At 44.2% G+C, this 230,686-nt stretch carries 233 protein-coding genes, 3 tRNA genes and 1 other annotated feature (2 of these 237 cut by a window edge); of the genes, 42 read left to right on the top strand and 194 right to left on the bottom strand.

Going from position 1 to position 230,686, the window contains the following annotated elements:
• On the top strand, positions 1-740 hold the 3' portion of the coding sequence (locus BVG16_RS12410) for a helix-turn-helix domain-containing protein (protein ID WP_144027360.1). Its footprint begins 115 nt before the window's first position; the window shows 740 of its 855 coding nt (coding positions 116-855); its start codon lies beyond the left edge, outside the window; it ends in the stop codon at positions 738-740.
• Between the two features lie 51 nt (positions 741-791).
• Complete coding sequence (locus tag BVG16_RS12405; protein WP_078498986.1) at positions 792-1,160, top strand: VOC family protein; 369 nt, start codon at positions 792-794, stop codon at positions 1,158-1,160.
• A 174-nt stretch (positions 1,161-1,334) separates the two neighbouring features.
• On the opposite strand, the gene BVG16_RS12400 is transcribed toward BVG16_RS12405, so the two are convergent.
• The 7 genes from BVG16_RS12400 to BVG16_RS12370 all read right to left on the bottom strand — a co-directional run bounded on the left by BVG16_RS12400 (position 1,335) and on the right by BVG16_RS12370 (position 7,434).
• Positions 1,335-2,711, bottom strand: a complete 1,377-nt coding sequence (locus BVG16_RS12400; protein ID WP_233147011.1) for a UDP-N-acetylmuramoyl-tripeptide--D-alanyl-D-alanine ligase — start codon at positions 2,709-2,711, stop codon at positions 1,335-1,337.
• 286 nt (positions 2,712-2,997) lie between these two features.
• Positions 2,998-3,498 carry a P-loop NTPase family protein gene (locus BVG16_RS12395; protein ID WP_078498984.1) on the bottom strand — a complete coding sequence of 167 codons (501 nt, stop codon included), beginning with the start codon at positions 3,496-3,498 and terminating at the stop codon, positions 2,998-3,000.
• A gap of 103 nt (positions 3,499-3,601) precedes the next feature.
• Positions 3,602-4,576: a phosphotransferase family protein gene (locus BVG16_RS12390; RefSeq protein ID WP_078498983.1), complete on the bottom strand. Its 975-nt coding sequence runs from the start codon at positions 4,574-4,576 to the stop codon at positions 3,602-3,604.
• Between the two features lie 24 nt (positions 4,577-4,600).
• Positions 4,601-4,819, bottom strand: a complete 219-nt coding sequence (locus BVG16_RS12385) for a multicopper oxidase domain-containing protein (protein WP_269845591.1) — start codon at positions 4,817-4,819, stop codon at positions 4,601-4,603.
• The gene (locus BVG16_RS12380; RefSeq protein WP_078498981.1) at positions 4,820-5,281 is read right to left on the bottom strand and encodes a GyrI-like domain-containing protein; all 462 of its coding nucleotides are present in this window, start codon (positions 5,279-5,281) and stop codon (positions 4,820-4,822) included.
• Between the two features lie 165 nt (positions 5,282-5,446).
• Positions 5,447-6,496, bottom strand: coding sequence for a glycosyl hydrolase family 18 protein (locus tag BVG16_RS12375; protein ID WP_078498980.1), 1,050 nt, complete (start codon positions 6,494-6,496; stop codon positions 5,447-5,449).
• A 119-nt stretch (positions 6,497-6,615) separates the two neighbouring features.
• Positions 6,616-7,434 carry an SDR family oxidoreductase gene (locus BVG16_RS12370; protein WP_078498979.1) on the bottom strand — a complete coding sequence of 273 codons (819 nt, stop codon included), beginning with the start codon at positions 7,432-7,434 and terminating at the stop codon, positions 6,616-6,618.
• Positions 7,435-7,700: 266 nt separating this feature from the next.
• On the opposite strand from BVG16_RS12370, the gene BVG16_RS12365 reads away from it, so the two are divergent.
• Positions 7,701-8,771, top strand: coding sequence for an SDR family oxidoreductase (locus BVG16_RS12365; protein WP_078498978.1), 1,071 nt, complete (start codon positions 7,701-7,703; stop codon positions 8,769-8,771).
• A gap of 48 nt (positions 8,772-8,819) precedes the next feature.
• Here the strand turns inward: BVG16_RS12365 and BVG16_RS12360 are convergent, their stop codons facing one another.
• The 23 genes from BVG16_RS12360 to BVG16_RS12250 form a co-directional block, all read right to left on the bottom strand.
• Positions 8,820-9,200 carry a winged helix-turn-helix transcriptional regulator gene (locus tag BVG16_RS12360; protein ID WP_078498977.1) on the bottom strand — a complete coding sequence of 127 codons (381 nt, stop codon included), beginning with the start codon at positions 9,198-9,200 and terminating at the stop codon, positions 8,820-8,822.
• A gap of 174 nt (positions 9,201-9,374) precedes the next feature.
• A complete protein-coding gene (locus BVG16_RS12355; protein ID WP_078498976.1) occupies positions 9,375-10,061 on the bottom strand; it encodes a response regulator transcription factor in 687 nt (228 codons plus the stop codon).
• Positions 10,058-11,539 carry a sensor histidine kinase gene (locus tag BVG16_RS12350; protein ID WP_078498975.1) on the bottom strand — a complete coding sequence of 494 codons (1,482 nt, stop codon included), beginning with the start codon at positions 11,537-11,539 and terminating at the stop codon, positions 10,058-10,060. Before BVG16_RS12350 ends, BVG16_RS12355 begins: the two co-directional genes overlap by 4 nt.
• Positions 11,540-11,554: 15 nt before the next feature.
• Entirely contained in the window at positions 11,555-12,301 is a 747-nt protein-coding gene (locus BVG16_RS12345; protein ID WP_078498974.1) for an ABC transporter permease subunit, read from the bottom strand.
• On the bottom strand, positions 12,294-13,031 hold the full coding sequence (locus tag BVG16_RS12340; protein ID WP_078498973.1) for an ABC transporter ATP-binding protein: 738 nt from the start codon (positions 13,029-13,031) through the stop codon (positions 12,294-12,296). Before BVG16_RS12340 ends, BVG16_RS12345 begins: the two co-directional genes overlap by 8 nt.
• 85 nt (positions 13,032-13,116) lie before the next feature.
• A complete protein-coding gene (locus BVG16_RS12335; RefSeq protein WP_078498972.1) occupies positions 13,117-14,040 on the bottom strand; it encodes a hypothetical protein in 924 nt (307 codons plus the stop codon).
• 179 nt (positions 14,041-14,219) lie between these two features.
• Positions 14,220-14,333, bottom strand: coding sequence for a 50S ribosomal protein L36 (rpmJ, locus tag BVG16_RS12330; protein ID WP_078498971.1), 114 nt, complete (start codon positions 14,331-14,333; stop codon positions 14,220-14,222).
• Between the two features lie 245 nt (positions 14,334-14,578).
• Positions 14,579-15,103, bottom strand: a complete 525-nt coding sequence (locus BVG16_RS12325; protein WP_078498970.1) for a hypothetical protein — start codon at positions 15,101-15,103, stop codon at positions 14,579-14,581.
• A gap of 279 nt (positions 15,104-15,382) precedes the next feature.
• Entirely contained in the window at positions 15,383-15,772 is a 390-nt protein-coding gene (locus BVG16_RS12320) for an ankyrin repeat domain-containing protein (protein WP_078498969.1), read from the bottom strand.
• 22 nt (positions 15,773-15,794) lie between these two features.
• A complete protein-coding gene (locus BVG16_RS12315) occupies positions 15,795-16,649 on the bottom strand; it encodes an ankyrin repeat domain-containing protein (RefSeq protein ID WP_158081676.1) in 855 nt (284 codons plus the stop codon).
• A 212-nt stretch (positions 16,650-16,861) separates the two neighbouring features.
• The gene (locus BVG16_RS12310; protein ID WP_078498967.1) at positions 16,862-17,347 is read right to left on the bottom strand and encodes an HXXEE domain-containing protein; all 486 of its coding nucleotides are present in this window, start codon (positions 17,345-17,347) and stop codon (positions 16,862-16,864) included.
• 83 nt (positions 17,348-17,430) lie between these two features.
• The gene (locus BVG16_RS12305; RefSeq protein ID WP_078498966.1) at positions 17,431-18,006 is read right to left on the bottom strand and encodes a GNAT family N-acetyltransferase; all 576 of its coding nucleotides are present in this window, start codon (positions 18,004-18,006) and stop codon (positions 17,431-17,433) included.
• 256 nt (positions 18,007-18,262) lie between these two features.
• On the bottom strand, positions 18,263-19,276 hold the full coding sequence (locus tag BVG16_RS12300) for an aminoglycoside phosphotransferase family protein (protein ID WP_078498965.1): 1,014 nt from the start codon (positions 19,274-19,276) through the stop codon (positions 18,263-18,265).
• A 46-nt stretch (positions 19,277-19,322) separates the two neighbouring features.
• Complete coding sequence (locus tag BVG16_RS12295; protein WP_078498964.1) at positions 19,323-19,856, bottom strand: HAD-IIIA family hydrolase; 534 nt, start codon at positions 19,854-19,856, stop codon at positions 19,323-19,325.
• Between the two features lie 653 nt (positions 19,857-20,509).
• Positions 20,510-21,220: a DUF421 domain-containing protein gene (locus BVG16_RS12290; protein ID WP_078498963.1), complete on the bottom strand. Its 711-nt coding sequence runs from the start codon at positions 21,218-21,220 to the stop codon at positions 20,510-20,512.
• A gap of 218 nt (positions 21,221-21,438) precedes the next feature.
• Positions 21,439-21,729, bottom strand: a complete 291-nt coding sequence (locus BVG16_RS12285; protein WP_078498962.1) for a BTB/POZ domain-containing protein — start codon at positions 21,727-21,729, stop codon at positions 21,439-21,441.
• 15 nt (positions 21,730-21,744) lie between these two features.
• Positions 21,745-23,352 (bottom strand): oleate hydratase, encoded by a 1,608-nt coding sequence (locus BVG16_RS12280; protein WP_144027381.1) that lies wholly within the window; start codon positions 23,350-23,352, stop codon positions 21,745-21,747.
• A 137-nt stretch (positions 23,353-23,489) separates the two neighbouring features.
• The gene (locus BVG16_RS12275) at positions 23,490-24,050 is read right to left on the bottom strand and encodes a TetR/AcrR family transcriptional regulator (protein WP_078498960.1); all 561 of its coding nucleotides are present in this window, start codon (positions 24,048-24,050) and stop codon (positions 23,490-23,492) included.
• Positions 24,051-24,180: 130 nt separating this feature from the next.
• Positions 24,181-25,011, bottom strand: a complete 831-nt coding sequence (locus tag BVG16_RS12270; RefSeq protein ID WP_078498959.1) for a methyltransferase domain-containing protein — start codon at positions 25,009-25,011, stop codon at positions 24,181-24,183.
• Positions 25,012-25,246: 235 nt separating this feature from the next.
• On the bottom strand, positions 25,247-26,455 hold the full coding sequence (locus BVG16_RS12265; RefSeq protein ID WP_269845590.1) for an MFS transporter: 1,209 nt from the start codon (positions 26,453-26,455) through the stop codon (positions 25,247-25,249).
• A gap of 48 nt (positions 26,456-26,503) precedes the next feature.
• Positions 26,504-26,815 (bottom strand): ArsR/SmtB family transcription factor, encoded by a 312-nt coding sequence (locus BVG16_RS12260; RefSeq protein ID WP_078499113.1) that lies wholly within the window; start codon positions 26,813-26,815, stop codon positions 26,504-26,506.
• Between the two features lie 154 nt (positions 26,816-26,969).
• Positions 26,970-27,704 (bottom strand): class I SAM-dependent methyltransferase, encoded by a 735-nt coding sequence (locus tag BVG16_RS12255; RefSeq protein WP_078498957.1) that lies wholly within the window; start codon positions 27,702-27,704, stop codon positions 26,970-26,972.
• Between the two features lie 27 nt (positions 27,705-27,731).
• Positions 27,732-28,166, bottom strand: coding sequence for an Lrp/AsnC family transcriptional regulator (locus tag BVG16_RS12250; RefSeq protein WP_078498956.1), 435 nt, complete (start codon positions 28,164-28,166; stop codon positions 27,732-27,734).
• A 157-nt stretch (positions 28,167-28,323) separates the two neighbouring features.
• Between BVG16_RS12250 and BVG16_RS12245 the strand changes: the two genes are divergently transcribed.
• Positions 28,324-28,779: a VOC family protein gene (locus tag BVG16_RS12245; protein WP_078498955.1), complete on the top strand. Its 456-nt coding sequence runs from the start codon at positions 28,324-28,326 to the stop codon at positions 28,777-28,779.
• Positions 28,780-29,206: 427 nt separating this feature from the next.
• On the opposite strand, the gene BVG16_RS12240 is transcribed toward BVG16_RS12245, so the two are convergent.
• The 24 genes from BVG16_RS12240 to BVG16_RS12125 all read right to left on the bottom strand — a co-directional run bounded on the left by BVG16_RS12240 (position 29,207) and on the right by BVG16_RS12125 (position 50,224).
• Positions 29,207-29,740 (bottom strand): hypothetical protein, encoded by a 534-nt coding sequence (locus BVG16_RS12240; protein WP_078498954.1) that lies wholly within the window; start codon positions 29,738-29,740, stop codon positions 29,207-29,209.
• Positions 29,741-29,776: 36 nt separating this feature from the next.
• Positions 29,777-30,223: a hypothetical protein gene (locus BVG16_RS12235; RefSeq protein WP_233147010.1), complete on the bottom strand. Its 447-nt coding sequence runs from the start codon at positions 30,221-30,223 to the stop codon at positions 29,777-29,779.
• Positions 30,224-30,492: 269 nt separating this feature from the next.
• Positions 30,493-30,888, bottom strand: coding sequence for a hypothetical protein (locus BVG16_RS12230; RefSeq protein ID WP_078498953.1), 396 nt, complete (start codon positions 30,886-30,888; stop codon positions 30,493-30,495).
• A 16-nt stretch (positions 30,889-30,904) separates the two neighbouring features.
• Complete coding sequence (locus BVG16_RS12225; RefSeq protein WP_078498952.1) at positions 30,905-31,522, bottom strand: NUDIX hydrolase; 618 nt, start codon at positions 31,520-31,522, stop codon at positions 30,905-30,907.
• A gap of 29 nt (positions 31,523-31,551) precedes the next feature.
• Positions 31,552-32,814 (bottom strand): hypothetical protein, encoded by a 1,263-nt coding sequence (locus BVG16_RS12220; RefSeq protein ID WP_078498951.1) that lies wholly within the window; start codon positions 32,812-32,814, stop codon positions 31,552-31,554.
• 14 nt (positions 32,815-32,828) lie between these two features.
• Entirely contained in the window at positions 32,829-36,200 is a 3,372-nt protein-coding gene (locus tag BVG16_RS12215) for an AAA family ATPase (protein WP_078498950.1), read from the bottom strand.
• 22 nt (positions 36,201-36,222) lie between these two features.
• On the bottom strand, positions 36,223-37,923 hold the full coding sequence (locus tag BVG16_RS12210) for a hypothetical protein (protein WP_078498949.1): 1,701 nt from the start codon (positions 37,921-37,923) through the stop codon (positions 36,223-36,225).
• 76 nt (positions 37,924-37,999) lie between these two features.
• Positions 38,000-38,284 carry a hypothetical protein gene (locus BVG16_RS12205; protein WP_078498948.1) on the bottom strand — a complete coding sequence of 95 codons (285 nt, stop codon included), beginning with the start codon at positions 38,282-38,284 and terminating at the stop codon, positions 38,000-38,002.
• A gap of 136 nt (positions 38,285-38,420) precedes the next feature.
• Complete coding sequence (locus tag BVG16_RS12200) at positions 38,421-39,119, bottom strand: class I SAM-dependent methyltransferase (protein WP_198957452.1); 699 nt, start codon at positions 39,117-39,119, stop codon at positions 38,421-38,423.
• 39 nt (positions 39,120-39,158) lie between these two features.
• Positions 39,159-39,608 carry a GNAT family N-acetyltransferase gene (locus tag BVG16_RS12195; protein WP_158081675.1) on the bottom strand — a complete coding sequence of 150 codons (450 nt, stop codon included), beginning with the start codon at positions 39,606-39,608 and terminating at the stop codon, positions 39,159-39,161.
• On the bottom strand, positions 39,608-40,192 hold the full coding sequence (locus BVG16_RS12190) for a histidine phosphatase family protein (protein WP_078498945.1): 585 nt from the start codon (positions 40,190-40,192) through the stop codon (positions 39,608-39,610). The genes BVG16_RS12195 and BVG16_RS12190 overlap by 1 nt, the downstream gene beginning before the upstream one ends.
• Positions 40,193-40,217: 25 nt before the next feature.
• On the bottom strand, positions 40,218-40,634 hold the full coding sequence (locus BVG16_RS12185; RefSeq protein WP_078498944.1) for a hypothetical protein: 417 nt from the start codon (positions 40,632-40,634) through the stop codon (positions 40,218-40,220).
• Between the two features lie 102 nt (positions 40,635-40,736).
• On the bottom strand, positions 40,737-41,237 hold the full coding sequence (locus BVG16_RS12180) for an NUDIX hydrolase (protein WP_078498943.1): 501 nt from the start codon (positions 41,235-41,237) through the stop codon (positions 40,737-40,739).
• A gap of 36 nt (positions 41,238-41,273) precedes the next feature.
• Complete coding sequence (locus BVG16_RS12175; protein WP_078498942.1) at positions 41,274-41,681, bottom strand: hypothetical protein; 408 nt, start codon at positions 41,679-41,681, stop codon at positions 41,274-41,276.
• A 13-nt stretch (positions 41,682-41,694) separates the two neighbouring features.
• The gene (locus BVG16_RS12170; RefSeq protein ID WP_078498941.1) at positions 41,695-42,741 is read right to left on the bottom strand and encodes a Gfo/Idh/MocA family protein; all 1,047 of its coding nucleotides are present in this window, start codon (positions 42,739-42,741) and stop codon (positions 41,695-41,697) included.
• 44 nt (positions 42,742-42,785) lie between these two features.
• Positions 42,786-44,228, bottom strand: coding sequence for a sensor histidine kinase (locus tag BVG16_RS12165; protein ID WP_078498940.1), 1,443 nt, complete (start codon positions 44,226-44,228; stop codon positions 42,786-42,788).
• Between the two features lie 97 nt (positions 44,229-44,325).
• Positions 44,326-44,922 (bottom strand): YdcF family protein, encoded by a 597-nt coding sequence (locus BVG16_RS12160; RefSeq protein WP_233147009.1) that lies wholly within the window; start codon positions 44,920-44,922, stop codon positions 44,326-44,328.
• A 176-nt stretch (positions 44,923-45,098) separates the two neighbouring features.
• The gene (locus tag BVG16_RS12155; RefSeq protein WP_078498938.1) at positions 45,099-45,290 is read right to left on the bottom strand and encodes a hypothetical protein; all 192 of its coding nucleotides are present in this window, start codon (positions 45,288-45,290) and stop codon (positions 45,099-45,101) included.
• Positions 45,287-45,802 carry a P-loop NTPase family protein gene (locus tag BVG16_RS12150; protein ID WP_078499111.1) on the bottom strand — a complete coding sequence of 172 codons (516 nt, stop codon included), beginning with the start codon at positions 45,800-45,802 and terminating at the stop codon, positions 45,287-45,289. The genes BVG16_RS12155 and BVG16_RS12150 overlap by 4 nt, the downstream gene beginning before the upstream one ends.
• An 88-nt stretch (positions 45,803-45,890) precedes the next feature.
• On the bottom strand, positions 45,891-46,640 hold the full coding sequence (locus BVG16_RS12145; protein WP_078498937.1) for a class I SAM-dependent methyltransferase: 750 nt from the start codon (positions 46,638-46,640) through the stop codon (positions 45,891-45,893).
• Positions 46,641-46,939: 299 nt separating this feature from the next.
• Positions 46,940-47,695 (bottom strand): hypothetical protein, encoded by a 756-nt coding sequence (locus tag BVG16_RS12140; protein WP_078498936.1) that lies wholly within the window; start codon positions 47,693-47,695, stop codon positions 46,940-46,942.
• A gap of 320 nt (positions 47,696-48,015) precedes the next feature.
• Positions 48,016-48,345, bottom strand: coding sequence for an antibiotic biosynthesis monooxygenase family protein (locus BVG16_RS12135; protein WP_078498935.1), 330 nt, complete (start codon positions 48,343-48,345; stop codon positions 48,016-48,018).
• Between the two features lie 119 nt (positions 48,346-48,464).
• Positions 48,465-48,941 (bottom strand): hypothetical protein, encoded by a 477-nt coding sequence (locus BVG16_RS12130; protein ID WP_078498934.1) that lies wholly within the window; start codon positions 48,939-48,941, stop codon positions 48,465-48,467.
• The gene (locus BVG16_RS12125) at positions 48,938-50,224 is read right to left on the bottom strand and encodes a DNA polymerase IV (RefSeq protein ID WP_408635329.1); all 1,287 of its coding nucleotides are present in this window, start codon (positions 50,222-50,224) and stop codon (positions 48,938-48,940) included. The genes BVG16_RS12130 and BVG16_RS12125 overlap by 4 nt, the downstream gene beginning before the upstream one ends.
• A gap of 194 nt (positions 50,225-50,418) precedes the next feature.
• On the opposite strand from BVG16_RS12125, the gene BVG16_RS12120 reads away from it, so the two are divergent.
• Entirely contained in the window at positions 50,419-51,915 is a 1,497-nt protein-coding gene (locus tag BVG16_RS12120) for a stalk domain-containing protein (RefSeq protein WP_078498932.1), read from the top strand.
• Positions 51,916-51,971: 56 nt separating this feature from the next.
• On the opposite strand, the gene BVG16_RS12115 is transcribed toward BVG16_RS12120, so the two are convergent.
• The 8 genes from BVG16_RS12115 to BVG16_RS12080 form a co-directional block, all read right to left on the bottom strand.
• Positions 51,972-53,273, bottom strand: coding sequence for an MFS transporter (locus BVG16_RS12115; protein ID WP_408635331.1), 1,302 nt, complete (start codon positions 53,271-53,273; stop codon positions 51,972-51,974).
• A gap of 310 nt (positions 53,274-53,583) precedes the next feature.
• On the bottom strand, positions 53,584-53,997 hold the full coding sequence (locus tag BVG16_RS12110) for a YhgE/Pip family protein (protein WP_269845589.1): 414 nt from the start codon (positions 53,995-53,997) through the stop codon (positions 53,584-53,586).
• Positions 53,984-54,973 carry an NADPH:quinone oxidoreductase family protein gene (locus tag BVG16_RS12105; protein WP_078498930.1) on the bottom strand — a complete coding sequence of 330 codons (990 nt, stop codon included), beginning with the start codon at positions 54,971-54,973 and terminating at the stop codon, positions 53,984-53,986. Before BVG16_RS12105 ends, BVG16_RS12110 begins: the two co-directional genes overlap by 14 nt.
• Before the next feature lie 137 nt (positions 54,974-55,110).
• Positions 55,111-55,398 (bottom strand): stage VI sporulation protein F, encoded by a 288-nt coding sequence (locus BVG16_RS12100; protein ID WP_078498929.1) that lies wholly within the window; start codon positions 55,396-55,398, stop codon positions 55,111-55,113.
• A gap of 72 nt (positions 55,399-55,470) precedes the next feature.
• Entirely contained in the window at positions 55,471-57,531 is a 2,061-nt protein-coding gene (gene recG / locus BVG16_RS12095; protein ID WP_078498928.1) for an ATP-dependent DNA helicase RecG, read from the bottom strand.
• A gap of 14 nt (positions 57,532-57,545) precedes the next feature.
• A complete protein-coding gene (locus tag BVG16_RS12090; protein WP_078498927.1) occupies positions 57,546-58,412 on the bottom strand; it encodes a DegV family protein in 867 nt (288 codons plus the stop codon).
• Between the two features lie 51 nt (positions 58,413-58,463).
• Positions 58,464-60,221, bottom strand: coding sequence for a DAK2 domain-containing protein (locus BVG16_RS12085; RefSeq protein WP_198957451.1), 1,758 nt, complete (start codon positions 60,219-60,221; stop codon positions 58,464-58,466).
• Positions 60,222-60,236: 15 nt separating this feature from the next.
• The gene (locus BVG16_RS12080; protein ID WP_078498926.1) at positions 60,237-60,596 is read right to left on the bottom strand and encodes an Asp23/Gls24 family envelope stress response protein; all 360 of its coding nucleotides are present in this window, start codon (positions 60,594-60,596) and stop codon (positions 60,237-60,239) included.
• Positions 60,597-60,765: 169 nt separating this feature from the next.
• Here BVG16_RS12080 and rpmB point away from each other — a divergent pair, with 169 nt between their 5' ends.
• Entirely contained in the window at positions 60,766-60,954 is a 189-nt protein-coding gene (gene rpmB, locus BVG16_RS12075; RefSeq protein ID WP_018756532.1) for a 50S ribosomal protein L28, read from the top strand.
• A 71-nt stretch (positions 60,955-61,025) separates the two neighbouring features.
• On the opposite strand, the gene spoVM is transcribed toward rpmB, so the two are convergent.
• The 7 genes from spoVM to rlmN all read right to left on the bottom strand — a co-directional run bounded on the left by spoVM (position 61,026) and on the right by rlmN (position 67,177).
• Complete coding sequence (spoVM, locus tag BVG16_RS12070) at positions 61,026-61,106, bottom strand: stage V sporulation protein SpoVM (RefSeq protein ID WP_034273235.1); 81 nt, start codon at positions 61,104-61,106, stop codon at positions 61,026-61,028.
• A 121-nt stretch (positions 61,107-61,227) separates the two neighbouring features.
• Positions 61,228-61,479, bottom strand: coding sequence for a hypothetical protein (locus tag BVG16_RS12065; protein WP_078498925.1), 252 nt, complete (start codon positions 61,477-61,479; stop codon positions 61,228-61,230).
• A 13-nt stretch (positions 61,480-61,492) separates the two neighbouring features.
• Positions 61,493-62,155, bottom strand: coding sequence for a ribulose-phosphate 3-epimerase (rpe, locus tag BVG16_RS12060; protein WP_078498924.1), 663 nt, complete (start codon positions 62,153-62,155; stop codon positions 61,493-61,495).
• Positions 62,156-62,157: 2 nt separating this feature from the next.
• Entirely contained in the window at positions 62,158-63,090 is a 933-nt protein-coding gene (gene rsgA, locus BVG16_RS12055; protein WP_078498923.1) for a ribosome small subunit-dependent GTPase A, read from the bottom strand.
• Positions 63,091-63,147: 57 nt separating this feature from the next.
• The gene (gene pknB, locus BVG16_RS12050) at positions 63,148-65,352 is read right to left on the bottom strand and encodes a Stk1 family PASTA domain-containing Ser/Thr kinase (RefSeq protein WP_078498922.1); all 2,205 of its coding nucleotides are present in this window, start codon (positions 65,350-65,352) and stop codon (positions 63,148-63,150) included.
• On the bottom strand, positions 65,349-66,122 hold the full coding sequence (locus BVG16_RS12045) for a Stp1/IreP family PP2C-type Ser/Thr phosphatase (RefSeq protein ID WP_078499108.1): 774 nt from the start codon (positions 66,120-66,122) through the stop codon (positions 65,349-65,351). Before BVG16_RS12045 ends, pknB begins: the two co-directional genes overlap by 4 nt.
• Positions 66,123-66,127: 5 nt before the next feature.
• On the bottom strand, positions 66,128-67,177 hold the full coding sequence (rlmN, locus tag BVG16_RS12040; protein WP_078498921.1) for a 23S rRNA (adenine(2503)-C(2))-methyltransferase RlmN: 1,050 nt from the start codon (positions 67,175-67,177) through the stop codon (positions 66,128-66,130).
• Between the two features lie 188 nt (positions 67,178-67,365).
• Between rlmN and BVG16_RS12035 the strand changes: the two genes are divergently transcribed.
• From BVG16_RS12035 to pepT, 3 genes are all read left to right on the top strand, one after another.
• Positions 67,366-67,797, top strand: a complete 432-nt coding sequence (locus BVG16_RS12035; protein ID WP_078498920.1) for a cell wall hydrolase — start codon at positions 67,366-67,368, stop codon at positions 67,795-67,797.
• Positions 67,798-67,877: 80 nt separating this feature from the next.
• On the top strand, positions 67,878-68,393 hold the full coding sequence (gerQ, locus tag BVG16_RS12030) for a spore coat protein GerQ (RefSeq protein WP_078498919.1): 516 nt from the start codon (positions 67,878-67,880) through the stop codon (positions 68,391-68,393).
• 178 nt (positions 68,394-68,571) lie between these two features.
• The gene (gene pepT / locus BVG16_RS12025; protein ID WP_078498918.1) at positions 68,572-69,804 is read left to right on the top strand and encodes a peptidase T; all 1,233 of its coding nucleotides are present in this window, start codon (positions 68,572-68,574) and stop codon (positions 69,802-69,804) included.
• Positions 69,805-69,971: 167 nt separating this feature from the next.
• Here pepT and rsmB read toward each other — a convergent pair whose 3' ends face one another.
• The 12 genes from rsmB to BVG16_RS11965 form a co-directional block, all read right to left on the bottom strand.
• On the bottom strand, positions 69,972-71,318 hold the full coding sequence (rsmB, locus tag BVG16_RS12020; protein ID WP_144027378.1) for a 16S rRNA (cytosine(967)-C(5))-methyltransferase RsmB: 1,347 nt from the start codon (positions 71,316-71,318) through the stop codon (positions 69,972-69,974).
• Between the two features lie 38 nt (positions 71,319-71,356).
• Positions 71,357-72,301 (bottom strand): methionyl-tRNA formyltransferase, encoded by a 945-nt coding sequence (fmt, locus tag BVG16_RS12015; protein WP_078498916.1) that lies wholly within the window; start codon positions 72,299-72,301, stop codon positions 71,357-71,359.
• Between the two features lie 3 nt (positions 72,302-72,304).
• Positions 72,305-72,784, bottom strand: a complete 480-nt coding sequence (gene def, locus BVG16_RS12010) for a peptide deformylase (RefSeq protein WP_078498915.1) — start codon at positions 72,782-72,784, stop codon at positions 72,305-72,307.
• A 45-nt stretch (positions 72,785-72,829) separates the two neighbouring features.
• Positions 72,830-75,343 (bottom strand): primosomal protein N', encoded by a 2,514-nt coding sequence (priA, locus tag BVG16_RS12005; protein ID WP_078498914.1) that lies wholly within the window; start codon positions 75,341-75,343, stop codon positions 72,830-72,832.
• Positions 75,340-76,575, bottom strand: a complete 1,236-nt coding sequence (coaBC, locus tag BVG16_RS12000; protein ID WP_078498913.1) for a bifunctional phosphopantothenoylcysteine decarboxylase/phosphopantothenate--cysteine ligase CoaBC — start codon at positions 76,573-76,575, stop codon at positions 75,340-75,342. The genes priA and coaBC overlap by 4 nt, the downstream gene beginning before the upstream one ends.
• A 178-nt stretch (positions 76,576-76,753) precedes the next feature.
• A complete protein-coding gene (gene rpoZ, locus BVG16_RS11995; protein ID WP_078498912.1) occupies positions 76,754-76,966 on the bottom strand; it encodes a DNA-directed RNA polymerase subunit omega in 213 nt (70 codons plus the stop codon).
• Positions 76,967-77,017: 51 nt separating this feature from the next.
• Entirely contained in the window at positions 77,018-77,599 is a 582-nt protein-coding gene (gene gmk, locus BVG16_RS11990; RefSeq protein WP_078499107.1) for a guanylate kinase, read from the bottom strand.
• A gap of 13 nt (positions 77,600-77,612) precedes the next feature.
• Positions 77,613-77,873, bottom strand: a complete 261-nt coding sequence (gene remA / locus BVG16_RS11985; RefSeq protein ID WP_005548256.1) for an extracellular matrix/biofilm regulator RemA — start codon at positions 77,871-77,873, stop codon at positions 77,613-77,615.
• Positions 77,874-77,900: 27 nt separating this feature from the next.
• A complete protein-coding gene (locus BVG16_RS11980; RefSeq protein WP_078498911.1) occupies positions 77,901-78,785 on the bottom strand; it encodes a YicC/YloC family endoribonuclease in 885 nt (294 codons plus the stop codon).
• 44 nt (positions 78,786-78,829) lie between these two features.
• The gene (locus BVG16_RS11975) at positions 78,830-80,710 is read right to left on the bottom strand and encodes a bifunctional homocysteine S-methyltransferase/methylenetetrahydrofolate reductase (protein ID WP_078498910.1); all 1,881 of its coding nucleotides are present in this window, start codon (positions 80,708-80,710) and stop codon (positions 78,830-78,832) included.
• Positions 80,711-80,890: 180 nt separating this feature from the next.
• Complete coding sequence (gene dapF, locus BVG16_RS11970) at positions 80,891-81,727, bottom strand: diaminopimelate epimerase (protein WP_078498909.1); 837 nt, start codon at positions 81,725-81,727, stop codon at positions 80,891-80,893.
• A gap of 73 nt (positions 81,728-81,800) precedes the next feature.
• Positions 81,801-84,593: a calcium-transporting P-type ATPase, PMR1-type gene (locus BVG16_RS11965; RefSeq protein ID WP_078498908.1), complete on the bottom strand. Its 2,793-nt coding sequence runs from the start codon at positions 84,591-84,593 to the stop codon at positions 81,801-81,803.
• Between the two features lie 210 nt (positions 84,594-84,803).
• On the opposite strand from BVG16_RS11965, the gene BVG16_RS11960 reads away from it, so the two are divergent.
• On the top strand, positions 84,804-86,585 hold the full coding sequence (locus BVG16_RS11960) for an Rqc2 family fibronectin-binding protein (RefSeq protein WP_078498907.1): 1,782 nt from the start codon (positions 84,804-84,806) through the stop codon (positions 86,583-86,585).
• A gap of 80 nt (positions 86,586-86,665) precedes the next feature.
• On the opposite strand, the gene BVG16_RS11955 is transcribed toward BVG16_RS11960, so the two are convergent.
• The 9 genes from BVG16_RS11955 to BVG16_RS11915 form a co-directional block, all read right to left on the bottom strand.
• A complete protein-coding gene (locus tag BVG16_RS11955; protein ID WP_233147008.1) occupies positions 86,666-87,061 on the bottom strand; it encodes a DUF2500 domain-containing protein in 396 nt (131 codons plus the stop codon).
• Between the two features lie 110 nt (positions 87,062-87,171).
• The gene (locus BVG16_RS11950; protein ID WP_078498905.1) at positions 87,172-88,026 is read right to left on the bottom strand and encodes a PHP domain-containing protein; all 855 of its coding nucleotides are present in this window, start codon (positions 88,024-88,026) and stop codon (positions 87,172-87,174) included.
• Positions 88,027-88,074: 48 nt separating this feature from the next.
• Positions 88,075-88,977: a selenium metabolism-associated LysR family transcriptional regulator gene (locus BVG16_RS11945; protein WP_078498904.1), complete on the bottom strand. Its 903-nt coding sequence runs from the start codon at positions 88,975-88,977 to the stop codon at positions 88,075-88,077.
• A gap of 134 nt (positions 88,978-89,111) precedes the next feature.
• The gene (locus BVG16_RS11940; RefSeq protein ID WP_078498903.1) at positions 89,112-89,549 is read right to left on the bottom strand and encodes a hypothetical protein; all 438 of its coding nucleotides are present in this window, start codon (positions 89,547-89,549) and stop codon (positions 89,112-89,114) included.
• A 119-nt stretch (positions 89,550-89,668) separates the two neighbouring features.
• Positions 89,669-89,932, bottom strand: a complete 264-nt coding sequence (locus tag BVG16_RS11935) for a YlbG family protein (protein WP_078498902.1) — start codon at positions 89,930-89,932, stop codon at positions 89,669-89,671.
• Between the two features lie 23 nt (positions 89,933-89,955).
• A complete protein-coding gene (locus BVG16_RS11930; RefSeq protein WP_078498901.1) occupies positions 89,956-90,396 on the bottom strand; it encodes a YlbF family regulator in 441 nt (146 codons plus the stop codon).
• A gap of 84 nt (positions 90,397-90,480) precedes the next feature.
• Entirely contained in the window at positions 90,481-92,409 is a 1,929-nt protein-coding gene (locus tag BVG16_RS11925) for a helicase-associated domain-containing protein (protein WP_233147025.1), read from the bottom strand.
• 2 nt (positions 92,410-92,411) lie between these two features.
• A complete protein-coding gene (locus BVG16_RS11920; protein WP_078498899.1) occupies positions 92,412-94,112 on the bottom strand; it encodes a DNA repair helicase XPB in 1,701 nt (566 codons plus the stop codon).
• Positions 94,113-94,270: 158 nt separating this feature from the next.
• Positions 94,271-95,473, bottom strand: a complete 1,203-nt coding sequence (locus BVG16_RS11915) for a M20 family metallopeptidase (RefSeq protein ID WP_198957450.1) — start codon at positions 95,471-95,473, stop codon at positions 94,271-94,273.
• A 212-nt stretch (positions 95,474-95,685) separates the two neighbouring features.
• Between BVG16_RS11915 and BVG16_RS11910 the strand changes: the two genes are divergently transcribed.
• Together BVG16_RS11910 and ftsW are read left to right on the top strand one after the other, a co-directional pair.
• Positions 95,686-96,033 carry a YugN family protein gene (locus tag BVG16_RS11910; protein WP_078498898.1) on the top strand — a complete coding sequence of 116 codons (348 nt, stop codon included), beginning with the start codon at positions 95,686-95,688 and terminating at the stop codon, positions 96,031-96,033.
• Between the two features lie 12 nt (positions 96,034-96,045).
• Positions 96,046-97,239 carry a putative lipid II flippase FtsW gene (ftsW, locus tag BVG16_RS11905; protein ID WP_078498897.1) on the top strand — a complete coding sequence of 398 codons (1,194 nt, stop codon included), beginning with the start codon at positions 96,046-96,048 and terminating at the stop codon, positions 97,237-97,239.
• A 44-nt stretch (positions 97,240-97,283) separates the two neighbouring features.
• On the opposite strand, the gene BVG16_RS11900 is transcribed toward ftsW, so the two are convergent.
• Positions 97,284-97,676, bottom strand: a complete 393-nt coding sequence (locus tag BVG16_RS11900; protein ID WP_078498896.1) for an Asp23/Gls24 family envelope stress response protein — start codon at positions 97,674-97,676, stop codon at positions 97,284-97,286.
• Between the two features lie 139 nt (positions 97,677-97,815).
• Here BVG16_RS11900 and cax point away from each other — a divergent pair, with 139 nt between their 5' ends.
• On the top strand, positions 97,816-98,877 hold the full coding sequence (gene cax / locus BVG16_RS11895) for a calcium/proton exchanger (RefSeq protein ID WP_078499105.1): 1,062 nt from the start codon (positions 97,816-97,818) through the stop codon (positions 98,875-98,877).
• A 37-nt stretch (positions 98,878-98,914) separates the two neighbouring features.
• Here cax and BVG16_RS11890 read toward each other — a convergent pair whose 3' ends face one another.
• The 5 genes from BVG16_RS11890 to BVG16_RS11870 form a co-directional block, all read right to left on the bottom strand.
• The gene (locus BVG16_RS11890) at positions 98,915-99,202 is read right to left on the bottom strand and encodes a YlaN family protein (RefSeq protein ID WP_078498895.1); all 288 of its coding nucleotides are present in this window, start codon (positions 99,200-99,202) and stop codon (positions 98,915-98,917) included.
• 268 nt (positions 99,203-99,470) lie between these two features.
• Complete coding sequence (locus BVG16_RS11885) at positions 99,471-99,707, bottom strand: HPr family phosphocarrier protein (protein ID WP_078498894.1); 237 nt, start codon at positions 99,705-99,707, stop codon at positions 99,471-99,473.
• A gap of 197 nt (positions 99,708-99,904) precedes the next feature.
• Complete coding sequence (locus BVG16_RS11880) at positions 99,905-101,023, bottom strand: aminopeptidase (RefSeq protein ID WP_078498893.1); 1,119 nt, start codon at positions 101,021-101,023, stop codon at positions 99,905-99,907.
• 94 nt (positions 101,024-101,117) lie between these two features.
• Positions 101,118-101,879 carry a hypothetical protein gene (locus BVG16_RS11875; RefSeq protein WP_078498892.1) on the bottom strand — a complete coding sequence of 254 codons (762 nt, stop codon included), beginning with the start codon at positions 101,877-101,879 and terminating at the stop codon, positions 101,118-101,120.
• Positions 101,880-102,008: 129 nt separating this feature from the next.
• Positions 102,009-103,973, bottom strand: coding sequence for a sensor domain-containing diguanylate cyclase (locus BVG16_RS11870; RefSeq protein ID WP_078498891.1), 1,965 nt, complete (start codon positions 103,971-103,973; stop codon positions 102,009-102,011).
• 368 nt (positions 103,974-104,341) lie between these two features.
• On the opposite strand from BVG16_RS11870, the gene rpsD reads away from it, so the two are divergent.
• Together rpsD and BVG16_RS11860 are read left to right on the top strand one after the other, a co-directional pair.
• On the top strand, positions 104,342-104,944 hold the full coding sequence (gene rpsD / locus BVG16_RS11865; RefSeq protein WP_078498890.1) for a 30S ribosomal protein S4: 603 nt from the start codon (positions 104,342-104,344) through the stop codon (positions 104,942-104,944).
• Positions 104,945-105,086: 142 nt separating this feature from the next.
• Positions 105,087-108,197: a transglycosylase domain-containing protein gene (locus tag BVG16_RS11860; RefSeq protein ID WP_078498889.1), complete on the top strand. Its 3,111-nt coding sequence runs from the start codon at positions 105,087-105,089 to the stop codon at positions 108,195-108,197.
• A gap of 45 nt (positions 108,198-108,242) precedes the next feature.
• Here the strand turns inward: BVG16_RS11860 and BVG16_RS11855 are convergent, their stop codons facing one another.
• On the bottom strand, positions 108,243-109,028 hold the full coding sequence (locus BVG16_RS11855; RefSeq protein ID WP_078498888.1) for a DUF1836 domain-containing protein: 786 nt from the start codon (positions 109,026-109,028) through the stop codon (positions 108,243-108,245).
• A 260-nt stretch (positions 109,029-109,288) separates the two neighbouring features.
• On the opposite strand from BVG16_RS11855, the gene BVG16_RS11850 reads away from it, so the two are divergent.
• Positions 109,289-110,575, top strand: a complete 1,287-nt coding sequence (locus BVG16_RS11850; RefSeq protein ID WP_078498887.1) for a hemolysin family protein — start codon at positions 109,289-109,291, stop codon at positions 110,573-110,575.
• Between the two features lie 95 nt (positions 110,576-110,670).
• On the opposite strand, the gene BVG16_RS11845 is transcribed toward BVG16_RS11850, so the two are convergent.
• From BVG16_RS11845 to acsA, 4 genes are all read right to left on the bottom strand, one after another.
• A complete protein-coding gene (locus BVG16_RS11845; protein WP_078498886.1) occupies positions 110,671-111,519 on the bottom strand; it encodes a carbohydrate ABC transporter permease in 849 nt (282 codons plus the stop codon).
• A gap of 10 nt (positions 111,520-111,529) precedes the next feature.
• Positions 111,530-112,423, bottom strand: coding sequence for a carbohydrate ABC transporter permease (locus BVG16_RS11840; protein ID WP_198957459.1), 894 nt, complete (start codon positions 112,421-112,423; stop codon positions 111,530-111,532).
• A 132-nt stretch (positions 112,424-112,555) separates the two neighbouring features.
• Entirely contained in the window at positions 112,556-113,983 is a 1,428-nt protein-coding gene (locus tag BVG16_RS11835; RefSeq protein ID WP_078498884.1) for an ABC transporter substrate-binding protein, read from the bottom strand.
• A 229-nt stretch (positions 113,984-114,212) separates the two neighbouring features.
• Positions 114,213-115,937, bottom strand: a complete 1,725-nt coding sequence (gene acsA, locus BVG16_RS11830; RefSeq protein ID WP_078498883.1) for an acetate--CoA ligase — start codon at positions 115,935-115,937, stop codon at positions 114,213-114,215.
• 290 nt (positions 115,938-116,227) lie between these two features.
• On the opposite strand from acsA, the gene BVG16_RS11825 reads away from it, so the two are divergent.
• Positions 116,228-116,860, top strand: coding sequence for a GNAT family N-acetyltransferase (locus tag BVG16_RS11825; protein WP_078499104.1), 633 nt, complete (start codon positions 116,228-116,230; stop codon positions 116,858-116,860).
• Positions 116,861-116,896: 36 nt separating this feature from the next.
• The gene (locus tag BVG16_RS11820; RefSeq protein ID WP_078498882.1) at positions 116,897-118,075 is read left to right on the top strand and encodes an acetoin utilization protein AcuC; all 1,179 of its coding nucleotides are present in this window, start codon (positions 116,897-116,899) and stop codon (positions 118,073-118,075) included.
• A 15-nt stretch (positions 118,076-118,090) separates the two neighbouring features.
• Here the strand turns inward: BVG16_RS11820 and BVG16_RS11815 are convergent, their stop codons facing one another.
• From BVG16_RS11815 to BVG16_RS11805, 3 genes are all read right to left on the bottom strand, one after another.
• On the bottom strand, positions 118,091-118,792 hold the full coding sequence (locus BVG16_RS11815) for a 5'-methylthioadenosine/adenosylhomocysteine nucleosidase (protein WP_078498881.1): 702 nt from the start codon (positions 118,790-118,792) through the stop codon (positions 118,091-118,093).
• A 29-nt stretch (positions 118,793-118,821) separates the two neighbouring features.
• Positions 118,822-119,832 carry a catabolite control protein A gene (ccpA, locus tag BVG16_RS11810; protein WP_078498880.1) on the bottom strand — a complete coding sequence of 337 codons (1,011 nt, stop codon included), beginning with the start codon at positions 119,830-119,832 and terminating at the stop codon, positions 118,822-118,824.
• A gap of 100 nt (positions 119,833-119,932) precedes the next feature.
• On the bottom strand, positions 119,933-120,340 hold the full coding sequence (locus BVG16_RS11805) for a hypothetical protein (RefSeq protein ID WP_144027358.1): 408 nt from the start codon (positions 120,338-120,340) through the stop codon (positions 119,933-119,935).
• Positions 120,341-120,625: 285 nt separating this feature from the next.
• On the opposite strand from BVG16_RS11805, the gene BVG16_RS11800 reads away from it, so the two are divergent.
• A complete protein-coding gene (locus tag BVG16_RS11800; RefSeq protein ID WP_078498878.1) occupies positions 120,626-121,147 on the top strand; it encodes a type 1 glutamine amidotransferase domain-containing protein in 522 nt (173 codons plus the stop codon).
• Positions 121,148-121,198: 51 nt separating this feature from the next.
• Here BVG16_RS11800 and BVG16_RS11795 read toward each other — a convergent pair whose 3' ends face one another.
• The 5 genes from BVG16_RS11795 to aroA are packed head-to-tail and all read right to left on the bottom strand — an operon-like array spanning position 121,199 to position 128,328.
• Positions 121,199-122,893: a glycoside hydrolase family 13 protein gene (locus BVG16_RS11795; RefSeq protein WP_078498877.1), complete on the bottom strand. Its 1,695-nt coding sequence runs from the start codon at positions 122,891-122,893 to the stop codon at positions 121,199-121,201.
• A 35-nt stretch (positions 122,894-122,928) separates the two neighbouring features.
• Positions 122,929-124,650: a phosphoenolpyruvate--protein phosphotransferase gene (gene ptsP / locus BVG16_RS11790; protein ID WP_078498876.1), complete on the bottom strand. Its 1,722-nt coding sequence runs from the start codon at positions 124,648-124,650 to the stop codon at positions 122,929-122,931.
• Positions 124,647-126,533 (bottom strand): glucose PTS transporter subunit IIA, encoded by a 1,887-nt coding sequence (locus BVG16_RS11785; protein ID WP_078498875.1) that lies wholly within the window; start codon positions 126,531-126,533, stop codon positions 124,647-124,649. The genes ptsP and BVG16_RS11785 overlap by 4 nt, the downstream gene beginning before the upstream one ends.
• A 42-nt stretch (positions 126,534-126,575) precedes the next feature.
• The gene (locus tag BVG16_RS11780; RefSeq protein ID WP_078498874.1) at positions 126,576-127,007 is read right to left on the bottom strand and encodes a CoA-binding protein; all 432 of its coding nucleotides are present in this window, start codon (positions 127,005-127,007) and stop codon (positions 126,576-126,578) included.
• Between the two features lie 31 nt (positions 127,008-127,038).
• Positions 127,039-128,328, bottom strand: coding sequence for a 3-phosphoshikimate 1-carboxyvinyltransferase (gene aroA, locus BVG16_RS11775; protein ID WP_078498873.1), 1,290 nt, complete (start codon positions 128,326-128,328; stop codon positions 127,039-127,041).
• 69 nt (positions 128,329-128,397) lie between these two features.
• On the opposite strand from aroA, the gene BVG16_RS11770 reads away from it, so the two are divergent.
• Positions 128,398-128,697 carry a rhodanese-like domain-containing protein gene (locus BVG16_RS11770; protein WP_078498872.1) on the top strand — a complete coding sequence of 100 codons (300 nt, stop codon included), beginning with the start codon at positions 128,398-128,400 and terminating at the stop codon, positions 128,695-128,697.
• Between the two features lie 7 nt (positions 128,698-128,704).
• Here BVG16_RS11770 and BVG16_RS11765 read toward each other — a convergent pair whose 3' ends face one another.
• The gene (locus tag BVG16_RS11765; protein ID WP_233147007.1) at positions 128,705-129,223 is read right to left on the bottom strand and encodes a shikimate kinase; all 519 of its coding nucleotides are present in this window, start codon (positions 129,221-129,223) and stop codon (positions 128,705-128,707) included.
• 175 nt (positions 129,224-129,398) lie between these two features.
• Between BVG16_RS11765 and BVG16_RS11760 the strand changes: the two genes are divergently transcribed.
• Positions 129,399-129,701, top strand: coding sequence for a hypothetical protein (locus BVG16_RS11760; RefSeq protein WP_078498870.1), 303 nt, complete (start codon positions 129,399-129,401; stop codon positions 129,699-129,701).
• Positions 129,702-129,711: 10 nt separating this feature from the next.
• On the opposite strand, the gene gndA is transcribed toward BVG16_RS11760, so the two are convergent.
• The 5 genes from gndA to BVG16_RS11735 all read right to left on the bottom strand — a co-directional run bounded on the left by gndA (position 129,712) and on the right by BVG16_RS11735 (position 135,316).
• On the bottom strand, positions 129,712-131,121 hold the full coding sequence (gndA, locus tag BVG16_RS11755) for an NADP-dependent phosphogluconate dehydrogenase (protein ID WP_078498869.1): 1,410 nt from the start codon (positions 131,119-131,121) through the stop codon (positions 129,712-129,714).
• Positions 131,122-131,268: 147 nt separating this feature from the next.
• Positions 131,269-131,865, bottom strand: coding sequence for a hypothetical protein (locus tag BVG16_RS11750; protein ID WP_078498868.1), 597 nt, complete (start codon positions 131,863-131,865; stop codon positions 131,269-131,271).
• A 197-nt stretch (positions 131,866-132,062) separates the two neighbouring features.
• Entirely contained in the window at positions 132,063-133,211 is a 1,149-nt protein-coding gene (locus BVG16_RS11745) for an ABC transporter permease (RefSeq protein WP_078498867.1), read from the bottom strand.
• Positions 133,204-134,367 carry an ABC transporter permease gene (locus BVG16_RS11740; protein ID WP_078498866.1) on the bottom strand — a complete coding sequence of 388 codons (1,164 nt, stop codon included), beginning with the start codon at positions 134,365-134,367 and terminating at the stop codon, positions 133,204-133,206. Before BVG16_RS11740 ends, BVG16_RS11745 begins: the two co-directional genes overlap by 8 nt.
• Positions 134,368-134,380: 13 nt before the next feature.
• Positions 134,381-135,316 carry an ABC transporter ATP-binding protein gene (locus BVG16_RS11735; RefSeq protein WP_078498865.1) on the bottom strand — a complete coding sequence of 312 codons (936 nt, stop codon included), beginning with the start codon at positions 135,314-135,316 and terminating at the stop codon, positions 134,381-134,383.
• 174 nt (positions 135,317-135,490) lie between these two features.
• On the opposite strand from BVG16_RS11735, the gene BVG16_RS11730 reads away from it, so the two are divergent.
• The 3 genes from BVG16_RS11730 (at position 135,491) to BVG16_RS11720 (ending at position 138,024) form a co-directional block, all read left to right on the top strand.
• Positions 135,491-136,645, top strand: coding sequence for a sensor histidine kinase (locus BVG16_RS11730; protein ID WP_158081674.1), 1,155 nt, complete (start codon positions 135,491-135,493; stop codon positions 136,643-136,645).
• Between the two features lie 69 nt (positions 136,646-136,714).
• On the top strand, positions 136,715-137,362 hold the full coding sequence (locus BVG16_RS11725) for a response regulator transcription factor (RefSeq protein WP_078498863.1): 648 nt from the start codon (positions 136,715-136,717) through the stop codon (positions 137,360-137,362).
• A 20-nt stretch (positions 137,363-137,382) separates the two neighbouring features.
• A complete protein-coding gene (locus tag BVG16_RS11720; protein ID WP_078498862.1) occupies positions 137,383-138,024 on the top strand; it encodes a YktB family protein in 642 nt (213 codons plus the stop codon).
• A gap of 104 nt (positions 138,025-138,128) precedes the next feature.
• On the opposite strand, the gene BVG16_RS11715 is transcribed toward BVG16_RS11720, so the two are convergent.
• A complete protein-coding gene (locus BVG16_RS11715) occupies positions 138,129-139,385 on the bottom strand; it encodes an MFS transporter (RefSeq protein WP_233147006.1) in 1,257 nt (418 codons plus the stop codon).
• Positions 139,386-139,606: 221 nt separating this feature from the next.
• Here BVG16_RS11715 and BVG16_RS11710 point away from each other — a divergent pair, with 221 nt between their 5' ends.
• Positions 139,607-141,082, top strand: a complete 1,476-nt coding sequence (locus BVG16_RS11710; protein ID WP_078499103.1) for an aminotransferase class I/II-fold pyridoxal phosphate-dependent enzyme — start codon at positions 139,607-139,609, stop codon at positions 141,080-141,082.
• A 48-nt stretch (positions 141,083-141,130) separates the two neighbouring features.
• Here BVG16_RS11710 and thpR read toward each other — a convergent pair whose 3' ends face one another.
• Positions 141,131-141,715, bottom strand: coding sequence for an RNA 2',3'-cyclic phosphodiesterase (thpR, locus tag BVG16_RS11705; protein WP_233147005.1), 585 nt, complete (start codon positions 141,713-141,715; stop codon positions 141,131-141,133).
• Positions 141,716-141,808: 93 nt separating this feature from the next.
• Positions 141,809-142,099 carry a DUF3055 domain-containing protein gene (locus BVG16_RS11700; RefSeq protein WP_078498860.1) on the bottom strand — a complete coding sequence of 97 codons (291 nt, stop codon included), beginning with the start codon at positions 142,097-142,099 and terminating at the stop codon, positions 141,809-141,811.
• A gap of 221 nt (positions 142,100-142,320) precedes the next feature.
• Between BVG16_RS11700 and BVG16_RS11695 the strand changes: the two genes are divergently transcribed.
• Positions 142,321-142,740, top strand: coding sequence for a DUF1885 family protein (locus tag BVG16_RS11695; protein WP_078498859.1), 420 nt, complete (start codon positions 142,321-142,323; stop codon positions 142,738-142,740).
• A gap of 61 nt (positions 142,741-142,801) precedes the next feature.
• Here the strand turns inward: BVG16_RS11695 and BVG16_RS11690 are convergent, their stop codons facing one another.
• From BVG16_RS11690 to BVG16_RS11670, 4 genes are all read right to left on the bottom strand, one after another.
• Positions 142,802-143,119, bottom strand: a complete 318-nt coding sequence (locus BVG16_RS11690) for a DUF1292 domain-containing protein (RefSeq protein ID WP_078498858.1) — start codon at positions 143,117-143,119, stop codon at positions 142,802-142,804.
• A 104-nt stretch (positions 143,120-143,223) separates the two neighbouring features.
• The gene (locus BVG16_RS11685; RefSeq protein ID WP_078498857.1) at positions 143,224-143,784 is read right to left on the bottom strand and encodes a stalk domain-containing protein; all 561 of its coding nucleotides are present in this window, start codon (positions 143,782-143,784) and stop codon (positions 143,224-143,226) included.
• Positions 143,785-144,339: 555 nt separating this feature from the next.
• On the bottom strand, positions 144,340-144,576 hold the full coding sequence (locus BVG16_RS11675; protein ID WP_078498855.1) for a DUF3892 domain-containing protein: 237 nt from the start codon (positions 144,574-144,576) through the stop codon (positions 144,340-144,342).
• 52 nt (positions 144,577-144,628) lie between these two features.
• The gene (locus BVG16_RS11670) at positions 144,629-145,072 is read right to left on the bottom strand and encodes a GNAT family N-acetyltransferase (protein WP_078498854.1); all 444 of its coding nucleotides are present in this window, start codon (positions 145,070-145,072) and stop codon (positions 144,629-144,631) included.
• Positions 145,073-145,529: 457 nt separating this feature from the next.
• Between BVG16_RS11670 and BVG16_RS11665 the strand changes: the two genes are divergently transcribed.
• From BVG16_RS11665 to BVG16_RS33105, 4 genes are all read left to right on the top strand, one after another.
• Positions 145,530-146,267: a uracil-DNA glycosylase gene (locus tag BVG16_RS11665; RefSeq protein WP_078498853.1), complete on the top strand. Its 738-nt coding sequence runs from the start codon at positions 145,530-145,532 to the stop codon at positions 146,265-146,267.
• Positions 146,264-146,701 (top strand): hypothetical protein, encoded by a 438-nt coding sequence (locus BVG16_RS11660; protein WP_078498852.1) that lies wholly within the window; start codon positions 146,264-146,266, stop codon positions 146,699-146,701. The genes BVG16_RS11665 and BVG16_RS11660 overlap by 4 nt, the downstream gene beginning before the upstream one ends.
• Positions 146,702-146,893: 192 nt before the next feature.
• On the top strand, positions 146,894-147,232 hold the full coding sequence (locus tag BVG16_RS11655; protein WP_078498851.1) for a L,D-transpeptidase: 339 nt from the start codon (positions 146,894-146,896) through the stop codon (positions 147,230-147,232).
• A 94-nt stretch (positions 147,233-147,326) separates the two neighbouring features.
• Positions 147,327-147,740, top strand: coding sequence for a hypothetical protein (locus BVG16_RS33105; protein WP_078498850.1), 414 nt, complete (start codon positions 147,327-147,329; stop codon positions 147,738-147,740).
• Between the two features lie 21 nt (positions 147,741-147,761).
• On the opposite strand, the gene BVG16_RS11645 is transcribed toward BVG16_RS33105, so the two are convergent.
• Positions 147,762-149,249 carry a copper amine oxidase N-terminal domain-containing protein gene (locus tag BVG16_RS11645; RefSeq protein WP_078498849.1) on the bottom strand — a complete coding sequence of 496 codons (1,488 nt, stop codon included), beginning with the start codon at positions 149,247-149,249 and terminating at the stop codon, positions 147,762-147,764.
• A 15-nt stretch (positions 149,250-149,264) separates the two neighbouring features.
• Entirely contained in the window at positions 149,265-150,653 is a 1,389-nt protein-coding gene (locus tag BVG16_RS11640; RefSeq protein ID WP_078498848.1) for an MBOAT family O-acyltransferase, read from the bottom strand.
• 143 nt (positions 150,654-150,796) lie between these two features.
• Here BVG16_RS11640 and BVG16_RS11635 point away from each other — a divergent pair, with 143 nt between their 5' ends.
• A complete protein-coding gene (locus BVG16_RS11635) occupies positions 150,797-150,973 on the top strand; it encodes a YjfB family protein (RefSeq protein ID WP_078498847.1) in 177 nt (58 codons plus the stop codon).
• An 82-nt stretch (positions 150,974-151,055) separates the two neighbouring features.
• Here BVG16_RS11635 and BVG16_RS11630 read toward each other — a convergent pair whose 3' ends face one another.
• Positions 151,056-151,433 (bottom strand): hypothetical protein, encoded by a 378-nt coding sequence (locus BVG16_RS11630; RefSeq protein ID WP_078498846.1) that lies wholly within the window; start codon positions 151,431-151,433, stop codon positions 151,056-151,058.
• A gap of 134 nt (positions 151,434-151,567) precedes the next feature.
• Here BVG16_RS11630 and BVG16_RS32780 point away from each other — a divergent pair, with 134 nt between their 5' ends.
• The gene (locus BVG16_RS32780) at positions 151,568-151,741 is read left to right on the top strand and encodes a hypothetical protein (protein ID WP_158081673.1); all 174 of its coding nucleotides are present in this window, start codon (positions 151,568-151,570) and stop codon (positions 151,739-151,741) included.
• Here BVG16_RS32780 and BVG16_RS11625 read toward each other — a convergent pair.
• Genes BVG16_RS11625 through BVG16_RS11615 form a run of 3 tightly spaced genes read right to left on the bottom strand, consistent with a single transcriptional unit; the run spans position 151,738 to position 153,345 of the window.
• The gene (locus BVG16_RS11625; protein ID WP_078499101.1) at positions 151,738-152,559 is read right to left on the bottom strand and encodes a GNAT family N-acetyltransferase; all 822 of its coding nucleotides are present in this window, start codon (positions 152,557-152,559) and stop codon (positions 151,738-151,740) included. The two genes, BVG16_RS32780 and BVG16_RS11625, sit on opposite strands and share 4 nt — an antisense overlap.
• A 2-nt stretch (positions 152,560-152,561) precedes the next feature.
• Positions 152,562-152,816 (bottom strand): hypothetical protein, encoded by a 255-nt coding sequence (locus tag BVG16_RS11620; protein ID WP_078498845.1) that lies wholly within the window; start codon positions 152,814-152,816, stop codon positions 152,562-152,564.
• Positions 152,817-152,835: 19 nt separating this feature from the next.
• Entirely contained in the window at positions 152,836-153,345 is a 510-nt protein-coding gene (locus BVG16_RS11615) for a phosphoesterase (protein ID WP_078498844.1), read from the bottom strand.
• A gap of 219 nt (positions 153,346-153,564) precedes the next feature.
• Between BVG16_RS11615 and BVG16_RS11610 the strand changes: the two genes are divergently transcribed.
• On the top strand, positions 153,565-153,786 hold the full coding sequence (locus tag BVG16_RS11610; protein WP_078498843.1) for a hypothetical protein: 222 nt from the start codon (positions 153,565-153,567) through the stop codon (positions 153,784-153,786).
• A gap of 295 nt (positions 153,787-154,081) precedes the next feature.
• Positions 154,082-154,705, top strand: coding sequence for a copper amine oxidase N-terminal domain-containing protein (locus BVG16_RS11605; RefSeq protein ID WP_078498842.1), 624 nt, complete (start codon positions 154,082-154,084; stop codon positions 154,703-154,705).
• Between the two features lie 60 nt (positions 154,706-154,765).
• Here the strand turns inward: BVG16_RS11605 and BVG16_RS11600 are convergent, their stop codons facing one another.
• Positions 154,766-155,200: an N-acetyltransferase gene (locus BVG16_RS11600; RefSeq protein WP_078498841.1), complete on the bottom strand. Its 435-nt coding sequence runs from the start codon at positions 155,198-155,200 to the stop codon at positions 154,766-154,768.
• Between the two features lie 78 nt (positions 155,201-155,278).
• On the opposite strand from BVG16_RS11600, the gene BVG16_RS11595 reads away from it, so the two are divergent.
• Positions 155,279-155,605, top strand: a complete 327-nt coding sequence (locus BVG16_RS11595) for a hypothetical protein (RefSeq protein WP_078498840.1) — start codon at positions 155,279-155,281, stop codon at positions 155,603-155,605.
• Positions 155,606-155,617: 12 nt separating this feature from the next.
• Here the strand turns inward: BVG16_RS11595 and BVG16_RS11590 are convergent, their stop codons facing one another.
• Entirely contained in the window at positions 155,618-156,502 is an 885-nt protein-coding gene (locus BVG16_RS11590; RefSeq protein WP_158081672.1) for an alpha/beta fold hydrolase, read from the bottom strand.
• Between the two features lie 263 nt (positions 156,503-156,765).
• Between BVG16_RS11590 and BVG16_RS11585 the strand changes: the two genes are divergently transcribed.
• Positions 156,766-157,626: a cyclase family protein gene (locus BVG16_RS11585; RefSeq protein WP_078498838.1), complete on the top strand. Its 861-nt coding sequence runs from the start codon at positions 156,766-156,768 to the stop codon at positions 157,624-157,626.
• A gap of 102 nt (positions 157,627-157,728) precedes the next feature.
• A complete protein-coding gene (catA, locus tag BVG16_RS11580; RefSeq protein WP_078498837.1) occupies positions 157,729-158,379 on the top strand; it encodes a type A chloramphenicol O-acetyltransferase in 651 nt (216 codons plus the stop codon).
• Positions 158,380-158,522: 143 nt separating this feature from the next.
• Here the strand turns inward: catA and BVG16_RS11575 are convergent, their stop codons facing one another.
• The 3 genes from BVG16_RS11575 to BVG16_RS11565 form a co-directional block, all read right to left on the bottom strand.
• The gene (locus BVG16_RS11575; protein ID WP_078498836.1) at positions 158,523-158,864 is read right to left on the bottom strand and encodes a hypothetical protein; all 342 of its coding nucleotides are present in this window, start codon (positions 158,862-158,864) and stop codon (positions 158,523-158,525) included.
• Between the two features lie 79 nt (positions 158,865-158,943).
• Positions 158,944-159,888, bottom strand: coding sequence for a class I SAM-dependent methyltransferase (locus tag BVG16_RS11570; RefSeq protein ID WP_078498835.1), 945 nt, complete (start codon positions 159,886-159,888; stop codon positions 158,944-158,946).
• Entirely contained in the window at positions 159,842-160,090 is a 249-nt protein-coding gene (locus BVG16_RS11565) for a hypothetical protein (protein ID WP_078498834.1), read from the bottom strand. The genes BVG16_RS11570 and BVG16_RS11565 overlap by 47 nt, the downstream gene beginning before the upstream one ends.
• A gap of 429 nt (positions 160,091-160,519) precedes the next feature.
• Between BVG16_RS11565 and BVG16_RS11560 the strand changes: the two genes are divergently transcribed.
• Positions 160,520-160,627 carry a sporulation protein YjcZ gene (locus BVG16_RS11560; protein ID WP_078498822.1) on the top strand — a complete coding sequence of 36 codons (108 nt, stop codon included), beginning with the start codon at positions 160,520-160,522 and terminating at the stop codon, positions 160,625-160,627.
• Between the two features lie 546 nt (positions 160,628-161,173).
• Here the strand turns inward: BVG16_RS11560 and BVG16_RS11555 are convergent.
• Positions 161,174-161,249: transfer RNA gene (locus tag BVG16_RS11555), tRNA-Val, on the bottom strand.
• 138 nt (positions 161,250-161,387) lie between these two features.
• Between BVG16_RS11555 and BVG16_RS11550 the strand changes: the two genes are divergently transcribed.
• Positions 161,388-161,549, top strand: coding sequence for an asparagine synthase (locus tag BVG16_RS11550; RefSeq protein WP_078498820.1), 162 nt, complete (start codon positions 161,388-161,390; stop codon positions 161,547-161,549).
• A gap of 103 nt (positions 161,550-161,652) precedes the next feature.
• Here BVG16_RS11550 and BVG16_RS11545 read toward each other — a convergent pair.
• From BVG16_RS11545 to lspA, 18 genes are all read right to left on the bottom strand, one after another.
• Positions 161,653-161,729, bottom strand: a tRNA-Ile gene (locus BVG16_RS11545).
• Positions 161,730-161,765: 36 nt separating this feature from the next.
• Positions 161,766-161,842: transfer RNA gene (locus BVG16_RS11540), tRNA-Met, on the bottom strand.
• Positions 161,843-161,931: 89 nt separating this feature from the next.
• On the bottom strand, positions 161,932-162,102 hold the full coding sequence (locus BVG16_RS32775) for a hypothetical protein (RefSeq protein WP_158081671.1): 171 nt from the start codon (positions 162,100-162,102) through the stop codon (positions 161,932-161,934).
• A gap of 108 nt (positions 162,103-162,210) precedes the next feature.
• Positions 162,211-163,710 carry an ABC transporter substrate-binding protein gene (locus tag BVG16_RS11535; RefSeq protein WP_078498818.1) on the bottom strand — a complete coding sequence of 500 codons (1,500 nt, stop codon included), beginning with the start codon at positions 163,708-163,710 and terminating at the stop codon, positions 162,211-162,213.
• On the bottom strand, positions 163,707-164,600 hold the full coding sequence (locus tag BVG16_RS11530) for an ABC transporter ATP-binding protein (protein WP_078498811.1): 894 nt from the start codon (positions 164,598-164,600) through the stop codon (positions 163,707-163,709). The genes BVG16_RS11535 and BVG16_RS11530 overlap by 4 nt, the downstream gene beginning before the upstream one ends.
• A gap of 3 nt (positions 164,601-164,603) precedes the next feature.
• Positions 164,604-167,462 carry an ABC transporter permease gene (locus tag BVG16_RS11525; protein ID WP_078498809.1) on the bottom strand — a complete coding sequence of 953 codons (2,859 nt, stop codon included), beginning with the start codon at positions 167,460-167,462 and terminating at the stop codon, positions 164,604-164,606.
• Entirely contained in the window at positions 167,462-168,550 is a 1,089-nt protein-coding gene (locus BVG16_RS11520) for an efflux RND transporter periplasmic adaptor subunit (RefSeq protein ID WP_078498807.1), read from the bottom strand. The genes BVG16_RS11525 and BVG16_RS11520 overlap by 1 nt, the downstream gene beginning before the upstream one ends.
• Positions 168,516-169,358 carry an ABC transporter ATP-binding protein gene (locus BVG16_RS11515; protein ID WP_078498805.1) on the bottom strand — a complete coding sequence of 281 codons (843 nt, stop codon included), beginning with the start codon at positions 169,356-169,358 and terminating at the stop codon, positions 168,516-168,518. The genes BVG16_RS11520 and BVG16_RS11515 overlap by 35 nt, the downstream gene beginning before the upstream one ends.
• A gap of 235 nt (positions 169,359-169,593) precedes the next feature.
• The gene (gene pyrE / locus BVG16_RS11510) at positions 169,594-170,235 is read right to left on the bottom strand and encodes an orotate phosphoribosyltransferase (RefSeq protein ID WP_078498804.1); all 642 of its coding nucleotides are present in this window, start codon (positions 170,233-170,235) and stop codon (positions 169,594-169,596) included.
• Between the two features lie 2 nt (positions 170,236-170,237).
• On the bottom strand, positions 170,238-170,966 hold the full coding sequence (pyrF, locus tag BVG16_RS11505; protein ID WP_078498803.1) for an orotidine-5'-phosphate decarboxylase: 729 nt from the start codon (positions 170,964-170,966) through the stop codon (positions 170,238-170,240).
• A 47-nt stretch (positions 170,967-171,013) separates the two neighbouring features.
• Positions 171,014-174,235: a carbamoyl-phosphate synthase large subunit gene (gene carB, locus BVG16_RS11500; RefSeq protein WP_078498802.1), complete on the bottom strand. Its 3,222-nt coding sequence runs from the start codon at positions 174,233-174,235 to the stop codon at positions 171,014-171,016.
• A 1-nt stretch (position 174,236) separates the two neighbouring features.
• Positions 174,237-175,370, bottom strand: coding sequence for a carbamoyl phosphate synthase small subunit (locus tag BVG16_RS11495; protein WP_078498801.1), 1,134 nt, complete (start codon positions 175,368-175,370; stop codon positions 174,237-174,239).
• Between the two features lie 99 nt (positions 175,371-175,469).
• Positions 175,470-176,750, bottom strand: coding sequence for a dihydroorotase (locus BVG16_RS11490; RefSeq protein WP_078498800.1), 1,281 nt, complete (start codon positions 176,748-176,750; stop codon positions 175,470-175,472).
• A gap of 23 nt (positions 176,751-176,773) precedes the next feature.
• The gene (locus BVG16_RS11485) at positions 176,774-177,685 is read right to left on the bottom strand and encodes an aspartate carbamoyltransferase catalytic subunit (protein ID WP_078498799.1); all 912 of its coding nucleotides are present in this window, start codon (positions 177,683-177,685) and stop codon (positions 176,774-176,776) included.
• Positions 177,682-178,260 (bottom strand): bifunctional pyr operon transcriptional regulator/uracil phosphoribosyltransferase PyrR, encoded by a 579-nt coding sequence (pyrR, locus tag BVG16_RS11480; RefSeq protein ID WP_078498798.1) that lies wholly within the window; start codon positions 178,258-178,260, stop codon positions 177,682-177,684. The genes BVG16_RS11485 and pyrR overlap by 4 nt, the downstream gene beginning before the upstream one ends.
• 253 nt (positions 178,261-178,513) lie before the next feature.
• The gene (locus tag BVG16_RS11475; RefSeq protein WP_078498797.1) at positions 178,514-179,767 is read right to left on the bottom strand and encodes an LL-diaminopimelate aminotransferase; all 1,254 of its coding nucleotides are present in this window, start codon (positions 179,765-179,767) and stop codon (positions 178,514-178,516) included.
• Positions 179,768-179,889: 122 nt separating this feature from the next.
• Positions 179,890-180,837, bottom strand: a complete 948-nt coding sequence (locus tag BVG16_RS11470) for an RluA family pseudouridine synthase (protein ID WP_078498796.1) — start codon at positions 180,835-180,837, stop codon at positions 179,890-179,892.
• The gene (gene lspA / locus BVG16_RS11465) at positions 180,834-181,322 is read right to left on the bottom strand and encodes a signal peptidase II (protein ID WP_078498794.1); all 489 of its coding nucleotides are present in this window, start codon (positions 181,320-181,322) and stop codon (positions 180,834-180,836) included. Before lspA ends, BVG16_RS11470 begins: the two co-directional genes overlap by 4 nt.
• A gap of 209 nt (positions 181,323-181,531) precedes the next feature.
• Here lspA and BVG16_RS11460 point away from each other — a divergent pair, with 209 nt between their 5' ends.
• Positions 181,532-182,278: a TraR/DksA C4-type zinc finger protein gene (locus BVG16_RS11460; RefSeq protein ID WP_078498792.1), complete on the top strand. Its 747-nt coding sequence runs from the start codon at positions 181,532-181,534 to the stop codon at positions 182,276-182,278.
• Here BVG16_RS11460 and BVG16_RS11455 read toward each other — a convergent pair.
• From BVG16_RS11455 to BVG16_RS11265, 39 genes are all read right to left on the bottom strand, one after another.
• Positions 182,272-182,607, bottom strand: a complete 336-nt coding sequence (locus BVG16_RS11455) for a DUF5665 domain-containing protein (RefSeq protein WP_078498791.1) — start codon at positions 182,605-182,607, stop codon at positions 182,272-182,274. The two genes, BVG16_RS11460 and BVG16_RS11455, sit on opposite strands and share 7 nt — an antisense overlap.
• Before the next feature lie 152 nt (positions 182,608-182,759).
• Positions 182,760-185,855, bottom strand: a complete 3,096-nt coding sequence (gene ileS, locus BVG16_RS11450; protein ID WP_078498789.1) for an isoleucine--tRNA ligase — start codon at positions 185,853-185,855, stop codon at positions 182,760-182,762.
• Between the two features lie 85 nt (positions 185,856-185,940).
• Positions 185,941-186,247 (bottom strand) — a binding site (T-box leader).
• 46 nt (positions 186,248-186,293) lie between these two features.
• On the bottom strand, positions 186,294-186,815 hold the full coding sequence (locus BVG16_RS11445; protein ID WP_078498787.1) for a DivIVA domain-containing protein: 522 nt from the start codon (positions 186,813-186,815) through the stop codon (positions 186,294-186,296).
• A gap of 85 nt (positions 186,816-186,900) precedes the next feature.
• Positions 186,901-187,680: a YlmH family RNA-binding protein gene (locus BVG16_RS11440; protein WP_078498785.1), complete on the bottom strand. Its 780-nt coding sequence runs from the start codon at positions 187,678-187,680 to the stop codon at positions 186,901-186,903.
• A 7-nt stretch (positions 187,681-187,687) separates the two neighbouring features.
• Positions 187,688-187,933 carry a YggT family protein gene (locus tag BVG16_RS11435; RefSeq protein WP_078499100.1) on the bottom strand — a complete coding sequence of 82 codons (246 nt, stop codon included), beginning with the start codon at positions 187,931-187,933 and terminating at the stop codon, positions 187,688-187,690.
• Between the two features lie 47 nt (positions 187,934-187,980).
• Entirely contained in the window at positions 187,981-188,418 is a 438-nt protein-coding gene (locus tag BVG16_RS11430) for a cell division protein SepF (RefSeq protein WP_078498784.1), read from the bottom strand.
• Positions 188,418-189,110 (bottom strand): YggS family pyridoxal phosphate-dependent enzyme, encoded by a 693-nt coding sequence (locus BVG16_RS11425; protein WP_078498782.1) that lies wholly within the window; start codon positions 189,108-189,110, stop codon positions 188,418-188,420. Before BVG16_RS11425 ends, BVG16_RS11430 begins: the two co-directional genes overlap by 1 nt.
• A 7-nt stretch (positions 189,111-189,117) precedes the next feature.
• A complete protein-coding gene (pgeF, locus tag BVG16_RS11420) occupies positions 189,118-189,966 on the bottom strand; it encodes a peptidoglycan editing factor PgeF (RefSeq protein WP_078498781.1) in 849 nt (282 codons plus the stop codon).
• A gap of 43 nt (positions 189,967-190,009) precedes the next feature.
• Positions 190,010-190,357: a YlmC/YmxH family sporulation protein gene (locus BVG16_RS11415; RefSeq protein WP_078498780.1), complete on the bottom strand. Its 348-nt coding sequence runs from the start codon at positions 190,355-190,357 to the stop codon at positions 190,010-190,012.
• A 225-nt stretch (positions 190,358-190,582) separates the two neighbouring features.
• A complete protein-coding gene (sigG, locus tag BVG16_RS11410) occupies positions 190,583-191,365 on the bottom strand; it encodes an RNA polymerase sporulation sigma factor SigG (protein ID WP_078498778.1) in 783 nt (260 codons plus the stop codon).
• 130 nt (positions 191,366-191,495) lie between these two features.
• Entirely contained in the window at positions 191,496-192,218 is a 723-nt protein-coding gene (gene sigE / locus BVG16_RS11405) for an RNA polymerase sporulation sigma factor SigE (RefSeq protein WP_078498776.1), read from the bottom strand.
• A gap of 18 nt (positions 192,219-192,236) precedes the next feature.
• On the bottom strand, positions 192,237-193,166 hold the full coding sequence (gene spoIIGA, locus BVG16_RS11400; RefSeq protein ID WP_233147003.1) for a sigma-E processing peptidase SpoIIGA: 930 nt from the start codon (positions 193,164-193,166) through the stop codon (positions 192,237-192,239).
• A 1,065-nt stretch (positions 193,167-194,231) separates the two neighbouring features.
• Positions 194,232-195,350, bottom strand: coding sequence for a cell division protein FtsZ (gene ftsZ, locus BVG16_RS11395; RefSeq protein ID WP_078498774.1), 1,119 nt, complete (start codon positions 195,348-195,350; stop codon positions 194,232-194,234).
• Between the two features lie 58 nt (positions 195,351-195,408).
• Positions 195,409-196,653 (bottom strand): cell division protein FtsA, encoded by a 1,245-nt coding sequence (ftsA, locus tag BVG16_RS11390; RefSeq protein WP_078498772.1) that lies wholly within the window; start codon positions 196,651-196,653, stop codon positions 195,409-195,411.
• A 181-nt stretch (positions 196,654-196,834) separates the two neighbouring features.
• Positions 196,835-197,599 (bottom strand): cell division protein FtsQ/DivIB, encoded by a 765-nt coding sequence (locus BVG16_RS11385; protein ID WP_078498770.1) that lies wholly within the window; start codon positions 197,597-197,599, stop codon positions 196,835-196,837.
• Between the two features lie 54 nt (positions 197,600-197,653).
• On the bottom strand, positions 197,654-198,937 hold the full coding sequence (gene murA, locus BVG16_RS11380) for a UDP-N-acetylglucosamine 1-carboxyvinyltransferase (protein ID WP_078498768.1): 1,284 nt from the start codon (positions 198,935-198,937) through the stop codon (positions 197,654-197,656).
• A 16-nt stretch (positions 198,938-198,953) separates the two neighbouring features.
• Positions 198,954-199,859, bottom strand: coding sequence for a UDP-N-acetylmuramate dehydrogenase (murB, locus tag BVG16_RS11375; protein WP_078499098.1), 906 nt, complete (start codon positions 199,857-199,859; stop codon positions 198,954-198,956).
• Between the two features lie 195 nt (positions 199,860-200,054).
• Positions 200,055-201,167 carry an undecaprenyldiphospho-muramoylpentapeptide beta-N-acetylglucosaminyltransferase gene (gene murG, locus BVG16_RS11370; RefSeq protein WP_078498767.1) on the bottom strand — a complete coding sequence of 371 codons (1,113 nt, stop codon included), beginning with the start codon at positions 201,165-201,167 and terminating at the stop codon, positions 200,055-200,057.
• A 5-nt stretch (positions 201,168-201,172) separates the two neighbouring features.
• Entirely contained in the window at positions 201,173-202,270 is a 1,098-nt protein-coding gene (spoVE, locus tag BVG16_RS11365) for a stage V sporulation protein E (RefSeq protein WP_078498766.1), read from the bottom strand.
• A gap of 50 nt (positions 202,271-202,320) precedes the next feature.
• Positions 202,321-203,754 carry a UDP-N-acetylmuramoyl-L-alanine--D-glutamate ligase gene (gene murD, locus BVG16_RS11360; protein WP_078498764.1) on the bottom strand — a complete coding sequence of 478 codons (1,434 nt, stop codon included), beginning with the start codon at positions 203,752-203,754 and terminating at the stop codon, positions 202,321-202,323.
• Between the two features lie 3 nt (positions 203,755-203,757).
• Positions 203,758-204,720 (bottom strand): phospho-N-acetylmuramoyl-pentapeptide-transferase, encoded by a 963-nt coding sequence (gene mraY / locus BVG16_RS11355; RefSeq protein WP_078498762.1) that lies wholly within the window; start codon positions 204,718-204,720, stop codon positions 203,758-203,760.
• 87 nt (positions 204,721-204,807) lie between these two features.
• Positions 204,808-206,208 (bottom strand): UDP-N-acetylmuramoyl-tripeptide--D-alanyl-D-alanine ligase, encoded by a 1,401-nt coding sequence (locus BVG16_RS11350; protein ID WP_078498761.1) that lies wholly within the window; start codon positions 206,206-206,208, stop codon positions 204,808-204,810.
• Positions 206,201-207,691 carry a UDP-N-acetylmuramoyl-L-alanyl-D-glutamate--2,6-diaminopimelate ligase gene (locus tag BVG16_RS11345; protein ID WP_078498759.1) on the bottom strand — a complete coding sequence of 497 codons (1,491 nt, stop codon included), beginning with the start codon at positions 207,689-207,691 and terminating at the stop codon, positions 206,201-206,203. The genes BVG16_RS11350 and BVG16_RS11345 overlap by 8 nt, the downstream gene beginning before the upstream one ends.
• A gap of 33 nt (positions 207,692-207,724) precedes the next feature.
• Positions 207,725-209,659, bottom strand: coding sequence for a stage V sporulation protein D (locus tag BVG16_RS11340; RefSeq protein WP_078498757.1), 1,935 nt, complete (start codon positions 209,657-209,659; stop codon positions 207,725-207,727).
• A gap of 74 nt (positions 209,660-209,733) precedes the next feature.
• On the bottom strand, positions 209,734-211,947 hold the full coding sequence (locus BVG16_RS11335; RefSeq protein WP_233147002.1) for a penicillin-binding transpeptidase domain-containing protein: 2,214 nt from the start codon (positions 211,945-211,947) through the stop codon (positions 209,734-209,736).
• Positions 211,948-211,957: 10 nt separating this feature from the next.
• Positions 211,958-212,368 carry a cell division protein FtsL gene (locus tag BVG16_RS11330; RefSeq protein WP_078498753.1) on the bottom strand — a complete coding sequence of 137 codons (411 nt, stop codon included), beginning with the start codon at positions 212,366-212,368 and terminating at the stop codon, positions 211,958-211,960.
• Positions 212,369-212,385: 17 nt separating this feature from the next.
• On the bottom strand, positions 212,386-213,342 hold the full coding sequence (gene rsmH, locus BVG16_RS11325; RefSeq protein ID WP_078498752.1) for a 16S rRNA (cytosine(1402)-N(4))-methyltransferase RsmH: 957 nt from the start codon (positions 213,340-213,342) through the stop codon (positions 212,386-212,388).
• Positions 213,343-213,373: 31 nt separating this feature from the next.
• Complete coding sequence (gene mraZ, locus BVG16_RS11320) at positions 213,374-213,805, bottom strand: division/cell wall cluster transcriptional repressor MraZ (RefSeq protein WP_078498751.1); 432 nt, start codon at positions 213,803-213,805, stop codon at positions 213,374-213,376.
• 144 nt (positions 213,806-213,949) lie between these two features.
• On the bottom strand, positions 213,950-214,927 hold the full coding sequence (locus BVG16_RS11315; protein WP_078498749.1) for a DUF4349 domain-containing protein: 978 nt from the start codon (positions 214,925-214,927) through the stop codon (positions 213,950-213,952).
• Between the two features lie 125 nt (positions 214,928-215,052).
• Positions 215,053-216,315, bottom strand: coding sequence for an adenosylhomocysteinase (locus BVG16_RS11310; protein WP_078498747.1), 1,263 nt, complete (start codon positions 216,313-216,315; stop codon positions 215,053-215,055).
• Positions 216,316-216,403: 88 nt separating this feature from the next.
• Positions 216,404-218,041, bottom strand: coding sequence for a bacillithiol biosynthesis cysteine-adding enzyme BshC (gene bshC, locus BVG16_RS11305; RefSeq protein WP_078498745.1), 1,638 nt, complete (start codon positions 218,039-218,041; stop codon positions 216,404-216,406).
• A gap of 179 nt (positions 218,042-218,220) precedes the next feature.
• Positions 218,221-219,183 carry an ABC transporter ATP-binding protein gene (locus BVG16_RS11300; RefSeq protein ID WP_078498744.1) on the bottom strand — a complete coding sequence of 321 codons (963 nt, stop codon included), beginning with the start codon at positions 219,181-219,183 and terminating at the stop codon, positions 218,221-218,223.
• Positions 219,180-220,172: an ABC transporter ATP-binding protein gene (locus BVG16_RS11295; RefSeq protein ID WP_078498742.1), complete on the bottom strand. Its 993-nt coding sequence runs from the start codon at positions 220,170-220,172 to the stop codon at positions 219,180-219,182. The genes BVG16_RS11300 and BVG16_RS11295 overlap by 4 nt, the downstream gene beginning before the upstream one ends.
• A gap of 11 nt (positions 220,173-220,183) precedes the next feature.
• A complete protein-coding gene (locus BVG16_RS11290) occupies positions 220,184-221,131 on the bottom strand; it encodes an ABC transporter permease (RefSeq protein WP_198957449.1) in 948 nt (315 codons plus the stop codon).
• A gap of 2 nt (positions 221,132-221,133) precedes the next feature.
• Positions 221,134-222,066: an ABC transporter permease gene (locus tag BVG16_RS11285; protein ID WP_078498740.1), complete on the bottom strand. Its 933-nt coding sequence runs from the start codon at positions 222,064-222,066 to the stop codon at positions 221,134-221,136.
• Between the two features lie 213 nt (positions 222,067-222,279).
• Positions 222,280-223,965 carry a peptide ABC transporter substrate-binding protein gene (locus tag BVG16_RS11280; protein ID WP_078498738.1) on the bottom strand — a complete coding sequence of 562 codons (1,686 nt, stop codon included), beginning with the start codon at positions 223,963-223,965 and terminating at the stop codon, positions 222,280-222,282.
• 90 nt (positions 223,966-224,055) lie between these two features.
• A complete protein-coding gene (locus tag BVG16_RS11275; RefSeq protein ID WP_233147001.1) occupies positions 224,056-224,445 on the bottom strand; it encodes a DUF3397 domain-containing protein in 390 nt (129 codons plus the stop codon).
• A 26-nt stretch (positions 224,446-224,471) separates the two neighbouring features.
• On the bottom strand, positions 224,472-225,419 hold the full coding sequence (locus BVG16_RS11270) for a ketopantoate reductase family protein (protein ID WP_158081670.1): 948 nt from the start codon (positions 225,417-225,419) through the stop codon (positions 224,472-224,474).
• A gap of 128 nt (positions 225,420-225,547) precedes the next feature.
• Entirely contained in the window at positions 225,548-226,204 is a 657-nt protein-coding gene (locus BVG16_RS11265; RefSeq protein WP_078498734.1) for an RsfA family transcriptional regulator, read from the bottom strand.
• A gap of 326 nt (positions 226,205-226,530) precedes the next feature.
• Between BVG16_RS11265 and BVG16_RS11260 the strand changes: the two genes are divergently transcribed.
• A complete protein-coding gene (locus BVG16_RS11260) occupies positions 226,531-226,767 on the top strand; it encodes a DUF2626 domain-containing protein (protein WP_078498733.1) in 237 nt (78 codons plus the stop codon).
• 65 nt (positions 226,768-226,832) lie between these two features.
• Here BVG16_RS11260 and BVG16_RS11255 read toward each other — a convergent pair whose 3' ends face one another.
• Entirely contained in the window at positions 226,833-227,993 is a 1,161-nt protein-coding gene (locus BVG16_RS11255; protein ID WP_078498731.1) for a class I SAM-dependent methyltransferase, read from the bottom strand.
• 100 nt (positions 227,994-228,093) lie between these two features.
• Between BVG16_RS11255 and BVG16_RS11250 the strand changes: the two genes are divergently transcribed.
• Entirely contained in the window at positions 228,094-229,182 is a 1,089-nt protein-coding gene (locus tag BVG16_RS11250) for a coiled-coil domain-containing protein (protein ID WP_078498729.1), read from the top strand.
• On the opposite strand, the gene BVG16_RS11245 is transcribed toward BVG16_RS11250, so the two are convergent.
• Together BVG16_RS11245 and BVG16_RS11240 are read right to left on the bottom strand one after the other, a co-directional pair.
• The gene (locus BVG16_RS11245) at positions 229,183-230,517 is read right to left on the bottom strand and encodes an extracellular solute-binding protein (protein ID WP_158081669.1); all 1,335 of its coding nucleotides are present in this window, start codon (positions 230,515-230,517) and stop codon (positions 229,183-229,185) included.
• Positions 230,518-230,637: 120 nt separating this feature from the next.
• Positions 230,638-230,686 carry the end of a PhoH family protein gene (locus tag BVG16_RS11240; protein WP_078498725.1) on the bottom strand. The gene runs 1,283 nt beyond the window's last position, so only the last 49 of its 1,332 coding nucleotides appear in the window; its start codon lies off the right edge, out of view; the stop codon is at positions 230,638-230,640.

Genomic DNA, 230,686 nt, shown 5'->3' with positions numbered 1-230,686 from the left:
ACCGAGGGCATTTCGCCGTTGAGGAAAACCGATATTTATTACTAAATCCCGGCTTTTACGACTTGCTTATTGATCAAGAGAAAGACGTAGAGTCTTTTTGCTTATTCTTCCGGGAGGAATTGGCCGGCGAAGTGCTTCGTACGCTGATTACATCGACCAACGATCTCCTAACCGATCCATACCGAGAGCGCGATACTGTGAACTTTTTCGAGAAGACCTATTGTATCAGCCCTATTCTTAGCGAGCAGCTTGAATCATTTAAAAATCAAATACCCGTCCTTAAACACGACGAGCTCTGGATGGAAGAAAAATATATCTCAATAATGCAAACCCTTTTAATAGAACATTTAAATACGTACAAAGAAATTGAAAATCTCCATGCACTCCGTAAGTCGACTAGAGAAGAATTATATAGACGGATTTCCTTTGCTCATGACTACGTAAGAGCTTACTATAATAAACCAATCACACTCAACGAAATAGCACGGAGCGCATGCCTCTCTCCCAACCACTTACTAAGAAATTACGCAAGCCTCTACCGGAAAACACCTTTCCAGCATATTACGGAACTGCGAATCGAAAAGGCCCTACAGCTTCTAAGTCGTCCGGAATGGAACATAACTGAGATTGCGCTCGAAATTGGCTACGAGAATCCCGTTTCGTTGACCAAAATGTTTCGAAAACATGTGGGGGTATCTCCTTCGCAGTATCGAAAAAAAGTGATATTGGCAAAGACATAATTTTTTCTTCACGGTAGGATTGAGTTATAACTTACATGGGGAGTGAAAATCATGACCATAAATCAAATACAGCAAATAGGGTTGCCAGTAAAACACCTAGAAACAGCTATTCTTTTTTACCAAGACACCCTCGGAATGAAGTTTTTATTTCAAACTGAGACAATGGCTTTTTTCGATTGCAATGGTATTCGACTGATGCTTTCTATCCCGGAAAAAAAGGAATTCGCTCAAGTCGGTTCGGTTATATATTTTCAAACCGAGCAAATTGAAGAGACTTACGATAAGTTAATAGAAAAAGGTGTATTGTTTTTAGATTCCCCTCATCTTGTTGCAAAAAGTGGACAGATTGAGACATGGATGGTGTTCTTCAAAGACAGCGAAGGAAATACACTTGCACTGATTAACGAAAGATTAGCCTGAAGTCCCAAGAAGACTCTTACACAAAAAGGGTTAGCCATTAAGCTGTCTCCTTTTTCTGTCAGCCTGAGAGCAAATTATATATCTCTCTCCATTATCCTGCCCGTTAGTTGATCAAAGGGCTACCACTCGGCAGCCCTTTCAGTATTGAACTATCGTTTCTCGTTAGCGTAATAGTTACTGCATTAATATCGGCAGGATTGAGTCGAGTTGTATTCCTCTTGATGCTTTTAGCAAGATCACATCATTTTTCTTAACCTTATTCTTTAATGCTTTAGCCAACTCCATTTTATCCAAAAATGTTTGTACAGTGCCCATTGGAAATCGCTTTTCGGCTTCTAATGCAATAAGGTTACTTAGAGCACCAACTGTATATAAATAATGAATTTTATCTGAATCAAGGTCTCTGCCAATTTCTAGATGAAACACCTTTTCTTGATCACCAAGTTCGAGCATGTCACCTATTACTAAATGTTTTCTGCTATAACCAGTTAGTTCTTGAAAAGTTTTTATTGCTGCGATCACAGAAACTGGGCTAGCATTCCATGCATCATTGATTATTGTAAATCCAAAAGGAGAATCAATCTTCTCCATTCTCATATCCGGCATTTTTAAAGAACGAAAACCTTCATTAATTTCTGTTGAATTTAAGCTCAGTTTTGAAGCAATTGCAATTGTGGCAAGTGCATTTGTAATATTGTGTGCACCGAGAAGTAGTATGGAAAATTTACTATCACCGACAGAAAAATAGGAACCGTCGGAGTTAGTTACTGCATTTTCAAATTTAATGTCATTTAATTTCCCTTCACCGAAACTAATGGTTAATATTGAGGTGTTTTTTTGTATATTTTCGAGTCCCTTTGCTAACAAGGGTTCATCACCGTTGTAGACAAGACACCCCCCATTCTGTAAACCATTCACAATTTCTAATTTTGCTGCGGCTATTTCTTCTCTAGAACCGAGGCTCGATAGGTGGGAAACACCAATAATTGTAATAACAGCTAAATCTGGCTGGGTAATTCGAGTTAATTGATCAATTTGACCTCTTTCACTCATCCCCATCTCAATTACCGCAACTTCGGCATCCCTATCTATACCCAAAATCGTTAATGGAACACCCACCTGACTGTTTAAATTTCCTGCGGTCTTATGAACTCGATATTTTGTTTGTAAGACTGAATTGAGCATCTCTTTTGTGGTTGTCTTTCCATTGCTACCTGTAACACCAATTACTTTGACTAATAGTTCTTTTCGATAATTAGTTGCTAAGTTTTGCAAAGATTGCAAGCAATCATCTACAAAGATTAGCGGCAAATAAACAGGCGGGTTTGGATGATCCTTTTGCCAAAAAGATGCCATTGCTCCTTTGGATATTGCTTCTTTAACATAATCATGACCGTCTAAATTTCTTATAATTGGAATAAATAGATTACCTGGCTTTACTGTTCTGGAATCGATAGACACTCCTTGAATCAAAAGTTCCTCAAACTCTTGAGATAATCCATCACCTTCAGCCATTTGTTCAATTATTTTTAGTTTATGAGAAATCATCATTGCACCACCAATTGACAATAATTATTCATTTGCTTGGATCGCGGCCGAACGTTCACGAACGAACCAGAAATCATGGAATCTTCTTAATCGCCTCATATTGATAATGACATGGGAGAGGAGAGAAAAAAAGAACCATCATGCAGGATTCTTCATCCTTGGGTGGTTCTTACACTTAAGGTTCACGATGGTTAATCTTGACCTACCCTCCCGTCAGTTCATGAAAAAACGGCAGCCAATTATCTATCCAGCTGCCGTCGTGTGTATTGAGCTATAGTTTCCCGTTAGTTTAGTTTACAAATAATTCAATAATGTCCAAATTACTACTTACAGTAATTATTTTTTCTTTATTTTCATAATTTTCAACAAAATGGGAAAGTTTTTTAAGATTATATTCTTTATTCCACTCTAAAAGGTTCCGAACACCTTCGAGAGTCTCCCGCTTTTTACTTGTGACAACTCCTGAAATACGTTCTTCATACCTCGCCCATATTCTTTCTTCTTGAACAGACAAAGGGGTCATGAGAACAATAATCTTGTCCGCAACTGAAAAACTTGGATCTACCCATGATCTGTATACACCCTCTATGATCCATGAATCTTGACTGACAATTCCTCTAAGTTTTTGATCCCGCTGTTCCTCTGGAGCCTTTACTCCATAAACTTCTGCTTGATTGTCCCAAAAAATATCGTCTAAATCGTGATGTGGGATATTAAGCTTTTGACTTAATAATGCTGATATGTATGATTTACCACTTCCCGCACCGCCAATAATATGTATTTTTATCATATTCCCCTCCCATTCTACTGAATTATATCACCATAATTACATACACAAACTGCGTTGTAAGTATACTGCCCATTAGTTCAACACCGAAGGGGGATCACCATCACTAGCATCTTACGGTTCTTGCAATCAAACGCTGAAGATCACGCACCCGATTGGGGGTATCTATCGTGGAATGGTTCAGCATATCGCACAAGGCAACAAGATCTTCCAGTTTGGAAAGGAGTCGCCAGTTATCCTCAAGAACCACTCCTTGCTCCTGATAAGCTTGAATAAAATGCTTTTCAAATATTGAACCATCATCTTCATACCGAAGCATGTTGGCGATATCGGCATGCCGCCTCCAAGAAAATGCGAACTCCCAATCGAGAACAGCCGATACCGAACAGCCTGTTGGACCATGCTGCATCAGTATATTTAAACCGTTGAAATCTGAATGAACGAGTACAGGCGTTTCTTTGTTTTCCGACAATAATGAGCTATTTGTTTGGCAGAAAGACCATAGCGCATTTGTTAGTTCCTCTCCCAGCCATTTGCCGCATTCGTTATAGAAGAGACTTTGTTCGATGAATGAGAGAAAATGCTCACCGTACATACTGTAAGGATGGGAGATCTCCAGATCCTTCCCGAAAAAACCGGACTCAGGAAACGTGTAGCCGTGTATATTCGCAAGAATGCTGCCGACGGAGTCTGCGGCTGAGGCGATATCCTTCGCAGTGCCGTTTTTAAACACATCGCGCAAAAGGAATCCCTCTTTCCACTCCAACACGGCCCAAGGTTTATCAAACGTACTAAGACTCGTATCGACATATATGAAGTCGGCGACAGGCACAGTTTGCCGCACAAGTTGTGTGATGGCAAGCTCTTTGTCTGCAACCTCCCCTTTCCCCCTGAATACACGAACGACGTAGGGTTTGGCGCTTCCTTCCAGATGGATTTTGTAGTTAGAATTGCTGAATCCGGTTCCTAATCGTTCAGCGGCAATGACTCGTTTACCCGGAAAAGCGGGTTTGATTATTTCATTAATCTGCCTATGGTCAAGAGAAGTGGGCAGTTCCGTTCGTTCCCAGCCTTCCTTCATAATCTCGCCTCCTTAAATAGATAATTATCGAAATCGAGAAGGATAAAAAGAGGTAACGTAACCGGCAGGAGCACGAATCGTATCTTTAAATCCTCTTTCGTTAGGTTCAGGAGGGGCCGCATGTCCTGTAAACTTTAGTTTCCCTGTAGCTTGGAAATGAGCAACGTCAAAAGGCTGACGCTCAAGAATTTGCATGTCAACGATATGTAAATGAATGGGGTGGTCATCAACTGTCCGGTTAATTTAAAATTCCTCTTCTCGAAGTATCGGCACAAAAATATCCGCGTTATTAAAGTGTTGTTCTTCCCCAAATCTGAATACTTCAAGTGCAAGCGATCTTGGATTATTATCCAAACTTTTTTCTGCTAAGAAAGATTTAATTAACGCATACGGGTCTTCATTTATTGATCTTACCTTGGCATAACGTTGACTTGGCACACTGAATCCGATCATGCCTTTCGGAACATCCTCAATTCTTGTTACTTCCATACAGTAGATATATGTGAAAAGTACATCGTTCGCAAAATGAGGACATACATATTCGTGCTGATTCAAAACCCCTTTAATCTCGCTCTTTCTAGCAAGAAATACTTGATTTGCTTCTTTAATGCTTTCCGGATCAAACCTTTGAAAAACATTAGTCACGGGAACTCCGACAAAATGCCTCTCCTCAAGAGTAACGATCTCGATTTGATTATTCTGCATGAACCTCACTCCTCGCAATATGAGTTGGAAAAAATATTCTACTTTGATTATTCGCGGAATCAATCAAGTATCCTGCCCGTTGTGGACTCTATACAATAAACCTAAGCCTTAAAGGGAAATTATCCAAGGCTTAGGCTTATTTCTTTGCTATATATAGGTATTTTTTTAATATGAACTAAATACTTGCCAAACTTCCGGTGGCTCATGGCCTATAAACCAAGCTGCTGTACCCTTTAATTTATATTTGTTAACAAGGTCTAACCGTTGTTTTAGAGATTTATCATCTTCAACCCAAATTTGATGTTTCTCATCATTTTCAGTGTACTCTATATAATTTTGTTTTGTGTTTGGATCCCATTTCTTTTGTAACCCCTTCTCAGCAATGATTTCCTCAACCTCAATCAAAGTTAAATCGTTGCTGGAAGTCTTCTTCGTCTTGAGATCGGTAACCCAGTCTCTTGTATAGAAGGGAATACCAAGAATGGTTTTGCGAGCAGGAACTTCTTGTAATAACAATTGGATCCCTTTCTCTACCCAGGGTAACGAAGAGACTGAACCGATGTTCCCGCCACCTCCTAAATCCTCATCATATCCCATCATAATGATGTAGTCCGCCACTTTGCCCAGACCACGTCGGTCAAAACTGCCAGACCAAAAGGGATCCGGGTTCGCTCGACTTACATCGACGGAAACTAGGATACCATGGGGGTGAAGCGTTTCTTGAAGTTGGCGAATAAAGGCAACATAATCTTGCTTATTAATGATGTCAATATTTTCAAAATCAACATTAATGCCGTCAATATCATTTTTAACTAAAATATCGCGGAGGAGATGGATCAATTTTTCGCTTTTCTTTTTGTTACTAAGAATAAAATTGGTTAATTCTGAATCAAATCGATTACCAAACAATGGCCATACTTGTTTACCCGAATCATGTGCCCAACTTATATAGCGCGTATCAACCTCTGACTGAAGTAATTGTTCTGCATTCAATCTGAACCAGCTAGGTGAAACCACGTTCAGGCTGGGGGAAACACTATTCTGCTCGATATATTTCTCCGTGGTACCAAAGGCATTCCACCCCATAACAATTCGATTAGCGTTTTTTGAGACCTTTTTCTGTTCGCAAGTTTCTGCTGGTGGAGGTGGTTTTGAAGTGCTGCACGAACTAAGCAGAACGACAATGAAGATCAGGAGCAGCTTAGAATACCGCAATTTTCAACGATCCTTTCTGTGAATGTTTTTCATCTGCAGTGACAACAGCTGGTTTCACAAATAAATATCGAAGTATAGGGAGCAAAGCGCTGCTTCCGGTAATTCTAACCTCTCTTGTACTATAGCAACGATTCCACGCCGTCAATAAATATTTCAGTACCTGAAATATGACTGGAATCTTGCGATGCAAGAAATAAGACCAAATCCGCTACCTGCTCGGGCTGCCCTGGTCCATGCTCAAGCGGCTGGCTGCCTTCGGGATAGTTAACCGGTATCTTAATTTTCTCAACTTGGGGTGTCTTTTTCGTGTTTTCTCCAATGTTGGTCTGAATGGCACCCGGACAGATGACGTTAACACGAATTTTATATCGAGCCAATTCTAAAGCGGCCATTTTGGCAAATGCCATTTGACCTGCTTTGGAAGTACTGTAAGCGGACATACCGAACCCAGAAAAAGTGCGGTTGCCATTGATAGAGCTGGTAATAATAATGCTTCCTCCGTTATGTTTCATATGCGGGATCGTATATTTCACGGTTAGAAACGTACCCTTTAAATTCGTGGTCAGCGTATGGTCCCACGCTTCTGCTGTCAAATCTTCAATAGGAGAGAGGATACCGTTGATCCCCGCATTCGCAAATACAATGTCCACTTGTCCAAAGCGATCAACGGCAGATTGAATCGCGTGCTGTACCCGCTCTGGGTCCGATACATCCGTATCTACGAACAACGACTCGCCGCCTAATTGATTAATTTCCTGCTCCAAAGACTCACTGCGGTTGTTATTTAAATCGATGAGGCATACTTTGGCCCCGTTCCGAGCCAAAAGTAATGCGGCAGCTCGCCCAATACCCGATCCGGCCCCCGTAATGATTGCGACTTTATCTTTTACTTGACGCTTGCTAGAAAAGTCCTGCAGTTTATTTTCGTGAATATTCATCCTATGTAATCCTCCAGGTACTTAATTTCCCGAATTAGTGTTCCATGGAAAAGTTGATTTAATCCGCGGTCACCTTTAGATAAATATTCAAATAATCGTACAGCTAGGGCCTGGTGAGTTATTCATGTTAGGAGTAATTTCTCGTCTGAATATACCTTAATTACTTTAAAGTGCTTATGTCACTTTAAAGTGCGTACTTCCCAAGTATGGTTAGTTCATACAAAATAATATTGTACAAAAAATAGTACAGAAGGAGACGAAACACTATGAATATTGAATCTACAACAACACGCAAAGTCGCCTTGGTCGTAGGCGCAAATGGTGTTATCGGTCGCAACCTCATCGATCACCTCATCACGCTCCCAGATTGGGACGTGATCGGCGTATCGCGTCGCGGCGGAGAATCTAGCAACCATGTTCGATATGTGGCTGCGGATCTACTCAATATAGACGAGCTTCACGAGAAGTTAAGCGATTTAACTGAGGTAACACACATTTTTTATGCTGCTTACCAAGATCGTCCAACTTGGGCCGAACTTGTTCCACCCAATCTCGCCATGTTAGTGAACATCGTAGAAGTGATCGAACCAATCGCGTCGGGCTTGAAACATGTCAGTCTGATGCAGGGATACAAGGTATACGGCGCACATCTCGGTCCGTTCAAAACTCCTGCTCGTGAGACAGACGCTAACCACATGCCTCCCGAGTTCAATATTGATCAGCAAGACTTCTTAGAGCAACGGCAAAAAGGTAAGGCTTGGACTTGGTCAGCACTCCGTCCTTCTGTAGTCTGCGGCTTCTCGCTTGGAAATCCGATGAACCTCGCAATGGTCATCGCGATTTACGCCTCAATTTCGAAGGAACTTGGAATACCTTTGCGTTTTCCAGGTAAGCCGGGAGCTTACAACAGCCTCTTGGAGATGACAGACGCGGGGCTCCTCGCAAAGGCAACAGTATGGGCGGCGACCGACGAGCGCTGTGCGAATCAGGCATTCAACATTACGAACGGCGATCTGTTCCGCTGGAATGAGTTATGGCCGAAGATCGCTCAATACTTTGGCATGGAAACAGCGCCTCCGCTGCAGATGTCACTGGACGTTGTCATGGCGGACAAGGAGCAGCTTTGGAACAAAATGGTTGAGAAACATGGGCTTGCTCGGAATTCCTATAAAGATGTATCCTCTTGGCCATTCGGCGATTTCGTGTTTGCATGGGATTACGACTTTTTTGCCGACGGAACGAAGGCTCGTCGCTTAGGCTTTCACGAATTCATCGATACCGAAGCCATGTTTATGAACATCTTCGACGACTTCCGCAAGCGTAAAGTCATCCCGTAAACTACCGTAAGAAATAAGAAAGCCGACCTTGTATATTGGGTCGGTTTCTTAACTGTTATTTACGTCTGTAAGCATTGGATTAACCAGAACGGCAGCTTTTCCCTCGTATTTTCTCTCTATATGCGAATCCCCCCAACGGCACATCAGATGTAGGATTTCCTTTAGACTCCAGCCGTAGTCTGTCAACTCATACTCAACTTTCGGTGGTACCTGATTGTAAGAAATACGTAAGATGACGCCTTCTTCTTCAAGCTCCCGAAGGTGCTGTGTTAACATCTTTTGAGTAATTGCGGGAATCAAGCTTCTAAATTCACTATTACGTTTCTTACCAAATGTTAGATGAAAGAGAATAACGGGTTTCCATTTCCCTCCAATCACCTCCAAAGTTGCTTCTACTGCAGTGTTGTATATCTTTTCGGTCTTTTTCACACAACTTGCCCCCCTGATGAATTAGAGCCATTTAATGGCCGTATTAATCATTATAACTACAACCAAAATATTACGCTATCCTGCCCTTTCGTATTATGAGATCAGCCTTTATGGATAGAATATAAAACAAAAACAGATCTTCGCTTGGATTCCCTCCAAGAAGATCTGTTCTCCTTACAATCGAAATCGATATCCTGCGCCCCATAACGTCTCAATGTATTGGGCTTTGGATGCATCGATCTCAATTTTCTCTCTTAGTTTCCGGATATGGACAGTTACTGTCTGTGAATCACCTAACGCATCCATTCCCCATACTTTCTCGAACAATTGATCCTTGCTGAATACACGGTTGGGATTCAATGCTAGAAAATATAATAAATCGAACTCCTTCGCCGTAAGTATCACCTCTTGATCATGTACAAAAACTCTTCGTGCTCCATAATCGATCAAGAGGCCGTGAATGCGGATCTCTTCTTTGTTTTCCTTGCTGCCAATCAGTCGCTCATACCTAGCTAAATGGGCTTTCACCCTTGCAACCAATTCACCCGGTTTGAATGGCTTGGTAATATAGTCATCTGCTCCCAGACCTAAACCCCGAATCACGTCGATATCTTCTTTCTTTGCAGTAACCATTAGAATGGGTACATTATGCTTCTCACGAATTTGTCTACAGACATCAAAACCATTAATTCGGGGAAGCATCAAATCCAAAATAATTAAATCGTACTCCCCGCTCATCCCTAGCTTTAACCCCGACTCGCCATCTGTCGCGATATCTACTTTAAAACCATGAACCTCTAAATAATCTCTTTCCAGCTCCGCAATGATTTTCTCGTCTTCTACAATTAGAATTTGCTTCATTGTTGGTCACCAACTTTATGATTTCTCCGTGGTAAGGTCATTGTAATACATGTACTCTCACCAACCGTACTATCTGCTTGGATCGTGCCTTCATGACCATCCATAATTTGTTTGGTAATCGCGAGGCCGAGCCCGCTTCCCCCCGTGTGACTGTTTCGAGATAGATCTGCGCGATAAAACCGTTCGAATACATACGGCAGTGCGTCTGGTTCTATTCCCTGGCCATTATCTGTCATCTGAATAACAACGTCATCTGTTGTCATAAAAGCCCGTAGATGAATCGTCTTCTCTGTTTTGTCCATATATTTTAATCCATTATCCATAATATTCGCGAATACCCGCTTAAGTTTGTCTCGATCGATCAACACATAAGTCTCCGGTTCTAATGTAATATTCGATGAATAATGGACACCTTGTTTGCCGAGATCAAATGCAAGTTCTTCCGATAAATCCAATAAAAATGCGTGAAAATCAACGATTTCAAATTGAAATGGCAGTCGGTTCAAATCCAGTTTGGAATATAAGAATAGCTCATCGATCAAGTGGTCCATCTCTTCTGCTTTGGAAGAAATGATATCGATATATTTCTGTCTTTTCTCCGGCGTGTCTGCAATGCCGTCTCCCAGACCATCAACATACCCTCTGATCGCAGTTAATGGAGTTCTAAGATCATGAGAAATGTTCGAGATGAGTTCTTTCCGATTCTCTTCATATTGAATTTGAGTATGAATCGAATGCTGAAGCTGATTTCGCATTTGTTCAAAAGCGACACTGAGCTCCCCAATTTCATCCCTACTCGTCGGTACAACTTGAAATTCTAAATCGCCTGCTTCAATACGTTTCATAGCATTTTTCAGCCTCTGAAGGGGTCGAATGATACTTCTAGATACGAAATACGTCAAAATGGTGTTCGTCAGAATCAAAATAATAATACTAGTGATAAAAAGAATCGGAAAAAATTTCTGTGCGAAATTCACCAAGGGATTCACGGTTGTCACAACAATGACACTACCGGGTGTTTGGTCAGCGAATCTAAAGTCAAAGTGTCCGAACGAAATGAGCTGCTTCCCAATGTGTACTGCCTCATCTCTCTCCACATGTCCTGAATCTTCGAATGCTGGTAAATGATCCAGAATTTCAGTCTGTTGTATGGAAGGTGATGTAAATATGATGCGATGATCTTTACGTACAATCAAATTGGACTTATTCCTTAACAGCTCTTGATCCAGATCTGACAAGTAACTTGAATCGGACAGAATGGAAGGATTCTTCTCAACGGATCGTTTCATCTCCTTCAATATGCCTTCGACATGTTGATCTTCGAACATGCGATGGGCACCAACGCCATATTGTTCACGGATGGTCTGAAGATCACCACGAAATACGACAATCAAGAGTAGTGCAGTGAAGAACGTGATCACCAGCGGAATAACTAACATAGCAGCATAGGAGAGCAGTAACTTAATACGAATCGACATCGGTAAATTCCCCGTTTACACTTCTTTTCGATCAAATATATAGTAACCTAGTGTAAAAAACAACACACAGCTGGATAACAAGTAAAGTGAAGTGGACCATAATTTACCTACCGCAACGGTATGGCTAATCCATAGCATATGCCAGTCGGTATAGGAAGCTGGTGAGAACGTAGACATGGCACTCAGTAGAAATGGTGAAATTTTCAATGCCACATAAAGTACAATGGCAGATACCATAAACCCACTCACACTTTTGAAAAATTGAGATACAAAAACAAAGACAGCAGATAGCGCGACCATCGCCACGAAAGCAGCAACATAGGCCTTGAATACACCCATTCCCTCTGCGAAACTAAGGGCTGTACCTGCAAATACATTACAAATCAACGTAACCACGCCTAATAATACAAGTAACGCACCTATCCCCACAGCGAGTGCTGCAACCTTCGCACAGAACACTTGAAATCTCGTATTGGGCCGTAAAAAAGCAAGCTTCAAGGTTCGTGTAGCCACTTCACTCGGGAAAAGATCTGCCGTCATGGTTAAGATGAAGAGGGGAATCCATACCACCGTATAAATACTTAACATCTGAATCGGAAAGGATTGGCTAACCGCTACAAGTCCCAATATCGGCTGTAATGCGTGAAGTGATACGGCTAGCAGAATCGGAAGAATGACCGAGAAGGTGAAGAATGCTATCATTTTCTTGCGATATAAGAGCAACCATAGCTCATTGATAAACCCAGCTCTCCATTTATGCACTTTCCTTCCCCCCTTTCCTGCATTCTAATTCGTGAATATAGAATTGTTCCAGCGATTGCCCACTCGCAAGCAAATCAGATACATACCCCTCTTGAATCAATTGCCCATCGACAATAATCCCCACGCGATTACATAGTTGCTCCAGTTCGTGGATCATATGACTAGAGATGAGGAATGTGGTTCCATGCTCCTCAGACAACTGTTTAATAAGCCGACGAAACATGACCGTACCTTCAATGTCCAGACCGTTCGTAGGTTCATCCAAAATAACAAACTTCGGATTCGGCAAAATAGCCGCAGCAAGCGCTAATTTCTGCTTCATGCCGGTCGAATAATTCTTGATTTTATCTTTGCGAACTTGGATCAAGCCTACAACCTCTAATACCTCCGTAATTCGTTGATCCGTAATATTCGGATAGAATCGACCCACTAACTTCAAATATTGCCATGCCGTTATAAAATCATGAAAATCTGCTGATTCAATCATACAGCCGACATGCTGCATGCCCTCTTCAAATTGATCGATTAGGTCTCCAGTAAAGAGTGTAATCTTCCCTTGATCCGCACGGATCAAACCTGTAATGAGCTTCAAAAATGTTGTCTTGCCTGCCCCATTCGGCCCAAGTAATCCATACACATCACCGGCATGCAGCTGCAGACTGATTTCTCGAATCCCTCTGTTATTACGGTATACTTTCGTAAGTTGATGCGTTTCTAGTATCGGATCCATTTGGATGATTCCTCCTTCATATGGTGTTGCAGCAGATAGACGCTGAGTAGAGCCTATCTGCTGCTGTTCCATCATCGTTACTTAATTATTCATTGTCACCATGAAATTTACCATGTTGATGATTATCCATTTGCTGAACTTTTTTACCAGAAAGATCTATCGTATCCGGTGTTGTTGTGTTATAACCCGAAAGATTCGCCTGCAGGTGTACAGTCACTTGATGCGCTGTGCCGCTAGCATCTTTACCGGAAATCGTGATGTCAGCTTCTTGATGCTCAATATAATTAGCAGCGTTAATATTAGCTTTGAAGGAAACCTTCTCAATCTTAATATCTTGCGTCAATTGAGGTGTCGAAGCTTGAAGTACATCGTGATTAAATGGAAGTTCATTCGCATTGTTATCTTTCTTCTCCCCATCTTGCTCATGATTGGAAGCATGTTTAATCACAATCGGTGCGATTGCGTTCACGACAGTTGGAAGTTGTGAATTATCGAGTTGAGCTGAAACCTCCTTGGAACCATCTGTCTTCGCATCTACAGCGACATAATCCTTCAAGTTCCCTACTAGCGCATCAATAACCGTCTCAACTTGTTGTGAGATTTGCGGATCTAGCGTTTCTTTTGCATCGTTCTTGTTCTTTTCTTTGTCACGTTCTTGTTCGACATAATACGTATCATTTGTACTAGATTTAAGTACGGTTTGATCTTTCAGCTTATAGAAGTTAACAGATTGTGTTGCACCATTCGCTTTCACATCCGCACTACCGCTCGCGGTCTGTGTGTTTAGACTGACCTTGAAGTTACCTGCCGCGCTAGCAAGAACATTGCCATTATCCTGCAAAGAAGCGGATGCTTGCACAGCTACATTCTGAATCGTTCTTGTGTTCTTCAGTGCAGATTTATACGCGTCATACCCGGATGTACTCGCAAATGCACTTACTCCTGTTGTAATCATCATCACGCTACTAATACCTAGTGCGCCGCCTAGCATTAACCATTTCTTCTTCATGTTCTACCTCCTGAAAGTAAGATATTTGACTTACAAGATCAATCATAGGCAATAAAACTGAAAACCTTGTGAAGCATTTATTAAATTCTTATTAAATCAACAAAAGTCATAATTGATTTTTGACTATAAAAAAAGGAACACTGTAAATTAATGCTACAGTGTTCCTTGGATTTAGAGGATTAACCTTGTCTTTGCTTGTGTTTGGTATTCTCGCAGATGACCATGACGGTTCTATTTCTTCTAATGGTTTTACATTTTTCACAAATAGGTTTTACAGATGGTCTAACTTTCATTAGAAACTCCTCCTTGCCAGATTACTTTTAATCTGCAATCTGCCCTTTGTCAGTATAGAAATGAGTATATGTATATAGTATATTAATCTATATTGACAAATCAATTGATAATCACTGGAAATGAAGATTATTATCCTTATTCAACTAAGCTGCCGTTAGCATACTTATTACACTTGACCTTCCCGATAGGAACCCCATCAAATCGACCACCATGCGGTTCGAGCGCTTTATCCATTTGAGGATCCTTACTTCACAGCTACTTCAAAGGTCTCAATTGTTGTGAAAATCCGTGTATAAACATCCTCAATATTACGTTCATTTGCTTTATCGTTGTATAACCCATAACCCCAATGTCGATATTCCTTCCCCGATTGAAAGTAACCTGTAGCATAATTATCCGATGTAAGATCAGGAACATCTTCGTAAGACATTTCTTCGTTTATAAAAGGGAGATATGATTTCTTAGACTCTATAAAGAAAAAAGGGATACCTGCATTTTTATATATTTTAGCGTATTGTTGTCTTGCAGCTTCAGATAGATGTTCTTTCATAATGAAAATGGCGTCAAAGTCAGCAGAAAGATTTGGAACCTCTAATTGGTTAAAAGTAATTTTTTTGAAGTTCACAGTTTTTTCTCTTATATTCGGAGCATCTCCTATAACGCCAATAATTAAGCTTTTACCTTCGTATCTAGGTGTATTGATTGTATCAGCGTTACAACCCGCTAAAATAAAACAAATAAAAAGAAGGATCATTGAGATTTTATTCATTATTGGAGACTCCTTATGCAAATTATCTTCTCAGCAACAAGTAAAGCTTGCGTTCAAGGAGACACACAGCGGATTGCCTCTCATTGGAAGCTTCATCCTTTAGGTTTCAGAGCATAACGTTAACTATTTCCCATATATTTACACATCTGCATTAAACCAACCTGCACGTTACTTCACCAAAAGAAAAAGGAGCTGCCTCATCGCAAACTCCTACATTATCGTCTCTCATTAGCGTATCAAATTCAGGATTAGAACAAATTGATCCAGCTTCGCAAATACTTATTGTCTTAAGAACTCAAGAACTTGGACAGAATCATCTCCACCTGCTTCAGCATGATTTATCAGTGGGATACCGTGAGGGCCAAGTGAATGTTTCAGATTAGGATTATCATTCAGTATAGCTCTGACAATGTCGATCTTCCCTAACATAGCAGCTGCAAAAAGATCAAGGCGAGCCCCTTTACTTAAAAGAAAACTCGCTATATCTTTTCTACCCATATGAGCGGCAGCACCTAAAGCAGTCTCCCAATCACCATTTCCCCAATCCCACGATGCATTTACAAGACCTGGTTCTTGATCGAGTAGTTGCATAATTCGGTCTAAGTCACCATGGGCATTGCCTACGAACTCTTGAACAAGTTCGGGACGAATAGATTGTTTGTTTTCCATTAATAATCTCCTCTAATTTAATTTATTTTAAGAGTTCGGCTGACTCATGATGCCCTTTTAATATGGCTACTGTATATGCTGTTTCCCCATCATCGTTTAAAGAGGTTTTATCAGCATCATTTTCTAATAGAAGCTTAATGATCGATTCTCTACCAAAATACCCAGCAACATGAAGTGGAGTATACCCTGAACGCCACTTCCCTTCACATTTAGCATTAATATCTGCTCCATTAGCAATTAAAGTTCTTACAACATGCTCGTGATTCCCCGCGATCGCCGCGTGTATCGCCATGTTGTTTAAGTTCTCATCTTTGCTTCTTGCGTTTACATCTGCACCATGATCCAGTAAAAATTTTACGGTTTCCTCGTTACCAAAATGAGACGCTAACCCTAGAGGTGTAAAGCCATCATTACTATAGTTATGTAAAAATTCTGGTGATTTTTTTAGCAACTTCTTCAGTTGGGTTATGTTTCCGATGGCTGATGCTTCAAAAACATTTAGTTCAGCACCGTTACTAACAAGCAACTCTTTAATCTCATTTGTTCGATAATAGGCGGACATAAGAACCGCTGTTTCTCCCTTGTCATTACTTGCGTTTACAAGCATCGAATCTTTATTTATAAGTTCAGCAACTTTTTCAAGATTGTTTATTTTTACAGCCTCAATCATTTCACTTTTTAGTTGATGAACATTATCTGCAAGACGCTGGGCCTTAACTAGCAGATCTTCTGATGATTTAATACCAGCATTAATAAAATGGGAAACTGCACGAGAGCGATTTGTTTCTAATCCCGATTCAATTAACAAATCAACAGCACGTAACGATAATTCATCTAAGCGGATGGATATTACTACACTCTGCTTTTTATTTTGCATAAAGGACTCCATTTGTATTTTTAATTACAAAATTACAATATCATAATTCCATTTTTTGTTCAACTAGCCTGTCCTCAATACAACTAGATTCACATTTCTTCAATAAACTCCCACATCATCGTTACCCACTAGTTTCAGCGGGGTTCACTACCTGCGACTTTACATCCATAGGACAACTTTGCCAGTTGTAACCACTCATTTAATCCATACCATTACGAATAGTTGTTCACTAGCGATTTTCCGATTTTAAATAAAATAGGAATTATCCCTAATAACACTCCGCCTAAGATTAGAGTTGATAATAATAACCCTATCCATGTGATTTCATCGCGTTGAAAAAATTGATAAAGAACTAGACTATTAATAGGTATGTTTAATAAAATCCCCGTTACAAGGCCTGGTGCATATCTTTTTAAAATGATCGTTGCAAGCAAATGCGGGAAGATCGCATTCATAATCATAGAGCCTAGAAAACCAACAAGAATATATTTAGTTATCATGGAATTGGGAAAAAACAGATAAAAAGAAGCGGATAAGTACGCCAAAGATGTAATAATAATAACTGCAAAATGAAATTCGCTCTTTCCTACAGGCTTATGGTATTTTGATGCGTACTTCGACCACGCTGGCAACCATAATGCCTCTTCTACATTATGGAGTGTAATCGCGAATAAAAATAAAATAACCCATTCTTCCATCAATAAAACTCCTCTCTATCTCTTTCTTCTACTTAAAACTAAGGGCTGCCCTATGGCAGCCCCTTAACTTTTCCGATGTTCAACTAGTTCTTTCTGAGTTTGTAATAATTAAATATCTTGTTTTCGATCTCTATCCTATTTTGGAATTCGAAGTTGCATTTTTGTATGACCCTATTCGATGGAACGTTACGTACCTGTGCAATCGCGATAAGTTCCTCAACATTGGTGTTCTCAAACAAATACGTAATTAAACCCTTTGCAGCTTGAGTCATATAACCCTTCCTGCTATGTTCTTTGGAGATCCCGTAAAAAATCTCTCGATTAGGTGGTGGCAATTTATCTAAGATTCCGGTACAACACCAGCCGATGAACTTACCTGTCTCTTTAGATATCATTCCCAATCGTAAATAATGGTGTCCAATATCCCCGTTTTCGGATACAGCCTTTAAAAACTGTTTGTTTTCTGGTATTTCATAATTTATTAAAAAGTCTTCTCGTTGCTCCTTGGATACGTTCCAATCTAACAAAAACTCATAAATTTCAGGTTCCCAAGTAATACGGTGTATATCGTCCAAATCCTCAACCATATATTCACGTAAAATGATGTCTTCACACTCGATTGTAAAGATGTTTTTACCTGTATTTTGTAAATTACTCATAAATTTCCTCCTAATATATAGAAGGGATACAAAGCAGTGAAAATAGACGCAAAAATAATGCAGCAATCCACAAGGATTCGCCGCATCTCGTGAGATTTCACACTATGCTTCGCATCCTTGTAATAGTTTGAATTTTTAATGAACCATTACAAAGTTACTGGCATAGCGTTAATCCTCCTCCCAAATATATCCTGTCCCTAACAGTATCAAAATCTTGGGTTATTTACAATGAAATCCAACACACTGGCAAAAGTACTTATACCTCATGATCCAGCCATTTTTCTAATTCAGGAATCATTTCAGCATAACGTTCAATGGCGCATATCGTTGCTGTTACTTGAGCAGTCCCCAACTTCTGTTCTTCTGCGTCTGTACATTCAAGCCATAAAGACCGTTTTAAATTATATTCCAGCCAGCCTAATTTGCCTAAAAAGCCATGTACGAGGACCGTACTCCAATTGGATTTTAATATTCCGTATCTTTTTTTATACCCACCTATAAAAGATAAAAATCTTTGTTTCTCCAGGTTTCCCCCATCATCTTCAGACCAGTAAACAGCAGTTTCGGTCAATTCTTGCATCGGATTTATATATCCCGCAGCTTCCCAATCAATAATAATTGGGTTGTCTTGGTTCCACATCACATTTTTAGGATCTAAATCCCTATGACTAATAACCCTATCTGAAGTAAGCAATTTTGCCGATTTATTGGCCTGAGCGTTCCACTCATAAAGGTTATCTAGTATTGCAAGCAGTTGGTTAACCCACTCTCGGTTACTTTCTTCTCCTTTATGTAAATAATGATTCCAATCGATGATCTGTGCAGGGCCTGAGCCCTCATTGATCATGCATGTTTCTGAAAAATCCGTCCGATGTAGATCTGCGAGAATAGCCCCTATTTTTTCACAGTGAATGTTATAGATTTCATTAGGTTTGAGGCTATTACCTTCTACCCAATCGAATACAAGATAGAATTGATGATCTATTTTTTGTATGAAAGCATCATTACATTTCTGAGCTGGAAGAGCAGGGATATGTTTGGCTGCAATATTGGAGATTTGTTCTGATTTGATATAGTTCTCCATTGCGGTTGGTCTACGCATGATTTGAGGGTTTAATGCTTTGATAGCATATTTCCCCTTCGTGGTTTGAATGGCATACATTCGATGTAAAAGCCCACCAGACATCACTTCCGGCGTACCTACGATTTCACCAAGCCGCATCACATGACATAATTTTTCGAATTGTACATTGTACTGTAAATTATTCATTTTGGGCATTCCCCTTTAGGTGAATATGGGTAACTTTAGTCGTTGGTTATATTCCGAATCGCCCTTTAATCCAATGAACTGCGTCTAACAAATTATTTGCTACATAATCCGGCTCCGTGTGAGCCCATGAAGCTCTAAATTGACCTAAGGATCCTTCACCCCAACCCGTTTTGACAAGGATTTTCGTGGCCCCGACAGCTGCAGCAGCTAACATATCCGTAGAACCTACATCTCCAATTACGATGCATTTCGTTAAATCTAAATCATGCTCTCTTGCTGCTTGTAGCAACATACCTGGTGCTGGTTTATGACATTTACACAGATGTTCAGGTTCGTGGGGACATATATAGGCTCCATCCAATCCATATCCGCTAAACTCCTGCATAAAATCATCTGCCTTAGCCTCATCACGGGATATTCTATGTTGGTTCGTGAATCCAAACACCTTCATCCCCATGGCTTTCAATTCATGAATCGCTTCAACCGAAAAAGGATACGGCGTAAAATCGCGTGGATGAATAAAGTGGCCATTCCCCCCAATTGTACCGTCCCGATCTATAAAGACTGCTTGAAATTTCATAAACCACACCGCCTCTTCATATTACTCAGCATACAAATTTTCTACCATGAAATGATTTCTCTACACTTCAGGTAATATCCTTTATTTGTATAGGGGGAGTTCAGTCGTAATTTCAATGACTAATTCAACATCGCGGCCTGACGTACTGATTCCCCCAATCCGGGCATAACGCCTCGAACTTCCTTTCGAGGTTGCTACATTGAAACCAAAGGATATCTTACGTTGGTTGATTACGATCGGATCATAACAAAAGAAGTGGTAACCCGACTTAAAGGTTACCACTTCTTCTTGTTTCATTTAACGAATACGTTCAAAAGTAATAGAATTCCGACTAGTAGCAACAATTATGAATCCGTTCGACAAAAGACAACGTTCAGCAAATATCACGCGTCTACCGATGACTATGAATCGTCTACATGGTCTTGCGCTGCCGATAATAGTGAAGGATGTAATAATTCTGGTTCCAGTAGATGTGCGTCTAAATACAATCGTCACTCGATCAATTCTTCTTCTTCTTCTGCGAGTCATATCTAACACCTCGCTTTCCTATAAGATACTATAGAGAATGCGAGATCAACGAGAATAGCAACTGTGAAATCACCAGTATTCGATATAATTCCACTAATGACTTTAGGTAAACGAATAGATTAAATCTATTCTTTATCGACTGTATGGCGGATCTGATCTTTATATAAATCAAAATATAAATGTCCGTTTGCACTTTTCACAGCATAATCAATGTTATTGATTGAGAATCCTCTCATTTTTACTTGGGACAAAAGCCATTCTTTTTCGATACCATTTTGCTTAAGATTATCATCAATGATTTCACCGTCCATAATTAATTCGACCGGAAAAGATTGTCTCATACCCGCCTGTAAATTCAAATCTTTTCGCAACACAGGTAGGTACTCCTCCTTACGCAGCACCGTAATTTTTCCGTTCAATTCCAACACAGCATATTCAACTTCTTCAATATTAAAAATATTTTTTTCCCTTAGCTCCTGATTTAACATATCTAAAGTCATTTTCAGTTTACGCATGTTGCTCTCTAAAATCTTTCCATTTTGCATTATAACTGTCGGTTGACCTGAGATCCATTTTCGCAGCATGCGGCTTTTCATGGCAAGGACCATTAATAGATATGCAATACCGCCGAAGGTGAGCAACGCAACAAGTATTTGCCAGGTACTCATCGTTACATTAAAAGCAAAATTGGCGGTCAATGCACCTAGTGTTATCGCTGCAACAAAATCGTGGTAGGTCATTTGCGAAATCGTTGCTTTTCCAAGAATTCGAGCAATGACCATCATGATACCAAATCCAGCTACTGATCTTATTAAGATCTCAAAAAATTGTCCCATAGAACCATCCTATTTCCTATTATCTTATATTCTACTCTAATTGTTTAATATACCCTTAATTAAAGTTCGATAAACACGTAAATAAACATTGGAACTACTTCAATTTTCAATGGAGCCTGCTGGACAAAGCCAAAACGAAGAAAGGGCAATCGCTATACTCCGCGAGTGCCCTTTCTTTATGGAACTATGATTAAATTTTATTTATTTTAATGTACTTATTAGGCCCGATTCCCTTTGATCTTAAGGTTGCCGTATTTCGTATCGGCTACAGCCGTCAGAAGATCTCCGTCAATCATGCCTTTTGCTGTAAAAGGAATTTTGGTAATTAACTTCTTGATCTCCCCTGAGAATTCGAACGCATTCCCCTCGACTTTCCCGTCCGAAAAAACGTTACTACTTCTTAAGATGTTCATTGAACCGCTAAGCACGTCTCCAGTCTGTGAGAAGGTAATTGTTCCTTTTTCCATGCCTACTGGGGTTTGCATCGTAATGTTATATGTTCCGTTCATCGATGGCTTCCTCCTTTATCTGTATGAAGTATTCAAAGCTTTCAACAAGGTTCGAACATCATACATATGTGGTGTGACCGGACAGACCTTCTTATTCAATCCTAGCAAGGTATAGACAGCAATTCTGGCCGCACGAATCGAGTATTCTTCCGTAAATACCATGTCCTCTGGAATTTCAACGAACTGACTAATCATGGCCAAGTTCGTGGAGCCGTCTGGCACCACTTTTGGACGATCGCTCATCGCACGCGGCTGGAACTGGGCATCAATGTAAGGCATCATACATGGAATAACATTCACGACGCTATCCATGATTTCATCCATATCCTCTTCCATATGCAGATGGTGAATTAGCTCTACGAGCATCTCTTTACCTGTACAATCTCGCATTGGCTTCTTGACATAATCGCCTTCTTTATCCGTGTACAAGCCGTATCCCCAGAATATTGTCGTATCTGCCGGTTGATTTTTAAAGTGAGGTTGCGCCGCAACAACGATGGACATCAGCCAATTCGAATCTTTGAATGTCATGAGCGCACCGCTGCCCGGTTTGTTGCGAGAGTATTTCTCGATCATCTTCAACAACTTATCACCCTTGCAAGTAACGGTGAAGGACTCCCAGTTTGTTTCCTCTGCATTACCGAAGAATGGTGTTGGGTTACCAAGTCCCTCTTTTTTAGCTGCGATCTTCGCCCACAGGTTTCCTGACATCGGATCCTCAGGCAGCATCTTCGCAGGCGTGTTCAGATCACCTAAAGTTGCATTATCGGTCATACAGCCATTGGTCACGATGCACAAATCACCATTACGGAGTTGAATCATACCCGATTTGCCATCCTGCTCATAATGGATCGCTGTTACCGTTATCCCGTCGCCTTCTTCAAAATCGAGATCCGTTACCGTATATTTTAAGCTGAAATCAACGCCGTATCCATCAAGATACGTTTTGATTGGCAAAATAATCGAATCATATTGGTTGTAAGGCGTACGTGTAACCCCTTCAAGCGTTTGAATACGTGAAAATTCAAACATCATACGATTCATATAGCGTCTAAATTCAAACAAGCTGGACCATTTTTGGAAAGCAAATGTCGTCTGCCACATATACCAGAAGTTCGTTTCGAAGAAATGAGGTGTTTCCGCAAACCAATCGCAGATTCGCAAATTGTCCAGTTTCTCCTCTGGTGTAATCATTAATCTTCCAAGTGCTAATCGATCAGCTGTATTAAAGCCCATCGACATAACATCCAGAACCTCGCCGTCTTTATTAATCAAGCGAGCATTCGCATGTGTCGGATGTTCATGGTCAAAAGCTAGAATCTCATCGCATACGGACACCCCTTCTTGCTCAATGGAAGGAATGGAAGCTAGCAGCTCCCATGTATTCTCGTAGGTTTCTTCGTTTAACATCCGACCGCCGCGGCATACGAAACCTTGCATTTTATCGCCCGCACCGTCATTACTTCCTCCGAGAATGTGCATGCCTTCTAAAATATGAATATTTTCTCCTGGAAAATCACAATCTCGTATAAGATAGGATGCACCTGCGAGCGATGCTAGACCGCCTCCAACAAAGTAAACTTGTCTGTTTCCGTATTCTTTTTTCATCGATGTAACCTCCATATGTTCATTTATTGTTGTCCGTGAACCCAATATACTGCACATACGGATGGATTACCTTAGACACCAAAAGGGCTGTGTATAAAATTTATACACAACCCTCACATTGTCTAATAGATAGAGTACATGGAGCCGCCAGTTTAGCAGCTCTTTACGTACTTATTAATTGCTTTTTCCATATCACCTTCAATAAGGACACTCAATCGATCTATAATAATCCCTGGATCTCCACTCATGTCGTTACGGATCCACTCCAACATAATCCCGATAAACGCATACGTGTAAAAATTCGCGATAAAATTCTTATCTTCCAGCCTTACCTGCATATTTGCGTTGACCTCTTCGATGACGCCCATGAGCAGTTCGAATACCGCTTGGTGGAGAAACAGTTCCAAATGTTCTCGCCCCATGGACCGATAGGTGCACATGCAGAATTTCTTGTTATCCAGTACATAATGAAATATCTTAAGAAAACCCTGCTGCCACGTGTCGTATGTACGATAATTTATGATACTATCCAGTGCTTCCGTCTTGTAGATCCAACTGAGCAGATCATATATATCTTGAAAATGATAATAAAACGTCTGGCGATTCACTCCACAGTCGGCAACAAGATCTTTCACTGTGATTTTATCTAGCGACGATCGTTCCATCATTGCTTTTAAAGAGGAGGACAAAGCTTTTTTGGTCATCACGGACATGTCGCACAGCTCCTTCCAATCTATCAAGAGTTATTAATAACTCACATCTATTATACCTGCGCCGTGCCAGCGTGAGCAAAAATCGATTTTAGAATAAAGTGTGTTCATCATCAAATCCACGTTTTATCATTTACTCCGCTTCGGGTTTTGTTCCACATGCCATCAGAAACACCATCATCGCTAGAGGATCAGAGGATTGAATAAAATTCTCATAAGACTGCTGTAACTTCTCGTATTCCGATTGACTAATTACCCCTCTTTTATAAAATCCTACGAAGCGGTTGCTATCTAACTGCTGCTTGAATCCATCCATACCGTGCAAGTCACTATGCTGGATAACGGCATCCATATCCACATCCTGATACCCTGCCAGGGATAAGAGTCGCGGCAAGCTTCTACCAACATGCCGATTCCCTCCATTGGAGGCTTGAGATTGCGAGATTTTCTGCAAAATAAGTGGCAGTACCTCCACATCAGGCTCGATCACCCCGAATATACCATCATCAATATCAATAATAACAAGCTTCCCGCCTGGCTTTAAGACACGCATGATTTCTTGCGCTGCTTGTAATGGGTCATGCAAATGCAGAAATAGTAGTCTTGCAATCGCAAAATCGTATTCATTGTCAGGAAGCCCTGTATCATATACGGAAGCTTGCACGAATTGAACCTTGGATTCTGAAACATCCCCCAGCAAAGTTTTTGCTTTATCCAGCAGGCCTTGATCGATATCTAATGCAGTAATCGGGCTGTTCGGTAAGCTTGCAGCAAGTCTTTCCGTAACGAATCCTGGGCCGCAGGCTACTTCTAGCACCTTCATACCATCTTGAAGTCCATACCATTGCAATGTCCTAAATTCTTTTTCCCAGCCCATCAGGGCTTGCGCCTGTAATCGTTTGAGCTCAGCTTCTACGCCTATACTGGCATGCTTAACGTCATATGTTGAGTTCCGTTCTTCCATCGATTGTCACTCTCCTCGGCTTTAGCTGCATTCAAGCAGCACTTAACAATGCTAGAGTATCCATTCGATACGACACTCTTATTCTCCTTTTCGAAACATGGGAATGTCCAATGAAAACGTTTAACACCCCTTCCTGTATTCATGCGGTTACCACATCTAGGTGGTCCTCCATGTATACATTAAGGGGCGCTTTATTTTCGGCTATTTTAAAAGTAAACCCATGGTCCTCGTACGTTTAATGTACGTTTACTTTCTCTGCGTTCGACTTGGTCATCTTTGATTTTAACAGGATCACGAGGAAAGCAAGCACGATAAACATCATCCCGCTCCAGATGAGTTGATGTATTCCCAAACGAGATATAAACCAACCACCGATCGATGTCCCTAACGTAATTCCAAGATTGGAAAAAGAGACAAACAAACTGTTGCCGAATTCGGGAGCTTCTTGGGCCTCTGTCGTTAACCAGGCTTGACTGACAATAAGTCCGCCGGAATGCACTGCCCCCCATAGAAATACGATAATTAACATCGGTATGAAATAGGAACCCGCATAATAAGCAAGCAGGTAAACGGCCGCATATAGCAGTAGAAAAATAATGACGGTCTTTGTAATGCTTTTATGCAGCAAGCTCCCGAATATAAAATTCCCGAAGATCATGACAATACCGAAGACCATCAACATGATACTAATCCATGAGCCGTTCATGTCGGTTACTTGTCCAAGATATTCTGCAAAGTAGCTGTACACCGAAAACATCGCTGCAAAGATAAAAATGACCGTCAATATATTTAGCCACAATTGAGGTTTGCGTAATATGCCAAGTTGCTTGCCGTAAGACATTTTCTCCTTAACAGGCATGGATGGCAGCCAAGCAAGTATCCCTACAAAAGCAATGATGCTTACAACAGCCCCAAACAGAAAAGCGGCTTCCAGTGAAATCTTCTCTGCAAGGAATGAAGTCAATGGCACGCCAAAAGCAAACCCGACCGTGATGCCCGCGAAAACCTTCGTAACAGCTTTACCGCTTTTGTCCGGAGGGACAAGTTGGGCTGCCGTCACAAGCGCGACCGAAAAAAAGACAGGATGAACGATAGCGGGGATAATACGAAAAATTAACATGACATCGAACCTGGTTGTATAGGCATAGACAATATTGGATATTGCAAACGCAAGTACGGCGGTTAATAGAATGGCCTTACGATTGATACCGGAAACGAGCAATACCAAGAATGGACCTGAAATGGCTACGACGAGAGCAAATATACTTACAAGCCATCCGGCCTGTGAAGTCGAAATATGAAATCTTTGAGTTACCTGAGGTAAAACACCTATGATCCCCATTTCCGTTGTAATAATACCGAATACGCCTAACGCTAGAATCAAGATAAGCAACGGGTTCGTCTTTTTCATTGAATAGGTAAGCCTCCACTTATAATTATATATATAGAATTGTAGATATGATAAAACAAAAAAAATTAACCTCCTTTCTGTCTATAGACTCTTTTGGATGTACTCGGAAAATTCCCTTATTGTCTCTTCGTTCCGACGGTAGTACGTCCACTTTCCAATGCGCTCAGATTCCAACAAACCGGCTTTCTGCATCGTCAACAAATAACTTGAGATTACAGACTGTGCAAGCCCCGATTTAGCCTGAATGTCTCCCACGCATACACCAATCCGAAAATTAAGACCTTGCTGCAGATAAAGCTTTTCATCAAAGAATTCCTCTGGATTCTTTAACCACAGCATAATTTGACTACGAGTCTCGTTCGACAAAGCTTTATAAATCAATAAAGGTTCCATACAGATCATTATATCTATTTTTGTAGATTTGTAAATACATATTGCATTCGCGAACCGCAACCATTCAATTTCCTTTTCTATCAAGCGCTCCACACAAAAAAGACAATCGAAGCGGCTATTTCAGCCATTCAATTGTCTTTTAGTACTGCCAAGTCTATTCCTTGACCGCTGCGATGATCAGAAACATCGGACGACGGAGTTCGTCGCGCATTTCGGAACTCATTGCAAGTATTTCTTGCGCTGGTTGAGGTTCAGAAATCTCCTTCATTCTGAATCCTGCATTGATTAGCGTATTCATATAGTTTGCGATCGTGCGATGATATTTGACGACATCATGATCAAGAAATTGGGTTTGCCGGAATCCTTCATCCTGGTAGTTATCGACAGGCCAATGCAATCGCTCCCCTTGAGCTCCATAATGCCAATCTTGAGCAGCGTGTGCGGTAAAAATGGGATGCTCCACAGATAATACAAATGTTCCTCCCGTCACGAGATACTGATGAACTTTACGGCATACAACGTCAAATTGATCTACATAATGGAGCGCAAGCGAGCTGAGAACCACGTCGAATTCCCCTGCTTGAAACTCGATATCTTCAATCGCAAGCCTACGGTATTCGATAGCAGAATCGTTGGTATAATCTCTCGCTTGCGTCAGCATCTTCTCTGAGAGATCCACACCTACGACCGATCTGGCCTGCTGTTCACGAGCATATCTGCAATGCCAACCGAAGCCGCAGCCAAGATCAAGAACCCTTTTATCGCGCAGCTCAGGAAGCATGGCACGGAGTGCCGACCATTCCCCAGCAGCATTTAGGCCGCCGACGGAACGTGGCATCTGACTATATTTTTCGAAGAAACCGAGATCATCATATTTGTTCTGTTTCATAATTTTCGAATCCCCTCCTGTGTTATTTTAAAGTAAAATTCTATTTTCAATGATGTTTCTCATGGAGATATGGGACTTGGAGGGACCCAGCTTCACAAGTGAATCTTGAAATTCCGCAAGCTCCTCGATTGATGCCGTCTGTACCTTGATGAGGTAATTATATTCCCCACTTATACGAAACAAATCGGTTACCTCTTTCGATGCTCTACAGACATCTACTAACGCTTGACAATGTTCTGTCTTGATCAGAATAAACGTGGTTGTTCCTCGATTCAATTCCGGTAAATTGAAAATAGTACCGTACCCGGCAATAATGTTTTTCTCTTCTAGCTTCAGAATTCTCTCTTTGACCGAAGGTTGCGACATGGAGATTTCTTTACTGATTTGAGCAATAGGCATTCGTGCATGATGCTGAAGCAATAACATAATTTTCTTATCAATTTCATCGATGACATGTTCCAACTCAGGTACCCCCAGTTTGAAATACAATTCATAAGCAATATACGCTAAAATAACTTAATTTATTAAGTATTTTAACACATAAGACTTTTATTTCGCATGTATGTACAGATCACAATTCACTATAATAAAGCCATCTTATATACGAGGAGAGATACACATGAACGTGAAAGGCCTAGCACATATCGCGATACAAGCCAAAGACTTTCATAAAACCGTTGCATTTTATACTGACGTCTTGGGATTTAAAGTAGGTCATCATTGGAGTCTGCCTGCTTTTCAACTCAAAGAAGCTGCTATGCTGATTTCCCCTGACCAAAGAACATGTATTGAAGTCTTCGATCAAGAAGCGGTCATTCCCGCACAAGGTAAAAAAGCTCTGCGTGATGAAGATATCGCCCACGGGGCGCTCTTACATTTCGCATTCTATGTAGAGAATGTAGACGAAATCTATCGCAAATCCCTCGCGCACGGGGCAAAGGCATATATAGAACCTAGCCAGCTTTCACTTGGTGAACCGCCACTTCTGGTAACCAATGCGCTCATCTATAGCCCAAATGGTGAAGTGATCGAATTTATAGAGGATATTGATTTTGATATATCCGTCAAAAAGTAGAACATGAGTAAAACCGTCAGGGAATCACCCGACGGTCCTTTATTGTGTGAACTTATATATCGGTGGTTAGGAGATGCATAACGGACATGAGAGACCTTATTGTCTGCTATGCTCTAGATTAGCCGTTGTTGCGGACCTAGATGCCCTTATTCCATTCGATTCATGAGTTTATAGCTTATGTTTAGCATGATAAGAGCCGCTGTGTCCGTTCACCCTGCATTTTGAGTGCTTTTGGCATAATTAAGGTCTCCTGTGTCCGTTCATTTCTCGCTCCATTCCCTGCACCCTAATTTGATTTCGGCAATCTCTCGAAAAATTTCTCCCACTCACCTTTTCAATAGTTTATTTTTAACATAATATCAATAATTGGATTAAAAAAAAAGATTGAACGAGCCACCTATATATGGCGGCTCTTTGCTATTGATGTTTACTTTACCTCAATTACAAAGGTGGCGGATGTACTCCCCTTTTTCTCCCAGCTCGCTGAAATATGATAATAATACACACCTTTGTCTTTAGGCGTAATCCAATCGCTATCCTGGATCGGGATATCCTGATTCGTACTGTCTTGAATTTGGTTCAAATGTAGTTCCGCAGGTCCAGGTTGGTAATCAAATGTAAATTTCATAGAGGCCTCAGGAGTTACAATGGTTGGACTTCTCCCTTCAAAGCTTTCTATTCCTCCGGCATAATCTGCACACCCTAATTCCCCCCAGCAGTAACTACTTTGTTTAACCGGAACTTCCGTATTCCCTACAACCACTCTAGGAAGTGGGGGAGCTTTCTTCTCCAGTTCAACGCCAAGAACCCTTGCATAGGGTTCATACCTTGTAGATGATAGGGTTTCTGCTAGTACGATTCTCATCTCTTTCCCTATCGGCGTTACATACATCAAAGTTGTTACCAATACCATCCCCAAGCCAATCATGACGAGCACTTTAATCAATTTTGAACGTTTCATCGGAACCCTCCTGCATCTCTTATCCAGATTACCTGGCTAGCTGCGACTGCTTCTCCCCTTGTTGATCACAATGAAGATGACAATGATGAGTAGCATGCCTCCGAATATATAGGGTAAAATGTTAGACCAACTCTCCGGTTTACCCTTATATTCCCCCTTATAATTGGCTTGAATGAAGGATCCATCAGATGCCTTTATCGCAATCGCTTTATGGATATCAACATCCTTAATCAAGAAATATTCGGTACCCTTCGGAAAATAATTAGATACATTGCCGGCATACGTCCCCTCCTGATCGGAGTAAAAAGTAACCCTACCAATTTTAGAACCCGTTTGCTCCGGTTGGACATGTTGATCTGTAACCATATATGTCTTACCTTCATTCACGACAAATCGATATGTCCAATCCGCCCAAGCGGAGTTGATCATCATGAGATTACTTACCAACCAGAACGCGATCAGTATGATAAAGGATTTCCTCAATCGGGTCACCTCCAGAGGTCTTCTTCAAATCAGACGAAAATAACACTATAATGTTGCACAATTGGAGAATGCTGTAAAACAATTAAGACGTCGTTCAATGACATAATCCATCGGGCTTTTGCCTGTGATTTGCTAGAATACCTGTGAAATGTTGTATTCGGTCATGACGCATGAAAAATCCCTTCAAGCAACAAGTTAACCCCCATCTCGCCCGATGGTTCTTGTTTCCTGAAGGGAATCACTGATCTTCTACTTCACATCACTATTCCTCAAAAATACCTCTTAAAAGATCTGACCAAGATGACGATCATCGTCAAGTGAGGTAGTGCATTTAGACTGCTTGGCATGGGATCGACAATGCTCCCGATAAATAACCATAATAGAAACGCGATGAGCTGAAGGAAAAAAATAATGATTAGCAACGCTAGAATCACAGCATCAAGATGATGAAATTTTCCTTTTACATACCGAATCGCAATGGTCATAAGTAGGATAAGCATCCCTATGGCAATCGAAATCTTTCCCCATAACTGAACAATGCCGCGTACAATGCCTTGCACCGGTCCCAGAAATTGAAAAGAAAAAACCAATCCATAGATATAACTCAATCCAAAAACGATGGACAATATTGAAATAACAACCACATGATAGTGCTTCATATTCACAACAGTTGTTCTCCTCTTAATCAAATACCGTATCTTGCTCCGGATCTCTCATCATGGCGAACAAAGCTCTAATTTGTCCCTCTGTATTTCTCTCCGTGGATAGCTCAGGCAAGTGGTCTTCTTCAAAAAAACCGACTTGCGTGGTCTCCATACCTGCCGCTGCCTCCCCACCGACTTCCTCACATAAAATAAATACTTTATAAACGTGAGAAGCAGAAGGCGGATGATCATGAAATTTCTTATCCAGGAATGCCAAAATCTTGGTTGGTCTGACATCTAGACCGGACTCTTCTTTTACTTCCTTTACAGCTACTTCTTTGGCGGATAGACCTATGTCTGCCCAACCTCCCGGAATGGCCCATGCTCCATCTGTCTTTTCTTGGACCAGAAGAATCTTATGATCCCGAAATACAACGCCGCGGATATCCACTTTAGGCGTCGCATAGCCTGTTTCACTCGCAAAAAGATTCCGGATTGTATGAACTTCAACCTCTGTGTATTCATGCATGATTTCAACGCTTAACGCTCTAAGCTGTTCGAATCGTTCCAGATCATACATATCTTTCGAATAAGCTAGCCCTGCCTGACTAATCGCTTGGATTTGCTTCGCCCACTCCAGCCATTTGAGTTGCATGCGTATCCTTCCTCCCTAAACCCTTCTTGTCAAATCCTCGTAACTTGTACGTATTTATTCCAGTTCAACACTCGCTTGTCCAATGACGATACTAGTTTCTCAAAATGAACTTCAGATGTCATGAGGTGAAGCATGGGTTGATTCCATTCACTGGCAATCCTTTCAGCTTTCAGCTTATCAGCCACACAATGGTCAACCATCCTCCAATTATCAATATGTCCTGCTCCTGACATAAATCGATCCCATATCTGCAGTTCATCACACAATACGGCCAAATAAAGCAATGGATCCTGTTCCAGCGAATAGGTTACATTCGGCAAATTATGATAAGCCGCAGCCTTACAGGCAGGAAGAACATGTTTATGAAAAATATGCGGGTAGTAATGGAATTTTGCATTTAATTCCGCGTGTAATTGAGGATGAAATGTTTCTGAATGTTTATGTAACCAGTACCAAATCGAAGTATACTTTAAGAGCATCAATCCACTTGCAATCCCATGATCCACAACCGGTGTGCCATCGTACCCATGACTAGCCATATCATAAGCAAAACGCTGTAAACCAGGACCTATTTCTTCTCCTAGTTCCATAGCCAACAACCCCGTCTGATACCCCGGAATGAGATCGGCAAGCCACGGAATTTGATCTAGTGACGCTATTAACTCCTTTGCATTCTGGTTAGAAGCATGCTCCTTCATACCATATGTTTTGATAAGCGTACCCCATGCTTGTTCTAATTCTGATTTACCTTGATCGGATAATTCATCCGTATATTGATTAAAATATTCAAACGAAAGCATTCTATCATATATGTTCCAAGAACTAGCGTTAGCCCCACGATCAAAATCATAAAATAAGTAGCCAACATCGTGGAGCAGAGAGGCAAATGTCCATTGAAAAAGAAATAACTTCATTGGTTTTGAACTATGAATACGTGCATCTAAAGCATCCCTGATCTCTGTGATATTATCGTAGACCCATACGCCGAGTATATACAAATACAATGTATGCGCGGTATGGTCTGTCTGTTTTTTGTATGCAATCATGCGCTTAATCTCCAGCGTTGCCACCTCAGAGCGCAAAGGAATCATATCGCCAAAGTCAGTTAATGATAAAATGCACTCACTTAAGTGTTCAGCTTTTTGAATTCGTTCGATGTCCGAACGGCTTGCGAAGAAATCTGATAGAATAGCTGCGAATCCTGGGATTCTTCCTCTTAAGTATCCAGCTGCATTACCACCGTTCTCAAAATGTCGCAATAGAAGGCTATTTATGTTTGAACATGTATTCATATAATAGTTCTCCTCTAACTCTTTTTTACCTGCTTGGCAGCAGGGGTATCCATATTCGGAGAGTAGTGAATGGGCTTGATTCGGACAGGGTCACCAGATGAACGCATAAATTCAAAGTGTGTGAACCGCTCGTGATAGAAGCTGAATTTTCTTCGGAAAAGATTGGCTACATCTGGGTTGGCGGTTGTAAAAAATATCTGTCGTCCAGATAACGACAAGTCACGGAGTAGATCGAGTAAATTCATAAGGTGGAGATCATCCATATTAGCCACAGGCTCGTCCATCATTAGAACTCTTGGCGCTTTCGGTGCTGCTAAATGAATCGCAAACATTACGGAGAGGGCCAATGAAGCCCGTTGTCCTGATGACATCTGGTACGCTTTTACAGGTTTTTCGTCCCATTTTCTACGAAGCCATAATCCGTCTTGGCCTAATTCCAATTGATCAAACTCTCTCGGCGTATGCAGTAAATTAAAGAACCGTTCGATTTGAGAAATATTACTTTCAATAAAACCTTTGGTGTATTCCCGTAAGAACTTAAGCTTACCTAGAGCAGAAGCAGCTTTTGAACACCTTTGGATATCGTTCTCAATTCCCATGGATGTATTTCTTCGATCTTCTACTTCCATTTTTAATCGAGCCTGTTCCTTCAAGCGCTCCTGGCTTTTTACAAACAGCCCCAAATAAATCTGCATTTTTTGAACTTGACTGGACCATACAAACAAATTGTCTTCACTGCCAATGTCAAAATCATCAAGCAGCAGCTTCACGCTCTCAAGAATCTTTGAAATAGGCTTCAATTTTTGTTCGAAATCTAAAATAGTAGCATCTACAGAATTAGGAGACTGCTGCTTCATTCGTTCTGTCAGACTGGTGCGCTGCTCACCAAGTGCTTCTATAGCCTCTTTAATCTCTGATAGCTTGGTTAATAGAGAGACTTCTTTTTCCATAAGGAATTCTTCAAATGAAGTGCGGTGACCATTGGCTTCGAAATCCTTATATAGAACATTTTCTCTGTGAAAATATTCTGCCTGAAGTATGGATTGGCGACTCATCCCCGTCTCATCAAATAAACGAATTTGTGCCTGTACTTGAGAAAGTTCCCTCATAAGCTCGCTTCTTGATGCAATAATCTTTCTGAATTCATTCCACTTTTCACTTAACGGGATGTCGAAATTACTTCTCGTATAAAATGGACTTGCTGACAGTTCCGCGTATGCTCTTTCTACGAGTTCGATGTGTCTTGCGTTTTTGTCGTGGAGTGAAAGCTCTTCGCTCACTTCTCTGATTTCATTTTCCAATCGTCTAATTTGCTCATGTAATTCTGCTAGCTGTTCGCTATTGTTGTATGTAATGGTTTTTGCTTGTTCAAAAGCCTCAACAAGAGCTTGATGGCTGCCATAGTCCTGTGTGCACAGCGGGCATAATGTAGAGTTCAAATGATTTGTTAAGTATTCTTCACCCGCTGCATGGATACGAGACAAAGCAACCTCGATCACCCCTGTAAATTGTTCAGTTGTGGCAAGTTGTTGCTTCAGAATAGAAAAAGCAGCGTCCTTCTCTTTATGCTTTACGAATAGAGCATGGTGATTTTCGGTTGATAATATCCATAAATCATCGTCTGTTATCTGATCCAACAGATGGTGTTTGGCATGTAACTGATTGATCCATTCCACGCGCTTTATGATTTCTTCTTCTCGGATATCTAAGCCTTTTCTTATAGTCATTTGGTCTGGTTGTTCAATCGTTTTTTTGATTTTCTTCCATTGTTCGAGCGTCCCTACAATATGGTTATACTCTTGGTTAGAGGTAATGAGAATAGCTTCATTTTGATATATTTGTTCATCTAGTGCTGTTTTCTCAGCATTCAAGTTGCTAAGGGCCGTCTCGATATCTTGCTTCTTATTTATAAATTCATTTACGCTATTCTGTAGCTGCTTGTGGTACGTATCTAAATCGCTTAATGACAACATATCAGCATTTAATCCAGATTCTACAATTCCCTTCCGCTCAGCTTCTACAGCCTGAAAAATAAGCGATAAGCGATCAAGATAGTCACTCATGGATTCGTTGCTGGCACGCTGACTTCTAGATAATTTTAATTGCGATGCCTTGAGGTGTCGATCAAGCTCATTCGATTGGATATTGTCATCCTTGATTTCTGAGAGTTTTTGTTCTAAAGCGTTCAATTCATGGATGACTTTTTGATGCTGCTTCGTCAAGTTTTCCGATCTTGCTTCGAATTCTTGAAGATACCTTGTCCAATTTTTTTGTGCTTCAATCACCTCATCGCCAAAAACCAATCTGCTTAGATTATCGGAATAATCAAATTTGTTCTTCTCTCCTTGACCACTTTCATTTAATGCAAACCTATAAGCTGCTTCGGAATCAAAAAAATTATAACGATGATAAAAACTGTTTAGTTCAGAGGATTGTCTACCGGCTGGAACACCATACCAGTTCTGTGCTAACTTTTTATAAAAGGAGGAGCTCTCGCCAGGTTGGAAATGGATTGTTTTTCTTGATGCAGTTGTGCAGCTCACTTTAAGCGACTCCATTGAATCCACGAGGTTGTCACCAAATTCTGAACATCGATTAATTTCATTTGTGAAGGCCAGCTCGATGGCTTCCATCACCGAAGTTTTGCCTGCTCCGTTTGATCCATGCAACAAATTGACCCGTGTTAGGTTTAAATGTTCAGCATCATCAAAACAATGCGTTCGAAAACCATTCAGCTCCACTGATGTTATATTTTCGATGACTTCCGTTAATTTATCATCTTGTATAGTTCTTCGTTGAGACGCTGTACTTTCTGAAGTAAGAAAAGCTTGTCCCTCTAGAAAGCTCTCTACATGTCCCTGAGCAAATGGTTCTGTTAAACAACCCGTCAATCCAGCATCCACTAATCCGGTATGCCATTCTTGCATGGGGTCAATATACACCTTATCTTCATGAGAAACCTGCTTTAACCACTCTTTATCCAACCATTGGAGCGCATCCTTGGCAGTCATTACAAACTTACGCGCGTAATCCGCATCATTTTCAATGAATTGTAGAACCCCTGTATCCGTTAATTGATCGTAGGATTCGACAATCAGAATTAAATAAAGATTCCAGCGCAGATCACTTTTATGACTAAAAAATGTCTCAGACAATAGTTTGGTTTGAAAGTCTCGAAAATACGTTGTATCCGTATCTGCCACCATTTTCCCAAGGATCGGATCGGAGACCTCAACGAAAATGTATTCGGAGATAACATCTCCATTCGGAATTTCTTCTTTTCGCATCCCTTTGTATACTTTAAATAAATCCATTTGAAATGTGAAAAGCTCACCCTCTATATCATTTCCAAAGCCCAACTGTTTCACTAGATCCCCTAATCGCATAAAACTCCTCCAAGTCAAAACATTATTCTTTTATCGAACTCAGAGCCTTAATATTCGTCGCCTTATCAATCCTTGTTTGGCTTAAATCAAAGAAAATATATTCATCTGAATCATCTGGTCGATAATAGACAACGAGTTTATGACGAAAAGCAGCATGTAGCTGTTGCCTAATTTCATTCACTTGCCTCTCGACATCATTATGATTGGTATAGGCTGAAATGATACAAAGTACGGATTGAAATGGATTCAACTCCTCCAGCGGAGTATCTTTGGGGTATACGTTACCATACTTCTTCGTCGTCTCTGCGGTATCCGAGTCAATATATAGCCTATGGTTATTTGCTAGCTCTTTAAATTCTTCTGGGAACCGCTGTCGTTGTAGCAAGGTGACTAATCGTTTATACTGGCCTGCTTTGCTTCGTCTCTTCGTATCTGCCTCCGAATCAGATCCAAACATCATGCGAGTGACGAGTTCATCGTCTTCCGCTGTCAATTCGCCTTCCAAAAAGTGCCCAAAACAAAGCCCAAAGAAAGCATCACTATCATGGGGGTCTGCATATAACGGGAAATCGTATTCTTCACCAAAACTCTCGACCAAATCTTGAATAGAGTAAGACGGATCACATGGGGCAGACATCCACCGTTGTGCGGATTCATCAAAGCCATAGCAGGAATGTGTCACCGGTTCGTGGTGCGCTGTAAGCACATGGGAGGCACCAAGTTCAAAGCCTTTATTCATATCAAATCCCTTGCAATGCTCCCCCCGATGGCTGTACCAAATTTCCGTATGCTTATGTAGAGCGTAAAATGTACCTTTATCCAGGTTCCTTGCCCTTAGATCTTTTTTGGCCACTGTACCGTCAGTTGACTTCTTATAAAAAGCTGACCATGGCTTATTAAATTGTATATTACCAATTACTGTGCCATCTGCCCAATTTAACGTGATAAGCCGAATGTCTCTACCCGCATTGCGATTGAAAAGCCCATCTCTAAACATCCGAAAGCCCTGATGCCTTGGATTAGGATTCAATTGCGCGTGGAAAATGGTCAGATGTTTCCCTTCCGTCTTCTCTAGAAATTCTTGCGGACGAACGCTTAGCGCATCAGAACATATCAAGGAAAGAAAACGGTTTTGATCTGCTTTGACTCCGGATAGATCAAAGATATAGATAACTTCGCCTTTACATAAACCTGGTACTTCATAGTCATTCCATACCTCTGACATCGGAACGGTTTTGAACTGAGGAAGAATGCACAAGGTCTTGTCATCCATTAAAAACAGATAAACAAGTGCATCGACAAAATTTCTTTCCAATAGACGAGCGTATGCATTGCGTATAACTACGGTATGGCCGGTGCTTTCCCATTCATCCATTTTTTCACCAAATTCATGTAAAGAGTACGCTTCCATTCCTAAACACCACAAAGCACCTTTTGCAGGCCAGAGATTAGGGTCATGAACGATCTGATTCAGCATTTCATCAGGAAACGAGTATTCCGGTGTAAGAACTAGATCAGCACGAGTTTCTTTTGCTAAGTGAATAAAAGACTCGGCCTTCTTTAAATGAGCTGAGGATTCGGAATAGACACCAAGTTGTACATCTGCGATAGGTTCACCTTTACATTGCCATTGAAGTACTTGCACCGGATTTGTGTCAGAAAGACAAACTTGAAGTCCAGCATGTTTGGGTAAGAGCTCAGAAACATGAATAAACTCGGCCATTTTACACCTCTTGCAAAAAAATATATTCTTAACAACATTTTACATGTCAAGAAGGTATCTGTAAAATATAATCGTTCTAGCTCGAAGCTTTTTGTCGATAAATAGAAAGCAATTCTTCTTCTAAAGCGTCCAGCAATTCAATTCTCTCTAAATAGCCATAAATCTCCTGAAGATATACGAAAATTACATGGTGTTGAAGGCGCACATAATGTAGAAACTCAGCTTCTGTGTGCCCTTGATAATAGTGCACCCATTTCCTTTGTGTCTCCATTTCGATTCCATTCATTAAGGCAGTACCTAATTGCCATAAGTCGTTCCGATCCATTTCAATTATGATGGATTTGTTTTTAATATTTAACATCGCAAGAGAACCTCCCACATATAAAATTCTCTTACCATGTATACTTTGGGCTCGGATGAATTTAGAATCACCATATTAAATTTATAATCGTTAATCCCAAAAAACCTCTAAAGCACAACATGCCATAGGGGACTGACTACTTCCGTCTGAGTCGTATCATGATAATTGGAGGGATCTCTCGATCGTTCAAGACTGGTTCATGCAACCCATCCAACACGAAACCCGCTTCAAAACATGCTTGAAACAAATCGCTTAACGATCGGTGATAATATAAATGCTTGACGGGCTGCTTCGTAATGGCAATGTCCTCGTACACGCTAGATGTCATATACTTACCGTCTGGCTTTACGAAACAAGGATGCACGGTGGAGAATACAAAGATCCCATCCTGTGTGAGCATCTGATATACCGCATGCAGCAACGGTCCGATATGTGAGATGTCCATCACCGCCATATTTGCAACGGCTTTATCAAAGGGACGATCTTGTCGCAAAGCTAGCAATTGCTCCTTGTCGGTCGCATCTGCAACATGAAAAGAGATATGATCCAACTGGGCGGCACAACGAGTTCGGGCATGCTTTATCATTTGCTCACTATAATCAAAAGCAACAACAGATGCTCCGTGCTCCACTAACCGTTTGGAGAAATTTCCGTTTCCACAAGCAATATCTAGGACTAGATCATTACACTTCACATCCAACAGCCGTTCTGTATCAGGCCTTACGATATGGCGGTGGAAATCGTTCGAATGCTCTCCCATATACTCATCCCAGAAATCCGCATTCGTTTCCCATCGCTGTTTGCTCTCTTCGGTCGTCTCCTGAAAGTCGCTCACTAGACTCTCCTCCATTCTTTATTCATCGCCTCAAAGGTGCTAGCATGTGTACAATCGGATGATTTCACCATGAATCTGCTCACCCGTTAGCTTAAATCCTACGGATTCATACAAGTATCCAGCTCGTTCATTATCAGGTTGATGCCCGATGATAATTTCACGAAGATCCTCCGTATCCTTCATATATTCCACCACGCGCTGCAATCCAGCTTTGCCATAGCCTTTGCCTTGAACCTCTGCATCGATCATGAAAACATAAATCCAGTACCGTCCATCATCCGGATCTTTGCAATACATGCTAAATCCGATCACTTCTTGATCGAGTAAAATAGCCAAAGGCCTTAGGTGTGTCTCGACCTTCGACTCTGCGATGGAATAGACAATCGGCACGATAAATCGTTTCCCATTCTCTTCGCTAATTCTGAGTTGTGTACACGCAAACCAGTTTTCTTTATCTACGGGCTTAACTGTCATGTTCTGCAACTGCATCAAACCCCCTTCTTCACATCCCATATTCTCTCGATGCTCTCTAATTGATTGTTATAAAAGGTCATCTTATAAATATCGGGCATCGACGTGCTGCTCCAGAATTCAAACCCAAGGGTATGATCGTAATACTGCATGAGAATCGTCATGATATTCCCATGCGTCCCTACGGCAATCTGCTTACCGCGGTATTCTTGAAGTAGTTGCTCAAAGATCGGTATCGCTCTTTGTTGAGCCTGCCTGCTTGATTCCCCGCCCTCCAAGGCATAGTCCAAATCCACGAAGGATTTCTCGATGGCCTTCACCAACTCTTCCCATGGCGCCTTGTCATCCAATCCCTTAATGGCTCTTTCTCTTAACTCTTCAAATTGTAGAATCGGAAGGCCTTTTCGATCGGCTAATTCTTGAACGGTCTGGATGGCTCTTGTATACGTACTGGAAACAATACCGTCTAGCGCAACGCCCTCAAGTAAATCCGCTACTTTTCGAGCCTCAACAAAACCTTCCTCCGACAAACCTCTCGTTTGTTCTTCTCCGTGCACAAAAGGGGACTCTGCATGCCTAACCATGTATACCGTCGTGTTCATCTCTGAACCTCCTTTACCTGAAGTACTAAAAAAACATTTCTAACGTATACAGCTTTCGTTCATCTGGATTCAATACCGCTATAATATAGCTGCCATCTTCTTTTCTTTGCGTAAAATACAATGAATCTTTCGTAAAGGTCACGGGATGATCTTTAAATAATTGTTGATAGTGTTCGGCATCTTCATCATAGAGATCTTGGATTTGCCGCTCATAACTTGCGATCGAAGTAGACAGAAATGCAGCAGTACCTTCGACCTTTGTCCAGATCGTTAGCTGACGGAGCGCTTGAATTCCCTTTTCACTGTATTCTGAAATGAGATACAGATCCGGATCTCGACCGGCATTGTAAAAAATAGTTGCGACCTTCTCTGCTTTGGGTGCGTCAAACCCCCAATTATGTCTCCAGGCTTTCCCTTGACTTTCTTCGACGATCTTTTGCATGCCGCAATAAGCTGCAAGGATACACACAATAACTACAAATAATACGGCTAATATGACTTTCGTTTTCTTTGTAATTATCGTCGTCCTCCTTTTAGCGTTTCGTCAATTACTATCGAATTTCCTTCCAAATCTATGCGTTAAATAATAGATAAGCCCAGCTCGATCTACAGGACTAAATTGTTTAGGATCCTCTAGCATGAGATCATAAATTTCATCAACTGATCTCCAACCTACATTTAGCGTATCATCACCGGTTGTCTGCACATTCCCCTCAGCTCTGCATATAAAATACATGCCAACGGAATCGATCGGCCCCCGTATAGTTTGATAGACACAATAGGGTTCTAAACACTCCACTTCGAAATCCGAAGTAATCCCGCATGTATCTATTCGTGTCTGACTTCCTTCGACTTCAATGACCGTTAATCCTGTTTCTTCGAATACTTCGCGTTGTAGTCCTGCTAAAATCGGTTCAAATAACTCTAATCTCCCTCCCGGTAACTCCCACGCTCTTTCATTGGGTTTGTTTCGCGTTTGAAGAATGATTTCAGTCTTGCCATCCCTATGCGTTTCAATGAACGCCCTAGCATTAACATAGAACATGAAGTGACTTCCTCTCATTTTTGGAATAGAATCTATTTAATACCTCTCTATGAATGTTGTACGCTTATTCTTGGGCATTAGACATGAAATGTCATATCCCATATCATGCATGACTTCCAGCCCATCATGAAATACCATGGAATTTTGCCCCGTCCATCCGTGCTCATTTCCGTATATTATAAATTCCTTAATCCGGCTCGGATGATTTAGACTGAAATGCTCAACAGCCTTGGTTACCCTATGATTCAGATCAATGCCTACATACAGAGGACTTCCCGAGATAGCATCCTCCCACGTACAAAATTTGAACGATAAAGTGATGTTCTTTTGGCCCTCCAGAGAAATTTTCAAAGTGATTATACTCTCTTCTGGCTGGTAAGATTGATTCAAAACATAGACATAAGTTTGTCCGACTACCACCATTTTTCTTGTTTTTTTCTTCAATGTCCTGCACCTGCTATCGTAAAGGGATCTGTTCATCGCTATCTATGGATAGAAACGGATCGATGACTAATTGATTGGCATAAGCATCATAAATCGTTGGGATATCCTTATCGGTCTTGCTATGCACCATATATTCATAGGCTTTCTCCAGGAATGGAAAAAACGCTTGATAATAAGCATGCGCCTCTAGAGATAATCTATGATCTTCGTCATGAAGAGAGGGTACTTTTATTTCAGTTAACGATTCATTGGCTTTCCCTAGGCACAGCTTTTCGTCATTATGCAGCGTAAGGGTTCCTTGATTACCGAAGATCTTTAACGACGAACCAAATCCATGATGGATGCCTGATATGAATTGCATCGAAAATGTCGCAAGACGTTTCATCCTTCCATGAATAAAAAACGCATCATCAGCATCTCGCTGCTCTTCCGCGCCCTCTGGGACATGTGTATGTACAAAACCCGAAATATCCGCCATTTCATCTTCGCTCAGCCATCTTAAGCAATCGATCATATGCGTACCTATAGCCCCCAGCATGCCACCAAAATGATGCTTCTCCCCCATCCAACCTCGCTTGTTTGACTGTAGATGTTGATATTGAGGCGTAGATATATGGTACTCAAGATGTATCAATTCACCGAGCTCATGACTTCGAATCAGGTCCTTGACTTTTTGCCGGATGGGGAGATATCTCCACTCAAAGTCAATCAATACTTTGGCATGATATTGTTCAGAGAGATGTAATAGTTCCTTCGCTTGAAGCTTATTTATCGTAAAAGGTTTCTCGCAAATCACATGGATGCCCTGCTCTATCGCATGTTTAACCATTTCATAATGAAACGTCGGCAGTGAACTCACAAAGACGAGATCTAAGCTTTCTTTGTCTAACATTTCTATCCAATCTGTATAGTGTCTGATCGACACATCATTCGATATTTCGTCAGGGATTTGATGACGATGCATCGTACTTACTGCAACTAAGTTCATCTGAGCATAACTTTGGATAATAGGTGCTTGGACCCGAAGCCCAAAACCTCCCCCAATAATTGCCACCTTCACGAAACTCCCCCTATTCTTCTTGAAGTTGATATATACATACGATCTCAATCCGCCATCGGCAGACGAATAATAAACGTCGTCCCCTCATGTTCGCAGCTCTTGATCTCTACCGTACCTCGGTGCTCATCCAAGATCCATTTGGCAATGGATAACCCGAGCCCCGTACCCGGCGTGTTGCCTCTTGACGTATCCGCACGGTAGAAGCGTTCAAAGACGTGGGAAATTTCCTCTGGGCTCATGCCTATCCCGCTGTCTCGAATCATAAATTGAATGTCATGTTCTCCCTTGGAAGCTACAAACTCCACAGTACCTTCTGAAGTAAATTTGAATGCATTATCTAGAAAAATGAAGAATAGCTGCTGAAGATAATCCTTATCTCCAATCACATACAGATTCTCTAACACCTCAAGGCCATTAGCTTGAAAATCTGCCGTCTTCGGGAGGAGCTGCGCTTTTCTCACTACAGCTTCAATAACGGGTCTAATTTCAACCCTATCTTGCTTCATTTGTTGTCCCGCATCGGCTCTTGCCAAGGTCAGTAAATCATGAACTAATCTCCGCATGCGGTGGCCCTCATCCACAATATCATGGAGCGCTTCGACAGAAATCTCAATTTCATGTTTGTCAGCTAAACAGTATGGGGGTTGATTGTAAGGTGTCCAGATTTTGTGAAGGAGCTCTGCATTGCCGTTGATCGTGGTGAGCGGCGTCCTCAACTCGTGCGATGCATCCGCTATAAAACGGCGCTGCGTGGCATAAGCTCGGTCTAACTCCGCATACATCGTCTGGATTCGATCCAACATGCCATTGATCGTCTTGCTCAATAGACTAACCTCATCTGCTGTATGCTCTATTTGGACTCTTTTGCCGAGGTCTTCGCTGCTCTGAATTTGTTGAGTCGCCTGAATTAAGGCGTAGATTGGCCGTAAAGATCTTTTCGCGGATAGCCAACCTATACATACAGCCAGCAGGATCACAATACTTGACAAGAAGAATAACAAATATTGGAGAATCGTTAGAAATTTGGTGACGACGCCGATCGGATATGCCGCTTGTAAGACACCCACCACTTTATCGTTCAATAGCAATGGCGCGTTATAGATCAGAAAAGGAGTGTGGCGAATGGTTGCAGTCGTATAATACCCCTGCTTTTCTTCTGAATCCTTAGGGGCATAAGGCAATTGGGCATTGCCTAAATTATTGGACCGTTCCTTTTGACCCGTTATCAAATTAATTATTTGCACGTACATCCCGGTCTGGACCGTATCGAAATCTTCAATTTGAATCAAAAAGTTCCAACCCACAGGGTCTACAGCTAGGCTATATTTTACTTTGTCTCGAAAAAGATGGGTCTGTTCTTGGAGTGAGGATTTCAAATCGTTGTACAGGTAGTACTGTAAGAAGCTGTACAAAGCTATGCCAAACAGCAGTAATGCGGAAGCTAATATACCCGAATATATGAAAGTCAATCTTAAACGAATCGTCATGGAATCCTCCAGTTTTTTCCTTTATTATCCATACAGATCCTTAAAGGAAACTTAACTGAAGATAAATTTTACGAGTAAAAACGGTGTTACATTATTCTTACGTAATTCCGTTTTTACTCTGCAATGTAATGATGGTTTTGACCATTGCGAAATACTCCCGAATCATATTGATAGGCTTGAGATGCGCCGGTGACGGACTGGATATCCCATACGTCTCATATCCTAACTTACGTGCGATAAGCTCCGCGCGAAACATATGGTAATCACTTGTAACAATGAGAATCTTAGGATGCTGAATCCCCTTGTTACGTAGAATCTTTCTCGTAAACAGCAGATTTTCTTGCGTGCTCGTCGATTTGCTCTCTAACAAGATTCGATCTACGGCAAATCCTTTACTTACCAGGTAATCCTTCATCGCGACGGCTTCCGGCAGATGTTCTCCGGGACCTTGCCCACCTGACACAATGATCGGGATTTCCTTATGCATACTCGCATATTCCGCACTAGCATCCAGTCTTTGCCGCAACGTGGTGGATACCTCCGAACCTTTGAGTCCTGCGCCCAATACCACCACATAATCCACATCAGATACATCACTGTCATTGACGCTGAAGCCTGATATCACAAATGATTCTATAATGAGGAAGGACACAAGGCCAAGCCCCAGACATACGAGGAGAATTCTCCTGAACATGATATGCTTACGCCAATCAATTCTTCTTAAAATCATAAAACTTATACAACCAACACAAAAAAGCACAACGCCAAACCCTGTACCAACAAAGATAAGCAGGCATAGACATAGGAGGGTAAGCAAAATATCGATATATCGGGACTTTATCTGTATCGTTCGTACTCGCATACTAATCGTCAATCCTCTCTAGAGATCCATCGCATTCCCGGGGCATCGCTGGGACGTTCTTCGAAACCAAACTTTTTATAGTAGGTATATTTATCCTTGGTGGCAAAAAGTTGAACCATCATCAAATCATGCTCTTTGTATTCTATTAATCTCATAACATCACTGCCGCTTGGCACTGTGTTCTCATAGGTAATGGTCACGAGATCACCTCTTTCTGATTCTGCACAAAGCGCATAATCTCTTGATTGCTCTTCACAACGATCCGCTTATCTGCATAGCAAGCCGTCATTTCCATAATATCCTTCATGCTATCCTTATCATATCCTTTATTCCATACAAAAAGCATCTGGTACAGATTCTTCCACGATTGCTTATAATTCCATTCCTCTAGACCGAGTCTCGTTCGTACAAATCTACGAAAAACTCTATAGTCTCTAACATATGTATTGGACTGAATAACGAAGATCCAATCTACCTTGGCGAAGCTCTCTTGACCCCATTTGTAATGCACGCCTTCTACAATCCACGACTCCGTATGTATGATATCGTGCAACATCGTATCTCTAGCGTCGACCGGAAATTTACGATTCTCTACACTCCTGTCCCACACACAATTATCTAGCTCGTAGTAGGGAACACCGTATTCCCTCGATAGTTCTTTGGCAATGTAAGATTTGCCGCTTCTGCAGGCGCCGATAAGACGTATTCTCATATCAGTCGTTCCTTCATCTCCTTCAATACACCCCACACATGCTTGAGAAAAAAGAGTGCCAGGGTCTCCCCCGGCACCTTGCTATCCCTTATTTTCTCGCAATGATCATGAATCGCTTGGAATTCGTTCGAATCCCTTTACTTGTCTGATGTTCTTCGATGAATTGATGAAGTATCGTAAAATCCTCGGCTGTCTGACCAAAATTCGGGATGATCGGCGTGTGCTTTAACAAGAACACGAGATCCTCGTAAGTTTCATAATAGTCTATGGCATCATACTCGAAGGATTGGATATCTCGAAATCCCACTTCCTCTAATTGCGTCATGTATAGGTTCATCAACGTACCGTCCGGAACCTCGAAAGCCTGCCCTCTCCCAAAAGCAAGTTTTAAGTTCATTTTATCGGCTTCGCCCACCTGCTGCGTGAGAAAACATCCGCCTTCCGCTAACACTCTTGCTACTTCCCTCGGATCAAAACCGCTATGCCGATTGGATATAACTTGAAAGAACCCCTCAGGGAATTGAATGTGCGCAGCATCCATATACAGCATACGGACATTGGAAGCTTTAGACGCAGAGACATTTGCCTGTGCGGTCTGAATCATGCCCATCGAATGATCGATGCCGATGAGTAACAAAGCAGCATCAACGATCGATAACAGCGCTTCTCCCCCGCCGGTGCCGATATCTAATAGCATGTCGGATTTCTTGGAGTTCTGCGTAACAACATCATAAAAATCCCATGCTGCCCCTTCGGATTGACATTTCACACGGCTGAAATCCCATCCGTTCATTTTTCCAACGCGATCATAAAAATTTCGATATTCTAATTCATTCATTTTGTTTGTTCTCCACCTTTAATTTGAGATGTTCAAAGCAACTTGGCATTGGATCAAAAGGGCAGAGTCCCCCCTTGATAGCTGGTACGCGTTTTTTCCAGCCCGATAACTAGTTACTTCGAACGATACGGAATGACATCCTCTTCACCTCATAGGTAGATTTCTTTATATTATAAATTTTGGAAAGCATGATCTGCAAGCTATAGATTTTACAAGAGATGTTTCAGTTCATTCATTTCTCATTCAGACAACTTCCAAAGCATTGATTATCAAAAGGAACTTACGCAAACAAGTATCCCTTATACGTAAGGAGGTTGCTCCCCCTTCTCTTCTTCAAAATTCATTCCACCACGGATGACCGCATACGTCCATCGATGTTCACCCACCTCTTGTCCTTTTCGCCAACGCTCTATAAAATGAACAAGGTATTTCTCCTTTACCTCGGTTGTTTCGATCACGGTTTCCCGCTCCACCTCATAACCTTCAATTTGCAAGTGTATCTTACCCTCTTGTTTTGGAAAGGCATCGATGATCGTCCCTTGGCCTGACGTAGCGAAGGTCACCGCATCATTCGCGGTAAACGGCGGTCTGGGCGGGGAAGACCAGGACAACGTTCCTGCAATGACAATGAATACGACAATCGGCATGATGAGTAAGAACGACCAAATTCTCCGCCTATAACGAGGTGTAATGTACATGATGATCCTATCGAAACTAAAGAACAGCATCGCTGCCGTTCCGCCTATAATGCTAAACAAGGAAGACTGCAGTAAGATACCGAATGCAAGCCCAAAAATAACATGGAGAAAGCCCGATACGAGCCATTCCCCAGGACCGGTAAATTTCAGCTTCAAGGTTGCCCCCTCGACAAGTGCGGATACAATAATCCCGTAAAGGAAGATCACTGGGACGGCGTACATCGCAACAACTAAAAACCACCCCATATAACGTTCTGCAGCATTCCATGCTTCCCCTCCACCTAAAGAGAAGAACCCAAGACAGAACAACATGATCCACGTCGTAACATACGCAACCATCATTTTTCGAAGAAGCATGTTCACTCTCCCTTCGTATCACGAATTTACTGCTCAGGATTGGATAGCGGTCAACTGCGAGCTAGATATTCCGATCTTAATAGTGACATCACAATAAGAGATTCATATAGATCTCCCTTTCGGAGCGTTTCCCTGAGTGTTCCTTCAACAACAAAGCCCACGGACTCGTAGATATGACGGGCGCGTCCTTTTACATGTTCCGCATCGATTCCCTACTCGAAAAGACTGTTCTGCTTATGAAAAAAGCCACCGATCCTAAACGTCCGGCAGCTCTCTTGATGTGTATTAACCTAATGATTGCAGTTCATTCAGCATAGCAATTACATTTCAAAATACTTGTCTCTTTCGACTTTACATACCCGTAATGCGAAACTTTGGTACCAATCTCTTTTCCCGCGGTCCTGCGCAACTTGGTGAGCCGAATTCTCTTTCCATGACTTTATAGCATCAAGAGATTCCCAGTATGAGACCGTGATCCCCAAGCCATCGTCCCCCCGTGCGCTTTCTACCCCTAAAAATCCTTCCTGCTTAGTGGCCAACTCTTCCATTTTGTCAGCCATTTTTCCGTATCCATTGTCGCCTTCCGTTCGTTCCGAGACGAAAATGACCGCATAATACGGAGGTTGAGGCGTTTTTGCAATACCACTCATTTCATGTTCCCCCTTCGATATAGCTTCTCTATCTCCAGCTTAGCATATAACCTAAATATTATAGAGCGGAAGCCATTTTATTTCAAAATAAATATAAAATGTTCCCATCATGAAATGTTCTATCTCAGCTTCGCCATCAATTGATCGGTATATCTCCGTAGCCGCACACTGATCTCCGCGCGCATCGCTTCTTTCGTGATCGTAAAGCCATCTTCATAACCGCGGCAGACATAACGGCAATGGATCATACTGTCATCCTTTTCCTCGTCAGACATACGGATCTCTTTCTCCATCATTTCTTGTTTGATTTTAGATAAATCCATATAAATGCTCTGGGCGAGAATTTGTGCAACCTTGGCATACAGCAATTTTAACGTCTCGGAGGACGCTTCCATCTCGCGCATCTTTTTGCTCACCAAAGTATGCATGACCGGAAGCAGGATATAGTCACGCATCAGTTCGATTTCCTCCCTCTTCGGGCGGCTTGGCGCAACATGGGGCACATCACGGTGCCTATTTAATAAAGCTTCCCGGTGCTGCGGCAGCATCATACGACTGGACTCCCAAAGCCCATTCTTCTCCAGCTTTTTGCTCATTTATAATGCCCCCCAATTTTCATGGATCTCTCTAGCGCTTGGCCCGCACGGGTGAGGGAAGACGCTCTAACAATCGCCGCACTGCCGTATCGTTCTTTAATCGTATCCGTCACCTTATCCAACGCTCGAGTTCTTTCTTGATTCTCGAAAAGCGTCAGTTGATAATGCTGGTCATCCACCAACGTGCTTAACATAACTCCCGCACGGCGTACAGGCATCTGATCCCAATATTGATAAAAGATTCTCTTCACCATCTCAAATACTTTGTTCGTATTATTCGTCGGGTCTGGCATTTTCATCTGACGTGAAAATCCTGTAGGGGCTTCATACGGACTGCACATGCAGCTGACAGTTACAACCGAGCCCATATATCCTTTCAGCCGACAATCTCGGCAGACTTCCTCGGTCAATTCGAGCAGAATCGTATCGACCTCCGCGGAATCTGCATAATCTCGTGGCAAGGTCATCATATGACCAACAGATTTCGGCGGCGTATGAAATGTACCCGGCGTGACAGGACTATCGTCCAACCCGTTCGCTGTCCGCCACATAACCTCGGCATGAATATCCGACTGCTTGCCGAAGCGAGCCCGAAATTTATCCTTCAGCTCCGGCAGCGGCGTTCTTGCGATATCTCCGATCGTCACCATCCCCAGTTTAGCAAAATGCTTGGTCATCCGGGAACCGACACCGAACATTTTATGAACCGGTTCTGGCCACAGCTTGGTGGACACGTCGGATGGAAGCAAGGTGAAAATACCGTTTTTATTTTTCTTCGCCCAGATATCCGTCGCGATTTTAGCCAATATTTTATTTGTGCTAATCCCTACCCGAATCCGCACTCCTGTCTGGCTCATCACCCGCTGTTGCATCGCCTTGGCAATAGTGATTGGGTCCCCGAAAATCGATTGGCTCGCTGACACATCCAGGAATTGCTCATCAATACTGAATATTTCAACCAAATCCGTAAACTCCTCATAAATCTGGGTAATCATCAAAGAAACATCGATATAGTGCTGCATGCGGGGACGCATAATGACAAGATCCGGACATTTCTTAAGTGCCTCACCTAGTCGTTCGGCTGTCGTCACGCCAAAGCTCTTAGCGATCGGACATGCGGCCAGAATGATACCTGACCTTCGCGCAGGGTCACCAGCTACTGCAACCGGCCTGTTGTCGTACTCTGGATGATCTGCTTTCTCTACGCTGGCATAAAAACTCTGACAATCCGCTAAAAATATGACCCTTTCGCTTTTGGTATTCAACCGCAACACCCTCCACATGTTCTTGCTAACCACACATTGAATCGAACGTATATTCGTATTTATTATACACCAAACATTTGTTCGATATGCAAGTATTTTTTGGTATTTTTTTAGCAATGGATACAAAATGGGCGATTGTACCGTAACCTTTTGCCCATTCATCCAGTCTAACTAGGTAAAGATCGAGATCGAAGACATGAAAGGTGAGTGCTATGAAAGCCAGCCGGTTTCTAATAACGACATTCATCACGTTGCTCCTTGCTTCATGCGTACCCGTTACTCCAGCTCCCCAAACCGCTCAAGCCATGGGCACGAATACGGTGACCTACCGAACGGAAGACATCAAAAGGGTTAATATGAGCCATGCGGATTTGCAATATCTCCCCTTATTCGCCTCTCGGGAAGAAGATCAAGCCTTGATCAGTACCGTTGCTCAGGCATTGACGAAGCTCATAGGTAAGGCCAAGCCTTATACGAATACGATGGATGCGGAACAGCATTTTTTTGCTACCGATTTTACGATCACGTTCAATGACGATACTTCCCTGTCACTAACGTTCGCAAGTCAGGATACTGTCGTCATCCAAGACGGGGAGCAAGAATACTACGCTCAAAACGCTGATGTAGTTAAGGAACTGAATAAGCTGCTCAAAATGCCTGAACAGACACGGATCAGCACGCTCCAGCCTCGAATCGGGGAAACGATACGCTTAACTGGCAGCGATGCTCATAGCGAACAAGGCCCTATTCAACTCTATGTTATTCCAGACGGCATCTTATCCGGTTACACGTCCGTCAAGGGCGAATCGTTCCCGAGCAAACGCGCTCTTCGTATATATGTCGGAACTATTTCTCAAGCACGATATGATGTTTCATTTCCTTTGCCCGCTTACGGGGAAGCCGTCGACGGTTCCCTGCAGCCTATTACCCCAGGTAAATGGGAACTGACCTACGTGACGAACGGTCTCACGAGCTCGCGCCAAATCGAGATTCAAGCCCCTCTCAAGCCGCTTTTATCCATCAACGGCGTGCCGGTTACAGATCCAGCGATACAGCCTGTCCTCCGAGACGGACGCATGCTGCTTCCACTCCGATCCTTAGCGTCTGCTTTGGGATGGCATGTGAGCTACCTCGGACATAGCAAACAAGTGTCCATTTCGACGTCTTCCAATGGATCAGCAGCCATGACCGCCCCTCAGCAGAAGAAAGTGAGCCTATGGATAGATGGCGAACCTCTCTTCACTCCTGAAGCAGAACCGATCGTGCTGAATGGCGTAACCTATTTGCCTCTGCGGGCAATAGCCGATGCCTTCCATTTTGACATCACATGGTCCAAGGAAATAGGCAGCGTGCACTTGCAATACCAACCAAGCCTGTTGCCGCTTGACGGGTATGCGAAAGATTCGACCGAATACGCGATCGCTGCAATCGTGAATGAGTATGCCGTTGCGCTGAACAAGCGAGATGGTCAGAAGCTTAAGACACTTTTCAAACAGAAGGATTACTTCTTCCCGGCTTTCGAGGATATCGGGTATCGGCAAATTACCGCAGTTCGGGATATCCGCTTCCAATCTCGTTATGAAGGAAAAGCTTACGTGGCTTACGTTACTTTCAACTATTTATTTAACCGCAATGGAGACAATTCAAGTTCCCCGGGCATTGCGCTAATACTCGAAAATAACAAATGGCTCATAGCGGATATCGACTAGACGCCTTCAACCAACAAAAAAAGCCGATCATTAGACCGGCTCTCTTTTTTGTTTCATCATTTTCTTTTAAAATTCCAAGCAAAAGCTAACCCGCTAATGACAGTGAATATCACTAAAATCAGTAAGACATTACTGTATAGAGATGCTTTCGCCGATTGCAACGATAACAACCATGGAAAAGCGACGACATGTTCCGTTAATAGGCTGCCAACCACGGCGATGCCAATGCCCTCAGCCAGAAAACAGACCAAATTAAGCAATCCCATTCCCGCACCCGCCTGCTCTGCATCCAAAGACGCCGAAACCACCGTTGAAATGACCGTTTTGACAAAAGAAAGTCCCCCGAAAATAAAGATCAGCACAACAGGCATAAACCATGGCGTTCGATCTAAAAATAACGTAATCGTCACGAAACTCGCAGCGATGGCCATGAAACCCAAGTACCATACAACGGTAACCCCTCGCTTATCGACGAGCACGCCGCCTATCACGCCAAACAGAATGACACTGATGGTCCCGGGAAATAGGATTCTCCCACCGATCATACCTGTCGTTAATGCATGGACGTCCCGCATCATATAAGGCACCATGGATATAAAACCCGCCACGATGCCGAGCATCAAGGCGCCCGTCAACACGCCAAAAATGAACCGACGGTTCCGGAGCAATGAGGGAGAAAGGAACGGCTGCTCTGCACGGCGAATATGCATCAGGAACAAGATACTGAACAGCAAGCCAATCAACAAATACATCCATTGATGCTGCGTCATATACAAGGTCATCGTCACGATGCCGACAGACAAGAGTATCGCCCCGATGAAATCTGTTTTGCCCTCTTGCTTCGTCTCGTTAGGCAACACTTTAACCCAAAATGGGATGGTGAATAACGTCATCACCGGGAGCAGGAACAGAAAGGACCAATGGATATAATCCGCAACAATCCCACCGATGGCAGGACCTATCCCTTCACTAAGTGCTACGACGGAACCTACCAATCCAAAAGCCTTGCCCCTATTCTGCTTGTCGACATACCGCGTAATGATGACCATAATAAGTCCTGGAACCGCAGATGCACCAGCCCCTTGAATCATTCGTGCGGCAGCCACAGCAGGAAAGTATGACTGTGCTATCATCCCCATCAGCGATCCTCCGCTGTAGATGAGCAACCCGATGATCAGCAATTTTTTGACACTGTAAATATCCGCTATTCTACTAAAAATCAACGATCCGACACCAAAAGAAAGAATAAAGCTTGTGTTTACCCAATTCGCCACCGAGGGCGCAATACCAAATTGCTTCGCAATATCAGGTAGCGACACATTAAACACGGTTTCATTCAGCGTACTGAAGAACACCAAGAAGCAAAGCCAGCCAAAGGTACTTCTAACTTGACGTGCATATAGAGCATGATCCGATTCATATCCATCTTGTTTCACCAAAACATTTTACCCCTTCCAAATTAAAGGGGATAACGCAGTTTATAGGGCGAGTGATACGTATTCCCCTTGAATTTGAGCCCTAAATAGGTTTGTGCACTTCATATTAAAACGCCTCCTAAGTATTATTGCCTTCATTATATCACGATCACGATCCAGTCAAGCGAATCTCCACGCATCAGTAAATAAAAAAAACAGGCAGAGCCCATGGGCCCTACCTGCTTATTGTTCATTAAACCGTAACCTCTTGCTGATCGACTACACGTTCGCTCTTAACGAGCTTGCGGAACCGAAGTCGGAAATAGAAGAAACTTCCCACAAGACAAGAGATCATAAAGATGGAAAGCACGCCTATATTTGTCCAGACATATCCCAAATCCCCGCTCGATACGACGCCGCGGAATGCGCGAATGGCATACGTCATCGGCAAATACGGGTGAATCGTCTGGAAGAAGCTCGGTGCCAACTCGATCGGGAAAGTCCCTGCGGAAGCCGATAGCTGCAGCACAAGCAATATAACGACGATAAACCGTCCGACATTACCGAACGAAGTAGTAAAGAACTGCACGATTGCAAAGAAAGTTAAGCTCGATATCATACAGACGACAACCCATTCCATATACCCATTCGTGTTATAACGCCACAATCATACGACCTCTTAATTTCCCTTGCAAAATAAGATCGATAATACTAGACAGATGCGCCAAAGTCGTCACGCGACCGATTTGATCCAGCAAGAGATCCGGCTTCAAATCCATCCCCAGCCGTTTCCATAATGCGATGCGTTCCTCCATCGGGCAATACACCGAATCAATGCCAATGAGCTGTACGCCTCGTAAAATAAACGGATACACATTCCCTGGAAAAGCTGCTCCACCCGTCATGCCGCTCACGGCTACGGCCCCGCCGTACTGCATTGTGCTTAGCGCATGAGCTAGCGTATTCCCACCAACAGGATCAACAACTCCAGCCCAACGCGTCTTGTTCATCGGCCTTATTTTCTCAGGAGATACATCCTCACGAGTCAAAATTTCTTTGGCCCCGAGCTGCCGCAAGAAATCATGCTCTTCTGTCTTGCCGGTACTTGCGACAACATGGTATCCGCGCTTTGACAGCATCGCAACGGCTAAGCTGCCTACGCCTCCAGAAGCCCCTGTAACCAGAACTTCTCCCTTATCCGGCGTCAATCCATGCTGTTCCAGCTTCTGTATGGATAATGCCGCTGTAAAGCCAGCCGTACCAATAGCCATCGATTCCTTCAACGTCAGACCTGCCGGGAGATGGACGATCCAATCCCCAGGTACACGCACATATTCACTAAACCCACCGAACTGAGAGACACCTAATCCATAGCCCGTAACGAGTACAAAATCTCCTTCTTCAAACCGCTCATCCTTCGACTCCACGACCGTACCTGCTACATCAATTCCTGGAATGAAAGGATATTGCTTGACAATACCGCCTTGAGGCACCGTAGCAAGACCGTCCTTAAAATTCACACTAGAGTATGCCGCACGTATCGTGACATCACCTTCTGGCAAGTCCTCCATTGACAGCATTTTGACCTGTGTTCGAGTCTCGTCGCCTTCTTGTTCTACTACGAAAGCTTGAAATCTTGTCATCACAAATTCCTCCCGTATGTATATTGCACTAGTAGTCCATTGTTTATCATTGTAGCATATGTTGGGCAAATACAAAAAAGCCCGCCTTTTCAAAAAGACGGACTTACGTGCACAACGATATCCGCTTGCACATCAATTCACCGGAACATTCCCCACAATTTGATAAGATGGAACGTATTCTGAGGATCAATTTTCTGCGCCAGAACAAAAGCAACAATCTGATCCTCTTGCGTACTCGTCAACTTTTCGTTAAGAATCGTTCCGGCTGATTTGACTAAACGACGTACTTTCGCCCGATCTTGCAAATCAGATTTATTTACTCCATCAAGCAGCTGTTTCAATTTGTCTTTGGTGGCCGGGGTCTTCAGCTTCCGCTTTACCCGTTCCACAAATTCTTTACTAATTCCGTATTTAACATAACTCACGCATCGCACCTCCTGCAGAACAACATCACGACGTTATCCCCCAGTATATGCAGGTACCGCTTGTCCACTGAACTAGTCCAATAAATCTCCTTGGAAAATTTGTTCCTGTTGCAAATAGCGCCGCAGACCGACATAACTGGCAGAAGTCCAGAAGTCGGCATCGTTCACCAGCTTAGCCGCATCATCCCGAGCCTGCTCAAGTACAGCAAAATCGGTCACCATATCCGCCAGCCGGAACTCCGGCAGCCCGCTCTGCTTCGTCCCGAAGAAATCCCCCGGCCCGCGCAGCTCGAGATCCCGTCGAGATACTTCGAAGCCATCATCCGTTTCCGTCATAACTTGCATCCGCTGTTGACCCACTTCCGACTTCGGATCCGCGGTAAGAATACAATAGGACTGGTGCTCGCCCCGCCCTACGCGTCCGCGGAGCTGATGAAGCTGAGAGAGTCCGAACCGATCGGCATCCATCACGATCATCAGCGTCGAGTTCGGTACGTCAACCCCTACCTCGATAACCGTCGTAGATATGAGAACTTGCAGTTCATTACGGCTGAACTGCTGCATGACCTCTTCTTTTTCCTGCGCGCTCATCCGTCCGTGTAATAGGCCCACGCCGTAATGCTGTGGCAACGCTTGCTGCATTTGCACGAATAGATCGATCGCATTCTGCACATCCAACTTCTCGGATTCCTCGATCAACGGACAAATCATATAGGCTTGCCGCCCTTGATCCACTTCTTTGCGAATGAAGCCTAGAACCCGATCCAACATACTATGTTTGACCCAGAACGTCTGAATCGGCTTGCGGCCTTTCGGTCGCTCCGAAATGGTGGAGACATCCATGTCCCCAAAGGCAGAAATCGCGAGCGTTCGCGGAATCGGCGTTGCCGTCATCGTTAACACATCCGGATTCAGTCCTTTGCGACGCAAGACACTGCGTTGATTCACGCCAAATCGATGCTGTTCATCGGTGACGACTAAACCTAACTGTCGGAAGAATACATCATCCTGAATCAACGCATGGGTACCCACGATGATATCAATGAGTCCCATTTGCAGAGAGGCTAATAGATCCTTGCGTTTACGGCCTGTCACACTTCCCGTCAAGAGCCCTACTTGAATGCCATGCGGTTCGAATAATTTCTGTAATGAACGCAAATGCTGTTCGGCTAGAATCTCTGTCGGCACCATCAAGGCGCCTTGATATCCGGCTCGTACCGAAGCGAACAACGCAATGGCGGCTACGACCGTCTTCCCGGAGCCTACGTCCCCTTGCAGAAGTCGGTTCATGCAGCTTGAAGATCGCAAATCGGCGAGGATCTCCGTGACAACCTGCTTCTGCGCATCCGTCAACTCAAAGGGAAGACTTCGCACAAATTCCCGAATGGTTCGATTCGGAACCTCATGAGCAATGCCATCCATCCGTTCGCGTGTCAGTGTTCGAAATGCTTGCAGCTTCAGCTGGAACAAGAACAGCTCTTCATATACCATACGCTTCCGAGCCTGTTGTCCCACTTCCGTGTTCTGTGGATGATGGATTTCAGCTACCGCTTGCTTGCGAGGCATCAGATGATACTGTTGAACCAACGGATAAGGCAAAACCTCTTCAATTAATGCGCCGTACTGTGTCAAAGCTTGCAGCATCGTCTTGCGAATCCAGGTCTGCGTGATTTTTCCGCCAACGGTATACACCGGTTGTAAAGTTCCTTTACGACCTGCCCCGCGATCTGGAAATTCCGAATCGGATACCGTAATCTGCATCCGCTGCTGTTCCCATTTGCCCGTGACTACAATTTCTCGCCCTGCGACGATTTGATCCTGCAGGAAATGGCGATTAAACCATGTTGCTGTCACAAGGAAAGAACCGATCATCACTTTACAGGTCATCCGCGATTTATTCTTGCCAAAGCGCGAGACCACAGGGTTGCTAGCAATCTTCCCTTCGACCGTAACCTTCTCGCCATCCTTCACTTCCGTCAAATCACGCAGTCGATAATCCTCGTAACGGTATGGATAATATTCCAATAAGTCTGCCACGCTAGAAATGCCAAGGGCGTGAAGCTCTAGTTCCTTGGGAGCACTCACGCCGCTAATTTTTCGTAAAGATAATTGCTTGAGATCTAATTGTTCCATATGAATAACCTCTTTTAAATCGGAGTCACGAAGATAGCGACCACACCTGGACCGACATGCGTCCCGATCACCGAACCAATCGTTGTATATTCTACGGATGCGACATCGAATTGCTCTCGCATCTGGGCAATGACATCCTCCATGACGCTTCGTTCGGTGGCATAACCCGCAGCAATATGGATTCGCTTGCCTTCGAAATCCTTCTTAAATAACTCGACGACACGGGAGACCGCCTTCTTCTGCCCCCGCACCTTATCGACCGCATAGACTTCGCCTTCCGCATCGATCGACAAAATCGGTTTGACATTTAGAAGCGTGCCTAGAACGGCTGAAGCCTTCCCGATCCGTCCGCCTTTTTGCAAAAATTTCAATGTATCCACGAGAAAATACAATTTACGCTCCTGTTGGAAACGTGTAATCGCCTCTAAGATACCATCCTTCGATGTTCCTTGCTCCGCAAGCCGTGCAGCCATAACAACCATCTGCCCGAAGCCGTAAGAAGCTGACTTCGAATCTACAATGGTAAGACGGTCTTCATAGCTTGCATCTAAATCTTCAATCATCGATTTAGCTAGCATAGCCGATTGATAGGTTCCGCTCATTGCCGCAGAGAGATGAATGGAAATAATCTCGGTGTCCGGGTCTGCTAGCAGTTCCTTATACAATTCACTGAAGTCCAAAGGAGAAGGCTGCGACGTTGTCGGCAGCTTCTCCGATGTGACAAGAAGCTCATAGAACTGTGCAGGCTCGATCGTAATTGAATCCATGTACATTTGATCACCAAAATGCACTTTCAGTGGAACCATTCGGATATCATACTGTTCGCGTAGCTCACGAGGGATGTCCCCCGTACTGTCTGTGACAATACGAATTTTACCCATGCCAATGCCCCCTAATTTTCAATTACGATGAAGTCTGAATGGTAGACGACCTTACTCTACAGAGAAAATATAATGATAAATAGGCTGTCCACCGGTATGAATTTCTACTTCAGCATCTGGATACTGCTCTGCCATCCATGCTGTCAATTCCTCTGTTGTTGCTTGCTCCGCGTCATCACCGACAAGTACCGTCACAATCTCATCTCCGTTGTCGATCATTTGACCGAGCAAGCCTTGACATGTTTCGACGAGCGATTCCTTCGTTGCAACAATTTTAGAATTGTGAATACCGATATAATGGCCTGCCTTAATATCTAATCCGTCCAGATTCGTATCTCGAATAGAATACGTCACTTGACCCGATTGCACATGGGCGATTGCTTGTTCCATGGCTTCCGCATTGACTTGTACAGATTCATCCTCTTGGAATGCAAATGCAGCTGCAAGTCCTTGTGGAATCGTCTTCGCAGGTAATACCGTCACGTCACGATCCGGTACCAGTTCTTTCGACTGCTGCGCGGCCAGAATGATATTCGAGTTATTCGGCAGAATGAAAATATGCTGTGCCGAAATGGATTCGATCGCCTTCACGAAATCTTCCGTACTCGGATTCATCGTCTGTCCGCCCGAAAGAACAATATCCACCCCAAGACTCGTGAAAATATCGGAAATACCTTGTCCCATGGATACCGAAATGATGCCATATGACGCGATTTCGTCCGCAGGAGGCTCTACAACCGTCTCAATGAAATCAGATACCTCATGATCAATCGCAGGGAACAGCTCAGGCATCGGCGTAACATCGCCCCCATCTGCCAATAAGTCACGATGTTGTTCACGCATATTTAAAATATTTATTTTTGTTATTTCACCGTACAGTAACGCTTCATTTAGGACGTCGCCTGGTGTTTTGGAGTGTACGTGAACTTTAACGATTTCATCATCCGCAATGACAATAATGGAATCCCCATTTCTTGCAAGCGTTTTCCGAAATAACTGCTCATCGAACTTCTTACGGGCATTTCCTAAATTTAGTTGAATAAAGAACTCCATATCGTACAAGAATTCAATATCTTCCGTAGACAGCTGCGATTGTGCAGCATGTGTATGAGGAATAGCCGAAGTAACCGCCGATGGTCTCTTGCCTTGGTCTTCAACAGCAGGACGCGCTGCGTCTGGAATCGCTGTGTCTCCTAGTTGCAAAGCACTTAAAAAACCTTCGTAGATATAAACAAGCCCTTGACCCCCGGAATCCACGACGCCAACTTGTTTAAGCACCGGCAATTGATTCGGCGTGTTCGCTAACGCTTCTTTGGCTTTTTCCAACACTTCTTGCATCAATTCAATGACATCCGTCGTACGGCGGGCTATGTACACCGCGTGTTTTGCAGCTTCCTTTGCCACGGTCAGAATCGTACCTTCGACAGGCTTCACAACCGCTTTGTATGCTGTGTCCACCCCGTTTTGCAATGCAGCGGCAAATTGGACAGATTGAATCGAATCCAGCCCTGTCACGGACTTGCTAAATCCACGGAACAATTGAGACAGGATAACGCCTGAGTTACCGCGCGCACCCATCAACAACCCTTTGGACAAGACTTCTGCACTTTTGCCAATCGAGGCGGAACTTTTCTCCCGTAATTCGTTCACACCAGCAGCCATTGTTAAATTCATGTTCGTCCCCGTATCTCCATCTGGAACCGGAAACACGTTTAAAGAATTAACATGCTCTGAATGAAGATGCAATTGATTCGCACCTTGTAAGACCATGCTTGTAAAATCTGCCCCATCTAATGAAAGCTTCCTCAATGGTGATTCCCCTTCCTAACTTATTACACGTACGCCCTGCACGAATACATTTACCACATCAACGTGTAGTCCCACGATTTCATTCAATACATACTTCACTTTAACTTGAATGTTATGAGCCACTTCCGATATTTTCGTTCCATAGCTGACAATAATATAAAGGTCAATTTGAACCGAATCATCCATCTTGCGTACTTCGACACCGCGCGTTAAATTCTCGCGTCCGAGCAGCTCCGTAATGCCATCTTTCAATTGTTTGCGCGAAGCCATTCCAATCAGCCCATAACAATCTAGAGCAGCAGAACCTGCAATAATCGCTACGACATCATCTGAAATGAATACTTTTCCGTTATCCGTACTTAGTTGAATGGTCATTTTCTTATCTCCACTCCCTTTTTTGAGTATTATGGACTAATCAACATTGTACTATAATAGATAAGATAAATAAATAAAGTTTTTCAATCAGTTGACGAAGCTTTTTAGGCTGTGCTATTATATTTAAGTATTGTTTTATGCAGGTGTCTCGTACAAGGAGGTGTACTCAATGTCTCGCAAATGTTTCGTAACTGGCAAATCGCCAAAAACTGGGAACCACGTTTCCCACGCAAACAACAAAAACAAACGTACTTGGGGCGTTAACGTTCAAAAAGTTCGTATCTTGGTCGACGGAAAACCAAAACGTGTTTATGTTAGCACACGCGCATTGAAATCCGGTAAAGTAGCTCGCGTATAATAACGAATAAACTCATAAGCAAAAAGCACCTGATCCTCAGGTGCTTTTTTAATTGCGCCTAGAAGCGCACATTAGCTTTTATGGAACGTATTAAGGATCGCTTTAACAAAGCCTCCTAGAAACTTCGGTAATTTAAACGTATAAAATTTCATGGTTTCACCCTCCTACAAGTTTTCTGAAGAAACCCCACTCCCGCACATATATGTAACCATCATATGCGGGAATGGCATGACCTATTCCTACAGACAACCCTAGGTAAAATGAAGATGTCCCTTAAGCCGGGATCGGATTTGCTTTGATGAATTGAATCATCGTAAGAATCACAATAAAAAGCAAGTAAAAAACAATCGATAAGACGACGTACCAAATACGCGAACTAAGACGTTCGAACTTTCGGAAGAAATAGATGGACAAAATGAGGGCCCCGAGCGAAAAAATAAGATTCGCCGGTGACGGTATGAGGGAGTACATCCCAATTAACACACCGCATAATAAACTCGATAATATAAGCCAAAGTGCTTTCACGTAGTCACTCCTCTTATGAAGTAATGCTGTTTCGAATACGATCCATCGCCGCTTTGCGATCCGGTTGTCCGAATACCGCACTACCCGCTACGAGCACGTCAGCCCCCGCTGCAGCGACCTTAGGCGCTGTCAACTCTTGCACACCGCCGTCCACCTCAATATGTACATGCTGCAAGCCACGTTCGTCTAGCATAGCACGTAGGCGCGTAATTTTGGCTAGCGTACTCTCGATAAAGCTCTGACCGCCAAACCCAGGGTTCACCGTCATGATGAGTACAAGATCCAGGTCCTCCAAAATTTCTTCAATCGCAGATAACGGCGTTGCAGGGTTTAGCGCCACCCCAACTTTGACACCTTGCTCTTTGATCAAGTGAACGACACGATGCAAATGCGTGCATGCCTCTGCGTGTATCGTAATCAGATCTGCGCCCGCCTTCGCGAAGGTAGCAACATAAAGCTCAGGACTTTCAATCATTAAGTGAACGTCTAGTGGTAATTTGGTAATCGGACGAATCGCTTCGACGACTAACGGTCCAATCGTGATATTCGGAACAAATTTGCCATCCATGACATCAACATGAATCCAATCGGCTCCTCCTAATTCTACTTCTTTAATTTCGGCTCCCAATTTTGCAAAATCCGCTGATAAAATAGACGGAGCAATTTTTGTTTTCATGTTTAGTACCTCCGTTTTTTCTCTTTCATCTCTGTAAAAAACAAGACATAGTGATCATAGCGGCTAGGCGCAATATCTCCTGACGCTTTGGCTGCGAGAACGCGGCATCCCGGCTCATGTATATGCGTACAACCACGGAACTTGCATTCCGCCGCATAATCGTGGAATTCACGGAAACAATCGCCTAAAGCTTCGACCCCCAACTCCAAGAAATCAAGCTGGCTGAACCCAGGGGTATCCGCAACAAAACCGCCTTCAGGCAATGTGATCAGTTCCACGTGCCTTGTGGTATGTTTACCTCTTCCAAGCCGCATGCTGATCTGATTGGTCTCAAGCGATAGTCCGGGTAATAATGCATTTAACATCGATGACTTACCCACGCCGGATTGACCCGCGAATACGCTAATTTTACCGTTCAAATGGGTCATAAGCTCGTCTTTTCCCATACCCGTTACCGAGCTTGTACGAATGACTGTATAACCAATTTGTTTGTATAAGACTTCCGCATCTTCAATCTTCGTGATTTCTTTTCCATGTGACGATGATGCAGGTAGATCACCATCACCTTCATCCGACGGCTCATCAAGCAAATCTTCTTTCGTGAAGCAGATGACGACATCTAAGCCGGCATGTTCAATATGTACAAGAAATTTATCCAACAGCTGTAAATTCAGCTCCGGCTCCTGTACAGAGAAGACAAGAATCGCTTGCTCAACATTCGAAATCGGTGGACGGATGAGTTCCGAAGAACGGGGCATGATTTTATCTACCATGCCCTCGCCGTTCTCCGTGACTGTAAATTCAACGTAATCTCCGACCAGCGGAGAGATACCCTTTTTCTTGAATATTCCGCGCGCTCGGCATTGGATTACATCACCGGACGCTTCAACATAATAATAACCACTTAATGCCTTTACAATTAACCCTTGGGGCATAAAATCGTTAGGCCTCCTGTTCTTCGAATGCACGCATTCATTGCGGCTTCGACTTCCTCAATCATCTTGGTTATCTTTGTTTTTTTTATCTTTTCCTTTACCATTCCCATTCCCATTCCCATTCCCATTACCATTACCATTACCATTATTGGCACTCTGGGTCGACACTTCCCCTCCGATCGGGTTGCCATTTTCATCCGTCTGGAACGTAGTAGGATCTGTAGGCGGCTGTTCGATTTGCGGGATTTGCACGGTACCTTGCTTCGCATCGATATACTTTACAGGATACGAATCTAGATACTGACCATCCCTAGTAACGGTGACGACACCATCCTTGTTCGGCGCAAGAACGAGATCAATCGCAAAGGTCTGCACATGAGAAATTTTCTGTGATGGTCCCCAATCGATATTCTCTCCGCGTGCATCCGTATATTTGATACTTATCTTGCTTTGTTTACCTTCTTCAGCCGGCGCAATCGGCAAATTAAAGGTATATTCAATAGCCTCTGGCGGATAACCCGTGCTGACATAGATGATAACTTCAGAGCCTGGATCCACCTTTTCATTCGGCTCATGCGGCCACTGCTTGAATACTTCGCCTTTCGCGAAGTAGCTTGGTTCCCTTTTCACGCCGCCGGATTCTTTCGCAAGTTTTAAGTTATTACTTTGAATTATGGCCTTCGCCTCACTCTCCGTTTTGCCGATTAAATTCGGCATTGCGAATGAGGCGCTGCCTTTACTTACAGTTAATTCGATTTGGAGCTGTGCGAGATCACTCTCCGTATTGGCGCTAGGGGATTGACGAATCAACTTCCCTGGCTCAATATCATCGCTATTCTCTTCCTTTTTCGTAATCTGAGCTTCCGGTACCTTCATGTCAATGAGCATCTGGCGCGCTTCGGTATAGGTTTTACCAGTTAAATCAGGCATCGTAAAGGACGGAACACCTTCACTTACCGAAATCGAAATCGTCGAACCTTTCTTCACCTTCGCGCCTTCCGGCTTGCTCTGATCGAATACGACGCCTTTAGCGAAGCCTTCCTTCACTTCCCGCACGATCGGTTCCTCGATTACAATGCCAAGGTCCGTTAACTGCTTGATGGCTGCTTCCTCGGTCTGATTCACGACACTCGGTAAAGTAACTTCAGGCACAAACACTAAATTTTGTACGTAAATGACGACCGCGATCATTAACCCGATGATAACAAGAGGTATCCCGATCCACAACGTCGGCTTGAGCCACTTCTTTTGTGTCCGCGGTTCCTCCTCCCACTCTTCTTCATTTTCCTCTTGTGGAAGGTTACGTGTAGATGGTGGAGCCGCTGCTGCGGCTACCGACTTCTTGGAAGTATATTGATCCGGCTTAATCGCTGGAATAATTCGTGTCTTCTGCGCATCGATATACGCGTCATCTTCGAAGTCGATCTTCTTCTCAAATCGACGTGTTGGAGATAAAGCCGTCTCTAAATCAGCCATCATTTCCTTGGCATTCTGATAACGGTCCTGCGGATTTTTCCGCATCGACTTCAGAATTATATTCTCTACGCTCTGCGGGATCAGTGGATTAACGACCCGTGGCTCCTCGAATTCATCCTGCAAGTGTTTCAGTGCCACGCTGATCGGGCTCTCTCCAAGGAACGGCAATCGTGCCGTCAACATTTGATATAACACGATTCCTAAGGAATACAAGTCAGATTTAGCACCTGTCGTAATTCCTTTGGCATGTTCCGGTGAGAAGTAGTGAACGGATCCAAGCACGGAACCTGTCTGGGTAATCGTCGAAGACGTTACCGCCCTTGCAATCCCGAAGTCCGTCACTTTAATGCGCCCATTTTTTCCTATCAGAATATTATGCGGTTTAATATCTCGATGAATAATTTCGTTCTGATGCGCATGGTCTAAAGCATCACAAATTTGTGCTGCAATATGTATCGCTTCATCAACCTGTAACGGTGCTTTTTCTTTGATATATTCGTTTAAATTCTGGCCCTCGACATATTCCATGACGATATAATGAATATCTTGCTCTTGACCTACGTCATAAATACTGACGACATTCGGATGCGATAAAGATGCTGCCGATTGTGCTTCGCGGCGAAACCGACGAATAAATTCTTCGTCATGGACGAACTGTTGTCGCAAAATCTTGATCGCTACATTCCGACCCAATAACAGATCTTGTGCCTTGTAGACTAACGCCATACCGCCGCCACCAACTCGAGTAAGAATCTCATAGCGTCCGCCTAGTTCGTGTCCAATCATTCCGTCTCCCCCCCTGTTGTTCGTTCGGCAGATTCCTCCGTTTGTTCTAAGAGAACTACGGTGATATTATCTTCTCCACCCGCTTGTAGTGCCATTTGCAGCAATAAATCGGCTTTGTCTTCGAGAGAGTAGTCCGATGAAAATACGGTTGCCGTCATTTGTTCCTCGCTAACGCGGTTACTTAAACCGTCGCTGCAGAGGACAAGCATCTCACCGGGTTCAAAAGAGATCGTGCTGATCTCTACCGAAACATCCGGATCCGTTCCCAGCGCCCGTGTCAGGACATTCTTGCGCGGATGATGTTCTGCCTCTTCATCCGTAATCTGACCCGATTTCAGAAGTTCATTCACAAGCGAATGATCCTCTGTCAATTGCTCGATCGAATGGTTATTTACTTTGTAAATGCGGCTATCTCCAATATGACCAATAACCCCTGCTGCGCCATCTAGCAGCACGGCAACGATCGTTGTTCCCATATTGTGATATTTCATATCTTGAGATGCCAGCTCATAAATAACCCGATTCGCACGCAAAATAGCATTCGTTAAAGCCTCACTCAATTGTTCTGTTGTAAGATCTGCTTCTAAGGATTGCAATTGCTCCGTAACCGTAGCAACTGCCAGACGACTTGCGGTGTCTCCGGCTTGATGGCCCCCCATCCCATCGGCGACAATCGCAAGCGTATGTCCATTATCTAGTGTCTGCACCCAAGATAAATCCTCATTAATTGTTCGCACGCGTCCTACATCTGAACGCTGTACCATGTTCATGGTTTTCACCTCGCATTGGACTCCATGTGCTTCGCCCGCAATTGTCCGCAAGCAGCAGCAATATCGTGACCTTGTTCACGACGAATCGTCGCATTGATTCCCTTGCCTTCTAATATCCGTTGGAATTCAAAAATGTCATTACGCGGTGTACGTACATAGTTACGCTCAGGCACATGGTTAACTGGAATAAGATTGACGTGACAGAGCATGTCCTTAATTACCTCTGCAAGCTCCTCAGCATGTTCAGGGCGGTCATTCACCCCACCGATCAGCGCATACTCAAATGTGATCCGTCGCCCTGTCTTCGCTAGATAGTAGCGCAGCGCATCCATCACATCAGCAAACGGGAATCTCCGGTTGACTGGCATGAGCTTCGAACGAAGCGCATCATTTGGTGCATGAATGGAAATGGCTAGATTAATTTGTGTATTCTCGTCAGCAAATTTATAAATGTTCGGCACGATTCCGCTTGTAGATACCGTAATATGACGTTGGCCGATATTTAATCCCTTCTCATGGATCATGAGACGTAGAAATTTCATCGTCGCTTCATAGTTCTCAAACGGTTCGCCCGTACCCATAATTACGATGCTACTAACGCGTTCGTTGCGTTCATCCAGAATTTTCTGTGCTTGCACAACTTGGGCTACAATTTCTCCAGCCGTAAGGTCCCGCTTCAGACCGCCTAGCGTCGACGCACAGAAGGTACAACCTACGCGGCAGCCAACCTGTGTCGTCACACAAACACTATTACCATAGTTGTGTTTCATAATAACAGTTTCTATCGCATGATCATCTTGGAGACCGAATAGGAATTTCACCGTTCCGTCCTTTGATTCATATTTTGCAATTTCGTTCAATGTGACGAATTGAAATTGATCTTCCAGCTTTTGCCGAAGCTCTTTGGACAAATTGCTCATTTGCTCGAAGCTATCCACCCGCTTCACATATAACCAGTCAAAAATTTGCCCACCGCGAAATGCAGGCTCGTCATTCTCTTTTGCCCAAGTTTGCAGCTCTTCTAGCGTGTAATCATAAATAAACGGTTTATCCAATTTTTCTCACAACCTATTCAGTCCATTTTCTTTTAGTTTATCTCATTCGATCTATTTTACCATAAATAAAACGAGGGCTAAAGGGGTGTGAACTTTTCGCAAGAAAGTTAGCACCCCTGACCCCCCTTTTCAATACTATAGGTATGGGTGAATGACTAAGTCTACAGACGGAAGGGGTGAACAACGACATGGCTGTAGTGAAAGTAAATTCGGGGGATGTAAAGCTGCTAGGACGACTAATGCGGGCAGAAGCGGAAGGCGAAGGCGAGCAAGGAATGCTCATGGTTGGGAACGTTGGCGTCAATCGTGTCTTAGTGGATTGCCTTGATTTCAAAGATATTCGCAATATCAGAGATATGGTATTTCAAAGCCCAGGAGGATTTGAAGCCACACAAAAAGGATATTTCTACCAAAGGGCGCGCGATAGAGATACGCGGCTTGCTAGGCGAGCCATAAACGGAGAACAGGCGTGGCCGGCAACTTATGCATTGTGGTACTTCCGCCCTGCTGGACCTTGCCCGGACCAATGGTACAACCAACCTAAAAGCGGACAGTTTAAGAACCACTGCTTCTATGCCCCGACAGGTGACAACTGCCCTTCCGTATATCGGAATTATTAGCGTTAGGCTCGTGTTTCACCTGTGCAGCTATTGTAACTACAGAGAGAACATGAATGATAATCGAGGAGGAAAAGAACAACATGAATTATTATTACAGATCATCGACAGGTAACTACGGATATGGAGCACCTACGCAAATGCCTATGGGTAGTGGGCAACCCTATCCAGCACCCATGAATGTCGGGATGCCAGCACCTATGAATGTTGGAATGCCGACACCAGCACCTATGAATGTCGGAATGCCGGCACCAGCACCTACCCCGCAAGGTCCTCTAGCAGCTAGCGGAGGCGTCATTACACCTTCAGGAAGTGTATTTGCCTCAATTACTGAGCAATCATTCGTAGAGAATATCCTCCGCATGAATCTTGGCAAAGTCGGCACGTTCTATATGACCTACGAGAACAACTGCGACTGGAATGCCAAAATCTTCAAAGGCGTTGTCGAAGCCGCAGGCCGTGATCATATCATCATCAGTGATACTACAACAGGTCAACGTATAATACTCCTGATGGTGAACCTCGATTTCGTTACTTTCGATGAGCCGCTTAACTACACCTATCCCGGGGTCATTGGAAATCCCCCTCAACCTCGTTAATCTATAGCAGCACGCAGGCCCATGTCATGACATGGGCCTCTTATATTATCGTAAATTACCAATATACATACGGTTATGCGGTTCAATTTCTTGTTTCGCTTTCTTGCGACGTTCTTTGGCGAAATTCACGTTGAAAATGGTACAATATGAAATATAAAACAATAAGGAGCTGGATCCTGTGAAACAAGAATTAATACACCGATTTACAACTTACGTTCGTGTAAATACACAATCGAATGATGAAAGCGACACTTGCCCCTCTACTCCGGGTCAGCTCGTTCTCGCGAAGATGCTCGTAGAAGAATTAAAAGGCCTAGGCATGGAAGAGGTTACTATAGACGAAAATGGTTATGTCATGGCAACGCTTCCTGCCAATACAGACAAATCGGTTCCGACGATCGGGTTCTTAGCCCACTTGGACACAGCGTTAGATTTCACGGGCGAGCATGTAAACCCGCAGGTCATTGAGCGTTATGATGGCGAGGATATTGTGTTGCATGAAGGATTACAAGTGATCCTATCCACAAAGGATTTTCCGGAGTTGCCGGCTTACAAAGGGCATACGATCATCACGACAGATGGAACAACCCTGCTTGGTGCGGATGATAAAGCTGGCATCGCGGAGATTATGACGGCAATGGCTTATCTGATTCAACACCCAGACATCAAGCACGGCAAAATCCGCGTTGCCTTTACACCCGACGAAGAAATTGGACGAGGTCCTCATAAGTTCGATATTGAAGCCTTTGGTGCTGCTTATGCTTACACCATGGATGGCGGTCCACTTGGCGAACTCCAATACGAGAGCTTTAATGCCGCAGCTGCGAAAATTATCGTCCGTGGATCGAGCGTTCATCCTGGGACAGCGAAGGATAAAATGATTAACTCCATGAAAATAGCTATGGCTATTCATGACCGTCTGCCAGCACTTGAGGCTCCTGAATTCACCGACGGATATGTTGGTTTCTACCACTTGACTTCATTGAACGGAACGGTAGAAGAGACAAAAATGAGTTATATTATTCGCGATTTTGATAAAGATACGTTTGAGTCGAAGAAACAACACCTTACTCAAATCGTAAAAGAGTTCCAACAAATTTATGGCGAAAAAAATATTAATCTAGATATACACGACCAATATTACAATATGCGCGACAAAATTGAGCCTGTGATGAGCATCGTGAATATCGCTCGGGAGGCCATGGAATCCCTAGAGATTACTCCCATCATTGAACCGATTCGCGGGGGAACAGATGGGTCACAGTTATCCTATATGGGAATGCCGACACCGAATATTTTCACAGGTGGTGAAAATTACCATGGGAAGTTCGAGTATGTGTCCGTTGATAATATGGTAAAAGCTACGAAGGTCATCGTTGAGATCGTTCAACGATTTGAACAGCAAGCCTAAACTGCATAGCCATACAGCAAACGCCCGAGTTCGATAATGAACCCGGGCGTTTGCTGTATATTGGTAGTATAGTGCCTATGTTACCACTCGTTCGATCTCCTGATCAAATCGATGAATTTCCGTGATATCAGCAACCTAATGGATAAGACGATGTGTTCCAACGTAAGTTATTGCGTCTTCACCAGTCTTGCGATAAAGAAGCCGTCCGAATGATAATCCTGAGGTAAAATCTGAATATGGCTCATGTCGTTACCGCCTGACTCTCCACGAATTCCACTGTATAACGCTCGCCAAGCTTGACTTGCCGTATTTTCAGCGGCCCAAGTAAAGTTGGGATGGTTGCGCAGAAACTGTTCCACCATTCGGATATTCTCTTCCGGTTCCACCGTACATGTACTATATACAAGGATGCCGCCTGGTCTCAACAACGAATGGACTTCGTCAAGGAGCTTCGTTTGCAATGCGACAATCTCATCCACTTCTCCCGGCTGCTTGGCCCACTTTAAATCCGGCTTCCGGCGAATAACACCAAGTCCTGAGCAAGGAGCATCCAGAAGAATGCGGTCAAATGATTCCGGTTCAAATTGATTCGAGAGCGTTAACGCATCACTGACCATCGTACGTATCGATTTCAATCCGAGACGCGCGGCTTGGTCCGTAATCAGCTTCTGTTTATGGGGATGTACATCGTTCGCAATAACGGCTCCCTGATCCCCCATAAGCTCGGCAATATGAGCGGTTTTGCCTCCAGGCGCTGCACAACAATCCAATACACGCATACCCGCTTCTGGATGGAGTGCTTCCGCCACGAGCATAGAGCTTTCATCTTGTATCGAAATCCGCCCTGACCGGAACCATTCCGTTAACGCCATATTCCCGCCGCTATCTACAACAATCCCTGCCGGCGATAATGCCGATGCATGTGCTTCTAGACCCGAAGCTTCCAAATCTTGCAGCATAGATGCGCGGTCTGTCTTCACGGCATTCACACGGACACTTACATGCGGAGCTTCATTGTTCGATGCACACATGGCCATCGTCGCTTCTTCACCGTATTGTTGAACCCACCGCTCTACCATCCATTCGGGATGGGAATAGGTTAGAGCGATGCGCCCCACAGTATTTAGATTCTCAGGAATCTGTAATCCCTCTTTGTTACGAAGAACATTACGCAAGACACCGTTCACCATACCCGATATCCCTTGATGTCCTTTTCTCTTCGCTAAATTTACCGCTTCGTTCACCGCTGCGTGCGGTGGAATGCGATCGAGATAATAGATTTGATAGAAGCTCAAGCGCAGTAAATTCCGCACCCAGGGCTGAAGCTTAACCAAACCTTTTGCTACAAATGAACTTAGATAGTAATCAATCGTATTGAGACGTTGAATCGTTCCATACACCAATTCGGTGGCAAAACCCGCCTCGGCACGTTCCAGTTGATGTTTCTGCAGCGACTGATTCAAGAGCAAATTACTGTACGCGCCCTCTTGCTCCACTCGTGTCAGCACATCCATCGCAACTTCACGTGCCGTTAGTTTTCTTTTGGTTGAATTCACGTCAATATCGTTCCCTTCGTCATTTTCCCGCCGCGGACGAATTCAGATACGTCCATTGCTTTCTTTCCAGCCGGCTGGACTTGTGTGAGCACGATAGATCCGTCTCCGGTACGAACTTCAATGCCACCTTCATCACATGCCAAGACAGTGCCTGGAGCAGCCGAAGAGTTCACGGCAGATGCGCTTGGTTCAGGCTTGCGGCAAGCCCATACTTTAAATACTTCTTCGTTCCAAAGTGTAAAGCCGCCAGACCAAGGGACAAGTCCGCGAACTTGATTGAAAATCTCACGAGAACTGCGATTCCAGTCAATTCGCTCATCTTCACGGGTTAAGTTCGAGGCATAGGAAGCCAAGGAATCATCTTGCTTCACGGCTTGAATACGACCTGCGATCAGCTCTGGCAAGGTCTCGCGCAGGAGCTTCGCGCCAGCGATGCTCAACTTCTCGAACATCGTACCTGACGTATCGTCATCGGTAATTGGAACTTCGACCCGCGAGATCATATCTCCGGTATCCAATCCCTCAGCCATATACATAATGGTCACACCCGTTACGGACTCCCCGTTCATAATCGAACGTTGAATAGGTGCGCCGCCTCGATAACCTGGCAGCAAGGAGCCATGTACATTAATGCATCCATAGCGAGGAAGATCCAAGATCGCTTTCGGCAGGATTTGCCCATAGGCAGCTGTTACGATTAAATCTGGTGCAAGCTTGACAATCTCTTCAACCGATTCCGGACTGCGCAGCTTTGTTGGCTGTAAGACAGGCAACGATTTCGCTACGGCTAATTCTTTCACTGGCGGCGGGGTCAACACGCGTTTTCTTCCTTTGGGACGGTCTGGCTGGGATACGACAGCGATCACGTTATACCCTTCATCCAACAACATTTGCAATGACGGCACCGCAAATTCCGGTGTCCCCATAAATAGAATATTCATTCCTTATTCCTGGCCTTTCCGCTCGGTCACATCATATAGAGTTTCAGCTAATTCGGTAAATAAAATGCCGTTGAGATGGTCGATCTCATGCTGAAATGCTCGTGCTAACAAATCTGTGCCTGTAATTGTAATTTCCTCACCCTTACGGTTGAGGCCTTTCACCGTCACTTTCTGTGCACGGCGAACGTCTCCATTCAATCTGGGAATACTTAAGCAGCCTTCGGGTCCGAACTGTTCTCCCTCTTTGGAGACAAATTCCGGATTAATCATTTCGATGAATCCTATTTCATCCCCGCAATCAATCACGATGATGCGTTTTAGAATCCCTACCTGAGGGGCAGCCAGCCCTACTCCATCTGCATCGTACATCGTATCTGCCATATCATCTAATAATTTAATAATTTTAGGTGTAATTCCCGTAACTTCTTTGGCCCGTTTATGTAGGACCGGATCCGGCTCCTGTACAATCTCCCGAACTGACATGTAAGCACCTTCCTTGATTCAATATTCAACGACGCTTTATCGCCGTTACATTAACATTTGTGGATCCACATCCACACTAATGGTCAGCTGATCTGACCGAACATGCTCATCGAACTCCGCTGACACCGCACGAACAAGCTCGACGGCATCCACGTTTCCCCGATATTTTAACATACATTGAAATCTGTATCTATTCTTGATTCTAGGAATGGGCGAAGCCACAGGACCCAGCAGCTCGATCGCATCATCCGCAGCTTGATGCAGCATATGAATCCATCCGCGAGTTTGCGCCTCCTCCTTTAATCGCGTAGCGAAATTCTCACTCATGCGAACAAGCATAGGCAGCTGTTCATGGGAGAATGTAATCAATATGAGTTTGCAATACGGCGGATATCCGCGCTTTCTGCGATGTTCCAACTCCTCTTCCGCAAACGGCTTATACCGATGCTCTGAGGCATGTCCAATGGAATAATGCTCAGGCGTGTAGGTTTGTATATATACTTCACCCGGCAAATGATGCCGTCCTGCCCGTCCTGCTACTTGTGTTAATAATTGAAACGTTCGCTCCGCAGCACGAAAATCTGGAATATTCAAGGCCGAATCTGCTGTAATCACGCCTACAAGGGTCACATACGGAAAATCCAACCCTTTTGCCACCATTTGTGTGCCTAGAAGCACATCGGCTTGACGATCTCGGAACTGTCCCAACAATTTCTCATGAGATCCCTTCTCTGTCGTGGTATCGACATCCATCCGAATCACTCGAATGCCAGGGAACAGCTTCGCTAATTCTTCCTCCACCCGCTGCGTTCCCGTACCGAAATACCGAATATGCTCACTCTGGCAAGAAGGGCATGTCTTGGGCGCTTTCTCCGCATGACCGCAATAATGACAGCGAAGATGATCCGACTTCTGATGATACGTAAGCGCAATATCGCATTCTGGACACTGTGCTACATAACCGCATGTGCGACACATGACGAACGTCGAATAGCCGCGCCGATTCAGGAGCAGCACCATTTGTTCCTTTTTTGCAAGTCGGTCTTCAATCGCCTGATAGAGGTCGCGGCTGAACATGGAACGGTTGCCATTCTTCAATTCTTCCCGCAAATCCACGACATGTACTTTCGGCAGACTGCGTCCCCCTACACGGGTTGGCATCGACAACAGCTTCAATGCTGCGCCGTCTTCAGATCCTGCTAGAGGTTGATTCGTGACAGCCGCCAAATAACTCTCCAGCGCTGGTGTAGCAGAACCTAGAACAACAACAGCTCCTTGCTGCGCGGCTCGTTTCACCGCAACATCCCGTGCATGATACTTGGGACTTTCTTCTTGCTTATATGACGTCTCATGTTCCTCATCAATAATGACCAGCCCAATGTCTTCAAATGGGGCAAAAATCGCCGAACGCGCACCAATCGCGACTTTTACCTTGCGCTCTCGAATCTTCCGCCATTCATCATATCGCTCCCCATTCGACAATCGGCTGTGTAATACAGCCACCATCGAACCAAACCGGCTCTTAAATCGTTCGACCATTTGAGGGGTTAACGAAATTTCCGGAACGAGAACGATCGCTTCACGCCCTTGCGATATACAATGTTGAATGGATTGCAAATAAACTTCTGTTTTGCCGCTCCCCGTTACTCCATGCAGCAGGAAGACATTATGTTCACGCGTATTCAATGCCCCTTCTAAGGCGTCATATACATGTTGCTGTTCCTCTGTAAGCTCCATCGCAACAGACTTCTTAAACCGTCGGTCTGCATAAGGATCACGGAACACTTCCATCTCGCGGATTTCAACATAACCCTTATCTTCCAGTCCTTTGATCGTCGAACTCGTCGTATGCAGCTCTGCCAACAATTCCGTCATCAGCATCGGCTGCCATGTCTGCATTAAGAACTCCAGCGCTTCCTTTTGCCGACGCGCTTTGGCTGGGAACGAAGTGAGCACTTCATCCGCCTGATCCTCCTGGATGGTGATGAAGACCACTTTGACTTTCTTCTTCGCTACGCGGTCTTTAATGGATTGCGTTTCAATCAAGAAACCCTGCTTCAACAACCGCTTAATAATCTTCTCGTGCTCCGGGAACATCGTGGTGACCTGCTCCAGCTTCATTGGTCCTTGCCTGTCCACCGTATCTAACACCCGCTGCTCTTCCGGCAGCCACAACAGCTCTTCGTCGCCATACGTCTCGGAAACATGAAGCACACGTTCGACCTTGCCCTTGAGTGCGGTGGGAATCATCGATTGAAGCGCAGCAATATCATGACATACATATTTCCGGCTCATCCATGCCCCTAGCTCTACCAAGTCGGGTGACAGCGGCGGGACCAAATCCAATAATTCTTTAATACTCTTCATCCGCGTCAGATTGACTTCCGATTCCGAAGTGAATCCGACGACAAAGCCTTGAACCGTCCGTGGGCCAAAGGGAACCCCTACACGACTTCCCACTTCAATCCATGGATCCATTTCTGCAGGAATCATATAATCGAACGGGCGGTTCGTTTGTTTACTCGGCACATCTACAATCACTTTAGCAAAACGCGTCAAATAGACCCACCCGCTAACCGATCAGCGATGAGCGAAAGTAACCGATGAGCGACCTGTTCTTTTGTCATTTGCGGTAATTGTTCGACAAGACCTTGATGATCATAAATCTTAACAATATTCGTATCGACACCAAAGCCTGCGCCTTCCGCCGTCACATCATTCGCTACGATGAAATCGCAGTTTTTGCGTTTTAATTTATCTTGTGCGTAATAGTCGACATCATGGGTCTCGGCGGCAAAGCCTACGACAAATTGATGTTTTTTCAACTCACCGATTTTTTGCAAAATATCTTCCGTACGCTCTAGCTCCAAGCTGAGCCTTTCGCTGCTCTTCTTCATTTTATGCGGGGCTTGCTTCACGGGACGGTAATCCGCTACAGCTGCCGCCTTGATAATAATATCCGCGTCATCCATACGCTCCAGCACAGCATCATACATGTCCTGCGCGGACATCGCCTGAATAACTTCAATTCCTTCAGGCGGAGCTTCATTCGTATTCGCTGCGATCAATTGAACGGTCGCACCCAACTCTTTCGCCACGCGAGCGATTGCAAACCCCATTTTGCCTGAGGAATCATTGGTGATATACCGAACAGGGTCAATCCGTTCTATAGTCCCCCCTGCTGTGACCATCAATTTCTTACCTGCTAACGGCTTCGAAATTTCTTGATTTGTATTTGTATTTGACTGTTCTGCAAAATAACGTTCAATCCAATGAAAAATATCTTCCGGCTCAGCCAAGCGGCCTTTGCCTACATATCCGCAAGCCAACTGACCTGTTCCAGGCTCAACAAAAAGAACACCGCGCTCCTCCAATACCTTCATGTTGTGAACTGTCGCGGGATGCGCGTACATATGTACATTCATCGCCGGAGCAACCACAATCGGGGCTGTTGTCGCAAGCAGTGTCGTAGATAACATATCGTCAGCAAGACCATACGTCATTTTTGCCAAAATGTTGGCTGTTGCCGGAGCAATAACCACCATGTCCGCCGCATCTGCTAAATGGATATGAGATACAACAGATGGCTCACGCTCATCGAACGTATCGGTGTAGACTGGATTTCTGGAAAGGGTCTGTACCGTCAGTTCTGTTACAAAATGTTTCGCCGATTCACTCATGATGACATGCACGTTGGCCCCGTGCTGTACAAGCCTGCTACATAGCGTAATCGCTTTGTAGGCGGCAATGCCTCCCGTGATTCCGAGTACAATCGTCTTCCCGTTTAACATGTAATCACCGCTTTCAAGAGAACTTGTTCCATTTCATTCTGAACGCCAAATAGAATTTTACGTTTCGATACGTCGAAACTTTTATCCATTCTATTGTGGTAAAAAAATAACAACCTTGCGGTTGTATGAGAAAGTTTCTATCGAAAAAAATCTGTCTGTCTGTGTTTATCTCTATATTCTAGTTGTCTTGTGGTTCTCTGGTACGATCGATTTGAACAAAATCGCCGTAGATTTCTTCTAATGCCAAACCTACGAATTTGTGAGATTTAGGATTACGAAGCTCCGATTTCTCACCATCTCTTAATTGTCTAGCTCTGCGGGAAGCAGCAACAACTAAAGAGTATTTGCTGTCCACTTTGTACATCATTTCATCAATCGAAGGGTATAACATTGACAAGCACCTCGTTTTCTTATTTAACCGTCTCAATAGGTCCAAGTGACCTTATTTTTTCGGGATTTTGCAATGTTCTGCCATGACAATCGCCTCAATACGCTTGCACGCACGGTCGATCTCATCATTTACAACGGCGTAGTCATAATTCTCAAGCATATTGATCTCTTCTTCCGCTACAGACATCCGATGGTCAATAACCGTATCATTCTCTGTACCGCGGTTTTTAATCCGATCCTTCAATTCATCTAAGGATGGAGGCAATAAGAAGATAAAGACGCCTTGAGGGAAGGTCTTCTTCACCTGCAAAGCTCCTTGCACTTCAATTTCAAGAATAATATCTTTCCCTTGATTGATCGTCTGTTCTACGAATTCACGCGGTGTTCCGTAGCAGTTGCCCACATATTCGGCATGCTCCAACAGCTGATCATTTTCTATCATATCAAGAAATTGCTCACGGGACTTATAAAAATAGTTCACGCCTTCTTCTTCACCGAGACGTGGCTGGCGTGTCGTCGCCGACACGGAATAGACTAGATTATCAATTCGCTCGCGATTGCGAAGCGCAGTACATACTGTACCTTTCCCAACACCAGAAGGACCAGATAAAACAATTAATAAACCTTTACTCATATTATTCTCCATATTATTCGTCGTTGTCATCATCCTTCGTTGAGAGGCGATGCGCTACAGTCTCAGGTTGTACTGCAGATAAAATGACATGGTCACTGTCCGTAATAATAACAGCCCGCGTCCGGCGTCCATAGGTTGCGTCAATCAGCATATGCCTATCTCGCGCTTCTTGAATGATTCTTTTAATCGGTGCGGACTCCGGGCTTACGATCGAGATGATTCGATTCGCAGACACGATATTCCCGAAACCGATGTTAATCAGTTTGATAGCCATTTCTGGTTTCCCCCTATAATCAATACATTATTCCATATTCGCGACCTGTTCGCGAATTTTCTCCAGCTCGGCTTTCATGTCAACCACACGATTTACAAGCGCAAGGTGATTCGCTTTCGAACCAATCGTATTCACTTCGCGATTCATTTCTTGAATGAGAAAATCCAGCTTACGTCCCACAGGCTCCTGCTCTTGCAATAATTTGCGGCATTGGGCTAGATGACTCTTCAGCCTTGTAAGCTCTTCATCAATGTTGGATCGTTCCGCGAAAAGGGCCACTTCCATTCCGAATTTCTGCTCATCGAACTTAAATGTCGAATCAAGCATATCCTCGAGTCGTTGGTTCAATCGCGCACGATATTCTTCCACAACCGTTGGAGCAAGCTCAACAAGCTCCCGATGAGTCTTCTCTAAAGTAGTTACTCTAGAGGCTGTATCTTCTGCTAAATGCTGCCCCTCTCTGGCTCGCATCTCGCACAATCCGTTCAGCGCTTCCTCAACACCTGCTACCAAATGTGCTTCCACCTCTTCATCCAGCAAAGAGGTTTCATCCCGCACAACAAGTACGTCCGGGAGTTGCATCAGCTGATATAATGTTAACGTGTCCGTGAACCCGAACCGTTCGCGTAACGCGGAGGCTGCTTGCACATAATTCTCTGCAGCAGGCCAGTTCACATGCGTACTCGGACCAACGTCTTCCTCTTTTTCTTTGTTGATAAAAATATCAATCCGTCCACGTCGAAGTCGTTGTTGGACGGTACGTTTCAGAACATCCTCGTAACATGTCCATTCCCGCGGAAGACGTATTACAGTCTCGCAATAGCGATGATTGACAGACTTCATTTCGATCTGTACTTTATAGCCGCCGAAATGCTTCGCGGAATGACCGAATCCTGTCATACTGAAAACCATGGGAACCACATCCATTACACTATAATAATTGATTCTAATATTCCTTACAAGTGGGAATGACTAACGGCTGCTTTTTCCCATACATATTGCGCGAGGTTTACGCTCATTTCGTAGAACATAAACGGTGTCATGAAATAAATTCCATTAAATCGCGGCATCGCCGCATCCAGCAACTCTCTGGCAATTTCTGTGCCGATGATACGTCCCGCTTCCCCTTCTAAACCTGCCATCCGTTTGCGAACCTCGTCCGATAGTTGAATACCCGGCACTTCATTATGAAGGTATTCGGCATTTCTTCCACTCGCAAGCGGCATGATACCGATAAAGATAGGAATGTTAAGATGCTTGGTGGATTCATAGATTCGTTCGATCAGCAGCGGATCATAGACAGGTTGTGTCATAATGTAATCCGCACCCGCTTCAATCTTCTTCTCCAACCGTTGCACCGCTTTGTCCAAATATTTTACATTCGGATTAAAGGCTGCGCCTATGATAAAATTCGCTTTTTGCTTCAAAGGTTTCCCCGAGAAAGCGATTCCTTCATTTAACTGTTTGATCATACGAATGATTTCAAAAGATGTTAAATCATACACAGAGCTGGAGCCTGGCAAGTCGCCGAACCGGGCCGGATCACCTGTTACCGCTAAGATATGATCCATGCCAAGTGCATCAAACCCCATCAAATGGGACTGTGTTCCAATCAAGTTGCGATCACGACATGCGATATGTGTGAGCGGACGTAATCCTGTCTCTACTTTAACTTTATAGCCGAGAGCCATGTTACTCATACGTGTTACGGCAAGAGAATTATCTGCCAGGGTCAGCGCATCGACCTTCGCTTCTTTCAAAGCAGCTGCACCCTTCATGAATTTCGTGATGTCCAGATCTCTCGGAGGGTCCAATTCAACAATAACCGTATGACGTTGTTTCGCTAGCTCTACGATGCTTGGTTGCGTATCACGTCGCGTAAACGCTGCAGATACATGATTGTCCAACAAGGATGGCTCTGTAACTCTTACAGAAGTTGTATCTCTTGATACCCCACCGTTTACGTTAGGAACATAACCATTTAATGCGGTTGCCATCGCATGAATATGCTCTGGTGTTGTACCGCAGCATCCGCCAATAAGTCGTACGCCTAGATTGGCAAATTCAACGGCACATGCTCCAAAATACTCTGGAGACGTCATATACATATATTTTCCATCTACATAATCCGGAATACCCGCATTCGGGAAGACAGATAACGGCAAGTTATGATGCCCTTGAATAGATTCGACCGAATGCATGATGCCCTTCGGACCTGTGTGACAGTTGAATCCAATGACATCTGCGCCTGCTGCTTCAATCACCTTGAAAGCATCTTGCAGCGAATACCCATCCATCGTTCTTCCGCCGCCTTCAACCGCGAATTGGCAAATGACAGGCACATCGCTTAATTCCCGTAACTTGGCTAGAGCAATTTGGGTTTCTTCTACTTCGTAGAAGGTCTCTAGTAAAATTCCATCTACCCCTTCAGCTAACAAGGCTTTAAATTGTTCTTCAAAACAATCTTGTAAGAACGTAACTGAAATATTTTTACGGCGGCCTGCACGAATAGGACCTACCGCTCCCACAACATATGCGGAATCTCCTGCGGCTTGGCGCGCGATTCGTACACCTGCACGATTAATTTCTTCAACTTTGCCTTCCAGACCGTATTTCGATAGTTTATCTGCATTCGCAGAGAACGTATTCGTCTCTATTAATTGAGCGCCCGCTTGAACGTATTGGCGATGAACATCTTCGATAACGTCTGGATGAAGCAAATTCAATTCTTCATATGATATACCTATTGGAAATCCCATATTATACAGATAGGTCCCCATGGCGCCATCCCCGACGAGAATGTGCTGTTGCAATGCTTGACGCAAATCTATTTGCATGAAGTCCACCCCACAATTCATAAGTATACTAACTGTATCATAATTCACATGAAAAAATAATGCCAAATAGAATTTTTTAGATTCGATATGTCGAAACTTTTATATCATATTATTGTGATAAGAAAAAAAATGCCCCATCGGAGCATTTTCTCAATGAAACTTTTATAAATTCTATTGTGGTTACAGAACACCCTCATACACAAATGCGGCTGGCCCTGTCATGTAAACATGGTTATCCGCTTCATTCCATTCGATCTGAAGATCCCCGCCCTTTAAGGATACCGTTGCCGTACGATCCGTATACCCATTCAGAACGGAGGAAACGATCGTTGCGCATGCGCCTGTTCCACAGGCTAAGGTAGGGCCTGCTCCACGTTCCCATACGCGCATATCTGTATAGTCCCGAGATCTCACCGTAACGAACTCGACGTTTATTTTACGAGGGAACAACGGATGTACCTCTAGCTTCGGCCCCCAGGCTGCCAAATCGAAGTTTACTGCATCATCTACATAAATCACGCAATGCGGATTCCCCATGGATACCGCCGTAAAATAGAAGGTCTCTCCGTCCACCTCGATCGGCTGATTCACGACACGCTCTGCGTCAATCGTTGTCGGCACTTTCGTACCCTCTAAGATAGGCTCCCCCATATCCACTCGAACACGTTCTACGGAATGGGTTGCCGCATCCACCTCAAGCTGAAGCGGTTGAACACCTGCACCAAGGGTCTCAATCGTTATGTTTTTCTTATCCGTTAATTGACGGTCATATACATATTTGGCAACGCAGCGAATCGCATTTCCGCATTGTTCTGCTTCCGAACCATCAGAATTCATAATCTGCATTTTAAAGTCCGCATGTTCAGAAGGCAGAATATATACGAGGCCATCCGCTCCGATCCCAAAAAATCGATTACACAGTTGTATAGCAAGCTCTGATGCGTTACTCGGAAGCTCTTGCTCCCCAGCTACGACGATAAAATCATTACCTAATCCATGCATTTTCACGAACTCCATATTCTACACTCCTCTACGCCCTTGAACAATATTACTGAGCATACTCCAGGAGTGTAAATGAAGTCGATTCACTTTATGCACGAATATTTGTACTTTTTACTAAGACATTCCGATTTGTGTTGGTTTTGCGAGGTTTACGGCCTGACCAGACACTTCCGATGCCCATCACGAACGTTGGAATTCCGGCAGCTACAAGTGTTATGGCCCAGTCTCTCAGGTCTAATGGAACGGTCTTAAATACCGGCTGAAGCGGCTCAATGTAGAGCACGGCGAGCAGCAGGATAATCGATGATAAGACGGCAAAAACAAGATAGCGGTTCTGGAACATATTCCGATGGAAGATCGAACGGGAACTCCGGCAATCAAATACATGAATAAGCTGCGCCATGACCAATGTTGCAAAAGCAACCGATTGGGCTTTTAGAAGCTGCTCCGCACTATTCCAATCCACACGCAGCGTGAGCCAGAAGGCCATCAAAGTGAATACACCGATCAGAATACCGCGGCTAATAATTTTCCATCCCAATCGTCTCGCAAAAATATTTTCTTTGGCTCCCCGCGGCCTCTGCTCCATCAAATCCTTCTCGGCTTGATCCACCCCAAGCGCCATAGCTGGCAACCCGTCGGTGACCAAGTTAACCCATAAAATTTGAATGGGAACGAGTGGTAATGGAAATCCCAACATCATCGCGATAAACATCGTTAGAATCTCGCCCACGTTCGACGCGAGCAAATAACGAATGAACTTACGGATATTCTCATAAATACCCCGTCCTTCTTCAATCGCGGCTACAATGGTAGAAAAATTATCATCACTCAGAATGAGCGCTGAAGCTTCCTTCGATACATCCGTCCCCGTAATCCCCATGGCAATACCGATATCCGCCGCTTTAATGGCAGGCGCATCGTTGACGCCATCCCCTGTCATTGCAACCACATGGCCTTTGCGCTGTAAGGATTTCACAATCCGAAGTTTATGTTCTGGGGATACGCGAGCATAGACAAACACTTCATCCACTTTGTTATCCAATTCATCGTCTGACATTTGCGCGAGCTGCTGTCCGGTATAGAGCAATCCACCGCGCTGCATAATGCCTAATTGATTCGCAATGGCCTCCGCTGTTGTCTGGTGATCCCCCGTAATCATAACCGTCTTGATTCCCGCACGACGGCAAGTAACGATCGCATCACGAACTTCTTTGCGCGGTGGATCGATCATTCCCGTTAAGCCCACGAAGATGAGGTTGCATTCCGCATCTGCTTCGGTTGGAGCATGTTCGTAGGATTTTAAATCTCGATACGCCATGCCAAGGACACGCAATGCGGATTTGGCCATCGCTTCATTCGCTGCCAATACTTTCTGACGCAGTGTGCCCGTGAACGGGACGACTTTGCCATCCCACAGAACATAGGAACATTGATCAAGCAGCATGTCTGGCGCGCCCTTCGAATAGATCAGTTGACCACCTTGATGCTTCAGCTGAACCGACATCCGTTTGCGATCGGAATCGAACGGATACTCATTGACACGATCATAAAGGCTACTTAAGGATTGTTGCGTAACACCCGCTTTGGAAGCAAGAACTACAAGCGCCCCTTCAGTAGGATCGCCTTTAATCTCCCAGGTGGACTGTTGCTCATCCTTCACTTTTTTCTTATTAGATTCCGACTGGAAGGTCTCTGCGAGTGAGGCATTATTACACAATGCCGCAATTTGCAATAAGCGTCTTAGTGCTTGGTCATTTTTCAAATCTACAGCTTTGTCAGACTCTACAATTTGACCGATTGGCTCGTAGCCCTCGCCTGTCACTTGAAGTACACGACCGCCAAGCCACATATGCGTTACGGTCATTTTGTTCTGGGTGAGCGTTCCTGTCTTATCTGAACAGATCACCGAGGCGCAACCGAGCGTCTCTACCGATGGAAGCTTACGGACAATCGCCTTGCGTTTAATCATGCGCTGTACCCCTAAGGCAAGTGCAATGGTCACGATCGCTGGCAACCCTTCTGGAATGGCCGCTACGGCTAAGCTAACTCCTGCTAAGAACATGCCGTATGCAGGTTGACCATGCATGATTCCTGCAACAACAACCATAACGGTTAAGACAAGCGCGAGAATAATCAGAATTTTACCTAATTGCTCCAGCCGGTGCTGTAATGGTGTCTCCATGCTTTCCGTCTGCTGAATCAAATCTGCGATTTTTCCCATTTCCGTATGCATCCCGGTACGTACGACAACACCTTTGCCGGTGCCGCGCGTCACCATCGTACCCATAAACCCGAAGTTCTTCTGATCCCCGAGTGGAATGCTGGCATCATAAATCGCTTGATTATGTTTGTTCACAGGCACGGATTCACCTGTTAAGGCAGATTCCTCCACATAACAGACGTTCGTCTCTAACCAACGAATATCCGCGGGAATCCGGTCTCCGCTTTCGAGTAGGACGATATCTCCTGGAACAAGATGATCTGCCTGAATCTGAACAACCTCACCGTTACGTATGACATGAGCTGTCGGCGCCGATAATTTCTTCAGCGCACGCAGCGAACGCTCGGCTCGATACTCCTGCACAAAACCAAGAATCCCATTAATCACAATAATGGCTACAATCGTAATGGCATCCAGATACTCGCCGAGCAAGCCAGAAATCAGCGTAGCCCCCATTAATACAAGCACCATGAAGTCCTTGAATTGGTTCAAGAACAGCGCAATAGGTGAAATCTTCTCCCCTTCCGACAGTTCATTAGCTCCATGAGCTTCGAGGCGTTTGCCCGCTTCTTCCGAGGACAATCCACTACTTCCATTCACGTCTAACGCTTGTTGCAGCTCATCTGCATTCATTTGGTGCCACAATTTCTGTTCCATGTCCTGTATTCCCCTCCCGCGTTTTAAGCAAGGTTTCCCATGATTAATGAAAGACAGCTTTTCCAACCTCTTTAGGGTAAATGTATTCTGACAAGCTAGGAATTATCACCCTTGCTCTTAAGTTTTTCCGTAAAGTATGGCATCATAGAGAGGTATCCTTGATTTAACACGACTCAGGTCGAACCGACTTGATAGAACGGAGAATGAACCATGGCACTAGACGGCATTGTCACGCACGCCATTGCAGCAGAACTATCACGCTGCGTCGGCGGACGCATTAATAAAATTTATCAACCCACAGCACATGATCTTGTCTTACAAATTCGCGCACAAGGGGAAAACTTCAAGCTGCTCTTATCCGCTAACCCTACATATCCCCGCGTTCATTTCACAGAACAGACATTCCTTAACCCGCAGGAAGCACCGATGTTCTGTATGCTGATGCGCAAACATTGCGAGAGCGGAATTATTGAGTCCGTGGAACAAATTGCGTTCGAGCGTATGATCCAGATCAAGATCCGCCAACGCAATGAACTTGGAGACGAATCTACGAAGTTCATTCGAATCGAATTGATGGGACGGCATAGTAATATCATTCTGCTTGAACCGGCTACGAACACGATTTTGGACGGCATTCACCATGTCACACCTGCAATCAGCAGCTATCGCATTGTGATGCCTGGCTTCGGTTACACCGAGCCTCCGCAACAGCATAAACTTCATCCGCTTGAGGTTACAGAAGAGACCTTCAGATCCGCATTAGCGGCCACTTCCTCCGACAATGAGACGGAAGACGAGGTAACACCTATGTCCTTTGCTGCACAGCTGGTCGAGCATTTTAGCGGTATCAGTCCATTAATTGCCCGTGAGATCGAATTCCGCGCAGAGCGGCTGTTCGATGCCAACGAAGTTGCAGATCTCGAACGCGCGCGTTGGCAAGCATTTTCAACATTAATGATCCAGGTTCGCGAGTTGCTTTTCCAACCTTGTATTACAGAGAATGCCAAGGGGAAAATGTTCTTCTCAGCAGTCCCGCTTACGTCCATTGCGCCTACGCGAACAACCTACGACAGTATCAGTACATGCATGGAGGCTTTCTACGGGGACAAAGCAGAACGGGATACGGTCAAGCAACGCGTCAGTGATTTGATCCGGTTCCTTCAGAACGAACGGAACAAGAACATCAAGAAGATTGATAAACTTCATGATTCCAGAGAAGAAGCCAATGATGCGGACCAGTACCGCGTTCAAGGAGAGCTCTTATTTGCCTCGCTTCATGCCTTACAGAAAGGGATGAAGGAGATTGAGGTCGTCAATTATTATGACGAAAATCAGGAATCGATCCGCATTACGCTCGACCCGCTTATTACGCCATCAGAAAATGCCCAGCGCTATTTAAAGAAATATAATAAATTCAAAAACAGCCTGACCGTGATTGAAGAACAACTTCGGATCACAGATGACGAAATCCGGTATATGGAATCCTTATTACAACAACTTGAACATGCTTCACTGCATGACATCGACGAAATTCGTGAGGAATTAACGGAACAAGGCTATCTTCGCGATCGTTCGAAGAAGAATAAGAAAAAGAAAAAAAATGACAAGCCAACCGTTCAATGCTATACCTCTTCGGAGGGCATAGCGATCTATGTCGGCAAGAACAACATTCAGAATGAATATGTAACGAACCGTCTTGCACACCCGAATGACACCTGGCTGCATACCAAAGATATTCCAGGATCCCATGTGGTCATTCGCAGCAGCGAATTCGGTAACGCCACACTTGAAGAAGCCGCGATGCTAGCTGCGAATTACAGCCAAGCGAAGTCTTCCAGTATGGTCCCTGTGGATTACACGTTAATTCGGCATGTACGCAAGCCAAGCGGATCCAAACCAGGGTTCGTCATCTATGATCATCAGAAGACCCTATACATTACGCCGGATGAAGAAAAACTCAAGCATCTGCCTTATGTGCTGAAAAACAACTAATTACAGATACACAAAAGCTCCTTAAACCCCGTACGGGGATTCAAGGAGCTTTTTCAATTCCGTGCTAATTTGTAAGCCTACTACATTTCACGATGATATTTCTCTTGTGAGCTCTGCGGCGCTGCGCCGCGATGGAGGCGTTCATATCCATAATAACGTGTACCTTGGAACTTCAGCATCCCTTGATCTCCCTCAGCCAACTGCCCAAACTCGCGGCCGTCCACCTTAAATTCCATCCGATCACCACTCTCCACTTCAAAAGTGATGTAATAGGTCGTACTCGATGTATTATGGAACTCTCCGTTATTGTTATTGTGATGATGGCTAACATGGGTACGTTTACTAACCACGCGAGAGGACACTGTAAGTACAGGCTGCTTATTGTTATAGCTCCATTGCGAAACCCCTTTAACAAGCGAAATGATGATAATGACTGCAACCGCGCCGAAAATCAGGTAGAAGAACATGGAGAACATTCCGAAACCTCCCATCAACGAGTTAAAACCATCAAAACCCATACAGACCCCACCCTTCATCCCATCGGAATAACCAGCAACTTCCTTCTGTGCGTTTCCCTGATGCAGGACTAACTTCGAGCTTGAACTAATGCATCCAACACATCGATCGTCGTTCGTCTGCCGCCAAGCTCCCCATGAAATACCACACCTTGCCTTGCTCCATGGAAATCAGATCCTGCCGTGATGATTAAATGATATTTCTCCGCCAGCTTGCGATAGCGAAATTCTTCAGGCTCAAGATGATCCGAGTGGTAGACTTCAATCCCCGCGATCCGCGTTTCCTGAAGGATCCGCTCTACGAGTACATCATCTCCATATAGACCGGGATGAGCTAATACAGGTGTACCACCTGCCTCGCGAATCCACTTCACAGCCGTTAAAGGCTCAATACGAGGCGGATTGACATATGCTTTTCCCTCGGCGCCTAGATACACATCAAATGCATTCCGCATATCCGTGGCATACCCCTTCTTCACCAGAACATCAGCGATATGCGGTCTTCCCACTGTTTCATCCGGAGCCAATTCCCGGCCTAAACCTGCGATAACTTCATCCATTGTTATATCGATGCCCAATTCTTGCAGCTTTGCAATCAGCATATCATTTCGTCGATCGCGTGTTGCTCGCAAATCCGCAAGCCGTTCTAAGAAAATGGGATCCTGATCATCAATGAAATACCCCAGAACATGAATGTCCTTTCCCTCTAACACGGTACTAATCTCTACGCCAGGTACGACTGTAACCCCAAGCTTCTCTCCTTCTTGCATAGCTTCGCGAATGCCAGCTACCGTATCGTGATCCGTGATCGCGATTCCAGCCAAGCCAGCAGCTTTCGCGATGCGAACATTCTCAGCAGGAGATTGCATCCCGTCGGAAGCGGTCGTATGCGTATGTAAGTCGACATATCCAGGTTGTTGCATCATTCCTTCTCCCTTCCCATACATCATGATTCAACATGTAGGACCAAATAACTATTTATCCAGCTGTTGTTCGCGTAAGAATGTTAAAAATGTTACGGCAGATATCGGAAGCAGGGCTGACTTCAAGTAGATGGAGTAGAATTGACGATGAAAGGACAGTTCTTCAATATCTAGGATCTTGACTAATCCAAGTGCAACCTCATGCTTCACAGAAGAAGGTGATAACAGCGTAATGCCTAATCCAGCTTCAACGGCAGACTTAATAGCTCCCGTGCTGCCAAGCTCCATCACCGTGCGAATATCATGCTTCATATCTATATTCTTACGCGCGAATTGCTCTTCCATGACTTGCCTTGTTCCAGAACCCGGTTCTCGGAGAATAAACGGATATTTGAGCACTTCATCTACCGAGACGACTTCAGCTTCTGCAAGTGCGTGTTTTGCCGGTACAATCAGCTTTAATTCATCCCGCATCACAGCTTCGATATGCATATCCGGGTGATGGACAGGCGCTTCAATTAATCCGAAATTCAATTGATGATTAATGATCTCTTCTAAAATTTGCGCTGTATTCATGACTTTCATACTGATCGTGATATTCGGATATTGTTGACCGAAAGGTCCAAGCATTCTCGGCAGCATATACTCGCCAATCGTTAAGCTCGCTCCAAGCTGGAGTCTCCCTTGAACCATATGCGTAAATTTAGACATCGCTAAATCCGTCTCCCGAATTAATTCAATACTCTTGCGTGCAAAAGGCAGCAGTGCTCGCCCTGCTTCCGATAATTCAATACGCTTCGTTGAACGATTGAATAATCGGGCTCCGAAATACTCCTCTAAGGATTGCACTTGCATGGTCACCGCAGGTTGCGTCATATGTAATGCATGCGCAGCAGCTGAGAAGCTGCCTTTTTCGGATACGGTAAAAAAGATATGCAGCTGATGAAAGTTCATGGAATCCTCCTCTCCGTACTTTAGCGCATCACGGACGCCTTTCCCTCATTATAGCAGAAACGATCTTCTGACATCCTTAGTTTTACACAAAAAAAAGCATACCGAACCATCTCGGTATGCTTGCATATCAATCATTATTTTCGCTTGCGACTATTCTTAATCAGCGTCATCCGGCGTGAATGACGTAACCAAGAATAATACGTTTTTAAGTCACGGAGTTCCATGGTCTCCGACATACGTCCTAGAAATGTAACCACAATCATCTTGTGGAGCGGGTTTCCCGCAATATCTATTTCGTTCTCAAGTACCGGAAATTCTGCAACGACAACCAAATCGTCATCGATGAGATAAACATCCTCTTCATTCCGGTAATACGGAAGAATTCGATTTTGCTTCAGACATTCCCACATAAACATTGCTATATCATCATAGCCAGTCTTCTCATGTTCAACCCGCTCAGCCCAGCGAGATTTGGCATGATTCGTTATGACTACATCTGCGACCTTCTTATCCCCTAGGGTGACATAGAAAGGCTCGTATGTGCTGTATCGTTCCATCACCTTGTCTCTCATTGGGCATCACTCTCCAGGTTAGATAGGTCTTTCTATCTAAGCAATTATACCTATACCCATTATATTACATGAATGCACTATTTTTCTCAAGCGTTAATTTGCAAGATTGTTCATATCTGCTAGAGGGTATATGCCCTCGTCTTATCCGGACCATTGCTGCTATATTCTGTCTTAATTTCATTCCGGTATGATCGTTCAATCTTCTTCACAAAAGCGAGCCTACGTATATTCTTGATCGTCTCTTCTGCACGTTCTGCGTTAACGTACATGACAACATAATGCATTCGACGCGAAATATAATGAACTGTTCCATACTTATCTAAATTTCTAGCTGCTTTTACATCACTTACCCAAATAATATAACCGGTACGTTCCGCAAACATGTTGTACTATCCCTCTTTCCTGCTCATCCGCAGCTGCAACTTCCGCCGCCGCCACATCCGCCGCCTTTTGGATTTGGATCGTTGCTTGGCACTTTAATGGTCTCTGAGACGGAGTGAGCAATCATCTTAGAGATATCGTAGAGCATATTATCTAATCTCTGCTCCTGCTCCTTAAATCGTCTCACTTCTTCAAATTCCTCCAACCGCGCTTCCATAGACTTTACTGCATCTTTGGCTTCGTGGTAGTTGGGATGAAAGTGGCCAAAACGCTCAGTCTCTTCAAAAAGCTCTTTTTTCTTATCCAATTCCCGGACAAGTTGTTGCACTTCTGCGTTCTGCTCGACCTTTTGTTTCCAATATATATATTCAGCCACGTCGGCAGAACTATTAATCATGTCGCCTAATTCATAGGCGTTACCGAGCAATGAAGCCATATCAATTGTGTTTATTTCCGACACGCTCATGAATTTCAACTACTTTCCTATTAAATTTAGTTTAATATCTCTATCATAACACGAAATGCCCCATTATGAACCTTAAATTTAGCTTTAGGTAAGCGCTGGCAATCGTAATTGAATCTGGCTCCAATGTTCCCCCGAGATTTCCTGCAATTCGCTGGAACCGTCGCCTTCAACATAACCTTTCAAAAGCCAATGATCACCCTGCATACGAACTTGAATCGGCATCACCATGATCTCGCGATCCTTGTTACTAAGCATGATATTCGTCTGCCACTCTATCGCTCGCTCGATGATTTCCTTACTCGTTGATGTATGGTAAGTTCTTCGTTCTTGTATCCACATCTTAGGCGTTTGCAACAAGCCAGGGAACAACTCTTCATCTGAAGGAAAAGTCATATCCAAATCATAGTACTGAACATTCTGCTGGGTGTATACGAGACCTTGGGCGTGATTTACGTTCTCTGCATGTGACGATGGCACTCTCCCTGTAAACTGGGGATAACCCGTTCCTTGTGTCCCACACACCAATTGCTCAAGGTGCTTTCTCGGTGTCACCCCCGCCTTATCCAATTTCGATCGCAATTCTTCAACCTTATCTTTAGGTACGATATAATCCCGCTCGCCAATGGGTTGCAGTTCCGGCAACAACGTCATATAAGCACGGATTTGCTGAGACATTTGATCATCCACGCAGCGCAATAAAATGACCTCAGAGAAATATACACGGCCATACTGCATATTCCACTGCTGCATCGTTATTTTCACTGGATCAGGCAATCCTGTTCGGGACTTTTGTACTAATAGTTCTAGGACATCATCCAAATGTCTTCCATGATCAACCGCACGCATATAACTTTCCTTGGTCAATCGATATATCGCTATTTGATCCGTTCTTACGTGCTCTGCGCAGCATTCCAGCTCCCAACGGACGAAGAACGAAACATCTGGCGGGACAATGATTTCAAAATCAGGTTGGACGTAAAATAGTCCTTCCTCCTCCATCTCGATCGCGACGGCTTCCATCTGAATTTTCCAGCGAAAATACGTATGTCCGTCAGGCCCCGCGCCCATTTCCATCCAGCCGAAGGCACACAACATCGTGAACCATGCCATCATAACCTCATGCAAGGAATCTGTGGCTATTTGATTAGAGATCGATACGAATTCGTGCTTAATCACCCAATCCGACAGGTCACGAATATCATGCCATGACTCATCCTGAATCATTCCTAAGGCATGCATGAGATGCTGCAGCCAGATTTCTGTTCCATTCACATTCGACAGCCATAACGCCCAGAGACGTATCTGCATCGACGATCTCCCCTGTGCTAACCAGGAAAACAATGCGTCGTCCTGAAGGACGTAGGCATCTGGAGTTTTGCGAATAAGATCAAGTTTGAGTGCAAGATCCAGCACAAAAGCTACGGATGACGGCAATACGTCTGGATTTGGATATTGCAGCTTTAGTGGGGCGAGATCTTTCACAGTAATGGCCACGGATGAGAGCATTTTTTGCACGTTTTTTTTATGAATGGTTCCTTTGGAAGTTAAGGGAGAACCGTATTTCGCGATGGAAGCTAATAGGTAGAATAGATCCAATTCAAGCCCTCTGCCCGCTTCATGCCTCACCGTTATGCTTAATGAATCCGTAACAACTGGAAGCATTTGCAGCGGCATCAAGTATTGTTGCAACCGTGGGAATAGATCCGTAGGAATAAAGAACAATCGGTCCCCCCATGTTTTTCGAACAGCATAGATCACACCTTTGTTCCGCAGCAAATTAAGTGCAACGCGTAAGTTAGCTCCCGACATCGAATAATTAGTTACCTTTAATAAGGTGTGGTATTCAAAAGATTGCAATCCAAAATGCCGTAATATGAGAATTAGCGTTTTCCTTTCCATTATAGAGAGCTTGTCCATGATCGAAGCGAACGCTGCTGAATTTTGCATAGCCTGTAGCATTTCACGAGTTCGGCTTTGCTCGGCAGTGTCCATTTTTGCTAGGATATCCTGCATTTTCAAGTTGCGGCCACCTCCTTCGTTGGTGGGTCGATAGTACGAACCGTATAAGCATATCCCTGTTCAATCAGGAATAATTGGCGTTTCAACGCGAACTCCTGCTCCTTCGAATTGGAGGATACAACGGTATAGAAGTAGGCCGTGTTCTCACCCGCTTTAGGACGGAGTATACGTCCTAAGCGTTGCGCCTCTTCTTGTCGAGATCCGTAACTGCCAGATACTTGTATTGCCACTGCCGCATCGGGCAAATCCACGGCAAAATTCGCTATTTTGGAGACGACTAACAAGCGAATATCCCCTCGTTTGAATTGCTCATACAGTTCTTGCCGTTTGGCTTGCGGTGTCGTCCCTGTCATTAACGGTGCCTCTAATTCTTCGGCGATCACTGCAAGTTGATCCAGATACTGTCCGATGATCAGGGTCGGAAGCCCTTGATGTTCCCGAAGCACATCGCGAATGACATGAATTTTCTCAGGATTCTCGCCGGCTATTCTGAACTTGCTCTTCGCATCAGCATGCCAGTACTGTTCTAACTGGGGGGTTATTAAGGGAACCCGAATTTCACAGCAGTTCACCGTAGCGATCCACCCTTGCTCTTCGAGTTCCTTCCAGGGCAATTCATATCGCTTCGGTCCGATCAACGAGAAGACATCCTTCTCACATCCGTCCTCACGCACCAGCGTAGCTGTTAAACCCAATCGCCGCGTAGCCTGAATATCCGCAGTAGCCCGAAACACGGGTGCCGGAAGCAGATGTACCTCATCATAGATAATGAGTCCCCAATCCCGTTCATTAAACAATTGCATATGTACAAAGTCATCCGACTTCTGTTTGCGATGGGTTAAAATTTGATACGTTGCAATGGTTACGGGTTTTACCGCTTTCGCAGCCCCTGTATATTCCCCGATATCCTCTTCACGAAGCGTCGTCTTACTTAGCAGCTCCGCCTTCCACTGTCGCACGGAGGTAACGTTTGTCGTTAAAATTAACGTCTCACATTGAAATTCCTTCATCACTGCCATGCCGACCACGGTCTTTCCTGCTCCACAAGGCAACACGACGACACCGCTCCCGCCGTAGCCATCGCCCCCCTCTCCTTCAAAGGCTGTGACCGCTTGTCGCTGATAGCTTCGTAATGTAAAAGATGTATTCGAAGCATCTGGTGCCACAAAATCAAGGTGAAGCTCCTTCCCTTCATGATACCCAATGGTATCTAAGACAGGATAGCCAAGCCTTGTTAGCTCTTGCTTCATGAGACCGCGTGCATGTTTCTTTATACGGAGTGTCACATCATCCAATTTTTCTTCGATAAAAGATTGGATACTCTTGTCTTCCATGAACTCATCGAGCATGCCTGTCTGCATCGCGGATAGCATTAATTCATCATCGATATACTCCAATTTTAGACTCCCGTAACGTTCCATCCATTGCTTTATTTGTTGAGTCACTTTAACGGGAACATCCCACTTGGCATACTGCTGCAGCTGCTCGATCACATCGCTTGCTTGCATTCCTCCAGCTGCTGCATTCCACAATGATAATGGCGTAATGCGATACGTATGGATATTCGCAGGGCTTTTCAACAACTCTGCAATCCGAAATAATAGTTCTCTTGCCTGTTTCGAAGTCGTGTGCTCTGTCTCAAGAAGCACCGTAAAATCAGATTGAACAATACACGGGCCATTCGCCTGATAAGACATTCATCCGACCTCCTTCTGTCTCACTTGTTCTGTCATTTCGTAAAAAAACGGCTTGCAGCGCAAGCCGTATCTTCTAAGATCTCATGGATGTAACGCCTCATAAAATGTCTACCTATACATCGCTGTAATACTGTTATATTTTCCATATTTTCATGGAATCATTCACTGTCTGGGCTATATTCCACAGTCGATAGATAATCTAGCGCCAGATGAATGAGTAGCTTCGCGGCCTGTAACATGGATGCTTCATCGATATCAAAACGCGGATGATGATGCGGATGGACAACACCCTGTTCTGAATTCCCCGCACCTACCAATATAAAACATCCAGGAACGCGCTGCAAATAGTAAGCAAAGTCTTCTGCCGGCATCATCTTCTGTGCTATTTCTGTCCGTTCCTCACCAAACAGCAAAGTTGCCACACGACGGTAACGTTCTGTCTCCTCCCGATCATTCACGACGGGGGGATATCCTACCTGATAATCCAATTTGACTTGTGCGCCATACATCCCGCAGGTTTGTACCACGATCTTCTCTAATCGGTCACGAACGCGCTGACGAACATCTTCTTGGAATGTTCGAACCGTTCCACTAATATGACAGCGTTCTGCAATGATATTTTGTACCGTACCCGCTTGCATCGAGCCAACCGTCACAACTGCAGGCTCCATCGGATCCACCGAGCGACTCACAATCGTCTGTATATTCATGATCATGGCCGCGCCGACAAGCACACTATCTACGGTCTCTTGCGGTACACCGCCATGCCCGCCTCTGCCCTCGATCTCGATAAAAAATTCATCCGCGGCTGCCCACATGGGTCCTTCTATGCTAGCCGTCGTACCTACAGGGAGAGGAGACCATAGATGAACGCCATAAATCGCATCTACACCCTCGAGGACACCGTCTTCGATCATCTGAATGGCACCGCCGGGACAGGTTTCCTCCGCAGGTTGGAAGATAAACCGCAAGTTTCCATGCAACGTATCACGCTGCTGACTGAAGTAATAGGCAATACCCAGCAAGGTCGAGGTGTGCCCATCATGTCCGCAGGCATGCATCACCCCGGGCACTTGCGAAGCATATGCGCAGGTTTTCTCATCTTGAATCGGCAAGGCATCCATATCTGCCCGCAAGGCTACTGTAGGCCCCGCTGATCTTCCACGTAGATTGCCGACTACCCCATAACCGCCTACGCCAGTCTGAACTTCGATGCCCCAGTCTCTTAGTTTTGCAGCAATAAATTCCGATGTCTTCGATTCTTGATAGGACAGCTCAGGGTTCATATGTAAGTATCTGCGCCATTCCACCATCGTTGGATACATGTTCGTTAATATTTCTTCACGAAAGATCATTCCCATTCTGGTCCCTCTCCCCCATAGCATTCCTTTTTTTTCAAGTTTATTTCTATCATTTTCCTCAATTCCAACCCCATTGTCTACCTATATTTCACAAAACGTTCATACCCAATTTCAACCAACTATCGTTCCCGAAGGCTTGCGCATCCCTAGGAAACATACTATCATGAATAGTGAATATCGAGGGCAGGTCAATTTAAGGAGGAAATCGAAATATGATTATTGAAAACTCAGGCTTAATCGGTCTTAAAAGCGACTTGGCCTATTTAGATGAATCAGCTGAAAAACTTGGATTTGTCCGTTGGCAGTGGGAATATACACGTGCTACATACGATTTTAAAATGGAAGATCAACAAAATAAACAAGATTATTACTTACGCATCAACACACGTGCAATTGAAGGCAAGTTAGAAAATCCCGATGCGGTACTTGCGATTGAAGCAGTTTACATGGGTAGAACGACTTTCCCTCACGGCTTTGATTATGAGACACCTATTCCATCGTCGTTTGTCAGTACGGCAGAACAAAAAATCAGTCAATTAAAAGCACTTCTTGAAGCATAGACGGGTTTGAACATGAGAGAAAATCAATCTCAACCAAAACGACGTGGTGCACCGGATTTCCAGTTATTAATTCTCACGGTATTGTTGGTAGGCTTCGGACTCGTTATGGTCTTTAGCGCCAGCTCCAGCATTGCAGTCATCAGCAAGAAGTTCAACTATGATTCCTTGTATTTTGTCAAAAAGCAGTTAATGTGGGCAGGACTTGGTTTTATCGTCATGATGATCGCTATGAATATTCGCTACGAGAAATATAAGAAACTGTTTATTCCGTTCTTCATACTGACTATCATATTACTCGCACTTGTACCCTTCGTTGGTGTGAGCCTCAATGGCGCACGCAGTTGGTTTGGGGTCGGTTCCGTAGGGATTCAGCCTACAGAGCTAGCTAAAATTACAACTATTCTATATCTCGCGGCGTTGATCTCCAAGAAGGGCGAGACGTTCCGCGACTTTAAAAAGGGATTTTTGCCCGTCATCATGATCGTCGGGTTCATCGCCTTTCTGATCATGCTTCAACCCGATTTCGGATCATGCATGATCCTCGTAGGTTGTTGCGGTATCGTGATTATCGCTGGCGGCGCGAACTTGAAGCATATTTTCGCCTGCGTTGTCGTGCTAGGCATCGGCGCGGGTATCGGGATGGTTGTGAATATGCTTTTCAATTCCAGTGCGGGCAGCGGGTACAAAGCCGGACGGATTTCGTCCTTCCTTAATCCATGGAGCGATCCGCAAGGGACAGGCTTTCACTTGCTGAATTCCTTGAAGGCCTTGGGTCATGGCGGATTAACAGGTGCAGGATTTGGACAAAGCATCCAGAAATTGCATTACCTGCCTTACCCGTACAATGACTTTATTTTCGCCGTCATTGGCGAAGAGCTAGGCTTCATTGGAAGCGCACTGTTCTTAATCTTTTACCTCTACTTCATCTGGCGGGGGCTGATCGTTGCGCTGCGCTGTCCAGATCGTTACGGCACACTCGTTGGCGTCGGAATTATGGGGTTAATTGCAATACAGACGTTCATTAACATTGGCGGCGTCTCGCAGACCATACCGATCACCGGGGTCACGCTGCCATTTATCAGTTATGGAGGATCTTCCTTGTTAATCATGCTTGGCAGTATCGGTATATTACTCAGTATTTCCCGTGAAGCCAATCGACCCGAAGATCAGTCGAAGAACGCCAAAAATAGGCGCTTTAGCGCCTAAACAAAAAAGACTCCAAGAGTTCAATCTCTTCGGAGTCTTTTTTCTTATTTCAGCCGAACTGGCTCTTCCTGCTTCAATTGTTGTTCTTCCTCTTTGAACGTAACGCCTTCCACTTTCACATTCACTTCGACGACATGCAGACCTGTCATATTTTCAACGGTTTCCTTCACATTCTGTTGAAGGTCACGGCATACTTGATGAATCATCGATCCGTAAAGTACTATGACACGCAAATCAATAGCAGCTTCTAGCTGACCTACTTCCACAATTACGCCTTTTTGTGCGTTCTTCCCAGTTAATCGCTTCGCCCAGCCTTCCGAAATACCGCCAGACATTGCGCTAATCCCAGGTGTCTCGAGCGCCGCTAACCCAGCGATTGTCGATACAACATCATCCGAGATTCGAATTACACCAGTTTGCACAAGTTCTTCTGTCATAACCTTGTCCTCCCCTTTTCATATCCATATACAATAGTTTAATGCCTTTGCCATTTGAAAGCAAATTACAGATCCGTAAGGTCATTTACTTACGGAAATTTTTGGTTTATAGTAAGAGAAAAAATTCGAGGTGTGGAAGTTGAAACAGAAATTTTTTTACGGTGCACTTATCGTCTCCTTTCTTTTGAGCGGAGTAGCACATTATACAGACATGAGCTCGACCGTCCAGTTTATCATCTCGGCCATTGCCATCGTCTTTGTTGCAGGATTCCTTGGCAAAGCGACGGAAAGTGTCGCACATTACGCCGGTCAACGTCTTGGCGGATTTCTGAATGCTACCTTCGGGAATGCTGCAGAATTAATTATATCTATTTTCTTAATTAAAGAGGGGCTCTTCGATATGGTAAAGGCAAGCTTGACAGGGGCCATTATCGGGAACCTTTTGCTCGTCTTGGGACTGAGTCTTTTTGCTGGGGGACTTAAATATAAAGAGCAGAAATTCAACATCTCTTTAGCAGGGCATAATGGTACACTTATGCTTATGGCGGTTGTTGCCCTAATTATACCTGCCATGTTCGCCGGTACGAAGGTCATTACGCCAAAAGAAACAGATACGCTCAGCTTAATCGTAGCTGGCATCCTCATTGTTGCTTATATCTTCTGGCTGTACTTCTCTATGGTCACGCATAAGAATTATCTCTCCGATCAAGAAGAGATGGAACCGGATCACCACGAAGAACCTGCTTGGTCCAAATCCAAGTCAGTATTGTTCTTAGTTGTCGCTACGGTCATGGTTGCGCTTGTGAGTGAATGGCTTGTCGGTACGCTGCATGATTTTACAACCCAATTTGGCTTTACAGAGTTGTTCTTAGGGGCATTCATTATCGCGATTGTCGGGAATGCTGCGGAACATAGTGCCGCAGTCATGATGGCGCTTAAAAACAAAATAGGGACATCCGTAGAAATTGCCATTGGCAGCAGTCTTCAAATTGCGTTATTCGTAGCCCCTGTCCTTGTATTTGTCAGCTTCTTGTTCGGGGAAACGATGGATTTCGTATTTACGACGATTGAGCTGGTTGCCATCGGGGTGGCCGTCATTATCGCTAAATCGATCACCCAAGACGGCAAGACGAACTGGTACGAGGGACTCCTGCTCATGTTAGTCTACGTTATTCTTGGCGTTGCATTTTTCCTCGTGTAGGACCAATACAAAAAAAAGAGTAGTCTCCAGGTCGGAGCTACTCTTTTACATTTAATGCTTCATATAATACCGCTAAGTTCCGCTCAAGCTTACTAAGTATCTCTTTCCCGATGGCTTCATGAACCAGACCCGCACGTACCGCAAAATCAACCTCGCGCGAAAAGCCATACATTTGTGTATCAAGCACTTCCTCATATAGAGGACACTTACGGGTCGCCAGATTCTCCATCTGAACTTCAATAAGTTTTTCGATTTTATCTGCATCTCCCTGAAGCAGAGACAAAGCTTTCTGATTTAATTGTTCCATGAACTCTGATGAAGACATGTAACTCCCCCCTATGCCCGAAAAATCAGTATACTGCTAATCCTAATATTAAGCGATTATGAGCTATTACACAAGAAAATATGAGAAAAACCTCTATCGAGGTTCATTCGAAGATGAGCGACCACGTTTAAAGGTAGTTTTTATCGCCAAATAGAATTCTTGCGTTTCGATATGTCGAAACCTTTATAAATTCTATTGTGGAGAGAAAAGTAAAAAAAAGCATTCCTTGTGGTGCAAGGAATGCTTTTTTTCAACGTTATGTCATCGATTAGACAACCGTTACTTGTAAACCATGTTTTTCAAAAATAGCTGTCATTGCTTTTTTAGCTTCTTCTTCGTCTGGCCCATGAACATGTAGTTCATATTGATGGCTGTTCACAAGCGTTGTGAATAGACCTAAGATACTTTTAACGTCAATATACTTGTGGTCAGCTTGAAGAACGATGGAAGAACGAAATTGACCTGCAGTTTGTGAGATTTCTACGATAGCTGTGTTATTAGACATGGGAACTACCTCCGTCTAGTACGAATTTTTATACACTTTTATGATACATTGATTACGCATACAAACGCAATACGTTTTTACCACAATAGAATTTATAAATGTTTCAACGTATCGAAACTAGAAAATTCTATTTGGCGATAAAACCTATATCTAATCGCGGTCGCTCTTCTTCGAAAGGACTACGATAGAGGTTTTTCTTACTTCAAGTTCTCGGGGTTAAGTGCTTCTAATTCCGGAATCACGAAGATCCCATCTTTACGGATGAGAACATCATCAAAGTAAATCTCTCCGCCACCGTATTCAGGACGTTGGATCAACACGAGATCCCAATGAATGGAGGAACGGTTCTTATTATCTGTCTCTTCATAAGCTTGACCTGGTGTAAAGTGCAAGCTTCCCGCAATCTTCTCATCGAACAAGATATCTTTCATTGGTGTAAGGATGTGCGGGTTAAAGCCGATCGCAAATTCACCAATGTAACGTGCGCCTTCGTCTGAATCCAGAATGGCATTTAGTTTATCTGTGTTTCCACCGGCTTTGGCTTCTACAATTTTCCCATTCTCAAACCGGAAGAAGATATTCTCGAAGGATGTGCCGTTATATACCGTTGGCGTATTGTACTGCAACGTTCCGTTAACAGAATCACGCACTGGCGCACTGTACACTTCTCCATCCGGAATGTTCTTCTGGCCCGAACATTTCTCTGCACCGATGTTCTTAATCGAGAACGTCAGATCTGTGCCTGGAGAAACAATACGCACTTTATCGGTTTTCTTCATCAACGCTTGCAGAGGATCTTGCGCACGGTCCATCTTTGCATAATCCAAGTTACATACATCAAAGTAGAAATCCTCGAATGCTTCCGTGCTTGTATTCGCCAATTGTGCCATCGCTGCGTTTGGATAACGCAATACAACCCATTTCGTACGTTTCACACGCTCTTCGGAATGAATGGGATGACTATAAATCGAGTTATACAATTTCAAATTCTTCTCGGGAACATCCGAAAGGTCATTTACATTCTCGCCTGCACGAATTCCGATGTAACAATCCATCTTCTGCATACGTGCTAAGTCAAATTCCATCCAAGTTTTCAATTGCTCTTCACTTGTGTGCATCAACATGCTGCGAAGCACCGTGCGGTCCGTTAATTCAACAAATGAATGTCCGCCGCGTTTGGCAACTTCTTCAATGATGCATTTTAGCAAATCACGCTCTGTACCAATCATCTCGATTAGTACATTCTCCCCTGGTTGTACATCTACCGAATAGCCCACCAAATTCTGAGCTAATTTCTCCATTCTTGCATCTCTCATCTTCTGAAGCCTCCTCAAAATTTAGTTACCAAATCGAATTATGTAAGTAACTGAACCACATTTAATTGTACCATGGTCAAAACCATACGTAAATTCATTGATACCCATCAAATTTTGCGTCTGTGGTTACCGCTTCTGTTCTCGCCTTCCCCTTATCGACAAATCGCGTTTGGGTCTTCGAATACACACGAGTCGGGATCAGCGAGGAACGATCAACCCACAGAACATAAGAAGCATTCGATTCCATATTCTGGGTTAAACTTTGTAGTTTGGTTACTCCATTTTTGTATATGCTGTCTAATTCCTTCTGGAGTTCTTTTTGTTTTTTCACATCCAGCTTCGCTGCGTTTTGGACCAAATATCGACCTTCTTGTAACCCATTCATTTCACTCTTCAAATTTTGAATCAGCAGCTTCGTGCCTTCTCCCGGATTTAACTTAATCTCCAACACGATTTGTTGATCGTTCGATTTTTGTTCATTAATCTGAATGGATTTACCTAAATTGCGTAACAATTCTAATTGATGTAATGGATTCCAACGTTCTGAGTAGGTCAAGGCTGTACCGCTCTCCGAAGCGATCTTGAAGGTTTGCTGCTTATGTCCAATGACATTCCCCTCATAATTTATGGGTTCAAGAATACGCTTCCCATTCGTACCATAGACCTCAGCTCGTCCTCGAAATTTAAAATTATCCACGCCAGAAAGCCCGGACAATGCCATTTGATAGATTTCAGTCGGGCTTTTCTTGGATTCGATGGCGTAACAGCCGTTCAGACTCAGTACAATCATAACAAAACTTAACCCAAACGCTAACGTTCTACATGACTTGATACTCACGCTAAAGTAGCGAATCATCCTGTATTGCCTCCTCTTTTCCTGAGACCCTTAGTTCGCACCTTATCGTTTCCTGAACCTCTAAACTTATACCCATGCTGGTACGCAAGGAACAAAAAAAGTACCCATCCCACGGATGGATACTTCTTCCTAACCAACTTGAATTTGATTGCGCCCGGCATTCTTTGCCTGATAAAGCGCCATATCGGCCTTGTAAAATAAAGATTCTACGCTAATCTTGTCATCATCCCAATTCCATTCCGATATCCCGCAGGACACGGTGACCCCTGGATTGGTCTCTATTTCGACACGAGAACGAATTCGTTCTGCAACACGCAGTGTCTGCGATTTGGTCAACTGTGGGAAATAGATGGCAAGTTCTTCTCCGCCCCATCTTGCAGCAATATCTGTTTCACGAATGGAGGTTCGGATCACTTCACAGACTTGCCGTAAAATTTGATCACCAATTTGATGACCGTACGTATCGTTAATTTGTTTGAAGTGGTCAATATCCACCACGATCAATGAACCGCAAAAATCAATTTTTTGCTTCTGATTTACACGATCATCCAAATAATGTCTTGCGTACAGGCCTGTTAAATTATCGTGATTCGCCATCCGTTGAACTTTCGCATGCAGTGATGCATTTGCGATGGCTAAGCCAATATGGGTCGACAACACCTGTAGAAGCTTAAAGTTATCATAAGAGAAATAATTGGGATCGCGATGGGATAACATAATGGCCCCATTGACTTCGGAATTGACCACAAGAGGTACCACCATCAACGAACGGGATTGTGTCTCATCCATAAAGACCGACTTTACTTTGCTGAATGCCGAATAATCAACCAGAATCAACGGCTCCTTCGTCGCATAAACAAGCCCGGTAAACCCGTAATCCGTAGAATACAATTCCTTTGACATCGCATCCACATTACTAGACATGACTTTAAATAAATTTTTATCCGCGTCTAATTGTAAAGTTGAACAAAAATCCGCTTTAAATATATGCAATAGCTCTTTCAAAGCAAAATTAAATATTTCACTCAACCGCAAGCTCTGATTCAACTGCTTCGTCAACTCATTAATGAGACGCAGTTCACTAATCAACATATTCGATTGCTCGTAGAGCTTCGCATTCTCGAATGCCGTTCCGGCGGTATCCGCCAAGATCGTAATCAGCTGAAAATCCAAATCCTCCAGCCACTGTCCATCTAAACTGAGATATAAAACACCGTATACCCCTTGTTTTCCGCTCAATGGAACGGCAATATGGACTAGTTCGTTCCCACCAGGCAAAGTTACTGTCTCTTGGATCATTCTGCCTTCCATAAAAGCACGCACACTAATATTGTCTGTTAAATTATGAAGAACTAACGGTTTGACATGCTGATTGGTACTTCGATGATCTGAAGAAATATGCAGCTCTAACGCAGCAGACGGATATAAATCCGAAATGCTCTCAATCACTTCACTTAAAACCGAATCCACATCGAATTTGCCATGTATGCGCTGAACCACATCGAAAAGGATCGTCTTCTTCCGCGCCTCTCGGTCGGCATGATTCTGCAACTGCATCAAATCTTTGATGAAGATAAATTCGAACATGCGGTAAAAACAATTCAAGAACGTCTTAGCAGACATCGATAGCATGTCCAGCATGCCAGGCTCGTAAGATTCCAACGGAATGCGATAAGCCAGTATAGCGAATACTTCTTGCTCGCTTCTGCTACATAACGGCACAACTAATGTTGCTTCCGTATTCACATCTGCATGCGGTCGCTTACTTGATATTACGGCTGATACTACACGAGCATCCCATACGGAAGAATCATTTCCTATTAATGACGGATCCGCGCTAGAGATCAATCTGGCTTCCCAATTGAATACCGCTAAGATCCCTCGTTGCAAACTTGGGAATTCAGCAATCTGAAGAAGCCATTCTTGAAAGCATGCTGTAAGTAACGGTTCAATATAAGGGTAATCACTGCTCGTTATATCTTGTTGTTGCAGCCATGACTCATTATCAAAGTAATTAACTAAGGGTGAAGTAGGCCATTGGTCTATATGATGTTGTTGGAATTCCACCAGCGCTTTTCGTAGATTTTGAGCCATACGATTCCCCACCACCCAAGTTCAATCATCTTCATTCAATCCAACACCTATATTTAATAATAACTTGCTTTTTCCCTTTTTGCACTAGTAATCTATCAATTATTTGCAATATTTTAGGTATTTCGAACTATTAAAAATTCCTTAATGAATAGATCGCTTGACAATTGTGTTGAATTTCTTATAATATTTAATGATGAGTACAACGGGCGTAACGATTGTGTCACCCTCACGAACTTTGTTGCTGACAGGACAGCGGCTGAACTATTCATGTCAGAGTTGGTGGAGCACATGCTCACATCGAACATAAAAACAAAATTCGGCGCAAAAGGACCCCATATAAAATTGAACATTAAAGGAGTCTTTTATACATGTCACGTTACACAGGTCCTAAATTTAAATTAAGCCGCCGTCTTGGAATTTCCTTGAGCGGTACTGGTAAAGAATTGAAACGTCCTTTCCCTCCAGGACAGCATGGTCCAAGTGGACAACGCAAAAAAATCAGTAACTATGGTATGCAACTTCAAGAGAAACAAAAACTTCGTCACATGTACGGTTTGAACGAAAAACAATTCCGTAACTTGTTCGACAAAGCTTCCAAAATGCAAGGTATTTCTGGTGAAAACTTCATGACTTTGCTTGAGAGCCGTTTGGACAACCTTGTATATCGTCTTGGTTTTGCAAACTCCCGTGCAGGCGCGCGTCAATTGGTTTCCCATGGTCACATCACAGTTAACGGTAAAAAAGTGGATATCGCTTCTTACCTTGTTAGCACTGGCGATGTAATCAGCCTTCGCGAAAGAAGCCGTGGTCTTTCTTCGATCAAAGAAGCTCTTGAAAACCGTAACCACCTTGCTGGCTACCTTGAGTACAACGACAACGCTATGGAAGGTAAATATATCCGTTTGCCAGAGCGTGCTGAGTTGCCTCAAGAAATCGATGAAAAACAAATCGTCGAGTTCTACAGCCGTTAATATTTACAATCCATCAGAAACCTTGGTCTTCGGATCAAGGTTTTTTTCATTTTCATCGATGAACGCCAGTTCTTCATACAACTCTTTTTCAAAAGCGAAATGGTTTATGATATAATATACCTGTTAAAAAGGAGGGCAATGCATGGATGAAGAGAATTTGCAGACACCATCGGACAAACCGAAACGTCGAAAAAAATCAACTGGTCGGATCATTTGGGGGATTACGAAGTGGATTATGATCGTCGGATTTACATTAGGCTTGTTCGGAGGCGGAATCGCCATGGGTTACGTATCTTCCATTGTGAAGGACGATCCTGTACGATCTGCTGCATTAATTGATGAAAAAATACACGAGAATTCTGAGACAGGATTCGTATATTTTAATGACGGCACGTTAGTAGGACAGTTACGAACGGATGAAGACCGTCGGTTAATCGCATTGAAGGATATTCCGCAACAAGTAATAGACGCGGTTATTGCTATTGAAGACAACAATTTTTATAACCATATCGGAATTGATTTGAACGGTGTATTTCGTGCTGTGAAGCAGAAAGTCTTGAACGAAAACATTCAAACGGGCGGTAGTACGCTAACGCAACAGTTGGCAAGACGTGTGTTTCTGAACCTGGATCGCACAACCAACCGCAAAATCAAAGAAATTTTCCTATCGATTCGTCTCGAACGTTATTTAACCAAGGATGAGATTCTAACGGCTTATCTGAACAAGGTTCCATTCGGGAACGGTAATACAGGCTATAATTTATTCGGTGTTAAAGCAGCAGCTAAAGGTATTTTCAATCTAGATCTTAACAAAATAAATCTTGCACAAGCCGCATATATCGCTGGCCTCCCTCAACTGCCAAGTGCGTACTCCGCATTTAACGGTAAAGGAAGCTTCAACGAGAAAGGCTTCAATCGTGCAATTGAACGGCAGAAGCTGGTTCTTCGTCGGATGTATGAGGAAGCAAAAATTACGAAGCAGCAGTATGACGAGGCCTTAAGCTTCAACATCAAATCTTCACTAGCGGAGCCTAAAAAGAAAGCTTACGATACATATCCGTACTTGATGATGGAAGCAGAACGTTCTGCAACGGAAGCACTTGTTCTGCAACAAAACCCATCATTAACCGTGGCGGATTTACGTAAGAAGGAAAATGCCGAGCTCATGAACGACGCTAGAGAACAAATGCTGCGGAGCGGCTACAAAATTTATCTAACGATCGACAAGAAAATTTATGATGCGATGCGCAGCATTGCTAGTGATCCTAAGAATTTCTCACCTGATAGCAAAACAAAAGGCATCGAGCAAACAGCCGCTGTGATGCTCGATCATAAGACAGGTGCGATACTTGGCATGATCGAAGGCCGCGACTTCTATGTCGAGCAGATGAACTATGCTACGCAAATGTTACGTCAGCCTGGATCAGCGATGAAAACAATAGGTGCTTACCTCCCTGCAATCGATTCAGGAAAAATACAGCCAGCCAGCATTCTCGACGATGCTCCTATCGTATTGAAGGATGGTACAAAGGGCTTCCATATTCCGAAGAACGCCAATAACCGCTATCAAGGTCTTGTAACGGCTCGTACAGCCTTAAACCAATCCTTGAACTTACCTGCCTTGAAGATCTTCTTGGAGAAAGTCGGTATTGAAAAAGCTTGGGAATTCGTCAAAACACTCGGAATCACCTCCATTCAACCGGAAGATTACTATGCACAAACCGGAGTCATCGGCGGTTTGAAATATGGTGTATCCGTAGAAGAACTAACCAATGCCTATGGAGCGATCCCGAACAATGGCGTATTTAATGACGCGTACATCGTTCAGAAAATCGTGGATACCAAAGGTACCATCGTGTATCAGCATACGAATAACCCGCAGCAGGTATTCTCGGAACAAACCGCTTACCTCATGCAAGATATGCTGCGTACGGTTATTGCGGGTCCATCAGGAACTGCAGGACGTCTGAGAGGTGAATTCAATAAATACGGTAAAATTCCGATTGCTGGTAAGACAGGCTCAACACAAAACTACGCAGACGTCTGGTTTATGGGCTTCACGCCCGATGTAACGTTAGGTGTTTGGGCTGGTTACGAGCAGCAGATTAATACCCTCACCGGCGATGGTAAAGCGCGCGCACGTAAATTATGGGCGACCATCATGAACAAAGTTACAGATATCGAACCCGAGTTATTCCAGACCTCATCCTTTAAGAAGCCTGATGGCATTGTATCGATGACGGTATCTGGATTTAGCGGAAAACTGCCAACAGACCTAACCAGACAGGCAAATCGTCTTGTTACGGATATTTTCAATAAGAAATTCATACCTACACAGCAAGATGACGGGATCGTCAATATGAAGGTGATTTCTTATAATGGTGTCAATTATATTGCACAAGATAGTACGCCAGCCGATATGGTTCAGACCAAGGTTGTCGTCAAACGTGAGAAGCCGATCCAAGATCTGGTCGACGAAATCACCAAAGCTCTATCGAAGATGTCCGCGAGCAGTCGTAAATCCATTCAATCCTACTTGCCTAGCGATGCGAATCTAGATGCACCGTCACAGGTGGATCCACGGGTGGATGACGGAAATGCGCCTAGTGCACCTCAAAATCTGCAGACACAAATAGTCAATGGCAAATTGGTTATCACGTTTACGCCAAGCGGTCAAGCAGATGTCGTAGGATATCGTCTATATCGTTCGATGAACGGCGGCAGCTATCAAATTGCCTCTGATCCCGTCTTAACGGGTCAGACTAGCCGCTTCTCGAATTTTATCAGCGGCAATAATGGGTACAGCTTTTACATTACAGCTGTAGATGTTGGCGGTCATGAATCGGCTCCAAGCATGGTGGTAACACCGAATGGCGGCAGCTCAGAGATCCCAGGTACTCCGAACACGCCGGACCCGAATGTACCTAATCCAGGTTCTTCTGGTGAGACCAATCCAGGTTCGAGTGAAAATACGGGATCCAACACAGCATCCAATGCACCCGAGAAACCAACGAAGCTAAATGCCAAATCATCTAATTTAGGGTTGGAACTCACATGGCAATCCAAACAACCTGCCAAGGAGTATAAGATCTATCTGAGTGACAAGAAGGATGGCAAATATTCTTATCTTGCGACCTCTTCCATTGCTCATTTCGAATATATCGGAACCGGATTAACTGGATGGTACCAAGTTACTGCGGTCAATGATGTTGGGGAATCAGCTCCATCCTCCCCTGTATACTTCAAAGAATAACAAAAAACGCCTAGTATGCACGTCATCGTGCACTGGGCGTTTTTTTTAACTCATATTTTGCAAAAATAAGGTTGCGTTGAAAAACCGTTTGGCCATCGATTGAAAATATGAAGTCTGAACAGACAGCATCGCAATGAAGATGAGATTGCTGATCGCTTCTCGCTCTCGATCTGAGACCTGTTCTAACCCTGCTGCATACTCGTCAGCTTTCTGTTTAATAAGGTTCTCGAGGATATGGTCTTGATTGCGTTTGCCGCTCTCATGTCCCGATAAATCCAATACCTGATCATTATTCTGATCCAGCTCTTCAAAGATCGACGTATAAGCCGTATAAATTTGCAAGGGGCGTATCCCGTTCAAATTCGCCTCTTCCTCCGCTTGCGGGTTCAAGAATACGATAGCTAACAATTTGCGAATAGATTCAAAATCCAACGTCGCTTTGAGATCATCAATCATAAAGATTAAGGCCGCTTGATCCAATGAGTATTTTTTGCCATGTGCCGGGGACTGAATTAGATCTTTAAAATCACGCTTCACCCAGTTTTGCACGGACGTAATCGAATAATGTGAATATTCGATTTGATTCCCCAGGGCGATGATCTCATTTAACGAAAAACCAGGATCACGATGAGACATTTTGATCATTTTCTCAAATATCGGCGGTAATGAAGTACTGATGACGGCGCCGAGCATGTTCCCTTTCATTTTCTCCGCCGGATGCGTCTTGGCCCAAGCACACTGAAGAATCGTTAACGGTGATTTTAAATGGGGTTCCGCGACACCGTTTAATAGCTCAGACATTTGATTGCGTGTTAAATAAAAAAGCTCCATAGGAATCCCCTCTTTATCATAAGTTCATATGAACTTATCTTAAGACTTTGGCGTTATTTTGTCAAAGCGTGAAATAATAAACGAATCAACCTACTTACACCCCCATGTTGATCAGATTACGCCTGATTCAGGTCAAAAATCACCGAATTTAGACTTTGTATAACGGTGAAGAAGCTAATATAATTAGTTCATGTAATAAGTTCATAAGAACTTGTCATAAAACTTTAAAAAGAACCACAAAGGAGACTATAGAGAATCAGATGCCTATTCTCAACCTATTTCTTGTCGCAATTCTTATTATCGCAACCGCCTTTTTCGTTGCAACTGAATTTGCGATCATTAAACTTCGCCCGAGCCGTGTCGATCAGATGGTGTTAGAGGGTCGTAAGAATGCCTTAGCCGTAAAGCAAGTTACAACGCACCTTGACGGATATTTGTCCGCCTGTCAGCTTGGCATAACAATTACAGCCCTAGGACTTGGTTGGTTAGGTGAGCCCACGATCGAGATCATGTTACATCCATTATTCGTTCAACTAGCTATTCCAGATCAGGCCGCTTCCATTATATCGTTCATCGTTGCCTTTCTTCTCGTAACGTATTTACACGTCGTATTAGGAGAACTCGCACCTAAAACCTTTGCCATCCATAAAGCAGAGATGATCAGTCTATTTACGGCCAAACCTATTATTTACTTCTACAAGGCCATGTACCCTTTAATTTGGCTGTTTAACGGTTCTGCCAACGGGATTGTTCGTCTATTCGGTCTAAAGCCTGCTACAGAGCATGAAGAAGCCCACTCCGAGCAAGAACTACAAATCATCCTGTCGGAGAGCTATGAGAGCGGTAAAATTAATACGACGGAATATGGTTATGTTAGCCGTATCTTTGCTTTTGACAATCTGCTTGCCCGTGAAATCATGGTGCCTCGTACCGATATGATATGTCTAGATGCAGACAAAACGATGCAAGAGCATCTTAAGGTCATTCAAGAAGAGCAATATACTCGCTTCCCCGTCATCTCAGGAAGCAAAGATAATGTGGTCGGGATGATTCACACCAAACAGTTCATTATCCATAAGGATCTATGTGAAGATGAGATGCGTATCACGAACATGCTCCATCCTGTCTTGACCGTCTCTGAAGCCATGCCGATCAAAACCTTGTTGAAACGGATGCAGCAGGAAAGCACACATATCGCCATCCTCGTCGATGAATATGGCGGTACATCCGGTATGATTACGATCGAAGACATTCTAGAAGAAATCGTCGGAGAAATCCGAGATGAATTCGATGCCGAAGAGCAACCTGACATTGAGAAAATTCAAGATAACCACTATATTCTGGACGGAACCGTTCCGCTATCCCAAATGAATGATCTATTGCATGCAGATATCGAAAGCGACCATATTGATTCCATTGGCGGTTGGCTGTATGAGCAGCAACCAGAGTTAGCAAAGGGTGGCGAATGGACCTATCAGGACCTCCACTTTATCATTCGGAAAACAAGTAAACACCGGATTCGGAAAGTAGAAGTCAAAAAAATGTAATCCTTTCCAAGCAAACCTAAAAGAGCCCGTCATCCCATGACAGGCTCTTTGCTTTGTAGGATATAACTCCTGTTTTCGCTTAACACAGCTCTACATTACTTCACGGCCCCAGCAATCATACCGCTCGTAATCTGGCGTTGGAAGATGAAATAGATGATCAATACCGGGATAATGGATAAGAGCAAGCCGGCAAATAATGGCCCCCACTCGGTGCGATACTGCATCTCCGCTTGCATGACAGCAATCCCAATGGGAAGGGTATACTTCGATGGATCATTCACGAGGACGGTACCCATTACATACTCATTCCAAATGCTCAGTACATTCATAATCCCAACTGAAATCAAACCAGGTCTAGCAAGTGGAAGCATAATCCGGAAGAACACCCCGTAATCTGATGCTCCATCTATGGATGCTGACTCATCTAATTCCTTCGGTAAGGTCCTAAAGAACCCGGTAAGTACAAAGACACCGAATGAAATATTCATCGCCGTGTACACCAGAATTAATCCTAACAAGGTATTACTTAATTGCATGTCCGATAGCAAGAAGAATAATGGAATCAACCCGAGTATCATTGGAATCATCATCGAAGCAAGATACAGGTTATACAAAACTTGGTTCCCGATAAATCGGAATCGAGCAATTGTATAGGCCGTCGTCGATGCTAATAATAGAGCCAACAGGGTACTAAGCGTTGTAACAAGCAGCGAGTTCATAAAGTATGTACCCACTTGATAATTAACCCAAACGTTAGAGAAATTTTCCCATAACAACGGGAATTCTGGCAAACTCCATGGCATTTTCAACAAGAACTGTTGATTGTCTTTGAGGGAACCAAACACGGACCATACTAAAGGATACAGTACGCAGAGCGCCCAAAGGATTAATATGACATAGAAGATTGCACTAAGTACGACAGAACCAGCCGATTTTTTATGCATTGGCACCCTCCTAACTCATCTCATACGTATCACGTCGCATGATTCGTTGTAATGCAAGTGTCGTAATCAAGGATAATATCAAGATTAACGCCCCAATAGCTGAAGCATAACCCATGTGATACTGCCTGAAGCCCATTTGATAGAGATAAGACCCCATGACTTGCGTTGCGTTATCCGGTCCGCCCTCGGTCATAATCCACACAATGACGAAAGATCCGTTCAATGTCGTCATAACAACCCACAAAATGGAGACTTTAATCTGTTCCCACGTCAATGGCATCGTAATCCTTACGAACTGCTGCCACTGCGTAGCACCGTCCAAGTTTCCTGCTTCATACAATTCTGTTGGAATGCTAAGGATCGATGCAATCAGAAGGATCATAACAAATCCGACACCAGCCCATATCGCCGGCGGCAAGAGTGACCACATCGCGTAAGCCTCATCACCCAAGTAGGAGATTTCTACTTTCTTCTCGGTAAATAACGATAAGAATGAATTTAGAAATCCGATACTCGGATTATAAATATAGTTCCACAAGACACCGATGACGACAACCGATAAGATGTTCGGTATAAAGAATACTTGTCGGAAAAAGCCTGAACCTTTCATACGGAATCTCGTGAGAGCTACCGCAAAAAAGACACCTAGGCCGACGATGCCAATGACTTTCCAGAATACAAGAAAATAGTCATTGTATATGGCATGGCCTAAAATCGGGTCGTTCAACATCTCCTTGTAATTGTCAAACCCAATAAACGATTTGGTCTCAGATCCTCCAGACCAATCAAACAAGCTAATATACAGGCCTTGAATAATGGGATAAATCATAAATAAGCAGAAAAACAACAAGGTTGGTACCGTAAATACAAAAATGAAAAGCTTTCGCTTTGTTTTCCAGTTCATTCCTTTACCCGCTTTGGGTTTACCCACTGCGTGGTCTATCGATGGAGCATTGTTCACGGTTATCACCCCATAGGTCTACTCTTTGTTAATAAACGTCATGAGGGCTTTAGCCCTCATGACGTTCTGTGCTTATTACTTTTTGCCGCGGGATTTCTCAGCCGCTGCTTCCATCCGGTTCATCCACTCTTCTGGCGTGATTTTGCCGTTCGCGAGTGCTTGGGTAGAATCTTGCTTCACTTTATCTACGTCTGCATTTAATTCGATGTAAGGAGCTACAACCGTATCTGGAGAGTTATAGTAGCCGCTCGCTTGTTTGGACAAGCTGCTAACTTTATCCGAAGCGCTCAAATCTGCTTTGATATTATCCAATGCGCCCGTTAACTCTGCCCAACGTACTGCATATTTCTCAGTCAAAATAAACTGCATAAACGCTTTTGCTGCTTCAGGGTTTTTCGCTTTTTTCGCAACACCTACGGTAGAAGTGTATGGAATAGCTACGAATTTACCGCCAGCTGGTTGTGTGACGGATGGGATGAAACCAAAATCAAAGCCTTTAGGAACGTCCTTCTTCATCTCGTTCTCTACCCATAGACCGTTCGGGATGAACGCATCTTTATGCTGCAAGAACAAGGATTGAGAATCCGTATGGTTGATTGCAGCAGAAGCTGGATCGATAAACCCTGCGTCAACCAATTGTTTTACTTGGTCAAGCGCTTTTTTCACGGGCTCTGATTTAAAAATACCTGGCTCAAGCGCTTGCATTTTGTCTAGAATGGAACCGTCATAATTGTTGTTCACCACGACTGCTGTATCCACTAAACCGCCGTTGATATAGTACGGATATTTACCGGTATGAATGAACGGATACATTTTGCCGGAATCTTTAATTTGCTTCGAAACAGCTAGGAATTCATCCCAGTTCTTAGGTTCTGCCCAGCTATTTTTCGCGAATTCTGCTTTATCGTAGAAGATACCCCATGTACCGAATACGAACGGAATTGGAGCAATCTTGCCGTCATATTTCACCGGTTGCATGATCAGCAAGTCTTTAATTAACTTGCCATCTTCGTTCTTCGCTGTTTCTAACCAGTCCGTAAGGTCAAGTAACTGATCATCTTTCACCATTTGCGTTGCATTCGCGCCTGCACCATCAATGTATACAAAGTCAGGTGGGCTGCCTTGGATCCAACGCGGTTTCATTTGATCATTGATTTTCGGACCCGCAGATTCTTTAATTTTCAATTTTGGATACTTTTTACTGAAATCGGCAATCGCCTCTTTCCAGAATCCGTCTCCGTAACCGCCTACAAAATATTGAACCTCGAAATCGCCTTCTAATTCAGGACCTGCAGCTTCCGCCGGCGTCGTTGTTGTATCCGTCTTGGTGTCTGTCTTCGTATCTGTCTTCGTATCTGTCTTCGTATCTGTCTTTGGCGTTTCGGTGGTCGTTGCCGGTGTATCCGTTTTGGTCTCCGACTTCGATCCGCAGCCTGCGGCTAACATGAGCAAAAGTGCCGTGATGAGGAGAAGCGTGAGTGATTTGCCCCATTTCAATTTCATCTTAAAACCCCTCTCTTTTGCTAATTATTACAAAATATAACAGACTAAGTCATACAAAAAGGGCATACGTATAGAAGCATTGTTCAAACTCAACTTTGCTTCATAACGAATGCCCTAAACGGTAACATGTTATGACCTGCGGTTATTTTGTTAACAAAATCATACTGCTTATTTCATAAATTTGTCAATACATTATTTGCAAGTTTAGTGATTTAATACCTTGTGAAATTTAGTCTTCTATGGTAGACAGGTCGCCTGTAGGTAAGTTCAACTCCCACGCTTTAAGAACACGACGCATAATTTTACCGGAACGCGTCTTCGGCAATTTGTCTTTAAATTCGATTTCACGAGGTGCCGCATGGGCAGATAAACCTTCTTTTACAAACTTCGCAATGTCAGCTTTAAGCTCTTCTGACGGTGTAAAACCCTCACGAAGCGAAATAAATGCTTTGATCACTTCTCCGCGCATCGGATCAGGCTTGCCGATAACACCCGCTTCTGCAACGGCAGGATGCTCAACGAGTTTACTCTCCACTTCAAATGGGCCTACACGCTCCCCGGAGGTATTAATTACATCATCTACACGCCCTTGGAACCAGAAATAACCGTCCTCATCCATGTAAGCTGAGTCTCCGGACACATACCAACCTTCTAGCCGGAAGTACTCCGCATACTTCGCAGGGTTATTCCAAATCTTACGCATCATGGACGGCCATGGTGTTTTGATCGCCAGGTTCCCCATCCGATAGGGAGGAAGTACATTCCCGTTATCATCCAAGATTGCGGCCTCAACACCTGGGATCGGACGTCCCATCGAACCTGGTTTTACAGGCATGCTTGGGTAATTACAGATTAATTGTCCCCCTGTCTCCGTCATCCACCATGTGTCATGAATACGCTGGTTGTACACTTTCATCCCCCAACGAACAACTTCAGGGTTTAAGGGTTCCCCGACCGAAAGCACATGACGCAAGCTGGATAAGTCGAATTGAGCGATGACGTCGTCCCCTGCACCCATCAGCATACGGAAAGCTGTCGGCGCGCTGTACCAGACCGTAATTTTATATTTTTGAATCGTATTATACCAATCTTGTGGACTGAATCGGCCTCCGCGAACCACATTGGTGGCTCCATTCAACCATGGTGCAAAAATGCCATAGGATGTCCCCGTAACCCAACCTGGGTCTGCCGTACACCAATATATATCATCTTCTTGAAGATCTAATACAATTTTACCTGTGAAGTAATGTTGCATCATGGCATTATGCGCATGGAACACGCCTTTCGGCTTGCCTGTTGAGCCCGAGGTATAGTGAATAATAAGACCATCTTCACGATCCAGCCATTCTACTTCAGCGTCCTCAGATGCCTCTGACATCTCGGCATGGAAATCAATGATGCCATCCCCTGCTTCAATATCCTGACCTACCAGAATCACATGCTTCAAGTCAGGCAGTTGCTCGCGCGGTACGCGAGATAGAAGCGCAGGCGTTGTCACCACGGCTATCGCCGCACTATCTTCCAACCGGTCTTTTACAGCTGTCTCCATAAATGCTTCGAACAAAGGTCCAACTACGGCACCTACTTTAAGAGACCCAATCAAGCTAAAATAGAGCTCAGGTGTACGGGGCATGAAGATGAACACTCGCTCGCCTTTTTCAACCCCATACTTGCGTAATACATTCGCGAACTGATTGGACTTCGCTTTCATGTCCGAGAAGCTGTACGACTCATCGCGTGTCGCATCGCTGTAGTGCAGAGCAATTTTAGCACCCAGCCCATTCTCCACATGACGATCGATCGCTTCATGTGCCATGTTCACTTTTCCCGTTGTAAACCAGGAGAAGTTCTTCTCGACCTCTTCCCATTTGAACTGTTCATAAGTTTCCTCATAACTGTTCATATTCGATTTCGTAGCCACAACCTCGATAATTTCGCCTTGCACGTTTCCCATTGTTTCATCCTCCCATTATATTTCTCTCAAAATAAATATAGTTTCCCTTGGGTGACAGCGTTAGCGCTTACAAACCTATGAAATAGGAGCGCTTAAACTTTGAAAATCCTTACTGTCACTGCAAGGGATGAACGATGTTACAACGTATGTAGTTCGTGATGTCAAGAAGAAAAATTTGTATATTTTATGGCAAAATTTATTATATCATACCAAAGTTCATTCGCCTATTCCTTTTCAAAGATTCGTTTCCATGTTATAAGTGAGAGGAGATGATGAAAGGAGTTGTGTCCGTGGAACATCGGAAGATTTATCATGCTCATATCCTCCAACATCAGGACCAAGTACTGGTTATTGAAGGTCCCGTACGTCCTGACGTGCTAAGGACACTTGAGATGCATCCCGACCTGCACGCATTTCGAAGGCCAAAGGAACAGCATGAAGCCTTAATAGAAATCGCTGAATTACCCGAAGGACGAATTATTATCGCCCGCGCAGAGAACACGATCGTTGGCTACGTCACCTTCCACTACGCGGATGAGATGGAACGCTGGTCACAGGGGCAAATGCAGGATTTAATCGAGTTAGGCGCCGTAGAGGTCGCCAAATCCTACCGTTCTTACGGGCTGGGCAAAAAAATGATCCAAACGGCGTTTGAAGAAGATCAATTGGAAAATTATATCGTATTCACGACAGAGTACTATTGGCATTGGGATCTCGATGGTAATAAACTTAGTGTATGGGATTATCGAAAAATGATGGAGAAATTAATGGAATCTGTGGGTATGATTTGGTATGCAACAGATGATCCTGAGATCTGCTCTCATCCCGCCAATTGCCTCATGGTTCGCATTGGAAAAGATGTGCCGCTTGCATCCGAGCAGCAGTTCGATCGCGTACGCTTTCAACAGCGCTTCATGTATTAAATTGTAAGGGCAAATAGTAGGGGGTACCACAATCGCATGTCTATTAATGCAATGTTCATTCATCATGATGATGAATTAAAGTACCGATTCAATGAAGATCATCCTTTTAACCAGAAACGATTGGAACTCACCTACGACTTGCTTACGGAAATCGAGGCCCTTCTTCCGGCCCAAATGTTACAAGCGCGGCGCGCCACAGAGGACGAGCTCCTCACCATTCATCAACCCTCTTATATTCATACCGTAAAAGGGTTAAGTGTAGACCACCCGAAGCAGCAATGGCTGGATAAAGCCGAAATCTACGGGTTTACCAGTGAAGACACACCTTACTTTAAAGAAATGCATGCGGTTACCTCCACGATTGTAGGAGGGTCTATTACGGCCGTTGATACTGTTATGTCTGGACAAAGTCTACATGCGCTGCATCTTGGCGGCGGATTGCACCACGCCTTATCCAATCGAGGCTCAGGTTTCTGTGTCTATAATGATGCATCGGTGGCCATTGCTTATCTCCGGCAGCATTATCATGCACGTGTGCTGTATATCGATACGGATGTCCATCATGGCGACGGAGTCCAATGGTCATTCTACACAGACCCGCAAGTCTGCACCTACTCCATTCATGAGACAGGTAAATTTCTATTCCCAGGAACAGGGTTTGTTCATGAACGCGGTGAATCTGACGGGTTCGGCACTTGTTATAATATCCCGATGGAACCCTTCACAGAGGATGACTCCTGGCTGGATTGCTTCCAAGAAACGATTCAACGTGTAACAGCCATGTTCAAACCGGACATCATCGTAAGTCAGCACGGTTGCGATGCACATGCGTATGATCCGCTCTCTCATCAACAATGCAGTATGCGGATTTATAAAGCGATGCCCGCAATCATTCATCAGCTCGCCCATCAATACTGCGAAGGGCGTTGGGTCGCGCTGGGCGGCGGAGGTTATGATATTTGGCGTGTCGTTCCGCGGGCATGGAGCCTGCTCTGGCTTGAAATGACGGATCACCCCTTGCTGAAGCAATTGGATCACGACCCCCTCTTACCGCTTCCTGAAGCTTGGATGGAACGATGGCAGCAAAAAGCCCCGGTCACGATTCCTGCAACCTGGCTAGATAATCTAACCGATTGGGAACCGATGCCGAGGCGTTCGGAAATTTCAAGTAATAACCGCAAAATGGTCGATGTTGCTCTTCAGTATATCCCTTAATGAACTGGTGATGCGTTAGATATGACTGAGCACATCATCAATAATCTGATATGAATGCTTCGCAGCTTGAACCGTAAACTCACCAAAATTCACATGTGCGGAACCATCGGCCCGATCAGACATCGAACGAATAACAACAAACGGGGTTCCGTTCATGTTACACACTTGTGCAACGGCCGCGCCTTCCATCTCTGTACATATCCCATTCATGGACTCGTGAAGCTCACGAACAAGTTCACGGCTTGCCACGAATTGATCCCCGGATAACACTTTACCTAATCGATAACGTCCGTCGAACAGTCGTTGGCATGCCGCTTCCGCTTTCTCCACCAAATCGGGTGCCGCAAGAAATTCTGATTGCTCTTGATACGGAATGACGCCGCGTGCAAAACCTAACGCTGATACGTCCATATCATGCTGCATGCAGGATGTAGACACGACGATATCCCCAATATTCAACTCGGGATGAAGAGCCCCTGCAACGCCCGTAAACAAGATACAATCTACACCATACGCATCAATTAAAATTTGAGTTGTCACCGCTGCGTTCACTTTCCCCACGCCAGATCTACAGAGAACAACCTCTTTCCCATGAAAGTTCCCTTCATAGAAGGTAATACCAGCTCGATCTGAGCGCTGATTATGCTGCATATCTGCAAGCAATAACTCGATCTCTTCGTTCATCGCGCCGATGAGCCCAATTTTCTGATACGACATCTATTCTTTCCCCGTCCTTATTCCAAATCTTATGAATTTACGTGACTTACAGATAATCTTAGGATCGTCTCATGCGGCAAAATAACATGCGCATTATCAACGTTCTCTTTCTTCATGAGCTTCGTTAGCAACCGCATCGCAACCGCACCGATATCATACATCGGTTGAGCAACCGTTGTAAGCAATGGACGAACCATGGAAGCCATACGGATATTATCCACACTGATCACGGAGAAGTCATCCGGTACCTTTAAGCCTGCATCTTGGATGCTGTGAATGGCACCAATCGCCATCTCATCTGTAGCGGCAAAAATGGCTGTCGGTTTATGACGTAGTCCTAAGAAATATTTCATCGCTTCCACACCGGACTCATAACGGTAGTTACCGATACGAACTAGATCCTCTTGGTACGTGATGCCAGCACTCTCTAATGCGCGCTTGTATCCTTGGAAACGAGCGTAGCCGTTCGCAGGATCCTGTAATGTACCGCTGATCATTGCAATCTCACGGTGTCCATGACGAATCAATGTACTTACTGCATCAAAAGCAGCACCCTCGTGATCAATATCAACCGAAGGGATGACGCCATGCTCATCTTTGGTCGCACATAGGACAATCGGTACCGCTGCCGTCTGGAATGCTTGAATATGCTCATCCGTTACAGCGCCACCCATAAATAACAAGCCGTCAACTTGCTTCTCAAGCAACGTATTAATTACGCGAATTTCTTTATCTTTCTTCTTATCCGCATTACAAAGGATGATGTTATAGTGGTACATATTTGCAATATCTTCGATTCCTCGTGCAATTTCTGCAAAGATGGAATTCGATATATCGGGAATGACAACGCCAACCGTTGTCGTTTTCTTGCTCGCTAACCCTCTTGCTACAGCATTCGGACGGTAACCTAAACGTTCAATTGCTTCATATACTTTCTTACGGGTTTGCGGTTTCACATTCGGATTATTATTGACAACCCGAGAAACCGTTGCCATAGATACTCCTGCTTCTCTTGCTACATCATAAATAGTTACAGTCACGATCCTTCTCTCCAAACGTTAAAGTTTTTCGTTCATATCCAACATATTAATGTAATGATACGACATAATCATACTTTACGCAACGTGACCTCGTTGAAAATTAATTCATATTTAAACGATAAGCACCAACGGAAAAACCTGTCAATAGCTTCAAACGCTTCTGGACATCCTCCATCCATTCCACATCATTCATCGTCTTTGCTAATAAAAATACATCTAATAACTGATTAATCCGTTCTTGCAGCATCTTTTCTAATTCAGCAATGTGTGCATACTTGCTCCCTTTAGAGAACAATTCAAATAGAACATTCACGAGGTCATTCGACTCTTGAAAAAGAAAGGATTGCTTTTCTGTCGAATTTTTGCCGTACTTGGCGATCAGATCTGTCAAATCCTTCTTTACATAGTTTAACACTTCACTCCGAGAACAATTCGGACAGGTAAAAACGGGAACATTGCGAATCTCTGTTTGTTTTGCAAAAATGACCGTTCTAAGCAACAAATTCATGACATGTCCACACACACAATTCATGTGCACACTGACCACCCCGCCTATAAGTAAGTTAAAAAAATCATTGCAAAAATTGTGATCGGTTTCAAAAGCTATTATTCGACTATATTCGCAGAACTCCTTCTATTTGACTAGTTGTAATTAATGTCTTTTACGGAAATTTGATGGTTAAAATGGTAATTAGCTATGATATTTGTCATAGTTTTTGAAATAGTTTAAGATGATTATATGCACACATAAACGTTTCAAGACTTGTACGGTCATGTATTTAGGAGGGATTTTATGCGTTTAGCAGGCAAAAAAGTCATTGCACTCGTCGATGAGGAATTTGAGGATTTGGAACTGTGGTATCCGATCTATCGCGTGCGTGAAGAAGGCGCAATTGTCCACTTGGTTGGACCTGAAAAAGGAAAAAAATACATTGGAAAATACGGCGTGCCAGCTATCGCGGAATTAGCTTTCAGCGAGGTAAATAGTGCTGATTATGACGGGATCCTCGTTCCCGGCGGTTGGGCACCAGACAAGCTTCGCCGTTACGATAAGGTACTTCAGCTCGTGAAAGAAATGGACGCCGCAGGCAAACCGATCGGTCAGATTTGTCACGCAGGCTGGGTGTTAATTTCTGCAAAGATTCTGAATGGGCGCACGGTTACTTCTACGCCGGGCATTCGGGACGATATGGAAAATGCAGGAGCCACTTGGATCGATGAAGATGTCGTTATAGACGGCAACATTGTATCTGCACGACGCCCGCCGGATCTTCCACCTTATGGTAAAGCATTCTGCGATGCATTAGCTAAATAGTACAAATCAAAGAGGCTGCCGAATCTCTCGGCAACCTCTTTTTTTTACGGATTACAGCGGGTAATAATATACCACGGCATCGTACGGATGTAACGATAGACGTTCGCATGAGACTTGATTATGGATCGCATGAGAATCACCATTCGTAAGCAATATCTTTACGTCTGACGCATTTCTCAGGGCTTCTGGCAGCCAAATATCGGTATACACATCAAAAAAGTTACATACCACAAATAACTGGTTTTCCTCGAATGTGCGTGTATAGGCATACACATGCGGATGTGCTTCATCGTAGATTTGGCATGAACCGTATACGATGATTGAGTGCTGTTTGCGAAGCTGAATAAGCCGTTGATAGAAATAGAAGACCGAGTCACGGTCACGCAATGCTTCTTCCGCATGGATAACATCATAATTCGGATTGGTCTTTAGCCACGGGATTCCTGAAGTAAAACCGCCATGCGTCTTGCTGCTCCACTGCATCGGCGTACGGGCATTATCTCGTCCTTTGGCATGAATACTCGCCATAACCTTCCCTGCATCTACTCCATCGACCATCACTCGTTGATGGTACATATTTAAGGTTTCAATATCGCGATAGTCATCAATCGAAGGGAATTTCACGTTGGTCATGCCTAATTCCTCGCCTTGATAAATAAAGGGTGTGCCCTGCAGCATATGAAGCGCTGTCGCAAGCATCTTCGCGGATTTTTTGCGATAGACCGTATCATTTCCAAACCTCGAGACCATTCTTGGCTGATCATGATTGTTCAAATACAAGCTGTTCCATGCTCTGCCATCGAGTCCCGTCTGCCAATGACTTAGGGAGGACTTCAGCTTCGCCAGTGAGAAGGGTTGTACGTCCCATTTCCCTCCAGGACCCGCATCCAAATCCATATGATCGAATTGAAACACCATTTGCAGCGCTGTCCCTGCCTCATTCGCAAATACAGCAGCTTCATCCACGGTAACGCCAGGCATCTCCCCTACGGTCATCATATCGTAGCGTGAGAGCACTTCTCGATTCATTTCCTCCAAAAACTCATGGATACGTGGCCCATTCGCAAAATATTCTCCGCCCCAAGCATAGCCGCCATCATACGAGGGGATACCAGGCAGCGAGTCATCTTTGGAAATATAGTTGATGACATCCATCCGAAATCCATCTACGCCTTTATCCAGCCACCACACCATCATCTCGTATATTTCTTGACGTACTTTAGGATGATTCCAATTCAGATCCGGCTGCTTCTGGCTGAAAAGATGAAGAAAATATTCGTCTGTCCATTTGTCATGCTGCCAGGCGGAGCCTCCGAACACGGAGACCCAATTATTCGGTTCTCTTCCGCCTTGACCAGACCGCCAGAAATAATACGCCCGATAAGGATTATCTTTGCTCAATCGCGATTGTTGAAACCACGCATGCTCATCCGAAGTGTGATTCACGACCAAATCCATCATGAGCTTCATTCCCCGCTGATGCAAACCGCTTAACAAAGCTTCCCAATCATCCATCGTCCCAAATTCGGGCTGAATCGCGCGGTAATCGCTAATATCATATCCGTTATCATCGTTCGGCGATGCATATACGGGTGATAGCCATACCACATCGACTCCAAGCTCATGCAGATAGTCTAACTTTTGAATAATGCCCTGTAAATCGCCGATTCCATCGCCATTGCTGTCCATGAAACTTCGAGGATAAATCTGATACACAACACTTTCTTTCCACCATGTTTTTCTCAGCGTTTGTCCCTCGCCTTCGTAATAGACCTATACTATTATTTATGCAAGGCGAATTCATGAAGTAACTGTTCAATCTCACGATGTGTACGGCATTGATATAATTTGTCTTTCAGTTCCAGACAATCGGTTTTCCGCATTTCCAGAACACGGCTCTTCAGATGTAAAATAGAGTGCGCGGACATACTAAGGTCATGGACCCCTAATGCGACCCAAAGGGCTAAGGCCCGCTCATCACCAGCCAACTCGCCGCACACGCTGATCGGTATTCCCTTCGTTTTCGCAGCTTCCACCGTCATACGGAGCAGTCTTAGAATAGCAGGATGGAACGGATTATACATATGCGAAATTTGCTCGTTCATTCGATCCACGGCAAGCACGTATTGCACCAAATCATTCGTGCCAATACTGAAGAAATCCACTTCATCAGCCAGCAAATCCGCAATGGTTACGGCAGCAGGGACTTCCACCATGATGCCGACGGGAATCTGTGCATTATAAGGAAGCCCTTTCTGATCAAGCTCCCTCTTTGCTTCGGCCAAAACCTCGTTCGCTTCACGAACTTCATCCAAGGATGAGATCATCGGATACATAATCTTCACATTGCCGTAATGGCTCGCACGCAGAATCGCACGCAGCTGCGTCTTGAATAGTTCTTTACGGTCTAGACAGATCCGTATCGCCCGGTAACCTAAAAAGGGATTATCTTCTTCAGGCAGCGCAAAATAATCCAAATGCTTATCGCCGCCAATATCCAGTGTACGAATCACAACATGATTCGCGCCCACCTTCTCGGCGACTTCTCGATAGACGTCGAATTGCTCTTCTTCTTCCGGAAAATGTTGACGGTCCATATACAGAAATTCCGTTCGAAACAATCCCACACCGCAAGCACCATGCGACAAAGCCACATTCAACTCTTTTAACGAGCTGATATTCGCTTGAAGACGCATTTCCGTGCCATCTACCGTGACAGCCGGAACATTCGCCAGCTGACGCAGCTTACTCTTCTTCTCCGTCTGCTCATCGCGCAGCTGCGTGTATTCGAGCAATACTTCTTCTGCAGGGTTGACAAAGACTGTACCATCACCGCCGTCAATCACAAGCATATCGCCCGTCTGGATCGGATCATCCAGCTTGCCTTCAAGCCCAAGGACGAATGGAATGCCCAGCGCACGCGCCATAATGGCAGAATGCGATGTTCTCCCGCCTTGAAGGGTGGCAATCCCTAAGACATAGTTCTGGTTCAGATTCGCGAGTTGGGAAGGCGATAATTCCTTGGCCACCAGCAAATACGGATTCGTGTCGGAAGGCAGCGTAATTTCCGGCGCCCCAAGTAAATGTTTAAGTAAACGATTGCCCACATCTTTAATATCTAGCGCACGTTCTTTCATGTATTCATCATCCAGCAGGTCGAACATTTTGACAAAATGATCAATCGCTTCTTTGACAGCGACCTCAGCGGCCGTGTATTGACGTTCAATAATCCCTTGAATTTCACTCATGAACACCGGATCTTCCAAAATCGCCAAATGCGCATCAAAAATGGATGATTGATCAGGTCCCACGACTTCCCGGAACTCCTGCTTCAAAAACTCTATCTCATTTTTGGAGGTACGAACCCCTTCATACAGTCTCTCAAATTCTTTCGCTAAATCGATGGAATCTATCCGCTGATCAGGCAAATCCCATTCCCACGTCGGGAGTACAAAGGCTTTTCCAATTGCGATCCCTGATGAAGCGCCGATACCCTGTATCATTCTGCATTCCCTCCAACATTCCTATCATTTAATACTACGGACATGACGGAAGCCTGTCCTTTTTTCACCGGTTTGTACGGCGCGAAGCTCCATGATCTAACAATTTCGGAGTTGGTAATCACCATCGGCGTGACGATCGACGCTGCATGCTTCTTCACATACTCCAGATCGAATTTCATTAACAGTTGACCCGCTTCCACGTGGTCTCCTTCTTTTACCAGTACCGTAATGCCATACCCATTTAGTGAGGATGTATCAATTCCCAGATGGATTAATACATTCAATCCTTCTGCAGTTACGATGCCAATCGCATGCTGCGTCGGGTAAATGGTCATAATCTCGCCTGCAAGCGGTGCAACCATCTCCCCCTTATCGGGAATGAATGCCACGCCGTTGCCTACCAATCTCTTCGCGAATATATGATCCGGCACTTCATCCAGCGGAATCATTTTGCCTTGCATTGGCGCATGGAATAGCACCTGATCCACATCTTTATTCAATACCTTCATAATTTCCGCACGAATCATATCGGAGTAAGTCCCGAAGACAACTTGAACAGCCCCGCCGCCGAGACGAATCATCCCTGCTGAACCTAGCAATCGCAGTGCTCTCCGATCAATTAACCGATCATTCTTGACAGACAATCGCAAGCGCGTTACGCAGGCTTCCATTTGGACGATATTCTCTTTGCCGCCAAGCGCTTGCAGAATGAGTGGTGCACGATAAGGTATACTTCCTGCCCAATCATCGAGCACGGAACCCTCTTCGCGTCCTGGCGTGGGTATCCTGTATTTATTAATTGCGAACCTGAACAAATTATAATAGATTAATCCAAGTGCTAATCCCATCGGGATGAGAAGCCATTGGTTCCGCCCTAAGTGACTGCTCAGCACGAAATCAATCGCGCCGCCGGAGAAGGAAACGCCTAAGTGAATATCCAAATAACTGCATAACCACATGGTAAATCCTGAAATGAGTGCATGCACGACAAATAGATAAGGTGCAACGAATAGGAAAGCGAATTCAATCGGTTCTGTAATCCCGGTCAAAAAGCTGACAAACGCGGACATCAGAAACATCTTTTTCACTTTCGGCTTCAGATCTTCACGTGCTTCCTGAATAATGGCAAATGCAATGGCAGGGATAGCAAACATCGTCAGTGGATACAACCCGGTCATGAATTGACCCGCCGTTGGATCTCCCGCAAAGAAACGCGGTAAATCCCCATGCACAATCTGCCCTGCCGTTGTCTCAAATGAACCCACCTGGAAGAAGAATACGTTGTTCAGAATATGATGGAGCCCAACAACGACCAGCACACGTTGCATGACGCCAAATAGAAAGACACCAATGCCTCCAAGCGACAATAGAAACTTTCCTAATGCCACGACGCCCTGCTCTAAGGGTTCAGCAATCATTGTCATTAACGCAGCGAAGATTAGGGTACTGAAGCACATAACCAGCAGCACGAACCGGGGTCCGCCGAAGAATTGGATATATTCCGGAAGCTGTATATGCTTGTACCTATTCGTTATGTATCCCGCAAGAATACCAATTAAAATACCGACGAGAATACTAGGCTCCATCGGTGTCGAACTAAAATAAGATGTAACCTGGTCCACGATAAAAATCCCGATCAAAGCAGCGATTGCTGCCGTCCCGTCATTATTACCGAGGCCCAAGGCTACCCCTACCGCAAAAATATAAGGCAAAAACGTAAAAATTGTACTTCCAGCCACCGTCAAGATGTGTCCGACCGACTCCAGGCCGATCGGATCCCAAGGAAAGCTTCCGAGAAACAACATCAAGGATGCAACAGGAAGAACAACGGTTGGCAGCATTATTGCACGCCCAAACTGTTGTAATGTTCCTAGCGCACTCATGCTTAAACCTCCCCTCAAGCTCCGGGTTGATCCCATTCGCTGTTATTTGCCATTCGGCAATAAGATTGAATCCTCTACTTTAATGCAACGGTCCATGATCACTTGCAATCCGCCGCGAGACGCGATGTTTGCCGCAGTAACATTGAGAATTCCTAATTGCAACCAAAGTACTTTGGCTCCGATAGTTACAGCTTCCTCGGCTACGGGCTCACAGAACTCGCTGCGACGAAACACGTTCACAATGTCCACTTTCTCTCTGATATCTTGGAGTGATGCATAAACCTTTTCTCCCAAGATCGTCGAATCTGAAACAGCAGGGTTTACGGGAATAATCCGATACCCCTTTTTCTGCATGGCTTCAGACACCATATAGGATGTCCGGTCCGGCTTATCCGAGAGACCTACGACAGCAATGACTTGGGACTGACGAAGAATTTCACGAATTTCTTCCCGTGAAGGATTTTCAAATGACATACTTCAAGCACCTCCAGAATAGTTGACTTTCTTAGACCCATTCGATTTGCGCACCAATGGATTTCATATGATCAAAAAAGATCGGATACGATTTCGCCACATGGTGGGCATCTTTAATACGAAGCGGCGCTTTCGCCCGCAAACCGACAACAGATAAAGCCATGATGACGCGGTGATCGTAATGGGCATTGATCTCGACTCCGCCTTCCACACCTTCTGGACGGCCATGCACGATGATCTCCGCTTGACGCTCTTCCACATTTGCACCTGCTTTGCGAAGCTCGTTCAAATAATCTGTAATACGATCACATTCTTTGTAGCGCAAGTTCTCTACATTATAGAATCGAGAGGTCCCTTCTGCGAACACTGCCGCAGCTACCATCGCAAGAACCGCATCTGTTGCAGCATCGCCATCAAATTCGAGCGCCTTTAAGCGTTGGTTCCCTTGCACATGTACAATATCATGCTCATGCGTAAGCGGTACTTCCATCATGCGTAGTACATCGACGATGGCCCGTTCGCCCTGTTTACTATTCTCTGCTAAACGATGAATTTTTACATCGGAATTCGTCACAGCTGCAGCAGCAAGAACGGCCGCTGATCCAGGGTAATCCCCTTGAACAATATATTCTTTGGCTTGGTAGTGCTGGCGTCCAGGCACTTTGTAGTGCATAAGATCTTCACTAGCATGGATAATAATACCAGCTTGTTCTAAAACTTCGAGCGTTTGACCTACAACGACTTTGGATTTCAAGTCATGCAGTACTTCAATCTCACTATCTTCTTCAAGCATCGGTGTAAGGAATAGCAGTGCACTAAGGAACTGCGAGCTTACATTTCCAGATACCGTAATTTTACCACCTTTCGGTTGTCCCCCACGAATCGTAATCGGCAGTTTTCCTTCCTGATGTTCAATAACTACGCCTAATTGTTGTAAGGAGTCAATCAAATCGTCATGCGGGCGTTTGCCAAGTGAATCGGGGTACGTGTTCACGAAAGTTACATCGGGACATAGCGAAGCGATAGCCATCAGAAAGCGCAATACCGCACCCGCGTTCCCTACATTCAATTCACGGATATCTTTGGGATGATTGCCAAAGCCCGTAATTACGATTTTCTTGTCATCTTCTTCGATGATCGCACCGAGATCACGGATACAACGGCGCATCGCATCACTATCTTCACTATGCGCAGGATAATGGATCGTACTTGTCCCATTCGCAAGCGCGGCAACAAGCAAGTAGCGCGTCGTATAATTTTTTGATGATAAAGCTTGAATATCTCCCTCAAGACGGGGGGTTGGCGTCACAATTACATCCATTAGATTCTCTCCTTCAATAATATATGTTAAAATAAGGCTTAGTTTGTTTATGAATTGGGGGTTTACGGTATGGAAATTGAACAAATACAACCTGAAGAAATAAAAGCAAGACTGGAACGCGGTGAATCATTAAACATGATAGATGTACGCGAACCCGAAGAAGTTGCCCTAGGCATGATTCCCGGTGCAATCCATATTCCTCTTGGTCAAATCCCGGAGCGCTTGGAGGAAATCGAACAAACCGGCGAAATCATTATGATCTGCCGCAGCGGTTACCGCAGCGAACGGGCTTGCGAATATATGACGCAGTTAGGTATCCAAGGTCTTAAGAATATGGAAGGCGGCATGCTCGCCTGGAGTCAGTTATAATCCAATTTCACTTCTTCATATGATGTTCATGGATGGTCCGAACAATGTTCTCAACAGGAACCCCTGTTGTATCGATTGTCACATCCGCAAATTGATATGCATCTTTGCGCTGAGCCATTAAGGTGTGTACTCGTTCTTCTACATTTCCTTGCAATAACGGTCGATTCGGATCTTGCGACACACGTTGAATAATATGATCTGTATCGGCCGTTAACGCAATAACTTGCCCATTCGCCAGCATCACAGCGCAATTATCTTCCCGAAGCACCGAACCTCCGCCCGTTGACACAACTAATCGTTCATTTTGTAGTATTTCCTTGATCACTTCATGCTCTAATTGACGAAAATGTGCTTCCCCCTGCGATGCAAAAATCTCGGAAATCGCACATCCTGCCTTCTTTTCTACTAACGCATCGGTATCTACAAATTGATAATTTAAGGTTTCAGCAATCGCTTGACCTACTGTAGATTTTCCAGTTCCCATAAATCCAATAAGAATAATATTGCGGTTTTTCGGACTTTCCAACGAATGAGCACCTCTTTTGCCATATCTTCTGTGAACTAAAACCTCCCATATCATATCACATTTTATAGAAAGATTACATTTGCAACATGTAAAAGGATGTATAAAATAGGGGTGTTTTTCGTAAAGATGATAGTATACTATTTTCAAATATTTGAACTAGGAGTGAAACTCACTTATGTCCGAGGCTATTTCCAACACACAAGCCGTCAATCAACGGTTAGACCGCATTTTTGATCCGAACCATTCCCTTTGCAGAGAAGATATTATTTATGTATTGGAGCTGATTAAAAAAAGAGTGGCTGATGAAGACCCGAATTTATTGGATCTGTCACAGCCACGTCTTTTACTCAATTTCCAATATTTCGCCGAGGTTGCCATGCTCTTAATTCATCGACGTACGGTGTACGATCAAGAAATCAATCAGCTCCGTCAACAATTGATGGAAGCTGTGCACGGTATTTACTCGAAGCAGCGTTAATCGGAAAATATTAATCCATCCAGTTAAAGTGGAATGTTCCTTCTTTATCCACACGTTTGAACGTATGTGCGCCGAAGTAATCACGTTGTGCTTGAAGCAAGTTCGCTGGCAATCTTTCGGTACGGTAGCTGTCATAATAAGCTAAAGCACTGGACATGCCTGGAACCGGAACCCCATTCGCCACAGCGGCAGCAACCACTTGTCTCCACGCATCTTGGTAGTTGTCAACGATATCTTTGAAGTATGGATCAAGTAGCAAGTTCTTAAGACCTGCATCGCGATCATACGCATCTTTAATGTTTTGCAAGAAACGGGAACGAATGATACAACCCCCGCGGAAGATCATGGCAATGTTGCCATATTTCAAATCCCAGCCATATTCATCGGAAGCAGCGCGCATTTGTGCGAAGCCTTGAGCATAGGATACGATTTTACTTGTGAACAATGCTTTACGTACATTCTCGATAAATGCAGCGCGATCGCCGTCAAATTTCGAAGTTTTGGGTCCGTTCAGCAATTTGCTTGCATGAACACGTTCTTCTTTCATTGCAGAAAGGAAACGGGAGAATACAGACTCCGTAATCATCGACAAAGGAACGCCGAGATCAAGCGCACTTTGGCTTGTCCATTTTCCTGTACCTTTTTGGCCTGCGGAGTCAAGAATCACATCAACCATGGGTTTGTTCGTATCTGGATCATATTTAGAGAAGATATCTGCAGTAATCTCGATAAGGTAGCTGTCTAACTCGCCTTTATTCCAATCCGAGAAGATCTCATGTAATTCTTCTGCGTTAACGTTCAGAACATTTTTCAACAGATCATAAGCTTCACAGATCAATTGCATATCGCCATATTCGATACCGTTATGAACCATCTTCACGTAGTGACCTGCACCATCCGGTCCGATGTATGTACAACAAGGATCGCCGTCTACTTTTGCAGAGATTGCAGTCAAAATAGGCTCAACCAATTGGTAAGCACTCTCTTGTCCGCCTGGCATAATTGCTGGACCTTTCAAAGCGCCCTCTTCACCGCCGGATACGCCCGTACCGATGAACCGGAACCCTTTGGCTTCCAAATCTTTGCTGCGACGTTGGGTATCAGGGAAGTATGCGTTACCGCCATCAATAATGATGTCACCTTTGTCTAGGTGTGGAACAAGTTGTTCAATTGTCGCGTCAGTCGCGTTACCTGCTTGTACCATAATTAAAATCTTACGAGGTGTTTCAAGGGATTGCACGAATTCTTCAATGGAATAAGTACCAACTAAGTTCTTGCCTTGAGCTTCTTGAATCAGATCGTCAGTTTTCTCTCTGGAACGATTAAAGACGGATACAGTAAAGCCTCTGCTTTCAATGTTTAGCGCGAGGTTTTTCCCCATAACCGCCAAACCGATAACACCGATTTGTTGTTTAGACATTTGGTTTTCCACCCTTTACCTTTATATATGTAGATTTTCTCAATATACCTATTTTACTCTTTTTATATACAGAAGTGAACCCCTAACCTATTCCGCATCAAAAACACCCCAACAACCGTGAGGTGTCCATGATACCCACTGCCGGTTTTAGCACTCTAATTGCAGCATTTCACTGCGCAGAACGAGCAGCTTTTCCTTGCATTGATCAATCCCTTTCTCATCCTTGCGTTCCAATGCTTCATATAGATTCGCTAACTCATAATCAAGCTCCATTCGAAGCACGCCAATGCGTTCCTCCGCACGTTTGGATTGAAAGGCTCGTATCATCTCTTCGGTGGTCACAAGCGGTCGCTTCTGGAAAATAATACGGTGATCCACGCCGGAAACCTCCACCAGTAATATAAGTTCCCCAAATAGGATGCTTTCAATGAGGATTTGACGGTCTTTAAATCGTTTGACAACAGCATGACCGCGCGTATCGCCAATGAGTCGTTCCATAAATTCAGCCAGTTTCTCATCCTTGATCGTGTAATTTCCTACAATTTTGTACCGGTTATGAATCCGTTGAAATTTGAGCTTCACTAACTTGCGCCCCGTTCGAACCGAGATAATAAATAACGACTCATTCTCACTCCAATACAAGGAGTAGCCTTCATGAATCAAATCGCGAATCAGATTTTGGATATATCTTCGATCAAATCGTAACTCCAAATTGCAATATTCCACTTCATAGCTCTTGTTCATGGCAATTCCTCCCTTCCTGATACGTGAATGACGAGGCAGATCATTGTTCGCAAATTTGCTGACAAATCAATGATTTACCATATCTTATACGTTATTTTATGTTTCGGTAACTTGGTTTATTGACTATTTTTACGCCTGATTCTGATCTAATCATGAATAAAAGCCCCTTGAAGGGGGCTTTTAGATCAAGTTATGGGTTATGCTGCCTTTTGGGAGGGGCGAAGAATGACGGCCCCAATGGATAACAGCAGCACGGCAAACATAAGCAGGATGACCATGTGCAAGCCGATGGTTCGCAAGCTATGCCCATCTGCTAACTTCAGAATCGCATCGATGGCCCACTTTTGCGGAACAAAGTTCGCGAGCTTCTGCATGAAATCAGGCATGATCGACACGGGCCAGAAGCAGCCTCCAAGCATACAGGTTGGCGTTACGATCAGAGTATTGATATTGCTAAGACTTTTCACATCTCGGACCAAACCTGCAACGGCGCTAGATATACCGAGTGCTGCGAACAAGAATAATTCTAAAATAATGAACAATACCCAGAGCGGAATATGATTATAATCAAATCCAAGGATATAACGCGTAAACAGGAGAATCACGCTAATCTGGATCGTACCTATGGCTACACTCCCGAGAAAGTTCCCTAACGTAATCTCCCAAGCCCGAACCGGCGCCGTAAACATTCGTTGCATCGTACGATTCGTCCGGTCCTCCATGATCGTATAAATCCCACCGTTGCTCGAGAACATCAGGAACATCAGCATGATTCCAACAATGGAATTAAAGAAGGGATTCATGTTCAGGGTTCCTTCATGTTCTACCAACTTGATGGCAGGCTTCTCCTGTTGAACCAACAATTGCTCAAGGAGCTGGGCCGAATCACCCGCTTGTGTGGCTTGGGAAATCTGAAGCACGCTTTGTTCCAAACGTTGAATTTGAGCATCGATGTTCATGGTGAGCATGACTATCTCTTTAGATTGATTTAAACCATACACTTCAATGCTAGCGTCCTGACGCGCAGATACCGATGAAGAGAATGAATTAGGAATTCTGATGGCTCCATTGACTTGATGTCCAACGACTTGTTGTTTCAAGGATTCCATATCCGTTACAGGGATCAATTCCACATGTTCCTTCGCCAAGCCCGTCAGAACATGCTGACCGAATGTTCCTTGGTCTTCATTCAGATAGGCGATCTTCGCATCACCTGACGTCATCGTAGCCGTCAACCCAATAATGGCAGATATCACGATGACAGGAATCACAAGACGGCTAAGGATAGATTTGGGAGAGCCTAACATTCTTCGGATAAATAACCCTGCGATATAGATGCTATTCATGTAATGTTACCACCCTTCTAGAGATCAGCATGGCCCCGGCCATCAGTGCAACTGCGATACCAATTAAGACATATAGATTATTCCAGGCTGTGCTCGTATCCACGTTCAACATAAAGCGAAGAATGGCTCCCGCTGCCCAGTAATTTAATGTAAATTGTCCCACCGTCTGCATTTGATCTCCAACGAATACTATCATCCCGCCGCTTAAGAACGTCATAATGGTCACGAGACTGGAATACACCGATTCAACAGCCTTACTACTTTTGAATAGAACAGCCAGAATGGCCGCAAGACTGATCGCCGCTACGATCGTGCACAGGCAGATGATCGCAATGGCACCAAGGTGCTCACCCCAGTTCACGCCATAAACAACCCATGTAAAGATAATAATGACGCTGCATTGAATCATGGACAACACGGCGACACCCAGCAATTTTCCAAGGAGCGCCTGCGCGACAGTGACAGGTGCAACCATGATACGCTGTAACGTCTTGTTCTCCCGTTCCTTCTGCAGACCAATAGCTGCTGACATGCCGCTAAATAATAGGAACATGATTAACATGGAACCGGCGTAATATTCCATTGCGCTTGCATTGTAAAGGTTATCCTGCAGCGTCCCTTGCACAACCTGACTCGTTCTGTCTACGGGAGCCGAGACAGCTGCTGCTTGGGGTCCAAGAACCATAACTGCGGCCTGGGTTTGGGTAGCCTGATCCGTGAACTTTTGCAGCAATATTTTGATCGTGTCATTCGCGCTGGTGTTCGATCCTCCATAATAGGTCCATTCCGAAGATGCTCCGCTCATAATATGCTTCGAAAAAGAGGCTGGAATGACAAGCCCGCCGTCGACTTCATTCAATTCGATTCTTTCATTCATTTCTTCCTCAGACTGAACCTCTGTCACTTGAAGAATTTCACGAACTTGATCGTTCGCGAAAAATTGCTGAAGCGGCGCCTTCATTTGCCCCGAATCTTCATTGAAAACCGCGAGTTTAGCTGGAGCTGGCACATAATCTTCGGCTTTAAACTGACTGGACAAGGCCGAACCAAGGACAAAAATTAATAGCAGCGGCATAATAAAGAGAATCAATAGGACGGATCTCATTCGTGTAATTTGAAGCAATTCATTTCTCATCACGTGCCATATGTTTTTCATTCGTCCGACCTCCCTAGTCTCGCAAGCTTCGCCCTGTTAATGATAAGAATAGTGTCTCTAAATTCGGCTCGACACGTTGGAACGATGTAATCTTGACCTCATGGCTCGATAAGATAAATAGAATGTCTTGCAATACCGTATCAGACGGTCGTAGGAGTAATTCCAATTGGTTTTCTCTGAACTGAACACTCCGTATATGTGCATGCTGTTGAAGCTCTTCCAATGCCCGTTCCTTCATATCCTGCGTTGCCATAAACAATGTTTCGTCACGGCCAATTTGATCGAGCAGCTCTTCTTTTGTTCCGCATGCAATAAGTTGGCCGTGATCCATGATACCAACACGCGTACTGATCGCTTCCACTTCTTCCATGTAATGACTCGTATAAATAACCGTCGAACCCATCTCGTTCAGCTTCTTGATTGACTCCAAGATATGGTTGCGGGATTGAGGGTCAATCCCAACCGTAGGTTCATCCATAATGATAAGCTCCGGGTGGTGCATAATCGCACAGGCAATATTTAATCTTCGCTTCATTCCGCCCGAGTAGGAAGCTGGCTTATCCCCTGCACGATCTCTTAACCCCACAAAATCCAAAGCTTCATCCACCCGTTCACGAAGAAGCTTCCCGCTTAACCCATAAAGTCTGCCAAAGAATGTTACATTCTCACGGGCGGTTAAGGTCTCATAAATGGCCAGCTCTTGCGGAACCAACCCAATTTGGCGCTTAATATCAAGCGTACTCTTTTTAACGGACAATCCCCCGATTCGTATATCTCCTTGATCATAAGGAAGCAATCCGGTCAGCATGTGAATCGTTGTGCTCTTCCCTGCTCCGTTCGGTCCAAGCAATCCGAATACTTCACCTTTTTCGATGGTAAGACTTAAATGGTTCACCGTAATCTTCGTATCATAACGTTTCAATACATGATCCAATTCAATAAAACTCATTTCAAGCGCCCCTCTCCGGCTTCGTTACGTTGTTATGAATTCATTGTAAGAAAAATTTGGCTGTGCCACACGTACGAATCGTCATAAATGGGAGGTGACAAAAGTCATTTCTATGACCTTGGAAGATTCCCTGTGATATACTAAAGCCATGAAATTGGATAAAGGATGTGTATCATGTCCGCCATATTATCTTGGGCACGCCACCTGCTCCTCGTGGTTCCTGCCATCGGAACGCTATGGTGGCAAGATGTAGGGTCTCCTGCGATATTTATGATCTGTATTCTAGCAATGCACATCCTTGCTAGATTGAGGTTTGTAAGAATTGGAGGGTTGATCTGGGGATTATTCATCATCGAATCAGGTTTTGTTGGCTATATAAGCTATCATTACGAAGGTATGATGTTTCTCGCATTGTTATCTACTCTTATCTCCTTATTCGATACCTCTGCTCCTCAGCCTCTGCTGAAACAGCAAATCGCTGGTATTGCTCTTTTGATGATTGTATATAACATCTCCATAATGCATCAGCCCGCAACGACGCAACTGACGGCAAATATCATGTTTGTCCTTACGGGGCTGCTGCTGATATGTCTTCGTATTGCATCGACCCAGAAATACCAAGCGGAGACCTTATATGACCAATTAAGTCTTAGTCACCTTGAACTTGAAGATGCTAGAAGAAGGCTCGTCCAATATGCGCAGCAAGTCGAACAATTTGCTCAGCTTGAAGAGCGAAATCGTATTTCGAAGGATATCCATGACGACTTAGGCCATCGCTTGATTCGACAGAAGATGATGACAGAGGCTGCACTGCAAATTTTCCCGTCCCAGCCAGAACAAGCTCTGTCCTTATTGGAGCAAGTACGGGACCAAATGAGCGACTCCATGGAGACCTTGCGCAGAACGGTTCGCAAAATCGCGCCTGCCGCGAAGGAAGTGCAGCAATACTCACTGGAACAACTCATGCATACGACAAGTGAAACCTTAGGAATCCAGGTTACCTATCAAGTGGAAGGCTTGCCTTATGCGCTTTATCCCAGCATTGAATATGTTCTCTACCGGAATGCCCAAGAAGCCATTACGAATGCGATTCGCCATGGACAAGCCACGAAAGTAACCATTACGCTTCAATATGAGCCTGAACAAGTCAGCATGCGAATATGCAATAATGGCAGCCAACCCAGCGGTTCGATCCGCCAAGGACTTGGCATGCGCGGCATGGAAGAGCGAGTTCATATTATTGGCGGGTCAATCGATTGGTCGAGTACAGAACAATTTTGTATGATTACAAGGCTTCCGCATTATCCCACGCAGCGTGTATACTCATGAGAAAACCTCTATCGAGGCCTTTCAAAGTTGAGGCGACTGCGAATAGATGTCTCTTAAAGGAGAAATGGTATGATCCAGGTACTCATTGTGGATGATGATGCCTTCATTCGTGAAAGCTTAAAAATGATCTTAAACTTACAACCTGACTTGGAAGTTGTTGGAACCTGCGGCAATGGCTTAGAGGCCCTTGCGTTTGTGAAGCAGCATCCGACCATCGAGCTTGTTCTGATGGATATCCGCATGCCCGAATGTGACGGCGTACAAGGAACGCGGCTTCTGAAAGAGTATGCTCCGCATATCGCTGTGTTCATTCTCACCACGTTTGACGATGATGATTATATCGTGGAAGCCATTCGATACGGTGCTGGCGGGTATTCGCTGAAGAACATTTCACCGGAACGAATTATTGAAGGGATACGCACGGTGCATCGCGGGGACCTGTTGATACATCCTGACGTGGCGAGAAAACTGGCTACGCTAGTTCAAGGCCCTCGTACAGACCACTCGCCGGGTTCTCGCAAAGTAAAGTTGGAAGCATATCAGCTCACGCCCGCAGAACAGCAGATCGTAGAACTGATTGCCGATGGCAAATCCAATAAAGAAATTGCACAAACCCTATTTTTAAGCGAAGGCACGATTAAAAACTATATTACAGAAATTCTAAGCAAATTATCGCTGCGCGATCGAACGCAAATTGCAATATTCTACTTAACGTAACTTAGGAGGTTTACACATCCATGACAGCAAATACACAAATCCAATTCACAGGTTTTCTTCCCCAGGATTTTGATGTCTTTACGATTCCTGGACTTGAAGCAAGAATGAGCGAACTCATCGAACGTGTACGACCGAAACTGACGGAACTCGGCACGCAGCTCGCACCCCATTTATCTGTTCTATGTGGTGAAGAAATGTTCCCTCACGTTGCCAAACACGCCCGTCGTACGATTAATCCGCCGAATGACACCTGGGTAGCTTGGGCGAACAATAAACGCGGATACAAAGCGCATCCGCATTTTCAAGTAGGTATGTTCGAATCTCATTTATTCATTATTTTCGCCGTCATCTATGAAAGTGATAATAAGAAAATTTTCGCGAAGCATCTCGATGAACATCTGAAGGAAGTTCGCAAAACGATTCCAGCGCATTTCTTCTGGTCGCTCGATCATATGAAGCCAGAAGGCACGCTGCATAGCGAAATGGATCAGGAAGCTTTCCGTACGATCATTCAAAAGCTGGAGAAGGTTCAGAAATCCGAAGTGCTCTGTGGATTACGCATCGAGCGTGATGACCCTATTTTAGCTAACGGTGATCAGCTTCTCGCAACCATTGAACAGACCTTTGAGCAATTATTACCGCTCTATAAATTGGCATTTTAATAGACAGGATTATCGAACAAATGATGAGAGGCCCATGCAATCGCTGCATGAGCCTCTTTCTTTTCGTTATAGGATTCACGTACTGCTCTCCATCATAGCACTCGTTACGAAGCGGCTGTAACGCGCGGTCGCGACGATATGTACCAATGAATACAAAATAATGCTAATAACCCTAATGCACTGCCATAGAACGGCGCATGCGATCCGATCATATCCCATAGACGACCAGACACAATCGGCCCTACAACCATACCTGATCCCTCTAATGTTAAGAAGAATCCCCAAATCGCCCCCCGCTCCGACTTCGGAATGACCGAAGCAATAAAGGCGTTCCATGCAGGAATGATCAAAGCGTAACCAACCCCCAGCATGCAGACAAGAATGTATATGAAAAGCATCGAACGAGTTGTCGCAAATACAAACAAGGTAGCCGCCGTTAGACCAAATCCAATATGTAAGAACCATTTCGTACCCATCTTGTCCACCCATCGTCCCATCGGAATCAACGCAACCACGGTGATCCCTCCGCCGATAATTAAAAGAATACTGTACTGTGTCGGGTTTAATCCGATGACGGTTCGAGCATAGAGCGTGATCACAGGCGTAAGGAGGCCGATCGAGAAATTCTGCAGGAAGAGTGCAACATAAAACCACCAGCTAACGTGTAAATTCTTACGTACCTCGTGCAGCGTTGCTTTGATCTTCTGGGACAAGTTCCCCATGGACAGCTTGGTTTCTGCGGAATCCTCTTTCTCACTGCGATGAAGTTCCTCCGTCTGCTTGCGACCTGGGAGAAATAACGCGACAATCGTCACTAAGGCCATACACAGCAGCAAGAATCGAAATGCCGGCGCATAAGAATGTTTGACAAAAAAGTTAATGACAACGGGCCCTACTCCTGTTCCACTCAACCATGCCACATATACGACACTAAGAACGGTACCCTGCTTTTCCTGCCCCGCTACTTGGGTCGCCCCCGTCACAACGCAGGGCCACAATGGTGAAGTTCCGATACCAAGCAATAGACATGCCAATATAATAAAATATAACTGGGATGTGATCGCAATGATCCCGACTGCCACAAAAGTGACAATGAGCCCCATAAGCATGCAAATGCGATAACCTACACGCTCAATAATCCAACCGAGCGGACTTCGAAATAAGTTGTCCCCGATATATTGAAGCGAAAATGCCCAGCCGATCGCAAAGGCAGAGAGCCCTAGAACAGTCCCCATATATATCGGTAGAATCGTAACCAATAACGCACCTTTCACAAATTCTACAAGAAATAGAATGACAAGTAGTTCCATAACAAACGGAGAAAACAATTGGTGCAGACTAATGGCTTTTGGCTTTTCCAAATGAGTCAACTCCTTCATCAAGATGATCCTGCTCGTTCATGCCGACACGATGTCCATCTTCCTATTGTGACCCATTTCAAGGATTTTTTTCACACCTTCATAAAATTGTTCTAATTTCATACCAACAATCTTCTTGCATTCCCGCCTGTATTTGTTATACTCATCCTTGTTTGTTTAATATTTATGGTGTTTATTATTTGCAGAAAGTTGGGATGAAAGAAATGGATCATTCACGCACACCTTTGTTTACAGCTTTGAAGCAGCATGCGGCGAGCAATCCCGTTCAGTTTCATATCCCCGGCCATAAAAAAGGAGCCGGCTCTGATCAAGAATTCCGTGAATTTATAGGTGATAACGCCTTTTCCATAGACTTGATTAATATTGCACCCCTGGATGACTTGCACCAACCTACGGGAGTCATTGAAGAGGCACAACAGCTAGCGGCAGATGCCTTTGGCGCGAACTACACCTTATTCTCAGTCCAAGGGACAAGTGGTGCGATTATGACGATGATCATGTCTATCTGTTCGCCGGGTGACAAAATTATTGTTCCGCGTAACGTGCATAAATCCATCATGTCGGGGATTATTTTCTCTGGGGCGCGCCCTGTGTTCATCTCCCCTGCTCGTGACGAGAATTTAGGGATTGATCATGGGATCACTACCCGCTCTGTACGGAGAGCCTTAACGAAACATCCGGATGCCAAAGCTGTGCTCGTCATTAATCCGACGTATTATGGATATTGTGCGAACCTGAAGGAAATCGTAGATCTTGCCCATTCCTTCAACGTCCCTGTTCTCGTGGATGAAGCACACGGCGTGCTTATTCATTTCCATGAAGAGCTTCCGATGTCCGCGATGGAAGCTGGCGCGGATATGGCCGCGACAAGCGTTCATAAGCTTGGCGGTTCGATGACTCAAAGCTCTATCTTAAATGTCAACACCAAAAACGGCTATGTAAATCAACAGCGTGTGCAGACCATTATCAGTATGTTGACGACAACATCAACATCCTATATTCTTCTGGCATCCTTAGATACATCACGTCGCAACCTCGCTTTGAATGGGCATGCTATTGCCGAAGAAGCGATTCGGTTAGCCCAATATGCCCGGACTGTTATTAACTCCATTCCAGGATTATATTGCCCAGGCGAAGAAATTCTTGGCAGCGAAGCGACGTATAATTACGATCCGACAAAAGTGACTATAAACGTTCGTCATCTCGGGATCACGGGCTATGAGACAGAGAACTGGATGCGTGAGCACTTCAATCTCGAAGTTGAGCTTAGCGATATGTATAATATCTTGTGCCTTGTTACGCCGGGTGACAACCAAGAATCCATTGAGACCTTATTGACGGCACTTCGTCAGTTGTCTCAAGAATTCTATAACATCAATGAAGTACAAGACGTCGTCGTCAAAATTCCTGAGATTCCCCACTTATCGATCACACCGCGCGAAGCTTTTTATGGGGATACCGAAGTCATTCCATTCAAAGAGTCCGCTGGACGAATCATTGCGGAATTCATTTATGTGTATCCACCTGGAATTCCGATTCTATTACCTGGTGAAGTTATCTCGCAGGAGAATATCAACTACATCATGGAACATGTTGAAGTCGGCCTTCCGGTAAAAGGTCCTGAGGATCGCAGTGTGCAGAATGTAAAAGTCATTGTTGAGACAGAAGCAATCTTCTAATCAACGATATGCAAAAGGTCATGACCCCGGGTCATGACCTTTTTGGTTCTATCTGGTGAATGGAAAAGTCTCGATCCCCTCATACATCGGTTGCTCCGCCATATGGGTCTGGTAGAGAATGATTCGATCTGCCAGCCATGTTATTGGTTCTAAGGGATTGCTATCCAATAGGTCTATGGCGAACGGCGTATCTCCTCCGTACTTCTTCGCTAGCGTAATATGCGGTCGGTACGGACGGTCTTCGGATATAAACCCTAATGGTTTCGTACGTTCCTGTACTTGCTTCAATAACGCTTCAAGTCCACCAGTATCGCCGCCAACACCGGCCCATAAAATGCGAGGAGCTATATCCCTGCCAAACGTACCTATTCCTTTGAGAGAAAGCTCCAAGGGAGAAACCGTTGATACCGCAGCTCTTAGACCTTCAATCAGCGAACCTAACTGATCCGGTTTCGTATCGCCCAAGAACTGCAATGTGATATGATAATCTAACGGATGCACCCAACGCTGGAACGGAATTTCCGCCTTCGCATGGCCTGTCCACTGTTCTAATGCTTCCCTTGCCTGCTTACTTAATGGCACCGCCACAAACAAACGTACGGAGGGTTCACCCATCTCCTGTTTCCTATTCATGCTGCTCCTCCTTTACCATTACCAGTCTGTACAATAAAAGCCAGGATCACTCCTAAGTTTCCTTAAAGAGTGTCCTGGCTTCCGTGAATTCGCTTAATATTGATCGGTCATCCCAACGCCTGAGATCCGCAACTTCAATAATGCGGCTAAATCTTCACCGATTTTCGAATCGGTAATATGAAACATGTTCTGAATATAATCCACATTGTCGAGATCTTCTACGCCGACGACACCCGATCTCCCCGTTTGCATACACACCACGAGGGGTTTGCCAAAAAAATGTTTGGAATAAATGATTGAGAAATCATACCTTGCACGTTCTGAAATACATCCGATAAAATTGACGTTGGCTTGTTCTGCTTCATCGTATAGATGTTCAAACATTACAGATTCCTCCTCTCGATACTTTCGAAGGCTGCCAGAATTTTCAGAATATTTTAATGATTGTATCACAAGATTGGTTATATTGACAATACCTGGAACAACAGAAAATAGAAATGATTGTCAAACAGGGCACAGGATGCTATGATGTTGATGTATTATTGGGATAAGATGGAATCAGAAAACCTTACTGCATGAAATTATAGATATGAGGTGGGGGAACGATGAGTCAGAGCGCATTCATAACATTTGTCGAAGGATCAGCCGTACCCGCGATGTCGCTTGAAGAAGTGAAGCAGTCGCTTATGCATTACAAGGAGCAAACGACGTTAACAGGTCAGCAGCTCGATTGGGATTATTCCGAAGCTGCATTTCCTTACACGGTTGAGACTCGAGTAGGTGAGGAACAACAGTGGTTTTATCTCAAAGGAACACTTCCGCGCTATAAATACATCGTTTTTGGTGTCGGATCCAACGTTGAAGAAGATAAAGAACGTCACTATATTCAAGTCGTCCTTCCAGAAGATGCAACACATGGGGATAAATCTAAAGGTAATGAACTATGTAAGTTCATCGCACGTAAGAATAAAGCGGAATTGAAGATGTTCAACGGACGCACGCTTTACTTCAATCCTCGTAAATAATCATGAACCACAACAATACCCGCCCGGTATCCACCGAACGGGTATTTTGCTTCCATACGTATTAAGCTTCTTCGTGAGCAGCGACAAGTTCGTTGTACGCTTCTTGAACGCGATCCCACTCTGCTTCGTCTTCGATATTGTAAAGGACCATTTCCTCGTCTTCTTCTTCAATACGAAGAATCACGCCATCCGCTTCAGGATTGCTGCGCTCTAATAATAGAGCATATACACGATCGTCACAGTTAAAAGTTTCAACGAGTACCATTTCCACTTCTTTACCGTTCTCATCGGTTAATGTTAGTACGAATTCTTCATGCTCGTGGTCATGGCTATGATCGTGACCGCATCCGCAGTTGTCGTCGTGATTATGATCGCTCATCTGTAAACCCTCATTTCAATTAATTATGTACACACATCCGTATCGTAACATGGAAATAAATCTGGGTCAAACATCGATTCGGCGGTGTGATTCATGAAATTCCATTAAATTGCTGTGATTTCTTTCTCGGCTACTTGGGTATAAACGCCGCTTCCGGATGCTTTCACAAAAAACGCAATCGTGTATTTACCAGCAGCTTTAAAGTCATAGGTTAGTTCTTGGGTCTGGAACATGAAATATTCTTTGCGTTCCTTCAAATCCAACTCTTGAATGTCTTTAACCTTCCCTGCGGGATCAATGATTGATACTTTCACTGAATCCGCAGCGACTTTTAAATTGTCTACAGAACAGATCACATTGAACTTGAATTCTCCTCGTTTGACCACGCCAAAGATATCTTTCCCCGAAAAGGTTAGCATATGTACATTAGGTTTATTCACTGTTACCTTCTTCGCTTCGTCATCCCACTCAACGAGTGCTTGCAAAGAACTCCCTGCTTGACTTATGGATAAGTATGTCTTGCCATCTATCATTACAGCACCGTCCGCTACTTCTTGCCCGTTAAATACCATTTTTATTTTTTGTGTTATGGAATCCGCAAAAATAACGGAGCCCCCCATTAATGAGAGTGCGAGTGCTACAACTAAAACTCTTTTTGCCTTCATAAACCTAGCCCCCTATTATTGTTTCAGTTACTGTTTATACTCCAAAAAGACGACATAGTTGCGGTCTCTTGTCCAATAAATAATAGGATAACATTACCTGTGGAATGAAGGCTGTAGATGTTGTCGAAAAAACAAATAATGCCAATTACCGTGATAAATCTTGTTACTTCATGCGGTTGCCTGGGAAATGAATGAATACTTCTCATTCATTTCCCAACTTTTTACTTGGATTTTAATGTGCGTGTCAAAATACATGGAACACCTTTTCCCATAGCACCATCAAGTCGCATATGCTCCATGTACCGGATCCCTCTCGCACATTGCTGCTTGCATGCTTCACAACGGTCCGAGGTCACGATTTTCATGTTATATTGTGCACGCTCAGACGTACTTTTTTTCTTTTTCACTACCTTACCTTTAGCCAATGCGATCAACTCTTTTCATACGTTGGGATGGATTCCCTTCATCATATGAAATGTCCAGCCCACTGGTTCTCCGGGAAAAAAGAAAACGACCTGTCAGAGATAATACCTCCAACAGATCGCTTAGCCTAAGTTAAAACGTCGGTAAGTTGTCCAAATTATTCGATGGGTCTCCATCCGCATCTCCGCGAATATAAGTCTCTCCATCTCTTCCTTTAAACGCGTTCACGCCTGCGATTTCGCCGTTCTGTACGGCCTGCAAGGCTTCCGAATAATTCATAACACGTCCGGATGATGTTTTGAATTGCTGAATATCTCCATCGCCATTTTTTTGAACAGCCACAATGGTGTCTCGTACATTCCCTTCCACTTCAACACGCTCCTCTGGAGTCAAATGATGGTTCTAAGGGAATAGTGTGACCTTATAAAGGCTTTTTCATACGGACATGCAAAATGCCTGCATCGTAGAACGGCTCTTCTGAGATTACTTCATAGCCGAGCTTTCCATAGAACTGTTCCGCCTGACATTGTGCATCTAAGATTGAATCGCTAAGTCCTAAATCTGTTGCAATTTGTTCTAGGGCTACCAGAAGTACGCTTCCGTATCCAAGACCGCGATGTGATTTCGCTACGGCAATCCGCTGCATTTTAGCCATATGCTCATGATAAATGATGAGGCGACCCGTGGCTACAGCCTGTCCTTCGTCTTCCAAAAGAACGTGATAAGCTTTCCCGTCCACCGTATCGTATTCATCATACTCCAGATCTTCTGGAACGAGTTGCTCGACCACGAATACTTCTTTCCGAATGGCGAGGCATCTTTTCAAATCTTCATCTGTCTTTACTTGTATAATCTTTGCTGTCATCATTTCACCTCTACCAAGAATCAATTAATTATCAATATTTTGTAACAACCCTGATTATACAAAATATTAATTTTGATGTATAGTTGGTGGCATAACACATCTGGTTGTAGCGAAAGGGGGTTGCCATTTTGTTCTTCGCCATTACAGGCTCGATTGTTATTATTGCTCTGATTACTTGGGTCACCTTATGGGTAACACGGAAGGCTTATTCACGCAAATGGGAAGATGATTGACCGTTGATCATCCTCGACCCCGTTTCACGAAAATCGCAAGCAACCAGATTATGATACACACGAGGATTAGAAAACCGATTAACCAACCGATAAACAGCCCAGCATCCATAATAGACATCCTCCTCCATGGCTCAAAAATTACATCTTACAGTCACTTTATGAGCCCTCGTTGAGAAATAGTCCGATGTTTGATCGCGTTTATCATGCTTGAAAGGAGTATCATCATGCCCTTGACATTACCTCAAGATTGGAATACTCAACTTGCTGGTGAGCTGGAGCAGCCCTATATGCAGAAGCTATTGGAGTGGTTAGAAGGGGAGTATGCGAATGAAACCATCTACCCTCCGCGATCTCATATATTTGAAGCATTTGCTCGCACATCTTACACCAACACTCGAGTCGTTATACTCGGGCAAGATCCCTATCACGGAGCGAATCAAGCACATGGACTGAGTTTTTCCGTACAGCCCGGTGTTCGAATCCCCCCATCTCTTCGAAATATCTATAAAGAATTGAATTCGGACCTGAACTATGATATTCCTGAACATGGAACGCTGACCTCTTGGGCTGATCAAGGGGTATTGCTGTTGAACACCGTACTGACGGTGCGATCCGGGGTGGCATTTTCACATCAACGCCAAGGCTGGGAAGCGTTTACGGATGCCGTCATCCATGCGTTAAATCAACGTGAGCAACCGCTCGTTTTTATGCTTTGGGGAAATCATGCCCAACAAAAAGCAGCTTCGCTCGATCCCGACCGGCATTGTATTATATCTTCCGCCCATCCAAGTCCCCTGTCGGCAAGAAAAGGCTTCTTTGGAAGTCGCCCTTTTTCTCGTACGAATGAATTTTTACGCCAAAAAGGAATGGAAACCATCGATTGGAATCTTGCCAAATATGAAAATTTTGCTACTATTAATGGTGATTGCAATGATTCGGTACTAAGGGAGCATCAAGGATGAACGATTTATTAGGAAAAAAGGTTAAAATCTATTATGGCCAGGATATGCAGCATGTAGCGGTCGGTCTTGTCCAAACATGGGATGAGGCGAACGAAATAATCACCCTTGCACCCGATGGTACGATGATTCCGTTTGACACCATTGCCAAGGTAGATGTACTTGATCCGATCGATAAACCTGTGGATCTTGCATCAGACCCTTCCTACAAATCTGGAAACGTACGTTTTGTCATGCATGCTGCAGTGCAATTCGATAACGCGATATATTTTCAGTCTCCGGTTTCCGTATGGCAAGAAGATCACATATTATGCTTTGAGAATCGAATGATCCATCATACCGCAGATGATGTTACCATGAAGGATGGTCAGACTTTTCGCAAAGCAGATTGCCAATTTATCGTCAAATCCATGTTAGGGATTCATTTTGAATCCTAAATTTCCACCCCATTCAACTTTCAAAAGGTAGCCCAAGGGGCTACCTTTTGTTTATAGGAGAGATTCCCGGCTGCATGAAGACGATGGCAGATTTACCCCGAAGGTTTGGGCAAGTACATAGATACAATCATTTTCTGTGGGTTCAACCAAATGTTTCAGGATGAATAGGATGTAGAAAAGGAGGAGACCGTGATGCCGGAATATCGCATTATTGTAGACTTATCCGAGCGTATGTTATATCTACTCGATGGAAATAAAGTGGTGCGTGGCTACCCTGTTGGAATTGGCAAGATGCTCACCCAGACACCGCAAGGAGAATATGAAATCATCAATAAAGTTCCGAACCCAGGAGGGCCTTTTGGCGCCTTTTGGATGGGGTTATCCAAGCCGCATTACGGGATTCACGGAACAAATGATCCTTCCTCCATCGGAAGAGAAGTATCTCATGGATGTATTCGAATGCATAACGAAAATGTACTAGAACTCGCTTCGATCGTCCCCCTGCATACACGTGTAACGATTCGACCTTAAATCCGTAGGTGCCCATTTTGAACTAGGCAAGTGTCCTGTATGATACGTGCTGCATAGGCTATGGTATCACGTAACCTCGGGAGGCTGAATCACAATGACATATATGCCTACTAGCTACCAAAATCCTTATGATCCATATTATCCATATGATCAGTATGCAGATCAATATCCTTACCAACCTTATCCCAATTATCCTTATCCAGATGGATATCCTGCTCCTTACCCTGTTCCTTACCCCTATCCTTCGTACTTCCCTTTTGCTTTTCCTTTTTTCATTGATGGTTTTCATGGGGACTTCAATCATGAGCATTTCCATGGCGGTCATGATGGTCATGGCATGCAAGGTGGGCATGGCGGTGAGCATGGCGGTGAGCATGGCGGTGAGCATGGCGGTGAGCATGGCGGTCATGGCATGCATGGTGAGCATGGCGGCGGCCACGGTGGCGGACCAGGTCATCGTCAGAACCCATCGGTACACATTCGGAATAAGAAAAAAACAAAAAAATAACGTCAAACGAATCAATCCCCTTCATCGAAGGGGATTGATGTTGATATAGATTTCGTGCCCCTCGATTCGGGGATTTGCTGTGAATCCTAATATCGAAGAGACAGCAACCAACGGAATATATACTTTCCCTTGGATAAATACGGGGGCCGTCTCCAGCGTAATTGCTCCACTAGAAGTTTTCGCTTGCGTGGAGTCAACCGTCATTTCTAATCGATTCATTTCCTTCTTCAATGTAATTGTGTGGGTGGCTTGTTTCCAGTCTAAGTTCAATCCGAGCGCCTTCGCCGCTTCCTTCGCAGGGACAAGCAGTTCCTTATCCCCGATAAGCTTTGGTTTCGTGAAAGTTACGGATTCATTATACATCTGAACCTTTAATCGAAGCGCTTCGTGTTGATTATTCAACAACGTTAATTCGGCATCCTGTTCCAACTGATTATTCAAAGTATCGATATTTTGTTCCGTCACTCGATATTTGCCATCATCGCGGCCAATCGCCTGTACAATCCAAGAATTCACATCCTGATGATGATGCGACAAGTCCGCATACAACCCTAATTGATAGGTCCATTCCGATTCCGATTGGAAATCATATAGCTTCACATTCGATACAGTGGAGAATTGTGCAAACATCCATTTTCGCATATCGAGTTGATTCGTAAATCGTTCATGGTTCGTGTTATACCAAACCACTTGTCGGAGGACACTGTACGGCGGATAGTAGAAATAAAATTCCACATCAGGATACGCTTTCACCAAAGAGAAAATGTAATCGTTGAAGTTCTTCTGTACGACCTCAAGACCCTCTTCATTCAGACCAAAATAGTATTCCTCTTGATATGCCTTGTCGTAGGCTTCAGCTACCTTCTCTTTGGAGAATGTCGCACTATTATTCCAGTTATTTAATAGGTCAAGATTGGTATTATTGGCCCCTTTTATCATTTGCCACAGGCTTTTCATCAGTAAAGCATATGTAGAATAATTGAACCAGTACTGATAGTCATTCCAAATTTGATCGTCATACAGATATTTCGGGAATTGTTCTACAGCTTCCTCCGTATTGGTCTTCAAGGAGAAATAATCTAACCCCCATAAGACCTTTTTGACTTTTCCGGTAGATAACGCCAACTTCGCAATCTGATAATGTTCGTCTGCCGTAGACCCTTCCATTGACAATTTCATCGTTGTCCCATTGAGAATCTGCCCTACCTCAGAAGGCCGAAAATTCTGAGTCATAGAAGTCCCGATAATGATCGTATCGTAGTCATAATTCTTCGCAAGACCTGGGTTCTGGTACCGTTCCTCCCTCGAGAAAATCGGTTTGTACCAGCTTGCTTTATGATAGACTTGTAAAGGATCGATAACCACATTGATCACAATAAGCAGGGAAGAGAACACCAAGGATAAGATGACGAATAGGAGCAAAGCCTTCTTGGATCGTGTTTGATAGGATGGCCTTGACTTCGGGCTCGGGCGATTTAGGGTTTGAGTTTTGGATAAGATAGGATCCATCGCAGTCCCGCCTTTCTAGAAGTTAAAATAAAGAAACTCGGTTATTCGATTCAAATACAGCAAAGACACGACGAACATAACAGCCATCACCGCGGGTATTCGCCAATTGGGTTCATAGCGTTCCGATCGTTCGGATGAATTGGATGCGAACAGCACAATCGGCAAGAAGACGATGATGAGCAAGGCTGGGAGTACGAGTGGGGAGATTCCCGCATCCGTGAGTCCCTGTACGCCGAACATCCCTTTTAAAATACGAGTTGCTTGACCCCAATTCTCTGCCCGGAAGAATACCCACGTTACATTGATAAATCCAAATGTGATGACCCAAGCAAGCCATTTCGGCAGAGGTTTACCTACTTTCATCCATAACTTATGAACAGCCTGTCCGACCCCGTGCATGAGTCCCCAAAGAATAAAAGTCCATCCTGCGCCGTGCCATAGCCCTCCGAGCAAGAACGTAATGATAATATTCCGAATCGCAACGGCCGTACCTTTACGATTTCCGCCTAGCGGAATATAAATATAGTCTCGTAAAAACCGACTTAAGGTCATATGCCATCGCCGCCAGAAGTCTTGGATATTCAGGGCTTTATACGGCGAATTAAAATTCTGAGGTAAAATAATATTGAAGAATAAAGCGATGCCGATCGCCATATCCGTATATCCGCTGAAATCGAAATATAATTGGAACGTATACGAAAGTGAGGCAACCCACGAATCAATGAATGAACTCGCATGCGTGAATCCTGTATTCGCATATTCCGCGAAGGTATCCGCAATCACAACCTTCTTAAATAGCCCGATACAGAAGATATACGCCCCTCTCGAGGCATTTCCCCAATTCCAGAGCTTATTGCGCAACCGATCGAACTGCGGCATCATCTCGCTATGATGGAGAATGGGACCTGCTATTAAGTGCGGATAGAACGTCACGAACAGCACGTAAGCCACGAAATTATATTCTTTGACCTTCCCTTTATAGGCATCAACGAGATAAGCAATCTGCGTAAAAGTAAAGAAGCTAATTCCTAGCGGAAGCACGAACTTGATAACCGTGAGGTGACCGCCTAAAAGCGTATTCAAATTTTCCAAGAAGAACCCTGCGTATTTGTAATAGCCTAGTAAAAGTAGATTCATGGATATGGCTATAATCAACGTAAGCTTACGCTGCCTTGGCTTATCCGCATAGACGGCGCTCAGTAACCAACCAGCCGTATAATTAAACACAATCGAACCTAGGATGAGCGGTACATATTTTACATTCCAATATCCATAGAAAAACAAGGAAGCCAGCGCAAGCCATACTTTGGATGCCAAAATCCATTTCATGCGATTCAAGACAAAATACACCATGACGGAAACAGGAAAAAACACAAAAATAAATGCATATGAATTAAAAAGCATCTTGTCCCTCTTTCTGTTAAATGCTGGGTAGAATTTCCTAAAATATACCTTTGACGGTGTCAGATTGTCAACCCAATTCATTCATCTAAACCGATACTTTTGCCGATATACTCTATGAACCTATATAAAGGAGGCAGTCAGTCATGAATATTTCAACACTTTCTACAGTTATGAAACAGAATAGTCTTTCACAAGCTGTAGGCATTCAACTTCTCAAAATGTCCAATGATCAAGCAACACAGCAAGGGCAAGACCTTGCGAAAATGATGGCACAAAGCGTGCAACCTCATGTTGGAGGAAATTTGGATATCAAAATCTAATAAAAAACCAAAAAGCCCTGACCCTTTTCACATTGGAAAAGAAAATCAGGGCTTTCTATTTTACATTTGACGGTTCGTACCTTTATTTACCTAGAAGCTTCTGCTCGGTCTGCTTACGTTTTTCCAAGCTCAATTGCACAAATACCGTCGAGAGCTCGTGATTCGGATTGTCGACACGAATATCCCGATTATTGAAGTGAATATGATCAATACCCAGACTATGCAGCATAAATTTCTTCTCGGAATCGAGCATCTCAAACGATAGGTCTGCCAGGTAACGAAAGACACCTTGGTTATCTAACGTTAAAATATCGATACTCTTGGTATTCACATGGACATTGAGCAATAATGTGTCGGACAGTTCGATGAGAAACGTTCCTTTTCGTATGCTCGCCTCCAGACGATGCCATTTGCCAGAAATCGCCTCGGTTAATGTACCTTCATTCGTCGGATCACTCATGATATGCTTATCCCGCCTTTGATTAATTTGAAAGTTATCGTTAGCCTACGCTCCATTGATGTTCTCTTACACATATTTGCCGCATGCATCGGACAATACTAGTGATAACCTATTCTGGAAAGAAGGCGAACGCCATGAAACATGATGATTTAGATCAAGTGACCGATCCCAAAATTCTGAACGATCTCGGATTTACAGATAAGACCCTGATCAAAACCGAAAACATCATTAACAATATCGACCATTCCTTCGATAATAAGCCCTACAGCGTTATCATTGATTCAAGTACGGATGATCTAACACCTTAGGGTGTATTTATCTCCAAAAGGTGGCGATTTTCGAACACTTTGAACTGCCCCACAGGCTGAAAACCTGCTTTGGCATAAATGTGCAGGCCGTCTGATGATGCTTGAAGCACTCCCAGTTTACATTCACGCTGCTGTGCTTCTTGGAGAAGGTAATGAAACATCGCCGTTCCGAATCCTTTTCCCCGATATTCTTCTTTGGTTGCTATGTCATAAAAGCCTACGCTATCCTCGGCGAACACCAGAGAGCCAACTGTGACCACATCCCCTTGGTATTCAGCAATATATAGGTTTGACAGCAAATCTTCCTCGAACGGAAGCGCTGCCACCTTACTATAAAAGGACCGGACATGGTCAGCCTCCTCTGAAGTACCAAATAACGATGACAATACCTCACCGAACTGCTTGATCTCGTCTGAAGTTACAGCCTCTTTTATTTGAAGACCTTCAGGTAATCGCAACAATGGACTGGATGACTCTAGATTCGCCACCATCGCAATGTTAATTTCCGCCTCTTGAAGCCCCGCTTCTTGCAGCTCCTGATCCAACTCATGATTCAAATGGTCCCAACACCATACCGCCATAGGGAACTTCTTCTCAAGGAACGCTTCAATCTCCGTCGTTATTTCTTGAGATAACGTCGATTCTTCCCCACGAAAGACAATGATATTAAACGTGTCTGCCGGCAGACCACAATCAATCCTCACGTAATCAAGGGTTTCTATGACTTCCGTTCCCTCTAACCGAAGAGGCAAGTAAGTCACTTTGTGAATCAAATTATTGACGATCGTCTGTTGTAATTGATTTAATGGTCTCATCATGATCACCCACAGCTATCGTCCTCAGTTATTATACTGCTTCGCTCAATGACGATGTAGTCCGCATGTCTAACGAACCAGTGTTCTGTTTCCATATGTTCAGCTGCCTCTACGCCGAATTCCCCGTCTTCTGGTTCAAAATCATACCAATTCGTCACGATTAACACTTGTCCGATTTCAAATGGATGATCATTTGTATTTCCCGTAATTTGAATACGATTACCTACTAGCGCGTTCTCTTGATGTATCGCTTCACTCACTTGGATATCCCCCTAAGCTTTACTGTTCTTCATCGGCCACAACCGAATCCCGAATCTGTTCAAATGTAATCGGTGTATACTCCCAATGCTCCACGCTCACATTAAAGTAATTCTTCCCCTCGTACTTCTGACCATGAATATGTCCATGAACATTCACGTAAGGCATGTGCTTATTCATATACATGGGTTCATGCGTTAGAAAAAAGAAATCTTTATAAATGATCGGATGCTCACTTACTTCATCAAACCCAACGTCCAACCACCAGCTTCTCGCACGTCCCCGATCATGATTCCCAAGAATCAGGTGTTTATAACCATGTAATTGATTCACAATGTTAGCCGTCTTCTCCTTGTTCAAAAAAGAGAAGTCTCCTAGATGAAATACCTTATCCTCAGGAAGGACGACGGCATTCCAACGGTCCATCATCACTTGGTTCATCTCATCGACGGTCTTAAAGGGTCTGGATTCGAAGTCAATGATACCTCCATGACCAAAATGATGGTCGGATATAAAGAATACCTTAGACATGAAGTCCCATCCTCTCAGCCCTATGGGCATCGTTCTTTACACACTTATCTTTCTATTTGATTAAAGCAAAAAAGCATTTGCACTGCAAGAACTCTACGGTCATGGCTTGGGTATCCAGCCTTTTCGCCACAAAATAGAAATAGAGGGGTCATATAGCCGACACCTGCTCGTCAAACTTCTAATACAATGTCTTAGTTCCATATAAGGAGGACGAAATCAATGGAAGCATACTACCATTGTCTGAGATGCAAGGATCGCAGAGTTCGCATTCTAACTGTTCATGGCGAGACGCATGAAGGTGTCATTACCGATGTCGATCGCAATCATGTATTTTTACGAAGAGACAGCAGCAATTGTGCAAGAACCTCAGGATTCTTTGGCTTCAACGATGATATAATAACCCTCAGCTTATTCACATTACTAGCCATTGCTCTTATATAAAAGATACCCCCTCATTGTAGGGGGATTTTTTTTGGGATTCTTCATCGGAAAGCTCACAGCGAAACCATATTCGGAATGAATGTAAATCGAAAACAACAGAAGTACGATAATGAGGATGAACTCCATAGACTCTTCCAATACATGTAACGAGGAAAGAGGGAAAAAGGTTGCATGGAAGCAGTAGATCGGTGCACAATGCCGTACAGAATTCAATGATCTGTTATAAACCTAGCCTCTGTTACATAAATACGTGCTATAATAACTAGGGAAATATTACTAAAGGAGCAGCAGCAAAATGAACAAAAAAATCTTAGTTGGTTCTCTAGCACTATTCTTAATCATAGGTAATTCAAGTGCAGCATTGGCTCATCCTGGGCGAACAGATTCAAAAGGCGGGCATACTTGTAGAACGAATTGCGAAAAATGGGGGCTTGAGTACGGGGAGTACCACTATCATAATGGCGGGGGAGCATCCTCTTCCAACCGATCCACATCCAGCAGCAAAATAACACCAAAGTCTTCAACTACAAAAAAGGCTGCGCCGAAACCATCGACACCAACTTATCAGCAATCTACTCTATCCGTTTATGTGAACGATAATCAGATCAACTTCAGCAGTAAACCCGTCATTTATCAAAATACAAATCTGGTTCCTCTTCGCGAAATTGCCGAAGGCATGGGCGCAACGATTGATTGGGACAAGGATCATGGAACGATCACCATTACCAAAGATCTGCGGAAAGTCACTTTGACGCTTGGAAGCAAAAAAGTATTTTATGATGGGATATCTGAAACAATGAATGCAGCACCGAAAATCATTAAAGATGTTACTTATGTGCCTGTGCAGGTTCTAGCAAAAGGACTTGGAGCTAGTATTGTATTTGATCAAAATATGAACTCATTACACATTACATATTAACGTTGACCTAAGAGAGTCAAACCTCGACTCTCTTACTCTTTCAAATCTTTTATCCATTCGCTAGTCCATAATCCGCCAAGTCATAACATATTCTTTCGCAGCCGTATGTTCATCTACAAGCTCTTCAGTAATTGTAAATCCCTGCGCTTGATAGAAGCGGACCGCTTTTTCGTTCTCTTGATACACTTTTAATTCCAATATGTCCCGCCGCTCTTTCACGTGGTCCAGAAGCTTCTTCCCATATCCTTTCCCTTGCACCTTAGGGTCTACGAACAACGCTGCCAAATAATGATCTACAACAGCGACAAAGCCTGCAATGCTTCCTGCCTCTTCAATGACATAGGCTTCCGACATGGGAAGATAAACATTTTTCATTTCTTGTTGGTTGGACTCCCAATACGCTTTATCAATGAAATCATGAGCCTGAAGGGAGCCCTCTAGCCAAATATCTACCATACGATCCAAGTCATTTTCTTGATAGGTTCTCAATATCATTTGCACATCACCTTTATGATTGTTTTACTCATTGTATCATGTACAATAAGAATAAATCCAAATCCTAGGAGGTCTGTTATGGCAAAGCTACTTCATTATATAGGTGGAGCTGCAATCGTATTTGGAATTATACTCGGTATCATCTATGGGTTCTTAGACCAAGGGTTTCGTTTCTTTGTCATGTTAGCTTGGTGGGGAAGCGGCGTGATTTCTGGCATCGTATTTATCGCATTGGGGATGATTCTTGAGACCGTTGAGTGCAATCAAATGTACTTACATGAGCTTCTTCGGAGAACGCCCAGTGACTCTTCCCCGCCTGTATCGCTCGGTAACTCTAAAGCCAGTCTGAGTTCACTGCGTGGATACAAAATAGGGAACACCTCAGAAGAGGAAAAAGGCCAGTAATGAATGCCCCACTTACTGCGTCAGGAAGCGAACGATTTCTGAATTGATCAACGCAGGTTGTTCATGATTTATGGAATGTCCTGCGCCCGGTATGACCATATAATTTAACTTCAATTCTTCAAATGCTTCTATCGATTCCGGGTAATAAGAAAGTCTGTCCTGATCACCCAGCATAAATAGTCCTTCTTCTCTAGATATTTTGAAGTCGGATTTACTTATGGAAGATGTTTTATGTACCATCATAGAAGCGTTACGAAATGACTTCAATAAAATATGCCAATGTGCTACAAGAGCAGGTTTACGAATGAATGAAACCCCATCATCACCTGATAATTTTTTTAAAAGTTTTACTACATTTTTGGGGGTCGGGAATAACGCTTCTGGCAAAAATATCAGCATTTTTCTCAAATTATTTGTTTTGTATCCTTCAACAGATGGGCCCCCAGCAAGTCCAACAATTTTCTCAAATCGGTTAGGCAATTTACATTTGAATAGCTGCACTAAATAACATCCGTAAGAAACACCAATCGCGTACACTTTATCTATGTTGAGCGTATCAAGCAACTCTTCCATCCAGATCACTTGATCAAAGCCTTTTGAGTAATTTTCATTTGGCTGACTTTTACCCGCTCCGCCGATCGCATCGACTGCGATCACATAGAACTCTTTTGATAGATCCTTTATATTATATATCCACATCATAGCTGAATTGTCGCCCACGCCGTGAAACAAAAGTACAGGTATATGGTCTGGATTACCGGTTTTGATCAGATGTGTTTTTCCATAAGTGCCTTCTATAACTAGTTCTTCATAAGCTACATCCCACTCAGCTAGGATATGATCATAGGATTCATATACTGCCTTTTGCTTTGCCTCACTTTTAAAGACTTTAGGCATCGGATAGCCCCCCTTTATGTTGTTTGACATCATTTCAATAATAACATCATCTTCCAATAAGTGTTAAATAACAATAGACTTAAAGTAGAAATCTTCAAAATACAGATTCTAAAAGTTCGATTTATACGCTTTTCCTTTATACAGAAACAGGATGAAAAATGAATATATCTATATTTTCCCTAGCTTTCATATCATCTAGAAATTATGATGAAATTTACGCGGGGAATTCATTCTGGTCAAACTCAGAAAGCTGGTGATAGGACATGACAAATGATCTACAATCTACAGCAAAACCTTATGGAAAGCTGCCCGAGCCGCAATTTACGCCCGAATTGCTCTCCATGATCCGTAGTGGCAAAGTGTATAGTCTTCAACATGTGCTGGAACCTGGGATACCGGTTTTTGCAGGGCACGCGCCCTTTAAAAGCATGCCGTATATCCGTCACTTTGACTCTGAAGGCATGTTGGAAGGTTCGGCAGGGTTTGCCTCCGAGTTTACGATGATGGGGCAGCATACCGGAACGCACATTGATGCTTTGTGCCACTTTAGTAAGCGAGTTGGTGACGAAAGATATTTCTACGGTGGGGAGACCGTTTCAGATGCCGAAAATCATGAAGGGATAGCCACGTGGAGCATCGAGCAAATGCCTCCGATTATCGCGAAGGGTATTCTTTTGGATGTGCCTCGGGCCCTTGGGGTAGATATTTTAGAGGATAGTTATGCCATTACGATCGAAGATCTTAAGCTTTGTGAAGAGAAACAAGGAGTAAACATAACAACTGGAACTTGCGTCTTTACACGTACAGGCTTCTCACAATATTGGAAAAAAGAAAACGAACGCTTTCTAACCAGGCATGCCGGCGTCAATCTGCAGGCTGCACAATATCTGGTTGAACAAGGAGCCATCGTTGTCGGAAGTGACACTTCTGCGTTTGAGGTCCTTCCATCACCGAAGCATGACGTCCATATTTATTTGTTGGTGGATCAAGGGGTGCCTATTATGGAATGCCTGAACTTTGAACAGCTGGCACAGGATGAGGTTTATGAATTTGTTATCATCGTGACGCCGCTTAAATTAAAAGGGGCAACAGCGTCGATTGTACATCCGATCGCGATTTGTTGATATATTCTGTGGCCGTCAAATCGTACTAAAGAGGTGAGTAATTTGGTGAAAACAATCGATGAACCTCCTAGAGTGTAGATTTCATTTTAGGAGGATAATTACATGATATTTCATCGTATTGATAAAGAAAATTGGGCTCGAAAACCCTATTTTGAACATTATTTCAATCTAAAGTGCACTTTTAGTGTGACAGCAAATATAGATATCACGGCGTTAATAGAACAAATTCAACATAAAGGGATGAAGTTTTATCCTACTTTTATTTACATGGTCAGCAAAACTATAAATGCGCATCCAGCGTTCAGAACTTGCTTTAACGATGAAGGGGTTTTAGGTTACTGGGAGCAAATGATTCCAAGTTACACAATCTTCCATCCGGATGACAAGTCATTTTCAAGTATATGGACGGAGTTCTCGGAAGAATTTCATATCTTTTATCGATACGTTCGAGAAGATATGAAGCATTATGCTGATATGAAAGGTCTTTTCACGAAAGAAAAAGTACCCCCGAACTCTTTTCCTATATCGTGTCTTCCTTGGGTTAGCTTTAATGGCTTTAACCTCAATATCCATAACGGTGGCGATTACCTATTACCCATAGTTACAGGCGGGAGATATGTTAAGGAAGAGAATAAAACCTTGTTACCTATATCGATCCAAGTGCATCACGCAGTTTGTGACGGGTATCACGCTAGTTTATTTATACAAGAGATGCAGCAGCTTGCTGATGATTGTCATAAGTGGCTGTCATAAGCATAACTTGATGAACATTCTATAGTGGAATTTAGACCACAACAAACAAGCATCCATCATTCATTGATTTGGATGCTTGCTTTTTCTACGACATACATGATTTTCATCAAACCCAAAACCCCGTACAATAACAGGTCCTAGACTTATTCTTGTTTCAAAACATCTAAGGGCACTAAATATACTTCCATGCTCGTATCTTCAACGAGAGCCAAATTTTCATGCTCATATTCATGAAGTAATGTAAGTTCGCTATCCGAGGATAGCCCGTCAATTGATTTTTTAATCGTAACTATTTTCTCATTTTTATCATCTGGATAATGATTTGAAATCTGAAGTAGTTCAGCGTATATCTCATCTAATTGAAAAGTCATTTCAGCATACACATTTTTCAGCACTTCATCGGATGCTTTCGTACTTAGTTCATTATACTTATCTGCCAATGCGGTAATTTTCTTTGAAACTTCAAATGTATTGTTAATATTCATGTTGTTAGCTCCTTATTCTAGTCCGTGTTTTTCAGATAAAAAAATGATATTCCTCTTGGTAAATAGGACGTTATAACAATTATTGTTTGACTCGCCTGAAAATATAAACAGCATTATCCTCTGATGGTGGTAATAAGAGTGAAGACAATCGGTCGTTGATTTCCATTGTAAACTTGTCAACGCTATTGTAAGTATCAAAATCTCCCGTAATTGCGGGGTTCTTTGTACCGATCACGATATATAAATCAACAGAGTTTGTTTTAAAAACATGTTTTTCATATGAATTTTTGGGGACAGGCCAAGAACACAGGACGACTTCAGGGTTATACTTATGAAGAGCGTTTTTTGCATCCGCTTTTTCCACAAAGCCGGGATACTTGATATAATGCTCCCAACTATAATCATCTGTAGCAAGACAGTTCATCTGTTCCCCCTTCAAAAATCTAGTCAACGTACCATCTCCAGCTGCTATTTCGAGGCACTTTTTATCCCCGATCAAACTTGAGAGCTCCTTAATTAAAGCTTTTGAGTAAAAACAGTATATCCCCTTTTTATTGACAAGCGGCATTAATATTTGTTTATTTACAATAAATCTCCAAAAGAACTTGAACAGCCCTAGGGACACCGGCTTCCTTTCGAAACCTTGCTTAAATAATAGTTTTTGCAATATTGTACCATCCCAAAGATTAAATCGCACATTTTTTGTGGGTTCTTTTGAGGAAACAGCAACATTTAACTGCTCCAACAGATAGATAGCAAAGCGGGCCTTGATTATTTCAGGTAGAAATGTACTTACTGTTTTTTCGTTTAAACCGCTCTTAGAAATTTTGTTACCCGCGTTTTTGGCGCTCGCCGTATATTTATTAATTATAGCATCAATTAAATTCGACTCATGTGTGTTCTTTAATGCGCGAAGTTCTTTTAATACCTCGTCTTTATACTCCGGGTACAGTTGCAATAATGCCTCCACACTAATTTCATTCGCTAATATTTTTTTTGCAGTGTCTTTCGTAAAATTTCTCATTTTCGCTCCTATGTATAGGGATTATTAAAGTTCCTATAATAACCTCAAAACCATACATCATATTTGTCTGAGTTCCTTGAATAAATATAGCAATTAGAATCAAAGCAATTCCTAACAGCATTACTTTAACACTCTTCATCCAGTTCCCCCTAGTTATAAACTCATAGTTAACAAATAAATGATATATTTCTTTATCATACATTAATTTCACTCCTTAGGTGAGTGATCTAGAGCGCAAAATATCTTGTGTAAAAGTATAATTGACATTAGAAGGGAATTGACGCTCACCATACAAAACGACAAGAAAAATGTATGCTACTGCAGGCCCCAGAAAGTTTACAGGTTTATCAGAGAAGATTAGAATTACTGGATAATTTAGCTAAATTCTTGTGTCATTTCATCAATCGATTACATATGTTAAATAACTCCCATCATCCCCCTTAAAATGCATGGAATTTCTACTTTAGTAGCCATGCATTTTTTGTACATAAAATCGCTTTTGAGATAGCCAGCGCTTTATTATTTAATTTATCTTGATTCCAATATAGTGAAATAACCAGTAACAATCGTCCAAACAAAGTGAGATCAGCCTTCATAACATAACGAGTACTCAAAATTAGGAGGTGTTGAAATGGGCGATTTACGTGGAGGTTTATTTACAAGCACAGGTACAATCCTTGTATTGTTCATCTTGTTAGTGATTATTGCTTGCAGTTGTGGCTTCGGTTTCGGTATCTAATCATGCCGATATAGTACAGTTAGTTCCTTCACACTAAACACATTCTTTGCATTAACTCTAGCTCATACAGTTACCCCTTTAAAGCACGGTTGCCAACTTTAGTGGCACTGTGCTTTTTTATTTGTACAACAGAATAAAGAGCCTCGGAGTGTGAACTGTAACCCGTTTTGTAGACACTTTAATAAAAAGTACTAAGAAGCAAGAAGATGGTCCCTGAACTGATCGGGGGTCAAAGACATACTTGCTACGATCATTAATGTAGTGATAACTTTTTAATTTTCATTTTGCATGTCACCCTCCAAATTTTTTTTCATGAAATATAAAACTTTATATTAACGGAGTTCGAGGCTTGGACATTCAAAATATCAAACAACGGCAGACATTTATGCACACATTTCTAAAAAACGTTAGTAAAGATACAGCAGATAAATTTAATTACTACAAAGTTCGTCCACAATATCATTATAAATATCCTTGCTCATTTTGAGATATCATATCAAAAACAAAAAAAAGCCCCTATTCCTAAGGACTTTTGCGTTCATTATATGGTGATCTGTAGTGGGCTCGAACCACTGACCCCTACCCTGTCAAGATAGTGCTCTCCCAGCTGAGCTAACAGATCATGTAGTGAAGACAATTAATATATTACTAATTTTTCTCTATGTTGTCAACATTTTTTTTGAAAATGAATATTCGCGTTTGTTCCGGCAACAATATACACGTCTTCTCTATTCTAAACCAACTCAAAGGAGTGGCTTGCATGCGTGAGGGATTGATTCCAACGATTCTGGGTTCAGCCGTTTCTGCTACTGGCGCAACACTTTTGAAAAATCGGCGATACAAGGTAGCTGCTGCAGGCGTTCTAGGCTTCGGCTTAGCGCATGTCGTTCTCGGTGTCATCGACTTGTTAGAACATCGCTGAGAAGATCAAAGGGTGTGGCACATGTGCCCGCCTTTTGTTATACCATCTAATCTACTTTACTCTATGAAAATAAAAAAAACCTTGATAGACAAGGATTTTTACGTGGTGGGCCCTGAGGGACTCGAACCCCCGACCAATCGGTTATGAGCCGACCGCTCTAACCAACTGAGCTAAGGGCCCCTAATCAACATTTCATATGCATGAGTGATAAGGTTTTGGTTGCGGGGGCAGGATTTGAACCTGCGGCCTTCGGGTTATGAGCCCGACGAGCTACCGGGCTGCTCCACCCCGCGACATCAAATATAACAGCAACAAAAATAAATATACACTATACCCATACCCAAAGTCAAGGAAATATAAACATTTTTCTCTGGAATTTGGCTTAATTCGTAAATCGAATTCCATATCGGCCCGTTCTCGAACGGAAAATTTCGATTTCCGATGGATCTTGGTATCCGTAGACCCACGCATCATGCTCAATTCGCTTCAATATACAACTGGCTTGAAACTTCGTATTATACAACTTCCCCCAATAGACCCATTTCATCTCCATGCCCTTCCACTCCTTCTCTAACGAGTTCCTTTCCTTATATGCTTAGAATACCCAATTCATCAAAAAAAAGCCTTAAACTCCAAAATAGAAGTTCAAGGCTCTGTATTATTAGCCAGCTGGTACAGCTTCGGTCGTCGTACCATTGACGGTACCATCAGTCACCGGCTTTTTCTGATTTTTTTTCATTTGCAGCAATAGCTCGTTACCCTTTTGTTCCCATTCCTTCAGACCCTCAGCAGATGTCTTCTTACCTTCTAATACAGTCTGGAAGATCTCTCTGCCTTTATCTTGCACTTGCCAGAAATTGTTCATTCTATACATGGAATCCATATCAGCATTGTTTGGCGGTACGGGCTTCAATGTATAGAATGCTGCGATATTGAAGTTCAAACCATCTTTGGGTTGAATGTACTTCTTACGCGATACGATTTCATAACTGCTGCGGGATTTTAATTTCGCCCATTCTTCACTATTCAAGAACTTTATGAAGTCCCATGCATCTTTATCGTTTTGTGCTTTCGCATTGATACCCATAATGTTATTCAAGTAGATGTTGCCGCCGATTCCAGGCTCTTCTGGGAAAGTCGGAAGCGTAACAACATCCCAATCCACTTTTTCGAAATTCTTAATCTTAGATGCATTCTTGTTGGCATCAATAAGATCGTTAATATAATTGTAATCCGAAATCGTCATAGCTACATTGCCGCTCAAGAACTTATCGCCTTGCAACGGATCATACTTGCCCCCATCCATCATGTTGCCATTAAATCCATCTTTGGCACTTGGAATGACCTTGTCGTTCACAAGCTTCGCGAACGTACTCCAAGCCTTCTCCCATGCAGGCGTATTCACGGTCATCTTCTCGCCTTTATCGTCCAACGTACGCAATTGAAGAGCAGGTAAATACGTTCCTGTCATATCGTAGAATGGGTCATTCGAATATCGGTTTAACTGCAAGCCGAATTTTTTGCCGTCATCGCTTTTCAATCGACGTGCAAGGGCGAAAAGATCATCCCACGTCATTCCGTCTTTTGGCGGCTCGATGTTATTCTGCGTAAAGAATTTTTTATTATAGAATAAGGCCGATGAACCGAACGTCGGTGTTAAACCGAACAGGTTGTTATCGCCAAGCTGCTTAATCCCATCTATCACCGTTGGCACGATATCTGAAGTATCAAATTTATCTTGCTGAATTAATGGATCCAATTGCTTCAGCATGTTGTCGCGAACGAGCTTCTTGTACACGCCAGTATCCATAATCATAACATCCGGAGGATTTGTACCCGTTAACAGTTTTTTCGTCTCTTCAAAAGGATCCGGTTGGTTCTCATCCGGCTTAGGCTCATCATAACGTCTGGAACTGCCGTCAATCGCAGATACGAACTCGATTTTGATATTCGGATGCGCATATTCATAGATGTCCGTATATTGTTGACGCAAATAAGAATCGTCTTGACCGTACCCATAAATTGTACCGATCCGGAGAACTCGTTCTTGACCGGCTTCCTCACCTCCGCTCTTACTGCACGCAGCAAGTACCGGAACGAATAACGATAAACTTACACTTACCATTAATAACTTACGTACGAACTTGGATTTTCCTTTCATCCTAAGTTACCCTCCCATGTTTTCGGTGCACGAATAATAATTTTGTCTCCATCTAATTCCATGGATGCTTTATCTTTAATTTGCAGAGCCTGGAGATATTCCTTCGGGACTTGAAGCCTTCCAACGCGGTCAATCACCACGTAGGCTTCGTGGACTTCTTGAAGCCCTCCCGCTCCCATCAGGAACTCTCCTCCCTCATGATTTAAATTCGGATTTCGTTTAATAAACTCCGTACTCGTTAATCCGTCCCGGATGGCTACCACACGATCCACTTTCTCCGCGAGCGACAAATCATGCGTAACGATCACGATCGTCACGCCTAATTCTTGATTCAATCGACGGAAAATCTGCATGATGTTATCCGAGGTCTGCGTATCTACCGAACCCGTCGGTTCATCGGCTAACAAGAGACGCGGTCGATTGGAGAGTGAAATTGCAATCGCAACCCGTTGCTGCTCACCGCCTGAGAGTTGATGAAGTTTATTGTACATCCGGTCCTTCAGACCAACCCATTCAAGCAGCTGCTTCGCATAGGCATGATCCGTTTTTCCGTTCAGCATCATCGGCATTTCAACGTTTTCAATGGCCGTTAAATACGGTAATAAGTTACGGGCATTGTTCTGCCAGATGAACCCGACCGTTTTCCGTTTGTATTCTACCAATTGATCATCGGTAATCTTCAGCAGATCCCATTCGCCTACGCGAACTTGACCAGCCGAAGGACGATCAAGTCCGCCGAGAATGTTCAGCATCGTCGATTTCCCGCTCCCGGAATTCCCGATGATAGCCATCATCTCGCCTTCTTTGACGGAGATATTCAAGCCTTGGAGCGCGACAACCTCAAGATCATCCGTTTTGAAAATTTTGACGAGTCCTTCGCATTCAATCATCGATTAACGCTCCTCTCCCATTTTGACCGCTTGATGTACGCGTAGACGACGGATGTGCATGAACAAGAGCGCAGCTCCCGTCAACATCATCACCCCAACCACGATATACAGCTGGGTCGTATCCTTCGCATCGAATACAATGCGGAACGGCGGAACTTGCATATTGACATTTTCCGTCGTCTGTAGGAATGGCAAGAAGAGAATACTGGACAACTTACCAATCAACACCCCGAGCACGATGGACAATCCAGCTGTGAATATTTGTTCAAGCAGCAGCATCCCCGTCAGCTGTTTTCGAGATAACCCCATCGCACGCAATACCCCGAATTGCACAACGCGTCCGGATAGGTTAAAGAACCAGAACAGCAAGTAACCGATTAATGAAATGATAATCGATACGAGGAATCCTAAGCTGAGAATCCCGAATACGCCGCCGCGTTGCGGATGCTTATTCTGTTTTACGAGTTCCGTACGCACATCATCTACGCTGGCTAACTCAACGTTATTTTTGGCAAGCTCATCAATAAGCGGAGCGACCAACGCTTTTGGCTCCATTTTTAACCAAACTTTATAGGGTATCAATGGTACTTGATCGTAGATATAATCCAGATTTGCGACAAAGAACGGCGATTGCTTCGGATATTGCGTTGGCCAATATGGCAATATACCCACAACCACAAATTCCACCGGTTGATTCTCAAGGGATATCGAGATCAAATCGCCAGGTTTAATCTGATATTTCGTTGCAACATTGGTAGGAATGATCACGGCATTCTCGTAAGTACCTAGTAGATTCAAATAATTGAACGGATGCACCGGAAATAGATCATTACGGAACCAAGCTACCTTGGAAAAATCAAGGTTGTCGATACCTACCACATTCCCTTGACCAATCGACGTGCCAGACACGCTCACACTGCCTTTTGTCTCCAAGACCCGCGTTGCAGCTTCGACACCCTTCAGATGCTTAAAGATCTCAAACGGAGGCTCGTTATTATAAATCATTTTGGTTGGTTTCTGACCTTGACCGCCAGCTCCCCCGCCTCCAGGTGGACCGCCATTATTGCCTCCGCCGTTATTCTGATTCTCGCTCACGTCGGCATTACCTTCCCACACGGCCTTCATGATGACATCCGCGCCGTATTTGTACAGCGTGCGCTCTGTCGAGTTCGTATCTATCGTACGCGCAGCAGAGGCATTATACACACCTAATCCGAGGGTTAAGATCAATAGAATCATTAACGGATAATAGGAGGTCGCCGAACGGGACAACTGCGTAAGCGTGAGATACAGTGGGACCGGCAGCATTTTCTTCGCGATCCAACTAACAAAACGCAGAATCCATGGGAACAATCTCAAAAAGAATAAACCAAGCGCAAAGATCGATAGCGCTGGGACGAAAAATAAGAACGGATTGACTTGAAGCTGGTCCGTCGTCATCCCCGTCTGGAACGTTAACAATTGTCTTTCATTGAACATGTAATATCCATAACCGGATAGCCCAAGCAATACAATATCCAAATACCACTTTTGCCAGAACGGCTTCTGATCCGATCGTGCGAGCTTTTGCTTGTAACTTACGATAGATGCACGAGCAAATACCACTGCAGGAATAATACTAGCAATAATCGCAATAACAACTGCGATGGAACCATATAGAATGGCTTGTGAGTTAAAGCTCACCGGAATCGATTGACGATCTACAAAGGTGAGGAATCCATTCGCGGATCCGATACTTTTGGCCATGAACCATCCGACCACAGGACCGATCAATAACGCGATCGCACCTAGGAAGATCCCTTCGATCAAATACATCATTGTGATCTGCCTCGTGCCAGCGCCGCGGCTTCGAAGGACGGCAATATCGCTTCGCTGCTTGTCTAGCGCCTGTCTCGCATTCATGGCAATGAAATAGAATACCATCGCGATCATCGGTGCCGCTAATGTAAATAGAAGCGTCTGCAATTGCACGCTCTGTACTTTGAATTCATCGAGTACGTCTGCAAATGACATTTCTATCTTTGTATCTTTGAGATGCTGGTACAGCTCGATTTTCAACCGATCCAGTGTCCGGCCAAGCGGTGTCAATTGACTCGTCTTAATCTCTCGTAGATCAAACGCATAATACCAGCTTGCTTGATTTAAAGGCACTTTGGATTCTTTGAGAATATAATCATTGAACACTTTTTCACTAATATAGAACGTGTTCATCATGCTATCTTGACCTTGATACCAATAGGGATCGGTATCATTTTTGGCTTTGACCGTTCCGACGATCTTTACTTTCAGGACGAGGTCTAGACCACTGTACACCGGATATTCGAACACGTCTCCAATATGAAGATCATTGCGGTACAAAGCTTCATCGAGCAGGACCGCTTCGATGACACCCCCGTCATGGGAATCCGAATACATCTTCCCAAGCCCGATCTCCGTTTTATCGGCTAAACCCGATAATGCGCCGAGAGACATGGTCCGCACCCGACTGGTATCCACATTTGTGGAAGCTGTAGGTGTAATTTCCGCAGCGCGTATCCCTTTGTTGCTGACATAGACATCATGCGGAAATCCAATCTCTTGTGGAACTTGCTCACGAATAAATTGATCCACAGATTGCAGTGAAGCTACATCCGTCTTCGTTCCGCCCGGAGCCTGGTATCGAAGTAATAAAGAGCCTGCCGGCATGCCGTCGCTCTTCTCTTGCAGCGACTTCGCCACAACCCGCTTGAGTGAACCGTCTGAATACATTGGAATACTCACGGTAAAAGAAACCGCAACGATTAATCCCAACAGCGTACTTAATGTCATCCAACGGGTGTTCCACATCTTGCGGAACAAGAATCGTAACAAAGGAATACCCATTAGCGACCCACTACTTTCTGTCCTGGTTCTAGGCCTTTCACAATTTCAATTTCGGTAGGTGTTTGCTGGCCCACCTCAACGTCCACTTCCCGCTTGCCTTTCTCATCAACAACCTGCACATAACTGCGCGAACCAATGGAACGCAATGCCGACTGAGGAATAAGCACCACGTTATCTCGGCGAAGCGTAATTACTTCGACGCTTAGCGGCGTACCCCGATTCAGGCCTTTCGGCATGTTATCCAGTTGAACCAGCATGTAATCTTCCAGCTTCTCTGGTTTCTGAGCACCGCCATTACCGCCATTCCCATTGCCATTCTCATCCGTACTATAAGGAAGCTGCTTCACTTTCCCTTTTAACGTTTTACCAACGGTATTGATGTCCACATTCACTTCCATACCGACGGCTATCTTCTTCAGATCATCCTTCGTTACGGATGCTGTAATCGCCAAGCGAGCTGTATCCGCAACGATCATCAGCGGCTCGTAAGCTTTGGCAACCGAGCCCTTCTCCGCATTTAACATCACAATCGTCCCGTTGAACGGAGCAACCATCGTACCTTTTGCGATATCATTCTCTAAATCCGTTATCCCTTGTCGACTCTCTTCAAAGACAATGGAAGCTTCTTCGAACTCGACGGGATCCATCTGATCCTTCTGACGCAGCGTTTCTTTCATCGAAATTTCGTCTTTACGAAAGGCCAGTTTCTTCTTCCGCAAATCCTTCTGCATATCTTCCATATCGAGAACCGCAAGAACTTGCCCTTTCGTTACTTTATCGCCATTCTTCACAAGAACGTTCTTAATCCGTTTTCCATCTGCAGTGAAGAATAATGTCTCTTCTTGCTGTGACATTAATTTACCGCTAGCGACAATCTTCGACTCGATCGGCCCCCGTGTTACTTCATACTCCGGCTTTTGAGAAACTTTAGGCGGTGTGATTGTTGGAAGCACTTCCTCCGTATCTTCTTTAGGAAGTAAAGAACACCCCGATGTAAAAATTAAAGCTCCGCATAATGACACCGCTAAAACTTGACGCAGCCTCCTTCCGGATTTAGACGAATTTTCCGTCAACCATTTCATAGACATGGTCCGCAACCTCCAAAATTGTAGGATCGTGTGTCGTCATACAGATCGACACTTGCTCTGTTCGAATAATATTTTTAAATACGGCCATGACTTGCGCTCCCATTTGGGAGTCTAGCTCCGCCGTCGGCTCATCCGCTAGCAGCAACCGCGGCCGATGTGCAATCGCTTTGGCAATCGCAACCCGCTGCTGCTCCCCTCCGGACAGCTCAAATGGACGGTGATGCATCCGTTTCGCTAACCCCACCAACTCTAAACAATGTTCAACTCGGCTTTTCCACTGCGCTTTCGGTACATTTGCCATCCGCAAGGACAACTCTACGTTCTCCCAAGCAGACAATAACGGCATTAACGCAAAAGCCTGAAAAATAAAACCAATATCCATGCGACGCGCGAGCGTCCGCTTATCATCATCCCACGTATGGAATGGATTCCCGCGAAAATATACTTCGCCGGATGACGGCTGATCTAGACCGCCAAGAATGTTCAACAACGTTGTTTTCCCTGAACCTGACCTTCCTCGCAACATGACGAGCTGACCCGGTTGTACTTCCATTTGGATACCTTTAAGCACATGCAATTGCTCGTTCCCTACTGGAAAAAACCGTTCTACTTGGTTAACGACTAGAATCGGACCTGCATCTAGCTCTCTAGCAGGCACTTCTTCTTCAAGCCGTTCTTCTTGTTCGGGTTCTGGTTCTGGTTCTGGTTCTGCTACTAGTTCTTGTTCTGCTACTTGTTCTATGTAATCCGGTTCTTCGTCTGTTGATGGATCCTGTGGTAGATCAGAACGCTTTCGGAACCAAGCCATGTTATTCTTCGCTCTCCCTCCGAATATGTTTTTCCAAGGCTGGAATATTTCAGTATGACTTCTAGAATTATAAACGATATGAGATTTCAAAAAGTTACAAGCCTTTAACGAATTTTAGCAAATAAATACAATAATTTAATAGTTTGTCCATATTTTTACTCTGCAAAAAAAGCCAAACAACTATGAAACATAGTCATCTGGCTTCAATTCCTTATGTCTATTCATTTGTACAGTCTTATTTGCCGAATGTTGTCGGGTCTTCACGCCATGCTTTCAACGTCGCAAGGTCTTCTGGTTGAACATAACCAAGTTCTACGGCTACTTCCATCAACGCCGTATAGTTCGATAATGTTTGCAGCGGGATACCCGCTTCCGCGAATGCCGTTGTCGCTTTGTCCAATTGATAGCTGAAGATTGCAAGAACCGCTAAAGGTGTTGCTCCTGCTTCTTTCACAGCGACAGCTGCTTTTAACGAGCTGCCCCCTGTAGAGATCAAATCTTCGATCACGACTACTTTTTGTCCTGGCTTGATAATCCCTTCGATCAAGTTTTCTTTCCCATGACCTTTGGCTTTGTCGCGAATATATGCCATCGGCAAGTTTAACTTTTGTGCTACCCAAGCTGCATGGGGAATACCCGCCGTCGCTGTTCCAGCAATCACTTCTGCATCAGGATACTGCGCACGAATAATCGTTGCGAATCCTTCTGCAATCAGATCGCGGATTTCGGGAAAAGACATCGTTAAGCGGTTATCGCAATAGATCGGCGATTTAATGCCTGAAGTCCAAGTGAATGGCTGATTTGGCCGCAATGCCACCGCCTCAATGGTCAGTAGTTGCTTCGCAATTTGTGCAGGAATTTGTTCTAAAGTAATCACGTTCAAATCAGCTCCTCAATAATGTTCTCGATTGCTTCTCTTGGATTCGCAGCCGTCGTAATCGGTCGACCAATGACGATGAAATCTGTCCCCTCTGTCAATGCTTGCTTCGGTGTCATGACGCGCGTCTGGTCACCCTTCGCGCTGCCCGCTGGGCGAATTCCCGGCGTAATCGTCTTGAATTCATTTCCGCACGCGGCTTTGATCATTTCGACCTCAAGTGGCGATGCTACGACACCGTCAAGACCGGCTTGCTTCGTTAGCTTCGCATAATGCACAACTGCGTCTGCTACAGCACCCGGAATACCGATTTCTTCATTCAGCATCTGCTGGCTCGTGCTAGTAAGCTGCGTAACAGCGATGACGATAGGCTTGTCCAATGCGGGGTTTTCTTGCAGAGCTTCCTCTACACCCTTCATCGCTGCTGCCATCATCTCTACGCCGCCTGCTGCGTGAACATTAATCATGTCCACGCCAAGCTTCGTAATGCTGTTCGCTCCGCTTTTCACGGTATTCGGAATATCATGCAATTTCAAATCTAAGAATACTTTATATCCAAGCTCTTTCAACTCACGTACAAAGGCTGGGCCTTCAGCATAATAAAGCTGCATGCCCACTTTCATATAACAAGGAATCCCCTGTAATTGTTGTAATAGCTCACGCGCTTGGTCCACATTCGGATAATCGAGCGCGACCATAATGCGACCTGCTACTTCATCTCGGTGACTCATCGTTTACGGTTGCCTCCTTGTTTTTAGATAATTCGATAAATGATGGCTTATTGCTGATGGAAAGCCGGCATACTGCGTGTAGAGAAGTTAATAGCTTCAAGCATCCCTAGCAGTGCACTTACCGTATCCAAAGATGTCATACATACAACACCGTTCTCTACCGCTTCACGGCGAATTCTAAATCCGTCACGTTCAGGGGTTTTGCCTTTTGTTAACGTATTGACTACAAAGTGCGCCTGCCCATTGCGGATCATATCTAGAATGTTCGGCGTTCCTTCACTCAATTTGTTCACAGTCATTACAATCATGCCGGCATCCGTAAGAGCTTGTGCCGTACCGCCTGTCGCAATGATTTTGTAACCCATGTTATAGAAGCCGCGAAGAATTTCAACTGCTTCATCTTTATCTTTGTCTGCTACCGTTGCAATAATCGCGCCCGTTGGCGGAATACGCATGCCCGATCCGACAAGACCTTTATACAAGGCTTTGGCATAGCTTAAATCGCGGCCCATGACTTCGCCTGTTGATTTCATTTCAGGTCCTAATGTCGGTTCTACGCGACGCAATTTCGCAAAGGAGAATACCGGCACTTTTACCGATACATACTCATCTTCTGGCCATAGTCCGTCTTGGTAGCCAAGATCCGCAAGCTTTGTACCTAAGATCGCTTTGGTAGCCAAGTTCGCCATTGGAATACTCGTTACTTTACTTAAGAACGGTACTGTACGGGATGAGCGAGGGTTGACCTCGATTACATACACTTGATCCTTAAAGATAACGAACTGGATGTTCACCAACCCGATCGTTTTCAATTCTTTGGCGATACGGATCGTAATATCTACAACTTGTTGTTTCAAATGCTCAGCCAAGTGTTGTGGAGGATATACCGCGATCGAGTCGCCGGAGTGAACCCCTGCGCGTTCGATATGTTCCATGATCCCTGGGATCAATACAGTCTCACCATCACAGATCGCATCCACTTCTACTTCTTTACCAAGCATATAACGGTCAATCAATACCGGATGATCTGGGTTAATCTTCACGGCTTGTTCCATGTAATTTAGCAATTCTTCATCCGAATACACGATTTCCATCGCGCGTCCGCCGAGGACATACGAAGGACGAACAAGTACAGGATACCCCAGACCTTGTGCTGTGCCAACCGCTTCATCTACGGAAGTTACCGTGCTGCCTTTAGGTTGTGCGATGTCTAATCGGGATAGAAGCGCTTCGAATTTCTTCCGATTTTCCGCTTCATCGATGCTCTCTAAGCTCGTTCCGAGAATGCGTACACCTGCTTTGGAGAGCGGCGCCGCTAAGTTAATCGCCGTTTGTCCACCGAATTGAACGATTACGCCTACAGGTTTCTCTTGCTCGATCACGTTCATAACATCTTCAAAGAACAATGGCTCGAAGTACAATCTATCGGAAGTATTGAAATCCGTCGATACCGTTTCAGGGTTATTATTGATGATAACCGCTTCATAACCAGCTTTCTGAATTGCCCATACCGCATGTACTGTAGAATAGTCGAATTCAATCCCTTGACCGATCCGGATTGGACCCGATCCCAGCACGACGATCTTCTCTTTTGGCGATTCAATCACTTCGTTCTCAGTCTCGTACGTAGAGTAGTAGTAAGGTGTTACGGCTTCGAACTCTGCCGCACAGGTATCAACCATTTTATATACCGGCTTCAATCCGTGCTCTAAGCGGAAGTCACGTACGTCAGCTTCCTGCGTGAATGCTGCATCGGGATTCGCTGCATGGCGAATTTCGGCGATGGAGCGGTCTGTAAATCCTTTACGTTTCGCTTCGTAGAGTGTTTCATAACTTAGGTTCGTCTCTTGTTGAAGCTCTTGCTCGAATTTCACGAGACCTTCGATTTTATCGAGGAACCACCAGTCAATTTTCGTAAGATCTTGAATTTTCTGCAAAGAATATCCTCTACGGAAAGCTTCTGCCACTAAGAACATACGCTCATCATCTGGTTTCTCCAACCGTAGATTCAACGTTGCTTCATCAAGCGTCTCAGCATCCTTCAGATAAATTCGGTTCACACCGATTTCCAAAGAACGAACCGCTTTATGAATCGACTCTTCGAATGTCCGGCCAATCGCCATAACTTCGCCTGTCGCCTTCATTTGTGTGCCAAGCTTACGGTTGGCAGAGATAAATTTATCGAACGGCCAACGTGGAATTTTCGTAACGATATAATCCAGGGTTGGCTCGAAGCATGCATACGTCTGTCCTGTTACAGGGTTCACGATTTCATCCAGCGTATAGCCTACTGCGATTTTGGCTGCCATCTTCGCAATCGGATAACCCGTTGCTTTGGAAGCAAGCGCCGAAGAGCGGCTAACGCGCGGGTTTACTTCAATGACATAGTATTGGAAGCTATGTGGATCAAGCGCGAACTGCACGTTACATCCGCCTTCAATGTTCAGGGCGCGAATGATTTTGAGCGAAGCAGAACGAAGCATTTGATATTCGCGGTCTGACAACGTTTGGCTTGGCGCTACGACAATACTGTCGCCTGTATGTACGCCTACCGGGTCAAAGTTCTCCATGTTACACACGACGATACAGTTATCGTTCGCATCGCGCATAACCTCGTACTCAACTTCTTTCATTCCTGCGATGCTCTTCTCAATCAGACATTGGCTGATTGGGCTGTAACGAATACCGGATGCTACCGTTTCTAGCAACTCTTCTTCGTTCGCACAAATCCCGCCGCCTGTACCACCTAGCGTATAAGCAGGGCGAACGATGATTGGATAACCGATTTCTTTTGCGAAATCTACAGCTTCTTGAACGGTTGTTACGATGGTACTATCAGGAACCGGCTGCTCCAATTCACGCATCAAGTCGCGGAACAAATCACGATCTTCCGCTTTTTCGATCGCCATAAGCTGTGTACCTAGCAATTTCACGTTCTCACGTTCTAGTACACCCGCTTTTGCAAGTTCAACCGCCATGTTTAGACCTGTCTGGCCTCCAAGTGTTGGAAGCAATCCATCTGGACGCTCTTGACGGATAATTTGTGTCACGAATTCCAATGTAATCGGCTCGATATATACTTTATCAGCCATGTTCGTATCTGTCATGATGGTTGCAGGGTTGCTGTTAATCAACACAACCTCCAACCCTTCTTCTTTCAATGCTTGACAAGCTTGCGTTCCCGCATAGTCGAACTCTGCGGCTTGCCCGATCACGATCGGACCGGAACCGATGACGAGAATCTTCTTAAGTTCAGTATTTTTAGGCATATTATAGATCTCCTTTCATGGCTGCGGCTACGATCTCAGCTTGACGAGGCGCTTTGGGATGTGCCAGCTTATGTTCACGAATCATATCTAAGAACTGATCGAAAAGATAGCTATTATCATAAGGTCCTGGTGCTGCTTCTGGGTGATATTGCACGGTGAACACAGGATATTTCTTATGTTTCAAACCTTCGATCGATTTATCATTGTTATTGATGTGCGTTACTTCTAAATCTGTTCCTTTGATGGAATCCTCAAGTACCGTATATCCATGGTTCTGGGAAGTAATGAAGCAACGGTTTGTTGCAAGTTCTTTTACCGGATGGTTACCGCCGCGATGTCCGAACTTCAAGCGCGTTGTATCTGCCCCACTAGCTAGAGCGAACAATTGATGTCCTAGACAGATTCCGAAGATAGGATACTCACCAATCAATTCTTTCAACGTAGCAACGGCATGCGGTACATCTTTCGGGTCCCCAGGGCCGTTGGACAATTGAATGCCGTCTGGTTTCAAGCGGCGAATCTCTTCTGCCGTTGTATCATGAGGGACAACGACGACGTCGCATCCGCGTTTGGTCAATTCACGCACAATCCCGCTCTTTGCACCGTAGTCGATCAATACGATCCGCTCACCGTCTCCAGGGCTGCTGTAGGAAGTTGGCGTTGACGTACGTGCCACTTGATCACGCATTAATTCCGACATCCCGAGCATTTCTTTCAATTCTTCAACCGGCATGGAGCCTGTCGTAAGAATCCCTTTCATCGTTCCGTGGTTACGAAGGATACGAGTGAGCATCCGTGTATCAATTTCGCTGATACCGACAATGCCGTACTCTTTCAACAAGGAATCTAATGTATATTCAGCGCGCCAGTTACTAGGTACAGGTTCATGGCGGCGCACGACAAATCCATGAATATATGGGCGAATCGCTTCAAAGTCATCGCGCGTAATTCCGTAGTTACCGATTAACGGATGCGTCATCGTTACGATTTGACCGCAGTAGGATGGATCCGAAATAACCTCTTGGTACCCTGTAATCCCTGTATTAAATACGACTTCACCAGTCGACTGACCTTCAGCACCAAATGCCTTGCCTGTAAATAATGTGCCGTCTTCTAACAATAATCTTGCTTGCATTCGATTCACATCCCTCGAGTAAAATAAAACCTAACATGATAATTATACCTTATACTGCATACTTATGCATAGCTACATCCGAGCTTAATTTTTAATTAATTATTTTGCGGACCATACGAGCTGCCCGTTCACGATCGTTGCTGTTGGCCAACCTTTTAAATTCCAATCTGTAAATGGCGTATTGCGCCCCTTCGAAAGGAAGGTTTCTGGATTTACAGCTTGTTCTGTCTCAAGATCTACGATCGTGAGATCCGCAAGCGCACCCACTTCCAATTTCCCTTGCTCAAGGCCGAACACACGAGCTGGATCCGATGTCATACGTTTCACTAAGAAATCTAATGTCCATTTGCCTGTTGCAACGAATTTCGTATAAAGCAGCGGGAATGCTGTCTCGAATCCTACGATGCCGAATGGAGCAAGCTGCATGCCGCGCGCTTTTTCTTCCGCACTATGCGGTGCATGGTCTGTTACCACGATATCAATCGTTCCGTCTTCCAGCGCTTCGATACAAGCTTGTACATCACGCGGAGAACGAAGCGGAGGGTTCATTTTCCAATTCGCATCCAATCCAGGAATATCTTCTTCCGAGAGTAAAAGGTGATGTGGGCATACCTCTGCCGTCACTTTCACGCCGAATTGCTTCGCTTGACGAATTAATCGGATGGATTGCTCTGTGCTGACGTGGCAGACATGATAATGAACGCCCGTTGCTTCCGCTAAAAGCACATCGCGTCCAACATGGATCGCTTCGGATTCATTCGGAATCCCTTTCAGTCCGTGTTTCGTTGCGAATGTTCCTTCGTTCACAGCCGCGCCTACGACAAGGGACTCATCTTCACAGTGCGCGATCACCGGCATATCCATGGAAGCCGCTAATGTCATCGCATCTTTCATCATTTGCGCATTCTGAACGCCTACCCCGTCGTCGGTAAACCCGATCGCACCCGCTTCTTTTAATGAAGCAAAGTCCGTTAATTCACGGCCCAATTCATTTTTCGTAATGGCTGCATAAGGAAGCACTCGGACAATTCCTTCTGACTCCGCTTTATCTAACACGAGCTTCACCGTATCCGCCGTATCGATGACAGGGCGTGTGTTCGGCATACATGCGATCGTTGTAAAGCCGCCTTTCGCAGCGGATTGTGTGCCTGTTGCAATTGTTTCTTTATGTTCGAAGCCTGGTTCTCTTAAATGAACATGCATATCAATGAATCCTGGAGCGACTAATTTGCCCTCAGCATCAATCACTTCAGCGTTGCTCTCTACAGTACTTTTTGCATCTATAATACCGGTAATCCGGTTATCTTCGATCGTAATTGTTTTTAATTCAAGTTCTCCAGCTGCGTTCAATACGCTCGCATTCTTAATGATTAATCCCATTTGTCATTCCATCCCTTCAGGTTCTATTTTAACGCTCTTTCCAAAACCGCCATCCGAACCGGTACACCGTTGGACATTTGCGGGAAGATACGGGAAGATTCGCATTCCACAAGTTCATCATCAATTTCAACATTTCTATTTACAGGTGCTGGGTGCATAATAATGGCGTGTTTCTTCATCTGCCCTGCACGTTCCACCGTTAATCCGTATTGTTCACGATAGTCATCTGCGAATTTCATTAACCGATTTGTATGACGCTCAAGCTGTACGCGAAGCATCATCACGACATCGGCTTGTAAAGCTTCTTCCATGGAAATATAGGAGGCATGTGCTGCAAGCTCAGGTGCTTGCATTGTTTCTGGTGCGCAGAAGCTTACTTTTGCACCGAATTTTTGAAGAGCCCATAGATTCGAGCGAGCTACGCGGCTGTGTTGTATGTCGCCGATGATCGCAACATGCAAGCCTTGGAGGCTGCCGAATTGTTTGCGCATCGTGTAGAGGTCAAGCAATGCTTGTGTAGGATGTTCGTTGTTACCGTCCCCTGCATTAATGAGAGGAATATTCAGTTTCGCGGCTAATTGCGGCAGTACGCCGATGGGCTTCAAGCGAATAACGCCTGCGTCGATTCCCATGGACTCCAAGGTCCGAACCGTATCATAAATGGATTCACCCTTCTCCATGCTGGATGCTGCTGCTGCGAAATTCAGCACTTGTGCGCCTAAGCGTTTCTCAGCCATCTCGAAGGAAAATCTTGTGCGTGTGCTATTTTCAAAAAACATGTTGGCTATAAAGCTTTCTTTCAACACAGGGGTGAGTTTGGTAGGCTGAGCTTCCCAGTAGGCCGCCCGATCTAGAATCGATTCGATCTCGTTCTTGCTCAAATCGTACAATCCCAACAAACTACGTTCTTTAATGCTCGCTAATGTCAATGTCATTCGAATGACCCCCTATGTTGTAAAATCGATACTTGATCCAAGCCATCGTATTCTTGTAACGACACGCTGATTTCCTCGACGCGTGACGTTGGTACATTTTTCCCTACATAATCTGCTCGTATCGGCAATTCGCGATGTCCGCGATCTGCAAGTACGGCAAGCTGTATCGATTGCGGTCTGCCTTTATCCATGATGGCATCCATTGCCGCGCGAATCGTTCGACCCGTATACAGTACATCATCGAACAAAATGATTTTTTTGTTATGAATCGGGAACACTTGCGGTGGCTCTTGGAACTTCGACTCACTTGGCTTTTTATTCGACTCTCCATGTTCGTTCAAGAGGTCATCGCGATAAGAAGTAACATCCAATTCTCCAATCGAAATGGTCGTCCCTTCGATCTCACTGATGCGTTCCGCAATCCGTCTTGCCAAGAACACGCCGCGAGTTCGTATTCCCACCAGTACGCAGTTTTCAATCCCTTTGTTCTTCTCCAGAATTTCGTGGGCGATCCGAGTTAATGCTCTTCGAACAGCGGTTTCGTCCATAATGACCAAGTGCTCTACATACGTCATTCTGCTGCCTCCTTCATTACTAGCACCCAAACAAAAAACTCCTTGCCCGAAAGCAAGGAGTTGTCGTTAGTCGTTCACATATAGAAGGGTCCGTTATTGGCATCTGGTTGTTCGCGCAGAACAACACAGATAATCCACGGGATCATCCTTCTCAAACGTTTACCTTGCCAGCCTCACGGGACTGAATTAAAGGTGCTATTCATTTAAAAGGATTATCCCACTTTATGTTCCAGCTGTCAACCCAAAGATCGAATTAGAATTCAAATTCGACATCTGTTAACCGGCTTTTAATTTCTTCAATGACACGTTTCTCCTCTTCCACACCGTTCGCAATGAATGTCACTGAGAAACGAACGAAGTGGCCTGCGTCATCCCAAGGTACTGTAGAGATTAATTTTTCACGAATCAAATACTGCGAGAAATCTTCTGCCGTCTCGAACCGTTGTCCCCCTTTAATCCCTTTCGGCATTTCAACGTACAAGAAGAAGGAACCTTTCGGTTTGGAAGCTGTAAATCCGATTTCATTCAATGCCCCAACGAGCATATCGTGGCGACGTGAATATTTAGCTGCGATCTCTTCGGTTATTTGCGGGTTATCAAGGCCGTAGGCCGCTGCTTTTTGAATCGCAATGAATTGTCCGGAATCGTTGTTGTCTTTCACATCACTGAATGCTTTGACAATCAATGGGTTCCCGGCAACAAAACCTATACGCCATCCTGTCATGTTGTAGGACTTCGATAAGGAATGCAATTCCACACCTACATCCTTCGCACCTGGCACGGATAGGAAGCTCAGCGGCTTCAATCCGTCATACGTTAATGCAGCATATGGAGCATCATGCACGACAATGACGTCATTCTGCTTCGCCCATGCTACAACTTCCGTGAAAAATTCTACCGTTGCACTTGCGCCTGTTGGATTGTTCGGATAGTTCAAGTAGAGCAGCTTTGCCCGGCGACGAATGTTCTCTGGGATTTCATCGAGCTTCGGCAAGAAGTTATTTTCTTTCAGTAACGGTACTGAATATACTTCACCGCCAAGGTATTTCGTATGCGTACCGAGAATGGGGTAACCAGGTACGGTCATAATGGTGATATCCCCAGGATTAATGAAGCAAGAAGGAAGCATGGCAAGCGCCGGCTTCGATCCAATGGAGTGAACGATCTCTGTTTCTGGGTGGATGCCGTCCACTTGAAATACATTTTTTAAGTAACGTGCTGCAGCTTCTTTAAATTCCGTAATACCGTTATCCGCGTAACCCCGATTCTCAGGTTTGGCCGCTTCTTCAGCTAGCTTGGATAAAATTCCTGCATGCGCCATTTCGTCTGGCTCGCCAACACCCATATCGATCAGCTCTACATCGGGAAAGGCTTTTTTCGCTGCTGCTTTGGCACGTTTTATTTTTTCGAATTTATAAATGGCTGTGTCTTTCCCATAATTTTCGCCCCCGATACGATTCGCGAAGCTCTTCTGAATATACGTTTCTTGATATTGTTCAATAGTCAATGATTACCTCTCCTTTAATAGCACGAGTTCATAAATACATACTATAATCTACTACTGACTAATATGAAGAAAATCCATTCCGATTGGAATGGATTTTTCATCTGAACATTTGTATTTTCATGTTACCTTGTTCTTAAGCGCTCAAGAAGGTGCTCTATGTCGTCTGGCAGCGGAGCGCTGAATTCCAAGTAAGATTCATTCATTGGATGCACGAATCCAAGAATGGCTGCATGCAGCGCTTGTCCATTCATTTGCATTCCTTTACTGCGACCATACATCGGATCTCCTACCAAGGGATGTCCAATAAACTTCATATGAACACGGATCTGATGCGTCCGGCCCGTCTCTAATTTCAATTCCACCATCGTATAATCCCCGAACCGCTCTAAAACAAGAAAATGTGTTACCGCATGTTTACTATTCTTCTCTGTCACAGTATACATTTTACGATCATTGGAATCGCGTCCGATCGGTGCATCGATTGTACCATGGTCATGCGCAATATTACCGTGTACGATCGCAATATATTTACGGGTTACCGAATGATCCTTCAGCTGTGCTGCAAGTGAGGCATGTGCTTTGTCATGCTTCGCTGCCATCAGAAGCCCTGACGTGTCTTTATCAATGCGATGAACAATGCCTGGACGTAATTCCCCATTGATCCCGGATAAGTCCTTACAATGGTACATCAACGCATTGACTACGGTTCCAGACGTATGACCTGGCGCCGGATGAACCACCATGCCCCGCGGTTTGTTAATGACGATCACATCACTGTCTTCGTATGCAATATCTAGCGGAATATCCTCGGGCACGATATCTACATTCGAAGGCTCCGGTATGGTCAGCGCAATGCGATCCCCTTCTGCCAATTTATAATTTGCTTTGACAAGTCGATTATTGACCAATACATGTCCATCTTGGATCCACAATTGGATCTGTGACCGAGATATTTGATCTTCCATCGACTCGGTTATGTATTTATCAATACGCTCTTTATGAAATTCAGCGGCAACGACCCATTCCAATGTCTCCTGGTCTGTTTCCGTTCTTTCTTGTTGATCACTCATTGCTGTTCCTCACTTTGTACGTGATGTTCACTTTCTTTTTTCGTCATGAATAAGGAATCCAGAAGGACAAGTACAACCCCTACACAGATGGCCGAATCGGCTACATTAAAAATCGGGAAGGTATAGCTTCCAAAGTTAAACATAAGAAAATCGACCACTTCGCCATGTAATGCACGATCCCAGAAGTTCCCGATGGCTCCCCCTAAAATAAGTCCTAGTCCTGTAAGGATGACCCAACTTGCGCTTTTGCGAATATGCAGCATGTACCAAATAATCGCACTAACAACAACAATCGTAATCACAACAAAAAACCAACGTTGCTCTTGCAGTATTCCAAAGGCTGCTCCGCGATTTCGGTGCGATGTAATGAGGAAGAAGTTGCCGATCACGCTAATTTCTTCACCGATCATTAATTTTGTGGCAATCATCCATTTCGTTACTTGATCCAAAATAATCACAATGAGTCCAATAAGAAAATAAATCACTTGTTCGTGTCACCCCGATCTAATCTGTCAGCAACGACTGCAGAAGCCCATTGCCCTAAGTTATTGTAGCATAGCATAAAAGTAAACGTCCATTCTCTCCCCATCTCCTCAGAATTTACCGCGTTAAAAACCTCCTCCCTCGTGCAACCTAAAGTCAGATTAGATCGCAGATATAGGGACGAACGCATGCAAAGGAGCTGGTCTTTACAATGTCACAGGAATCCCATTTATCTTCGAAGCAGTTGAAGTCGCTTCAGCAATCACTTATCGCTATGCAAAAGGATTTAGAACAACGTATTGAACAAAGCAATCACATGGGCTTGTCTAATTCCATGCGGGATGAAACAGGAGAGCTGTCCACGAATGACAACCACCCCGCCGATTTAGGAACCGAAATGTTCGAGCGTGGCAAGGATATCGCGCTGTTAGAGAATGAAGAACGATTACTCACTCGTGTGAACGAAGCCTTGGATCAAATGGATCATGGAGATTATGGCATTTGTCATGAGTGCAGCAAACCCATTCCTTACGCTCGTCTGCAAGCCATTCCATACACCCTTTATTGTGTCCAACATTCAAAAGAACAAGAAGTGTCCAACCATCGGCCGATTGAAGAACAATTTTTAAATCCTCCCTTTGGACGAACCAGTATGGATGACCAAGAGGATCAGAATGGTTTTGATGGTGAGGATGCTTGGCAAATTGTTGAAAGCTGGGGTTCCTCCAATACACCAGCCATGGCCGAAGACAACAATGTGGAGGATTATGAAGACATGGCCATCGAAGCTTCGGAAGAACTTGACGGGTTCGTTGAATCTTATGAGAGCTTTGTCGCAACGGATATTTTCGGCAAGAATGTATCTGTTATTCGGAACAAGCAATACCATAAGTACCTCGCTGAACAAGAAGGAGATCCATTATTGGAGCCTGATCTCGTGGTCGATGAAGATCAATAAGGTTTTCCTTCCAATTGCCGTTGTACGACACGCACCAGATCGGCAATATAATCGCCAATAATCGGTAAATTCAATAGGTTTAGCCACTGTAAGATGGACAGAAAAATGGCAGCAAAAACCGAGAATCCGATCGCTAACCCGACGCCTTTCGCAGTACCTGCCAACATATTGATCCAAATCAATCTCCATGGCTTCGTCATAAATTCCGTATATTCTGCAATACGCGCTTTTTCCAAGCTGTGAGCAAGGGTATCGATTTGTTGATGTAATTGGTCGACAACTTTGTTCATTTGGGTTAATTCATTCTTATCATCTTGGATCTGTGACATTTTCCACACTCCCTAAAAAAACACCAAACGAGCTCAAGCGTTAGCAGAAAAATATCTTCTTATCGCTTCTTGAGCTCGTTTGGTTGCTTCATGCTTGCAGTTCAATTATGCCCGAAACGTAAGTTTCACATGCAATGAAAGACTGCTGCTATTCACTTTTCGATATGGATCGCAATTTGCTTTTCACCAAGCTCAATTTGTTCCATGTTATTCATTGTACCAAAGTGAACTTCGTTGACTAATACATTCTCGCGTAGAACATGATCGAATGCCGTAATTGCTGCTTTCAATTCATCATCCACCTGCAATGTAAGGTTAACACGTTTCTCAATCGGTAGATCAAGCTTCTTCCGTGTATCCTGGATCGCACGAACGACTTCACGCACCCAACCCTCTTGCTCTAATTCCGGCGTAATATCCGTATTCAAAGCCACGGTAATCTGGTAACCCGAAGCCGAAGCAAATCCTGCTTTGGCTTGTTTTTCGATGAGTAGTTCTTCCAATGTGATGTCAAGTGACTCATCTTCGGCTGTAACATAAGACAGCTGGCCTTGTTCCACGATTTGACGCGTCTCTTGAGGATTTAATCCTTTCAGATGTCCTTGGATCGTTCCGACATTCTTGCCATATTTCTTACCCGCTACCTTCAAGTTCAATTTCAACGTGAAATCTACAAATTCATTATCGCTGGTTTCGATGCGGATGTCTTTGACATTAATCTCATCCTTGATAATTTCTTCGTAGCTCGCGAGATCAAAATCCCGATCCATCGATACGATTAATTCAGATAATGGTTGACGAGTCTTGATGCTGGTCTCATTCCGTACGTTACGCGCAAGCTCAACGATTTGACGAGACGTCTCCATGTCTTGCTCCAATGCCGCATCAATCATCGATGCATCGGCTTGAGGATAATCCGCTAGATGAACGCTCTCTTCCGTCCCGCCCAAGTTACCGTAGAGTTCTTCCGCTACGATCGGCGCATAAGGCGCAATGAGGAGCGATAGATCAAAGAGCACGCGGCGTAACGTTTGGTAAGCAGAAATCTTATCTTCCGTCATCTCACTGCCCCAGAAACGGTCACGGGAACGACGGATGTACCAGTTACTCAATTCATCCACGAAAGTCTCGATGGCTTTGGCAGGATTTAAGAAGTCATTAGCTTCGAGTCCTTTGCTCACCACTTGCATCAAACTGTTCAGACGCGAGAGAATCCAACGATCCAACTTGTTCTGCGATGGACGGTCAGGATAGGCTTGCGGATCGTATTGATCGATATTCGCGTACAGCGCTAGGAATGCATGCGTATTGACAATGGTATCAATCACTTTCGATTTCGCCTCAGCAACGATTTGCTTCGAGAACCGTTTGCTGTTCCATGGTGCACTATCGGACAATAACGCCCAACGGAATGCGTCTGTACCGAACTCATTAATAATCTCCCAAGGGTCGATCACGTTCCCTTTACTCTTCGACATCTTCTGTCCATTCTCATCCAGGATATGTCCTGTGGACAATACAGCCTTATAAGGTGCTTTGCCATTGAAGAGTGTAGAAACAGCGAGTAAGCTGAAGAACCAACCGCGCGTTTGGTCAATCCCCTCACAGATCATATCTGCAGGATATTGCGCCTCGAATTGCTTCTCATCGCCAAATGGATAATGTTGCTGCGCGAACGGCATCGAGCCACTGTCAAACCACACGTCAATGACTTCAGACGTACGTTCCATCACGCCGCCTTCACAATGAGGGCAATGCAGCTTTACTTCATCCACATAAGGCTTATGAAGTTCAAAGTCTTCACCAATCGGTGTAATCGATCTTGCACGCAATTCGGCGTGACTATGCGGCGCATGCTCCTCTTTGCATGAGTTACATACCCATACGTTCAATGGCGTACCCCAATAGCGATTTCGGCTGATGTTCCAATCCACAAGATCTTCTAGGAACTTCCCGAATCGACCTTCACGGATGTGCCCTGGGTACCAATTCACGCCGTTGTTATTCGCTATTAATTGTTCTTTCACCGCTGTCGTCTGAATGAACCAACTTTCCATCGCATAATAGAGCAATGGTGATTTACAACGCCAGCAGAATGGGTAGCTATGCTCATATTTTTCTTTGGAATAAAGCAAGCCGCGTTCCGATAACATCTTCACGATGTCCACATCACAGTCTTTCACGAAACGGCCTGCGAAGTCTGTTACTTCATCCGTATACCGACCCGCTGCATTCACAACACTTAACATGCTGATGTTGTTCTGACGTGCTACGCGATAGTCATCTTCCCCGTGAGCAGGAGCAATATGAACGATACCCGTACCGCTTGTATCACTAACATAATCAGCTCCAATAACGAAATGACCATTCTCAACTTGCACGTATGGCAATGGAGGGTTATATTTCAATCCAACAAGTTCCGAGCCTAGGTGTGTAGATACAAGTTCGTATTCACCTTTGATGGCTTTGTCCACCAAGTTTTTCGCGACGATGATCACTTCGCCATCTTGTTTCACCTTGACATACTCCATTGCTGGATTCACAGCAAGTGCAACGTTTGCTGGCAGTGTCCAAGGCGTTGTCGTCCAAGCGATAATCGCTTCGTCACTGTCTTTCAATCTAAATTTCACAGTTGCAGACAAGTCCTTCACATCTTCATAACCTTGAGCTACTTCATGCGAGCTTAACGTTGTCTGACAACAAGGACAATAGGGGCTTACGCGATGACCGCGGTATAAGAGTCCCTTGTCATGAATCGTCGCGAGAATGTTCCATACACTTTCGATATAGTTGTTCTCAAGCGTTACATATGGATGATCGAGATCCGTCCAGTATGCAATCGCTTCGGTTAATTCCCGCCATTGCTTCTCGTATTCGAAGACACTCGCTTTACATTTCTTCACGAATTCTTCCACGCCGTACTTCTCGATTTCTTGCTTGCCGGAGATACCAAGCTGCTTCTCAACGCCAAGCTCTACTGGTAAACCATGTGTATCCCAACCTGCCTTACGCACAACGCGGTATCCCGACATTGTTTTGTAGCGGCAAATAAAGTCTTTGATTACACGTCCTAGAACGTGACCAATATGCGGTGCACCGTTCGCTGTTGGCGGACCTTCGTAGAATACGAAATTCGGCTTACCAGCACGATTCTCAATGGATTTTTTAAATGTTTCTTCTTCATTCCATTTGGTTAATACACGCAGCTCGCGTGCACGAGCTTTCTCTTTGACATCAATTTTACGCATTACTCAACCACTCCTTCTTATACGGATGATCCATCATCGTTGCCACTCAATCCTTGATTTTAAACACCAAAAAACCCCGTCCCCAAAAAGGGACGAGGTTCACTCGCGTTACCACCCTTGTTCCATCCGTTACCTACGATTCATCATCGTATGATTGCGAATGGCACCTTCGTCATGTCATGGGCTATTCCTAACACCAAAGACAAGTTCCTGTTAACGGTGGAAAGACCGGCTTAGCTTACTAGTCAACAACTTCCAACATCACGTTGCTCAAGGTTCTGCTTCGCTTCTCAGGGATGATCTTCCATCAAATCCTGTTCATTGGCTTGCACCAAACGCCAACTCTCTGGAGAACGTGGATCCTGATGTACTCTTCCCATCAATGAAATTCAATAATATTACAAGATAATATATCTTCTTTACACGTAAAAGTCAACTTTAAACTCGTTCGGTGTAGACTTCTTTGGCCTCACGTTCGCGTTCAGCTAACATTTCATTCCGTTTCTCCAGCGCTTCCCATCCATCTTGGTTCAGCAAATCTAATTGAGCTTCAACCAATGTACGGAAGCGTGCACGATAAATCGCGGCTTGTTTTTTCAACTCATCGACTTCAAGGGCAATTTTCCGTGATTTCACGATCGAATCATTAACAATGCGGTCTGCGTTCTTTTCGGCTTCTTTAAGTATCAACTGAGCTTCTTTTTTCGCGTTATGTTTAACTTCGTCTGCTGCTTCTTGGGCTACGATGATCGTCTTGCTCAGCGTCTCTTCGATATTCGAGAAGTGATCGAGTTTCTCTTGCATGTTAAAGATTTGGTTCGAAAGATCTTTATTCTCACGAATAACGGATTCGTAATCTTTAATGACTTGGTCTAAGAACTCATTTACTTCATCCTCGTCATATCCGCGCAGTCTGCGGCCAAACTCTTTATTATGTATATCTAACGGGGTTAACGGCATCCTCTGCACCTCCTATAAAGTCAACACACATTGTTTCATATAGCCTATTCATTTCGACAAGAACTCTAAAATTCCTGCAATCGATCTACACGAATTTACCGATTTTCACACGATTTCTGCCTTTTTTCGTTACTCCATCGATTTCAAGAACTTTAAAGCGGCCCAAGCCCTGCATGGAAACAATATCTCCGACTTTAAGGGGTTTCGACGGATCCTCTTCCACTTTCCAATTCACGCGACATCTGCCTGCCTTAATTGGCAGCAATATTTTGGTACGACTCATTCGAAACGCATCGCTTGCAATGCCATCTAGACGAAAAGAAGCCACCGTTAAGTTCATTTCTTCCAACTTCGAGACATTCGTCTGCAACTGCTCAATCGGAAGAATTTCGGTCTGAACTTGAATACGGTGAACTTGTCGTAACTGTACATTCATATAATGACTAATCTCTTCCTGAACTATGCAATGACAGCCTGTCGGAAGAACATGAATATCGCCAACTTTATCCCGTTTAATCCCTAAACCAAGAATCGAACCCATGTAATCTCCGTGATCCAACTCAATAAACTTCTGATCCCCAGATGTCACGGATAACACGGCTAGTCCCATGGATTCACTCTCTAAATGGCGGTAATCCGGAGCAATCAGTGCACGTCGTCTTTCTGCTTCCGGATACCCTCCATCTAGTCGAATATTCACATCCGGATGACGATTCACTAAAGTCTGCACAATAAAAGCTTGTCTTGGATCAAGAAAGTCCGTCAATTTGACCTCATGATATTCGGCGCTATTCCTCACCCATTCCCATGCCCGATCTACAAATGGTTTCTCATCCGGATGAAAGTGTTCGTATATTTCGCTCATGCCAACATCACCCTGGAATAATAAAATGAACGACGGCAATGATCCCTTGAATCACAAATTGCAATACAAACAACGCAACGATCGGGGAGATATCCAACATGCCTCCGATAGTCGGAATAATTTTGCGGAATGGTGTTAGATAGGGTTCAACGAGCTTCGCTAGAATATTTCCGATAAAGCTCTCTCTTGCATTCGGGACCCAAGAAAGAAGTACATACACGATAATCATGTATAAATAAATTTGTCCCACCATGTGGATATAGTAATCAATTTGACTCAAAATGCATTCACCTCATTCAACTAAAATTCTTTGTCTTCTGCCAAGATCTCGGTGATCGCACCTTGAATTTCAACGGAGTCCGGTGTGCACATAAAAATATTCGTTCCAAGCTTCGAGATATTTCCATTCAATGCATAAACCGTCCCACTTAAAAAATCAATAATTCGCATCGCTTGATCCTTACGAATCCGCTGTAAGTTGACGACAATGGAACGACGTGACCGCAAATGATCTGCGATCTCCGACGCTTCGTCATAAGAGCGCGGCTCATAGAGCACCACTTTATTATGTTTCTGCGAATGAATGCTAACCACATTGCTTGCCTTTACATTTTTACGTTGTTCAAAGCTAGGAGTTTCAAATTCTTGTTCTTCTTCATGCGTTATTTTTTCCCGTTCTACAACTTCCTCTTCTTCTTGCAGCCCAAGAAAGTTCATAAAGCGATTCATAACACCCATTACACTTCCTCCTTATCCCCTACCAAAATAGAGCCGAGACGAATCCAAGTCGCTCCCTCTTCAATCGCCACCTCAAAATCATTGGACATACCCATCGAAAGGTGCTGAATTGGGTCTTCTGTGATTGCTTGCTGATTCAGCTCATCCCGTAGAGTTCGCAATCCGCGAAAGACCGGTCGTGTCTGTTCTGCTTCGTATTCAAACGGCGCCATGGTCATCAGCCCAACGATGCGCAGTCGAGGATACGATTGCATTTCTTTCATGAAGGGAACGAGTTGCTCCGGCGCAAGGCCATACTTGGACACTTCACCCGATACGTTAACTTGTACAAAACATTGAACATCCGTCTGAAGCGACTCAGCCTTTTTGTTCAATTCCTGCGCGAGCGAAAGCCTGTCCAACGAATGGAAATAGGCAAATTTCCCAATGACGTCCTTCACTTTGTTCGTCTGAAGGTGTCCGATAAAGTGCCATACGCCTTGGGACCCTAGCGTTTCCCACTTTTCTTGTGCATTCTGCCAGCGATTCTCACCAATATGCTTCAATCCATGCTGCAGCACAGATGCTGTCATTTTTGTTGATACATATTTCGTTACGGCAATGATGTTAACTTCTTCTCGTTGCCGGCCGCTTCGAGTGCATGCATCCGTTATCCGTTGCTCGACGAGCTCGATTCGATCTTGCAATGCCATAAGAACATTACCCCTTTTCCAATGCGATCCAACTGATCATACGACCCGTTTTCCCTTGATCGCGTCGATGTGAGAAGAAATTCTCCTCATGACAACTTGTACACCACGTAGAACATTCGATATTTGTCGGCAAAATTCCTGCTTTTATCATAATGTGTCGATTAAATTGTTTCAAGTCAAGCATATACTTCCCATTGGACTTCGCAATATAGATGGGGGCATCGTGTTCTGTTACGTTAAACGTATCTGCAAGAGACACCACATGTTTCATGACATGGTCATCGACTTCATAGCAGCAAGACCCGATCGAAGGCCCTATCGCCGTGCGAATATCCGCAGGATTAGAATGGTACGTCGACTGCATCGCTTCTATGGTCTTGGCTGCGATTTCAGTTACCGTTCCTTTCCATCCGGCATGCGCAAGTCCAATGACACGCTGCACAGGATCAACAAAAAACAACGGCACACAGTCCGCATAAAAAGAGGTTAGCCAGACATTCGGGATATTCGTGATCAGCGCATCTGTATCCTGAATGGCCGACTCCCGTGTTAAGCGCCCTTTCCCTCGGAGCGCTTCAGTCACAACAACGACGTGATTGCTATGAACTTGTTCAGCGCATGTCCATGCCTCGAACGGAATCTGTAGAGAATTCGCGATCATTTCGCGATTTTTAATAACATCTTCAGGACGATCCTGTACATGAAACGCACAATTTAATGAGTCGTAAGGACCTGCACTGATTCCCCCTATTTTAGAAGAGAAGCCTGCCGTTAAGCCTGGGATCTGGTTACACCAGGATTCCAACAGCAAAAGCGCAGGCTCTGTTGGCTTGTTATGTAGTACGAATGGTTCCATCTCGCTCACCTCAACCATAGTGTACCATAAGCTGCCGATTAATTTAACTCGGATACGTTCGACGTTCGCGCTCTTGCCGTTCCTGCGGCTCATATCGACTGGAAGGAGACTCATATCGATTAGAGGGAGACTCATATTCTTCCTGTCGCGTGACACGGGTTTCCTCCATTTTCACCAGCACGACGTCCGCACCTATTTTAACAATGTTACGCCATGGGATAACCAGATCTGTTCCGCCACCGAACAACCCCAGAAATTTATTATAATTCGGCACAACAATAGAATCGATTCGGCCTTGGCGTAAATCCAGCTCCAGATCCGATATCTGACCGAGCTTTTTCCCATCTACAATATTAATGACGTCCTTCGTTTGAAAATCCGATATTTTCATTTTGGCATCACCACAAATCTTATAAATTGGGGTACAAATGACTATACCCTAATATATGTGGAAAAGTCGCAAAATGTCCTGATGTCCAAAAGAAAACAAGACGCCTTGCCAGAATTTTGAGAAAACCTCTACCGAGGCCTTTCGTGGATGAGCGACCGCGGGTAGATGCGGTAAAAAGACCCTAACGTCTTAACGTTAGGGTCGTGATCGCTGATATCATTCGATTTAAGATTTGACATGCTTTTGCATTTGATTTATCGCCGATTTCTCTAAGCGAGATACCTGTGCTTGAGATATGCCAATCTCTTCAGCCACTTCCATTTGCGTCTTTCCTTCAAAAAACCGCATGGATAAGATCATTTTCTCACGCTCATTCAGTTTGCGCATCGCTTCACGAAGTGCGATTTCTTCAATCCATGAGACATCTTTATTCCTATCATCGCTGATTTGGTCCATTACATAAATCGGGTCGCCACCGTCATGATAAATGGGCTCGAACAAAGATACCGGATCTTGAATTGCATCTAGCGCAAACACGACATCTTCCTTCGGCACGTTAAGCGCCTCCGAAATTTCGAATATCGTCGGTTCACGAGCATTCTTGTTCGTTAAGCTGTCCCGTACTTGCAGCGCTTTATAAGCAATGTCGCGAAGCGAACGTGAGACTCGAATCGGATTATTGTCGCGCAAATACCGGCGGATCTCACCAATGATCATCGGAACAGCATACGTGGAAAATTTTACATTCTGACCCAAGTCAAAGTTATCAATGGCCTTCATTAACCCGATACACCCCACTTGGAACAGATCGTCCACGAATTCTCCGCGATTATTAAAGCGTTGAATGACACTTAACACCAACCTCAGGTTGCCATTCACTAATTTCTCTCTTGCTGCTCGTTCGTTATGTTGTTGTAAGGCGACGAATAATTCGCGCATTTCCGCGTTAGTCAGAACTGGCAGTTTTGCGGTATCAACACCACAAATCTCGACTTTGTTTCGGGTCATCGTGTACTACCTCCCAAGGAGAAACATTAATGTACATTATCTCCGCGGGCTGTTTTTTTATTCCTTTCGATCTACCTGAATTCGACATAATCCCCCATCAAATGGGACGGAAAATCGCGCTGGTATTGCATTATACCATCTTATTAAATTCTTTCCGAAGACGCTTAATGATCCGTTTTTCCAGTCTGGAAATATAAGATTGGGAAATCCCCAACATATCGGCTACATCTTTCTGCGTCTTCTCTTCACCATCCGTTAATCCGAAGCGCAGCTCCATAATGACGCGTTCTCTGTCCGATAACTTATCCAAGGCTTTATGTAAAAGTTTGCGATCGACCTGCTCCTCGATGTTCCGATAAATCGTATCGTTCTCCGTTCCGAGCACATCCGATAGCAGCAACTCATTGCCGTCCCAGTCAATGTTCAGCGGTTCGTCAAAAGAAACTTCCGTTCGGATCTTGCTGTTCCGTCGCAAATACATGAGAATTTCATTTTCAATACAACGTGATGCATAGGTAGCTAGTTTGATCTTTTTGTCCGGGTCAAACGTATTCACAGCTTTGATCAGCCCTATCGCACCGATCGATACAAGATCCTCGATATTAATACCTGTATTCTCAAATTTACGTGCGATATAGACAACAAGTCGCAAGTTACGTTCAATTAACATCGCACGAATCGCCGAGTCGCCCGATGACAACCGCGTGAGCAGATACTCCTCTTCTTCTCTTGTCAAAGGTGGTGGAAGAGCTTCGCTACCTCCAATATAGTAGATCTCCCCGCTTTTCAACCCTAGCAAAAAAAGAACCCGATAATAGTTCAATTGCAGCATCAATTTCCATTTCAAGAGCATTCCCGTTCCTCCTAAACATTAATGTTGAAGTAGCGTCGGGTGCAGTATCGCCCGATAGCTGCCGTCTGATGACAACGTGCCGCCATCCAGTCCGATCAATACTTTCGTACATTCCGTCGTCGTTCCTTCATGCGTAATGGCCACTTTATCAGGTTTAATAGCTAGCATCCATTGCGTAGCACCGCGATTCACACCGCGAAAAGGTACCATTCGCAACCGATCTTGCCATGGAATCGATGACTCTTGCATTTCCATAATCAATTGATCGGTTTCCATTGTTCGTAATCGCTGTGCCCAGCCTTCAGGCAATACATGCTGCCACAGACTGGCTTCCATGACGATAACAGGTGTTCTTGTTAAAGGATCGGTAAGTTGATTGCCCGTATCAATCAATCCAATACAGCTTGACTGCTCCTGATCAATCCATACATGAACCTGTGCAAGAAATTGCGTCATTGTCTCTTTGTTCGCACGACTGCGTATCACCGTCTTGTATAACAGTACTGTGACGATGAAACCCAATACAACCAGCCAAAACCCGACTTTCAAGTCAAACCGAAACCCTCCGGAATGCGAAAACCAGATGCCGTTCAACACATCTCCTGAATTCTGCAACAGATAGTGAGCCCCGAGGATGCCTCCTGCTGCCACAAAATTTATGACATAGAATGCTGCCATGTTGCGTAAGTAGTTCTGTAGGCTGATAAATCCAAAGGCAATCCAGAGCATCACGAATGAAATCGCGAATTTAATGAGAAACGTGAACATAAAAGATAATGCAGGCGCGAACATCATCACCACATAACAGGCTCCCAGCACCGCCGCTACGATGAGGCGCCATATTCGGGGCTTTAGTTTACGCATCCATGCCGTTGTCCACAAGAGTGCAGCATCAATGAGTAGGTTCATTAAAAATATGAGATCGATATATACAACCAGTCGCTTCACCACCTACTTGCCATATTCCAACCAGACTTGGCAGCGGATGAAACTAGTATATTAAAATCAATATCCAAAGTCTGTCTAAACGTGCGGAAGGGATGTATCTTTTTTTGTCGAGGAATGAAACAAAAAAATCTCTACCCTTGGTTCAATTTGGGGCGGCAAGTTATTTTTTTGTATTGCATTTGTAAAGTGTGAAAAACCGTCAGGGAACAACCCGACGGTCCTTTATTGAGTGAACCTATACGTTAGTGGATAGGAACGATGGGTTGGTGGATAAGAGCGGTGGATTAGTGAATAGGAACGATGGGTTGGTATTTCAGTTTCAGCTGTCTTAGATACGAAATCTTGACAAATTATATAAGCTCTTTGTATATAACGGACATGAGAGACCTTATTGTTTGCTATGCTCATAGATTAGCCGTTGTTGCGGACACAGATGCACTTATTCCATTCGAATCATGAGGATATAGCTTATATTTCGCATGATAAGAGCTGCTGTGTCCGTTCACTCTGCATTTTGTGTGCTTTTGGCATCATTAAGGTCTCCTGTGTCCGTTCATTTCTCGTTGCGTTCATTTCTTGTTCCGTTCACTCCGTTCCCTGCACCCTAATTTGATTTCGGATATCTCTCGAAACGTTATAAATTCTAGAATATTAAGAAAAAAAGAATATTAAGAAAAACCTCTATCGAAGTCCATTCGAAGTTGAGCGGCCGCGTACACGCTCTCTTAGGAAGCAGATGGCGGTTCTCGTAGGCGCAATACGACGGGTTTTTATTCAGGATCGAATCTCAGTATATTCAGGATTGAATCCCAGTACTACCTTCGTCATTTGATTTGTTATTACTCATCTTTGACGAAATGATTTCTATTGCGTCCAAAATGTGTGAGAACGCATTTATTTTCATTCTTGGTGGTGACGCCAGAGAGACGTCATGAGTGGTTTTTATCGCCAAGCAGAATGTAGTGTTTCGATACGTCGAAACTTTTGAAAAACGCTATTATGGTAAAAAAGCTCATCTCACAGTAGGATCTACTGTAAAATGAGCTTCATCTCATAGGCATGATATTAATCGTTGTTGCGAGGACGGTTGCGTAAGAAGGTAGGAATATCGAGTTGATCCCCAGACGGTTGGTTCCCGAACGGTCTCAAATTACTAGCCGCCGATTTGGTTTCGTGTACTTCCTCCGCAGGAGCTGCTGCCGTTGGTCTACGACCTGGCATTGTAATGCTCTTATGTTCGAAGCCCGTTGCAATGACCGTAACTTTGATATCATCCTTCATCTCTTCTTCAATGATGGCACCGAAGATCATATTCACTTCAGGATCTGATGCTGAAATGACAATTTCTGCGGCTTCATTAACTTCATAGAGAGATAAGTTCGTGCCGCCCGTAATATTCATAATCACACCGCGTGCACCTTCAATCGAAGTCTCTAGCAATGGACTCATAATCGCTTTGCGCGCAGCTTCAGCCGCACGGTTCTCACCATTCGCAACGCCAATCCCCATCAATGCAGAACCGCGTTCCGTCATAATCGTCTTCACGTCGGCAAAGTCAAGGTTGATTAACCCTGGCACTTTGATCAAGTCAGAAATACCTTGTACCGCTTGACGCAATACATTATCTACCTCACGGAATGCTTCGAGCATCGGGGTCTTCTTATCCACAATCTCCAATAGGCGATCGTTCGGAATGACAATGAGTGTATCTACTTTTTCCTTCAGCGCTTCGATACCAAGTTCCGCGTGCGTAGAACGTTTGCGGCCTTCGAACGAGAACGGACGTGTCACCACACCAACCGTCAAAGCGCCGCATTCTCTTGCAATTTCAGCGATGACCGGTGCAGCACCTGTACCTGTACCGCCACCCATGCCCGCAGTAACGAACACCATATCTGCGCCACGTAATGTATTCATAATCGCTTCACGAGACTCTTCTGCAGCTTTTTTCCCTACATCTGGATTTGCACCTGCGCCAAGTCCACGAGTCAATTTATCACCAATCTGTAAACGATGCTCCGATTTTGCCAAATGAAGCGCTTGAGCATCTGTATTTACAGTTATAAATTCTACACCCTTAACGCCATTGTCAATCATTCGGTTAACTGCATTACTACCGCCGCCACCGACACCGATGACTTTAATTTGCGCCAACGACTCCAATTCAAAATCAAATTCCAACATAATCTTCATCTCCCCCTCATTGCCCTTGACTGGCTCTTGTTACCGATATTCAGTGTGATTATATGAAATCTTCAAAAAACTTTTTCATTCGATCAAAGAGCCCAGGTTTTTCTTCCACGTTCTTCGGAGTTTTCGGATTTTTGGTAACTTTCTTCGTTACGGTAGCCGTACGCATTCTCACTGTACGAATAACATTATGAATAATACCAACACCGCTGGTATAGCCTGGATCGCGAACCCCGATGAAATCAGGAACCGCTATACGTACTGTTGCTTCAAGCTCTGCTTGGGCAACGGCAAGTACACCCGACATAGACACTGTGCCACCTGTAAGAATATAACCGCCAGGCATATCGCTATACCCTAATCTCTTTATCTCTTGACGTACCATTTGGAAGATTTCTTGTACACGTGGTTCGATAATTGCCGCAAGATCAACTTGCGAGAACTCTTTCTCCACATTGCTTCCAATACGAATCACTTTGAATACTTGATCCGCTGCAGCGTCAGGGCCATAGGCGCATCCGAATTTCAATTTCACTCGTTCGGCTTGATCCGTCAACGTACGAAGTCCATACGCAATATCATTCGTCACGAACTCTCCGCCGATCGGTAATGTAGAAGTCGCAATCATAGAACCGTTTTGGAAGACAGCAATGGTCGTTGCGCCTGCTCCAATATCCACAAGAATCGATCCCATCGTCTTCTCGTCTTTGGATAGGGCTAATTGGCCCCCGGCTAACGACATAAGTACTAAATCTTTTACTTTCAGCCCTGCTTTTTCAACGCAGCGAAGTAGGTTATGTATAGCAGTCTTAGCACCTGTAATAATAGTTGCCTCTACTTCTAACCGTACACCGATCATTCCGCGAGGATCTTGAATTCCTTGCAATCCATCTACAACATACTGTTTAGCAACAACATCAATAATTTCTCGTTCTGGAGGAAGTGCGATCACTTCCGCAGCTTTTAATACACGTTCAATATCCTCGTCACCGATTTCACGATCTTCATTCGAAACAGCGACGACGCCATGACTAGATTGCAACCCAATATGATTTCCTGAAATTCCGACAAAAACTTCCGATATTTGAATGCCAACCATACGTTCTGCATGATCGACAGCATTGCGAATCGACTGTACCGTTTGGTCAATATCTACAATTGCTCCTTTTCGAATACCTTCCGAGTCAGCAGATCCAACTCCAATAATATTAAAGGTTCCATTGTTCATTTCACCGATAATAGCTCGAACTTTGGATGTACCGATGTCCAAACTAACAATGATGTCACCGTTGCTCAAATCTGTGGCACCTCCTATTTCTACCTAAGTATAATAGTAATTTTGTATGACACTCTGTACTTATTCAACAAACTTTATTTTTTCCCTCTTTTTTCTACAATTTTTTTATTGGTAAATTGTTTCCAAAAAAAATTAGAAATCAAAGACAAGTCTATCTTTTTTATTCTAACATTTTTTCAATTTATTGAGTAGTGTCTTTTTCTAGATCAGTCCCCCATGGTGTATTGTCAAACGGGCGATAGGTGTCCGCAGTAAGCATCGTTATCAGGCCGGGTTGCTGCGTCTCTATCACATTGCTTAAATACTCTACTTTATCTTTCATTAATGAGATCGTCGTAAGTACTTCAAACTGAGAGCGCGTGTACATTTTGATACGATCAGGATAAGACTTCGATGGGTCTGGCATAATTTCCGAGATGTCCGTCAACAATTCATCAGGTATCTCACCTAACTGCTTACATAACTTCCCTAGAAGGGCATCCCCTGCTTTCCAATTCGTTAGAATAGGCTTCTCCACAAGGATATGGTCCTTCGGCAAGGGCAGGGTTGTTCCATTGGATAGAAGCCCTGTGATTTTACCGTCTGTCGGAGACATTTGATAGGCTACAGTTGAAAACTCTTGCACCGAGATGGAAATGACTCCTGGAAATTTCAACTCGATCTTCACATCTTGAACGGCTTTATTCTCCAGCAGCCGCTCTCGAATGGTTCCTTTGCTTGTCCCAAAAAATTGGTCGCCGATATGCAGCCCGCTCTTCTCCACCAACTGTTGATTCGGTATCAACTGATTTCCGGTTATATGAATCTCTGAAATCTTACTCATGGAAGAACGAAAAAATAGAACCGCAAGCAGCACGACAAAAAGGATCAGAAGAATAAATAATAGCTTCCGACTTGTGTTGGTTTTTACTTTTTTTTCTTTTAACACGGGAAGTTGTTGAGTCATTTCATTACCACCTATAAAAGCCTTGATCCCCTTCACAAGGAAGGGGATGCAGGGTTAATTTGCAAAGTCCAGCTGCCTGGATACCGGCGATTGACGATAAATGGTTGCGCCTAAACGAGAGAATAATATTTCAATCTGATCATAACCGCGATCAATGTGATGTACTTGTTCGATAATGGTCTTTCCATGTGCAGCAAGGCCTGCGATGACAAGTGCGGCACCTGCGCGCAGATCGGTTGCTTCCACACTCGCTCCAAGCAGACGGTTCACACCTCGTATAAACGCAGAATTTAAGTCAATTCGAATATCCGCACCCATGCGAGTTAATTCATCCACATGTTTAAAGCGCCCTTCAAATATAGTTTCTTTCATAATACTAGTTCCGTCCGACAGCGACAGCAGCACCATAATCTGAGATTGTAAATCCGTCGGAAATGCCGGATAAGGCGAAGTTACGATTCGCTCAACGGCATGCGGTCTTGTCGCGCAGCTCACATGTATTATATCATCATCAACCGAGACTTGAACACCAACACCTCTTAACACATGAATGAGAGATGTAAGATGGTTCGCATTCACGTGCGTAAGCGTGACGTTGCCTCTTGTGGCTGCTGCGGCAATCATGAAGGTTCCAGCGACAATGCGATCTGGAATCACTTCATACTCACATGGAACCAGCTCCTCAACACCGTCAATCGTAATCGTATCGGTACCCGCACCATGAATTCGAGCGCCGAGTTGATTCAAGAAATTCTGCAAATCTTGAATTTCCGGTTCTCTTGCCGCATTTGTAATTGTTGTCGTCCCTTTAGCAAGTACAGCCGCCATCATAATATTCTCTGTCGCGCCAACGCTTGGGAAATCCAAATGGATATTTGCACCAGTCAGCTGTTCTGCACGGCAAATGATGCGTTGATCCGTTTGCAGGATTTGGGCACCTAGTGCCATTAACCCCTCTAAATGCAGATCAATTTTACGTTCACCAATGGCACAGCCTCCAGGCTGATAAATCTGCACTTCTCCAAACCGAGCAAGCAACGGACCCATTAAAAATATCGAAGAGCGCATCTGTTTCATCAAGGATTCCGGAACATGCGAGGAATTCGCCGCCGACGTATCCACGACAACAACATCATTGATATGCTGCGTCTCACAGCCAATATCCTCTAAGATCTGAAGCATAACCTGAATGTCCAACAACTTCGGAACATTATGAAGCTGTATTCTTCCACGCGTCAGAAGGCTTGCTGCAAGAATCGGCAATGCGGCATTTTTCGCTCCATGGATACGAATGGTTCCTGACAGGGGTTTCCCACCCTCAATCACCAATTTGTCCAATGTATCACCTCCGAGTTTACCGCTCACCCACCACCAACACTTCCGGCACTAACGAAATGCCATACTTCGACTGAATCGTCTGTTGGATTTCATCAATTAGGGTGAGAACATCTCTAGCTGTCGCTTGACCGGTATTTACAATGAAATTGGCGTGTAACGTCGAAATTTCAGCACCACCAACGCGATATCCTTTCAAGCCTGCCTCTTGAATTAACCTTGCAGAAAAATCATTCGGCGGGTTCCGAAATACGCTGCCACAACATGGCAACTGCAGCGGTTGTGTTTTTAATCGACGATCTTTGTATGATGCCAATGCGGCCGCAATTTCTTTACGATCTCCATGTTCTAACGCGAATGTCGCTTCAAGCACGATGCCGCGTACTTCGTGTAGAACGGAATGTCGATAAGCGAATTGCATTTCCGAAGCAGAATACCGCACCAATTCCCCTGTCTCCAGTACAATCTCAGCTTCCTTAAATATGCGTGACACATCAGATCCGTGAGCTCCAGCATTCATGTACACGGCACCGCCGACGGACCCCGGAATTCCCCCTGCATATTCCAAGCCCGTCAGGCCTTCCTTACCAGCCTTGATACTTAATGTGACAAAGGAATAGGCTCCCCCAACACGGACCGTGGTGTCCTCAAACTCTACATAGTTTAGGCCTTTGCCTAACTTTATGACCACGCCGCGAATCCCTTTATCCAACACAAGCAAGTTCGAACCCCTGCCGATCGTCGTCCAAGGAATACCGTGCTTATGCAGCAGCTTGACCGTCATCACCAGTTGTTCTTTTCCGCTCGGTACAATGAGTACATCCGCTGGGCCTCCGATTTTCCATGTCGTATGCTTTGCAAGTGGTTCATCGATAAGAATGTCTCCTACTTGAGCGGAATTTAATTCTGTTATAAACGGCTGCATATCATGCATACCATGAACCTCCTTCGTGCAAATCAGTAAGAGAGCGACCTCAGGCGTCAATGTAACTCCAATCAGGCTTGTGAATGCCGGACCTCATGGATGTCTGCCACGATTATAGAGTATCTTATGTCAGACAGAGGGGGAGTGTGACAATCGCCTAGGGTCTTCTACTGTGTGCTAATTCTAGTTGTCGTTTTATCGATTTTGTTCCGTTAATCGAATCATTTCTTGCACGATACGTTCTGCCGAATCCGGCTGTCCCAGCGTTCTCGCGGCTTCAGACATCTTATCCCACCGTGCATGATCATTCATAATATTCTCTACAAGGGCGAATAGCTTCGAACCCTCGAGCTCCCGCTCTAGAATGACTTCCGCCGCATTCGCTCGCTCAAGAGAACGGGCATTAGCTTCCTGGTGGTTATTCGTCACATTCGGCGACGGGATCAGAATCGACGGGATGCCAAGAGAAGTCATTTCTGCTAATGACGAAGCCCCTGAACGTCCAATCACAAGCGAAGTTGCTGCAAGCACATCCGGCATATTATGAAGATAAGGCAGGATCTGGAGCCGCTTCGGCATCGGATTGACCGTTTGTTGAATCTTCTCCAGCGTATTCGCGTAGTAACTCTCCCCCGTCACATAGACAAAGTAGACATCTGGAAGACGCGTGAGATGCGAAGCCATCCCCATCATCGCCTCATTAATCGCCTTTGCACCGCGGCTTCCGCCGACGATCAGCACGATGCGACTGCCTTCAGGGATACCTAACGAGGCATACCCTTTCTTACGGTCAGCATGGTAGACGGCTGTCGCACGCGGATTCCCGGTAAACAACACATGTTTGGCTTGTTTGAACTGATTCTGAGACTCTTTGAAACTTAGCGCAACCGTGTCTGCATAACGACTTAAGAAATTGTTCGTTAATCCTGGGATGGCATTCTGCTCATGGATCATCGTCGGAATGCCCAGCTTAGATGCAGCATAGACAACAGGACCGCAGACGTATCCCCCCGTTCCAATGACGACATCGGGTTTAAATTCTTTCAATATTTTTTTGGAACGGCTCACACCTTTTAGAAACCGAACGACCGTCTTTACATTTTCCATCGATAGCTTCCGACGAAAACCTGTAATTTCAATCGCTTCAAAAGGAATGTTCTCTTTTGGAATGAGCGTGCTCTCCAGTCCTTTGGTTGTACCAATGTATAATATTTGTGTGTCCGGATGCTCTGTTTGACATTGTCTAGCAATGGCAACTGCCGGGTAAATATGACCTCCGGTGCCGCCGCCGCTGAGTACAACTCGCATGACATTCACCTCGCGTAACGGGATATATTCAATAAAATACCAAAAGCGGTCAGCATTAAAGTCAGTGATGAACCACCATAGCTGATTAACGGCAGCGTAATACCTGTAACAGGCATCAGACCGATAACCACCCCGATGTTAATAATGACTTGGACGGCAACAATACCTACGATTCCTACGGCTAGAAAGCTGCCAAAGGGATCGGATATCGTCATCGCCACACGCATGCCGCGCCATACTAGAATTAAAAATAAGACTAAAACGGTTATTCCGCCAATAAACCCAAGTTCTTCAGCTAAAATCGAAAAAATGAAATCCGTCTGCGGTTCAGGAACGTAGCTATACTTTTGCCGACTCATCCCAAGCCCAAGACCTACAAATCCTCCCGGTCCGATCGCATATAGCGATTGAATGGCCTGGTAACCGGCGCCCAACGGGTCGCTCCAAGGATCCAAGAACGATGTGATCCGTGCAAGCCGGTACGGAGCGGCTAGAACGAGCCCTATAAAGCCCGCTACCCCAACTAAGCCGAGAGAAGCCAAATGACGCACCTTCGCGCCAGATATGTAAATAACAAGCAGAGATGCGCCCACCATAACCGTACCTGTTCCCAAATCCGGCTGCAGCATAATCAATCCGAACGCAAGACCCATAATTCCGAGAGGCGGTACAAGACCCTTTACGAAGGATCCGAGTTCTGCCTGACGATCTGCGAGCAGCTTCGATAAGAATAGAATCATTGCTAGCTTCATAAATTCAGACGGCTGAATACCAAATGAACTGATTCCGAGCCAACTGCGCGCACCGCCGCGGACAGCCCCAATTCCAGGAATCAATACGATGACCAGTAAAGCAAAGCAAAGGATCAACCCTAACTTCGCATACTTTTTCCATACCCAGTAATCGGTGTTCATCGTAAAATACATCGCAACTAAACCTAGTACCGCAAACAGTAATTGACGTTTGACAAAATAGAACGAATCGCCGTAATCATGAAAGGCTACGACAGCCCCCGCACTGTACACCATTACCATTCCGATGCCGAGAAGCGATAGAATCGAAATAATAAGCCAGATGTCTGGCGCGGAACGTGTTTTTGACATGGCAGGCACACCCTTACATTGAAATGTGAGGGCTTGAACATGCCCCCCTATTAAAGATTATGCACGGCCTCTTTAAAAATTCGTCCACGCTGTTCATAGGATTCAAACATGTCCCAACTTGCGCACGCCGGAGATAATAGAACGACGTCTCCCGGTTGGGCAAGCTGAGCTGCCTGGATCACTGCAGAACGCAGCGTTGCTGCCGCATCTTCCACAGTATCGACGGTTTTGATCACCTCTATCCCCGCAGACTGCGCTACGCCAGCGATCTTCTCTTTGGTCTGTCCCATGACAACAACAGCCTTCACGTTGTGCTGCAATGCGGGAAGCAGCTCTAGATAATCCGACCCGCGGTCTAATCCGCCTGCAATCAGCACAATATCGTCTTTGAAGGCTTGCAGCGCCTTGATGGTTGCAATCGAATTGGTTGCCTTGGAGTTATTGTAGTACACGACGCCGTTTTTCGACTCCACGAATTCTAAACGATGCTCCACCCCACGGAAATTCGATAATGGCGTGCGAAGATGGGATGGTTCGACACCGGCAGCAATGCTAATGGCGGAAGCAGCTAACGCATTATCTACATTGTAGCGAGCCGGAATGCCAATGTGACCCACTTCGATAATCTCATGGATTTGCCCTTCCGCATCCCGATACACGACATGGCGTATCCCCTCATATGTATCGACAGTGTCCGCTTCTTTCGGATAAGGAGGCTCTACATATACGCCATACTCCAGCTGCTCCTTGCCGGAGAACGGCAATACTTTGGCCTTCATTTGGGCCACCAAAGAACGACAGACTGCATCGTCCATGTTCAGAATCGCAAAGTCATCTGCCGTCTGATTGGCAAATATGTTGACCTTGGAAGCGACATAATCATCCATCGTTCCATGATAGTCCAAATGCGTCTCCACAATATTCAACAGACAAGCAATATGCGGATGAAAAGCTCGGGTGCCTTTCAACTGAAAGCTGCTTAATTCGACAACCATTCGGTTCTCCGATGTCGCATCTGCTACCGCTTGAACCAGCGGTGTTCCGATATTGCCCGCCACGATTGGATGCAGTCCTGCACGATCTAATATTTCACCCACCCACGTGGTGGTCGTTGTTTTCCCATTGGAACCGGTAATCCCGATGATCGGTGCGTCACTGATATAGGAAGCGACTTCCACTTCCGTCACAATTTCAATGCCTAATTGCAACGCCTGCTGAAGCGGTTTTACCGAATAAGGTATGCCCGGGTTTTTGACAACAAGAGCCACACCAGGATGAATAAGCTCGTCCGGATGACCCCCGCAAATAACAGAAATGCCCAAAGCTTCTAATTCGTCAGCTTCGGGACTTAGATTACGTTCTTTTTTATCATTTACTGTAACGTTCGCGCCCCACTGGGACAACACTTTCGCGACTTGCAAGCCGCTTTTGGCAAGACCAAGAACAACAACGTCTTGGCCTCGGTAAGCTTCAGGTAACTTCATGTATTACAACCCCTTGTTGATAATAAGTCCAAGTCCTGCAAGCAACAGGCCGACAACCCAAAATGTAATAACGACCCGCCATTCCGACCAACCGCTTAATTCAAAGTGATGGTGAATCGGGCTCATTTTGAAGATGCGTTTCCCTCTTAGCTTAAAGGAGCCTACTTGTAGGATAACAGAAAGCATTTCAATAACAAAAACGCCTCCAATTATAATAAACAACAGCTCTGTTTTCGTCAAAATTGCGACGGCTGCAATGGCTCCGCCAATCCCGAGCGATCCTGAATCTCCCATAAATACTTTGGCAGGATGCGCATTGAAGACGAGGAACCCGAGCACTGCACCAATCATAGCCGCTGCCGCGATGGCCGCCGAATGCTCTGTAACCTGCATCGCAATAACTGCAAATGCTCCAAAAGCAATCGCACTCACGCCGGATAATAACCCATCCAAGCCGTCCGTAAAGTTCACGGCATTACTGATGGCGAGCATCATCAAGGTGATAAATACATAGTAGAACCATCCAAGATCCCACTTCACGGATGTCCCCGGAATCGAAAGCACCGTGCTATGATGATCTGAGATGAGTAATGCACATACGATAATAGCGAACAATAACTGCCCGAATAACTTCTGCTTCGCTGTCAGACCCAGCGAACGTTTAAAGACGATTTTAATGTAATCGTCCAGAAACCCTACTAATCCAAATCCTAAGGTTGCGACCAGAAGGACAGCAAAATCTGTATTAATCACTGAAAACTTCAAAAAACTTAACGTAAAGGCCAGCAGAATGATAATTCCGCCCATCGTTGGAGTTCCTGCTTTTTTCAAATGACCTTGAGGTCCATCCTGACGAATTTGTTGACCGAATTTCAATCTTCTTAGCAGAGGGATACATAGAGGTCCGACGATAACTGCTAATATGAAGGAAACACCGATCGTAAGTAATACTAATTTAAAGTCCACTACCGTCACACTCCTAAAATACTATCACTGCCACAATCACATATTTTAAAATCACTTGTTTTCACGAATGCCATATGGGAACAGCCTCTATAATGCGGTTTCACGGAGTGAACGCACCACTTCTTCCAATCTCATGCCGCGGGAACCTTTCACCATCACGATGTCTCTAGGAGATAGGATGCTGCATAGCTCGGATGCAAGTTGTCCTTTGTCATCAAAGGCACGTACACGTCCTGCTAGAAAGTGTTCCGACGCAGCTGCTGCAATTTCTGCTGCAAGCGGACCATAGGTATACAAGTAATCTATTTTCTTTTCTCGGAATTCATGCCCAATTGATCGATGCAAATTGACTTCATCAGGTCCAAGTTCTAACATGTCGCCAAGGACCACCGCTTTTTGCCGGAAGCCACTCATTTGATCGAATAATTGCAAGGCTGCACGAACGGCTGTCGGACTGGCATTATATGCGTCATTAATGATCGTAAGACCCGTAACTCCCGTAACGACTTCTGTTCGCATGCCGGTAACTTCCAAGTCTCGTAATTGCTGGCGGATATCTTCTTCAGCAACGCCATAATATCTAGCCACAGCCATCGCGGCCATCGCATTTGACACATTGTGTTGACCAAGTAACGGAATGAAGTAGCTCCCGTCTTCTGTCGAAGTTGTCGTGAATATCGTACCTCGTGCGTTCAGCATAATCCCGGTGGCGTAATCATCATTCGTAGGTTCAAAGCCAAACCGATAATGCTTCATATCAGCGGGCTGAATGGTTGCTTTTTCGTTCAATACTTGCGCGATCAGCGGCTCATCACCGTTATAGACAAGCAAACCGTGATCCTGAAGACCGCTCACGATTTCAAGCTTCGCTCTCGCGATCTCTTCGCGGGAACCTAACTGAAGCATATGTGCATCCCCAATATTCGTAATGACGGCCACTTCCGGTTTCGCAATTCCTGCTAATAATTCAATTTCGCCGCGGCCGCTCATACCCATTTCCAGCACAAGGATATCGGTCTGCTCCGGCATTTGAAGAATCGTAAGCGGTAGGCCGATATGATTATTGTAATTTCCACTCGTCTTATGAACTTGATATTTCGCACGCAACAACCCGGCAACCATATCTTTGGTTGTCGTCTTCCCGTTACTGCCCGTGATACCAACAACTCGCACATTACGTTCTTCAAGATAGTTCGCTGCCAAACGCTGCAAAGCTAGGAGTGGATCATCGACTAGAATGAGCGCTCCTTCTATAGCCGGCAGCTCACGGCTCTCCGGCCAGAATGCCGCAGACGCCCCTTGCTTCAATGCGTCTCCGACGAATTCGAGACCATCAAAACGCTCGCCTGACAAAGGTACGAATAACGTACCTCCAGACAACTTCCGCGTGTCGGTTTCTACGCCGTGTATCATGACATCTTCGTATTGTTCATGTGACAATCGTCCACCGCTTAATGCAGCGATCTCACTTAATTTTTTATTAATCACGTGAATTGCCCCTTATCGCTTCTTTCGCAACTTTTCGATCATCGAAATCATGGGTCTCATGTCCAATGAGCTGATAGGTTTCATGCCCTTTCCCCGCAATCAATACTACATCGTGCGGGCTTGCCATTTCAATAGCCTTTTGTATTGCCGCTCTGCGATCGACTTCTAACTCATAGGTAGATGTATGCGTCGTATCATCGATAATCCCTTGCTCAATATCTACGAGAATAAGCGCCGGATCTTCTGTACGAGGGTTATCCGAAGTTACGATCACATGGTCTGAATATTGGGCAGCCAGTCGCCCCATAATCGGGCGTTTCGTCCGATCCCGATCACCACCGCATCCGAATACGGTCAGCACACGTCCTGTTGCGAACTCTTTGACCGTCTTCAAGACATTCTCCAAGCCATCCGGTGTGTGGGCATAGTCTACAATGACGGCATAGGATTGTCCTGCATCAACGGCTTCCACGCGCCCATCAACGCCAGGAATCGCTTCTAAGCTCGCTTTTACTTGCTCTAATGAAATCCCCTCTAATAATCCGGCCGCGATCGCAGCCAAGGCATTATACACATTAAACTTCCCTACCATTTGAAGCTGAATGTCCGTATTTCCCCGGAACGTAGACACATGAAATTGCGTCCCTTTCGAAGTAATTCGAATTTCACTCGCGCGGACATCTGCCGGTTGATCAACCCCGTACGTAATGACCTCTGCTGAGGTTAATGTTGTGAAATATTCCGTCGCAGCATCGTCCACATTGAATACGGAATATTGATGCTGTTCTGGGGATATAGGGAATTCATTTCCTAACCGAGAAAAGAACAGCCCTTTGGCAGCACGATAGTCTTCCATCGTCTTATGATAATCTAAATGATCTTGTGTTAGATTCGTGAAAATCGCAGTCCGGAACCGGCACCCCTTCACTCGCCCTTGCTCCAAGGCATGAGAGGATACCTCCATGACACAAGCATCCGTGCCTGCTTCAACCATCGCATGCAGCGATTGCTGTAATTCTAAAGCTTCTGGAGTTGTTCTAGACATATCGATTTTGTAACCGGCATACCGCATTTGAATGGTGCCGATGATGCCCGGCTGAAAACCAGCATCACTTAGTATCCGCTCAATCAGATAGGTTGTCGTTGTTTTCCCGTTCGTCCCGGTTACACCGATCATTCTCATCTGTTGGCTTGGAGACCCGTAGAAATAATCTGCGAATACGGCCATTGCGTATCGGCTGTCTTTTACAAGAATCTGCGGAATCGCCACATCAAGCTTATGCTCCACTACAAGTGCAACCGCACCTTGCGTTACGGCTTTATCTGCAAAAGCATGCCCGTCGACGGTATGCCCAGGCAAACAAATGAACAAGTCCCCTGCCTGCACCTTTCGAGAATCTGTCTGTAGTCCAGTTATTTCAACGGTTTCTTCGCCATCCAGCTGAGCTGTCGTTAACCGTGATACGAGTTCCTTTAATTGCATGTCTTAATCCCTCCGTCTAATCCATAAATACCATCATTCACTTGAAGCTGCAGGTTCATTCCCCATATAAATGCGGATGGTTGAACCTTTCTCAACCCGCTCTCCCGGCTTAGGCGCTTGGCTAATCACCACATTGCCCGATCCGGCTCTTGCTAGATTGAAATTCGAATTCATATCTTCATAAATATCGTCGAGCGTCATCCCTTTCATATCTGGGACGGTCACATAGGGAATCTCATCAAGCTTATAATTGTGCGCGATTTGATCTTTTCGTTTCGGGACCCCCATATATTGTAATGCATCGTCCAGAATATTTCGAACAATCGGCGCAGCGACCACGCCCCCGAATTGAATCCCTTGCGGATTATCAACGGCCGTGTACACGACGATTTGCGGATCGTCAGCTGGAGCGAACCCAATAAACGATACGATATGCTCATTCGCAGAGTACTTTCCATTAATAACTTTCTGTGCTGTCCCTGTCTTCCCGCCAACGCGGTACCCATCAATAAAGGCTTTGCCTCCCGTCCCTTTCGCAACAACGCTCTCCAGGGCTTCTCTTACTTGCTTGGAGGTGTCCTCCGAAATGACCTGACGGATCATCGTTGGGGCAAAATTTTCAAGCGTTATCCCTGTATCCGGCTGAATTAAGGATTTAGCAACATGTGGTTGATATAACTTTCCACCATTAATGGCTGCAGAGACCGCGGCGATTTGCTGAATAGGTGTCACAGAAACCCCTTGACCAAAGGCTGTCGTCGCTAACTCAACAGGGCCCACACGAGAAGGCTTGAACAAGATTCCCGTTGCTTCACCGCTTAGATCGATACCGGTTTTCTGTCCAAACCCAAAGTTACGTATGTATTCAAACAACTTATCCTTGCCTAACCGCTGTCCTAGTGCAACGAATCCGGGGTTACAAGAGTTCTGCACGACTTCCAAGAACGTCTCGCTGCCATGTCCCCCTCTCTTCCAACAGCGAAGCTTAGCCCCACTTACATCCACATAACCTGGGTCATAGAAGTGGTCATTCTTCAAATCAACTTTCTTTTCTTCCAACGCTGCAGCTAACGTGATGATCTTGAATGTCGAACCTGGCTCGTATGTACTCCAGATCGGCAAATTCCGGTTATACAGCTCTGGTGCGTACTCCACATAGTTTCCTGGCTCATATCCCGGTTTGCTTGCCATCGCCAGAATCTCACCATTTTTAGGATTCATCGCAATCGCAATAATGGAATTCGGCTGCAGTTGCGCCATCGCTTGGTCTAACTCCCGCTCCACTATTGTCTGAATATATTTGTCAATCGTCAATTGTAAATTTAAACCATCCTGTGGCTGCTTGAATTTTTCGGATGAATTCGGCATTTGTCTGCCGGCTGCATCCGATAGGAAGGAGACACTTCCATTCATACCTTGCAGCTTATCGTTATAGCGTTGTTCTACACCGGTTAATCCGCCATCATAACCAACAATGCCAAGCACAGAAGCAGCAAGATCGTCAAAAGGATAATATCTTTTATTATCTTCCGCTACGACAATACCGTCGATATTCAGATCGCGTATTTCACGTGCCTTCTCCAGCGTAATCTTCCGTCCCGCGGGACGAATATTCTCTAATCTGGAGCGCTTGGAAATTTGTTTGAGGATCGTTTCTTCCGGCATATTCAGGACTTTCGCGAGCGCTTTGGCAGCAGCAGGTTTGTCCTTAATCTGAACGGGAATGGCCATAATGCTAGGAGAGCTGACATTATAGGCTAATCGTACATTGTTGCGATCCAATATTTCACCGCGTTTGGCGGAATACGGGATATTGCGACGCCACGAATCTTCTGCCTTCTCTGTCAGCTCATTGCCTTTCCATAATTGCACATACCCCAGCCTACTCATCAGAGCAGCAAACCCCAAAGATATTATGAATAGCGCGAATAATATTCTCCGTCTTACCGTTACACCTGAACTTTTCACAAAGCTCCCCTCCCTGTCCATCATGAATGGTTTCATATCATGACTATTCGGGACAAACAGGGGATAGAACAAGCTTATTTCGGCGGAGGTTCACCTTTTGATTCATCCGCCACATGATTTAGCGGCGCTAACGTGAAATTGACATGTACCTGGTTCTCTTCTTTCGTAATCTCTTGACTCACGACATAACCCTCACCTGTAATGGTGTATGATATATCAAGCAAGGTACAGAACTCGAGCACATCGCGCAGCGAGGATCCCTTCATATCCGGTATTGTAATATTTTTCGGATCCTCTGTAATGAGATAGACTCGATTTCCATTCGCCAGCGGCGTTCCTTTATCCGGAACTTGCCGAATGATCTTGTTTCCTTTCCCGATCGTCTCAAAGGTAATCCCTTTTTTCGTTAATTGATCCTTCGCCTCATTCAACTTCATATTCGCTAAATCAGGTACGATCGCTGCGGGATTCGCTGTCTGCGACGATTTGCTGCTATTTTTATTATTGTCTTTATTCGCATCATTGACCTTCGTACTTGGCTTAATATTTAAGTAACTTAAGGATTGGCTCATGATTTCTTTAAAAACCGGACCTGCTGCCGAACCCCCGCCCGCATATTTATCATTTGGTTGATCGAGCAATACATATATCAATACTTGAGGATCCTCGACGGGCGCATATCCGATAAAAGAGACCACGTATTTGTCCGCAGAATATTTCCCGTTCACGGCCGTCTGGGCTGTCCCTGTTTTACCGGCAATGCGATAGCCTTCAATATATGCACTTCTCCCGGTACCAATCTTCTGGTCGGATACAACTTGTTCCAAGTATTCCCCAACCTTACGTGAGGTTTCAGGGGATATGACTTGGCGAATGACCTTCGGATCGACCACCGTTTTTTGATTCGTTGTCGGATCGATGATTTCCTTCACCAGTCGCGGTGCCATTAGCTTTCCTCCGTTCGCCACGGCAGCTACACCAGCCACTTGTTGAATCGGGGATACGACAACCCCCCCTTGTCCGTAGGAAGATGTCGCAACCGCTGTACTTGAATCCAATAGCAACGTACCTGCACGTTCACCTGGTAAGGGAATACCCGACTTCTGACCGAATCCAAAATCTTTGAAATATTGTTCCAGCTTTTCTTTCTGCAATCTTTCGTATCCTAATTTGACGAAGGCTACGTTACTTGAACGCTTCAGACCCTCTAGAAATGTAATTTCACCCCAGCCTCCGCGTTTATGGTCACGAATTGTCCATCCCCCTACCTTCATAGAACCCGATTTATACAGTTCGTTCGGATTGAACACTCCTTCTTGTACCGCAGAAGCCAACGTAATAATTTTAAACGTGGAACCCGGCTCATAAGCAGACTGCACTGCATTGTTCTTAAAACTGGACATATCTTTCGTATCCCCATATTTGTTCGGATTAAAGGTTGGCATATTCGCCATCGCCAGAATATCCATGTTCCTTGGATCCGCCACGATCGCTGTCGCACTAACCGGTTGGTACTTGTCATAGACTTCTTTCAGCGCTTTTTGCGTGAAATGCTGAATGTTCTCATCAATGGTTAATACCAGATTCTTGCCGTCCTTCTCCGGCTTATAGATCTCATCCGCGGAAGGGAGCTTATAGCCTTTCCGATCCTTCTCATAGGAGATCGAACCTGCGGCACCTGCCAGATCCTTGTCGAAGAACGATTCTAACCCCATTTTGGCATTGCCGTCCTTATCCATGTAACCTAACACTTGAGAGGCCAGTTCATCGTTCGGGTAGAAGCGTTTGCTCTCCTTCATCAAATAAATGCCGACATCTGCATTTTTACCTACTTTATCTTTTAACTCATCTATGTAGGCAGAAACTTTATCTCCAAGCGGTTGATCAATCATCCACCCCTCTGGCTTAACTTCCCTCTGTACGTAGTAATCTCCGTCCTTATTCTTGGCCGTGACAAGAGTCATCATTTCCGCCTCTGGTTTGTTCAATATTTTACTCAATCTAGCAGCGATTTGGGTCTCTAGCTTTAATTCATGGATTCGCTTGGGATTCACAGCAACCGTGTAGGCTGGCGCATCCACCGCTAATGCTCGCATATTCCGATCGAAGATGGTACCCCGAACCGGTTTCAAGTCTACTGTCGTCGACCATGTCTTTTTCGCTTCAGCGGTCCAGAAGGAGGCATTTACCACCTGAACCCAAAAAATCCGTGTTATTAGAATAAAAAAGAGGATGGTTATACATCCTCCTATAAACATTGTTCGAATTCGTATTCTTTTTACCATCATCCAGCACTCCTTAATTCGCAGTAGCCGTCGGATTCGATGTATTTGAATCACTTGAAGAAACATCTATTTCATTTCCGCTTTCGCGTGCAACATAACCTAACTCTGTCGCCTTTTTCATAATTTCAGCCGGACTGCTTAACATATCCACTTCATTTTTCATTTGTGTCATTTCTTGCTTCATAGCTTTCATTTCCCGATCCATCTTCTGCATTTGCATATTCAGATCATAGATTTGTGCATACCGCCAAATAATCACGCCAGCAACGAGGGAGCAAATGACAATGGTGAACAAATACAGCAGTTTCTCCTGAGTCGATAACATTGCCTTGCGAGAAACAACCTTGGTTGTCTCCCGATACCGTTCAGGTGTGCGTTGGATCTTCTTTTCTTTTAGCGCTAAATTGCCACGAACATATGCCATTTGTTTAATCCCCCATTTTATTCAAGCTTTTCCGCGATTCTTAATTTGGCAGAGCGGGATCGCGGATTGTCATCCAACTCACGTTGGCTTGGAAGATACGGCTTCCGATTCACCAACTTTACCGTACCTTTCTTACCGCATACACACATCGGAAAGTCTGGAGGGCACGTACATTTTTCAATATATTGAGCAAAAATTTGTTTGCAAATACGGTCCTCTAAGGAATGAAACGTAATTACTGAAGCTCTTCCGCCAGGTGATAAGCAGCGAACACTCTTATGCAAGGCTTCTTCAAAAGATCCCAATTCATCATTGACGGCAATCCGCAATGCTTGGAAGCTTCGTTTGGCCGGATGACCACCCGTTCGCCTTGCTGCAGCAGGAATCCCTTCCTTCACGAGCTCCGCTAATTGACCTGTACTCTCAATCGGTGCTGCTTCTCTAGCTTGTACAATGTTCTTGGCTATACGGCGCGAGAATTTCTCTTCCCCGTATTCGAACAGAATCTTCGCAATTTCTCGTTCTGACCATTCATTCACAATTTCATGCGCAGTCAGCATTTCATCTTGATTCATACGCATATCGAGCGGCGCATCCTGATTATAACTAAACCCTCGATCAGCCTCATCCAACTGCGGTGAGGATACACCTAGATCGAACAATATGCCATCGACTTGCGGAATACCGTTCACCTTTGGCACTTCGGGAATGTCACGCAATACTTCTTCAATATATCGGAAGTTCGTCTTTACTAATTTGACGCGGTCACCGTAAGGAGCAAGCTTCTCCTTGGCATTGGCTAAAGCTGTATCATCTTGATCCAGCGCGATTAGCAATCCCGGTGCCTTCAACTGCGAAGCGATCACAGAACTATGGCCTGCGCCGCCTAAGGTGCAATCGACATAGATTCCTTCGGGCTTGATGTGAAGACCCTCAACGGCCTCTTCTTTAAGTACAGTGATGTGATGAAACAAACAGCAGCCCTCCTAGCTAGCGAATCTAGTATTAAAAATCAAAATCAACCAATTTCTCAGCAATTTCATTAAAGGATTCCTCCGATTGATCGAAGTAGTTCTCCCATATGTCTTTGCTCCAAATCTCCACACGGTTAGAAACGCCAAGGACAACACAGTCCTTGTCTAATTTGGAATATTGAAGCAGATTATTCGGTATATTTACCCTGCCCTGTTTATCCAGTTCACATTCTGTTGCACCGGAAAAAAAGAAACGCGTAAATGCGCGGGCGTCCGACTTCATCAGCGGCAGTGCCTTCAGCTTCTGCTCGAGCACTTCCCATTCAGTGCGAGGATATACGAAGAGGCATTGATCTAACCCACGGGTTACGACGAAGTTGCTGCCTAGAGCATCACGGAACTTGGAAGGAATGATCATTCGACCCTTTTCGTCAATCGTATGTTGATATTCCCCCATGAACATCGGTCGCTCCACCTCTCCCCCTCAATCTACCACTTCGCACCACTTTCCACCACTTCACTGTTACTACTTCGCCACACAAAACAAAAATCCTGCATTGGATTGCAGGATTTTCATAAATAATAAAAGTTTTTGGCTAGTTCAGCCTTAAATATCCAGATTTTTACGCTTGCGCTTCCGCCAATAGTAAAACACTGGAATTCCAATGACCGCCAAAATGATGAGGACAGGCAATAAGGCAATGACGACCAGAATGAACCCTTGAAAGAACACAACAACCCCATCCATACTATTCGATAACGTCTTCCCCATACGGTCAACAAAAGGAATATCCGACGCTTTTACCTGTTTATTGGCAGATTCGATCGGTTGATATAAACGAATACTCACCGTAGAATAGGCCACGTTCTGGTCTAAATAACGCATTCTGCCTTGAACTTGTTCAATTTGCTCTTGGACATCCGCAAGCTGCGAAGAAATTTTCAACAGATCGCCCGAATTCGCGGCTTTTTCCATGAATCCTAATAACCGCTTCTCGACCACCTGTTTCGCCTTAAGACGTGATTCCAGATCAACGTATTCTTCCGTAACGTCTTGACCTTCGACGCTCTGTTCAAATAGTTGATGGTCGATCTGTTCGATTTGCTTCATGAAATCCATAAATCCTTGCTGTGGTACCTTAATGGTGTAATTACCACCCAATTCATAGGTGCTCTGCTGATCTGCGAACTGCAAGAGATACCCGCCAGCAAGCTGAATTCGATTCTGTAATTCACGTTGTGCTTTCGCATAGTCTGTTACTTCGATCGTCACATTTGCTTTATAGATCAACTTGCGCTCATAACTCCCAGGATCGATTGGCTTCTCCCCTGCGGCAGCCCCTGCCCCAACAGAAGCCGCCTGGGGCTTCTCTAGACTTGCTTGGGATTCGGACGTCACCGTCTCCGCATCTGCCGATGTTTCTGTTTTCATATCGGCTTTGTTCGCCGAGTCGGATACGGTCAGCTTGTCGGCAGATTCCGACCTATCAGCGTTTTTTGCACTCCCGCATGCGGTAACTAACATCACGAACAACATCAAAATCATCAGTATGACCCAACTCTTCTTCGCCCCTCTTTTGACCATAAAAAAACCCCCTTATAGATCGCATGGTGATGGATAAACACCATTTCCCCATTAGACGGGAACGATTACAAGGAGGTTGCTAAATTTTACCTAAAATTTCAATTTATTCGATTGGATTGCGTCTATTATTCCGCCCAACTATCTAAATAAGCGATTTGCTCATCAGATAACGTATCGATCTGAATGCCAAGCGAAGTTAACTTCAACCGTGCTACTTCACGATCCGTCTCGTACGGCACATTAATGACTTTATTCCCAATTTGTTGGTATTGCTCATTCACGTATTTCAATGCTAGAGCTTGAAGTGCAAACGTAGTATCCATAATCTCAGCTGGATGACCATCCCCTGCCGCAAGATTTACAAGGCGGCCTTCCGCTAGCAAATAAATTTTGCGTCCATCTTTCAGTTGGAACTCCTCAATATTCCGGCGAACGGTACGTACGGATGAAGATAGATCATATAATTCCGGTTTGTTCACTTCAATATCGAAGTGGCCCGCATTCGACAGAATCGCGCCGTCTTTCATGACTTCATAGTGCTCCCCGCGAATAACATCCCGGTTCCCCGTTACCGTAACGAAGAAGTCTCCGACTTTCACAGCTTCGATCATCGGCTTCACGGTAAAGCCATCCATATATGCTTCTACGGCTTTAATTGGATCTACTTCTGTCACGACAACATTCGCACCGAGTCCTTTGGCACGCATAGCGACGCCTTTACCGCACCAGCCATACCCCACAACGACAACGGTCTTGCCTGCAACAACAAGGTTCGTCGTACGGTTAATGCCGTCAAATACGGACTGCCCTGTACCGTAACGGTTATCAAATAGATATTTACAGAACGCATCATTCACGGCCACCATGGGGAACTTCAACTTGCCTTCTTTCTCCAAGGCTTTTAACCGGATGATACCTGTTGTCGTCTCCTCCGCACCACCGCGGATCGTATCGATCAGATCAGGACGCTCCGAGTGCAAGATCGTCACAAAGTCGCCGCCATCGTCAATAATTAAATCCGGCTTGGTCTCAAGGGCTTTGAGAATCAATTCTTTGTATTCTTGCGGGTCAGGATTATATTTCGCAAATACGGTAATGCCGTCTTCGACGAGGGCTGCACATACATCATCTTGCGTTGACAATGGATTGCTGCCTGTAATCGTCACTTCAGCACCGCCGGCTTGAACCACTTTGGCCAAATAGGCTGTCTTCGCTTCCAAGTGAAGAGCAATCGCTACTTTCAATCCTTTAAAAGGCTGCTCTTTCTCAAATTGTTCGCGAATACTGTTCAACACAGGCATGTGGGCATTTACCCAATCAATCTTCAAATGACCTTCCGGTGCCAAAGACATATCTCTGACAATACTATTTTGCTGCGCAATACTCATTCGCTTACCCTCCCACAAAATGTATGACCTAATATCTATTATGAGAAAACCTCTAACGAGGTTCTTTCAAAGATGAGCGACCGCGTTTCTATTGTGGTAAAGAAATTACACGGTGTTGACCGGACAAATCGAGCGGAATTTCGTATAATGACGAAATCCAAGCCAGTCCGTATCGATTAAGATATGCAAAGATATTATAAACACGTTCCTGTGGTTTGCCAAGAGGCAAGATTGAACTGTGGATCCGTTCCCAGTGTCGAAGCGCCGTCTCATTCTGCTTCGCGAGATCATTCGCCGCACGATGCTGTAGGAACTCAACCTGCTCCAATACCTTCTGTTTGTTCGTTTCTCCCAACTTCCCTAACCCCGCTTGAATCTGGGCCAATTTCTCAAGAATCGGCTCATAGAGCTCGTTCAATTGCTGCTTCATATCTTCGAAATGTACATCTAATCCAAGCGTATCCTGCGCTTGCAGCCAAGCTTCCTTGCGCACTGTGAACCGCTCGACGACATCGGCGAAAGACAGCTCATACTTCGTCATTTGCTTCTGTACCGTGCCTTCAACAAATGTAAACGACATCCGTGGCACAATGATCGGCATTCTGAAGCCAAATGCATGGAATGCACGATGCGTCAGAGCCCAATAGGCAATCTCACCTGTCCCTAACACCGTTGACAATACCGGGAACAAGTAATCCTGCATCAATGGACGCGTTAACACATTGTTACTGAAGCGTTCTGGATGTTCTTGAACAAGACGTTGAAGCTCATCACGACTGAATGAGACCTGCTGTTTACGGTCCGTAAACCGGCCATCGACTTTATGTAACAAGAGCCGGGTTCCTTCATGGATATAGAATAGATTTGCATTGCCTGCGGTTACATCTGCCTGTGAGTTATATTGATGATCCTGTACATCTTGCAACGACTGCATCAACGCTTCTTCTAATGGATCATTATCTTCGATAATTCGTTCAAACATAGGAACTTCGATCGAACGAAGCGCAGAATCAGCGGAATCCAGCAGCACGAGACCTGCCTCGCCAAAAAGCATCCCAAAAATTCTAGCATAATAATCACTCAGATTACAGGATACCTCTGCGTAAGACTGAAGTTTTGCGAAGAAATCTTCCTTAAATTCGGTATTCGGTAATTTAGCGCTCAATTCTTCAATGGCCTGCTGCCAAGCGTCCATAGGCACTTGAACCTGACTCACCATGGAGCGTTCTCCCGTCGGGTGGTCAATTTTAATTTTCTGAACTTGAAGATCTGACGATAAAACATACGTATGATTCACTTCATCAAAATCATGATCTTCGCCGGCAATCCAGAATACGGGTACAACCTTCCGGTTCAATCTTTTCTCAGCCATACGAGCTGTCTGAATAATCGTCAAAGCTTTATAAATGACAAGCAGCGGCCCGGTGAATAATCCCGACTGTTGGCCACCCACCACGACAAGTGTATTTACATCTTCCAAATCATCTAACGAGCGAGCTACTGCTTCATGCGGATTTCGCTCAGCATTGTAGGAACGCAAGCGACTAACAAGCGCCTTTCGATCCGCACGTAAAGCATGTGTCTGATCTAGCCATGCCGCTCGTTCATGCCACGCTTCTTCGGTTTGAGGATTATAATCATATAACTCCTTTACCTTATTGTAATCACGCATGTATATATCTGATAAAGGTTGGCTGACCGCCATTGGTTCTTGAACAACATTCATGTTCTAGCCCCTCCATTTCTTCAATTCTGTTTCATCTTGGATGACAATCCACTATTTTTTTGAAAGTGATCCTCTTTGATTGTACACAACGATTCGCACTTCGTCAAAAGGTAACATGAGAAAAAAGGCTGTCTACAGACGCGGGAACCGCTTCTATAAACAACCTCTCTATTCAACGCTTAAATATAATGACAAGCAGCAAAATGACCGTCTTTTGTTTCTAACAATTCCGGCTCAACTGCAGCACACTTCTCTGTTGCCAGTGGACATCTTGTACGGAAATGACAACCGCTAGGCGGGTTGATCGGACTTGGAAGATCGCCTTGTAACACGATACGCTCCTTATTCGCTTCGACCGCAGGATCCGGAACCGGAATAGCCGATAACAATGCACGTGTATAGGGATGTTGAGGATTCGCATAGAGCTCTTCACTTTTAGCAAGCTCAACCACTTTCCCTAAATACATAACGGCTACGCGGTCACTGATATGCTTAACCATGGAAAGGTCATGGGCAATGAACAAGTACGTCAGACCCAGCTCTTTCTGTAGATCCTGAAGCAAGTTAACAACCTGTGCCTGAATGGATACGTCAAGTGCTGAGATCGGCTCATCACAGATGATGAACTTCGGATTTACCGCAAGTGCTCGTGCAATCCCGATACGTTGACGTTGACCCCCAGAGAATTCATGCGGATAACGAGTAGCATGGTCTGGATTCAGACCAACCATATCCAGCAAGTCTTCAACGCGTTTTTTACGTTCCGCACGGCTCGATGACATATTATGAATCAGAAGCGGTTCACCGATAATATCGGACACCGTCATACGCGGATTCAACGACGCATACGGATCTTGGAAGATCATCTGCATTTCACGGCGCATCGCTTTGAGCTTAGAACCGTTTAATTTATATATATCGGTACCGTTAAAACGTACTTCACCCGATGTTGGTTCATACAGTCGAAGAATGGTACGACCTGCAGTCGATTTTCCACAACCGGACTCCCCTACAACACCAAGGGTCTCACCTTGTTGAATTCCAAAGTTAATATTATTAACAGCCTTCAACGTCTGTCCTTTTCCAATATTGAAAAACTTCGTCAGTTGATTGACTTCAACTAATGGTTGTTGATTACTCATGCGCGCACCTCCTTAGCCATCGGATGGAGTAGCCAGCAACGAGATGCATGTGATTCACTAAGCTGCGTAATGGCCGGATCCTGTGTTTCGCAAATTCGCATCGCATCATCGCAACGTGCACAGAATGCGCATCCTGCTGGTGGTTTAATTAAATCTGGCGGTGTTCCGTGGATCGGAATCAATTGCTCATCTTTCCTCTGATCAAGACGAGGCATCGAACGCAGCAAGCCGCGTGTATACGGATGTGAAGGATTCTGGAAAATCTCCCATTTCGTACCTGTCTCCACGACTTTACCCGCATACATAACGACCACACGGTCACACATATCGGCAACGACCCCAAGGTCATGCGTAATTAGAATAATGGAAATGCCTAGACGTTTCTGCAAATCTTTCATCACGTCTAGAATTTGAGCTTGAATGGTAACGTCAAGCGCTGTTGTCGGCTCGTCGGCAATCAACAAAGCAGGATTACAAGCAAGTGCAATCGCAATCATTGCCCGTTGACGCATACCGCCTGAGAATTCATGCGGATATTGGCTAAAGCGGGCATCCGGATTCGGAATACCAACTAAATTTAACATTTCAATTGCACGAGCATAGGCGTCCTTTTTGGACACGTTCTGGTGCTTGATCAAACCTTCTGTAATTTGCTTCCCGATTGTAATGGTAGGATTCAACGATGTCATTGGATCCTGGAAGATCATTCCGATATCTTTACCGCGAATGGACTCCATTTCTTTTTCGGATTTCTTAAGAAGGTCTTCGCCATTAAAGATAACGCTGCCTTCTTTAATGAAGCTGGGCGGTGTAGGAAGAAGTCGCATAATCGTCTGTGCAGTAACACTCTTTCCGCAGCCGGATTCACCTACAATAGCTACAGCTTCCCCTTTATTAACATGAAAATTCACACCGCGAACCGCTTTTACTTCTCCGCCGCGAACGTGAAAAGATACATTTAAGTTTTTCACTTCCAAAATGGGTTGCATACCTACACCTCCTATTTTTTCATTTTTGGATCGAGTGCATCGCGCAAGCCATCACCTAATAAGTTAAACGATAACATCGTCAAACTAATAAAGATAGCTGGGAACAACATTCTCCAAGGATAAATCGTCCATGAATTCAAGGCATCACTGATCATCGATCCCCATGAAGCTACAGGCACTTGTACCCCTAAACCTAAGAAGCTTAAGAATGCCTCCGCGAAAATGGCTGACGGAACCGTCAACGTAAGTGTTACGATAATAGGGCTTAATGAATTCGGAATCAAGTGGCGCAGCAAGATACGTCTTGCGCCTGCACCCATGGAACGAGAAGCAAGAACATACTCCTGATTCTTAAGTCCCATGATTTGACCACGAACAATCCAGGCCATATTAATCCATCCCGTGATAGATAAAGCCACGATGATTGTAAATAGACTTGGTTCCATAACAACCAACAATAGGATACATACGAGCAAATAAGGAATGGAATATAGAATTTCCGAGAATTTGTTCATGATATTATCTGTTCTTCCGCCGACGTAACCCATAATGCCGCCATAAAGAACACCGATAATCAAATCAGACAATGCGGCTGCAAAGCCGACCGTTAATGAAATACGCGCACCCATCCATGTTCTCGCGAACATGTCACGGCCGAGATCATCCGTACCGAACCAATGTTCACCCGAAGGTGGCAAATTCGTTTTGTCCAGATAGTTGGTGAAATAATCGTATTTCGAAATCATAGGACCAACGATAGCCATAAGAATTAATACAATAAGGACAACAAGTCCTGACATTGCTAATTTATTCTCACGAAGTCGCTCCCAAGCATCACGCCATGCAGACAAACTTTCGCGCTGTATAATCTCTGCATTTTTTTCATCCTGGCTAATGGGGCGAAAATCATCAGGAGTCAAATTGTTGATTTTTTCATTTGTTACGTGATTTTCTGCCACGATTAGCCCTCCTTCCCTGCGTTTAACTTAATACGAGGATCAATTAATCCATAGGAAAGATCCGTTAAGAAACGCGCGACCATAAGAATAATACCGTAGAACAACGTGATACCCATGATCATTGGATAGTCACGGTTCGTAATGACGTACACGAAAATTTTACCCAAACCGCTGATTCCGAAAATCTGCTCAATAACGATGGATCCTGTAAGAACGTTTGCAGTCAATGGACCCAAATAAGTAACAACAGGAATAATACCATTACGAATAACGTGCTTGAATAAGATAGAAATATTTTTCAAACCTTTTGCTCTTGCTGTTTTGATATAATCTGCTGATAATACTTCGAGCATGCTTGAACGAGTCAAACGCGCAATAAATGCAATCGATAGCGCTGACATTGCAAGCACTGGCATGATATATGTCAATGGCCCGTCCAATCCAGCAACAGGGAGCACCATCCATTTAACGCCTAATAAATATTGCATAAAGGATGCGAGTACGAAGCTTGGAACCGAAATACCGATTACAGCAAGTACCATTGCTACATTATCCATGAGTTTACGATGTTTAAGCGCCGCAATCATCCCGAGTCCAACACCGATAATGACCGAAACCACAATCGATACAAGACCTAGACGCAACGAATATTTGAAAGATTCCGCTACTACTTTAGATACTTCTTGGTTTTGCATTTTCATGGAAACACCAAAATTTCCGTGAATAATATTATTTAAATAGATACCATACTGCTCCATTACCGGCTTGTCCAAGCCATATTGAGCCATTAATTTCGCCTGTACCTCTGGTGGTACTGCTTTCTCCGACATAAAGGGATCGCCGGGAATTGCTTTCATAAGTAGAAAAGTTACGGTCGCGAGCACAAAAATTGAAACGAGCATGTAAAAGAATTTACTAAATAAATAACGTGCCAAGCGAGCACCCCCATATCATTAGATTTTTGATCAATAGAAACGACCAGGCCGTCGTTTAAGGGGACGGTACTCGTTTCAAACTGTTGTACGCCTATCCAATATCTGTGAAATCTGATACATAGTTTAGCTCAAAAAAATTCGGGATATATGTGAGATCGCATATATCCCGAATTGACCCTCACTTCAAGTACTGCTTAGATTCTATGGTGACTGTTACTTTGTGAAATAAGCGTTGTTGAAGTGAACATTTCCGCTAAAGTCGATATAAACATCTTTTACATTCTGTTTAACAAGACGAACGTTTGTATAGTAGTAGATTGGCAATACAGCTTGGTTGTCGCCCATTAGGATTTTCTCCGCTTTAGCAAAGTTATCCATACGTACTTTTTGATCGTTAGTCGCTTTTGCCTCATTGATCAATTTGTCGTACTCTGCATTGGAGAAGAATGAATCGTTGTTACCCGCTTTAGTTACCCACATATCCAAGAATGTCATTGGATCCGAGTAGTCCGCGCCCCATCCGGAACGAGCGATTTGGTAGTTACCATTCGTACGATTTTTCAAGAATACGCCCCACTCTTGGGATTCGATTTTCACATCTACACCCAAGTTTTGTTTCCACATATCTGTAATTGCTTGTGCAACTTTTTTATGTCCATCGCCTTGGTTATGAATCAAAGTAATGGTAGGAAGTTTTGTGTATCCTTTTTCAGCCATACCTTCTGCAAGCAATTTCTTAGCTTCATCTACATTTTCAGATAGCAATTCTGTATCGCTATGCTCTTCACGGAATTGTTTGTTCTCACCCATAACACCTGGAGTAACAAAACCGTATGCAGGAACCTGACCACCTAAGGTTACTTTTTCTACGATTTGTTTACGGTCGATTGACATTGCAAATGCCTTACGGATTTTTGCATTGTCAAACGGTTCAGCTTTATTATTGAATACATAGTAGTAAATACTTGCGTACGGTTGAATCTTGAACTCATCCGGCATTGATTTTTGCAATGTAGGAATTTGGTCACTTGGAATTTCACCAGTAGGACCACCGGAGTAATCTAATTGGTTCGTTTGGTACATGCTCAACTCTGTTGCAGAGCTGTCGATCATCGCCAAGTTAACTTTATCGAAGTTTACTTTGTCTTGTGCAAAGTAGTTTTCGTTTTTCGCCAACTCGATCGATCCGTTATGTTGCCATGCCGTCATTTTGAAAGCACCGTTCGAAATGATTGTGTTCGCATCAGCAGCCCATTTTGGATTGGTTTGAGCTGATTTATGAACTGGCAAGAAAGTGTAGAATGAAGTTAAGCTGATGAAGTAAGGCGTTGGATTTGCCAATTCAACTTCTAATGTGTAATCGTCAGTTGCTTTTACACCAACTGAAGCAGCGTCGCCTTTACCGGCGTTGTAGTTCTCAGCGTTTTTCAAATAGAACAATTGATAAGCATAAGGAGCGGCAGGTTGCGCTTTCGGATCCAAGACATGTTTCCAAGCATATTCGAAATCATGTGCTGTTACAGGATCGCCATTGCTCCATTTACCGTCTTTGCGCAAATGGAAAGTGATTTTCTTGCCGTCTTCAGATACATCCCAGCTTTCAGCTGCCGCTGGTTGTGGTTTGCCGTCAGCATCAAGATCTGCTAAACCTGCATACAAAGCGTTAAGCACTGTACCAGAAATATTGTCTTGTGCTAGTGCAGGATCAAGAGTAGGCGGCTCGGCATGCAAGTTCATCTTGAACGTTCCGCCTTTTTTCACTGCAGTTTCTGCTCCGGAGCCCGTTTGCTCTGTTCCTGTAGAAGACTCGTTCTTAGAACTGTTTCCACAGCCAGCTAGCACTGTCCCGAGGACAACAATCAGTGAAAGGATAAGAAGTAAACTTTTTCTTTTTGTCAAACTAGACTCCCCCTAAAAAAATTTAAAGTAATTGAAAACAAGTATACATCCACTGGTCAAAAAAATCTAGGTCTTTTTTACAGAAAATTATCAAACATTGTGGATGGAATATCGAATGATCCCAATAATTAGGAACACAAGGTAAAAAAGAACCATGACAAAAAATGTAAGTCGCCAAATAGTTTTCACTAATTTGTGGGGATCTATTCTGCCTCTCTTTCGGTTCTGAGCTCCCGCCAGCAAGCCGCCTGCAATTAGTAATATCAATAATATCAAGTAAAAACCGAAGCTACCGCCAAAGATCGTATTATACATAGATGCCACTGCTAAAATTAAGAAGAGTGTTGTAATATCCATGGCTAACCGAAAAGCTCGCTTATTATCTCCTGATACGAACCCATAGATAAGCCATATGCCGAGAAACGGTATGAAGGGTAATGCTGATAAGTACTGTAAAATATAACCAATGATATTTTGCAATCTTGCGGCTCCTCCCCTGTTATTGCTTATGTATTTGATTGATGCATTGCTTTCACAAGCGTGTATACCATTCGGTTAACTGGCGCATCGATGCCCAAATCATCTGCCATGCGCAATAAGCTTCCATTAATCCATTTAATTTCGCTTTCAGTCCCATTAAGAATATCTTTCAGCATAGATGACGTATTGGCCGAAGTGCTTCGACAGACTTGATTCACCTGTTCCCAGAGGTTTTGTTCTACGGGGATGTTATGCGCACGGTAGATGAACATTGTTTCTTCATATAACCATCTCATACACTGCACACGTTCTGATGTCTCCAGTAATTGGCCATTCTTGATTCTCATGATCGCTGTAAGTGGATTGATCACGGCATTGATCAGCAGCTTCCTGTAAACATCCATATCGATATTTTTCGACATGAACGCCTTGAATCCTGCACGTTGTAACCAATTTATAAGATGAATTTCATGTTCAGACGCCTCGGCATGTCCTCCCATTCGTCCAATCCGAGTTTCCCCTTGTCCCGTATGACGAACAACGGCGCCTTCATCTCTTCTTGCAGCCTCCGTCGTGATCGCCGTATAGATCTGTTGAGGTTGAAGATACTGCTCCAAAAACTGTACATGACCAACTCCATTTTGAAAACAACATACCCGCCCCGTCTCCCCAAGGACGTGTTGCAGCTTCCTTGCAAATGCATCGGTCAGATCTTTTTGCTTCATTGTAAGAAGTATCCACGCATTCTCTTCGATGCAGTAAGAATCTTCTATTTCGTCCCATACTCTTATCTTCACCGCGCTAGTCTTCTCCGTGACTAAATTCATCTCGGTAATTAAAGATAAACCTTGATCCTGCAATTCTACTGCTTGTGAAGAAGTACGCGTATATATAGTAACATTCGCGCCAACTTGAGCTAATTTACTGCCAAACAACAATCCGAGTGATCCTGCTCCTACAATATGTATATCCAACGCTGCCAGCTCCTTCGTCATCCACTATTAAGATACTTATAGCAAAAAGATGCACAAAACACAAAAAAACCTGAGCGGTACACGAGAACGACGTGCAACTCAGATTTTCATGTTATTCTTTCAATACCCTATTCAATACGTTCTAAATTTCCGTTGGCATCCATCTTGAATCGCGGTTTATTCTCTTCCTCTTCCTCGGACAAGAAAGCAAGTCTACGTGCACGATCCATAATTTGAATAAGCGCCTTGTAATCATCATTGACAACACGGTAGTCCGTCTGGACATCATTGACTTCACGCGAGAGACGTTCATTCTCTTTACGCAAATACAAGAGTTCCTCTTCTTTATCACGTACGTCTCTTTCCAATGCTTTAATCTGGCGACCTACGTCTTGATAGGCACCTTTCCATTGGCGAAGAAACCGAATAACCGCATCAATCGAAATAGACTCTTCGCTGATGCTTTCATGTTTAAAGGTTGTATCTTCCGCAACTTCGAGTGTCAATAGGGATGCCACATGCGCTCCCGCAGAACTGATCGGCTGTTTCTTCAGATAATTCCTTTTTTGACGCTGGGATTTTGCATTTTGAATCGCTGTTTCATACTTTTTACGGACAAAGCTGTTCCACCTGAAACCGCAGGCCGCAGAGGTTCTACCGATTTTTTCTCCTACTTCTTCAAATGCAGCTAATTGAGTACTTCCTTCGCGTATGTGGCGCAACGTTACCTCTGCTAAAATCAAATCATCATCTGCGCTCCATGCATCCTGTCTAATGGCAGTCATGCAATAAAACCTCCTAACAACATTCTAATAATAAACCGATAAGAGCGGCCAACCTGCATCCGCCATAAGGTATCGGGGTTAAAAATGTGCTTACTTCATCTCTATGCCCTTGGTAGAGTTCATAGAATCTTTTTTCTACTATTTTGTATTGCCAAAATGCGTAGGGCTCATACCTATTTTTGAGGAATGAATAAAAATCAATAACAATTGTCACGATAACAAGAAAAGTTTGCTAATTCGTCACGAAGCGGGATTTACACTTTTCAACCCAAAGGATATAATAAATCTAGAAAATTATGGTTAGCGCGTGAAAGGGGGATGTACATATGGCACGCATGTTTCGCGTATTAGGCTTCTTCACACTGATGATTGGGCTCATGGCATTCGCCGGAGATATGATGGAGATGGCTCTGCTGTTCTTCTTACAAACGGCATTTTTTGTACTGTTAGGCTATCTGAAGTTCACGGAGAAAACCTATATTCTGATTTTCTGGGGATATATGATCGTGACGTTTACAGGTTTCAGCTACTGGACAGTATTCAAAATGGGCTTACCATTCTAATTTCGAAGTACATACCAAAAACGATCGAAGCGATTCGCCTCGATCGTTTTTTTTATTTATGAAAGTTACCGTTCTTTGCGAGCGACCCACACTTTAAATAGCTCACTCATCTGATCACTTAGGAGCAATTGACGGATTGCACGATTTCTTCTAGAGACCGCATCGAATGGATCTGTGGTGAAATGATCTTGCAATTGCTCTAGAACACCGGCTTCCATCAAAAATTGTTTCTGCGTTCCGTAGAACATCGTCTCGAGTCCATGTCCTTCTCCATTCCGCCGCAGAAGCGAGAAATCCACATGCGAAGTGATATCTTGTTCTCCTACATGCAGGAGGGGATTGTCATGAGCTTGATGCCGGTGGTAACACACTAATGTCCCTAACATCCGATGTGCCCCCATCAGTTCTTCCGCAACATCTCCATAATCAATGACGATCACAAGTCCATGGCCCATAGCTCCTGTAACCTGCGCCAACCACTTTTGACCTTCGCGATTGATTTCGAGTTGTTGATTCGGTGCAACAGCTACACCTGAGTTTACTATATATTGATGGACATAAGTCGCAAGATCCTTTTGAGCCGGACACCACACCGATTCAAATGTATTCTTCTCCTCATTCCAAGTGATATACTGCTGTTCGAATTTCTCGACGGAATCCCTTGCATGCAGACGAATCCGATCAACGGGAAATGCATCCAATAATTCATTCGCTAGTAGAATCACAGGTGTTGCATGAGCATGCACTTCAAACTGCTCGGGTGTCCACCATTCCGCATATTTCCCTGCTACATTGAAGTTTTGCTGTGCTCTCAGTCGATGATATTCGCTCTGCTCAACTATCGTATATGTAATAACCTCCGTATGATCAGGCCAATTACGTTCTAAGGCTTCTAGGATTTGTATCCCTAGTTGACCTGTCCCAGCACCCCATTCTACGATTCGAATCATGGATCCGTCCTTAACCTTGGCTTCATATCCCTCTTGTTCAATCATTCGCACAATATATGCTGCTAACATATCTCCCATGATGGAACCAATTCCAGCACTCGTATAGAAGTCTCCTTCTTTTCCAATCTTCGGTCTTTCATTCATGTAATAACCGTACAAGGGATGATACAAACATGACTCCATATAGGCTTGAAAAGATATCATCCCCTGGGGACTCGCTTGTATTTCTTCACGAATATATTGAATTAATGAATCACTTCCTAGATAATGAGACAAGAGAGAACATCCTTTCTGACAACGTGAATGTGATGTAGATTCGTCATGATTTCATTTCACAATCATATATTTATATGGACCAAGCTAAGGGGGACACCCTATGAAATACTGGATTCGCTGGATCGCATGCACGCTTACGATCGCCCTCTTCATCACGGCGACCAAGCCGATCGTGATTCAAGCAGAGCCAACAGATGAAGAAACAAGACAAATTTTGGAGAAAAGCTTATCCATTGTAGAGATCGATCACGAGATTGAACGAATACAGCAACAAATCCAAACCTTGACCTTGCAAACTAATGATTTAAAAACTAAAATCTCTGAAAAAAATGCGCAAATTGAGAGCAAACGCGATCAAGCGGGCCAAGTGCTGCGTGCCTATTATATGGGAGATCGCAACACCCTGCTTACAACCTTACTTTCATTAGACAGTCTTCAGAAATTTTTCATGGTATTCGATTTTTATTCCATCATCATGGAGCGAGACCATGAAATCCTGAATACCTATGCAACGGAGTTCAAGGCGCTCGAACAAACAGAGCAGAACTATCACATGAAACAAAATGAGCTCACATCGGTATTATCTAATTTGAAAGAACAGCGCTCGAGAGTACTTGCCTTACAAAGTGAAGTTAATAATCAACTGGCACATAGTACAGACGCTGATAAATTAAAGGCCTTGATTGATGAACTGACAAGCTTCTGGCAGAATATCGGTATGTATGAGGTAAGATCCTATTTCCGAGCACTTGCCGATGCGATGCAGGATCTGCCTTCTCTCATTAAGAATACCAAAGACAGTCTTGTAATTAACGGCCTCAACTATACCATTACCTTAAAAGAAGATGATCTTAATCAGTTCCTACGGAATAAGAATGAGATGTTCCAGAATTTCGCCTTCCGATTCGAGACAGATCAGCTTGTTGCTGTAGGTGAACGTAATAACATCAAAGTTGAAATCAAGGGACATTATACCGTCGAAAACACGCCCGAAAACTGTATCCTATTCCATGTTGATCATCTCGTCTTTAACGGATTAGAACTGCCGGATACGACACGCAAAGCACTTGAGAAAGAATTCGATCTGGGCTTTTACCCCGCGAAACTTGTATCCTTCATTCAAGCAACCGATGTATCGATTGAAGATCATGTCTTGCAAGTTAAACTTAAAATGAATTTGTCACGATGATTAAGGATTAGTATTAGGGGATGTCATCCCTGTCGAGGAATCGATGGATGATGTCCCTTTCTCCTTTTGATTAGGAATATCTTCTGTTGCGGATTTATCTTTCGCTTGTTCTGTCTCTACTTGTATCCAATATTCTGTAAGCGATTGCAAAGGTGCAATAGCATGACTGAATTGCTCGAATTTCGTTCCCAATGTGATCATATCTTCATACCTCCCCGGCTTGTTCACGACACCTAAATCCGTTCTATTGATGAGCATTTGCCGCAATCTTTCAGGCAGCGCCGGAACGGAAGACATCGTATACATTAATTTAAGCGAAGGAAGTGTATTGGTCTCTTCTCGATACAACTCTTGAGCACTCGATGTTGTCATCGCTTGAATCCATTCCCTAGCTTCTTTCTCCACATTCGTCGCTGCTGAGATCACGAAACTTCGGCTTTGGACCCAATACGGCTTGGCCTCACTTGCGATATTTACGGCTTCCATACTTAAATCAGATGTCCGATGCATAAGCCATTGCGAATTCGTCGTTACCATCGCGAGCAGTTCGCCTTTTACAAGCATATTCCACATCACATCCGAATTGCCTTTCGCGGTATACAGATAAGGCTTCAACGTCTCCAGGCTTGTTAATGCTTCATTAGACGCCCCTATTCTCCGCATCAATGATAGAATCTCATATCCATCCTCTAGATCAGCACCCAACATATAAGGCGGATTCGGAAATTTTACAAGATGACGTTCTAAGTTGAGCCAACCTTCCTTTTCAGCCGGAATGTGTTCCATTTCCAACTCACGTAATAGACGGTCATTCCAGACTAAGACATAAGGATCGATCTCCTTCGGAATCCCCCAAATGTACCCATTCCATTTAACTTGGTTCATGGCGATATTAATAGGTTCTGACGCTGTAACACCGGAAAAAAACGAGTCTACTGGAAGAATAAATCCCGAAACAGCGAATTTATTCACCCATTCGCTTGGGATGAGCATGACATCCGCCGCATCTCCTAGCTTGGCCTGCTTCACGAATTGTTCATAGGCATACGCAGATCTCACATTCGTGATGTCTACATCTAAAGGATGGTCACTCATATATTGTTGATTTAAACGCTGTAACGCGTCAAATTGATTCGGTTCCAAATTGACGGCTACCGCTAGCTTTTTTGCTCCAAGTGACGGATTACCGCCTTTAGGGGCCGCAGAATCGTAGTTAGAACCGCTTTCCGGTTTTACTTGTACGTGTGTGGGAGCTACTCCATTCAGTGGGGTTAATAGAAGAAGAATAAGTAGGAGCATCACGACAAGGACAATGGTATTTCTTTTTTTAGGCATGACTTCTCCTCCCCCTCGTTTCATGCTTTATATTCTAGCAATATTGGAAGCATTTGTCGCGTACAAAAATAACCTCCTCCAAAAAAGGAGCAGGTTATTTTCATAGTTATTTTACGATTTCTACAATAAATCCGCAGCGAGTTGTGCAAGCTTTGAGCGTTCGCCCTTT

This window comes from Paenibacillus selenitireducens (assembly GCF_002021565.1).
GTDB lineage: Bacteria > Bacillota > Bacilli > Paenibacillales > Paenibacillaceae > Paenibacillus_K > Paenibacillus_K selenitireducens.
The sequence above is the reverse complement of the archived record's forward strand: the minus strand, read 5'-3'. Positions and strand labels throughout refer to the sequence as shown.

Coding starts and splice junctions, on each gene's coding strand:
- BVG16_RS12405 (WP_078498986.1), top strand. CDS start 792: ATGACCATAAATCAAATACAGCAAATAGGGTTGCCAGTAAAACACCTA.
- BVG16_RS12400 (WP_233147011.1), bottom strand. CDS start 2,711: ATGATGATTTCTCATAAACTAAAAATAATTGAACAAATGGCTGAAGGT.
- BVG16_RS12395 (WP_078498984.1), bottom strand. CDS start 3,498: ATGATAAAAATACATATTATTGGCGGTGCGGGAAGTGGTAAATCATAC.
- BVG16_RS12390 (WP_078498983.1), bottom strand. CDS start 4,576: ATGAAGGAAGGCTGGGAACGAACGGAACTGCCCACTTCTCTTGACCAT.
- BVG16_RS12380 (WP_078498981.1), bottom strand. CDS start 5,281: ATGCAGAATAATCAAATCGAGATCGTTACTCTTGAGGAGAGGCATTTT.
- BVG16_RS12370 (WP_078498979.1), bottom strand. CDS start 7,434: ATGAATATTCACGAAAATAAACTGCAGGACTTTTCTAGCAAGCGTCAA.
- BVG16_RS12365 (WP_078498978.1), top strand. CDS start 7,701: ATGAATATTGAATCTACAACAACACGCAAAGTCGCCTTGGTCGTAGGC.
- BVG16_RS12355 (WP_078498976.1), bottom strand. CDS start 10,061: ATGAAGCAAATTCTAATTGTAGAAGACGAGAAAATCATTGCGGAGCTG.
- BVG16_RS12350 (WP_078498975.1), bottom strand. CDS start 11,539: ATGTCGATTCGTATTAAGTTACTGCTCTCCTATGCTGCTATGTTAGTT.
- BVG16_RS12340 (WP_078498973.1), bottom strand. CDS start 13,031: ATGGATCCGATACTAGAAACGCATCAACTTACGAAAGTATACCGTAAT.
- BVG16_RS12335 (WP_078498972.1), bottom strand. CDS start 14,040: ATGAAGAAGAAATGGTTAATGCTAGGCGGCGCACTAGGTATTAGTAGC.
- rpmJ (WP_078498971.1), bottom strand. CDS start 14,333: ATGAAAGTTAGACCATCTGTAAAACCTATTTGTGAAAAATGTAAAACC.
- BVG16_RS12325 (WP_078498970.1), bottom strand. CDS start 15,103: ATGAATAAAATCTCAATGATCCTTCTTTTTATTTGTTTTATTTTAGCG.
- BVG16_RS12320 (WP_078498969.1), bottom strand. CDS start 15,772: ATGGAAAACAAACAATCTATTCGTCCCGAACTTGTTCAAGAGTTCGTA.
- BVG16_RS12315 (WP_158081676.1), bottom strand. CDS start 16,649: ATGCAAAATAAAAAGCAGAGTGTAGTAATATCCATCCGCTTAGATGAA.
- BVG16_RS12310 (WP_078498967.1), bottom strand. CDS start 17,347: ATGGAAGAATGGGTTATTTTATTTTTATTCGCGATTACACTCCATAAT.
- BVG16_RS12305 (WP_078498966.1), bottom strand. CDS start 18,006: ATGAGTAATTTACAAAATACAGGTAAAAACATCTTTACAATCGAGTGT.
- BVG16_RS12300 (WP_078498965.1), bottom strand. CDS start 19,276: ATGAATAATTTACAGTACAATGTACAATTCGAAAAATTATGTCATGTG.
- BVG16_RS12295 (WP_078498964.1), bottom strand. CDS start 19,856: ATGAAATTTCAAGCAGTCTTTATAGATCGGGACGGTACAATTGGGGGG.
- BVG16_RS12290 (WP_078498963.1), bottom strand. CDS start 21,220: ATGGGACAATTTTTTGAGATCTTAATAAGATCAGTAGCTGGATTTGGT.
- BVG16_RS12285 (WP_078498962.1), bottom strand. CDS start 21,729: ATGAACGGAACATATAACATTACGATGCAAACCCCAGTAGGCATGGAA.
- BVG16_RS12280 (WP_144027381.1), bottom strand. CDS start 23,352: ATGGAGGTTACATCGATGAAAAAAGAATACGGAAACAGACAAGTTTAC.
- BVG16_RS12275 (WP_078498960.1), bottom strand. CDS start 24,050: ATGTCCGTGATGACCAAAAAAGCTTTGTCCTCCTCTTTAAAAGCAATG.
- BVG16_RS12270 (WP_078498959.1), bottom strand. CDS start 25,011: ATGGAAGAACGGAACTCAACATATGACGTTAAGCATGCCAGTATAGGC.
- BVG16_RS12260 (WP_078499113.1), bottom strand. CDS start 26,815: ATGGAACCTTTATTGATTTATAAAGCTTTGTCGAACGAGACTCGTAGT.
- BVG16_RS12255 (WP_078498957.1), bottom strand. CDS start 27,704: ATGAAACAGAACAAATATGATGATCTCGGTTTCTTCGAAAAATATAGT.
- BVG16_RS12245 (WP_078498955.1), top strand. CDS start 28,324: ATGAACGTGAAAGGCCTAGCACATATCGCGATACAAGCCAAAGACTTT.
- BVG16_RS12240 (WP_078498954.1), bottom strand. CDS start 29,740: ATGAAACGTTCAAAATTGATTAAAGTGCTCGTCATGATTGGCTTGGGG.
- BVG16_RS12225 (WP_078498952.1), bottom strand. CDS start 31,522: ATGCAACTCAAATGGCTGGAGTGGGCGAAGCAAATCCAAGCGATTAGT.
- BVG16_RS12220 (WP_078498951.1), bottom strand. CDS start 32,814: ATGAATACATGTTCAAACATAAATAGCCTTCTATTGCGACATTTTGAG.
- BVG16_RS12215 (WP_078498950.1), bottom strand. CDS start 36,200: ATGCGATTAGGGGATCTAGTGAAACAGTTGGGCTTTGGAAATGATATA.
- BVG16_RS12210 (WP_078498949.1), bottom strand. CDS start 37,923: ATGGCCGAGTTTATTCATGTTTCTGAGCTCTTACCCAAACATGCTGGA.
- BVG16_RS12205 (WP_078498948.1), bottom strand. CDS start 38,284: ATGTTAAATATTAAAAACAAATCCATCATAATTGAAATGGATCGGAAC.
- BVG16_RS12195 (WP_158081675.1), bottom strand. CDS start 39,608: ATGCAGTTGCAGAACATGACAGTTAAGCCCGTAGATAAAGAAAACTGG.
- BVG16_RS12190 (WP_078498945.1), bottom strand. CDS start 40,192: ATGAACACGACGGTATACATGGTTAGGCATGCAGAGTCCCCTTTTGTG.
- BVG16_RS12185 (WP_078498944.1), bottom strand. CDS start 40,634: ATGCAAAAGATCGTCGAAGAAAGTCAAGGGAAAGCCTGGAGACATAAT.
- BVG16_RS12180 (WP_078498943.1), bottom strand. CDS start 41,237: ATGTTCTATGTTAATGCTAGGGCGTTCATTGAAACGCATAGGGATGGC.
- BVG16_RS12165 (WP_078498940.1), bottom strand. CDS start 44,228: ATGACGATTCGTTTAAGATTGACTTTCATATATTCGGGTATATTAGCT.
- BVG16_RS12160 (WP_233147009.1), bottom strand. CDS start 44,922: ATGTTCAGGAGAATTCTCCTCGTATGTCTGGGGCTTGGCCTTGTGTCC.
- BVG16_RS12150 (WP_078499111.1), bottom strand. CDS start 45,802: ATGAGAATACGTCTTATCGGCGCCTGCAGAAGCGGCAAATCTTACATT.
- BVG16_RS12145 (WP_078498937.1), bottom strand. CDS start 46,640: ATGAATGAATTAGAATATCGAAATTTTTATGATCGCGTTGGAAAAATG.
- BVG16_RS12140 (WP_078498936.1), bottom strand. CDS start 47,695: ATGCTTCTTCGAAAAATGATGGTTGCGTATGTTACGACGTGGATCATG.
- BVG16_RS12135 (WP_078498935.1), bottom strand. CDS start 48,345: ATGAGTGGTATTGCAAAAACGCCTCAACCTCCGTATTATGCGGTCATT.
- BVG16_RS12130 (WP_078498934.1), bottom strand. CDS start 48,941: ATGAGCAAAAAGCTGGAGAAGAATGGGCTTTGGGAGTCCAGTCGTATG.
- BVG16_RS12125 (WP_408635329.1), bottom strand. CDS start 50,224: ATGTGGAGGGTGTTGCGGTTGAATACCAAAAGCGAAAGGGTCATATTT.
- BVG16_RS12120 (WP_078498932.1), top strand. CDS start 50,419: ATGAAAGCCAGCCGGTTTCTAATAACGACATTCATCACGTTGCTCCTT.
- BVG16_RS12105 (WP_078498930.1), bottom strand. CDS start 54,973: ATGACAAGATTTCAAGCTTTCGTAGTAGAACAAGAAGGCGACGAGACT.
- recG (WP_078498928.1), bottom strand. CDS start 57,531: ATGGAACAATTAGATCTCAAGCAATTATCTTTACGAAAAATTAGCGGC.
- BVG16_RS12090 (WP_078498927.1), bottom strand. CDS start 58,412: ATGGGTAAAATTCGTATTGTCACAGACAGTACGGGGGACATCCCTCGT.
- BVG16_RS12080 (WP_078498926.1), bottom strand. CDS start 60,596: ATGACCATTCAACTAAGTACGGATAACGGAAAAGTATTCATTTCAGAT.
- rpmB (WP_018756532.1), top strand. CDS start 60,766: ATGTCTCGCAAATGTTTCGTAACTGGCAAATCGCCAAAAACTGGGAAC.
- spoVM (WP_034273235.1), bottom strand. CDS start 61,106: ATGAAATTTTATACGTTTAAATTACCGAAGTTTCTAGGAGGCTTTGTT.
- rpe (WP_078498924.1), bottom strand. CDS start 62,155: ATGAAAACAAAAATTGCTCCGTCTATTTTATCAGCGGATTTTGCAAAA.
- rsgA (WP_078498923.1), bottom strand. CDS start 63,090: ATGCCCCAAGGGTTAATTGTAAAGGCATTAAGTGGTTATTATTATGTT.
- pknB (WP_078498922.1), bottom strand. CDS start 65,352: ATGATTGGACACGAACTAGGCGGACGCTATGAGATTCTTACTCGAGTT.
- BVG16_RS12045 (WP_078499108.1), bottom strand. CDS start 66,122: ATGAACATGGTACAGCGTTCAGATGTAGGACGCGTGCGAACAATTAAT.
- BVG16_RS12035 (WP_078498920.1), top strand. CDS start 67,366: ATGGCTGTAGTGAAAGTAAATTCGGGGGATGTAAAGCTGCTAGGACGA.
- gerQ (WP_078498919.1), top strand. CDS start 67,878: ATGAATTATTATTACAGATCATCGACAGGTAACTACGGATATGGAGCA.
- rsmB (WP_144027378.1), bottom strand. CDS start 71,318: ATGGATGTGCTGACACGAGTGGAGCAAGAGGGCGCGTACAGTAATTTG.
- fmt (WP_078498916.1), bottom strand. CDS start 72,301: ATGAATATTCTATTTATGGGGACACCGGAATTTGCGGTGCCGTCATTG.
- def (WP_078498915.1), bottom strand. CDS start 72,784: ATGTCAGTTCGGGAGATTGTACAGGAGCCGGATCCGGTCCTACATAAA.
- coaBC (WP_078498913.1), bottom strand. CDS start 76,575: ATGTTAAACGGGAAGACGATTGTACTCGGAATCACGGGAGGCATTGCC.
- rpoZ (WP_078498912.1), bottom strand. CDS start 76,966: ATGTTATACCCTTCGATTGATGAAATGATGTACAAAGTGGACAGCAAA.
- gmk (WP_078499107.1), bottom strand. CDS start 77,599: ATGAGTAAAGGTTTATTAATTGTTTTATCTGGTCCTTCTGGTGTTGGG.
- remA (WP_005548256.1), bottom strand. CDS start 77,873: ATGGCTATCAAACTGATTAACATCGGTTTCGGGAATATCGTGTCTGCG.
- BVG16_RS11980 (WP_078498911.1), bottom strand. CDS start 78,785: ATGGTTTTCAGTATGACAGGATTCGGTCATTCCGCGAAGCATTTCGGC.
- BVG16_RS11975 (WP_078498910.1), bottom strand. CDS start 80,710: ATGCAAATAGATTTGCGTCAAGCATTGCAACAGCACATTCTCGTCGGG.
- dapF (WP_078498909.1), bottom strand. CDS start 81,727: ATGGAGTTCGTGAAAATGCATGGATTAGGTAATGATTTTATCGTCGTA.
- BVG16_RS11965 (WP_078498908.1), bottom strand. CDS start 84,593: ATGGAACAGAAATTGTGGCACCAAATGAATGCAGATGAGCTGCAACAA.
- BVG16_RS11960 (WP_078498907.1), top strand. CDS start 84,804: ATGGCACTAGACGGCATTGTCACGCACGCCATTGCAGCAGAACTATCA.
- BVG16_RS11955 (WP_233147008.1), bottom strand. CDS start 87,061: ATGTTCTCCATGTTCTTCTACCTGATTTTCGGCGCGGTTGCAGTCATT.
- BVG16_RS11950 (WP_078498905.1), bottom strand. CDS start 88,026: ATGATGCAACAACCTGGATATGTCGACTTACATACGCATACGACCGCT.
- BVG16_RS11945 (WP_078498904.1), bottom strand. CDS start 88,977: ATGAACTTTCATCAGCTGCATATCTTTTTTACCGTATCCGAAAAAGGC.
- BVG16_RS11940 (WP_078498903.1), bottom strand. CDS start 89,549: ATGAGAGACAAGGTGATGGAACGATACAGCACATACGAGCCTTTCTAT.
- BVG16_RS11935 (WP_078498902.1), bottom strand. CDS start 89,932: ATGTTTGCGGAACGTACCGGTTATATTATTTGGGTAAGTGATGTAAAA.
- BVG16_RS11930 (WP_078498901.1), bottom strand. CDS start 90,396: ATGAGCGTGTCGGAAATAAACACAATTGATATGGCTTCATTGCTCGGT.
- BVG16_RS11925 (WP_233147025.1), bottom strand. CDS start 92,409: ATGCAGGATATCCTAGCAAAAATGGACACTGCCGAGCAAAGCCGAACT.
- BVG16_RS11920 (WP_078498899.1), bottom strand. CDS start 94,112: ATGTCTTATCAGGCGAATGGCCCGTGTATTGTTCAATCTGATTTTACG.
- BVG16_RS11915 (WP_198957450.1), bottom strand. CDS start 95,473: ATGGGAATGATCTTTCGTGAAGAAATATTAACGAACATGTATCCAACG.
- BVG16_RS11910 (WP_078498898.1), top strand. CDS start 95,686: ATGATTATTGAAAACTCAGGCTTAATCGGTCTTAAAAGCGACTTGGCC.
- ftsW (WP_078498897.1), top strand. CDS start 96,046: ATGAGAGAAAATCAATCTCAACCAAAACGACGTGGTGCACCGGATTTC.
- BVG16_RS11900 (WP_078498896.1), bottom strand. CDS start 97,676: ATGACAGAAGAACTTGTGCAAACTGGTGTAATTCGAATCTCGGATGAT.
- BVG16_RS11890 (WP_078498895.1), bottom strand. CDS start 99,202: ATGTCTTCATCAGAGTTCATGGAACAATTAAATCAGAAAGCTTTGTCT.
- BVG16_RS11885 (WP_078498894.1), bottom strand. CDS start 99,707: ATGTCTAATAACACAGCTATCGTAGAAATCTCACAAACTGCAGGTCAA.
- BVG16_RS11880 (WP_078498893.1), bottom strand. CDS start 101,023: ATGAGAGATGCAAGAATGGAGAAATTAGCTCAGAATTTGGTGGGCTAT.
- BVG16_RS11875 (WP_078498892.1), bottom strand. CDS start 101,879: ATGATTCGCTACTTTAGCGTGAGTATCAAGTCATGTAGAACGTTAGCG.
- BVG16_RS11870 (WP_078498891.1), bottom strand. CDS start 103,973: ATGGCTCAAAATCTACGAAAAGCGCTGGTGGAATTCCAACAACATCAT.
- rpsD (WP_078498890.1), top strand. CDS start 104,342: ATGTCACGTTACACAGGTCCTAAATTTAAATTAAGCCGCCGTCTTGGA.
- BVG16_RS11860 (WP_078498889.1), top strand. CDS start 105,087: ATGGATGAAGAGAATTTGCAGACACCATCGGACAAACCGAAACGTCGA.
- BVG16_RS11855 (WP_078498888.1), bottom strand. CDS start 109,028: ATGGAGCTTTTTTATTTAACACGCAATCAAATGTCTGAGCTATTAAAC.
- BVG16_RS11850 (WP_078498887.1), top strand. CDS start 109,289: ATGCCTATTCTCAACCTATTTCTTGTCGCAATTCTTATTATCGCAACC.
- BVG16_RS11845 (WP_078498886.1), bottom strand. CDS start 111,519: ATGCATAAAAAATCGGCTGGTTCTGTCGTACTTAGTGCAATCTTCTAT.
- BVG16_RS11840 (WP_198957459.1), bottom strand. CDS start 112,423: ATGAACTGGAAAACAAAGCGAAAGCTTTTCATTTTTGTATTTACGGTA.
- BVG16_RS11835 (WP_078498884.1), bottom strand. CDS start 113,983: ATGAAATTGAAATGGGGCAAATCACTCACGCTTCTCCTCATCACGGCA.
- acsA (WP_078498883.1), bottom strand. CDS start 115,937: ATGGGAAACGTGCAAGGCGAAATTATCGAGGTTGTGGCTACGAAATCG.
- BVG16_RS11820 (WP_078498882.1), top strand. CDS start 116,897: ATGTCTATTAATGCAATGTTCATTCATCATGATGATGAATTAAAGTAC.
- BVG16_RS11815 (WP_078498881.1), bottom strand. CDS start 118,792: ATGTCGTATCAGAAAATTGGGCTCATCGGCGCGATGAACGAAGAGATC.
- BVG16_RS11805 (WP_144027358.1), bottom strand. CDS start 120,340: ATGAATTTGTTGCTTAGAACGGTCATTTTTGCAAAACAAACAGAGATT.
- BVG16_RS11800 (WP_078498878.1), top strand. CDS start 120,626: ATGCGTTTAGCAGGCAAAAAAGTCATTGCACTCGTCGATGAGGAATTT.
- ptsP (WP_078498876.1), bottom strand. CDS start 124,650: ATGATACAGGGTATCGGCGCTTCATCAGGGATCGCAATTGGAAAAGCC.
- BVG16_RS11785 (WP_078498875.1), bottom strand. CDS start 126,533: ATGAGTGCGCTAGGAACATTACAACAGTTTGGGCGTGCAATAATGCTG.
- BVG16_RS11780 (WP_078498874.1), bottom strand. CDS start 127,007: ATGTCATTTGAAAATCCTTCACGGGAAGAAATTCGTGAAATTCTTCGT.
- aroA (WP_078498873.1), bottom strand. CDS start 128,328: ATGGATGTAATTGTGACGCCAACCCCCCGTCTTGAGGGAGATATTCAA.
- BVG16_RS11770 (WP_078498872.1), top strand. CDS start 128,398: ATGGAAATTGAACAAATACAACCTGAAGAAATAAAAGCAAGACTGGAA.
- BVG16_RS11760 (WP_078498870.1), top strand. CDS start 129,399: ATGTCCGAGGCTATTTCCAACACACAAGCCGTCAATCAACGGTTAGAC.
- gndA (WP_078498869.1), bottom strand. CDS start 131,121: ATGTCTAAACAACAAATCGGTGTTATCGGTTTGGCGGTTATGGGGAAA.
- BVG16_RS11750 (WP_078498868.1), bottom strand. CDS start 131,865: ATGAACAAGAGCTATGAAGTGGAATATTGCAATTTGGAGTTACGATTT.
- BVG16_RS11745 (WP_078498867.1), bottom strand. CDS start 133,211: ATGAATAGCATCTATATCGCAGGGTTATTTATCCGAAGAATGTTAGGC.
- BVG16_RS11740 (WP_078498866.1), bottom strand. CDS start 134,367: ATGAAAAACATATGGCACGTGATGAGAAATGAATTGCTTCAAATTACA.
- BVG16_RS11735 (WP_078498865.1), bottom strand. CDS start 135,316: ATGAGTTTTATTGAATTGGATCATGTATTGAAACGTTATGATACGAAG.
- BVG16_RS11730 (WP_158081674.1), top strand. CDS start 135,491: ATGTCCGCCATATTATCTTGGGCACGCCACCTGCTCCTCGTGGTTCCT.
- BVG16_RS11725 (WP_078498863.1), top strand. CDS start 136,715: ATGATCCAGGTACTCATTGTGGATGATGATGCCTTCATTCGTGAAAGC.
- BVG16_RS11720 (WP_078498862.1), top strand. CDS start 137,383: ATGACAGCAAATACACAAATCCAATTCACAGGTTTTCTTCCCCAGGAT.
- BVG16_RS11710 (WP_078499103.1), top strand. CDS start 139,607: ATGGATCATTCACGCACACCTTTGTTTACAGCTTTGAAGCAGCATGCG.
- thpR (WP_233147005.1), bottom strand. CDS start 141,715: ATGAATAGGAAACAGGAGATGGGTGAACCCTCCGTACGTTTGTTTGTG.
- BVG16_RS11700 (WP_078498860.1), bottom strand. CDS start 142,099: ATGTTTGAACATCTATACGATGAAGCAGAACAAGCCAACGTCAATTTT.
- BVG16_RS11695 (WP_078498859.1), top strand. CDS start 142,321: ATGAGTCAGAGCGCATTCATAACATTTGTCGAAGGATCAGCCGTACCC.
- BVG16_RS11690 (WP_078498858.1), bottom strand. CDS start 143,119: ATGAGCGATCATAATCACGACGACAACTGCGGATGCGGTCACGATCAT.
- BVG16_RS11685 (WP_078498857.1), bottom strand. CDS start 143,784: ATGAAGGCAAAAAGAGTTTTAGTTGTAGCACTCGCACTCTCATTAATG.
- BVG16_RS11670 (WP_078498854.1), bottom strand. CDS start 145,072: ATGACAGCAAAGATTATACAAGTAAAGACAGATGAAGATTTGAAAAGA.
- BVG16_RS11665 (WP_078498853.1), top strand. CDS start 145,530: ATGCCCTTGACATTACCTCAAGATTGGAATACTCAACTTGCTGGTGAG.
- BVG16_RS11660 (WP_078498852.1), top strand. CDS start 146,264: ATGAACGATTTATTAGGAAAAAAGGTTAAAATCTATTATGGCCAGGAT.
- BVG16_RS11655 (WP_078498851.1), top strand. CDS start 146,894: ATGCCGGAATATCGCATTATTGTAGACTTATCCGAGCGTATGTTATAT.
- BVG16_RS33105 (WP_078498850.1), top strand. CDS start 147,327: ATGACATATATGCCTACTAGCTACCAAAATCCTTATGATCCATATTAT.
- BVG16_RS11645 (WP_078498849.1), bottom strand. CDS start 149,249: ATGGATCCTATCTTATCCAAAACTCAAACCCTAAATCGCCCGAGCCCG.
- BVG16_RS11640 (WP_078498848.1), bottom strand. CDS start 150,653: ATGCTTTTTAATTCATATGCATTTATTTTTGTGTTTTTTCCTGTTTCC.
- BVG16_RS11635 (WP_078498847.1), top strand. CDS start 150,797: ATGAATATTTCAACACTTTCTACAGTTATGAAACAGAATAGTCTTTCA.
- BVG16_RS11630 (WP_078498846.1), bottom strand. CDS start 151,433: ATGAGTGATCCGACGAATGAAGGTACATTAACCGAGGCGATTTCTGGC.
- BVG16_RS32780 (WP_158081673.1), top strand. CDS start 151,568: ATGAAACATGATGATTTAGATCAAGTGACCGATCCCAAAATTCTGAAC.
- BVG16_RS11625 (WP_078499101.1), bottom strand. CDS start 152,559: ATGATGAGACCATTAAATCAATTACAACAGACGATCGTCAATAATTTG.
- BVG16_RS11615 (WP_078498844.1), bottom strand. CDS start 153,345: ATGTCTAAGGTATTCTTTATATCCGACCATCATTTTGGTCATGGAGGT.
- BVG16_RS11610 (WP_078498843.1), top strand. CDS start 153,565: ATGGAAGCATACTACCATTGTCTGAGATGCAAGGATCGCAGAGTTCGC.
- BVG16_RS11605 (WP_078498842.1), top strand. CDS start 154,082: ATGAACAAAAAAATCTTAGTTGGTTCTCTAGCACTATTCTTAATCATA.
- BVG16_RS11600 (WP_078498841.1), bottom strand. CDS start 155,200: ATGATATTGAGAACCTATCAAGAAAATGACTTGGATCGTATGGTAGAT.
- BVG16_RS11595 (WP_078498840.1), top strand. CDS start 155,279: ATGGCAAAGCTACTTCATTATATAGGTGGAGCTGCAATCGTATTTGGA.
- BVG16_RS11590 (WP_158081672.1), bottom strand. CDS start 156,502: ATGCCTAAAGTCTTTAAAAGTGAGGCAAAGCAAAAGGCAGTATATGAA.
- BVG16_RS11585 (WP_078498838.1), top strand. CDS start 156,766: ATGACAAATGATCTACAATCTACAGCAAAACCTTATGGAAAGCTGCCC.
- catA (WP_078498837.1), top strand. CDS start 157,729: ATGATATTTCATCGTATTGATAAAGAAAATTGGGCTCGAAAACCCTAT.
- BVG16_RS11575 (WP_078498836.1), bottom strand. CDS start 158,864: ATGAATATTAACAATACATTTGAAGTTTCAAAGAAAATTACCGCATTG.
- BVG16_RS11570 (WP_078498835.1), bottom strand. CDS start 159,888: ATGAGAAATTTTACGAAAGACACTGCAAAAAAAATATTAGCGAATGAA.
- BVG16_RS11565 (WP_078498834.1), bottom strand. CDS start 160,090: ATGTATGATAAAGAAATATATCATTTATTTGTTAACTATGAGTTTATA.
- BVG16_RS11560 (WP_078498822.1), top strand. CDS start 160,520: ATGGGCGATTTACGTGGAGGTTTATTTACAAGCACAGGTACAATCCTT.
- BVG16_RS11550 (WP_078498820.1), top strand. CDS start 161,388: ATGCGTGAGGGATTGATTCCAACGATTCTGGGTTCAGCCGTTTCTGCT.
- BVG16_RS32775 (WP_158081671.1), bottom strand. CDS start 162,102: ATGGAGATGAAATGGGTCTATTGGGGGAAGTTGTATAATACGAAGTTT.
- BVG16_RS11535 (WP_078498818.1), bottom strand. CDS start 163,710: ATGAAAGGAAAATCCAAGTTCGTACGTAAGTTATTAATGGTAAGTGTA.
- BVG16_RS11530 (WP_078498811.1), bottom strand. CDS start 164,600: ATGATTGAATGCGAAGGACTCGTCAAAATTTTCAAAACGGATGATCTT.
- BVG16_RS11525 (WP_078498809.1), bottom strand. CDS start 167,462: ATGGGTATTCCTTTGTTACGATTCTTGTTCCGCAAGATGTGGAACACC.
- BVG16_RS11520 (WP_078498807.1), bottom strand. CDS start 168,550: ATGTCTATGAAATGGTTGACGGAAAATTCGTCTAAATCCGGAAGGAGG.
- BVG16_RS11515 (WP_078498805.1), bottom strand. CDS start 169,358: ATGGCTTGGTTCCGAAAGCGTTCTGATCTACCACAGGATCCATCAACA.
- pyrF (WP_078498803.1), bottom strand. CDS start 170,966: ATGAGTCACCGAGATGAAGTAGCAGGTCGCATTATGGTCGCGCTCGAT.
- carB (WP_078498802.1), bottom strand. CDS start 174,235: ATGCCTAAAAATACTGAACTTAAGAAGATTCTCGTCATCGGTTCCGGT.
- BVG16_RS11495 (WP_078498801.1), bottom strand. CDS start 175,370: ATGCAAGCAAGATTATTGTTAGAAGACGGCACATTATTTACAGGCAAG.
- BVG16_RS11490 (WP_078498800.1), bottom strand. CDS start 176,750: ATGGGATTAATCATTAAGAATGCGAGCGTATTGAACGCAGCTGGAGAA.
- BVG16_RS11485 (WP_078498799.1), bottom strand. CDS start 177,685: ATGACATTGACATTAGCGAGCATTAAAGAACGTAGTTTGTTGGGATTG.
- pyrR (WP_078498798.1), bottom strand. CDS start 178,260: ATGACGTATGTAGAGCACTTGGTCATTATGGACGAAACCGCTGTTCGA.
- BVG16_RS11470 (WP_078498796.1), bottom strand. CDS start 180,837: ATGAGTGATCAACAAGAAAGAACGGAAACAGACCAGGAGACATTGGAA.
- BVG16_RS11460 (WP_078498792.1), top strand. CDS start 181,532: ATGTCACAGGAATCCCATTTATCTTCGAAGCAGTTGAAGTCGCTTCAG.
- BVG16_RS11455 (WP_078498791.1), bottom strand. CDS start 182,607: ATGTCACAGATCCAAGATGATAAGAATGAATTAACCCAAATGAACAAA.
- ileS (WP_078498789.1), bottom strand. CDS start 185,855: ATGCGTAAAATTGATGTCAAAGAGAAAGCTCGTGCACGCGAGCTGCGT.
- BVG16_RS11445 (WP_078498787.1), bottom strand. CDS start 186,815: ATGCCGTTAACCCCGTTAGATATACATAATAAAGAGTTTGGCCGCAGA.
- BVG16_RS11440 (WP_078498785.1), bottom strand. CDS start 187,680: ATGAGCGAAATATACGAACACTTTCATCCGGATGAGAAACCATTTGTA.
- BVG16_RS11435 (WP_078499100.1), bottom strand. CDS start 187,933: ATGGTGGGACAAATTTATTTATACATGATTATCGTGTATGTACTTCTT.
- BVG16_RS11430 (WP_078498784.1), bottom strand. CDS start 188,418: ATGGGTGTTATGAATCGCTTTATGAACTTTCTTGGGCTGCAAGAAGAA.
- BVG16_RS11425 (WP_078498782.1), bottom strand. CDS start 189,110: ATGGCATTGCAAGATCGAATCGAGCTCGTCGAGCAACGGATAACGGAT.
- pgeF (WP_078498781.1), bottom strand. CDS start 189,966: ATGGAACCATTCGTACTACATAACAAGCCAACAGAGCCTGCGCTTTTG.
- BVG16_RS11415 (WP_078498780.1), bottom strand. CDS start 190,357: ATGAAAATATCGGATTTTCAAACGAAGGACGTCATTAATATTGTAGAT.
- sigG (WP_078498778.1), bottom strand. CDS start 191,365: ATGACCCGAAACAAAGTCGAGATTTGTGGTGTTGATACCGCAAAACTG.
- sigE (WP_078498776.1), bottom strand. CDS start 192,218: ATGCTCTTGAAATGGAAATTGATGCTGCAATTGAACTATTATCGGGTT.
- ftsZ (WP_078498774.1), bottom strand. CDS start 195,350: ATGTTGGAATTTGATTTTGAATTGGAGTCGTTGGCGCAAATTAAAGTC.
- BVG16_RS11385 (WP_078498770.1), bottom strand. CDS start 197,599: ATGACTCAACAACTTCCCGTGTTAAAAGAAAAAAAAGTAAAAACCAAC.
- murB (WP_078499098.1), bottom strand. CDS start 199,859: ATGCAGCCGTTTATAACAGAATTAAATTCCGCTCAAGTAGGAGACATT.
- murG (WP_078498767.1), bottom strand. CDS start 201,167: ATGCGAGTTGTACTCAGCGGCGGCGGCACCGGAGGTCATATTTACCCG.
- spoVE (WP_078498766.1), bottom strand. CDS start 202,270: ATGTCAAAAACACGTTCCGCGCCAGACATCTGGCTTATTATTTCGATT.
- murD (WP_078498764.1), bottom strand. CDS start 203,754: ATGAAGTTACCTGAAGCTTACCGAGGCCAAGACGTTGTTGTTCTTGGT.
- BVG16_RS11345 (WP_078498759.1), bottom strand. CDS start 207,691: ATGCAATTAAAGGAACTCGTATCACGGTTAACGACAGCTCAGCTGGAT.
- BVG16_RS11335 (WP_233147002.1), bottom strand. CDS start 211,947: ATGATGGTAAAAAGAATACGAATTCGAACAATGTTTATAGGAGGATGT.
- BVG16_RS11330 (WP_078498753.1), bottom strand. CDS start 212,368: ATGGCATATGTTCGTGGCAATTTAGCGCTAAAAGAAAAGAAGATCCAA.
- mraZ (WP_078498751.1), bottom strand. CDS start 213,805: ATGTTCATGGGGGAATATCAACATACGATTGACGAAAAGGGTCGAATG.
- BVG16_RS11315 (WP_078498749.1), bottom strand. CDS start 214,927: ATGGTCAAAAGAGGGGCGAAGAAGAGTTGGGTCATACTGATGATTTTG.
- BVG16_RS11310 (WP_078498747.1), bottom strand. CDS start 216,315: ATGAGTATTGCGCAGCAAAATAGTATTGTCAGAGATATGTCTTTGGCA.
- bshC (WP_078498745.1), bottom strand. CDS start 218,041: ATGAATGTTGTTCAAGAACCAATGGCGGTCAGCCAACCTTTATCAGAT.
- BVG16_RS11300 (WP_078498744.1), bottom strand. CDS start 219,183: ATGAGTAATCAACAACCATTAGTTGAAGTCAATCAACTGACGAAGTTT.
- BVG16_RS11295 (WP_078498742.1), bottom strand. CDS start 220,172: ATGCAACCCATTTTGGAAGTGAAAAACTTAAATGTATCTTTTCACGTT.
- BVG16_RS11265 (WP_078498734.1), bottom strand. CDS start 226,204: ATGACTGCCATTAGACAGGATGCATGGAGCGCAGATGATGATTTGATT.
- BVG16_RS11260 (WP_078498733.1), top strand. CDS start 226,531: ATGGCACGCATGTTTCGCGTATTAGGCTTCTTCACACTGATGATTGGG.
- BVG16_RS11250 (WP_078498729.1), top strand. CDS start 228,094: ATGAAATACTGGATTCGCTGGATCGCATGCACGCTTACGATCGCCCTC.
- BVG16_RS11245 (WP_158081669.1), bottom strand. CDS start 230,517: ATGCCTAAAAAAAGAAATACCATTGTCCTTGTCGTGATGCTCCTACTT.